This window comes from Variovorax sp. TLI9-5A, from assembly GCF_056867935.1.
Genome location: NZ_CP200310.1, coordinates 336,345 through 559,304 on the forward strand (window position 1 = coordinate 336,345; position 222,960 = coordinate 559,304).

205 protein-coding genes and 4 pseudogenes (1 of these 209 cut by a window edge) are annotated in these 222,960 nt (G+C 68.1%); 116 read left to right on the forward strand and 93 right to left on the reverse strand.

Translation table 11 applies throughout. The features are described from left to right. The first annotated feature begins 42 nt into the window (after window positions 1-42). From AC1VNX_RS01630 to AC1VNX_RS01685, 12 genes are all read left to right on the forward strand, one after another. Window positions 43-1,248 (forward strand): M20 aminoacylase family protein, encoded by a 1,206-nt coding sequence (locus tag AC1VNX_RS01630; protein WP_483155183.1) that lies wholly within the window; start codon window positions 43-45, stop codon window positions 1,246-1,248. 43 nt (window positions 1,249-1,291) lie between these two features. Next, on the forward strand, window positions 1,292-2,266 hold the full coding sequence (locus AC1VNX_RS01635; RefSeq protein ID WP_483155184.1) for a tripartite tricarboxylate transporter substrate-binding protein: 975 nt from the start codon (window positions 1,292-1,294) through the stop codon (window positions 2,264-2,266). 93 nt (window positions 2,267-2,359) lie between these two features. Continuing rightward, window positions 2,360-2,854, forward strand: coding sequence for a helix-turn-helix domain-containing protein (locus AC1VNX_RS01640; protein WP_483155185.1), 495 nt, complete (start codon window positions 2,360-2,362; stop codon window positions 2,852-2,854). Between the two features lie 20 nt (window positions 2,855-2,874). After that, a complete protein-coding gene (locus AC1VNX_RS01645; RefSeq protein ID WP_483161856.1) occupies window positions 2,875-4,176 on the forward strand; it encodes a HipA domain-containing protein in 1,302 nt (433 codons plus the stop codon). Between the two features lie 91 nt (window positions 4,177-4,267). Beyond that, on the forward strand, window positions 4,268-5,008 hold the full coding sequence (locus AC1VNX_RS01650; RefSeq protein ID WP_483155186.1) for an outer membrane lipoprotein: 741 nt from the start codon (window positions 4,268-4,270) through the stop codon (window positions 5,006-5,008). Window positions 5,009-5,188: 180 nt separating this feature from the next. Then, complete coding sequence (locus tag AC1VNX_RS01655) at window positions 5,189-6,103, forward strand: dihydrodipicolinate synthase family protein (protein ID WP_483155187.1); 915 nt, start codon at window positions 5,189-5,191, stop codon at window positions 6,101-6,103. 84 nt (window positions 6,104-6,187) lie between these two features. Beyond that, window positions 6,188-7,339: a branched-chain amino acid ABC transporter substrate-binding protein gene (locus AC1VNX_RS01660; RefSeq protein ID WP_483155188.1), complete on the forward strand. Its 1,152-nt coding sequence runs from the start codon at window positions 6,188-6,190 to the stop codon at window positions 7,337-7,339. A 28-nt stretch (window positions 7,340-7,367) separates the two neighbouring features. Then, the gene (locus AC1VNX_RS01665) at window positions 7,368-8,306 is read left to right on the forward strand and encodes a 4-hydroxyproline epimerase (RefSeq protein WP_483155189.1); all 939 of its coding nucleotides are present in this window, start codon (window positions 7,368-7,370) and stop codon (window positions 8,304-8,306) included. A gap of 11 nt (window positions 8,307-8,317) precedes the next feature. Next, a complete protein-coding gene (locus AC1VNX_RS01670; RefSeq protein ID WP_483155190.1) occupies window positions 8,318-9,421 on the forward strand; it encodes an NAD(P)/FAD-dependent oxidoreductase in 1,104 nt (367 codons plus the stop codon). After that, complete coding sequence (locus AC1VNX_RS01675) at window positions 9,418-9,669, forward strand: (2Fe-2S)-binding protein (RefSeq protein ID WP_483155191.1); 252 nt, start codon at window positions 9,418-9,420, stop codon at window positions 9,667-9,669. The genes AC1VNX_RS01670 and AC1VNX_RS01675 overlap by 4 nt, the downstream gene beginning before the upstream one ends. Beyond that, window positions 9,666-10,961: an FAD-dependent oxidoreductase gene (locus AC1VNX_RS01680; RefSeq protein WP_483155192.1), complete on the forward strand. Its 1,296-nt coding sequence runs from the start codon at window positions 9,666-9,668 to the stop codon at window positions 10,959-10,961. Before AC1VNX_RS01675 ends, AC1VNX_RS01680 begins: the two co-directional genes overlap by 4 nt. A gap of 26 nt (window positions 10,962-10,987) precedes the next feature. Next, a complete protein-coding gene (locus AC1VNX_RS01685) occupies window positions 10,988-11,662 on the forward strand; it encodes a GntR family transcriptional regulator (RefSeq protein WP_483155193.1) in 675 nt (224 codons plus the stop codon). A 69-nt stretch (window positions 11,663-11,731) separates the two neighbouring features. Here the strand turns inward: AC1VNX_RS01685 and AC1VNX_RS01690 are convergent, their stop codons facing one another. Beyond that, on the reverse strand, window positions 11,732-12,625 hold the full coding sequence (locus AC1VNX_RS01690) for an EamA family transporter (protein ID WP_483155194.1): 894 nt from the start codon (window positions 12,623-12,625) through the stop codon (window positions 11,732-11,734). Window positions 12,626-12,713: 88 nt separating this feature from the next. Here AC1VNX_RS01690 and AC1VNX_RS01695 point away from each other — a divergent pair, with 88 nt between their 5' ends. Continuing rightward, window positions 12,714-13,601, forward strand: a complete 888-nt coding sequence (locus AC1VNX_RS01695) for a LysR family transcriptional regulator (protein WP_483155195.1) — start codon at window positions 12,714-12,716, stop codon at window positions 13,599-13,601. On the opposite strand, the gene AC1VNX_RS01700 is transcribed toward AC1VNX_RS01695, so the two are convergent. The 4 genes from AC1VNX_RS01700 to AC1VNX_RS01715 all read right to left on the reverse strand — a co-directional run bounded on the left by AC1VNX_RS01700 (window position 13,538) and on the right by AC1VNX_RS01715 (window position 16,468). Beyond that, on the reverse strand, window positions 13,538-14,773 hold the full coding sequence (locus tag AC1VNX_RS01700) for an acyltransferase family protein (RefSeq protein ID WP_483155196.1): 1,236 nt from the start codon (window positions 14,771-14,773) through the stop codon (window positions 13,538-13,540). The genes AC1VNX_RS01695 and AC1VNX_RS01700 overlap by 64 nt on opposite strands. Window positions 14,774-14,806: 33 nt before the next feature. Further along, complete coding sequence (locus AC1VNX_RS01705; RefSeq protein WP_483155197.1) at window positions 14,807-15,841, reverse strand: MerR family transcriptional regulator; 1,035 nt, start codon at window positions 15,839-15,841, stop codon at window positions 14,807-14,809. 21 nt (window positions 15,842-15,862) lie between these two features. Next, window positions 15,863-16,192: a hypothetical protein gene (locus AC1VNX_RS01710; protein WP_483155198.1), complete on the reverse strand. Its 330-nt coding sequence runs from the start codon at window positions 16,190-16,192 to the stop codon at window positions 15,863-15,865. Window positions 16,193-16,297: 105 nt separating this feature from the next. Continuing rightward, the gene (locus tag AC1VNX_RS01715; protein WP_164546861.1) at window positions 16,298-16,468 is read right to left on the reverse strand and encodes a hypothetical protein; all 171 of its coding nucleotides are present in this window, start codon (window positions 16,466-16,468) and stop codon (window positions 16,298-16,300) included. A 60-nt stretch (window positions 16,469-16,528) separates the two neighbouring features. Between AC1VNX_RS01715 and AC1VNX_RS01720 the strand changes: the two genes are divergently transcribed. Then, window positions 16,529-17,965 (forward strand): MATE family efflux transporter, encoded by a 1,437-nt coding sequence (locus tag AC1VNX_RS01720; protein WP_483155199.1) that lies wholly within the window; start codon window positions 16,529-16,531, stop codon window positions 17,963-17,965. On the opposite strand, the gene dbpA is transcribed toward AC1VNX_RS01720, so the two are convergent. From dbpA to AC1VNX_RS01735, 3 genes are all read right to left on the reverse strand, one after another. Next, the gene (dbpA, locus tag AC1VNX_RS01725) at window positions 17,940-19,373 is read right to left on the reverse strand and encodes an ATP-dependent RNA helicase DbpA (RefSeq protein WP_483155200.1); all 1,434 of its coding nucleotides are present in this window, start codon (window positions 19,371-19,373) and stop codon (window positions 17,940-17,942) included. The two genes, AC1VNX_RS01720 and dbpA, sit on opposite strands and share 26 nt — an antisense overlap. Before the next feature lie 85 nt (window positions 19,374-19,458). After that, on the reverse strand, window positions 19,459-19,737 hold the full coding sequence (gene infA / locus AC1VNX_RS01730; protein ID WP_126021009.1) for a translation initiation factor IF-1: 279 nt from the start codon (window positions 19,735-19,737) through the stop codon (window positions 19,459-19,461). A 357-nt stretch (window positions 19,738-20,094) separates the two neighbouring features. Continuing rightward, window positions 20,095-21,345, reverse strand: coding sequence for an MFS transporter (locus AC1VNX_RS01735; RefSeq protein WP_483155201.1), 1,251 nt, complete (start codon window positions 21,343-21,345; stop codon window positions 20,095-20,097). Between the two features lie 86 nt (window positions 21,346-21,431). Here AC1VNX_RS01735 and pdxR point away from each other — a divergent pair, with 86 nt between their 5' ends. Next, the gene (gene pdxR / locus AC1VNX_RS01740; protein WP_483155202.1) at window positions 21,432-22,892 is read left to right on the forward strand and encodes a MocR-like pyridoxine biosynthesis transcription factor PdxR; all 1,461 of its coding nucleotides are present in this window, start codon (window positions 21,432-21,434) and stop codon (window positions 22,890-22,892) included. On the opposite strand, the gene AC1VNX_RS01745 is transcribed toward pdxR, so the two are convergent. After that, complete coding sequence (locus AC1VNX_RS01745) at window positions 22,893-23,375, reverse strand: Lrp/AsnC family transcriptional regulator (RefSeq protein WP_483155203.1); 483 nt, start codon at window positions 23,373-23,375, stop codon at window positions 22,893-22,895. Between the two features lie 119 nt (window positions 23,376-23,494). On the opposite strand from AC1VNX_RS01745, the gene AC1VNX_RS01750 reads away from it, so the two are divergent. Then, entirely contained in the window at window positions 23,495-24,793 is a 1,299-nt protein-coding gene (locus tag AC1VNX_RS01750; RefSeq protein ID WP_483155204.1) for an aspartate aminotransferase family protein, read from the forward strand. On the opposite strand, the gene AC1VNX_RS01755 is transcribed toward AC1VNX_RS01750, so the two are convergent. After that, window positions 24,790-25,845 carry a sugar phosphate isomerase/epimerase family protein gene (locus tag AC1VNX_RS01755; protein WP_483155205.1) on the reverse strand — a complete coding sequence of 352 codons (1,056 nt, stop codon included), beginning with the start codon at window positions 25,843-25,845 and terminating at the stop codon, window positions 24,790-24,792. The genes AC1VNX_RS01750 and AC1VNX_RS01755 overlap by 4 nt on opposite strands. A 140-nt stretch (window positions 25,846-25,985) precedes the next feature. On the opposite strand from AC1VNX_RS01755, the gene AC1VNX_RS01760 reads away from it, so the two are divergent. After that, complete coding sequence (locus tag AC1VNX_RS01760) at window positions 25,986-26,873, forward strand: gamma-glutamyl-gamma-aminobutyrate hydrolase family protein (RefSeq protein WP_483155206.1); 888 nt, start codon at window positions 25,986-25,988, stop codon at window positions 26,871-26,873. Window positions 26,874-26,895: 22 nt separating this feature from the next. On the opposite strand, the gene AC1VNX_RS01765 is transcribed toward AC1VNX_RS01760, so the two are convergent. Next, a complete protein-coding gene (locus AC1VNX_RS01765; RefSeq protein WP_483155207.1) occupies window positions 26,896-27,342 on the reverse strand; it encodes an acyl-CoA dehydrogenase family protein in 447 nt (148 codons plus the stop codon). 50 nt (window positions 27,343-27,392) lie between these two features. Here AC1VNX_RS01765 and AC1VNX_RS01770 point away from each other — a divergent pair, with 50 nt between their 5' ends. Beyond that, window positions 27,393-27,878: a TetR/AcrR family transcriptional regulator gene (locus AC1VNX_RS01770; RefSeq protein ID WP_483155208.1), complete on the forward strand. Its 486-nt coding sequence runs from the start codon at window positions 27,393-27,395 to the stop codon at window positions 27,876-27,878. 16 nt (window positions 27,879-27,894) lie between these two features. On the opposite strand, the gene AC1VNX_RS01775 is transcribed toward AC1VNX_RS01770, so the two are convergent. From AC1VNX_RS01775 to AC1VNX_RS01785, 3 genes are all read right to left on the reverse strand, one after another. Next, the gene (locus tag AC1VNX_RS01775; protein ID WP_483155209.1) at window positions 27,895-28,086 is read right to left on the reverse strand and encodes a hypothetical protein; all 192 of its coding nucleotides are present in this window, start codon (window positions 28,084-28,086) and stop codon (window positions 27,895-27,897) included. A 79-nt stretch (window positions 28,087-28,165) separates the two neighbouring features. Continuing rightward, window positions 28,166-29,047 carry an N-formylglutamate amidohydrolase gene (locus AC1VNX_RS01780; RefSeq protein WP_483155210.1) on the reverse strand — a complete coding sequence of 294 codons (882 nt, stop codon included), beginning with the start codon at window positions 29,045-29,047 and terminating at the stop codon, window positions 28,166-28,168. 13 nt (window positions 29,048-29,060) lie between these two features. Next, entirely contained in the window at window positions 29,061-30,023 is a 963-nt protein-coding gene (locus AC1VNX_RS01785) for a tripartite tricarboxylate transporter substrate binding protein BugE (RefSeq protein ID WP_483155211.1), read from the reverse strand. 111 nt (window positions 30,024-30,134) lie between these two features. Between AC1VNX_RS01785 and AC1VNX_RS01790 the strand changes: the two genes are divergently transcribed. Continuing rightward, on the forward strand, window positions 30,135-31,067 hold the full coding sequence (locus tag AC1VNX_RS01790) for a LysR substrate-binding domain-containing protein (protein ID WP_483155212.1): 933 nt from the start codon (window positions 30,135-30,137) through the stop codon (window positions 31,065-31,067). A gap of 16 nt (window positions 31,068-31,083) precedes the next feature. On the opposite strand, the gene AC1VNX_RS01795 is transcribed toward AC1VNX_RS01790, so the two are convergent. Both AC1VNX_RS01795 and AC1VNX_RS01800 read right to left on the reverse strand, forming a co-directional pair. Continuing rightward, window positions 31,084-32,067 (reverse strand): tripartite tricarboxylate transporter substrate binding protein, encoded by a 984-nt coding sequence (locus tag AC1VNX_RS01795; protein ID WP_483155213.1) that lies wholly within the window; start codon window positions 32,065-32,067, stop codon window positions 31,084-31,086. A gap of 3 nt (window positions 32,068-32,070) precedes the next feature. After that, a complete protein-coding gene (locus tag AC1VNX_RS01800) occupies window positions 32,071-35,022 on the reverse strand; it encodes a DNA topoisomerase III (protein WP_483155214.1) in 2,952 nt (983 codons plus the stop codon). Between the two features lie 293 nt (window positions 35,023-35,315). On the opposite strand from AC1VNX_RS01800, the gene AC1VNX_RS01805 reads away from it, so the two are divergent. From AC1VNX_RS01805 to AC1VNX_RS01815, 3 genes are read left to right on the forward strand one after another with little or no spacing between them, the layout of a single operon-like run. Then, window positions 35,316-35,924: an SET domain-containing protein gene (locus AC1VNX_RS01805; protein WP_483161857.1), complete on the forward strand. Its 609-nt coding sequence runs from the start codon at window positions 35,316-35,318 to the stop codon at window positions 35,922-35,924. A 3-nt stretch (window positions 35,925-35,927) separates the two neighbouring features. After that, complete coding sequence (locus AC1VNX_RS01810) at window positions 35,928-36,743, forward strand: biotin--[acetyl-CoA-carboxylase] ligase (RefSeq protein ID WP_483155215.1); 816 nt, start codon at window positions 35,928-35,930, stop codon at window positions 36,741-36,743. Between the two features lie 8 nt (window positions 36,744-36,751). Then, window positions 36,752-36,952 carry a sporulation protein gene (locus AC1VNX_RS01815; RefSeq protein WP_126021022.1) on the forward strand — a complete coding sequence of 67 codons (201 nt, stop codon included), beginning with the start codon at window positions 36,752-36,754 and terminating at the stop codon, window positions 36,950-36,952. Window positions 36,953-36,970: 18 nt separating this feature from the next. Here the strand turns inward: AC1VNX_RS01815 and AC1VNX_RS01820 are convergent, their stop codons facing one another. The 3 genes from AC1VNX_RS01820 to AC1VNX_RS01830 form a co-directional block, all read right to left on the reverse strand. Continuing rightward, the gene (locus AC1VNX_RS01820; RefSeq protein ID WP_483155216.1) at window positions 36,971-38,413 is read right to left on the reverse strand and encodes a sensor histidine kinase N-terminal domain-containing protein; all 1,443 of its coding nucleotides are present in this window, start codon (window positions 38,411-38,413) and stop codon (window positions 36,971-36,973) included. 115 nt (window positions 38,414-38,528) lie between these two features. Continuing rightward, window positions 38,529-39,203, reverse strand: a complete 675-nt coding sequence (locus AC1VNX_RS01825) for a response regulator transcription factor (protein WP_019653813.1) — start codon at window positions 39,201-39,203, stop codon at window positions 38,529-38,531. Between the two features lie 72 nt (window positions 39,204-39,275). Then, complete coding sequence (locus AC1VNX_RS01830) at window positions 39,276-39,761, reverse strand: MarR family winged helix-turn-helix transcriptional regulator (protein ID WP_483155217.1); 486 nt, start codon at window positions 39,759-39,761, stop codon at window positions 39,276-39,278. A gap of 145 nt (window positions 39,762-39,906) precedes the next feature. Here AC1VNX_RS01830 and recA point away from each other — a divergent pair, with 145 nt between their 5' ends. The 3 genes from recA to AC1VNX_RS01845 are packed head-to-tail and all read left to right on the forward strand — an operon-like array spanning window position 39,907 to window position 41,947. After that, a complete protein-coding gene (recA, locus tag AC1VNX_RS01835) occupies window positions 39,907-41,025 on the forward strand; it encodes a recombinase RecA (protein ID WP_483155218.1) in 1,119 nt (372 codons plus the stop codon). 45 nt (window positions 41,026-41,070) lie between these two features. Beyond that, window positions 41,071-41,535 carry a recombination regulator RecX gene (recX, locus tag AC1VNX_RS01840; protein ID WP_483155219.1) on the forward strand — a complete coding sequence of 155 codons (465 nt, stop codon included), beginning with the start codon at window positions 41,071-41,073 and terminating at the stop codon, window positions 41,533-41,535. Next, window positions 41,513-41,947, forward strand: a complete 435-nt coding sequence (locus tag AC1VNX_RS01845) for an SRPBCC family protein (protein ID WP_483155220.1) — start codon at window positions 41,513-41,515, stop codon at window positions 41,945-41,947. Before recX ends, AC1VNX_RS01845 begins: the two co-directional genes overlap by 23 nt. Window positions 41,948-41,960: 13 nt before the next feature. Here AC1VNX_RS01845 and AC1VNX_RS01850 read toward each other — a convergent pair whose 3' ends face one another. The 8 genes from AC1VNX_RS01850 to AC1VNX_RS01885 all read right to left on the reverse strand — a co-directional run bounded on the left by AC1VNX_RS01850 (window position 41,961) and on the right by AC1VNX_RS01885 (window position 48,315). After that, window positions 41,961-43,070 carry a mandelate racemase/muconate lactonizing enzyme family protein gene (locus AC1VNX_RS01850; RefSeq protein ID WP_483155221.1) on the reverse strand — a complete coding sequence of 370 codons (1,110 nt, stop codon included), beginning with the start codon at window positions 43,068-43,070 and terminating at the stop codon, window positions 41,961-41,963. 5 nt (window positions 43,071-43,075) lie between these two features. Then, window positions 43,076-43,900 (reverse strand): transporter substrate-binding domain-containing protein, encoded by an 825-nt coding sequence (locus AC1VNX_RS01855; protein WP_483155222.1) that lies wholly within the window; start codon window positions 43,898-43,900, stop codon window positions 43,076-43,078. Between the two features lie 32 nt (window positions 43,901-43,932). Then, window positions 43,933-44,661 (reverse strand): amino acid ABC transporter ATP-binding protein, encoded by a 729-nt coding sequence (locus AC1VNX_RS01860; RefSeq protein ID WP_483155223.1) that lies wholly within the window; start codon window positions 44,659-44,661, stop codon window positions 43,933-43,935. Beyond that, entirely contained in the window at window positions 44,645-45,292 is a 648-nt protein-coding gene (locus AC1VNX_RS01865; RefSeq protein WP_483161858.1) for an amino acid ABC transporter permease, read from the reverse strand. Before AC1VNX_RS01865 ends, AC1VNX_RS01860 begins: the two co-directional genes overlap by 17 nt. A gap of 22 nt (window positions 45,293-45,314) precedes the next feature. After that, complete coding sequence (locus tag AC1VNX_RS01870) at window positions 45,315-45,998, reverse strand: amino acid ABC transporter permease (RefSeq protein WP_483155224.1); 684 nt, start codon at window positions 45,996-45,998, stop codon at window positions 45,315-45,317. Between the two features lie 61 nt (window positions 45,999-46,059). Continuing rightward, window positions 46,060-47,292 (reverse strand): UxaA family hydrolase, encoded by a 1,233-nt coding sequence (locus AC1VNX_RS01875; RefSeq protein WP_483155225.1) that lies wholly within the window; start codon window positions 47,290-47,292, stop codon window positions 46,060-46,062. 14 nt (window positions 47,293-47,306) lie between these two features. Next, a complete protein-coding gene (locus AC1VNX_RS01880) occupies window positions 47,307-47,633 on the reverse strand; it encodes a UxaA family hydrolase (RefSeq protein ID WP_483155226.1) in 327 nt (108 codons plus the stop codon). A 10-nt stretch (window positions 47,634-47,643) separates the two neighbouring features. Continuing rightward, window positions 47,644-48,315, reverse strand: a complete 672-nt coding sequence (locus AC1VNX_RS01885; RefSeq protein ID WP_483155227.1) for an RraA family protein — start codon at window positions 48,313-48,315, stop codon at window positions 47,644-47,646. A gap of 231 nt (window positions 48,316-48,546) precedes the next feature. On the opposite strand from AC1VNX_RS01885, the gene AC1VNX_RS01890 reads away from it, so the two are divergent. Together AC1VNX_RS01890 and AC1VNX_RS01895 are read left to right on the forward strand one after the other, a co-directional pair. Continuing rightward, the gene (locus AC1VNX_RS01890; RefSeq protein WP_483155228.1) at window positions 48,547-49,317 is read left to right on the forward strand and encodes an SDR family oxidoreductase; all 771 of its coding nucleotides are present in this window, start codon (window positions 48,547-48,549) and stop codon (window positions 49,315-49,317) included. 21 nt (window positions 49,318-49,338) lie between these two features. Beyond that, on the forward strand, window positions 49,339-50,184 hold the full coding sequence (locus AC1VNX_RS01895; protein WP_483155229.1) for an IclR family transcriptional regulator: 846 nt from the start codon (window positions 49,339-49,341) through the stop codon (window positions 50,182-50,184). 27 nt (window positions 50,185-50,211) lie between these two features. Here the strand turns inward: AC1VNX_RS01895 and yiaA are convergent, their stop codons facing one another. Next, window positions 50,212-50,652: an inner membrane protein YiaA gene (yiaA, locus tag AC1VNX_RS01900; protein WP_483155230.1), complete on the reverse strand. Its 441-nt coding sequence runs from the start codon at window positions 50,650-50,652 to the stop codon at window positions 50,212-50,214. Window positions 50,653-50,786: 134 nt separating this feature from the next. Here yiaA and AC1VNX_RS01905 point away from each other — a divergent pair, with 134 nt between their 5' ends. Beyond that, window positions 50,787-51,527: a hypothetical protein gene (locus AC1VNX_RS01905; RefSeq protein WP_483155231.1), complete on the forward strand. Its 741-nt coding sequence runs from the start codon at window positions 50,787-50,789 to the stop codon at window positions 51,525-51,527. A 31-nt stretch (window positions 51,528-51,558) separates the two neighbouring features. Here the strand turns inward: AC1VNX_RS01905 and argC are convergent, their stop codons facing one another. Continuing rightward, on the reverse strand, window positions 51,559-52,482 hold the full coding sequence (gene argC, locus AC1VNX_RS01910) for an N-acetyl-gamma-glutamyl-phosphate reductase (RefSeq protein WP_483155232.1): 924 nt from the start codon (window positions 52,480-52,482) through the stop codon (window positions 51,559-51,561). A 206-nt stretch (window positions 52,483-52,688) separates the two neighbouring features. Here argC and sucC point away from each other — a divergent pair, with 206 nt between their 5' ends. From sucC to AC1VNX_RS01960, 10 genes are all read left to right on the forward strand, one after another. After that, on the forward strand, window positions 52,689-53,855 hold the full coding sequence (gene sucC / locus AC1VNX_RS01915) for an ADP-forming succinate--CoA ligase subunit beta (protein ID WP_432728491.1): 1,167 nt from the start codon (window positions 52,689-52,691) through the stop codon (window positions 53,853-53,855). 10 nt (window positions 53,856-53,865) lie between these two features. Beyond that, the gene (gene sucD / locus AC1VNX_RS01920) at window positions 53,866-54,759 is read left to right on the forward strand and encodes a succinate--CoA ligase subunit alpha (protein ID WP_126021035.1); all 894 of its coding nucleotides are present in this window, start codon (window positions 53,866-53,868) and stop codon (window positions 54,757-54,759) included. A 118-nt stretch (window positions 54,760-54,877) separates the two neighbouring features. Further along, window positions 54,878-55,564, forward strand: a complete 687-nt coding sequence (locus AC1VNX_RS01925; protein ID WP_483155233.1) for a TerC family protein — start codon at window positions 54,878-54,880, stop codon at window positions 55,562-55,564. Window positions 55,565-55,592: 28 nt separating this feature from the next. Then, window positions 55,593-56,402, forward strand: a complete 810-nt coding sequence (locus AC1VNX_RS01930) for a Stp1/IreP family PP2C-type Ser/Thr phosphatase (protein ID WP_483155234.1) — start codon at window positions 55,593-55,595, stop codon at window positions 56,400-56,402. 69 nt (window positions 56,403-56,471) lie between these two features. Continuing rightward, window positions 56,472-57,125 (forward strand): FHA domain-containing protein, encoded by a 654-nt coding sequence (locus tag AC1VNX_RS01935; RefSeq protein WP_483155235.1) that lies wholly within the window; start codon window positions 56,472-56,474, stop codon window positions 57,123-57,125. A gap of 51 nt (window positions 57,126-57,176) precedes the next feature. Further along, the gene (locus AC1VNX_RS01940; RefSeq protein WP_483155236.1) at window positions 57,177-59,438 is read left to right on the forward strand and encodes a CHASE2 domain-containing protein; all 2,262 of its coding nucleotides are present in this window, start codon (window positions 57,177-57,179) and stop codon (window positions 59,436-59,438) included. A gap of 29 nt (window positions 59,439-59,467) precedes the next feature. Further along, on the forward strand, window positions 59,468-60,271 hold the full coding sequence (locus AC1VNX_RS01945; RefSeq protein WP_483155237.1) for a 3',5'-cyclic-nucleotide phosphodiesterase: 804 nt from the start codon (window positions 59,468-59,470) through the stop codon (window positions 60,269-60,271). A gap of 209 nt (window positions 60,272-60,480) precedes the next feature. Next, window positions 60,481-60,987 (forward strand): pilin, encoded by a 507-nt coding sequence (locus AC1VNX_RS01950; protein WP_483155238.1) that lies wholly within the window; start codon window positions 60,481-60,483, stop codon window positions 60,985-60,987. A gap of 60 nt (window positions 60,988-61,047) precedes the next feature. Next, the gene (locus tag AC1VNX_RS01955) at window positions 61,048-62,154 is read left to right on the forward strand and encodes a hypothetical protein (RefSeq protein ID WP_483155239.1); all 1,107 of its coding nucleotides are present in this window, start codon (window positions 61,048-61,050) and stop codon (window positions 62,152-62,154) included. A 1-nt stretch (window position 62,155) separates the two neighbouring features. Further along, window positions 62,156-62,812 carry a methyltransferase family protein gene (locus AC1VNX_RS01960; protein WP_483155240.1) on the forward strand — a complete coding sequence of 219 codons (657 nt, stop codon included), beginning with the start codon at window positions 62,156-62,158 and terminating at the stop codon, window positions 62,810-62,812. Window positions 62,813-63,358: 546 nt separating this feature from the next. On the opposite strand, the gene AC1VNX_RS01965 is transcribed toward AC1VNX_RS01960, so the two are convergent. The 6 genes from AC1VNX_RS01965 to pilV (AC1VNX_RS01990) are packed head-to-tail and all read right to left on the reverse strand — an operon-like array spanning window position 63,359 to window position 71,013. After that, complete coding sequence (locus AC1VNX_RS01965) at window positions 63,359-63,937, reverse strand: GspH/FimT family pseudopilin (RefSeq protein WP_483155241.1); 579 nt, start codon at window positions 63,935-63,937, stop codon at window positions 63,359-63,361. Beyond that, the gene (locus AC1VNX_RS01970) at window positions 63,934-64,431 is read right to left on the reverse strand and encodes a type IV pilin protein (RefSeq protein WP_483155242.1); all 498 of its coding nucleotides are present in this window, start codon (window positions 64,429-64,431) and stop codon (window positions 63,934-63,936) included. The genes AC1VNX_RS01965 and AC1VNX_RS01970 overlap by 4 nt, the downstream gene beginning before the upstream one ends. Then, complete coding sequence (locus AC1VNX_RS01975) at window positions 64,428-68,789, reverse strand: pilus assembly protein (RefSeq protein ID WP_483155243.1); 4,362 nt, start codon at window positions 68,787-68,789, stop codon at window positions 64,428-64,430. Before AC1VNX_RS01975 ends, AC1VNX_RS01970 begins: the two co-directional genes overlap by 4 nt. 16 nt (window positions 68,790-68,805) lie before the next feature. Beyond that, on the reverse strand, window positions 68,806-69,402 hold the full coding sequence (locus tag AC1VNX_RS01980; RefSeq protein WP_483155244.1) for a pilus assembly PilX family protein: 597 nt from the start codon (window positions 69,400-69,402) through the stop codon (window positions 68,806-68,808). 1 nt (window position 69,403) lies between these two features. Further along, on the reverse strand, window positions 69,404-70,417 hold the full coding sequence (locus tag AC1VNX_RS01985; RefSeq protein WP_483155245.1) for a PilW family protein: 1,014 nt from the start codon (window positions 70,415-70,417) through the stop codon (window positions 69,404-69,406). Then, window positions 70,414-71,013 carry a type IV pilus modification protein PilV gene (gene pilV, locus AC1VNX_RS01990; protein ID WP_483155246.1) on the reverse strand — a complete coding sequence of 200 codons (600 nt, stop codon included), beginning with the start codon at window positions 71,011-71,013 and terminating at the stop codon, window positions 70,414-70,416. Before pilV (AC1VNX_RS01990) ends, AC1VNX_RS01985 begins: the two co-directional genes overlap by 4 nt. 456 nt (window positions 71,014-71,469) lie before the next feature. On the opposite strand from pilV (AC1VNX_RS01990), the gene AC1VNX_RS01995 reads away from it, so the two are divergent. Together AC1VNX_RS01995 and AC1VNX_RS02000 are read left to right on the forward strand one after the other, a co-directional pair. Beyond that, complete coding sequence (locus tag AC1VNX_RS01995) at window positions 71,470-72,027, forward strand: pilin glycosylation ligase domain-containing protein (RefSeq protein WP_483161859.1); 558 nt, start codon at window positions 71,470-71,472, stop codon at window positions 72,025-72,027. Then, complete coding sequence (locus tag AC1VNX_RS02000; RefSeq protein WP_483155247.1) at window positions 71,946-72,845, forward strand: PglL family O-oligosaccharyltransferase; 900 nt, start codon at window positions 71,946-71,948, stop codon at window positions 72,843-72,845. The genes AC1VNX_RS01995 and AC1VNX_RS02000 overlap by 82 nt, the downstream gene beginning before the upstream one ends. 59 nt (window positions 72,846-72,904) lie before the next feature. On the opposite strand, the gene AC1VNX_RS02005 is transcribed toward AC1VNX_RS02000, so the two are convergent. The 7 genes from AC1VNX_RS02005 to moaC form a co-directional block, all read right to left on the reverse strand. Next, a complete protein-coding gene (locus tag AC1VNX_RS02005; RefSeq protein WP_483155248.1) occupies window positions 72,905-73,483 on the reverse strand; it encodes a GspH/FimT family pseudopilin in 579 nt (192 codons plus the stop codon). Further along, window positions 73,480-73,959, reverse strand: coding sequence for a type IV pilin protein (locus tag AC1VNX_RS02010; RefSeq protein ID WP_483155249.1), 480 nt, complete (start codon window positions 73,957-73,959; stop codon window positions 73,480-73,482). Before AC1VNX_RS02010 ends, AC1VNX_RS02005 begins: the two co-directional genes overlap by 4 nt. A gap of 2 nt (window positions 73,960-73,961) precedes the next feature. Then, window positions 73,962-78,329 (reverse strand): pilus assembly protein, encoded by a 4,368-nt coding sequence (locus AC1VNX_RS02015; RefSeq protein WP_483155250.1) that lies wholly within the window; start codon window positions 78,327-78,329, stop codon window positions 73,962-73,964. Window positions 78,330-78,344: 15 nt separating this feature from the next. Continuing rightward, window positions 78,345-78,941, reverse strand: a complete 597-nt coding sequence (locus AC1VNX_RS02020; protein WP_483155251.1) for a pilus assembly PilX family protein — start codon at window positions 78,939-78,941, stop codon at window positions 78,345-78,347. A 1-nt stretch (window position 78,942) separates the two neighbouring features. Beyond that, window positions 78,943-79,896: a PilW family protein gene (locus tag AC1VNX_RS02025; RefSeq protein ID WP_483155252.1), complete on the reverse strand. Its 954-nt coding sequence runs from the start codon at window positions 79,894-79,896 to the stop codon at window positions 78,943-78,945. A gap of 59 nt (window positions 79,897-79,955) precedes the next feature. After that, window positions 79,956-80,552 (reverse strand): type IV pilus modification protein PilV, encoded by a 597-nt coding sequence (gene pilV, locus AC1VNX_RS02030; RefSeq protein WP_483155253.1) that lies wholly within the window; start codon window positions 80,550-80,552, stop codon window positions 79,956-79,958. 475 nt (window positions 80,553-81,027) lie between these two features. Continuing rightward, window positions 81,028-81,519 carry a cyclic pyranopterin monophosphate synthase MoaC gene (gene moaC / locus AC1VNX_RS02035; protein WP_126021053.1) on the reverse strand — a complete coding sequence of 164 codons (492 nt, stop codon included), beginning with the start codon at window positions 81,517-81,519 and terminating at the stop codon, window positions 81,028-81,030. 54 nt (window positions 81,520-81,573) lie between these two features. Here moaC and AC1VNX_RS02040 point away from each other — a divergent pair, with 54 nt between their 5' ends. Further along, the gene (locus AC1VNX_RS02040; protein WP_483155254.1) at window positions 81,574-83,139 is read left to right on the forward strand and encodes a M48 family metalloprotease; all 1,566 of its coding nucleotides are present in this window, start codon (window positions 81,574-81,576) and stop codon (window positions 83,137-83,139) included. A 19-nt stretch (window positions 83,140-83,158) separates the two neighbouring features. Here the strand turns inward: AC1VNX_RS02040 and AC1VNX_RS02045 are convergent, their stop codons facing one another. The 3 genes from AC1VNX_RS02045 to AC1VNX_RS02055 all read right to left on the reverse strand — a co-directional run bounded on the left by AC1VNX_RS02045 (window position 83,159) and on the right by AC1VNX_RS02055 (window position 84,904). Further along, window positions 83,159-83,512 carry a phage holin family protein gene (locus tag AC1VNX_RS02045; RefSeq protein ID WP_126021055.1) on the reverse strand — a complete coding sequence of 118 codons (354 nt, stop codon included), beginning with the start codon at window positions 83,510-83,512 and terminating at the stop codon, window positions 83,159-83,161. A gap of 93 nt (window positions 83,513-83,605) precedes the next feature. Beyond that, window positions 83,606-84,070, reverse strand: coding sequence for a hypothetical protein (locus tag AC1VNX_RS02050; protein WP_483155255.1), 465 nt, complete (start codon window positions 84,068-84,070; stop codon window positions 83,606-83,608). 84 nt (window positions 84,071-84,154) lie between these two features. Next, window positions 84,155-84,904: a TerC family protein gene (locus AC1VNX_RS02055; protein WP_483155256.1), complete on the reverse strand. Its 750-nt coding sequence runs from the start codon at window positions 84,902-84,904 to the stop codon at window positions 84,155-84,157. 498 nt (window positions 84,905-85,402) lie between these two features. On the opposite strand from AC1VNX_RS02055, the gene AC1VNX_RS02060 reads away from it, so the two are divergent. Both AC1VNX_RS02060 and AC1VNX_RS02065 read left to right on the forward strand, forming a co-directional pair. Then, a complete protein-coding gene (locus tag AC1VNX_RS02060; protein WP_483155257.1) occupies window positions 85,403-85,882 on the forward strand; it encodes a DUF3717 domain-containing protein in 480 nt (159 codons plus the stop codon). Window positions 85,883-85,884: 2 nt separating this feature from the next. Beyond that, complete coding sequence (locus tag AC1VNX_RS02065; RefSeq protein WP_483155258.1) at window positions 85,885-86,190, forward strand: putative signal transducing protein; 306 nt, start codon at window positions 85,885-85,887, stop codon at window positions 86,188-86,190. 18 nt (window positions 86,191-86,208) lie between these two features. Here AC1VNX_RS02065 and AC1VNX_RS02070 read toward each other — a convergent pair whose 3' ends face one another. After that, on the reverse strand, window positions 86,209-86,769 hold the full coding sequence (locus AC1VNX_RS02070; RefSeq protein ID WP_483155259.1) for a YaeQ family protein: 561 nt from the start codon (window positions 86,767-86,769) through the stop codon (window positions 86,209-86,211). Beyond that, window positions 86,769-88,147, reverse strand: a pseudogene (purB, locus tag AC1VNX_RS02075) (adenylosuccinate lyase). The gene AC1VNX_RS02070 and the pseudogene purB overlap by 1 nt, the downstream one beginning before the upstream one ends. 130 nt (window positions 88,148-88,277) lie before the next feature. Between purB and AC1VNX_RS02080 the strand changes: the two are divergent. Then, on the forward strand, window positions 88,278-88,889 hold the full coding sequence (locus AC1VNX_RS02080; protein ID WP_483155260.1) for a glutathione S-transferase N-terminal domain-containing protein: 612 nt from the start codon (window positions 88,278-88,280) through the stop codon (window positions 88,887-88,889). 72 nt (window positions 88,890-88,961) lie between these two features. Here AC1VNX_RS02080 and AC1VNX_RS02085 read toward each other — a convergent pair whose 3' ends face one another. From AC1VNX_RS02085 to AC1VNX_RS02105, 5 genes and pseudogenes are all read right to left on the reverse strand, one after another. Beyond that, on the reverse strand, window positions 88,962-90,176 hold the full coding sequence (locus tag AC1VNX_RS02085) for a class I SAM-dependent methyltransferase (RefSeq protein ID WP_483155261.1): 1,215 nt from the start codon (window positions 90,174-90,176) through the stop codon (window positions 88,962-88,964). Next, the gene (locus AC1VNX_RS02090; RefSeq protein ID WP_483155262.1) at window positions 90,173-90,979 is read right to left on the reverse strand and encodes a DUF1365 domain-containing protein; all 807 of its coding nucleotides are present in this window, start codon (window positions 90,977-90,979) and stop codon (window positions 90,173-90,175) included. Before AC1VNX_RS02090 ends, AC1VNX_RS02085 begins: the two co-directional genes overlap by 4 nt. Beyond that, on the reverse strand, window positions 90,976-91,200 hold the full coding sequence (locus AC1VNX_RS02095) for a hypothetical protein (protein WP_483155263.1): 225 nt from the start codon (window positions 91,198-91,200) through the stop codon (window positions 90,976-90,978). Before AC1VNX_RS02095 ends, AC1VNX_RS02090 begins: the two co-directional genes overlap by 4 nt. Window positions 91,201-91,271: 71 nt before the next feature. Continuing rightward, window positions 91,272-91,568 (reverse strand): annotated as a pseudogene (locus AC1VNX_RS02100) (FAD-dependent oxidoreductase); the annotation flags it as partial. A 292-nt stretch (window positions 91,569-91,860) separates the two neighbouring features. After that, window positions 91,861-92,475: a glutathione peroxidase gene (locus tag AC1VNX_RS02105; RefSeq protein ID WP_483155264.1), complete on the reverse strand. Its 615-nt coding sequence runs from the start codon at window positions 92,473-92,475 to the stop codon at window positions 91,861-91,863. 128 nt (window positions 92,476-92,603) lie between these two features. On the opposite strand from AC1VNX_RS02105, the gene AC1VNX_RS02110 reads away from it, so the two are divergent. From AC1VNX_RS02110 to AC1VNX_RS02120, 3 genes are all read left to right on the forward strand, one after another. Beyond that, a complete protein-coding gene (locus AC1VNX_RS02110; RefSeq protein ID WP_093195975.1) occupies window positions 92,604-93,461 on the forward strand; it encodes a ferritin family protein in 858 nt (285 codons plus the stop codon). A gap of 163 nt (window positions 93,462-93,624) precedes the next feature. After that, a complete protein-coding gene (locus AC1VNX_RS02115; protein ID WP_483155265.1) occupies window positions 93,625-94,515 on the forward strand; it encodes an RNA polymerase sigma-70 factor in 891 nt (296 codons plus the stop codon). Window positions 94,516-94,601: 86 nt separating this feature from the next. After that, entirely contained in the window at window positions 94,602-95,063 is a 462-nt protein-coding gene (locus AC1VNX_RS02120) for a carboxymuconolactone decarboxylase family protein (protein ID WP_483155266.1), read from the forward strand. A gap of 4 nt (window positions 95,064-95,067) precedes the next feature. Here the strand turns inward: AC1VNX_RS02120 and AC1VNX_RS02125 are convergent, their stop codons facing one another. Continuing rightward, window positions 95,068-96,243: a septal ring lytic transglycosylase RlpA family protein gene (locus tag AC1VNX_RS02125; protein WP_483155267.1), complete on the reverse strand. Its 1,176-nt coding sequence runs from the start codon at window positions 96,241-96,243 to the stop codon at window positions 95,068-95,070. Beyond that, window positions 96,236-99,049, reverse strand: coding sequence for a bifunctional [glutamate--ammonia ligase]-adenylyl-L-tyrosine phosphorylase/[glutamate--ammonia-ligase] adenylyltransferase (glnE, locus tag AC1VNX_RS02130; protein ID WP_483155268.1), 2,814 nt, complete (start codon window positions 99,047-99,049; stop codon window positions 96,236-96,238). Before glnE ends, AC1VNX_RS02125 begins: the two co-directional genes overlap by 8 nt. A 25-nt stretch (window positions 99,050-99,074) precedes the next feature. Between glnE and AC1VNX_RS02135 the strand changes: the two genes are divergently transcribed. The 4 genes from AC1VNX_RS02135 to AC1VNX_RS02150 all read left to right on the forward strand — a co-directional run bounded on the left by AC1VNX_RS02135 (window position 99,075) and on the right by AC1VNX_RS02150 (window position 106,937). Beyond that, on the forward strand, window positions 99,075-103,271 hold the full coding sequence (locus AC1VNX_RS02135) for a YhdP family protein (protein WP_483155269.1): 4,197 nt from the start codon (window positions 99,075-99,077) through the stop codon (window positions 103,269-103,271). Then, complete coding sequence (locus AC1VNX_RS02140) at window positions 103,268-104,083, forward strand: carbon-nitrogen hydrolase family protein (RefSeq protein ID WP_483155270.1); 816 nt, start codon at window positions 103,268-103,270, stop codon at window positions 104,081-104,083. Before AC1VNX_RS02135 ends, AC1VNX_RS02140 begins: the two co-directional genes overlap by 4 nt. A gap of 135 nt (window positions 104,084-104,218) precedes the next feature. Continuing rightward, on the forward strand, window positions 104,219-106,264 hold the full coding sequence (locus AC1VNX_RS02145; protein ID WP_483155271.1) for an ATP-binding protein: 2,046 nt from the start codon (window positions 104,219-104,221) through the stop codon (window positions 106,262-106,264). 43 nt (window positions 106,265-106,307) lie between these two features. Next, window positions 106,308-106,937 (forward strand): response regulator transcription factor, encoded by a 630-nt coding sequence (locus AC1VNX_RS02150; protein WP_483155272.1) that lies wholly within the window; start codon window positions 106,308-106,310, stop codon window positions 106,935-106,937. Window positions 106,938-106,959: 22 nt separating this feature from the next. On the opposite strand, the gene AC1VNX_RS02155 is transcribed toward AC1VNX_RS02150, so the two are convergent. The 3 genes from AC1VNX_RS02155 to AC1VNX_RS02165 all read right to left on the reverse strand — a co-directional run bounded on the left by AC1VNX_RS02155 (window position 106,960) and on the right by AC1VNX_RS02165 (window position 108,633). Beyond that, a complete protein-coding gene (locus AC1VNX_RS02155; RefSeq protein WP_483155273.1) occupies window positions 106,960-107,523 on the reverse strand; it encodes an OmpA family protein in 564 nt (187 codons plus the stop codon). 89 nt (window positions 107,524-107,612) lie between these two features. Further along, window positions 107,613-108,272: a YiaD family glycine zipper/OmpA-like lipoprotein gene (locus tag AC1VNX_RS02160; protein WP_483155274.1), complete on the reverse strand. Its 660-nt coding sequence runs from the start codon at window positions 108,270-108,272 to the stop codon at window positions 107,613-107,615. A gap of 196 nt (window positions 108,273-108,468) precedes the next feature. Then, entirely contained in the window at window positions 108,469-108,633 is a 165-nt protein-coding gene (locus tag AC1VNX_RS02165; protein WP_483155275.1) for a hypothetical protein, read from the reverse strand. Here AC1VNX_RS02165 and mltA point away from each other — a divergent pair. After that, entirely contained in the window at window positions 108,632-109,780 is a 1,149-nt protein-coding gene (gene mltA / locus AC1VNX_RS02170) for a murein transglycosylase A (RefSeq protein WP_483155276.1), read from the forward strand. The genes AC1VNX_RS02165 and mltA overlap by 2 nt on opposite strands. Before the next feature lie 159 nt (window positions 109,781-109,939). Next, window positions 109,940-112,186, forward strand: a complete 2,247-nt coding sequence (locus AC1VNX_RS02175) for a PhoX family protein (protein ID WP_483155277.1) — start codon at window positions 109,940-109,942, stop codon at window positions 112,184-112,186. 17 nt (window positions 112,187-112,203) lie between these two features. Here AC1VNX_RS02175 and AC1VNX_RS02180 read toward each other — a convergent pair whose 3' ends face one another. Beyond that, entirely contained in the window at window positions 112,204-112,677 is a 474-nt protein-coding gene (locus tag AC1VNX_RS02180) for an Lrp/AsnC family transcriptional regulator (protein WP_483155278.1), read from the reverse strand. Window positions 112,678-112,782: 105 nt separating this feature from the next. On the opposite strand from AC1VNX_RS02180, the gene mdeB reads away from it, so the two are divergent. The 11 genes from mdeB (at window position 112,783) to AC1VNX_RS02235 (ending at window position 125,100) form a co-directional block, all read left to right on the forward strand. Next, window positions 112,783-115,440 carry an alpha-ketoglutarate dehydrogenase gene (gene mdeB / locus AC1VNX_RS02185; protein WP_483155279.1) on the forward strand — a complete coding sequence of 886 codons (2,658 nt, stop codon included), beginning with the start codon at window positions 112,783-112,785 and terminating at the stop codon, window positions 115,438-115,440. A 65-nt stretch (window positions 115,441-115,505) separates the two neighbouring features. Continuing rightward, entirely contained in the window at window positions 115,506-116,282 is a 777-nt protein-coding gene (locus AC1VNX_RS02190) for a FadR/GntR family transcriptional regulator (protein ID WP_483155280.1), read from the forward strand. Window positions 116,283-116,414: 132 nt separating this feature from the next. After that, window positions 116,415-117,749 carry an MFS transporter gene (locus AC1VNX_RS02195; protein ID WP_483155281.1) on the forward strand — a complete coding sequence of 445 codons (1,335 nt, stop codon included), beginning with the start codon at window positions 116,415-116,417 and terminating at the stop codon, window positions 117,747-117,749. A gap of 25 nt (window positions 117,750-117,774) precedes the next feature. Next, window positions 117,775-118,701, forward strand: coding sequence for an L-threonate dehydrogenase (gene ltnD / locus AC1VNX_RS02200; RefSeq protein WP_483155282.1), 927 nt, complete (start codon window positions 117,775-117,777; stop codon window positions 118,699-118,701). Then, the gene (locus tag AC1VNX_RS02205; RefSeq protein WP_483155283.1) at window positions 118,698-119,594 is read left to right on the forward strand and encodes an alpha/beta fold hydrolase; all 897 of its coding nucleotides are present in this window, start codon (window positions 118,698-118,700) and stop codon (window positions 119,592-119,594) included. The genes ltnD and AC1VNX_RS02205 overlap by 4 nt, the downstream gene beginning before the upstream one ends. Window positions 119,595-119,623: 29 nt before the next feature. Beyond that, entirely contained in the window at window positions 119,624-120,640 is a 1,017-nt protein-coding gene (gene denD / locus AC1VNX_RS02210) for a D-erythronate dehydrogenase (RefSeq protein WP_483155284.1), read from the forward strand. 5 nt (window positions 120,641-120,645) lie between these two features. Continuing rightward, window positions 120,646-121,917: a 3-oxo-tetronate kinase gene (gene otnK, locus AC1VNX_RS02215; protein ID WP_483155285.1), complete on the forward strand. Its 1,272-nt coding sequence runs from the start codon at window positions 120,646-120,648 to the stop codon at window positions 121,915-121,917. Further along, window positions 121,914-122,585 (forward strand): class II aldolase/adducin family protein, encoded by a 672-nt coding sequence (locus tag AC1VNX_RS02220; RefSeq protein WP_483155286.1) that lies wholly within the window; start codon window positions 121,914-121,916, stop codon window positions 122,583-122,585. The genes otnK and AC1VNX_RS02220 overlap by 4 nt, the downstream gene beginning before the upstream one ends. 12 nt (window positions 122,586-122,597) lie before the next feature. Continuing rightward, window positions 122,598-123,419, forward strand: coding sequence for a 2-oxo-tetronate isomerase (gene otnI / locus AC1VNX_RS02225; protein WP_483155287.1), 822 nt, complete (start codon window positions 122,598-122,600; stop codon window positions 123,417-123,419). Further along, on the forward strand, window positions 123,416-124,618 hold the full coding sequence (locus tag AC1VNX_RS02230) for an amidohydrolase family protein (RefSeq protein WP_483155288.1): 1,203 nt from the start codon (window positions 123,416-123,418) through the stop codon (window positions 124,616-124,618). The genes otnI and AC1VNX_RS02230 overlap by 4 nt, the downstream gene beginning before the upstream one ends. Beyond that, window positions 124,615-125,100: a RidA family protein gene (locus AC1VNX_RS02235; protein ID WP_176665229.1), complete on the forward strand. Its 486-nt coding sequence runs from the start codon at window positions 124,615-124,617 to the stop codon at window positions 125,098-125,100. Before AC1VNX_RS02230 ends, AC1VNX_RS02235 begins: the two co-directional genes overlap by 4 nt. On the opposite strand, the gene AC1VNX_RS02240 is transcribed toward AC1VNX_RS02235, so the two are convergent. The 13 genes and pseudogenes from AC1VNX_RS02240 to AC1VNX_RS02300 all read right to left on the reverse strand — a co-directional run bounded on the left by AC1VNX_RS02240 (window position 125,093) and on the right by AC1VNX_RS02300 (window position 138,792). Then, complete coding sequence (locus AC1VNX_RS02240) at window positions 125,093-125,773, reverse strand: TetR family transcriptional regulator C-terminal domain-containing protein (protein ID WP_483155289.1); 681 nt, start codon at window positions 125,771-125,773, stop codon at window positions 125,093-125,095. The two genes, AC1VNX_RS02235 and AC1VNX_RS02240, sit on opposite strands and share 8 nt — an antisense overlap. Continuing rightward, window positions 125,770-126,735: a PDR/VanB family oxidoreductase gene (locus tag AC1VNX_RS02245; RefSeq protein WP_483155290.1), complete on the reverse strand. Its 966-nt coding sequence runs from the start codon at window positions 126,733-126,735 to the stop codon at window positions 125,770-125,772. The genes AC1VNX_RS02240 and AC1VNX_RS02245 overlap by 4 nt, the downstream gene beginning before the upstream one ends. A gap of 37 nt (window positions 126,736-126,772) precedes the next feature. Then, window positions 126,773-127,363: an NAD(P)H-dependent oxidoreductase gene (locus AC1VNX_RS02250; RefSeq protein WP_478178903.1), complete on the reverse strand. Its 591-nt coding sequence runs from the start codon at window positions 127,361-127,363 to the stop codon at window positions 126,773-126,775. Window positions 127,364-127,518: 155 nt separating this feature from the next. Then, entirely contained in the window at window positions 127,519-128,547 is a 1,029-nt protein-coding gene (locus AC1VNX_RS02255; protein WP_483155291.1) for an ABC transporter substrate-binding protein, read from the reverse strand. A gap of 59 nt (window positions 128,548-128,606) precedes the next feature. Further along, window positions 128,607-129,989, reverse strand: coding sequence for an FAD-binding oxidoreductase (locus tag AC1VNX_RS02260; RefSeq protein ID WP_483155292.1), 1,383 nt, complete (start codon window positions 129,987-129,989; stop codon window positions 128,607-128,609). Window positions 129,990-130,118: 129 nt separating this feature from the next. Continuing rightward, window positions 130,119-131,009 carry an ABC transporter permease gene (locus AC1VNX_RS02265; protein ID WP_483155293.1) on the reverse strand — a complete coding sequence of 297 codons (891 nt, stop codon included), beginning with the start codon at window positions 131,007-131,009 and terminating at the stop codon, window positions 130,119-130,121. Next, window positions 130,987-131,796, reverse strand: a complete 810-nt coding sequence (locus tag AC1VNX_RS02270; RefSeq protein ID WP_483155294.1) for an ABC transporter ATP-binding protein — start codon at window positions 131,794-131,796, stop codon at window positions 130,987-130,989. The genes AC1VNX_RS02265 and AC1VNX_RS02270 overlap by 23 nt, the downstream gene beginning before the upstream one ends. Then, window positions 131,793-132,614 carry a creatininase family protein gene (locus AC1VNX_RS02275; RefSeq protein WP_483155295.1) on the reverse strand — a complete coding sequence of 274 codons (822 nt, stop codon included), beginning with the start codon at window positions 132,612-132,614 and terminating at the stop codon, window positions 131,793-131,795. Before AC1VNX_RS02275 ends, AC1VNX_RS02270 begins: the two co-directional genes overlap by 4 nt. 178 nt (window positions 132,615-132,792) lie before the next feature. After that, window positions 132,793-133,869 (reverse strand): autotransporter family protein, encoded by a 1,077-nt coding sequence (locus AC1VNX_RS02280; protein ID WP_483161860.1) that lies wholly within the window; start codon window positions 133,867-133,869, stop codon window positions 132,793-132,795. 95 nt (window positions 133,870-133,964) lie between these two features. Beyond that, window positions 133,965-135,458: pseudogene (locus tag AC1VNX_RS02285) on the reverse strand (autotransporter outer membrane beta-barrel domain-containing protein); the annotation flags it as partial. Between the two features lie 68 nt (window positions 135,459-135,526). After that, window positions 135,527-137,152 carry an MFS transporter gene (locus tag AC1VNX_RS02290; protein ID WP_483155296.1) on the reverse strand — a complete coding sequence of 542 codons (1,626 nt, stop codon included), beginning with the start codon at window positions 137,150-137,152 and terminating at the stop codon, window positions 135,527-135,529. 29 nt (window positions 137,153-137,181) lie between these two features. Then, the gene (locus tag AC1VNX_RS02295) at window positions 137,182-137,952 is read right to left on the reverse strand and encodes an amino acid ABC transporter permease (protein WP_483155297.1); all 771 of its coding nucleotides are present in this window, start codon (window positions 137,950-137,952) and stop codon (window positions 137,182-137,184) included. Between the two features lie 81 nt (window positions 137,953-138,033). Next, entirely contained in the window at window positions 138,034-138,792 is a 759-nt protein-coding gene (locus AC1VNX_RS02300; RefSeq protein WP_483155298.1) for a basic amino acid ABC transporter substrate-binding protein, read from the reverse strand. Window positions 138,793-138,999: 207 nt separating this feature from the next. Between AC1VNX_RS02300 and AC1VNX_RS02305 the strand changes: the two genes are divergently transcribed. After that, complete coding sequence (locus tag AC1VNX_RS02305; protein ID WP_483155299.1) at window positions 139,000-140,688, forward strand: M28 family metallopeptidase; 1,689 nt, start codon at window positions 139,000-139,002, stop codon at window positions 140,686-140,688. A 13-nt stretch (window positions 140,689-140,701) separates the two neighbouring features. Here the strand turns inward: AC1VNX_RS02305 and AC1VNX_RS02310 are convergent, their stop codons facing one another. Next, window positions 140,702-141,202: an Lrp/AsnC family transcriptional regulator gene (locus tag AC1VNX_RS02310; RefSeq protein ID WP_483155300.1), complete on the reverse strand. Its 501-nt coding sequence runs from the start codon at window positions 141,200-141,202 to the stop codon at window positions 140,702-140,704. 175 nt (window positions 141,203-141,377) lie between these two features. Here AC1VNX_RS02310 and AC1VNX_RS02315 point away from each other — a divergent pair, with 175 nt between their 5' ends. From AC1VNX_RS02315 to AC1VNX_RS02335, 5 genes are all read left to right on the forward strand, one after another. After that, window positions 141,378-144,989 carry an indolepyruvate ferredoxin oxidoreductase family protein gene (locus AC1VNX_RS02315; protein WP_483155301.1) on the forward strand — a complete coding sequence of 1,204 codons (3,612 nt, stop codon included), beginning with the start codon at window positions 141,378-141,380 and terminating at the stop codon, window positions 144,987-144,989. A 298-nt stretch (window positions 144,990-145,287) separates the two neighbouring features. Further along, window positions 145,288-145,617, forward strand: a complete 330-nt coding sequence (yajC, locus tag AC1VNX_RS02320) for a preprotein translocase subunit YajC (RefSeq protein WP_483155302.1) — start codon at window positions 145,288-145,290, stop codon at window positions 145,615-145,617. A gap of 78 nt (window positions 145,618-145,695) precedes the next feature. After that, window positions 145,696-147,579 (forward strand): protein translocase subunit SecD, encoded by a 1,884-nt coding sequence (gene secD, locus AC1VNX_RS02325; RefSeq protein WP_483155303.1) that lies wholly within the window; start codon window positions 145,696-145,698, stop codon window positions 147,577-147,579. A 24-nt stretch (window positions 147,580-147,603) separates the two neighbouring features. Beyond that, window positions 147,604-148,557, forward strand: a complete 954-nt coding sequence (secF, locus tag AC1VNX_RS02330) for a protein translocase subunit SecF (protein WP_483155304.1) — start codon at window positions 147,604-147,606, stop codon at window positions 148,555-148,557. A 159-nt stretch (window positions 148,558-148,716) separates the two neighbouring features. Continuing rightward, window positions 148,717-151,146, forward strand: a complete 2,430-nt coding sequence (locus AC1VNX_RS02335; protein WP_483155305.1) for a DUF1631 family protein — start codon at window positions 148,717-148,719, stop codon at window positions 151,144-151,146. Between the two features lie 122 nt (window positions 151,147-151,268). Here AC1VNX_RS02335 and AC1VNX_RS02340 read toward each other — a convergent pair whose 3' ends face one another. From AC1VNX_RS02340 to AC1VNX_RS02350, 3 genes are read right to left on the reverse strand one after another with little or no spacing between them, the layout of a single operon-like run. Then, the gene (locus tag AC1VNX_RS02340) at window positions 151,269-151,787 is read right to left on the reverse strand and encodes a Smg family protein (protein WP_483155306.1); all 519 of its coding nucleotides are present in this window, start codon (window positions 151,785-151,787) and stop codon (window positions 151,269-151,271) included. 34 nt (window positions 151,788-151,821) lie between these two features. Continuing rightward, complete coding sequence (gene dprA, locus AC1VNX_RS02345) at window positions 151,822-152,970, reverse strand: DNA-processing protein DprA (protein WP_483155307.1); 1,149 nt, start codon at window positions 152,968-152,970, stop codon at window positions 151,822-151,824. Between the two features lie 34 nt (window positions 152,971-153,004). Next, the gene (locus tag AC1VNX_RS02350; protein ID WP_483155308.1) at window positions 153,005-154,222 is read right to left on the reverse strand and encodes a LysM peptidoglycan-binding domain-containing protein; all 1,218 of its coding nucleotides are present in this window, start codon (window positions 154,220-154,222) and stop codon (window positions 153,005-153,007) included. Between the two features lie 158 nt (window positions 154,223-154,380). Here AC1VNX_RS02350 and def point away from each other — a divergent pair, with 158 nt between their 5' ends. The 5 genes from def to AC1VNX_RS02375 are packed head-to-tail and all read left to right on the forward strand — an operon-like array spanning window position 154,381 to window position 157,472. Next, window positions 154,381-154,899 carry a peptide deformylase gene (def, locus tag AC1VNX_RS02355; protein ID WP_418129981.1) on the forward strand — a complete coding sequence of 173 codons (519 nt, stop codon included), beginning with the start codon at window positions 154,381-154,383 and terminating at the stop codon, window positions 154,897-154,899. Window positions 154,900-154,907: 8 nt separating this feature from the next. Further along, complete coding sequence (locus AC1VNX_RS02360) at window positions 154,908-155,423, forward strand: hypothetical protein (protein ID WP_483155309.1); 516 nt, start codon at window positions 154,908-154,910, stop codon at window positions 155,421-155,423. Further along, window positions 155,420-156,385, forward strand: coding sequence for a methionyl-tRNA formyltransferase (fmt, locus tag AC1VNX_RS02365; protein ID WP_483155310.1), 966 nt, complete (start codon window positions 155,420-155,422; stop codon window positions 156,383-156,385). Before AC1VNX_RS02360 ends, fmt begins: the two co-directional genes overlap by 4 nt. Further along, complete coding sequence (locus AC1VNX_RS02370) at window positions 156,385-157,125, forward strand: AzlC family ABC transporter permease (RefSeq protein ID WP_483155311.1); 741 nt, start codon at window positions 156,385-156,387, stop codon at window positions 157,123-157,125. The genes fmt and AC1VNX_RS02370 overlap by 1 nt, the downstream gene beginning before the upstream one ends. Window positions 157,126-157,160: 35 nt before the next feature. After that, window positions 157,161-157,472, forward strand: coding sequence for an AzlD domain-containing protein (locus tag AC1VNX_RS02375; RefSeq protein ID WP_093055509.1), 312 nt, complete (start codon window positions 157,161-157,163; stop codon window positions 157,470-157,472). Window positions 157,473-157,476: 4 nt separating this feature from the next. Here the strand turns inward: AC1VNX_RS02375 and AC1VNX_RS02380 are convergent, their stop codons facing one another. The 6 genes from AC1VNX_RS02380 to AC1VNX_RS02405 are packed head-to-tail and all read right to left on the reverse strand — an operon-like array spanning window position 157,477 to window position 163,021. Beyond that, window positions 157,477-158,451 (reverse strand): Bug family tripartite tricarboxylate transporter substrate binding protein, encoded by a 975-nt coding sequence (locus AC1VNX_RS02380; RefSeq protein WP_483155312.1) that lies wholly within the window; start codon window positions 158,449-158,451, stop codon window positions 157,477-157,479. Window positions 158,452-158,500: 49 nt separating this feature from the next. Beyond that, a complete protein-coding gene (locus AC1VNX_RS02385; protein ID WP_483155313.1) occupies window positions 158,501-159,466 on the reverse strand; it encodes an MBL fold metallo-hydrolase in 966 nt (321 codons plus the stop codon). After that, a complete protein-coding gene (locus AC1VNX_RS02390; RefSeq protein WP_301505527.1) occupies window positions 159,463-159,681 on the reverse strand; it encodes a DUF2783 domain-containing protein in 219 nt (72 codons plus the stop codon). The genes AC1VNX_RS02385 and AC1VNX_RS02390 overlap by 4 nt, the downstream gene beginning before the upstream one ends. Then, window positions 159,678-161,330 (reverse strand): FAD-dependent oxidoreductase, encoded by a 1,653-nt coding sequence (locus AC1VNX_RS02395; RefSeq protein ID WP_483155314.1) that lies wholly within the window; start codon window positions 161,328-161,330, stop codon window positions 159,678-159,680. The genes AC1VNX_RS02390 and AC1VNX_RS02395 overlap by 4 nt, the downstream gene beginning before the upstream one ends. Window positions 161,331-161,343: 13 nt before the next feature. Continuing rightward, window positions 161,344-162,465 (reverse strand): alpha/beta hydrolase family protein, encoded by a 1,122-nt coding sequence (locus AC1VNX_RS02400; RefSeq protein WP_483155315.1) that lies wholly within the window; start codon window positions 162,463-162,465, stop codon window positions 161,344-161,346. After that, entirely contained in the window at window positions 162,458-163,021 is a 564-nt protein-coding gene (locus tag AC1VNX_RS02405) for a VOC family protein (protein ID WP_483155316.1), read from the reverse strand. Before AC1VNX_RS02405 ends, AC1VNX_RS02400 begins: the two co-directional genes overlap by 8 nt. Window positions 163,022-163,112: 91 nt before the next feature. On the opposite strand from AC1VNX_RS02405, the gene AC1VNX_RS02410 reads away from it, so the two are divergent. The 3 genes from AC1VNX_RS02410 to pyk all read left to right on the forward strand — a co-directional run bounded on the left by AC1VNX_RS02410 (window position 163,113) and on the right by pyk (window position 166,874). Then, a complete protein-coding gene (locus tag AC1VNX_RS02410; RefSeq protein WP_483155317.1) occupies window positions 163,113-164,021 on the forward strand; it encodes a LysR family transcriptional regulator in 909 nt (302 codons plus the stop codon). Window positions 164,022-164,124: 103 nt separating this feature from the next. After that, window positions 164,125-165,318 carry a phosphoglycerate kinase gene (locus tag AC1VNX_RS02415; RefSeq protein ID WP_483155318.1) on the forward strand — a complete coding sequence of 398 codons (1,194 nt, stop codon included), beginning with the start codon at window positions 164,125-164,127 and terminating at the stop codon, window positions 165,316-165,318. 107 nt (window positions 165,319-165,425) lie between these two features. Beyond that, complete coding sequence (pyk, locus tag AC1VNX_RS02420; RefSeq protein ID WP_301505533.1) at window positions 165,426-166,874, forward strand: pyruvate kinase; 1,449 nt, start codon at window positions 165,426-165,428, stop codon at window positions 166,872-166,874. A gap of 103 nt (window positions 166,875-166,977) precedes the next feature. On the opposite strand, the gene AC1VNX_RS02425 is transcribed toward pyk, so the two are convergent. Next, window positions 166,978-167,994, reverse strand: coding sequence for a 1-aminocyclopropane-1-carboxylate deaminase (locus AC1VNX_RS02425; RefSeq protein ID WP_126021135.1), 1,017 nt, complete (start codon window positions 167,992-167,994; stop codon window positions 166,978-166,980). Between the two features lie 142 nt (window positions 167,995-168,136). On the opposite strand from AC1VNX_RS02425, the gene AC1VNX_RS02430 reads away from it, so the two are divergent. The 5 genes from AC1VNX_RS02430 (at window position 168,137) to AC1VNX_RS02450 (ending at window position 173,284) form a co-directional block, all read left to right on the forward strand. Then, window positions 168,137-168,622, forward strand: coding sequence for an Lrp/AsnC family transcriptional regulator (locus tag AC1VNX_RS02430; RefSeq protein WP_301505536.1), 486 nt, complete (start codon window positions 168,137-168,139; stop codon window positions 168,620-168,622). 35 nt (window positions 168,623-168,657) lie between these two features. Further along, a complete protein-coding gene (locus AC1VNX_RS02435) occupies window positions 168,658-169,569 on the forward strand; it encodes an alpha/beta hydrolase (protein ID WP_483155319.1) in 912 nt (303 codons plus the stop codon). Between the two features lie 64 nt (window positions 169,570-169,633). Then, window positions 169,634-170,698, forward strand: coding sequence for a class II fructose-bisphosphate aldolase (gene fba / locus AC1VNX_RS02440; RefSeq protein WP_483155320.1), 1,065 nt, complete (start codon window positions 169,634-169,636; stop codon window positions 170,696-170,698). A gap of 97 nt (window positions 170,699-170,795) precedes the next feature. Then, entirely contained in the window at window positions 170,796-171,701 is a 906-nt protein-coding gene (locus tag AC1VNX_RS02445; protein WP_483155321.1) for a phosphoribosylaminoimidazolesuccinocarboxamide synthase, read from the forward strand. 110 nt (window positions 171,702-171,811) lie between these two features. Continuing rightward, the gene (locus AC1VNX_RS02450) at window positions 171,812-173,284 is read left to right on the forward strand and encodes a hypothetical protein (RefSeq protein ID WP_483155322.1); all 1,473 of its coding nucleotides are present in this window, start codon (window positions 171,812-171,814) and stop codon (window positions 173,282-173,284) included. A 9-nt stretch (window positions 173,285-173,293) separates the two neighbouring features. Here AC1VNX_RS02450 and AC1VNX_RS02455 read toward each other — a convergent pair whose 3' ends face one another. After that, window positions 173,294-173,743 carry an META domain-containing protein gene (locus AC1VNX_RS02455; RefSeq protein ID WP_483155323.1) on the reverse strand — a complete coding sequence of 150 codons (450 nt, stop codon included), beginning with the start codon at window positions 173,741-173,743 and terminating at the stop codon, window positions 173,294-173,296. A gap of 155 nt (window positions 173,744-173,898) precedes the next feature. Continuing rightward, window positions 173,899-174,819 carry a tetratricopeptide repeat protein gene (locus AC1VNX_RS02460; RefSeq protein ID WP_483155324.1) on the reverse strand — a complete coding sequence of 307 codons (921 nt, stop codon included), beginning with the start codon at window positions 174,817-174,819 and terminating at the stop codon, window positions 173,899-173,901. A gap of 36 nt (window positions 174,820-174,855) precedes the next feature. On the opposite strand from AC1VNX_RS02460, the gene purE reads away from it, so the two are divergent. From purE to AC1VNX_RS02475, 3 genes are read left to right on the forward strand one after another with little or no spacing between them, the layout of a single operon-like run. After that, complete coding sequence (gene purE / locus AC1VNX_RS02465; RefSeq protein WP_093196053.1) at window positions 174,856-175,407, forward strand: 5-(carboxyamino)imidazole ribonucleotide mutase; 552 nt, start codon at window positions 174,856-174,858, stop codon at window positions 175,405-175,407. After that, complete coding sequence (locus tag AC1VNX_RS02470) at window positions 175,404-176,624, forward strand: 5-(carboxyamino)imidazole ribonucleotide synthase (RefSeq protein ID WP_483155325.1); 1,221 nt, start codon at window positions 175,404-175,406, stop codon at window positions 176,622-176,624. Before purE ends, AC1VNX_RS02470 begins: the two co-directional genes overlap by 4 nt. Beyond that, window positions 176,621-177,622: an L-threonylcarbamoyladenylate synthase gene (locus AC1VNX_RS02475; protein WP_483155326.1), complete on the forward strand. Its 1,002-nt coding sequence runs from the start codon at window positions 176,621-176,623 to the stop codon at window positions 177,620-177,622. The genes AC1VNX_RS02470 and AC1VNX_RS02475 overlap by 4 nt, the downstream gene beginning before the upstream one ends. Window positions 177,623-177,737: 115 nt before the next feature. Here the strand turns inward: AC1VNX_RS02475 and AC1VNX_RS02480 are convergent, their stop codons facing one another. From AC1VNX_RS02480 to AC1VNX_RS02490, 3 genes are all read right to left on the reverse strand, one after another. Then, window positions 177,738-179,339, reverse strand: coding sequence for an alpha/beta hydrolase family protein (locus AC1VNX_RS02480; protein WP_483155327.1), 1,602 nt, complete (start codon window positions 179,337-179,339; stop codon window positions 177,738-177,740). 148 nt (window positions 179,340-179,487) lie between these two features. Beyond that, window positions 179,488-180,918: a D-alanyl-D-alanine carboxypeptidase/D-alanyl-D-alanine endopeptidase gene (gene dacB / locus AC1VNX_RS02485; RefSeq protein WP_483155328.1), complete on the reverse strand. Its 1,431-nt coding sequence runs from the start codon at window positions 180,916-180,918 to the stop codon at window positions 179,488-179,490. 7 nt (window positions 180,919-180,925) lie between these two features. After that, a complete protein-coding gene (locus AC1VNX_RS02490) occupies window positions 180,926-181,513 on the reverse strand; it encodes a GDP-mannose pyrophosphatase (protein ID WP_483155329.1) in 588 nt (195 codons plus the stop codon). A gap of 79 nt (window positions 181,514-181,592) precedes the next feature. Between AC1VNX_RS02490 and AC1VNX_RS02495 the strand changes: the two genes are divergently transcribed. From AC1VNX_RS02495 to pyrF, 5 genes are read left to right on the forward strand one after another with little or no spacing between them, the layout of a single operon-like run. After that, a complete protein-coding gene (locus AC1VNX_RS02495) occupies window positions 181,593-182,417 on the forward strand; it encodes a DeoR/GlpR family DNA-binding transcription regulator (RefSeq protein ID WP_483155330.1) in 825 nt (274 codons plus the stop codon). 8 nt (window positions 182,418-182,425) lie between these two features. After that, the gene (tsaB, locus tag AC1VNX_RS02500; RefSeq protein ID WP_483155331.1) at window positions 182,426-183,142 is read left to right on the forward strand and encodes a tRNA (adenosine(37)-N6)-threonylcarbamoyltransferase complex dimerization subunit type 1 TsaB; all 717 of its coding nucleotides are present in this window, start codon (window positions 182,426-182,428) and stop codon (window positions 183,140-183,142) included. A gap of 14 nt (window positions 183,143-183,156) precedes the next feature. Further along, entirely contained in the window at window positions 183,157-183,699 is a 543-nt protein-coding gene (rimI, locus tag AC1VNX_RS02505) for a ribosomal protein S18-alanine N-acetyltransferase (protein WP_483155332.1), read from the forward strand. Further along, the gene (locus AC1VNX_RS02510; protein ID WP_483155333.1) at window positions 183,696-184,505 is read left to right on the forward strand and encodes a uracil-DNA glycosylase family protein; all 810 of its coding nucleotides are present in this window, start codon (window positions 183,696-183,698) and stop codon (window positions 184,503-184,505) included. The genes rimI and AC1VNX_RS02510 overlap by 4 nt, the downstream gene beginning before the upstream one ends. A gap of 44 nt (window positions 184,506-184,549) precedes the next feature. Next, on the forward strand, window positions 184,550-185,374 hold the full coding sequence (pyrF, locus tag AC1VNX_RS02515) for an orotidine-5'-phosphate decarboxylase (RefSeq protein WP_483155334.1): 825 nt from the start codon (window positions 184,550-184,552) through the stop codon (window positions 185,372-185,374). Between the two features lie 3 nt (window positions 185,375-185,377). On the opposite strand, the gene AC1VNX_RS02520 is transcribed toward pyrF, so the two are convergent. Beyond that, window positions 185,378-186,112, reverse strand: a complete 735-nt coding sequence (locus AC1VNX_RS02520; protein ID WP_125950470.1) for a helix-turn-helix domain-containing protein — start codon at window positions 186,110-186,112, stop codon at window positions 185,378-185,380. Window positions 186,113-186,257: 145 nt separating this feature from the next. Here AC1VNX_RS02520 and AC1VNX_RS02525 point away from each other — a divergent pair, with 145 nt between their 5' ends. From AC1VNX_RS02525 to AC1VNX_RS02555, 7 genes are all read left to right on the forward strand, one after another. Then, complete coding sequence (locus tag AC1VNX_RS02525) at window positions 186,258-187,112, forward strand: hypothetical protein (protein WP_483155335.1); 855 nt, start codon at window positions 186,258-186,260, stop codon at window positions 187,110-187,112. A gap of 14 nt (window positions 187,113-187,126) precedes the next feature. Further along, on the forward strand, window positions 187,127-189,091 hold the full coding sequence (locus AC1VNX_RS02530; RefSeq protein WP_483155336.1) for an MFS transporter: 1,965 nt from the start codon (window positions 187,127-187,129) through the stop codon (window positions 189,089-189,091). Window positions 189,092-189,217: 126 nt separating this feature from the next. Then, window positions 189,218-189,742: a YiaA/YiaB family inner membrane protein gene (locus AC1VNX_RS02535; protein ID WP_483155337.1), complete on the forward strand. Its 525-nt coding sequence runs from the start codon at window positions 189,218-189,220 to the stop codon at window positions 189,740-189,742. Between the two features lie 27 nt (window positions 189,743-189,769). Further along, entirely contained in the window at window positions 189,770-190,228 is a 459-nt protein-coding gene (locus tag AC1VNX_RS02540) for a hypothetical protein (protein ID WP_483155338.1), read from the forward strand. Window positions 190,229-190,263: 35 nt separating this feature from the next. After that, window positions 190,264-191,037: a DUF2145 domain-containing protein gene (locus tag AC1VNX_RS02545; RefSeq protein WP_483161861.1), complete on the forward strand. Its 774-nt coding sequence runs from the start codon at window positions 190,264-190,266 to the stop codon at window positions 191,035-191,037. A gap of 22 nt (window positions 191,038-191,059) precedes the next feature. After that, on the forward strand, window positions 191,060-192,130 hold the full coding sequence (locus AC1VNX_RS02550) for a serine endopeptidase (RefSeq protein ID WP_483155339.1): 1,071 nt from the start codon (window positions 191,060-191,062) through the stop codon (window positions 192,128-192,130). Between the two features lie 137 nt (window positions 192,131-192,267). Then, the gene (locus AC1VNX_RS02555; RefSeq protein ID WP_301505557.1) at window positions 192,268-192,651 is read left to right on the forward strand and encodes a DUF3597 domain-containing protein; all 384 of its coding nucleotides are present in this window, start codon (window positions 192,268-192,270) and stop codon (window positions 192,649-192,651) included. Window positions 192,652-192,780: 129 nt separating this feature from the next. Here the strand turns inward: AC1VNX_RS02555 and AC1VNX_RS02560 are convergent, their stop codons facing one another. Beyond that, window positions 192,781-193,566 carry an SDR family NAD(P)-dependent oxidoreductase gene (locus AC1VNX_RS02560; RefSeq protein ID WP_483155340.1) on the reverse strand — a complete coding sequence of 262 codons (786 nt, stop codon included), beginning with the start codon at window positions 193,564-193,566 and terminating at the stop codon, window positions 192,781-192,783. Window positions 193,567-193,677: 111 nt separating this feature from the next. Here AC1VNX_RS02560 and AC1VNX_RS02565 point away from each other — a divergent pair, with 111 nt between their 5' ends. Beyond that, complete coding sequence (locus tag AC1VNX_RS02565; protein ID WP_483155341.1) at window positions 193,678-194,058, forward strand: hypothetical protein; 381 nt, start codon at window positions 193,678-193,680, stop codon at window positions 194,056-194,058. Between the two features lie 15 nt (window positions 194,059-194,073). On the opposite strand, the gene tgt is transcribed toward AC1VNX_RS02565, so the two are convergent. Together tgt and queA are read right to left on the reverse strand one after the other, a co-directional pair. Next, window positions 194,074-195,246 (reverse strand): tRNA guanosine(34) transglycosylase Tgt, encoded by a 1,173-nt coding sequence (tgt, locus tag AC1VNX_RS02570; protein WP_483155342.1) that lies wholly within the window; start codon window positions 195,244-195,246, stop codon window positions 194,074-194,076. A 5-nt stretch (window positions 195,247-195,251) separates the two neighbouring features. Then, window positions 195,252-196,295 carry a tRNA preQ1(34) S-adenosylmethionine ribosyltransferase-isomerase QueA gene (gene queA / locus AC1VNX_RS02575; protein ID WP_483155343.1) on the reverse strand — a complete coding sequence of 348 codons (1,044 nt, stop codon included), beginning with the start codon at window positions 196,293-196,295 and terminating at the stop codon, window positions 195,252-195,254. 135 nt (window positions 196,296-196,430) lie between these two features. On the opposite strand from queA, the gene AC1VNX_RS02580 reads away from it, so the two are divergent. The 3 genes and pseudogenes from AC1VNX_RS02580 to recG all read left to right on the forward strand — a co-directional run bounded on the left by AC1VNX_RS02580 (window position 196,431) and on the right by recG (window position 200,812). Continuing rightward, window positions 196,431-197,108 carry a DUF4166 domain-containing protein gene (locus AC1VNX_RS02580; protein WP_301505561.1) on the forward strand — a complete coding sequence of 226 codons (678 nt, stop codon included), beginning with the start codon at window positions 196,431-196,433 and terminating at the stop codon, window positions 197,106-197,108. Further along, window positions 197,105-198,595, forward strand: coding sequence for a TIGR01777 family oxidoreductase (locus AC1VNX_RS02585; RefSeq protein WP_483155344.1), 1,491 nt, complete (start codon window positions 197,105-197,107; stop codon window positions 198,593-198,595). The genes AC1VNX_RS02580 and AC1VNX_RS02585 overlap by 4 nt, the downstream gene beginning before the upstream one ends. Window positions 198,596-198,606: 11 nt before the next feature. Then, a pseudogene (recG, locus tag AC1VNX_RS02590) lies at window positions 198,607-200,812 on the forward strand (ATP-dependent DNA helicase RecG). Window positions 200,813-200,818: 6 nt separating this feature from the next. Here the strand turns inward: recG and AC1VNX_RS02595 are convergent. Next, a complete protein-coding gene (locus AC1VNX_RS02595; protein ID WP_301505564.1) occupies window positions 200,819-201,457 on the reverse strand; it encodes a LysE family translocator in 639 nt (212 codons plus the stop codon). Window positions 201,458-201,510: 53 nt separating this feature from the next. After that, window positions 201,511-202,224, reverse strand: coding sequence for a GntR family transcriptional regulator (locus tag AC1VNX_RS02600; protein WP_483155345.1), 714 nt, complete (start codon window positions 202,222-202,224; stop codon window positions 201,511-201,513). A gap of 301 nt (window positions 202,225-202,525) precedes the next feature. On the opposite strand from AC1VNX_RS02600, the gene AC1VNX_RS02605 reads away from it, so the two are divergent. The 14 genes from AC1VNX_RS02605 to AC1VNX_RS02670 form a co-directional block, all read left to right on the forward strand. After that, window positions 202,526-203,266 (forward strand): DUF969 domain-containing protein, encoded by a 741-nt coding sequence (locus AC1VNX_RS02605; protein ID WP_483155346.1) that lies wholly within the window; start codon window positions 202,526-202,528, stop codon window positions 203,264-203,266. A 2-nt stretch (window positions 203,267-203,268) separates the two neighbouring features. Then, entirely contained in the window at window positions 203,269-204,225 is a 957-nt protein-coding gene (locus AC1VNX_RS02610) for a DUF979 domain-containing protein (protein WP_483155347.1), read from the forward strand. 10 nt (window positions 204,226-204,235) lie between these two features. Further along, complete coding sequence (gene pcp / locus AC1VNX_RS02615; protein ID WP_483155348.1) at window positions 204,236-204,931, forward strand: pyroglutamyl-peptidase I; 696 nt, start codon at window positions 204,236-204,238, stop codon at window positions 204,929-204,931. A 54-nt stretch (window positions 204,932-204,985) separates the two neighbouring features. Beyond that, window positions 204,986-205,750, forward strand: coding sequence for a LamB/YcsF family protein (locus tag AC1VNX_RS02620; protein WP_483155349.1), 765 nt, complete (start codon window positions 204,986-204,988; stop codon window positions 205,748-205,750). A 5-nt stretch (window positions 205,751-205,755) separates the two neighbouring features. Next, the gene (locus tag AC1VNX_RS02625; RefSeq protein WP_483161863.1) at window positions 205,756-207,333 is read left to right on the forward strand and encodes a 5-oxoprolinase subunit B/C family protein; all 1,578 of its coding nucleotides are present in this window, start codon (window positions 205,756-205,758) and stop codon (window positions 207,331-207,333) included. Then, entirely contained in the window at window positions 207,330-209,060 is a 1,731-nt protein-coding gene (locus AC1VNX_RS02630; RefSeq protein WP_483155350.1) for an acetyl/propionyl/methylcrotonyl-CoA carboxylase subunit alpha, read from the forward strand. Before AC1VNX_RS02625 ends, AC1VNX_RS02630 begins: the two co-directional genes overlap by 4 nt. Window positions 209,061-209,446: 386 nt before the next feature. Continuing rightward, entirely contained in the window at window positions 209,447-216,973 is a 7,527-nt protein-coding gene (locus AC1VNX_RS02635) for a non-ribosomal peptide synthetase (protein WP_483155351.1), read from the forward strand. Between the two features lies 1 nt (window position 216,974). Beyond that, window positions 216,975-218,297, forward strand: coding sequence for a glycosyltransferase (locus AC1VNX_RS02640; RefSeq protein WP_483155352.1), 1,323 nt, complete (start codon window positions 216,975-216,977; stop codon window positions 218,295-218,297). A gap of 35 nt (window positions 218,298-218,332) precedes the next feature. After that, window positions 218,333-218,557 carry an MbtH family protein gene (locus AC1VNX_RS02645; RefSeq protein ID WP_301505573.1) on the forward strand — a complete coding sequence of 75 codons (225 nt, stop codon included), beginning with the start codon at window positions 218,333-218,335 and terminating at the stop codon, window positions 218,555-218,557. A 166-nt stretch (window positions 218,558-218,723) separates the two neighbouring features. Next, window positions 218,724-219,968 carry an acyltransferase family protein gene (locus AC1VNX_RS02650; protein ID WP_483155353.1) on the forward strand — a complete coding sequence of 415 codons (1,245 nt, stop codon included), beginning with the start codon at window positions 218,724-218,726 and terminating at the stop codon, window positions 219,966-219,968. Between the two features lie 74 nt (window positions 219,969-220,042). Beyond that, window positions 220,043-221,008 (forward strand): LysR substrate-binding domain-containing protein, encoded by a 966-nt coding sequence (locus tag AC1VNX_RS02655; protein ID WP_339088009.1) that lies wholly within the window; start codon window positions 220,043-220,045, stop codon window positions 221,006-221,008. 154 nt (window positions 221,009-221,162) lie between these two features. Beyond that, the gene (locus AC1VNX_RS02660) at window positions 221,163-221,738 is read left to right on the forward strand and encodes a Dps family protein (protein WP_432728314.1); all 576 of its coding nucleotides are present in this window, start codon (window positions 221,163-221,165) and stop codon (window positions 221,736-221,738) included. Beyond that, window positions 221,728-222,627 (forward strand): 4-hydroxybenzoate octaprenyltransferase, encoded by a 900-nt coding sequence (ubiA, locus tag AC1VNX_RS02665; RefSeq protein ID WP_483155354.1) that lies wholly within the window; start codon window positions 221,728-221,730, stop codon window positions 222,625-222,627. Before AC1VNX_RS02660 ends, ubiA begins: the two co-directional genes overlap by 11 nt. Before the next feature lie 7 nt (window positions 222,628-222,634). Next, window positions 222,635-222,960: the 5' portion of a MaoC/PaaZ C-terminal domain-containing protein gene (locus tag AC1VNX_RS02670; protein WP_483155355.1), read on the forward strand. The gene runs 160 nt beyond the window's last position; the window shows 326 of its 486 coding nt (coding positions 1-326); the start codon lies at window positions 222,635-222,637; its stop codon lies beyond the right edge, outside the window.

A 222,960-nucleotide genomic window follows, 5' to 3' on the forward strand; every position in this document is an offset into this window, starting at 1 on the left:
CGAACGACCGGACTGGCTTCGCAGCCGGCAGCAGCCCCCGCCATGAACATCGCCGATTCCTTCGTCACCAACGCCGCCCGCTTCGTCGAGATCCGGCGCGACATCCACGCCCATCCCGAGCTCGGCTTCGAGGAGCACCGCACTTCCGAGAAGGTGGCGAAGCTGCTCGCCGAATGGGGCATCGAGGTGCATCGCGGCATCGCCGGCACCGGCCTCGTCGGCGTGCTGCGCAAGGGCACCGGCAGCCGCACCATCGGCCTGCGCGCCGACATGGACGCGCTGCCGCTGCACGAGGCCAACGAGTTCGCCCACAAGTCGACCAACCCCGGCCGCATGCACGCCTGCGGCCACGACGGCCACACCACCATGCTGCTGGCCGCCGCCTGGCACCTGTCTCAGCAGGGCCCCGACGACTTCGACGGCACGGTGCATTTCATCTTCCAGCCCGCCGAGGAGATGGGCAAGGCCGGTGCAAAGAAGATGATCGACGAGGGCCTGTTCGAGCGCTTCCCCTGCGACGCGGTCTTCGGCCTGCACAACTTCCCGGTGGGCGAGGTGGGCCGCTTCGCGCTCAACGAAGGCGCGCTGATGGCGTCGAGCAACACCTACATGATCACCGTGCGCGGGCGCGGCACGCACGCCTCTATGCCGCACACCGGCATCGACCCGGTGGCGGCGGTGGTCACGCTCGCGCAGCAGCTGCAGACCATCGTGGCGCGCACCATTCCAAGCACCGAGCGCGCGCTGCTCGCGGTCACGCAGCTGCAGGGCTCCGATGCGCCCAACGTCATTCCCGACGTGGCCACCGTGGGCGGCACCATCCGCACCTTCTCCATCGACGCCATCGACAAGCTCGAAGCCCGCCTGCGCGAAGTGGCCGCGGGCGTGGCGGCGGCGCATGGCTGCACGGCCGAGGTGTTCTTCAAGCGCTCGTCGCCGCCGACCGTGAACCACCCGGCCGAGGCACGCTTCGCGGCCGGCGTGATGCGCGAGGTGGTGGGCGACGACATGGTCACCGACGACTTCCCCGCCGTGATGGGCGCGGAAGACTTCGCCCACATGCTGCTCGCGCGGCCCGGCTGCTACGCCTTCCTGGGCAACGGCGACGGCGACCACCGGCTCGACGGCCACGGGCCCGGCCCTTGCATCATCCACAACACCTCGTTCGACTTCAACGACGAGATCATCCCGATCGGCGCCAGCTACTTCGTGAAGCTGGTGCAGCGCTGGCTGCCGGCGCGCGGCTGACCGGCGTTTCCTTTTTCTGTTGATGATGAAAGCGGCCACCAAGATGACCACGACCCCGTTCACCCGACGTTCCCTGGCCGCGCTGGCGGCTGTCGCCGCGCTTTGCGCCGTCGCGCCGCTGCACGCGCAGCAGCGCGTGATCCACATCGTCGTGCCCTTCGCCACCGGCGCGGTGCAGGACACGGTGGCGCGCGCCTTCAACAACGAGCTGGGCGCGGCGCTGAACGCCAGCGCCATCGTCGAGAACCGCGCGGGCGCCGGCGGCACGGTGGGCGCGGCCATGGTGGCGCGCGCCCCGGCGGACGGCAACACGCTCGTCCTCGCGGCCGCGAGCCACAACATCGCGGGCTTTCTCTACAACAAGCTCAGCTACGACCCGCTGAAGGACTTCGTCGGCGTCGCCAACGTCGGCAACGCGGGCTACGTGCTGGCGGTGGCCAGCGGCATGGGCGTGTCGAGCACGGCCGACTTCATCAAGGAGGTCAAGGCCAACCCGGGCAAGTACAACTACGCCTCGGCCGGCAATGGCAGCGCCACGCACCTGGCGATGGCGTCCTTCCTCGCGAAGGCCGGGCTGCAGATGACGCACATCCCGACCAAGTCGACCGGCGAGGCCGTCAACGAGGTGCTCGCGGGCCGCGTGCAGGCGGTGATCTCGTCGAGCATCGGCGTGATCGGCTTCCAGGACGACGCCCGCATGAAGCTGCTGGCCTCCACCGGCCAGTCGCGCAGCCCCTTCCTGCCCAAGCTGCCCACCGTGGCCGAAAGCGGCCTGCCGGGCTATGCCTTCGATTCGTGGATCGGCCTGCTCGCCCCCGCCGGTACGCCCAAGGCCGAGGTCGAGCGCCTGAACGCCGCCGTCAACAAGGTGCTGGCCGATCCGGCGATCCAGGAACGCTTCAAGCGCCTGGGCGTGGAGCCGCGCAGCCAGAGCGCGGAAGAATTCCAGAAGCTGCTGCGCGCTGATTGGGATGCGATGGGGGTTGTGGTGAAGGCTTCGGGGGCGAAGGTGGACTGAGCGTCATTTATCGGCTTCATCCGATAAACCGAAGATATAAGCCAAAGCCGATAGATTGACAAAATAAGCCAGGGCCGATATGTTGAATCCAACATGGACTATCCCCTGCGCTTCGTCGACCAGTTGCGGCCGCACCTCAAGGCGCTGCGAAAGAAACGCGGCCTGACGCAGGCGCAGGCCGGCGCGCTCATCGGCGTCAGCCAGGCCCGCGTCGCCGAGATCGAGGCCGCTCCGGGCGCCGTGAGCTTCGAGCAGCTGGTGAAGTTGCTGTCGGCGCTCGGCGCGTCGTTCATCCTGCGCGAGGACGGGTCTGCGGCCTCCGTGCCCGATATCGTGGACGAGCAGGCGCATGCCGATGACGCACTGCCGGACGACGACGTGAAGCTCCCGCGGGAACAAGGGAAGTGGACCCTTCGCAGGATGAGCGGCCAGTCGGTGCTGGCCAGCCTGGAGCCCGAAGGCGTCGCCGCGCAGAGGCTCGGCACGGGCGCCTTGCTGCGCGAGCTTCGGGCGCTGAATCCCGACAAGACCGTGGAGCCGACGTCACGGCGGAATTTCCTGATCCAGGCGAAGAGGCAAGCGTGGTGACGCAGTCGCTGAACGCATGGATGAATGGCGAGCTCGTCGGCACATGGTCGGTCGACCGCGACTCCCATTCGTTCCGTTACGCCCCTCGCTGGCTGGCGCTGCCACGGCATCGGTCGCTGTCGCTGTCGGTCCCGATCAATCCGGCGCTCGAGGTGCGCGGCGAGGCGGTGAAGAACTACTTCGACAACCTCCTGCCCGACAACGACAGGATTCGCGCGCGCCTGCGCAATCGCTTCAGGCTCAAGGACACCAGGGCCTTCGACCTGCTCGAAGCCATCGGCCGCGACTGTGTCGGGGCCGTGCAGCTGCTGCCCCCGGATGCCGTGCCACAGGGTTGGAATGCGGTGAACTGCGAGCCTCTGGACGAAGGACAGATCGCGGCACTGCTGCAAGCCGTTCCATCCGAGGACACCCCGGAGGGCATGCGTGACGAGGACCTGTTGCGCATCTCCCTGGCCGGTGCGCAGGAGAAGACCGCGCTCACCTTCTGGAACGGCAGGTGGTGCCGGCCGCATGGCGCCACGCCCACCACGCACATCATCAAGCTGCCGCTCGGCCTGATCGGCGGATCGAAGCGCGTGAATGCTTCGGACTCGGTGCAGAACGAATGGCTGTGCGCGCAGATCGTCGAAGCGCTCGGCCTGCCCGTCGCGGAGACCTCCATGGCCACTTTCGGTGGGCAGACGGTGCTGGTCGTGGAGCGCTTCGACCGCGAGCGGATGGACGGCGGCAGCTGGATCGCGCGCCTGCCGCAGGAAGACTTCTGCCAGGCCATGGGCTTGCCGTCCGAAAGAAAGTACGAGCAGCACGGCGGCCCCGGCATGAGCAAGTGCCTGCAGCTTCTGCAAGGCAGCGGCAATGCGGGCGACGGCACGCGGTTCCTGCTCGCGCAGCTGGCCTTCTTCCTGCTCGCCGCCACGGACGGCCACGCCAAGAACTTCTCGATCCGCCTGCTGCGCGGCGATGCCTACGAGATGACGCCGCTCTACGACGTCATTTCGATGTGGCCTTACTTCGGCAACGGGCCGAATCAGTTCCAGCCGCGCAAGGCGGGCCTGGCCATGGCCATCCGATCGAAGAACGCGCACTATCTCCTTCACACCATCCAGGCCCGCCATTGGCATGGGCTGGCCATGAAGAACGGCGGCATCGAGGTCTGGAACGCGATGCTGGAGATGGCGGCGTCGGTGGACGACGCGCTGGACGAAGTCGAGGCCCTGCTGCCTGCGGACTTTCCTGAGTGGACCTGGGAGTCGATCTCGCAGGGCATGCGAAGCGAGGCCAGGCGATTCCTCGACGGGGTGGCCCACATCGCCGTGTAGGACGCCGCTCAATTGACAACGCGCCGGCCGCGTCCATGCTCCTGGGTGGGTTCCGCGGCATTCCGCCTCGGACCGCACAAGGGGCTTTTTCATGGATCCGACGTCGCCATTCAATCCGCCTGCGGGCACGCCGCCGGCGAGCAAGTCGCCCAAGGTGCTCTGGGGCGTGATCGGCGCGCTCGCCGTGGCCGTGGTGGCGCTGGGCGGGACGTTGCTGTACAGGCACGAGGCGCCGACAGCGGTTGCGCCGCCGGTGGCCGCGGTTGCCGCCAACACCAATATCGCGCCTCAGGCGCCCGACGATTTCAAGCCTGAAGCGATGCCGCCGGCGCCGGCCGTGCCGCCGATGGCCGCCGGCCCGGCACCGCAGGCGATGGCTGCCGCGCCGCTGCCAGCGCCCGTGCGGGCGCCCGAGCCGCAAGCCGTCCAGCCCGGACCCGCGCCCGGCGCGAACGCTGCGGTTGCGGCTGCTGCTCCTCCCGCGCCGCCGCCCTGCGCGGTCTGCGGCCATGTCGAATCCGTGCGCTCCGTGCAGCGCCCGCAGAAGACCACCGGCGTAGGCATCGTGGCCGGCGGCCTGGTGGGCGGGCTCGTGGGCAACCAGTTCGGGCACGGCAACGGGCGCACCGCGACCACCGTGCTCGGCGCGGTCGGCGGCGGTTTCGCGGGCAATGCCATCGAGAAGCACGTGCGCACCGTCACGGTCTACCAGGTGAGCGTGCGCATGGACAACGGCGCGCTGCGCACCGTGGAGACGAAGACGGCGCCGCCCGTCGGCCAGCCGGTCACGCTGAAGCGAGGCGTGTTGCGGCCTGCGGTGCAGCACGGGTAAGCGCAGCCGGCTCCCCGTTCTGGCCCTGCTGTCCCGCGGGCCGGCCCTTCCATTCTCCCGCGCGATATCACAGAAGAGCCGCGCCCGGAAGAGCGCTTGCCCCACAGGTATCTTGACGGTATATCCTTAATATATTTAGAGTGCGTGGCTTCCACACCGCACATCCAAAGGAGCGATCAAGTGAGCAATCCCCGCTGGCAAGGCATCTTTCCCGCCGTCACCACCAAGTTCAACGCCGACGAGAGCATCGACGCCGAGGGCACGGCCCGGCACATCGACTTCCAGATCCGCAACGGCATCCACGGCCTCGTCACCTGCGGCTCGCTCGGCGAAGCCAGCACCCTGACGCTGGAAGAGAAGCTGCAGGTCGCGAAGATCGCGCTGGAGGCCGCCGACGGCCGCATCCCGGTGCTGGCCAACGTGTCCGAAACCAGCACCCGCGAGGCGCTGCGCTACGTGGATGGCGCCAACAAGCTCGGCGTGGCCGGCTTCATGGTGATGCCCTCGGTGATCTACGTGGCCGACGCGCGCGAGGCCATGCTCAACGTGCGCACCATCGCCAACGCTGCGCAGAAACCCATCATGGTCTACAACAACCCGGTGGCCTACCGCGTCGACCTCAAGCCCGCGCACATGGTCGAGCTGGCCGACTGCGAATGGATCGCCGCCATCAAGGAAAGCACCGACGACATCCGCCGCATCACCGACCTGCGCAACACCGTGGGCGAGCGCTACCAGCTCTTCCTCGGCGTGGACGACCTCGCCTACGAGGGCCTGGCGCTGGGCTGCGACGGCCTGCTCGCCGGCGTGGGCTGCGCCTTCCCGCGCGAGACGGTGGCGCTCTACGACCTGATGAAGGCCGGCAAGTTCGCCGAGGCGCTCAAGCTCTACCAGTGGATGACGCCCATGCTGCACCTCGATGTGTCGACCAAGCTGGTGCAGAACCTCAAGCTCATCGACGCCCTCGTGGGCGTGGGCACCGAGCACATGCGCCGCCCGCGCCTGCCGCTGGTCGGCGCCGAGCGCGAGTTCGTCGAAGGCATCGTGAAGAAGGCGCTCGCGACGAGACCTGTTCAATACCAGTCGGTCATGTAATAAACCGACGGCGCGCTGGCGCCGGCTTACCCGCCGGCTGCCAGCAGCGTGTTTTTCATCGTCCCCAACCCAGCAGGAAGAAGCATGAAGACAAAAGCAGGCATGGTTTCAAGCATGGTTTCGTTTCCCGGTCTCGCCCTCATCGCCCTGGCCCTCGCCGGCCACGCGCATGCGCAGGAGCAGGTCGTCAAGATCGGCCACAGCGGCCCTCTCTCGGGCCCCAACGCCTTCGCGGGCAAGGACAATGAAAACGGCGTGCGGCTGGCCATCGAGGAGCTCAACGCGAAGAAGCTCGTGGTCGGCGGCAAGACGCTGAAGTTCGAGTTGGTCTCCGAAGACGACCAGTGCGACGCCAAGACCGGCGTGAGCGTGGCGCAGAAGTTCGTGGACGACGGCGTCAAGTTCGTCATGGGTCCGTACTGCTCGGGCGTGGCCATTCCGGCCTCGCGCGTCTACAGCGATGGGGGCACCATGGTCTCCACCGTGGGCACCAATCCGAAGGTCACCCAGGGCGGCTACAAGAACCTCTACCGCATCATCGCGAGCGACAACCAGATCGGCGGCGCGATGGCGGTCTATGCGGCCAAGGAAATGAAGCTGAAGAAGGTCGGCGTGATCGACGACCGCACCGCCTTCGGCCAGGGCCTCGCCGAGGAATTCACCAAGGAGGCGAAGAAGCAGGGCCTCACCGTGGTCGGCCAGGAGTTCACCACCGACAAGGCAGTGGACTTCACCGCCATCCTCACCAACATGAAAGCCAAGGCGCCCGAGGCCATCTTCTTCGGCGGCTATGCGCCGCAGGCCGCGCCCATGGCACGCCAGATGAAGCAGCTCGCGGTGCCCGGCAAGCTGCTGGGCGGCGACACCGTCTGCAGCCCCGCCACAGGCAAGCTCGGCGGCGACGCGGTCAACGACCTGGTGTTCTGCGCGCAGGGCGGCTCCATCCTCGAGAAGGCGCAAAGCGGCCCGGCCTTCAAGGAGAAGTTCAAGAAGCGCTTCAACGCCGATCCCGACGCGTACGCCGCCTCGTACTACGACCAGGTGCTCTTCATCGGCGAGTCGATGAAGAAGGCCAACTCCGTCGACCCCGACAAGGTTGGCGCCGAGCTCTACAAGACCACCTACAAGGGCGTGGCCGCGACCTACGCCTACGACGACAAGGGCAACATGAAGCAGGCGCCGATCACGGTGTTCACCTTCAAGAATGCGGCGCCGGTGCCCATCGCGAGCTACTGAAGAAGAAAGACAGAACGGACCACGACCCATGCAGCGCATCCAGGTCATCGACTCACACACGGGCGGCGAGCCCACGCGCCTGGTGATCGGGGGCTTTCCCGATCTCGGCAAGGGCAGCATGGCCGAGCGCCGCGCGCTCCTGGCCGGGCAACACGACAAGTGGCGCGCCGCCGCCGTGCTGGAGCCGCGCGGCAGCGACGTGGTGGTGGGCGCGCTGCTGTGCGAGCCCGTCTCGGCCGATGCGGCGGCGGGCGTCGTCTTCTTCAACAACGCCGGCTACCTCGGCATGTGCGGCCACGGCACCATCGGGCTGGTTGCCAGCCTCGCGCACATGGGGCGAATCGGCGTCGGCGAGCACCGCATCGAGACGCCCGTGGGCACCGTGACCACCACGCTGCACGAAGACGGCTCGGTGAGCGTGCGCAACGTGCCTGCCTACCGGCACCTGCGGCAGGCGGCGGTCGAGCTGCCCGGCCACGGCACCGTGCGCGGCGACGTGGCCTGGGGCGGCAACTGGTTCTTCCTCGTGAGCGAGCACGGCCAGCGCGTGGCGAGCGACAACCTCGCCGCCCTCACCGACTACACCGCCGCGCTGCGGCGCGCGCTCGCGGCGCAGGGCATCACCGGTGCCGACGGCGCGGAGATCGACCACATCGAGCTCTTCGCCGACGACAGCGAGGGCGCCGACAGCCGCAACTTCGTGCTGTGCCCCGGCAACGCCTACGACCGCTCGCCCTGCGGCACCGGCACCAGCGCCAAGATCGCCTGCCTCGCGGCCGACGGCAAGCTCGCGCCGGGCGAGGTGTGGAAGCAGGCCAGCGTGATCGGCAGCGTCTTCGAGGCCAGCTACGCGCTCGATGGCGAAGGCCGCGTCATCCCCACGCTGCGCGGCCGCGCGCACATCAGCGCCGAGGCCACGCTGCTGATCGACGAGGCCGATCCCTTCGGCTGGGGCATACGGCTCTGACACCAGTCGGAATGGACGCGGACGTCATCGTCATCGGCGCCGGCATCGTCGGCGCCGCGTGCGCGCATGCGCTCGCGAATGCCGGCGCGAAGGTGCTGGTGCTCGATGCCGGCATCGGCGGCGCCACCGGCGCGGGCATGGGCCACCTCGTGGTGATGGACGACAACCCGGCCGAACTCGCGCTCAGCCGTCATTCGATCGCGCAGTGGCGCGAGCTTGCGCCGCGTATGAACGAAGACTGCGCCTACAGCGCCTGCGGCACGCTCTGGATCGCCGCCAACGACGAGGAAATGGCCGAGGCCGAGCGCAAGCTGCAGCGGCTGCGCGCCGACGGCATCGACAGCCGCCTGCTCGATGCGCGCCAGCTCTCGGCCGCCGAGCCCGCGCTGCGCAAGGGCCTCGCCGGCGCGCTCGAAGTGCCGGGCGACGGCATCCTCTACGCGCCCAACGCGGCTCGCTGGCTGCTCGCGCAGCACGCGACATCGATCCGCGTCGAGCAGGCGAAGGTCGACGCCATCGAGGAAGACGGTACGCTGCGCCTGGCCGGCGGCAGCCGCCGCGCCGCGCCGCAGGTCGTGCTGGCCAACGGCATCCAGGCGACGACGCTGTGCCCCGAGCTGCCGATACGCCCGAAGAAGGGACACCTGCTCATCACCGACCGCTATCCGGGCACGGTGCACCACCAGCTCGTCGAACTCGGCTACGTGACCAGCGCGCACCACAGCGAGGGCGAATCGGTCGCCTTCAACGTGCAGCCGCGTCCCACGGGGCAGCTGCTGATCGGCTCCTCGCGCCAGTTCGACACCACGGACGCGGCGGTCGAGGCGCCGATGCTCGCGCGCATGCTCCAGCGCGCGCTCGACTACCTGCCGGGGCTCGCGAACCTCAACGCCCTGCGCTCGTGGACCGGCATGCGCGCGGCCTCGCCCGACGGCCTGCCGCTGCTGGGCAAGCACCCGTGGCGCGAAAAGCTCTGGCTCGCCGTCGGCCACGAAGGCCTGGGCGTGACCACCGCGCCCGGCAGCGCGCATCTGCTCGCCGCGCTGATGACCGGCACGACGCCCGGCTTCGATGCAGCGCCTTATGCGCCGCGCGGCCTGCGGGAGGCGGCATGAACAACGGCCACACCCTGCTGAACATCGACGGACGCCTCGTCCGCGTGAAGGCCGGCAGCTCGGTTGCCGCCGCGCTGCGCGTGGCTGGCGGCACGGGCATCGCACGCACTTCCGTCAGCGGCCAGCCCCGCGCGCCCTTCTGCGGCATGGGCGTGTGCCAGGAATGCCGCGTGCTCATCGACGGGCGGCGCAGGCTGGCCTGCCAGACGGTGTGCGCCGAGGGCATGCGCGTGGAGACATCGGAATGAACGGCGTCGCGCTGGAGCGCTGCGACGTGCTCGTCATCGGCGCCGGCCCCGCCGGCATGGCGGCGGCGGTGGCGGCCGCACCGAGCGGCGCATCGATCGTCGTGATCGACGACAACCCCGCGCCGGGCGGACAGATCTGGCGCGACGGCCCCGGTGCCTCGCTGCCGCCCGCAGCGCGCAAGTGGCGCGACGCGCTCGACGGCCGCGCCAACATCCGCGTGCGCAGCGGTACGCGCGTGGTCGCCGCGCCCGAGCCCGGCGAGCTGCTGCTCGAAGACGCCGAAGGCGCCGTGCGCATGCGATGGGGCAAGCTGATCCTCTGCACCGGCGCACGCGAACTGCTGCTGCCCTTTCCCGGCTGGACGCTGCCCGGCGTGACCGGTGCGGGCGGGCTGCAGGCACTCATCAAGGCCGGCCTGCCTGTCGAGGGCGAGCGCATCGTCATCGCGGGCAGCGGACCGCTGCTGCTTGCCGCAGCCGCCACCGCGCGCGCGGCAGGAGCGAAGGTGTTGCGCATCGCCGAGCAGGCTTCGTTCGCTTCGGTCGCGCGCTTCGGCGCCAGCCTTGCGCGCTGGCCCGGCAAGGCGGCGCAGGCCGTCACGCTGGCAGACCCTTGCTATCGCACCTCGTCGCGGGTCGTCTCGGCGGGAGGCGCCGCGAAGGTCGAATCGGTGCGCCTGCGCCAGGGCAACGGCAAGGAAGTGGAGATCGCCTGCGACCGCATCGCCTGCGGCTTCGGCCTCGTGCCCAACACGCAGCTCGGCCGCATGCTCGGCTGCGAGCTGGCTTCGGACGGCTTCAGCGCGCGGGGCCTGCAGGTCGATGCGCGGCAGGCCACCAGCGTGCCCGGCATCTTCGCGGCGGGCGAATGTACCGGCTTCGGCGGCAGCGAACGCGCGCTGGCGCAGGGCACCATCGCCGGCCATGCGGCGGTCGGGAACGAGCGCGCCGCTGCCGCGCACGAGGGCGAACGCGTCCGCTGGGACGGCTTCGCCGCGCAGTTGCACCGCAGCTTCGCGCTGTCGCCCGCCCTCAAGGCCCTGCCGCAAGCCGACACGCTCGTGTGCCGCTGCGAGGACGTGCCCTTCTCGGCCCTGAAAGACTGCAACGGCTGGACCGACGCCAAGCTGCACCGCCGCTGCGGCATGGGCGCCTGCCAGGGGCGCGTGTGCGGCGACGCCGCGCAGCTCCTCTTCGGATGGACGCCGCCCGCGCCGCGCCCGCCGCTCTCGCCGGTGCGCATCGCGACGCTCGCTGGCCTCGCGAGCGAAGGCGCGGACGCCCGACAATGACGCCGCCGCATCCGCAGAACAAGACCATGGCCTCCCCGAAGAACACCGTCGCACCCCGTCCCCAGCCCAAGCGCCGCGCCGCCGACGAGGCCTACGACGCCATCGAGACGCTGCTGTCCACGATGCAGCTGCAGCCCGGCAGCCAGATCGTCGAGGCCGAACTCGCCGAGCGCACCGGGCTGGGCCGCACGCCGGTGCGCGAGGCGCTGATGCGCATGGTGTCCATCGGCCTCATCGTGCAGCAGCCGCGGCGCGGGCTGCTGGTGTCGACCATCGACCTGGCCGACCACCTCGACGTGATCCAGACGCGGCGCGTGCTCGAACTGCTGATCGCCGCCTGCTCGGCGCGCCGCGCCACCGCGCAGCAGCGCAAGGAGATCGTGCGCTGCGCCGAGATGATGGTCGAGGCCGCGGGCCGTGGCGACCTCAACGACTACATGCAGGCCGACCGCGCGCTGGACCTCGTCAACCACCAGGCGAGCCACAACTATTCGGCGGTGCGAGCGGTGATCCCGCCCATCGTGCAGTGTCGGCGCTTCTGGTACGCCTACCAGCACGAGGGCGAGATCGTCGAGGGCGCGAACGCGCACCTGCAGCTGGCGCGAGGCATCGCGACCGGCGACGAGGCGGCCGCCACAGCGGGTGCCAACCGGCTGATGGACTACCTGGAAGTCTTCGCGCGCAAGATCATCGACAACTAGGCCGAGGGCTCCGGTCGCTGCGTCGGCACCTCGGGCAATTTCGCGAGCCGCGGGCCGCAGCCTGGCCGCTCAGCGCGCGCCCGCCGCAGCGGCGCGCACCGTTGTCGGCTGCGCACCGCGCTGCGCGCGCTGGCTCAGCCAGATGCTCGCGATCACGATGAAGATGCCCAGCACCTGCCACGTCGAGAGCGCCTGGCCGAGCAGCGCCCAGCCGAGGATCACGGCCATTACCGGGCTCAGGAAGGCCAGCGGTGCGATGGTCGAGGGCTCCAGCCGCGCCACGCCGCGGAACCACACGATGTAGGTCAGCGCGGCGCCCACGAGGCCGAGCCAGCCGAAGCCGATCCAGTTGTGCAGCGTGAGCGTGGGCAGCGGCGGCTCCAGCAGCAGCACCACCGGCAACAGCAGCAGGCCGCCCGCGGTGAGCTGCCACGCGGTGAAGGTCAGCGCCGACACTGGCGGCTGCCAGCGCCGGCTCAGCACCGTGCCGAAGGCCATCGATACGGCGGCGGCGATGGCGGCCGCGATGCCGAGCGCATCGAGCGCCGCGTTCGGCGTCAGCACCAGCAGCGCCACCCCGCCGATGCCGACCACCGCCGCCACCACCGACAGCGCGCGCACCTGCGAACCGAGGAAGAAGCTGGCCAGGAACACCACCATCAGCGGCTGCACCGAGGTGATCGTGGCCGCCACCCCGCCCGGCAGCCGGTAGGCCGCGAGGAACAGCATGGCCCACAGCACCGAGAAGTTCAGCGCGCCCAGCACGAAGATGCGTCCCCACCACGCCCGCTCGGGCAGCTGCCGCACGATCGCGAGCAGCAGCAGGCCCGCCGGCAGCGCACGCAGCAGCGCCACCGTCAGCGGGTAGTTCGCCGGCAGCAGCTCGGTGGTGACGATGTAGGTGCTGCCCCAGATGGCGGGCGCCGTGGCGGTGAGAAGGATGTCGGTGGTGCGGCTGGTCATGCCTCGAATCTAGTGAGTTGACCCATGGTTGTGAATGCTCGAATAATGAATTGATTCTTTACTGATAGTTGTCAATAAGGCCGGACCCATGGACCATCTCACCGCCCTGCGGGTCTTCCGCACCGCCGCAGCCACCGGCAGCTTCGCCGGCGCGGCGCGGCAGATGGGCCTTTCGGCCGCGGCCGTCAGCAAGAACATCGCGGAACTGGAGGCGCACCTGAAGGTGCGGCTCATCAACCGCACCACCCGGCAGATGAGCCTGACCGAGGCCGGCGCGGCGTACCACGAGCGGCTGTCGCGCATCCTCGACGAGCTCGCCGAGGCCGACGCCGCGCTGGCGCCCATGGGCAGCAGTCCCGGCGGCGTGCTGCGCGTGAGCGCGCCGCTGACCTTCGCGCTCACGCAGCTGTCGCCGGCCGTTCCCGAGTTCATGGCCCGCCATCCGAACCTGCGGCTGGAGCTGAACCTGCAGGACGCCCGCGTCGACATCATCGGCGAGGGCTACGACCTCGCCATCCGCGGCAGCGACCGGCTGGAGGATTCGAGCCTCGTCGCGCGCGAGCTCATGACCATGGACCACGTGCTGTGCGGCGCTCCGGCCTACTTCGCCGCCTTTGGCCGGCCCCAGCAGCCCGGCGAACTCAAGAACCACGAGTGCGTGCAGTTCACGCTCTCGGGCCACGCCAACAAATGGACCTTCGCGCGCGCCGGCCGCAGCGTGGCGGTGCCCATCGACGGGCGCTACAAGGTCAGCTCCAGCATCGCCGTGCGCGACGCGCTGCTCGCTGGCTTCGGCCTGAGCCTTGTCCCGCGCATCTACGTCGAAACCGAGCTGGCCTCGGGCCGGCTGGAGGCGGTGCTCGAAGACTGGGAGGCCGACCGCACGCCGATCTACGCCGTGTACCCCTCGCGTCACCTTGCGGCGAAGACCCGCGCCTTCGTCGACTTCCTGGTCGAGCGGCTCTCGGGGCGCTGACCGTTCAGCAGCCTGCCGACGGGCGTGCGGCGCACCAGCAGCTGGTAGCTCGCAAGCGCCGCCAGCGAGGTGGCCGCGATGTTCAGCCCCATCTTCGCGAGCGCGCCCAGCGGCGCGTTGAACAGAAGGATGCCGAAGCCGACGGTGCCCAGCATGTGCACCAGGTACACCCAGTAGGAGCTTTGCGACAGGTAGGCCAGCACCGCGTTCTGGCGCGGCAGGTAGCGCACGAAGCCGCAGATCAGCGCCATGCTCCAGAGCCACGCGGTCGCGTTGTAGGCGAAGGCGGTCCAGAACTCGGGGTGCGGCACACGATGCAGGCTGCCGCCGCGCGAGGCGCCCAGCAGCAGCACGGTTGCAACAAGGAAGGCAAGGCCGGCCGCCGCGTAGCCCTTGCACCGCGCCGTGAACTGAGCCAGCAGCCGCTCCTGTTGGCCATGCAGGTACCAGCCGGCCACGAAGAAGAGGCCGCTCTGCATCCATTCGGCCAATGGCGGCAGGAACGAGCCGCTTTCCATGGCCATGCCCGACGGATAGAGCATGCCGATGAAGGCCAGCGGCAGCGCCAGCACCGCGAAACCCCAGCGCCGCGCCATCAGTTCGGTGAAGCCGGAGGCCACCGCCTCGCGCAGCCGCGCGGGCACGAAGCGCTGAACCCGCATGCCGGCCCACGCCAGCACGCTGAGCCAGAACAGCTGGTACAGGAACCACAGGTGCATGGTGTTGAAGGGCGAGCCGCTGGCCTGCCGCGCGGGTGCCAGCGCGACGTCGATGCCCGGCACGCCGCGCACCGTCAGGTGGATGTAGACCATCGCCAGCACCGTGGTCGCCACGAACAGCGGCGGCCAGAAGATCGCGAAGGGCAGCGCGAGCCGCAGGCCGCGGTTCCTCAGCATGCCGTCGGCCCCGCGCCGCGCGGCCAGCAGCGCCACGAAGAAGCCGGCCAGCACGAAGAACACCGGCATGCGGAAGCTGTGGATGAAGAGCAGCAGCAGGTCGGCGACCGGCGATGTCTTCGGGTCGCGCCAGGGCAGCGGCGAATCGACGGTGATGTGGTTGATCGCGACGTGCAGCACGATGCCGAGCCACATCATGAGGGCGCGGAGGTTGTCGAGTGCGTGCAGCCGCTGGACAGGCTGAAGGGGCTGGAGTGGTGTGTGTGCGTTGTTCATGCGGCCACTGTCGGACCTCACGCAACGTCAGGGTCAAGCGCCGCCGGCGGCTGGCGGAAGATTTTTCAGGCGCAGCGCGGCCATGGCGCGCATCAGGTATTCGCGCACCGCGGGCGTCGCCACGGCGGCGGCCTGCAGCACCGGCTCTGCCGCCATCGCCTGCATCAGCCGGGCGGCGATGCCGGGGTCGTGGTCGGTGAAGGCGTCGAACAGGCGCGCCCATTCGCGCGCGATGGCCTGCACGGCATCGTCCTCGGGCGGAACGCCGCGAGTCTGCAAGGCGGCGAGCTCGGCCGCCAGTTGCCGCCACTCGTCCTCGGGCGGCGGCCCCAGCCGGGCCATGTCGTCGGTGCTCATGTGGCGCAGCAGCGCGGCCATGCGGATGCCGATGGCCACGCCGATGTACTCGATCACCTCGGTGGACGGCCCGCCGTCGCGGCGCGCCACGGGCTCGCGGCGGTACATCTCGCTCCAGCGCTCGACCAGCTCGAGGCTGCCGTCCATCCACTGGCCCAGCAGCGTCATCCAGCGCGCGGCCAGCGGCTGCACCTCGGGCGCATCGGCCGGCACGCCGCGCGCCATCAGCGCTGCCACATCGGCCAGCAGCGGCGGCCAACGGTCGGCCACCGTCTTCCAGTTGGCCATGAGCGACCTGATCTCGGCGGGGCTGAAGTAGCGGCCGTAGGCGGTCATCTGTTCCAGCGTGGCGAGCCAGTCCTTCAGGTCGGGCTGGGCGCCGTCGGCCAGGCGCTGTTCGAGCAGGCCGAGGCGTTCGCGCAGGGCTGTGGCCTGTGCGATCTGCTGGTCGAGCGCGGCCATCTGGCGCTGGAGGATGGCGGGCAGTGCGCCGTTCTCGCCTCCCAGCAGCTCGCCGATCTCGGCCAGCGGCAGGCCCAGTAGCCGCAATGCCTGGATGGCGTGGAGGCGGGCGATGTCGGCCGCGTTGTAGAGCCGGTAGCCGGCCTCGGAGCGCGCCGAGGGGGCCAGCAGGCCGATGGCGTCGTAGTGGTGCAGCGTGCGCACCGTGAGGCCGGTGTGCCTGGCGAGTTCTCCGACCTTGAGCAGCACGGGTTGTCGCTCCTGCGGGGCTCAGCCGGCTTCGGGCTCCGGCTCGGGCAGTTCGGGGTCTTCCCAGCCCAGCAGCTCGGCCAGCCGCCGCACGACCCAGGTGGCTTCGGCCGCCGACACGCCCGATTCGCGCGCCATCAGCCCGGCGTGGATGCGCCGCAGGATCTCGCTTTCGACCGGCACCTCGGTGTGGTGCTGGATCTGCGCGTGGCCCACGAGGTGGCTGGCGAGGTCTTCGCAGATCTCGTAGCGCTCGCGCACCACGCCGATCGGCTCGCTCAGGCGCTGGCGCGCGTCGGTGTAGACCGAGAAAAACGAGGGCGGGATGAGGATCTGGTTGTCGTCGGACATCGCTGCCTGAGTTGCTGCCTGAGCCGCTGTCTTATAGCCGCCCCAACGACAAAACGCGCCCTCGGGCGCGTTCGTCGTGGCTCCGGTGAGCCATCGGGGGCCGGATCAGCCGCCCTTCTTGGCGCGCTTGCCGGGGTTCTTCTTGCTGCGCGTTGCGGTGCCGCGTTCGAGGCTGACCTTCTGGCCGCCACCGGAGCGCGGCACGGTGTAGCCGGGCAGCGGCGTCGGCTTCGGGGTGGCAACGCGTTCGGCTTCGGTACGGAATGTCTTGGGCATGAAAAGCTCGGGTAAAAGTGAATGTTCGAACCTGCAATTAGGCCACATCGGGAATTTCACATGCCAATAACCGCAACGGCGGGTGGTGTCGGACGCGCGCGCTTCGTTTCAGGCTCGCTGATGCGCCACGTCTGCGTGATGGCTGGCACGGGCGCCATCGGGCTGATCGCGGTGTTCGCGGTCGACCTCATCAACCTGTTCTATATCTCGCTGCTCGGGGAGAAGGAGATCGCCGCGGCTGTCGGCTTCGCGGGCGTGGTGGGCTTCTTCCATGCGTCGCTGTGCATCGGGCTGACCATCGGCATCGCGGCGGTGGTGTCGCGCACCGTGGGCGCGGGGCGCGCCGAGGATGCGCGCCGCATCGCCACGTCGAGCCTCGTGCTGATGACGGCGCTGGCCGTGGTGGCGGGCACGGGCACCGCGTTCTTCCTGCACCCGGCGCTGCACGCGCTCGGCGCCCAGGGCGAGACGGCGCGGCTCGCGCACCGCTACCTCTCGGTGACGGTGCACACGCTGCCGCTGCTGGGCATCGGCATGGCGACGGCTGCGCTGCTGCGGTCCATAGGCGATGCGCGCCGCTCGATGACGGTGACGCTCGGTGGCGCCTTCGTGACGGCGGTGCTCGACCCGATCCTGATCTTCGGCTTCGGCCTGGGGCTCGATGGCGCGGCCATCAGCGCGGTGGTCTCGCGCATCGTGCTCGCGGCCATCGGCCTGCACGGCGTGATCGTGCGGCACCGCATGCTCGGGCGCTTCGAGCCGCACAAGCTCGCCGACGATGCGCGCGCGCTCGGCACGGTGGCGGCTCCGGCGGTGCTGACCAACCTGGCCACGCCGGTGGGCGCGGCCTTCGTCACGCATTCGGTCGCGCAGTTCGGGCCCTCGGCAGTGGCGGGCGCGGCCACCATCGACCGGCTCACGCCGGTGGCCTTCGGGCTGGTCTATGCGCTCAGCGGCGCGGTCGGGCCGATCCTCGCGCAGAACCTGGGCGCGGGGCAGTTCCGCCGCGTGCAGGAAGGACTGCGCGACAGCCTGCTCTTCATGGTGGTGTCGGTGGCCGTGGCGTGGCTGGTGCTGGCGCTCGGGCAGGGCGTGCTGATCCGCGCGTTCTCGGCCGACGGGCAGGCGGCGCAGCTGATCTCGCTCTTCTGCAGCTGGCTGGCCGCGAGCTTCTTTTTTGCGGGCGGGCTGTTCGTGGCGAACGCCTCGTTCAACAACCTCGGGCATCCGCTGCTGTCGACGGCGTTCAACTGGGGGCGCGCCACGCTGGGCACCATCCCGTTCGCCTGGTGGGGCTCGCACTACGGCGCGGCTGGCGTGCTGGTCGGGCAGGCAGTGGGCTCGTCGATCTTCGGGCTGCTGGCGGTGATCGTCGCGTTCCGGCTGGCCGCGAAGCTGGCGCGGCAGGAGGTACCGGCGGGCGCGGCCCCGGCGCTCGACGCGCCGGTGGCGCCGACCTCGCCGCAGGCAGCTACTGCTCCAGCAGCCGCACCTTGACCGACTTGCCCTTCACGCGGCCGGCCGACAGCTTGCGCACGGCCTCCGCTGCGATCGCGCGGTCCACCGCCACATAGGTCGAGAACTCGTTGACGTTGATCTTGCCGACCTGCTCCTTGGCATAGCCGCATTCGCCGGTCAGCGCGCCCAGCACGTCGCCGGCGCGGATTTTTTCCTTGCGCCCGCCCACGATCTGCAGCGTGGCCATCGGCGGCTGAAGCGGCGCGCCCTTGCCCGGCGTGAGCTCGGCCAACTGGTGCCATTCGGATTCGCGGCCCTGCAGCTGCTCGATCTTCCCGACGCTGCCCATCTCGTCCATGCTGGCTAGGTTCAGTGCCAGGCCTTCCGATGCGCCCTGCTGCCCAACGCGGCCGGTGCGGCCGACACGGTGAATGTGCACTTCGGCATCGGGCGTCACGTCGACGTTGATCACCGCTTCCAGATGCGCGATGTCCAGCCCGCGCGCCGCCACGTCGGTGGCCACCAGCACCGAGCAGCTGCGGTTGGCGAACTGCACCAGCACCTGGTCGCGCTCGCGCTGCTCCAGCTCGCCGAAGAGGGCCAATGCACTGAAGCCCTGGGCGCGCAGCACGTCGACGAGGTCGCGGCACTGCTGCTTGGTGTTGCAGAAGGCCAGCGTGCTCACGGGGCGGAAGTGATCGAGCAGCAGGCTCACGGCGTGCAGGCGCTCGTTGTCCGCCACCTCGTACCAGCGCTGGCGGATCTTGCTGCCTTCATGCTGGGACTGCACCGCGATCTGCTCGGGGCTCTTCATGAACTGCTGCGCCAGCTTGGCGATGCCCTCGGGGTAGGTGGCCGAGAACAGCAGCGTCTGGCGGGCCGAAGGGCACTGGCGCGCCACCTTCACGATGTCGTCGAAGAAGCCCATGTCGAGCATGCGGTCGGCTTCGTCGAGCACCAGGGTGTTGAGCGCTTCCAGGTCCAGGTTCTCGCGTTCGAGGTGGTCCATGATGCGCCCCGGCGTGCCCACCACGATGTGCGCGCCGTGCTCCAGGCTGGCCACCTGCCCGCGCAGCGCGACGCCGCCGCAGAGCGTGACCACCTTGATGTTCTCCTCGGCGCGCGCGAGGCGGCGGATTTCGGTCGTCACCTGGTCGGCCAGCTCGCGCGTCGGGCACAGCACCAGCGCCTGCACCGCGAAGCGGCGCGGGTTCAGGTTGGAAAGCAGTGCGAGGGCGAAGGCGGCGGTCTTGCCACTGCCGGTCTTGGCCTGGGCGATCAGGTCCTTGCCGAGCAGCGCCGGCGGCAGCGCGGCCGCCTGGATCGGCGTCATCTGCGTGTAGCCGAGCTGCGTGAGGTTGGCCAGCATCTGGGGCGAGAGCGCCAGCGCGGAGAAGCCGTTGTTGTTGTTGTCGCCGTTGCCGGCCGTGGAATCGGGGGTGGTCATGGTTCGATGGCCGGCGGGACGCACGAATGACAAAGGCCTTGCGGCACCCATGGCGGGCGTCGCAAGGCCTTCGGTCGGTGGCGTATCAGCGGCGGGGTGCGTTGTTGTTGCCGGAGCCGGAGTTCGTCGGCGGCGGGCCGCGGCGTTCCAGGTGGCGGAAGGTGATGCGGCCCTTGGTCAGGTCGTAGGGCGAGAGCTCGAGCGACACCTTGTCGCCGGCCAGGATGCGGATGTGGTGCTTGCGCATCTTGCCGCCGCTGTAGGCGATCAGCTGATGGCCGTTGTCCAGCGTGACGCGGTAGCGCGAGTCCGGCAGGACTTCGGTCACCGCGCCGTTCATTTCGATCAGTTCTTCCTTTGGCATCTGTGCTTACCTCTGAATCGTTCGTTCGATGTGTGTTGGAGATTGAATTGGTGTGATTGTTTCAGCCCGCGTACGGGAGCGCGAGACGGACGCGCGATTCGCTTCAACAGGAACGACGGCAGTGGTGGCCATCATGGGCGCCGGTCTGGCACTCCAACACACTGTGAATGCCGGCTTGCCGAGCGGGAGGCCGGAGAATCCGGGAGCAGCGCAGCTTGCAGGCGGGATTGACGAAATTCTTCGTCGTGGTATCGAAACGAACCCGACATTATAGCTTGCAGGGCATGACAGTTGCTTGTCTTAAAACAACGCCCAAAAGAAAAAAGCCCCGAAGGGCCGTTGTGCAAGCGCTATTTGCTATCGAAAGCATAGCTTCGCAGGAGTGGCGCCGGCCGCGCGCGCCCGGCGTGCGGCGCGCAGCAGCAGCATCAGGCCGGCGAACTGGCAGGCCGCGCCCACCCAGCCCACCGTGCCGACGCCGAACAGCTCGATCGCCACTCCGCCCAGCCCCGAACCCGCCGCGATGCCCAGGTAGATCGCTGAGGCGTTGAGCGACAGCGTCATCGGCGCGCGCTCCGGCGCCAGCCGGATCAGCCGCACCGCCTGCGCCGGCCCGAAGCCCCAGCCCGCAAAGCCCCAGAGCGCCGACAGCCCCACGATCGCCGGCAGCGCCAGCCCGTGCGGCAGCATCTGCGCCGCGAACGACAGCCCGCCCAGGATCAGCACCAGCATCAGCGCGAAACCCTGCGCCATGCGGTCGGCGCCGAAGCGGTCGGTGGCCCAGCCGCCTGCCGCGGTGCCGATGGCCGCCGCCACGCCGATGGCGAAGAACACCGCGCCCGCGCCCTCGGCGCCGAAGCCCAGCGTGTGCGACAGGAACAGCGCGATGTAGGTGTAGAAGCTGAAGCCGCCCGTGGCCCACAGCAGGCTGACCAGCAGCCCCGGCAGCACGCCCGGTTCGCGGGCCACGGCGAAGGCCGGTGCCTGCTTTTCCGCGACAGGCGCCTGCGCCAGCTCGCGCGGCAGCCCCAGCGCGAGGCCCCAGGTGGCGAGCGCCGCCACCGCAGCGATCAGCAGGTAGGCCGTGCGCCAGCCGCCCCAGCCCGCGATCCACGCGCCCAGCGGCACGCCGAGCGCCACCGCCACGGTGCCGCCGCCGGTCACGATGGCCAGCGCCCGGCCGCGCAGCGCGGGCGACACCATCACCGCCGCCACCGCGCTTGCCGTCGGCAAAAACACGCCGGCCACCAGCCCCAGCGCGACGCGCGCCAGCGCCAGCTGCATGAAGCCGTGCGCCATCGAGGCCGCCAGCGTCAGCCCCGAAAAGGCCGCGAGGCTCGCCACCAGCAGTCGCCGGCGTCCGAAGCGCGCCAGCAGCGCCGCCATCAGCGGCGAGCCGATCGCATAGCTCAGCGCGAACAGCAGCACCAGCTGCCCTGCGCGCGCGGCGCTGATCCGCAGGTCGGCCGCCAGCACCGGCAGCAGCCCCGCGACCATGAAGCTCTCGGTGCCGATGGCGAAGGCGCCCAGCGCGAGCCAGCCAAGGCTCAGCGGCAGGCGCTCGGCCGGTTGCGGTGCGCAGGAGGGGGAAAGAGCCGTGTTGTTCATGAGGAATGACTCCGTGGCAGTGTGTTCAGTGCCTCCAGAATAGATTTGCAAGTGGCTCTTCAAAAGAACCACAATCGGCAAAGTTCATGGAGCCACTTTTCGAACTCGCCATCCGCCTGCCGGCCGCCGGCTCGCGCGACCTGCTGCGCGAACTGCACCGCCAGCTGCGCGGTGCCATCCTCGATGGCCGGCTGCAGCCCGGCGCGCGCCTGCCCGCCACGCGCGCGCTGGCGCAGCGGCTGGGCGTGTCGCGCAACACCATGCTGGCGGCCTACGACCTGCTGCTGGGCGAGGGCTACCTGCTCGCGCGCCCGGGCGCCGGCACCTACGTGGCCGACACGCTCCCCGCATCCCGCCGGGGCCGCGCGACCAGAAAGGCACCTGCCGCCGGTCGCGACCTTCGCCTGGTGCCCGCCAGCGTCCCCGGCGCCGACCTCGCCCCCACCCTGCAGCCGCAGCCCGCGCGCGACGACTTCCGCGTCGGCCTGCCCGACGTGAGCCTCTTCCCCTTCGACATCTGGCGCCGCCTGAGCGACCGTGCCCTGCGCCGCATTGCGCGCCAGACGGCCGACTACGCCGACCCGCAGGGCCAGGCCGCGCTGCGCGAAGCCATCGCCGGGCATGTGTCGTTCACCCGCGCGGTGGGCTGCACGGCGGACGACATCGTGGTCACGGCAGGCGCCCAGCAGGCCTTCGGGCTGCTCGCGCGCATCCTGGTGGTGCCAGGGCGCACGGTGGTCGCGGTCGAGCAGCTTTTCTACCCCTCGCTGCGCGAGGCCATGCTGGCGGCCGGCGCGCGGGTGGTGACGGTGCCAACCGACGCCGAGGGCCTTTGCGTGGAGCGCATCCCGCCCGAGGCGCGCGTGATCTGCGTCACGCCCTCGCACCAGTTCCCCACCGGCGTCGCGATGTCGCCGCAGCGCCGCGCCGCGCTGCTGGCCTTCGCGCGGGAGCGCAACGCGGTGATCGTCGAGGACGACTACGACAGCGAATTCCGTTTCGCTGGCCGCCCGCTCGATGCGCTGCAGACGCTGGACCGCGCCGAGTCGGTCTTCTACGTCGGCACTTTTTCCAAGAGCCTGTTCCCCGCGCTGCGGCTGGGCTTCGTGGTCGCGCCGCCCTGGGCCCGCGCGGCGCTGGTGCGTTCGCGCGAACTGGCCGACTGGCATGGCCCGGTGCTCGGCCAGGAGGCGCTGGCCGCGTTCATCGCCGAGGGACATCTCGCGCGCCACATCCGCAAGATGCGCAAGCTCTACGGCGCGCGGCGCACCGCCCTGCTGGAGGCATTGGCGCGCCACGGCGCGGACCGGCTGGAGACGATTCCGTCGAGCGCCGGCCTGCACCTGTCGGCCTGGCTGCATGGCGACACGCGCGATTTCACCGTGGTCGAGCGCGCCGCGGCGGCCGGCATCACGCTGCCGCCGCTGTCGCGCTTCGCGCTCGATCCGCTGGCGCCCGACGCGCCCAATGGCCTGGCCTTCGGCTACGGCCTGATCGGCGAGGCGCGGATCGACGGCGCGATCCGGCGGCTGATCCAACTCCTGTAGCTACGCCCGGTCCAGCGGCAGCTGAGTGGTGAACTTGGTGGTCGACAGCACCACGTCGCTCGAATAGTTCTCCAGCGCCAGCGCGTCGCCAAGCTGCTCCTGCGCGAAGGCCTGGTACTCGGGCAGCGAGCGCGCGCAGATCACGAGCACGAAGTCGGTGTCGCCCGCCACGCAGTGGCACTGCAGCACCTGCGGCAGCGCGTGCACCTTGCGCTCGAAGGCCTGTATGGCCTCGCGCGTGGTGCTGCGCAGCGACACGCGCGAGATCACCAGAACCGGAAAGCCCACGCGCGCCGCGTCGAGGATCGCCACCTCCTCGCGGATCACGCCCGCGCGCCGCAGCCGCTGCACGCGCTTGAGGCAGGCCGAGGGCGACAGGTTCACCCGCTCGGCCAGCGTCTGGTTCTGCAGGCCCGCGTCGGCCTGCAGCTCGGCGAGGATGCTCTGGTCGATGCGATCGAGGTCGAGGGTGCCGGTCTTCATGGTGCCGCCAGTGTGGCGCAACGCCCGTGCAATCGGATGCGCTTTGGGGCCCGCACAACGACACCGGATTCTCCGGCCGCTGGCTACGCTGCCCGCATCCCAACGAAAAGGAGCATCCGATGGCAGAAGGCGTAACCTACGACCCCGCGGCGGCCCGGCACCTCGTGCGCTACGGCATGGGCCTGAGCCCGCACGTGATCGTCAAGGCGCGCGGCGCCACGCTGTGGGACCAGCACGGCCGCGAGATCCTCGACTTCACCTCCGGCCAGATGTGCGCCACCATCGGCCACAACCATCCGCGCATCGTCGCGGCCATCGAGAAGGCCTGCGAGGGTGCGCTGCACCTCTACAGCGGCTTTGTCGGGCCGGCGGTGCCCGCGCTGGCCGGGCGGCTGGCGTCGATGCTGCCGCCGTCGCTGTCGAAGTCGCTTTTTCTTTCCACGGGCGGCGAGGCCAACGAGGCGGCGGTGCGCATGGCGCGGCTGGCCACCGGCCGCTACGAGATCGTGGGCCTCAACGGCGGCTGGCACGGCGTGACCGGCGGCATCGCCTCGCTCACCTTCGCCGGCCGTCATCACGTCGACTACGGGCCGCGCAAGCCCGGCACCATGTCCATTCCGGCGCCCAACTGCTACCGCTGCCCGGTGCGCCACTGCCGCGACGCCTGCGACACCACCTGCCTGGACGTCGGCTTCGACATGGTCGACGCGCAATCCGGCGGCTCGCTCGCCGCCTTCATCGCCGAGCCGGTGCTCAGCTCGGGCGGCGTGATCGTGCCGCCCGCGGGCTACTTCCCAAAGCTCAAGAACAAGTGCCGCGAGCGCGGCATGCTGCTGATCCTCGACGAGGCGCAGACCGCCTTCGGCCGCATGGGCGCCAACTTCGCCTTCGAACAGGCCGATGTGGTGCCCGACATCCTCACCGTGTCGAAGACGCTGGGCGGCGGCGTGGCCATCGGCGCGACCATCACCAGCGAGGCCATCGAGCAGGACTGCCACGACAAGGGCTTCGTGCACGTCACCTCGCACGTGTCCGACCCGCTGCCGGCCGAAGTCGCGCTGGCCGTGCTCGACGTGCTGGAAGAAGAGGACCTGAACCGCCGCGCGGCGGAAATGGGCAAGCGATTGAGCCAGGGCCTGGAGACGCTGAAGGCCCGCCACGAGGTGATCGGCGACGTGCGCGGCCACGGCCTGCTGCAGGGCGTCGAACTCGTGAAGGACCGCGAGACCCGCGAGCCCGACGCCGGGCGCGGCCGGGCCATCACCGACGCCTGCATGGAGCGCGGCCTGAGCATGAACATCGTGTCCGTCGGCGGCATGGCGGCGGTGTGGCGCATCGCACCGCCGCTGAACGTGAGCGAGGCCGAGCTCGATCGCGGGCTCGAAATACTCGACGACGCGATACGGTCTACGGCCTAGCCGATCCCCAGCATCCGCTTGTTCGCCGCCACGTCCACCCCGCCGGCGGCGAAGTCGTCGAAGGCGCGGTCGGCCACGCGGATGATGTGGTCGGCGATGAACTTCGCGCCCTCGCGCGCGCCGTCTTCCGGGTGCTTGATGCAGCACTCCCACTCCAGCACCGCCCAGCCCGGGAAGTCGTACTGCGCCATCTTCGAGAAGATGGCCTTGAAGTCGACCTGCCCGTCGCCCAGCGAGCGGAAGCGCCCTGCCCGATTGATCCAGCTCTGGAAGCCGCCGTACACGCCCTGCTTGCCGGTCGGATTGAACTCGGCATCCTTCACGTGGAAGATCTTGATGCGCTCGTGGTAGTGGTCGATGTAGGCCAGGTAGTCGAGCTGCTGCAGCATGAAGTGGCTCGGGTCGTACAGCAGGCAGGCGCGCGGGTGGTTGCCGACGCGCTCCAGGAACATCTCGTAGCTCACGCCATCGTGCAGGTCCTCGCCGGGATGGATTTCGTAGCCCACGTCCACGCCCGCGGCGTCGAAGGCGTCCAGGATGGGCCGCCAGCGGCGCGCGAGCTCGTCGAAGGCCTCCTCGATCAGGCCCGGCGGGCGCGGCGGCCAGGAGTAGAGGTACGGCCAGGCCAGCGCGCCCGAGAAGGTCGCGTGCGCCGTGAGCCCCAGGTTGGCCGAGGCGCGGGCCGCCAGGTGCAGTTGCTTGCCGGCCCACTGCTGGCGCCGCGCCGGGTCGCCGCGCACCTCGGGCGCCGCGAAGCCGTCGAAGCCCGCGTCGTAAGCCGGGTGCACCGCCACCAGCTGGCCCTGCAGGTGGGTCGAGAGTTCGGTGATCTGCAGGCCATGGCTGGCCAGCGTGCCCTTCACCTCCTCGCAGTAGGCCTTGCTTTCGGCGGCGCGCTGAAGGTCGAACAGGCGGGCGTCCCAGCTGGGAATCTGCACGCCCTTGTAGCCCAGGCCGGCGGCCCAGCCGGCGATGCCGTCGAGGGTGTTGAAGGGGGCGGTGTCTCCGGCGAACTGGGCCAGAAAGATGGCGGGGCCCTTGATCGTTTTCATCGGCTTGTCTTCCTTATTCGTTGGGGCGGCGTTGAAAGCATACTTGGCGTGTCGTCCGACCCCGTGCGAGAGGCCAACGAGCCAAAATGGACTTTCCTTTCCGCATCACCCGTCCGGTTAGCACTGGCGACAGTCCAGCGATGACACAACCCGTTTCCGCCCGGCTCAAGATCGGCCTGTCGGCCTGCTTCTCGCACGCCGACCCGGCCCGTTCGCTCTTCACCAACAAGACCCTGCAGTACGTCGAGCAGTCCATCGCGCACTGGCTCATGTCCGCCGGCGCCATGGTCGTGATGGTGCCCTGCCCCACCGGCGAAACCGCGCGCGGCGACACCAAGCTGTCGCACTACGCAGAATGGCTCGACGGCGTGGTGATGCACGGCGGCGCCGACGTCTGGCCCGGCAGCTACGGCGAGGAGCCGCTGAAGGACGCCTGGATCGGCGACCGCATCCGCGACCTCTACGACCTGGCGCTGGTCGAAGCCTTCGAGCAGGCCGGCAAGCCCATCTTCGGCGTGTGCCGGGGGCTGCAGCTCATCAACGTGGCCTTCGGCGGCACGCTCTACCAGGACATCGAGGAGCAGCACGGCCACCCCGAGACGCTCAAGCATCGCGACCCGGTGACCTACGACCAGAACTTCCACGACATCGAGATCGTCGAGGGCACGCGGCTTTCCAGGCTCTATCCGCAGGTGCGCAGCGCGCGCGTCAACAGCATCCACCACCAGGGCATCAAGGGCCTCGCGCCGGGCTTCGAGGTCGAGGCCTGGAGCCTGCCCGACCGCGTGCCCGAGGCCATCCGCCGCCGCCCCGAGAAGGGCCGCAGCTACATCGCCGCGACCCAGTGGCACCCCGAGTTCCACAAGTACGGCAGCACCGAGACGGTGGACGACACGCCCATCCTTCACGACTTCCTCTGGGCCTGCGCCACCGCCAGGGTCGCGCCCAAGACCACGCCGCGCTCCGGCCCCGGCAAGATCCGCGACCGCGCCGCGCGGGTGCTGCGGCAGGCGCTGCTGCGACGCTAGGTCTTCTTTCTTTCTTTTTTGCTCAGCGCCAGGCGGCGCGCAGCAGCGCTGCCGGATCGCTGGTGCCAGCGCTGATGCCGGTGACCGGCCCCCAGTCGGGATCGAAGCGGCTCGACAGGAAAGCGGCCGATTCTTCGGCGCTCGCATGCTCCAGCATCAGGCAGGCCTGCGCAGCCAGCACCAGCCGTTGCGTGAAGCGGCGCGCCTGCTGCTCCAGCTCCTGCGGCGGCAGCTGCGTCATCTTGCGCACGGCCTGCAGCGCGTCGAGCACGCGGGGCTCGCCGGTGGCGACCTCCTGCAGCTGGTCGAGCATGAGGTGTACATCGTCGGGGTTGCGCGAGACTGCGCGCAGCACGTCCAGGCACATCACGTTGCCCGAGCCTTCCCAGATCGAGTTGACGGGCGCCTCGCGGAACAGCCGGCCCATCGGGCCCTCCTCGACGTAGCCGTTGCCGCCGAACACCTCCATCGCCTCGCCGGTGAGAGAAGGGATACGCCGCCATCACCATCCGCGAGATCGTGTCGGTGGCCGGCACGGGGCTCGGCAGCTTCTACGAATACTTCGCGAGCAAGGAAGACCTGGCGCGCGTGTGCCTGCACCTGCGCTCCAAGGCGCTGCTGCTGGACATGCGCGCGGCCGTCGCCGCGCACGCGGGCCGGCCGCTGGCGCAGATCGTCGATGCGGTGATCGACGCGCAGCTCGATGCGCACCGCGCGCAGCCCCTGGCCTGGGGCGCGCACTACCTGCTGGAGCGGCATCTCTCGGGCCCCGAGGCCTATCGCAAGATGTACGACCGCTTCGTGGCCGAATGGGTGGGCGCGCTCGACGCGGCCATCGACCTGTCGCCGGACTGCCAGAAGAAGGAAGTCGCCCGCGTGTGCCAGACCATCATCTACGGCCTGTTCGCGCACCTGCACATCGGCACGGGCGGGCGGCCCGACCTGCAGGCGCTGTCGCGGCAGCTGCGTGCCGCGCTGCACGGCTACCTGGCGGTCGCGGCCTGATTGGATCCGCGCGGGATCAACGCGCGCCGCTGCTGTTCTTGTAGCCGCTGACGCTGGCGTCGATGGTGCCGAACACCGTGACGCCGCTGCCGCTGCTCGGCGTCGCGGCCGAGGAGCCGGCGTTGCCTGCGGAACCCGTGCCGGCGCAGCCCGTGGCCAGCACGCCCATGGCGATCGCGAATGCGGCGGCGATGAAAGACGACTTCAACGGAATCTCCTGGGTGGTTGGATTGGAACCACTATAGGCCGGCCGCGCAAAGCGGCCTGTAACAGCACACCCGGCGTCGTCAGGGTTGTTGACGCGGGTCGGTAGCCAGCAGCATCTCGACCATCGAGCGCAGGTGCCCCTGCAGCCGCGCCGCGCCGGCCTCGTCGAGCGCCAGCGTGGCCTCGTCCATATAGAGCCTGCGGTTGATCTCGACCTGGATGCTGTGCCGGTTCGCCTCGGGCCTGCCCTGCCGGCGTACCAGCTCCACGCCCTTGTAGGGATGGTTGTAGTCCACGCTGTAGCCGAAGCCGCGAAGGTGCTCGCAGATCCTGCGCGACAGCGCCGGATCTGCCGTGCTGCCGTCGCGGTCGCCGATCACGAAGTCGGCATGCACCAGCCCCGGAAAGTCGGTCGCATGGCTGGCCGCGACGGCGGGCATCGAGTGGCAGTTGATGTGGATGCTGTAGCCGTGGCGCGCATGCGCCTCGTCTACCGCCTGCGCCACGGCGGCGTGGTATGGCCGCCAGCAGCTGTCGATGCGCTGGCGCACCTCTTCCACCGGAAGCAGTCGGTCGTAGATCGGCAGGCCGTCGTCGGTGAGCTTCCAGATCAGGCCCTTGCCCAGGCGCACCTTCGACAGCACGCGCGGGTCGGCGGAGACCGGGTCGGTCCACGTGCCTTCGAGCATGGTGGTGTCGATCTCGGTCGTGTCGCGGTTGGCGTCGAGGTAGCTGCGCGGAAAGTGCGCCTCGATCCATGCCGCGCCCAGTTCGGGCGCGAAGGCATAGAGCTTCTCGACGTGCGTGTCCTCGGCCCGGCGCAGCGTGGCCAGGTCGCGCACCGTGCGGAAGTCCTCGGGGTAGACGGTGCCGCTGTGCGGGGAGTCCAGCACCAGCGGCGTGTGCCCGGCGACGCTCGTCACCTGGGCGCGGGTTTGAATCAGTTTCAGGACAGGATGCATAGGCAGGCCGGGCTCAGTCCAATCGCACGCGTGCGAATTCGGCCACCTTCTTCATCTTGTCGATCTCGCTGGTGATCTGCTTGGTGAACTGCGCCGGCGTGGTGCCCGAGGCGTACAGGCCCTGCAGTGCCAGGCGCTCGCGCACCGAGGTGTCCTTCAGCGCGGTGGCCACGGCCTGCTGCATGCGCAGTACCAGCTCGGCCGGCGTGCCTGCGGGCGCGACCATGCCGAACCACGACGGGTCGTTGTTGACCGGATAGCCCAGCTCGGCATAGGTGGGCACGTCGGGCAGCACGTCGAGGCGGCCGTTCCATGACACGGCCAGCGCCTTCAGCTTGCCCGCCTTCACGTGCGGCAGCGAGGAGGCCACCTGGTCGAAGTACACCGGCACCTCGCCCGCGAGCACGTCGTTGATGGCCGGGCCCGCACCGCGGTAGGGGATGTGCACCATCGAGGTTCCGGTGCTGCTCTTGAACAGCTCGCCCCACATGTGGCCGATGGTGCCGTTGCCCGGCGTGGCATACGACACCTTGCCCGGATTGGCCTTCAGGTACTTCACCAGCTCGGCGAAGCTGGCCACCGGCAGCTTGGTCGGGTTGATGACGATCACGCCCGGCGCCTTGACGATCTCGGTGACGGCGGCGAAGCCCTTGATCGGGTCGTAGGGCAGCTTCTGGTAGACGGCCGGGTTCACGCCATGCGTGGACAGGGTGGCGATGCCGAAGGCCAGTCCGTCCGGCGTGGCGCGGGCCAGTTCGGCCATGCCGATGGAGCCGCCGGCGCCCGCGCGGTTGTCGATGACCACGGGCTGCTGGAGGATCTTGCCGAGGGGCTCGCCGAGCACGCGCGCCGTGATGTCGGTGGCGCCGCCGGGCGGGAAGGGCACGATCAGGCGGATCGGCTTGCCCTGGGCGAAGGATATTCCTGGCACGACAGATGCGGCGGCGAGGGTGGAAATGAAATGACGACGTAGCATGGGGTTTTTCCGATGAATCAGGAGGTGACGGAGCGATTCGCTCCCATCGCCTGAAGCAAAGGATAGACCAGCTAACATTCCAATTTGGAATGTTTTGATGGGCTTCCTTCCATGTCGCTTCGCCGTCTCAATCCGCCCCTGAACCTGCTGCGCGCCTTTTCGACCGTGGTGCGCTTCGGCGGCGTCTCACGCGCCGCCGAGGCGCTGCACCTCACGCAGGGCGCCGTCAGCAAGCAGGTGCAGGAACTCGAGCGCTGGATCGGCGCTCCGCTGTTCGAGCGCAGCCGCAAGCGCCTCGCGCTCACGCCGGCGGGCGAGCGCTACGAGAAGGCGGTGCGCGCCACGCTGGCGCAACTGGAGGCGGCCACGCTGGAGCTCATCACGAGCGGGGACGGCGGCGGCGCGCTGCACCTCTCCGCCCTGCCCACCTTCGGCGCCAAGTGGCTGATTCCGCGGCTGCCCGATTTCCAGCGCGCGCATCCGCAGATCACGCTGCATTTCGTGCCCTTCGTGCACGGTTACGACTTCGAGCGGCCGGAGCTCGACTGCGCCATTCTTTTCGGGGACGGTCATTGGCCCGGCGCCCGGTCGCACTACCTCGCGGGGCAGGACGTGGCGCTGATCGCGCCGCGTGCGGCGCAGGCCGAGGTGGCCATCCGCACGCCGCAGGACGTGGCGCGCTGCACGCTGCTGCGCCACGTCACGGTGCCGCAGTCGTGGCTGCAGTGGAGCGAAACGCATGGGGTGCGCGGGCTCGACCCGCTGGCGGGCCCGCAGTTCGACCAGTTCCAGACCATGATTCGCGCGGTCATGGCCGGCATGGGTGTGGCGCTGGTGCCGCGCTGCCTGGTGCAGGACGAGATCGCCTCGGGGCTGGTGGACGAGCCGCTGCCCGGCGGCGGCTACCGCGGCAACGAGGGCTACTGGTTCTGCTATCCGGAAGGGCGCGGCCAGCTCGTCACGCTCGATCATTTCCGCAGCTGGCTGCTCGCGGAGGTAGACCGGGCCCAGGAGGCGACGGCGCCCGTGCCCGCCCCTGGCTGAAGCGCCCGGCGGGCTGCTATTCGGGCTTGGCGCCCGAGGCCTTCACCGCCGCGCCCCACACGCCGATCTCGCTCGCCACGAAGCGGTCGAACTCGGCCGGCGTCGTCGGGGCGGGCTCGGCGCCGCGCTCGCGGATGAAGCGCGCCATCTGCTCGCTCCTGAGGATGTCGGTCACCTCGCGGTTGAGGCGCTCGACGACATCGCCCGGCGTGCCGCGCGGCGCCATCAGGCCGAGCCAGCCGACGGCCTCGAAGTTCTTCGTGCCGGCCACGCCGCTTTCGCGCACGGTGGGCACGTCGGGCAGCTGCGAGGAGCGCGTGGCCGAGGTCACGGCCAGCGGCACCGCCCGGCCCGACTTGATGTGCGGCAGCGCAGCCGTCACCGAATCGATCATCAGCGGCACCTGGTTGCCCAGGAAGTCCGACTGCGCCGGGCCGCTGCCCCGGTACGGAATGTGCGTGACGAACACATGCGCCGCCGCCTTGTACATCTCGCCCGACAGATGCTGCGTGCCGCCGATGCCGGCGCTCGCGTAGCTCAGCCGGCCGGGCTCGGCCTTGGCGCGCGCGGTGAGGTCGGCCAGCGTGCGGATGCCGCTCTCGGGCGTGGCCAGGAACACCAGCGGCACCTTGGCGACGAGCGAGATGCCGACCAGGTCCTTGCGCGGGTCGAAGCCCGGCTTGGCGTAGAGCGTCTGGTTCACCGCCATCGCGCTTCCCGCCACCACCAGCGTGTAGCCGTCGGGCTGCGAGCGCACCACGAACTCGGTGCCGATGTTGCTGCCGGCGCCGGCCTTGTTGTCGACCACCACCGGCTGGCCCAGCCGCTTGCCGAGCTGCTCGGCCAGGGCGCGGGCGAAGATGTCGGTGGCCTGCCCGGGCGGGAACGGCACCACCAGCTTGACGGGCTTGTCGGGCCATGCGGCGGCATGCGCCAGTCCCGCGCCGCCCAGCACCGCGATGGCCAGGGTCAGGCTCGCGCCGAAGCGTCTGCGCCGCATGGCTCAGGCCGCCGAGAGATGCTTGCCCACGATGCCCGCGAGCTCGAACATCGTCACCTGGTCCTTGCCGAACACCGGCTTGAGCTTGGCGTCGGCGTTGATCGAGCGCTTGTCCTTGGCGTCCTGCAGGCCGTTGGCCTTGATGTAGTCCCAGAGCTTCTTCACGACCTCGGTGCGCGCGACCGGCTCGTTGCCGATCACCGCCGCCAGCGCGTCGCTGGGCTTGAGGCCCGCGCCGGTCTTGCGCGGCGCGGCGGCCTTCTTCGCGGCCGGTGCCTTCTTGGCGGCGGGCGTCTTCTTTGCAGCAGCCGTCTTCTTGGCGGCGGCGGTCTTGCCGGCGAAGGTCTTGCGTGGCGGGAACTTGCTGCCGCCTTCGCGCGGCGCGAACTCGAAGGTCACCTTGCCCTCTTCCGCGTTCCAGGTCAGGAAGGCCTTGAAGGCGCGGCGCGTGCGCATGCTCACGAATTTGTCGAGCAGGTCGGTCTTGCCGGTGGCCAGCAGCTTTTCCATCTGCGCGCGCTCCACGGGCTGCTGCAGGATGATCTTGCCGGTCTTGAAGGTGCAGCTCGGCGTGGGCTGCGAATTGGTCGGCACCGACTTCTCGCAGACGTAGTTGCTGCCGTGCTCGAACACGGGCGCGCCGCACACCGGGCAGGGGCCCACGGTGTCCTGCTCGCTGAAGTCGACGATCTCGCCGCTTTCCTCGTTCTTGTCGTCGCCGAAGTCGAACTCCAGCTTCCAGTTCTTGGCTTCCTCGTCGTACTTGATGACGATCTCGGAGGTGAAGGGCCAGCCGGCCTTGGAACGGAAGCCTTCCAGTGGGCCGATGTGCTTGTCGCGCAGCAGTGCCTCGGCCTCGGCCACCTCGAAGGTGCGCCCGGCCGGAGACTTGCCGAACGAGAAGCCGCAGGCGTCCTCGCCGGTGCCGCTCTTGCCGGTGCAGGCGTAGCGGCGGTAGTTCTCGCGCACGATGCCGCCGCAGTTGGGGCACGGCGTCTGCAGGGTCGCGTAGTCGCCCGGCACGGTGTCGCGGTCGTATTCCTTGGCCTTCTTGACGATGTGCTGCGTCATCTCGGCGATCTCGCGCATGAAGGCGTCGCGGCTGAGCGCGCCCTTCTCCATCTGCGCGAGCTTGTATTCCCACTCGCCGGTCAGCTCTGCCTTGGAGAGTTCTTCCACGCCCAGGCCGCGCAGCAGCGTCATGAGCTGGAAGGCCTTGGCCGTGGGAATCAGCTCGCGGCCTTCGCGCAGGATGTACTTCTCGGCGATCAGGCCTTCGATGGTGGCCGCGCGCGTGGCTGGCGTGCCCAGGCCTTTTTCCTGCATGGCCTCGCGCAGCTCGTCGTCGTCGATGGTCTTGCCCGCGCCTTCCATGGCGCCCAGCAGCGTGGCTTCGGAATAGCGTGCCGGCGGGCGCGTCTTCAGGCCCTTGGTGTCGACCGACTCGGCCTTCACGATCTCGCCCGGCTTCACCGGCACGAGGCGCTTGCCGTCCTTGTCGTCTTCCTTCTCGTCGTCCTGGGCTTCCTTGCCGTAGATGGCGAGCCAGCCCGGCTTCACCAGCACCTTGCCGTCGGTGCGGAAGGGGTACTTCTTGCCGCCCTGCTCCACCGTGCTGATGCGGGTGGTGACCTGGTATTCGGCGCTCGGGAAGAACACCGACAGGAAGCGGCGCACCACGAAGTCGTACAGCTTCTGCTCGGCCTCGCTCAGGCCGCTGGGCGCCTGCAGCGTCGGGATGATGGCGAAGTGGTCCGACACCTTCGCGTTGTCGAAGATGCGCTTGTTGGGCTTCACATAGTTGCCGTCCACCGCTTGCTGGGCGAAGGGCGCCAGGTGCTTCATGCCGCTGTTGGCGAGCATGCCCATGGTCTGCTTGACCACCGGCAGATAGTCCTCGGGCAGCGCGCGCGAATCGGTACGTGGGTAGGTCAGCGCCTTGTGGCGCTCGTACAGGCTCTGCGCCAGCGCCAGCGTGGTCTTGGCGCTGAAGCCGAAGCGGCCGTTGGCCTCGCGCTGCAGCGAGGTCAGGTCGAACAGCGCGGGCGATGCCTGCGTGGTGGGCTTGCTTTCTTCCGTGACGGTGGCGGGCTTGCCGCGCGCGGCGTCGGCGATGGCGCGGGCTTCCTGCTCGTTCCAGACGCGGTCGGCGCGCTGCTCGGGGTCGGGCTCGCCGTTGGCCAGCAGAGGCGCGTTGGCCTTCTTCCAGTCGGGGTTGAACCACTTGCCCGGGTACTCGCCGGCCTCGGCCGCGAAGCTGCCGTGGATTTCCCAGTAGTCGCGCGAGACGAACTTGCGGATCTGCTCCTCGCGCTCCACCACCACCGACAGCGTGGGCGTCTGCACGCGGCCCACGGTCGTGAGGAAGAAGCCGCCGTCGCGCGAGTTGAAGGCGGTCATGGCGCGCGTGCCGTTGATGCCCACCAGCCAGTCGGCCTCCGAGCGCGAGCGCGCGGCATCCGCCAGGCCCTGCATCTGCTTCTCGGTGCGCAGCGCGTCGAAGCCGTCGCGGATGGCCTGCGGCGTCATCGACTGCAGCCAAAGCCGCTTCACAGGCTTGTTCAGGCCCGACTTGCCGCCCGCGTACTGCTCGATGAGACGGAAGATCAGCTCGCCCTCGCGCCCCGCGTCGCATGCGTTGATGAGCTGCGTGACGTCCTTGCGCTTGGCCTGCTTGACCACCGCGTTCAGGCGCGTCTTGGTCTTGTCCACGGGCTTGAGGTCGAAGTGCGGCGGGATCACCGGCAAGTTGGCGAAGCTCCACTTGCCGCGCTTGACGTCGAATTCCTCGGGTGCCTGGATCTCGACCAGGTGACCGACCGCGCTGGTCACGACATAGCTGTCGTTCTCGAAATGCTCGTCATGTTTGTCGAATTTCCCTGCGACCGGCGTGAGAGCGCGGACGATGTCCTGCGCCACCGACGGCTTTTCTGCGATTACCAACGTCTTCATCAACAGTTCCTAAAAAATTCAGGCCGGCGCCGGGCCGCCCCAAGGCGGCCTGCGGTCCCCCGGGGGCAGCGACGACACGCAGTGCGGGAGCGTGGGGGCCACATACAATCTGCGGCTTCCCGCGTGCGCACGCGCGCACACGCATGTGTGCATATTCAAACTAACAGACTTCGGCGATGCCTTCCAAATCCCCACTTCCGGCCGGTCGTGATACGCAAGCCACCGCTCTTACCGAGGCAGATGCACAACCCGCCGCCAAGGCCAAGGATCGTTCCGGCGGCGGCCGCCGCATCCAGATGCGGCGCTCCGATGTCCACGGCAACGGCGTGTTCGCCGTGCAGGACCTGGCCGAAGGCGAAACGCTGATCGAATACAAGGGCGAGGTCATCAGCTGGAAGGAGGCGCTGCGCCGCCATCCGCACGATCCGACCCAGCCGAACCATACCTTCTACTTCCACATCGACGACGGCCGCGTGATCGACGGCAACGTCAAGGGCAACGACGCGCGCTGGATCAACCACTCGTGCGAACCGAACTGCGAAGCCGACGAGGTCGATGGGCGCGTTTATATCAAGGCGCTGCGCAACATCGCCGCCGGCGAGGAGCTCAACTACGACTACGGCCTGATCATCGACGAGCCGTACACGCCGAAATTGCTTTCCGAATTTCCCTGCTGGTGCGGCTCCGAACAATGCCGCGGCACGCTGCTGACACCCAAGGATGAGGACGAGGAAAAGAAAAAGAAGAAGGCGAAGAAAAAAGCCGAAAAGAAAAAGGCCGAGAAAAAGGCCGAGAAGAAGGAGGCGAAAAAGGAAGCCAAAAAGGCCGAGAAGAAAGCCGAAAAGAAGGCTGAAGCGAAAGCGGAAAAGAAATCCGCGAAGAAAGCCAAGTCCGCCAAGGACTGACGGATGAACGAGAGCAGCACCGCCGACTGGTTCCAGGACCGGATCGCTGCGGCGGTTGCGCCGCTGCTGCCCGGCTTCGCGGTCGAGGCCGTGGCCGAAATCGACTCCACCAACACCGAGCTGATGCGCCGCGCGCGCGCCGGCCGCGTCGAGCCCGTGCTGCTCGTGGCCGAGCGCCAGACGGCCGGGCGCGGGCGCCTCGGGCGCCCCTGGCAGAGCGGCGCGCAGCAGGACGCGGCCGTTTCGCTGACCTTCTCGCTGGGCATGCCGCTCGCGCCCGCCGACTGGTCGGGCCTGTCGCTGGCCGTCGGCGTGGCGGTGGCCGAGGGGCTCGATCCCTCGGGCGCGCACAAGGTCGGCCTGAAGTGGCCCAACGACATCTGGGTCGACGACCGCAAGCTGGTCGGCATCCTCATCGAAACCGCCCTGCCCTCCGATGGCTGCCCGGATGCGTCGCGCTATGTGGTGATCGGCATCGGCATCAACATCGGCGCGCGCGAAGGCGACGGCATGCGCACGCCGCCGGCATGGCTGCACCAGTGGCGCCCCGGAGCCAGCGCGCCCGAGGTGCTGGCCGACCTGGCCGAGCCGCTGGTGCGGACGGTGCTCGACTTCGAGGCTCGCGGCTTCGCGCCCTTTGCCGAACGCTTCGCCGCGCGCGACGTGCTGCGCGGGCGCGAGGTGGCGCTCAGCGACGGCACCGCCGGCCTGTGCGAAGGCGTGGCCTGGGGCGGCGAGCTGCAGGTGCGCACCGACGCCGGCCTGCAGCTCATTTCCAGCGATGAAGTGAGCGTGCGCCCTCGCGGCATGTCTTTCTGATCTTCACCATGAAGCTGCGCCTGCTCCTCGTCGTCCTGCTGCTGGCCAATGCCGGCTACTTCCTCTGGGCGCGCGGCGATCTCGCCGGCTTCGGTCTCGCGCCGGCCAGCCTCGCGGAGCGCGAGCCACAGCGCATGGCGCGGCAGATCCACCCCGAGTGGCTGCAGATCCGCAAGGAAGCGCCGAAGGCCGCCGCACCGGCGCCCTGACGAACTTCCGCTGCCGTCTCAGGACGGCTGCTCGCCTTCGAATCGCACCGTGAAGAGCGCCCCCGGCGGCTGCTTGCCGGGATGCGCGTCCTCCAGCTTCACCTGTGCGCGGTGCTGGTTCGCGATCTCCAGCACGATCGGCAGGCCCAGCCCCGAGCCATCGGCCTCGTTGCCGAGCACGCGGTAGAAGGGCTCGAACACCAGCTCGCGGTCGGACTCGGCGATGCCCGGGCCGTTGTCCTCCACCTGCAGCAGCAGCACGTGGCCGAAGGGGTCGGCCAGCACGCGCACGGTGATCAGGCCGGGGCGCTCGGGCGTCGATGGCGTGTAGTTGATCGCGTTGTCGACCAGGTTGCGCACCAGCTCCTTCAGCAGCGTGGCGTTGCCGTCGAACACCGCGCCCGGCGCGCCGGGCTCGACGCCGTCGTAGCCCAGGTCGATGCGCTTCTCGATGGCGCGCGGCACCGCCTCGCGCACCACCTCGATGGTCAGCTTCGCGAGGTCGCAGGGCTGGTGGTGCGCGTTGGCGCTGTTGCCCTCGGCGCGCGCCAGCGACAGCAGCTGGTTCACCGTGTGCGTGGCGCGCTTGCTGGCGCGGCCGATCTGCTTGAGCGACTGCTTCAGCTCGTCGGCGTTGGCGCCCTCGCGCTGCGCCAGGTCGGCCTGCATGCGCAAGCCCGCCAGCGGCGTCTTCAGCTGGTGCGCCGCGTCGGCCAGGAAACGCTTCTGCGTGCCTATGGAGTCGTTGAGCTTGTCCAGCAGCTCGTTCACCGATGACACCAGCGGCACCACTTCCAGCGGCACCGAGGATTCGTCCAGCGGGCTCAGGTCGCCGGGGCGCCGCTCGCGGATGCGAGCCTCCACCACCGACAGCGGCTTGATGCCGCGCACCAGCGCCAGCCAGATCAGCAGCACCGCCAGCGGCAGGATGGCGAACTGCGGCAGCAGCACGCCCTTGATGATCTCGGCCGCCAGCACCGACTGCTTCTCGCGCGTCTCGGCCAGCTGCAGCAGCGTGGGCGGCACGTCGTCGGTGCCGCTGGCGATCCACATCGAGGCCACGCGCACCGGCTGGCCGTGCACGTCGCTGTTGTGCAGGAAGACCTGGCCGGGCGGCAGCGGCTCGTCGAGTCCGGGCTGCGGAATGTCGCGCTCGCCGCTGAGCAGGTTGTCGTAGCCGTCGAGCAGCTGGTAGTAGACGTGGCCGGTCTCGTCGGCACGCAGGATCTCGCGCGCCGACTGCGAGAGCACGAACTGCGCGTGCCCTTCCCTCACCGTCACCAGCTCGGCCAGCGCCTTCACGTTGTGCTCCAGCGCGCGGTCGAAGGGCGCGTTGGCAATGCCCTGCGCCACCAGCCAGGTGACGCCGATGCTCACCGGCACCAGCAGCAGCAGCGGCGTGAGCATCCAGTCGAGGATCTCGCCGAACAAGGAGCGCTGCGCGCGCTGGAACAACTTCACTTGGTTCGCCCCCAGGCTGCGCGCACTTCGTGTCGCTTCGCCAACCCCCTTCCGGGGGCAATGCCTGCGGCCCGGCAAAGCCGGTTCCGCGGCATTTCCCGCATCTCAGAATGCATCAGGGTTGGATCTTTTCGAGGCAGTAGCCCAGCCCGCGCACCGTCGCGATGCGCACCGGGCCCTTCTCGATCTTCTTGCGCAGCCGGTGGATGTAGACCTCGATGGCGTTGAGGCTCACCTCCTCGCCCCATTCGCACAGCCGGTCGACCAGCTGGTCCTTGCTCACCAGCCGGCCGGCGCGCTGCAGCAGCACCTCGAGCAGGCCGAGTTCGCGCGCCGACAGCTCGATCATCTTGCCGTCGATGGTGGCCACGCGGCCGGCCTGGTCGTACACCAGCGGGCCGTGGCGGATGGTGTTGCTGGTGGCGCCCATGCCGCGCCGGGTGAGGGCGCGCACGCGCGCCTCGAGCTCCTGCAGGCTGAAGGGCTTGGCCATGTAGTCGTCGGCGCCGTGGTCCAGGCCCTTGACGCGCTCTTCCACGCTGTCGGCGGCGGTGAGCACCAGCACCGGCAGCTGCGAGCCGCGCGCGCGCAGGCGCTTGAGGATCTCGATGCCGTGCAGGCTGGGCAGTCCGAGGTCGAGGATCAGCAGGTCGAACTCGTCATGGGTCATGAGCGCGGTGTCGGCCTGCGAGCCGTTCGCCACGTGGTCGACCGCCGCGCCCGAGGTGCGCAGGCTGCGCAGCAGGGCATCGGCCAGCACCTGGTCGTCTTCGGCAATCAGAATCCGCATGCGCCACCTCCGGCCTGTTTCGAGTGTCGGGCGCCACGCCGGCGCCGTTCACGTTTGTCTCTTCGCCGGAGTCTAGCCCGCCGTATAGGCTTCGAGTCCGATGGTTACCACGGTGGCGATCTCGTCGCCCACGCTGGCGCGGAACTCCTTTTCCGCCTGCGTCACCGCGCCGCGGAAGGCGTCGAGCCAGGCCAGCCCGTCGGCGGTGAAGAGCACGCGCCGCGCCCGCGCGTCCAGCGGATCGGGCCCGCGCGTGACCAGCCCCCAGGCCTCGCACTGGTCGACCAGCGCGCCCATGGCCTGCTTGGTCATGCCCGCGCGCTCGGCCAGCTCCGTGAGGCGCGAGCCCTCGCGCGCCAGGTGCCGCGTGATGTGGATGTGCGCCGCGCTCACCTGCGCGCGCGCCGCGAGGTTCGACAGCGCCAGCGGCACGTCGACGTCGTGCGCCATCAACTCCAGCACGCGCTCGTCGAAGCGGCGCATGGCGTGGCCCAGCAGGCGGCCCAGGTGGGTCTGGCGCCAGGCGTCCTGATCGGCGGAGAAGGCGGTGTCGGCCATGCTTCAGATGGTAAAGCAAACTGACTAAAAAACAGGTTTACGCCAAGGAATCAGCCTCTACACTACTGTTCAAGCATCCAGCCTGTAGTTAAACGCAGATGGATGGTGTCACACACAAGCCATTGATTTTCAAGGAGATTTCCACATGGACGCAATCGTCAAGGGTTCGAGCATCGCCGGCGGCAACACCGAAAAGGCCAAGGCCCTGCAGGCCGCGCTGGCCCAGATCGAAAAGCAGTTCGGCAAGGGCACCATCATGCGGCTCGGCGAGGGCGAAGCGCTGGAAGACATCCAGGTGGTCTCCACCGGTTCGCTGGGCCTGGACATCGCGCTGGGCGTCGGCGGCCTGCCGCGCGGGCGCGTCGTCGAGATCTACGGCCCGGAATCCTCGGGCAAGACCACGCTCACGCTGCAGGTCATCGCCGCCATGCAGAAGCAGGCCGGCACCTGCGCCTTCGTCGATGCCGAGCATGCCCTCGACGTGCAATACGCCCAGAAGCTCGGCGTGAACCTGTCGGACCTGCTGATCAGCCAGCCCGACACCGGCGAGCAGGCGCTTGAAATCGTCGATTCGCTGGTGCGCTCGGGCGCCGTGGACCTGATCGTGGTCGACTCGGTCGCCGCGCTCACGCCCAAGGCCGAAATCGAAGGCGAAATGGGCGACTCGCTGCCCGGCCTGCAGGCCCGCCTGATGAGCCAGGCGCTGCGCAAGCTCACCGCCACGATCAAGAAGACCAACTGCATGGTCATCTTCATCAACCAGATCCGCATGAAGATCGGCGTGATGTTCGGCTCGCCCGAAACCACCACCGGCGGCAACGCGCTGAAGTTCTACGCCTCGGTGCGCCTGGACATCCGCCGCATCGGCACCATCAAGAAGGGCGACGAGGCCATCGGCAACGAAACCAAGGTGAAGGTGGTGAAGAACAAGGTCTCGCCTCCGTTCAAGACGGCCGAGTTCGACATCCTGTTCGGCGAGGGCATCAGCCGCGAGGGCGAGATCATCGACATGGGCGTGAACGCCAAGATCATCGACAAGTCGGGCGCCTGGTACGCCTACAACGGCGAGAAGATCGGCCAGGGCCGCGACAACGCCCGCGAGTTCCTGCGCGAGAACCCGGCGCTGTCGCGCGAGATCGAGAACAAGGTGCGCGAGTCGCTGGGCATTCCGCTGCTGGCTGCCGATGTCGGCACCGAGGAGCCCGAGAAGCCGCAGAAGGCGGCCAAGGCCGACAAGGCCGACAAGGCCGAGAAGGGCGAATAAGACCGGGCGCGGCTCCTTCCGGGGGCCGCGCGAGCGACTCCCCGCATGGCATTCGACGCCCCATCCCTCAAAGGCCGCGCGCTGCGCCTGCTGAGCCAGCGCGAGCATTCGCGCGCGGAGCTGGAGCGCAAGCTGGCCAGGCACGAGGAAGAGCCCGGCACGCTGGCGAAGGCGCTCGACGAGCTGGCGGCCAAGGACTTCATCAGCGAACCGCGCGTGGTGGCTTCGGTGCTTCACCAGCGCGCGGCCAGTTCGGGCGCTTTGCGTGTGAGGCAGGAGCTGCAGGCCAAGGGCATCGCGCCCGAGGCCATCGCCGAGGCGGTGGCCGGCCTGCAGGATACGGAAGTCGAGCGCGCCACGGCCGTCTGGCGCCGCCGCTTCAGCGCCCCGCCTGCCGATGCGAAGGAGAGGGCGAAGCAGATGCGATTCCTGATGGCGCGCGGCTTCTCCGGCGCCGTCGTCTCCAAGGTGCTCAGGAGCGATTTCGATGAAGCAGCAGAAGAGCAGTGAAGGCGGCGCGGCGCAATCCCGCGTCATCACGCAGCGCGTGGCCTGCGAATGGCGCCGCGCCTATGTGCTGGCGGCCGACCCGAGGCGGCTTCCCGAATGGGCCAGCGGCCTCGCGAAAAGCGCGCTGGTGCCGCGCGGCGACCACTGGATCGTGCGCACGCCCGAAAGCGGCGAGGCCCGCATGCGCTTCGCGCCGCCCAACGACTTCGGCGTGCTCGACCACTGGGTGGCGCCCGAAGGCGTGCCCGAGGTCTACCTGCCGTTTCGCGTGATCGGCGTCGCGCCGGACGCCTGCGAGCTGCAGTTCACGCTGCTGCGCCAGCCGCACATGGACGACGCAGCCTTCGCGCGCGATGCCGAGTGGATCGCGCGCGACCTGCTGGCGCTGCGCAGCCTGCTCGAGGCAGACTGAATCGGGCGGAGGTTCAGCCGCGCACCACCAGCGGCTCGAACTTGCGACGAGCCTTCAGCTGGCCGGCATCCCACTCGATGCCCAGTCCCGGCGTTTCCGGCGCCACCGCATGGCCGCCCTCGATGCGCAGCCGGCTCGTCGTGAGGTCGTCGAGCTGCGGGATGTATTCCACCCAGCGCGCGTTCGGCACGGCCGCGCACAGGCTCACGTGCAGCTCCATCAGGAAGTGCGGGCACATCGCGATGTTGTGCGCCTCCGCGAGGTGCGCGATCTTGAGCCACGGCGTGATGCCGCCCACGCGCGCCACGTCGGCCTGCACGATCGAGCAGGCGCCCTGCTGGATGTATTCCGCGAACTGCGACGGGTGGTACATCGATTCGCCCACCGCGATCGGCACGCTGGTGCTCTCCAGCAGCTGCGCATGCGCGCGCACGTGCTCGGCGGGCATCGGCTCCTCGAACCAGGCGAGATCCAGCGGTGCGTACTGGCGCGCGCGGCGGATGGCCTCCGCCACGGTGAAGCTCTGGTTGGCGTCGACCATCAGCTCGAAGTCCGCGCCCACGGCCTCGCGCACGGCCGCCAGGCGCGCGATGTCCTGCGCCACGTGCGGCTTGCCGACCTTGATCTTCGCGCCCAGGAAGCCTTCCGCCTTGGCGGCCAGCGTCTGCTCCAGCAGCTGCGCGGGCTCCAGGTGCAGCCATCCGCCCTCGGTGGTGTAGACCGGCACGCGCTCCTGCGCGCCGCCGGCCAACTTCCACAGCGGCAGGCCCGCCGCGCGCGCGTTGCGGTCCCACAGCGCGGTGTCGATGGCCGCCAGCGAGAGGCTGGTGATCGCGCCCACGACGGTGGCATGCGTGTGGAAGAACAGGTCGCGCCAGATGGCCTCGTACTGCTGCGGGTCGCGCCCTGTCAGCCTCGGCGCCAGGTGGTCGTTCAGCAGCGCCACGATGGACGAACCGCCCGTGCCGATGGTGTAGGTGTAGCCCATGCCCGACGAGCCGTCGTCGCAGCGCACGGTGACCATCACGGTCTCCTGCGTCACGAAGGACTGGATCGCGTCGGTGCGCTTGACCTTGGGCGCAATGTCGATCTGCGCGATTTCTACCTGGTCGATCTTCGCCATCGTGCTCAGGCTCCGCTGCGCATCACGTCCGCGGGCAGGTCGGCGCCGTGGAATTTCTTGTAGATGGTGTTGAGCTCGCCGCTCTTGAGCTGCGCCTTCACGAACTCGTCGAGCTTGGCCTTCAGGCGCGGCTCGTTCTTGCGCATGCCGATGGCCAGCATGTTGACCTTCATCGTGAACTTCGGCTCCATCTGCTTGGCAGGGTTCTTCTCGTTGATGGTCTTCAAGAGCGGCGGCGCGGTCGCGAAGATGTCGGCCTGTCCGCTCACCACGGCGGTGATGGAGGTGGCGTCGTCGTCGAAGCGCACGATCTGCGCGCCGGCCGGCAGGATCTTCGTCACCTCCTGGTCGTTGGTGGTGCCGCGCGTGGCAATCACTTTCTTGCCCGCCAGGTCGGCCGGGCCGGTGATGGTCATGCTCTTGGGCGCGCCCACCACGGCCAGGATGGCGGCATAGGGCACAGAGAAGTCGACCACCTTCTCGCGCTCGGGCGTCACCGACATGCTGGAGATCACGATGTCTGCCTTGTCGGTCTGCAGGAAGGGAATGCGGTTGGCGCCGGTGGTCGGCACGATCTCGAGCTCCAGGCCCAGGCTCCTGGCCAGCAGGCGCGCGGTCTCGACGTCGGAGCCGGTGGCGTTGAGCTTCTCGTCCTTCAGGCCGTAGGGCGGCACGGCGAGGTCGATGGCCACGCGGATTTTCTTGGCGGCGGTGATGGTGTCGAGCTGGTCGGCGTGCGCCACGCCGGCAAAGCCGAGCGGCAGGGCCAGCGCGAGGGCCGACAACAGGGCGCCGCGGCGCTTGAACGAGAGCAAGGAAGAAGAAGTCATCGAAAGTCTCCTGGAGTTGTCTGAAGGAAAAATCAAAGCCCGGTGCCGATGAACTGGCGCAGCTCCGGCGTCTGCGGGTTGCTGAGGATGCTGGCGTCGCCTTCTTCCCAGACCAGCCCCTGGTGCATGTAGATGACCTTGTCGGCCACGCCGCGCGCGAAGGCCATCTCGTGCGTCACGAGGATCATGGTCATGCCCTCGGAGGCGAGCTTCTCCATGACCTTGAGCACCTCGCCGGTGAGCTGCGGGTCGAGCGCGGAGGTCACTTCGTCGAACAGCATCAGCTGCGGCTTCATCGCGAGCGAGCGCGCGATGGCCACGCGCTGCTGCTGGCCGCCCGAGAGCTGTTCGGGGTAGGCGTCGGCCTTCTCGGCCAGGCCCACGCGTTCCAGCACTTCCATGGCGATGGCGCCGGCTTCCGAGGCGCTCATCTTCTTCACCGACTGCGGCGCGAGCGTGATGTTCTGCTTCACCGTGAGGTGCGGGAACAGGTTGTAGCTCTGGAACACGATGCCCACGTCCTTGCGCAGAGAGCGCAGCTCCAGCGCCGGGTCGTGCACCGCGTGGCCGCAGCACTGGATGGTGCCGCTGTCGATGGTTTCCAGCCGGTCGATGCAGCGCAGCGCGGTGCTCTTGCCCGAGCCGCTCTGGCCGATGATGGCCACCACCTGCCCGCGCGTCACCGAGAACGACACGCCCTTGAGCACGTGCAGCTTGCCGAAGTGCTTGTGGACGTCGTTGAGTTCAACCACGGGCTGCATTGAGCTTCCTTTCAAGGGCGCGACTCCATCGCGAGAGCGGATAACAAAGGGCGAAATAAAGAAGCGCCGCGCAGCCGAAGTACAGGAAGGGCTGGAAGGTCGAGTTGTTCAGCACCTTGGCGTTGTAGGAAAGCTCGGCGTAGCCGACCACCAGCGAGGCGATCGAGGTGTTCTTGATGATCTGCACGAGAAAGCCCACCGTGGGCGGCGTCGCGATGCGCAGCGCCTGCGGCAGGATCACGCGGCGCATGCGCTCCCAGCGCGTGAGCGCCAGGCACTCGGCGGCCTCCCACTGCGCGCGCGGCACGGCCTGGATGCAGCCGCGCCAGATCTCGCCGAGGAAGGCGCTCGCATAGACCGTGATGGCCATCGCCGCCGCCGCGAGCGCCGGCACCGAGCCGATGCCCACGATGTTGGGCCCGAAGAAGCACACGCCCATCAGCACCAGCAGCGGCGTGCCCTGGATGACCTGGATGTAGCTCGCGGCCGCCACGCGCACCGCCTTCACCGGCGACACGCGCGCCAGCGCCAGCGCGAGGCCGACGAGTCCGCCGCCGACGAAGGCCAGCGCCGAGAGCTGCATCGTGCCCCACGCACCCATCAGGAGAAAGCCGAGATGCTCGGCCGGCATGAATTTCATGTCCGTGCCTCCTTCACAGCGGCGTGCCCAGCTTGCGCCGGCGCGGGAAGACCAGCATGCCCAGCAGCCAGAAGCCCAGGCGCATGGCGTACGACAGCGCCAGGTACACCACCCACAGCACGATGAAGATCTCGAAGTTGCGGAAAGTGTCCGACTGGATGCGGTTGGCAACGCCGAAGAGCTCTTCCGCGCCGATCGAGGACATGATGCTGGAGGCCAGCATCAGCAGCACGAACTGGCTCGCCAGCGCCGGATACACGCGCTCCACCGCGGGCCGCAGGATCACGTGCCAGAACACCTGCACCTTCGACAGCCCCAGGCACTCGGCGGCTTCGAGCTGGCCCTTGTGGATCGACTCGATGCCCGCGCGGATGATCTCGCAGCTGTAGGCGCCGATGTTCACCACCAGCGCCAGCACGGCGCCCACCATGATCGGCATCGTCACGCCGGCGCTGGAGAGGCCGAAGATCAGGAAGTAGCTCTGGATCAGCAGCGGCGTGTTGCGGATGGCCTCCACGTAGCCGCCCGCCAGGCTGCGCAGCCAGCCATGGCGGCTGTTGCGGCCCAGCGCGCAGACGGTGCCGAGCACGAAGCCCAGCACGGTCGCGATGAAGGACAGCTGCACGGTCGTCCACGCGCCTTCGAGCAGCAGCGGCCACTGCTCGAGCACGGGCATGAAGTCGAACTGGTAGTTCAATGCGTTGGGCTCCGGAAGTCCAATGAAGTCGGGAAGGAAAAAGAAAGGAAGGGAAGGGCTGCTACGCGGCGCGCGCGAGCGGCAGGCACGAAGGCCCGAGCGGCTCGAAGGCCTTGTAGGTCAGGATGAATTCGCGGTGCCCCAGTGCTTCGGACTTGGTGGCGCTGCCGTCGGCCACGCGGCGCACCGCGTCGAAGATCTCTTCGCCCACTTCCTGCAGCGTGCCGCGTCCTTCGAGGATGCGGCCTGCGTCGACGTCCATGTCCTCGGAGAGCCGGCGGTAGGTGTCCGGGTTCGCGCAGACCTTGATGACCGGCGACACCGCCGAGCCCACCACCGAGCCGCGCCCCGTGGTGAACAGGATCACGTGCGCGCCGCAGGCGATGAGTTCGACGATCTCCGCGTTGTCGCTGATGTTCGGGAAGCCGAAGCGCGGCTCGCCGTCGGGCACCACGTCCAGCAGGTAGAGGCCGCCCTGCGGCGGCACGTCGCCTGGCTTCACGATGCCGTTGATGGGCGAGGCGCCGCTCTTGGCATACGCGCCCAGCGACTTCTCCTCGATGGTGGAGAGCCCGCCATCGGCATTGCCCGGCGCGAAGCTGCCGTGGCCCATGGTGCTGTAGTAGCGCGCGGCCTTGTTCACGCATTCGACGATGGCCTCGCCCAGTTCGGGCGTGGCGGCGCGGCGCTGCATGTGGAACTCGCAGCCGATCAGCTCGCCGGTTTCCTCGAAGATGCAGCGCGCATCCTGTTCGATCAGCAGGTCGAAGGCGCGGCCGACGGCCGGGTTCGCGGTGATGCCGCTGGTGCCGTCGGAGCCGCCGCAGATGGTGCCCACCACCAGCTCGCTCATCGCCATGGGCACGCGCTGCTGCTGCGCGAGTTCGGCCAGCGCCCACTGCACCCACTCCGTGCCTTCGCGGATCGTGCTGCGCGTGCCGCCTTCCTGCTGGATGGTGAGTGTGTGCACCGGCCGGCCCGAAGCGGCCACCGCCTGCTCTAGCTTGCGCTTGTTCATGCTCTCGCAGCCCAGCGAGATCAGCAGCGCCGCGCCCACGTTGGGATGCGTGGCGATGGCTTCCATCATGCGTTCGGCGTACTCGTTCGGATAGCAGCCAGGGAAGCCGACGAGATGCACTTCGGACTCGCCGTCCTGCTGGCGGAAGTTCAGCGTGATCTCGCGCGCCACGTGGTGCGCGCATTCGACGAGGTAGGCCACGACCACGACGTTGCGGATGCCCTTGCGGCCGTCGGCGCGCGCAAAGCCCTGGAGCTGGAGGTTGGAAGCGTTCATGAGCGGAGGGCGCCTCAGGCGTGGCCGACGAAGGTCTTGCCCTCGTCCAGCGTGTAGGTCGGCGTGTAGTCGCTGTCGAGGTTGTGCGTGTGGATGTGCTCGCCGGCCGCGACCGGCGCGCTCAGGCTGCCGATGACGGCGCCGTACTTCAGCACCTTCTCGCCGGCCGCGATGGCGTGGCGCGCGAGCTTGTGGCCCAGTCCGATGTCCTTCGCGAGCGCGACGGTGCCGCCTTCGAGCTGCACGGCGGTGCCCGCGGGAAGGCTGGTGCAGGCGATCAGGCAGTTGTCGCCGGGCGAGAGCAGCACCAGCCGGGCGTCGATGGATTGGGGGTTCGGCATCCGGTGGCGCTCAGAACTTGCGGTACTTCAGGTAAGCCTCCTGCGGATCGGTGCCCGCGAGGATGGCGGTGCGCACGAGGTTCTCGCGGCCCATCATGTGCTCGGCCTCGGTGATGACGGCCTCGGCCTGCGCGAGCGGCAGGCGGATCACGCCGTCGGTGTCGGCCAGCAGCAGGTCGCCGGGGTTCACCGTGACTTCGCCGATGCGCACCGGCACGTCCATCGCCTCGGGCAGCCAGTAGCCCACGATGTCGCGCGGCGTGAAGTAGCGGTGCCACACCTGGAAGCCCTGCCGGATGATGAATTCGGCATCGCGCACGCCGCCGTCGGCGATCACGCCCAGCACGCCCTTGCGGCCCAGCGTCTCGGCCGAGAGCTCGCCCATGTGCGAGACCGTCGAGTCGTTCGGCTGGATCACCGCGATGTGGCCCGGCTTGGCGCGCGAGAGAAAACCGGTCCATGCCATCAGCGTCTCGTGCGGATCGGCCGTGGTGTCGACGCGGCCGTTCACCGTGAAGGCCGGGCCGCAGAGCTTCTGTCCGGGGATCAGCGGGCGCAGCGTGGGCGGCAGCGTGAAGTCGCGCAGCCCGGCGGCACGCATCACGTCGTGAAGGATGCCGGTGTAGCAGGCTTGCAGGCGGGTGAGCAGCGAGGTTGCCGGGGTGTCGGGAGTCTGGGCCATGGGGTGAATCTTGTTTTCTTAGATAAAAACACTTTTCACGAATGAGATTACCAAGCGGGGCTCAAGCCAGAAGCTGGGGTTTGCGCTTGTTCGAGGGTAACTACCGATCCGCCCCGACTTGCCTCGGGTTTTGGCGGGGGTGCAAATGGCTTTGGGTCGCGTATATTTGATTTCACCAGTGAAATATGAATTTCACATACGCATCAACTCTCCACTCTCAAAGGACATCCAGTGACTTCACGCGTTCAGGGAAAGAACATCCTCGTCACCGCCGCCGGCAAGGGCATCGGCAGGGCCAGCGCGCTGGCGCTGGCGCGTGAAGGCGGCACCGTGTGGGCCACCGACGTGGACGAGGCGGCGCTGGCCGAGCTCGCCGCGCTGGCCCGCGATGAGGGCCTGAGCAGCCTGAAGACCGCCCGGCTCGACGTGCGCAACACCGCCGCGGTGCAGGCCTTCGCGCAGACCACGGGGCGGCTCGACGTTCTCTTCAACTGCGCCGGCTTCGTGCACGCCGGCAACATCCTGGCCTGCGAGGAGGCGGACTGGGACTTCAGCATGGACCTCAACGCGAAGTCCATGTACCGCACCATCCGCGCCTTCCTGCCGGCGATGCTGGAGCGCGGCGGCTCGATCATCAACATGGCCTCGGCCGCCTCGAGCGTGAAGGGCGTGCCCAACCGCTTCGTCTACGGTGCCTCCAAGGCGGCGGTCATCGGGCTGACCAAGGCGGTGGCGGCCGACTTCATCCAGCAGGGCGTGCGCTGCAATGCCATCTGTCCGGGCACGGTCGAATCGCCCTCGCTGCGCGACCGCATCGCCGCCCAGGCCGAGCAGGCCGGCACCGACGAGGCCGCGGTGCGCGCCGCCTTCGTGGCCCGCCAGCCGCTGGGGCGCGTGGGCAAGGCGGAGGAGATCGCCGCGCTGGTGGTGTACCTGGCTTCGGACGAATCTGCCTTCACTACCGGCGCGATCCATATGATCGACGGTGGATGGTCGAACTGAACGGGGAATGAGCGGGGAACGATGAAGCAGGCACCAGCAGCACAGGAAGAGCAGGAAGGCCAGGAAGAGGCCGCACCGGAAGGCGAGGGCGCGCTGCGCTATGCCGCGCCGGCCCTGGAGAAGGGGCTGGACATCCTGGAGGCGCTGGCCGACAGCCCCTCGGGCTACACGCTCAACGAGCTGGCCCAGAAGGTCGGGCGCAAGGTCAGCGAGATCTTCCGCATGGCGGTGACGCTGCAGCGCCGCGGTTTCGTGCAGGTCGACGAGAACGACCGCTACACGCTCACGCTGCGCATGTTCGAGCTGGCGCACCGCCAGCAGCCGCTCAAGAGCCTGGTGAGCGCGGCGCTGCCGCTGCTGCGCGAGCTGGCCAACCGGGCGCGGCAGTCGTGCCACCTCGCCATGTACCAGGGCGGACGCGTGGTGGTCATCGCGCAGGTCGAGAGCCCGGAGCGCTGGTCCTTCGGGCTGAAGGTGGGCGTGGTGATGGGGCTGACCGACACCTCATCGGGCCACGTGCTGCTGGCCTTCCGCGACGAGATCGACCGTGCCCGCATGCTGCGCGCCCACATCGGCGTGGAGGGCGAGCTCGACATGGACCCCGGCCAGCTCTTCTCCATCCTGCAGGAAGTGCGCGAGCGCGGCTATTCGGCCATGCCGAGCAGGCAGACGCGCGGCATCACCAACATCGCGTTCCCGGTGATGGGCGCGGCCGACCATGTGATCGCGTCGATCAACGTGCCGTACATCGAGCGCATCGACCAGAAGTCGGCGCCCGACGTCGTGCAGGTGCGCGAGATCGTGGGCAACATCGCCGCGCGCCTGTCGGCGCTGATGGGGGCCAGCGGCTACAACGACAACGAGTAGCTGCGCGGCCCCGGGCGTACGGGCGGCTCAGTTCGCGTCGGTGGCTTCGTCGAGCGGGGCGGGCGCTTCGCTCTTGTGCGCGGCGATGTCGCGCACGTTCTTCTGCACGGCCACAGCGCCGAACAGGCTCAACAGGAAGGCCATGGCGTAGAAGCCCTTTTCGCTCGCGGCCAGCGTGGCGTTGAAGAGGCCGACGGCCAGCAGCGCCACCGACAGCAGCAGCGAGATCCAGCACAGGCCGTAGTAGATGCCGGTGACGGCGGTGCCTTCGAGGCGGTCGCGCACGGTCTTCTGCAGCGAGACGGCGGCGAACAGGCCGTACATCAGGATGGTGAAGTAGTAGCCCTTCTCGTTGAGCTGCATGGAGGCGTTCCACAGCCCGATCAGGTAGACGATGGCGCCGATGAGCAGCGCAGCCCAGGATGCGGCGACGAATGCCGCGGTCGGTTTCTGGAATTTGACGGCCATGGAATTCTCCTCGTATGGTTTGCGCGCGATTATGGTGGAGCGGCGCCGGTGGCATGATCCGCGGCGGGCCGGCGGTTGCGCAGCAGCAGCAATCGCGCGAGGCGGCCGTCAATAACAACGGAGGAGTCTTTCCCATGTCGTCAACCGACTCAGCGGCCCAGCAGTCGCTCGTGCGCACCGGTGCCAAGGCCGGGTTGTCATTCGCCGGTTCCGTGATCAAGGGCGGCCTGCTCGGCGTCTTCCTGGGCGGCGGCGTTTTCTTCTTCTACCTGAGCCAGCTGCAGGGGCCTGGCAACGTAGCCGCGCGCGCGGGCGGAGTTGGCGCGGTGCTCGCGCTCATCACCTCGCCGCCGTTGCTGGTGGCGCTTCTGCTGCTGTTCTTCGTCGTCGTCTACGTGGCACTGGGCGTGCAGCAAGGGCGCGCGCGTGCGATGCAGCATCTGGTGGCGGCGCGTGGCGAGGCCGTGTCGCAGCGGCTGGGCGGCGCGATCGCGAGCCGCATCGAGGCCATGCCGAAGGCGCACGGCGCCTTGCATCGCGTGGCCGACTGGCTGTCGGTCGATGCGCTGAGCAGGCAGCTTGCGCCGGTGCTGGGCGAAGGCAAGGCGGTGCGCGCGGTCGTGGCCTTCGTGATCGACAGGCTGCCGCTGAGCGAGATGCTGGCCGAGTGGCAGCGCAGCCGCGCGGAGAGCGGAAACGAGCTGGTGGCGGGCGAGGGCGGTGCCGCGCCCCAGGACCCGGCGCTGCGCGCGCTGCTCACGCGCCGCATCCACGAGACGCTTCAGGACATGGCCGCGCCCTCGCGCAAGCCGCTGTACATCGCGCTGGGCGCGCACGCGGCCCTGCTGGGCGTGGGGCTCTGGCTGGTGAACTGACCGGCCGGCAGGCCGGTGCGAGGCGTGGGGCTCAGAGCCCCAGCATCAGCTTCAGGTTCTGCACCGCGGCGCCGCTGGCGCCCTTGCCGAGGTTGTCGAGGCGGGCGATCACCACGGCATGGCGATGGTCCTCGTTCGGGAACACGCGGATCTCGAGCTTGTTGGTGTCGTTGAGCGCCAACGCCTCGAGCTTGCCGTCTTCAGTCGGCGGCAGCACCTTCACGAACTGCTCGGGCGTGTTGCTGCGCGCGTAGTGCGCGGCCAGCGCGTCCTGCAGGTCGCCGGCCTTGGGCTTGCCGGGCAGCAGGTCGAGGTGCAGCGGCAGCTGGACCAGCATGCCCTGCTTGAAATTGCCCACCGACGGGATGAACACCGGCCGGCGGGTGAGGCCGGTGTAGGTCATGATTTCGGGGATGTGCTTGTGCTTCAGGCCCAGCGCGTAGATCTCGAAGGCCGGGGCCTCGCCCTTTTCGTAGGCCTCGATCATGGTACGGCCGCCGCCCGAATAGCCGCTCACGGAGGGCAGCGAGATGGGGAAGTCGGCCGGCAGGATGCCCGCGTCGACCAGCGGGCGAACCATGGCGATCGCGCCGGTGGCGTAGCAGCCGGGGTTGCCGACGCGCTCTGCCCTGGCGACCGCCTGCCAGTGGCCTTCGGTGAGCTCGGGGAAGCCGAACACCCAGCCGGGGGCGATGCGGTGCGCCGTGGAGGCGTCGATGATCTTTGGCTTGGCGCCGGGGAGCTGGTCGATCAGCGCGACCGATTCGCGCGCCGCGTCGTCGTGCAGGCACAGCACCACCAGGTCGACGCCGGCCATCAGTTCGCGCTTGGCGCCGGCGTCCTTTCGCAGCTCGGGGGCGATGCTCACGAGTTCGATCTGCGGCATTGCCTGCAGACGTTCGCGAATCTGAAGGCCGGTGGTGCCGGCTTCGCCGTCGATGAAAACCTTGGCCATGATGGAAGTGCCCCAGGGTAGCTAGTAGGAAGTACGTATTGCCCGCAACCCCACTTACAGCATTGGTGCGGCGCACCATGATACAGTCCGCGGTTGTTCGCCGCCCCCAGCCGTCAGGCTGCCGTCGCCCGCGAGCAACAGAGCATAGACCCTCTCCGCCCCGATCTCCCGATTTCTCAACCTCCTCCTTCCGAGAGACATCCCTCATGAAGATTCACGAGTACCAAGGCAAGGAAATCCTTGCCAAGTTCGGCGTGCCGGTGCCGCGCGGCATCCCGGCCTATACGGTCCAGGAGGCGGTTGAAGCCGCCCAGAAGCTTGGAGGCCCGGTCTGGGTCGTCAAGGCCCAGATCCACGCGGGTGGCCGCGGCAAGGGCGGTGGCGTCAAGGTCGCCAAGTCCATCGAGGACGTCAAGAAGCTCGCCGGCGAGATCCTCGGCATGCAGCTCAAGACGCACCAGACCGGCCCCGAAGGCCAGAAGGTCCGCCGCCTCTACATCGAAGACGGCGCCGACATCCAGAAGGAATACTACGTTTCGGCCGTGACCGACCGCGCCACCCAGAAGGTGGCCTTCATCGCTTCCAGCGAAGGCGGCATGGACATCGAGGAAGTGGCCCACTCCTCGCCCGAGAAGATCATCACCGTGTTCGCCGACCCGGCCCAGGGCCTGACCGACGAACAGGCCAAGCAGATCGCCGACGGCATCGGCATTCCGGCCGACTCCACCGCCCAGGCCGTGGACATCTTCAAGAAGCTCTACACCTGCTACATGGAGACGGACGCCTCGCTGGTCGAGATCAACCCGCTCAACCGTGACAGCAAGGGCAACATCATCGCCCTGGACGCCAAGTTCAACTTCGACAGCAACGCGCTGTTCCGCCACCCCGAGATCGTCGCCCTGCGCGACCTCGACGAGGAAGACGCGGCCGAAGTGGAAGCCTCGAAGTTCGACCTCGCCTACATCTCGCTGGACGGCAACATCGGCTGCCTGGTGAACGGTGCCGGCCTGGCGATGGCCACCATGGACACCATCAAGCTGTTCGGCGGCGAGCCGGCCAACTTCCTGGACGTGGGCGGCGGCGCCACCCCCGAGAAGGTCACCGAAGCCTTCAAGATCATGCTGAAGAACAAGAACGTGGAAGCCATCCTCGTGAACATCTTCGGCGGCATCATGAAGTGCGACACCATCGCCACCGGCGTGATCGCGGCCTGCAAGGCCGTGAACCTGCAAGTGCCGCTGGTCGTGCGCATGAAGGGCACCAACGAAGTCGAAGGCAAGAAGCTGCTGGCCGATTCGGGCCTGCCGATCATCAGCGCCGACACCATGGCGGAAGCGGCCCAGAAGGTCGTGGCAGCAGTCAAGAAGGCCTAAGGAACAAGTCATGTCGATCTACATCAACAAAGACACCAAAGTCATCACGCAGGGCATCACCGGCAAGACCGGCCAGTTCCACACCGAGAAGTGCCAGGAATACGCGAACGGCAAGAACGCCTTCGTGGCCGGCGTGAACCCGAAGAAAGCCGGCGAGTCGATCTTCAACATCCCGATCTTCGGTTCCGTCAAGGAAGCCGCCCAGCAGACGGGCGCCACCGTGTCGGTGATCTACGTGCCGCCGGCAGGCGCCGCGGCCGCCATCTGGGAAGCCGTCGAGGCCGACCTCGACATGGCGATCTGCATCACCGAAGGCATTCCGGTTCGCGACATGCTCGAAGTGCGCAACAAGATGAAGGCCAAGGAAGCGGCCGGCGGCAAGAAGACGCTGCTGCTGGGCCCGAACTGCCCCGGCCTGATCACGCCCGACGAAATCAAGATCGGCATCATGCCCGGCCACATCCACCGCAAGGGCCGCATCGGCGTGGTCTCGCGCTCGGGCACGCTGACCTACGAAGCCGTGGCTCAGCTGACGGAAATCGGCCTGGGCCAATCGTCGGCAGTCGGCATCGGCGGCGACCCGATCAACGGCCTGAAGCACATCGACGTGATGAAGGCTTTCAACGACGATCCGGACACCGACGCGGTGATCATGATCGGCGAGATCGGCGGCCCGGACGAAGCTGACGCAGCCCGCTGGTGCAAGGACAACATGAAGAAGCCGGTCGTCGGCTTCATCGCTGGCGTGACCGCGCCTCCCGGCAAGCGCATGGGCCACGCCGGCGCGCTGATCTCGGGCGGTGCCGACACGGCCGAAGCCAAGCTGTCCATCATGGAAGAATGCGGCTTCACCGTGACGCGCAACTTCTCGGAACTGGCCAAGCTGCTCAAGGCCAAGCTGTAAGAACGGCTCCGCGACACCGGCCGAAGAGCCGGGTCATGAGAGGACCACGCAGAAACAAAAAAGCGCCCGCACTGGCTTGCGGGCGCTTTTTTCAATACAACACAGTGGGATCAGAGACATGGAATTTCTTCAAAGCACAGATTTCTGGATAGGTCTGCTCAAGATCATCTGGATCAACATCATCCTGTCAGGCGACAACGCGGTGGTGATCGCCATGGCGGCGCGCTCGCTGCCGCCGGCCCAACAGAAAAAGGCCGTGCTCTTCGGCTCGGGCGCGGCCGTGGTGCTGCGGATCGTGCTCACGGTGGTCGCGGCCAAGCTGCTCGCCCTGCCTTACCTGCAGATCATCGGCGGCCTGCTGCTGCTGTGGATCGGCCTGCAGCTGCTGGGCGAGGAAGACGACGGCGACGGCGAGTCCAAGGAGTACGGCAGCATGATGGCGGCCGTGCGCACCATCCTGCTGGCCGACCTGGTGATGAGCCTGGACAACGTGATCGCCGTCGCGGCCGCGGCACAGGGCAGCATGGTCCTGCTGATTCTTGGCCTGGCGATCAGTATTCCCTTGGTGATTTTCGGCAGCACGCTCATGATCAAGCTCATGGAACGTTTCCCGATCATCGTGATGCTGGGCGCCGCGCTGATCGGCTGGGTTGGCGGCGAAACCATCGTGCAGGACGCCATCCTGCGCGACACGCTGGCGGCCAACCCCTGGCTGCACTATGCAGCCGCGGCCGCCGGTGCCGTGTTCGTCGTGGCCGTCGGCCGCCTGATGCAACGGCGCGCGCACGCCGCTGCACAGCACTGAGTTACAGAGAGAGCGGCGCTGACAGACCATGGCGAGTGTCGGCGTCTCCCTTTTCTCAACCCGCCCTCCGCTGACCTGGGAATTCGCCTTCCTGACCGACGTCGGGCGGATGCGCTCCCATAACGAAGACGCGGTGCACGTCGACCCCGCCCTCGGCCTGGCCCTGCTGGCCGACGGCATGGGCGGCTACAAGGGCGGCGAGGTGGCCAGCGCCATGGCCGTGTCGCTGATGCACGGCAGCTTCGGCCGCTGGTTCGCCCATGCCGGGATGCAGGCGCCGGCCCGCGTGGTCCGGCGGGCGCTGCAGGCAGCCACCGACGAGGCCAATGGCGCGATCCTGCACGAAGGCACCACCAACCACGAGCTGCAGGGCATGGGAACGACCCTGGTTCTGGCGGCGTTCCGGCCGCAGCGGGTGGTGGTTGGCCACATCGGCGACTCGCGCTGCTACCGCCTGCGCAACAACAAGCTGGAGCTGCTGACGCGCGACCATTCCCTGCGCCAGCAGCAGCTCGACGCCGGCGCCATCACCGCCGAGGAAGCCCTGAATTCGCCCACCCGCAACCTCGTGACGCGCGCGGTCGGCGTGGAGGCCCAAGTCTTGCTGGAAATGCACGAACACAGCGCAAGACCCGGCGATCTCTATATGCTTTGCTCCGACGGGCTCAGCGAGATGGTTTCGGATGAGCAGCTTTTCACGCTTCTAGGACACGATGTCGGGCTTCAGAAAAAAGCATCACTTTTGGTTGCAATTGCCAATGACAATGGCGGACGGGACAACATCTCCGTTGTCCTGGCCAGCGCGAGCGTTGCGGAAACGCCCCGCGCAGGCAGCTAGCAGGTTCCGCGGGCAGCATTCCTGCCTGCCTGCCGTCGTCATTCATGCTTTGGATTCGGGGAGTCGGCAATGCCGAAGATGATCATTTCGGTCGATGGCGTTGTCATCGGGCAGGTGGCGCTCGCCAAGGAACGCACGACGCTGGGACGCCGTGCCTACAACGACATCGTGATCGACAATCTGGCGGTCAGCGGCGAGCACGCCGTGCTGCACATGACTGGTGGCGACGTCGAAATTGAAGATCTCAACAGCACCAACGGCACCTACGTCAACGCGCTCGCCATCCAGCGGCAGGCGCTCAAGGACAACGATGTCATCGAGGTCGGAGGCTGCCGCATCCATTTCCGCGCGCGCAGCAACCTCGACACCGGTGCCGGTTCGATCCGCACCGCCTCGGGCGAATACCCGTCGGGCGCCATGCCGCTGTCTTCGGCGCCCACGGAATCTGGCGCGCTGGTCGAGCTGGGCATTCCTGTGCTGCGCGTGCTCTCCGGTGCCAACGAGGGACAGGACGTCGGGCTGCAGAAGGTCGTCACCACGGTCGGCAAGCCCGGGGTCGCGGTGGCCGTGGTCACCCGCCGGCGCCAGGGCTACGTGGCCGCGGGCGTCGAAGGCAATGTCACGCTCAATGGCCTGCAGCTGGGGGCCGAGGCCGTCGCGCTGCAGGAGCGCGACGTGCTTGAGCTGGGCGATGCCACGCGCATGCAGTTCGTGCGCATCTGAGCCGCTTTTCCTCTTGGCTCTCCGCGCTCGCGCCTTCACGGACCGGGCGCCGTGAGAGAGGAACTGCGGCGGCACTGGCCGCGCATTGCCATCACGCTGCTGCCGGTGCTGCTGGCACTAGCGCATGCCACCGGCGCCTGGCGGCTGACCGCGCTGGAGCGCCTTGATCAGCTGATCTACGACGTCCGCCTGCGCGCCACCATGCCGGGCACGCCCGATGCGCGGGTGGTGATCGTCGATGTCGACGATGCCAGCCTCGCACGCCAGGGCCAGTGGCCCTGGGCACGCGACAAGATCGCCCGCCTGACCACCGAGCTGATGACCCGCCAGCAGGCGGCCGTCCTCGGCTTCGACGTCATGTTCCTCGAGCCCGACCGCAGCTCGGGCCTCGACAGGCTGAGGGAAATCGTGGGAGGCCCGCTTGGCAAGGTGCCCGGCCTGGCCGCCGAAGTCGAGCGGCTGGCGCCCTCGCTCGATCACGACGCCACGCTCGCCGCCGCACTGAGCGGCAGGCGCGTGGCGCTGGGCTACTACTTCACGCGCACGGAAACGCCGAGCGCCAAGGGGCAGCTGCCCGCGGCGCCCCTGCTGCCGGCCGGTGCTTTCCCCCAGGGCGGTACCTACGCCACGGGCTGGAACGGCTTCGGCGCCAGCCTGCCGGAGCTTGCGAAGGCAGCGCCGGTCGCGGGCTTCCTGAACACGCTGGTCGGCATCAACGGAGATGGCGTCATCCGCAGCGTGCCACTCATCGCCCGCTACGACGGCGACAGGGCGCAGCCGGGCTATTACGAGTCGCTGGGGCTTGCGGTCTATCGGCTCGCGAACGGATCGCCGCCTGTGCAGCCGGCCTTCGCGCCCGGCGGCGGCGGCGCCGCGCCGCAGCTCGAATCGTTGCGGGTGGGCCGGCTGCGCATTCCGGTCGACGGAACGGGCAGCATGCAGGTGCCGTTTCGCGGCCAGGGCGGCTCGGACGGCGGATCGTTCCGCTACGTGCCTGCCGCCGACGTGCTCGAGGGGCGGCTCGCTCCTGGCGAGCTGAAGGACAAGATCGTGCTCGTGGGCGCCACCGCGCCCGGGCTGCAGGACCTGCGCGCCACGCCGGTCGAAGCCGCGTTCCCGGGCGTGGAGGTGCACGCGAACATCGTCTCCGCGCTGCTCGATCGCCGCCTGCTCAGCGTGCCCGACTACGCGCCCGGCTACGAGGTGCTGCTCGTCGTCGTGACCGGGCTCCTGCTGGCCTTCGGGATGTCGCTGCTGTCCGCGCCGCGCGCCATGCTGCTGGCCGCGGGCGCGATCGCGGCGCTGATCGGCCTGAACGTGTGGCTCTACGTGGGCCACAGCCTCGTGCTGCCGCTGGCGTCGGCGCTGGCGATGGCGGCCCTGGCCTTCGCGTTCAACATGAGCTGGGGTTACTTCGTCGAGTCGCGCGCGCGGCGCGGGCTGGTGCGGCTCTTCGGCACCTATGTGCCGCCCCAGCTCGTCAACGAGATGATGGAACACCCCGGCCGCTACAGCATGCGCGCCGAGAGCAAGCCGATGACCGTGATGTTCTGCGACATGCGCGACTTCACGCGCCTGTCGGAGCAGATGGCTCCGGCCGAGCTGCAGGCTTTTCTCAACACCGTCTTCAGCCGGCTCACCGACGTCGTCAGCGCCCACCGCGGCACCGTCGACAAGTACATGGGCGACTGCGTCATGGCCTTCTGGGGCGCGCCCATCGACACGCCCGACCACGCCACGCTCGCCGTGCGAGCCGCGCTCGACATGGCCGATGCCGTGCACGACATCAACCGCATCCACCGCGCCAGCGGCCGGCCCGAGATCAGCGTGGGCATCGGCATCAACAGCGGCGTGATGAGCGTGGGCGACATGGGGTCGACCGCGCGGCGCAGCTATACCGTCGTCGGCGATGCGGTCAACCTCGCGTCGCGCCTCGAGGGTCTGAGCGGACATTACGGCGTGGAAGTGGTCGCGAGCGGCGCGACGCGCGAGCTGGCGCCGGGCTTCGTCTGGCAGGAACTCGACAGCGTGCGAGTCAAGGGAAAAGCACAAGCCGTTGCCGTTTTTACGCCCCTGCCCGCGGGTACGCCGGAAGCGCTGGAGCAGACACGGCAACTGCTCGAACGCTGGGGCGAAGTACTCGCGGCGTACCGTCGCCAGGACTGGGCCATGGGCCGAAACTTGCTGGCACCCCTGCTCGCCGCGGATGCGAAAAAAGTCCTTTACCAGCTCTACGCCCAGCGTTTAGCCTCGATGGCGTTGCGACCGCAAGACCCGAACTGGGATGGCGCGACCCGGTTCGAAACCAAATGACGACGGACACATACAAGGGGTCTTTCACAATGCAGGTTCGTGTGCTGGGTTGCTCGGGCGCCATCGCCAAAGACTGCCGCACCACCTCGTTCCTGGTCGACACGGATCTGCTCGTCGATGCGGGCACCGGTGTCGGAGACCTCACGCTCGACGAGATGGTCCGCATCGACGACGTCGTGCTCACGCACAGCCACCTCGACCACATCGCAGCGCTCCCCCTGATGCTCGACGCCATCGGCAGCCGTCGCACGCAGCCGCTGCGCGTGCATGCGCTGAGGGACACCATCGACGCGCTGCGCGTGCATGTGTTCAACAACGTCATCTGGCCCGACTTCGAGAGCATTCCCAGCCCCGAATCGCCCTTCGTGAGCTTTCACGACATCGCGGTGGGGCAGCAACTGCCGCTAGGCAGCCGCGAGCCCAAGGTGGTGGAGGTGCTGCCCGCAGTCCATACCGTGCCCGCATGTGGCTTCGCCGTGCGACGGGCAGAAGGCGGTGCTCACTGGGTTTTCAGCGGGGACACCGAGCGCAATGCCTTCTTCTGGGAGCGCGTGAACGCGCTGGATGTGGCGATGCTGGTCATCGAAACGGCGTTCAGCAGCCGTGAACATGCCCTGGCCGAGCGCAGCCTGCATCTGTCGCCGGCAGTCTTGGCCGACGAACTGACGCACATCCGGCCGGGCAAGCAATATCCGATCTACATCACCCACACCAAGCCGGCCGAAACCGACGAGATCATGAGTCAGATCGAAGCGCTGGTGGACGACCAGGTGGCGGGGCTGGCGCAGCGGGATATCCGCTGGCTGAAGGCGGATGGCGTCCTGACTTTCTGACGGCGGATGACGCCTTGGCATGACAAATTTGTCACCAAGTGTCGCATCTTGGGCAAGTTGTGTCACACCGTGTAACGCCAAAGTGGCTTCAGGTGACACGTCCGGTCTCTGGAAGGGGCTGAAGGCGGGTGGCACAGTTGCTGCGGAAGGTACCTCGCTCCGGGCAGGTTCCCGGGCGTAACAACCAACCTACCTGGAGTTCCTTAAATATGAACGTTCGTACCATCGCCCGCCGCGCTCAGGCCGGCTTTACCCTTATCGAACTGATGATCGTCGTGGCGATCATTGGTATTTTGGCTGCTGTGGCTCTGCCGGCGTACAACGACTACGTGACTCGTGCACAAGTTGCGGAACCTGTTGAATTGCTGGGCGGCTTGAAGGCGCCCCTGGCAGAGTTCGGCTCCAATCAGAATGCTTGGCCTACTTTGGTTCAAACCGATGGAACCAACACGCAAGTCGTCGCCGCAACCTCGATCGCAGCGAACCTGACGGGTAAATACTCGACTTTGGGTACCGCCATCACTGGAACTTATCCGGCCGGAACGCTGACTGCGACCATGCGCTCTAATTCGCGTGCAACTGGCACGGTCGTCTTCAATACCACTGACGGCGGTGCAAACTGGAGCTGCAACAGCGGAACCGTTGCAAATAAGTTCCTTCCTCAGGCTTGCCGTGAGGCAAGTGCTGGTACGACGGCTCCCGCACCTGCACCGTAATTGCATCGTAAGCTAAAAAAAGAGGCGCAAAGCCTCTTTTTTTTGGTCTTAGGAGATTCAATGCAAATCGCTGACAAAAATCAGAGTGGCGCTAGGGTGATGGATACAGCCCTGCTTGGCGGAATTTCGTTGCTTGTGTGGTTGATATTTCGATCAATTGAGCTAGAGGCCAAAGAAGTTTTAATTCTAGCCTCTGTAATGATGCTTTTGGCTAATTTCGTAAATCATCCTCATTTCATATATTCGTATCAGATGTTTTTCGAAATTTGGCCTGCAATAAAAAAGGAAAAACGGGCTGCGTATAAGGTCAGATGGTTGATGACGGCAATAGCCGTTCCATTGTTTTTGATTGTTCTGCTGAGCCTGTCGGTTTACTTCTCGCTGCATAGGGATTTCACGCTCTTGCAACTCAGCCTGGGTCTTTATGCCATTCTCGTTGGATGGCACTACGTAAAGCAAGCTTTTGGTATGGCACTTTTCGATGCGGCACAAAGGAAGGTCTATTGGTCTGCCAAATCGCGAAGCATACTTCTCTGGAACTCATACATAAGCTGGATAGCTGCGCTGATAATTGGGGCCGGTGCTCTCGGCAGAGGTGATTTTTGGGGCGTTAAATTTCCGATCTTCAAACCTCTGCTTAATGATTATTGGACAGCTACAGCAGCTATCGTTGCCGTAGCTTCTGCTGTGTGGACATTGATAGCGATATGGCGCCAGGTCGTAGTTTGGCGAAATGCAAAGACCCCCACTTCAAATATGCCGTTTGCAGGGATAATTGGATATATGGTCGGTATTTATCTTTGGACAGTACTCGCGTGGCTTGACCATAAGTTCATTCTAGTTATTCCATTTTTCCATTCTTTGCAATACTTGGCTATAGTTTCGAAATACAAAAAAGGCAAAAGCAAAGAAAAGTTTGGTACGACAAGCCCATTGGCCAAAAATGTTTGGAATTATATTGGAGTGGTGGTTATGGGGGCAATTGCATTTTGGATCATCCCGGGTGTACTGGACTATCTAAAAGAGGGGAAGATTAATTATTTATCTGGCGGGGTTTTTATTTGTACTGCTGCAATCTGGATTTTTATAAACATCCATCATTATTTTATCGACAGCGTGATCTGGAAAAAGGAGAACCCGCTAATGAAAAAGTATATTTTTTCTTAAAATGGATGCCAAATCAATTTCCTTGGCGATCGTTGAGTATTGGGCCCGTAGCCGGGTTTTCAGGTTCTCTTTTCGAGCGGTCGCGGCAATTTTTTTCTTGAGATTTGCGGCCGAGGCGTTGATGGTCTTTCTTGAAAAAGGATCGTTTAACTATTTGTTGTTGGTGGTTTCCGAATTAATAAGCGTTGGCCTGCTTGTTTTTGCCAGAGATTCTCTTGACGTCAAAATGAATTTTCTTGCCGTTTTGTCCACGGTGTGCGGTACTTTTTATTACCTGCTGATGGACTTTTTTGAATACGCGTCTATCGGGTTGGTTTCTTCTGGAGTTGGAGCTTCGTTGCAGACTGCTGGAATAATTCTGCAAATTTATTCAAAATTAAGTCTCGGCCGGAGCTTTGGTCTTCTTCCTGCGAATCGTGGAGTGGTAGTTAGGGGAGCGTATCGTTTTGTCCGGCATCCGATTTATGCTAGTTACATATTAGGGCACGTTGGATTTATCCTTGGCGCATTTAATTTTTGGAATTTGGGAGTTTTGCTCCTTGCGTATATTTTTCAATTTATTCGCATTAAGGAGGAGGAGTCGGTTTTGAGGAAGGATGCAAACTATCTTGCTTACGAAAGTCGAGTGAAATGGAGGTTTCTTCCGTTCGTATTCTGATCCGGTCGATCCGGTTTCAGCTTGCCGCCGCTCTTTTGATTGCTGTCAAATGTTGGTTCGACGGAGAGCGAAGATTTGTATTCGATATTGTCCGGAGTTAAAGCCGTCTCTTCCTCAAAACATAGACTTCCTATAGAAAGTGTGGCTCGAAAATCCGAGGAGACATACTGGAGATGACGATGCCGCCTCTTGCCGAGGGGATGCTCAAGTAAGTTCGTATCCTATAATGAGCAACTCGCGGTCGGCCCGCGATCAAGGTCAATAAGTCGCGAAAATAACAGAAAAACAAAATTTACGATAGCTCCATACAAAGGTGGTGATTGTTGGAGCATTTGAACCTGGCATCAATCACTTTGTGTAATCTCTTCAGGTGCGCAAAGCGGATGATCAGAGTTGATGCAAATCTGACGTCAGATCGGGTAGATTGCTAATCTCGGAATGGCTCATTGTTGCGCATAATGGTGCCAATTCGATTGAAATTTCGAAACCCGCAGTCTTGCCGAGCAAGACTGAAAGCTATACCTTGAACGCGAAATCAAAGCATCGCTATTCTGTGGCAGAGGTGGTGCAAGTTGCGTCCATGGCAGGCTGACAAGCCCTTACACGACCCGTCTTGGCAATTATCACAATGCGTGTTTGGCTTGTTTTTTGTGCGCCTGATATGTCATTTCGCTCAATTTTCAAGGTCGCAGATTGAAAAGTCGAAGCACTAGTTTGTGTGTAGCCTGAAGGATTAAACATGACGTATGAAGGACTGCCTTGCGCTGTTCCTTGTCCTGCTACGGCGAAATAGTTCGGCACGGCACCTTGCTGAACGATGAGAATATCCGACCCATTGAATTGCTGGTCATTGTCCGCATCGATAAAGATGCTCCAGCCAGTAGTCCAGTCATTGTTTTGTCGAGGGATGATCACGGCGTGCTGACCTCGCTTCATGGCCTCTCCCCGAGCTGTACTAAGCGCTGCAACGAAGGAATTGGTAAGCGAAGTCAATTCAGAGTTTCGTTGGAAGCCAACGAAACTCGGCGCGGCAATTATTACTAAAACTGCAGCGACAGCAATCGTGACCATCAACTCAATTAGAGTGAAGCCGTTCTCGCGGTTCGAATATTGATAAATGCTCATGGCCAGCAAAGTCTGAAATTCGAGCTGGAAGCATTCCCTGTGCAGCCCTTGGTGCCAGTGCTTGTAAGCGTCAGATTACCAACGGCTGTATCTGTTTTAGTAGGCTTTGCTGTCAGCATAATGCATTCTTTGATGCTCAAGCTGGACGGACACGCCCCTGCAGATATCCAATAGGCAGGCGATGTAGAGTTATCACCCGAATAGTTCTTGAACGGAAAAGAAGTTGGTAAAGGCGTTGAGGCTGGTGTGAGGGCTCCCGTCGTGCTGGTATTGAAGTCGAGATATGTATTTCGCTGTGTCATGTATCGCTCCTGTTGCTGCATCAGTTCCAGCAAAGCAGTCCGTGCCTGAGCCCGCCTCCCCTTAAGCACAGAATCGTTGTACGCGGGATAAGCGATCGCCGCCAAGACGCCTACAACCGCGACCACAATCATTAGCTCAATGAGCGTAAATCCGCGCATTGCAGCACGTTTCCTTATGTTGTTCATATTCATGATCCACGCTTTAGGTCCAGGTAATTGTTGATCTGCCGCCAGCTCAGCCTGCCAGCAGTGATGACGACGCTCGTCTGGCCGTCGTTGCCCGCACCGCCTGCAGCATTGCCAACCCCGCCCGAGCCCTGCACGATCGTCTGGCTGGTTATCTTCTTTTTCCGCCGGCCGGTGCTGTCGCTGATGCTCTCGACCGTGGAAGCCACATCAATCACCAGAGGCTGGCCCATGATGCCGACGGTCGATACCCGTCGAGTGCCTATGCCGGTGTCGACGTCGATGATGTACGAATTGCCGCTGCCCCCGCCTACCCCACAGGAGGCCGAGGCGCCAGAGGTGCCCGGGATCAGGCTGCCGAATATCAGCGTACTGCCCGTCAGCAATGCCCCGCTCACCTGGCGCTCGGTGCTGGCGTAGTCCATGTACCAGCCCGAGCTCACGGTCGAAGACGTCGTCAGGTCGCTGGTGGCGCGGCCCCAGGTGAAACTGGGCACGGTGATCGCCCCTGTGGAATCGATCGTGGCCGCTCTCAGTCTCGCGCGTCCGCTGATGGCTCCAGAACCGTTTGGCGTCGCATCGGGCACCGTCGTGCCGTCGTCGTAGATCACGTAGAACGAGTTCTGCGCTGTCGATGAACGGTCGTCCACCTCCAGATACTTGCCGGTACCGAACGCCACCTGGACCGCATTGACGTTGTTCGTTGCCGCCACCAGGGTGGGCGCCATGCTGATGGGCTGCACGTTGCCCGCGCCGTCCTTGGCAACGAAGAGCGGGTAGGGCGCATTGTTGCTGGCCTTCTTGAAGGCCGACAGGTTCGCCATATTCCACTCGGAGGTGCCGTGGCTGCGGAAGTCGAGCTTCCACATGTTGCCGTGGAGGTCGCCCGCGAAGATCTGTGCCACTTCGCGGTTGCCACCGGTGGCGATGGCTGCCTTGAAGTTAAGCACGCCAGTGGCCTTGGTCACTGCCAGCGTGGCATCGAAGGGCAGTTCCACCTTGTAGTAGTTGGTGCCGAGCGTCCATGCCGTTTCCGGTGCCTTCGACAGATCGAGCAGGAAGATGGCGGGGTTGCCGGTGCTGTAGTTGTTGGCCGAGTTGACCTTGGTGTAGTTGTTCACACCGCTCGCAACCACTGCAAACCATTTGTACGTAGCCGTCGTTGCTGTCGGTGCGCTGGTGCGCATCTTCAGGATCTGAGGCTGTCCGACGACGAATCCCATGTCGACGTCGTCGTCCGCCGTGAACTCCCACATCACCTTCGACGCGTCGAACGACGTCGGATCGGTGACGTCCAGAGCGAACACGCCGCGCCCGCCTGCACCGGTGCCGGAAACCAGCACCGTCTTCCAGTCGGCGGCAGTGCCTGCGGAGCCCACCTGCGCTTCGGCCACCACCGGCGGGCCGTCCACATAGCTCTGGTGGTTGCCCACGTAGTTCGCGTCGGTCAGCGCGGCAAGCTTGGGCGACATCCAGCTGGGGATGTAGCCGAACAGTTCATCGCCGGTGCCGGCGTTGAAGGCGTGCAGCATGCCGTCGTTGGCCCCCACGAAGACGGCCGCGGTGCGGCTGAGGTTGGCAGTCCTGAAGGCAGCGTACGAGGTCGAGTTGATGTTGTTGGCGGGCGCGCCCGAATACACGACGCCCGAATTGATGATATCTCCCAGCAACTTGTTGTTGCGGCGGCGGAAGGGCGCACCTTCGCGGGCATTGCTGCCGCGCAGATAGCTCACGCGGTCGGAGCCCAGCGAGTCGGCAGTCGCAGAGGGCGTGATCTTGTTCAGGTCGGCTTGTTGCGCGGTAGTCAGGGAGTTCCACAGGAATGGACTGGCCTTGGGCACGGCATTGCTTGGACGCCCGATGACGATGTTGCGCGAGGTTGCCGGAGCAGAAAGCAAGGCCAGCCGACTCGATGCCGACCACGTCGGGGTTGGCGAAATGCTGGCCGTGCCGTTACTGACCGTGATCGCCTGGGAAAACAAGTCGCCACTCCAGTCGCTGGTGTCGAACGCACCTTGGTAGACCGAGTTGTCCGTTTGCAGCGACTTCGACTGCACGGCGCTGCCGGCGATGCTGCGCGCGGAGGTCGAGGCGCGGCTGAAGATGCTGTCGAACGCGCTCAGCACGCTGCGCGCACTGCTTTGCAGGTAATAGGTGCTCGCCTCGCCGGGCCTCGCACTGTCTTGCCAGACGTTGGCATCGATCGTGCCGTCCTGGCGCTTGAAGGGGTTGCCGAAGGTGTTGAAGGGCTTGGTGCCTGGGTTGGAGGGGTCTGACTCGAAGCCGCCGTACTTGGCCGAGGTGAAAAACTGATTGCGGCTGCGGCGGGTGGTCGCATTGTTCTGATCGCCATACTCGTTCACGTCGAAAAAGAAGCTCTTCACGCGAAGGCCGGGGCGCTGCATGCTGGTCTGGGCAGTCCAATCGGTGCCGCGAATGTCATGCGTATGTGCCCAGTATGAGTAACCAATGATGGCCTCGCCGCGCGGGTTGCTGTTGGTGCTTGCATTTCCTGTTGTGTGCTGCTGCGCACCCTGTCCATCGAAGTAGGTAATGTCTGTGCCCTTCTCGAAGTTCTGGACAACACTCGTCCATGTCGTGAGATCGGGAATGTTCGCGGCGACATTGGCGCTTGGATAGCGACTACCGTCGTGTGTATTGATGTCGCCGATCACCACGATGTTGCTCTTGAGGCACGCGTAGTTGCTAGAGCTGGTACGGCCTCCCCCGTACGGGTCGTTCCAGGTGGTGAATACCGGATAGCCGTCGTACATGGTCGTCGTCATGTTGCTGACGGCGATATCGCTTGGCTGCAGGCCCTGCAGGTAGCGAAGGGACTCGTAGTAGAGCTCGCTGACGGGGTCGTACTGTTTGTAGCGCCCAGCCACCGGCCCGGTGCGGCCGAACTTGTTGAGGTAGTTGATGACCCCGCTCACGCCGAAGGTGGCATTGGTGCCCGAAAGGGTGCTGCCGTCCGGATTGGCCGCGAATACGCCGGTGGTGGCGTTCCATTCGGCGGCCGCGTTGCCGCCACTGGGAGTGTTGTCGATGCCGTTGATGTCGTAAGTTTTGGCTCCGACGTACTTCATGGGCGCGCGCAGCACGCCGCCGTATCGGCCGCCGCTGGCGCTGTTCGTCTGATCCATCAGGTACCCGAAGGCAGACAGACGCAACTGGTCGCTGTACTTCTGCACGGTGCCGGTCGGCTTGTAGTTGCCGCTCGGGTACTTGGTGCAGAAGGTGTAGTCGCGGGCGTCGGCCAGGTTTCCGGCGGCATCCTTGTCGCAGACCTTGACGCGGGAGTAGAAGAAACCCTCGCTATTGAGGCCGGTAGTTGGCCTGGTGGTCGTATTGGCGTCGAGTACATAGCAGGCTTTTACGGTGCCCGGCGCTGGATCGGTGAATACGGCGTTGGTGCAGGCGGTACTGTTCGTGAACTGGCCCACTATCCAGGATGTACCTGCGCCGTACCAGACTTCCTTTGAACTCCTGTTGAACCTGCAGGTGCCGTTCTCATCGGCACACTTGACAGCCGCAGCCGGCTTGTCACCGCTGTAAGGGAATGGGCCTGTCCCCGGCTGTATCGTGCTCAGGCTATAGCTGCTGGTATTGCTGCAACTCCCACCTCTCGCTGTCCCGAAATAGATGCGATCCAAGGTGTTTGCCACCCAGATGTCACTGCTCCCAGCCGCCGTGATCATGCTTCGCGGTACCGCACCCCAGTAACGGCCACTGCCGCCTCCATCTCGCGTCAGTTGCTTGGCTGGAAAGTTGGTCGAATTCCACATGCAGATCGGGTCGCCGTTCGGAAGCACCGCACGTTGCAGGATGGTCAGGTCAGTTGTATCGATGTAACGGTCGCCGCCAGACAAGGCGAGCCGCAGCATGTCGATGGCCGAGCTGGAGGCCCAGTTCAGGAAGTTGCCGCTGAAGCCATCGTCGCACATGCGATCCGTCCGCGTGTTTGACAGGATGCGGTCGAAGCGCTTGTAGTCGGTCGCAGACAGGCCGGAGGCAGGCGTCTCCGCGGGCGCGTTGTTGTACGAATAACAGGCGTACGCATCGTAGTAGCCGATGTATTCGTTGAGATTGCTGTAGGTGTTGTCCGTGTCGCCGCTCGGTGTGTACTGCGCGCCGACAGTCGGATACTCCACAGACAGCGCCAGCGCTAGCGCCGGCTTGTCTCCGGACGTGGTGGCGTAGAGCGGGTCGCTGGCCAGTGCAATCGGCTTGATGTTGGGGGCCGTGCTTGAGATGGCGGCAAACGACAGCGCAATGGTCGCGGCTATCACCGGAAAGGCAAGCCACGCGAGCGTGCGCGGCCGCGTGAACCACGGTTGAGCGTTGGATTTGGACGTTTTCATGGAAAAGCGGCTCGCTTCAGTCGCGATAGATGATCTGGACGACACCCTGGATGTCGTCCCGAGGGCCGAAGCCCATGGCTGTTACACGGTAGATGTAGCTTGTTGTAGAGCCTGAGATATCCCGGTTTGCGGGGTCTTCGATCGGCTCGATCACGTAGCGCGGCACCTTGGAGGGCTGAATGCCGGATGTGCCGGCCGGGAAGCTGCGGCCCGTGAACTCGCCATAGGCGGCTGTCTTGGCTCCGCTGGTTGCAGTGAAATCGACACTCAGCCATGCAGGCTTCGCGGTCGTTTCGAGCGCGCATAGACCTTTGCTGTTTCCGGAACTTCCGCACCCGCTGACGAATGCGTTGGTGTTGGCCATGTTGGTGAACACGGCTCTCCGGCTCGAAGCTACGGGACCATGTATGTCGAATTCGGCATCCATCAGCGCCGCTTCGGCCGACTGCCAGGCGACCTGCATGTCCCGGTCATTCCGGGAACTGCGTTCACCCATGGTGGCGATCTGTGCCGCGCCCACGCCGAGAATGGACACGATCACCAGCAGCAGCAGCACGACGATCAGCGATACGCCGCGTTGGCCTGCGGAATGGCGGGAAAGTGTGTGCCGCATGTCAGAGTTCCTGGTCGTTGCGCAGATGGATCGTGAAGGTCAGCGTCTGGCGCAGTCGACCGTCAGGTGTGGGTTGGAAGATCGTGCCCGCGTCTCCGGTAGAGGCAAAAGCGCTGCCAGCGGTTGCGGTCGCACTGCTCTTGGTCGGGCCAAATGGGTAGAAGGTTTGTGCCTGCGAATCCTGGGCGGCGCCTCGCGCGCTGCGCAGGACCATGCCGATGCGAACGCTGCGCACCCGCCGCCAGTTGGCATTCGTTGCGGTGCTGTTGCCTGGTACCGTCATCTGGTCGGCGCGCAGGTATGCGTTCGGCACGTTGGGCGACGGCGCATTCGCTGCCGGTGCAGCTCCGGCCGTGACGCCATCTACGCCATACAGCACCTGGAAATTCTCGACGCCTTGCACAATGGGAGCGGATTTCCACGCACTCGTCGCCGTGTCGTAGTAGGTGCACAGGAGCGAGGGCTCGCCCTGGCTCTGCCCCACCGAGAAGATGCTTGTCAAAAGCGTGTCTCGTGCAGCAGCCGTATTGATATCTGCGACCGTGGCTTGCGCATTGCCGGCGCAGTCGATCATGGTCTTGTCCGCATCCGTGGAGCCGACGACCATTGTGTGCGCCTGAGCCGACTGGTAGCGCATGATCAGCACGTCGCTGCCAATACCTGCTTCCGTACTCGGCCAAGCCGTGGAAGACGTAATCGGGCTGGTGAGGTTCACCTTGGCGTTGTTGAACCCCATGATGGGAGGGGGCGGGTCGGTCGCAGCCGCCTGCCGAGGCGTCGCTGCGAAGAACACGTCCCTGTAGCCGGTCTGCACGCCGATGCGCTGGATCATGTCGGCCGCAAACCGCCCGTTATCGCGCAATTGCGAGGCAGCATCGACAGTGGTGAAACCGCGGCGTGCGACTGTCAAGGCAGACACGGCAGCAAGCACCACCACCAGGCCCACCGCCATGGCGACGAGAAGTTCGATGAGAGTCAGTCCGCGAACGGCGCGGTTGCGCGAGCGACCGATCACAGCGTGCTCCCTGGCGTGACCGGCAGGATGATCGATGGCTGCGACGCCTGATTGACCGTCGTGTCGCCGGTCTTCGTCGAAGGGCGACTCCAGCCGATCTTGACGAGGATCGGGTCGCTGGTGTCGGTCGATGTGCACGCCCATACAGCGGTACCGTCGGCACCGTAGGGAGCGCTGTCGCGGCAAATGCTCACGCGCGCGCCTGGCAAGGCATCGTCCACTCGTGCCAGCCAGTCGGTGAGTTCGGCTTGCGCAACGGCAGTCTTGTCTGCACCGCAGTTCTGGCCGATGGAAAGGCAATACGAGGCCGTCGGGGCCACCAGGGGACTAGACAGATCTCCGATCAGATAAGGATTGTTGGTGCCTAGCAGCGCCTGGTCCTTGTTTCCCCGCATCATCTCCGCCAGCTCGCGAGCCAGCACCACGGCCGTCGACTGCAGCCGCGCGTCGCGGTTGGCCTGCAGCGATGCGGCCTGCAAGCCGACCATGCCAAGCAAGCCGAACGAGAGGACGACGATTGCCACCAGCACTTCGATCAGCGTGAAGCCTGCAGCGGCGCGGCGGAGATTTCGGACTTGTCGGATAGCGAAGGGCATCGATGTAGCACCGGACGGCAATTTGTGAACAAACGCGCCTAAATGTGGCTGAATGTGAACAGGATGATGCCGAAACCGCCTCTCGAAGCCCGTGCCGTTTGTCGGCTGTGGCCGACCGTTTGGAAACATTTGCAAATAACTGGCGGGCAGCGACTGCCTGCCTGCCCAATTCGTCTGATGCCTTTCCTCAGTTCGGCACTGATCGCCATTCCTTTCCTGTTCCCTTTGGTTGCCGGTCCGTCGGTGCATGTATGGCAGTTGCTTTGTTCGTGGACTTGCGCGGCGCTCCTGTTGCTGAGCAATGCCAACGTCGGGTCTTCGCCTGCTCGCGTTCTCTGCTGGCTCGCGATCTGCGCGGGATGCGTCGCGCTGTTCCGTGGCGACGGGCCGGGCAGCTGGGTGGCTGCCTGCGTCGCATTGGGGGGCGTCGGGGTTGCGGCGCTAGTGGGAGCGCGCATGGCTGGTTCCGGCGGAGCTTCTTCATTGGCGTGGGGAATCCTGGCTGCGGGCCTGATCAGTGCCGTCTTTGGCCTTCTGCAGTACTACGGCAAGGCTGAATGGCTGTCTCCCTGGACCAACTCCCCCCCTGTCGGGCAGGCGTACGCCAACCTTCGTCAGCGCAACCAGTTCGCAACGCTGATCAGCATGGCTTGCGTGGCTGCCCTGTGGCTTTACGCGACGCGACCCTCGGCAAGCGTTCGGCGTTGGTTGATCGCTTCAGCGCTGCTCCTTCTGGTGGCCGCAGGCGCCTCGACATCCCGTACGGGGTTGCTGCAGCTGTTGTGCATCTTCGGGGTGGCGGCTTTCATCTCGCAGCGGGAACGCAGCTCGGCGTCCCCGAAAAAGCCGGAACGTCCTGGCGGCTGCCGCATCCAGGGCTCCTGCTCGCCACCATCCCCCTCTACTTCGCTATCGCCTGGCTCCTCCCCCAATTGGCCGGAGGGAGCGAAAGCGGAGTCGAAAGCATGCTCCAACGCCTGCACACTGGCGCCCCGCAGGACCACAGCCGCCTGATCCTGTGGCGCAACGTGCTCACGCTGATCGCCCGGCACCCATGGACCGGTTGGGGATGGGGCGAGCTCAGCTTCGCCCACTACAGCACCCATTACGACGACCCCCGGTTCGTCGAGATCCTGGACAACGCGCACAACCTTCCGCTGCACCTGGCCGTGGAGCTGGGCATTCCCGCCGCCGTGGCGATCTGTGGCGGCTTTCTCTGGATGGTGCTTGCCGCGCGGCCCTGGCGCGAACGGGACCCTGCACGCCTGATGGCCTGGGGCATGCTGGGCGCGATCGTGCTGCACAGCCTGCTCGAGTACCCGCTTTGGTATGGCCCGTTCCAGCTGGTGTTCGGCCTGTGCCTCGGCATGCTTTGGCCGGGCGAGCGGCGCGCCGCAGCGATCCGGCCTGCGCTGTCGTCGCTGGCGGCGGTCGCGATGCTGGCGGTCGTGGGGCTCGCGGGCTGGGACTACATCCGCGTCAGCCAGATCTACCTGTCACCCGATGAGCGGCTCTCGGCATACAAGGAAGACACGCTCGCCAAGGTGCGGAGAACCTGGCTGTTCACACGTCAGGCCGAGTTCGCCGAGCTGACGCTGGTCGCCGTGACACCCGCCAACGCCGCCGAAATGCATTCGCTCGCGCAGCGGGTGATTCACTTTTCGCCGGAGCCGCGCGTCATCGTCAAGCTGATCGAAAGCGCCGAGCTGCTCGGGCTCGACGGCGAGGCTAGGGCGCAGGCGGAGCGTTTCAGCGACGCCTTTCCGCAGGAGTTCGCCCGCTGGCTGAAGGAGGCCGATCGCGGCCCGGAACAGCTGGCGCCGCCGCAATAGCGCAAGATCCACGAGCCGGCGGCATCGAGGTGCCGCGCACGCTCGCGGCCATCAATCGATCACTCGCTCGCCGAAGTCGTGCACGTCGTATCCGTCGCGGGCTGGCAGACCCTTGCACGCCCAGTCCTTGCGATCACCACGATGCGGGTCTGCTGGGTTTTCGCCGTATCCGAGATGTCGTTGCGTTCGATCTTCAGCGTCGCGGACTGGAAGGTCGAATCGCTGGTCTGCGTGTAGCCCGAAGGATTGAACATGATGTACGCAGGGCTGTTCCGCGCAGTCCCCTGGCCTGTCGCCGAAAAGTAGGCGGGCAGCGCGCCCTGTTGCGTGATGAGGATGTCGGAGCCGTTGAATTGCTGGTTGTTGTCGGTGTCGACGAAGACGGTCCAGCCGGTGGCCCAGTCGTTGTCCGCGCGCGGCACGACGACCGCCTGCCTGCCTCGCTTCATCGCTTCTCCCCTGGCCGCACTCAAAGCCGCGATGAACGAGTTCGCCGCCGAGGTGAGCTGGGAGTTGCGCTGGAAGGCGACGAAGCTCGGCACGCCGACCATCATCAAGACCGCGGCGATCGCTATCGTCACCATCAATTCGATCAGGGTGAAGCCCTTTTGCCGAGGGGAGAGCCGACGGGCGCTCATGGCCAGCAAATCCTGAAGTTCGTGCTCGCGGCTGTACCCGTGCAGCCCTTGGCGCCAGTGCTGCTGAGGGTCAGCGAACCGGCTGCGGCGTCCGTGCCGGTGGGTGTGGCGGTGAGCAGCACGCAATCGGTGATGGCCTGACTGCCGCATTTGGCGGCGGACAGCCAGTAGGCCGGGGCGGAGGCGCTGTCGCCGGAATGGACCTTGAACGTGCTCGAGGCACTGGCCGGCGTCGTGGCGCCGCTCGTGACATCGGTGCTGAACGCCAGGTAGGCATTCCGCTGCGTCATGTATCTCTCCTGCTGCTGCATCAGCTCCAGCAGCGCGGTCCGCGCCTGTGCCCGCCTGCCCTTCAGGACTGCCTCGGTGTACGACGGATACGCGATGGCCGCCAGGATCCCGATCACGGCCACGACGACCATCAACTCGATCAGCGTGAACCCGCGCACCGCAGCGCGCTTCGTTGTGTGATTCATGCTCACGATCCGCGCTTCAGGTCCAGGTAGTTGTTGATCTGCCGCCAGCTCAGCCGCCCTCCGATGAGGGTGACTTCCACCCGTCCGTTGCCACTGGCGCCCCCGCCGGCGTTTTCGATGCCGCCGGAGCCTTGCGAAATCGCCTGGCTCGTGATCCTCCTCGCGCGCTGGCCGGTGCTGTTGCTGATGGCGACGACCGTGCCGGCCACGTCGATCACCAGCGGCTCTCCCATGATGCCGACCGTCGATGCGGTCCGCGTCCTGACTCCCGTGTCCACGTTGACGATGTAGGAGTTGCCGCTGCCTCCACTCGCGCCGCAGGAGTTCGAGTCGCCCGCCGCAGCCGGAATCAGGCTGGCGAATACGAGCGTATCGCCGCGCAGCGTCGCCGCGCTCACCTGTCGTTCCGAGCTCGCGTAGTCCATGTACCAGCCCGAGCTCACGGTCGACGACGTGTTCAGGTCGCTGGTGGCGCGGCCCCAGGTGAAGCCGGGCGCGGTGATCGCGCCCTTGGAGTCGATGGTGGCCGCTCTCAGCCGGGCACGCCCGCTGATGGCACCGGAGCCGTTCGGCGTCGCATCGGGAGTGGCCGTGCCATCGTCGTAGATCACGTAGAACGAGTTCTGCGCCGTCGACGAGCGGTCGTCCGTCTCGAGGTACTTGCCGGTGCCGAACGCCACCAGAATGGCCTTGGGGTCATTCGTCGCGGTCACCAGCGTAGGGGCCATGCTGATGGGCTGCACGTTGCCCGCGCCGTCCTTGGCGACGTAGAGCGGGTAAGGAGCGTTGTCGCTGGCCTTCTTGAAGGCCGACAGGTTCGCCATGTTCCACCTGGAGGTGCCGTGGCTGCGGAAATCGAGCTTCCACATGTTGCCGTGCAGGTCGCCCGCGTAGATGTGGGTCACTTCGCGGTTGCCGCCGGTGGCGATGGCTGCCTTGAAGTTGAGCACGCCGGTGGGCTTGGTCACTGCCAGCGTGGCATCGAAGGGCAGTTCCACCTTGTAGTAGTTGGTGCCGAGCGTCCAGGCTGTTTCCGGCGCCTTCGAAAGATCTAGCAGGAAGATGGCGGGGTTGCCGGTGCTGTAGTTGTTGGCCGAGTTGACCTTGGTGTAGTTGTTCACGCCGCTCGCAACCACTGCAAACCACTTGTACGTAGCCGTCGTTGCTGTCGGCGCGCTGGTGCGCATCTTCAGGATCTGCGGCTGTCCGACGACGAATCCCATGTCGACGTCGTCGTCCGCCGTGAATTCCCACATCACCTTCGACGCGTCGAACGACGTCGGATCGGTGACGTCCAGGGCGAACACGCCGCGCCCGCCTGCACCGGTGCCGGAAACCAGCACCGTCTTCCAGTCGGCCGCAGTGCCTGCGGAGCCCACCTGTGCTTCGGCCACCACTGGAGGTCCGTCCACATAGCTCTGGTGGTGGGACACGTAGTTCACGTCGGTCAGCGCGGCCAGCTTGGGCGACATCCAGCTTGGGATGTAGCCGAACAGTTCATCGCCGTTGCTGGCGTTGAAGGCGTGCAGCATGCCGTCGTTGGCCCCCACGAAGACGGCCGCGGTGCGGCTGAGGTTGGCCCTCCGGAAGGCGGCGTACGAGTTCGAGTTGATGTTGTTGGCGGGCGCGCCCGAATACACCACGCTCGAATTGATGATGTCTCCCAGCAGCTTGTTGTTGCGCCGGCGGAATTGCGAGCCTTCGAGGGCGTTGCTTCCGCGCAGGTAGCTCACGCGGTCGGAGCCCAGCGAGTCGGCCCTGGTCGAGGGCGTGAGCTTGCCCAAGTCGGCTCTTTGCGCGTCGGTCAGCGAGTCCCACAGGAACGAACTGGCCTTGGGCACGGCATCGCCCGGACGCCCGATCACGATGTTGCGTGAAGTTGCAGGCGCGGAGAGCGCAGCCAGGCGGCTCGAGGCCGACCAGGCCGGGGTGGGCGAGATGCTGGCCTTGCCATCGCTGATCGTGATCGCCTGCGAAAACAGGTCGCCGCTCCAGTCGCTGGTGTCGAACGCGCCCTGGTAGACCGCGTTGCTCGTTTGCAGCGACTTCGACTGCACGGCGCTGCCGGCGATGCTGCGCGCGGAGGTCGAGGCGCGGCTGAAGATGCTGTCGAACGCGCTCAGCACGCCGCGAGCGCTGCTTTGCAGGTAGTAGGTGCTGGCCTCGCCGGGCCGAGCGCTGTCTTGCCAGACGTTGTCATCGACAGTGCCGTCCTGGCGCTTGAAGGGGTTGCCGAAGGTATTGAAGGGCTTGCGGCCGGGGTTGGAGGGGTCTGACTCGAAGCCGCCGTACTTGGCCGAGGTGAAGAACTGGTTGCGCTTGCGGCGGGTGCTGTCAGTGTTCTGGGCGCCGTGTTCATTCACGTCGAAGAAGAAGCTCTTCACGCGCAGGCCGGGCCGCTGCATGGCCGGCTGATCGGTCCATCCCGAGCCGCGAATGTCGTGCGTATGGGCCCAATACGAGTGTCCGATGATCGATTCGGTGCGTGGATCGGCATTGGGGGCAGGGTTGCCTGTAGTGCGTCGTTCCGTGCCCTGGCCGTCGATGTACGCCCGATCCGCTCCCTTCTCGAAGGCGACGACCGTCTTCGTCCAGTAGTCCGCGTCCGGATGGTTCAATGCCGAATCGGCGCGGGGAAAGCGATAGTTGCCGTCATGCGTGTTGATGTCGCCGATGACCACGATGTTGCTCTTGAGGCATGCGTAGTTGCTCGAGCTGGTGCGCCCACTCCCGTAAGGATCGCTCCAGGTGGTGAACACCGGATAGCCGTCGTACATGGCCGTCGTCATGTTGCTGATGGCGTCTTCGCTTGGCTGCAGTCCCTGCAAGTAGCGAAGGGACTCGTAGTAGAGCTCGCTGACCGGGTCGTAAACCTTGTAGCGGCCCGCCACCGGCCCGGTGCGGCCGAACTTGTTGAGGTAGTTGATGACCCCGCTCACGCCGAAGGTGGCATTGGTGCCCGAAAGGGTGCTGCCGTCCGGATTGGCCGCGAATACGCCAGTGGTGGCGTCCCATTCGGCTGCCGCGTTGCCACCGCTGGGCGTGTTCTCGATGCCGTTGATGTCGAAGGTCTTGGCGCCGACGTACTTCATGGGCGCGCGCAGCACGCCGCCGTATCGCCCGCCTCTGGCGCTGTACGTCTGCTCCATCAGGTAGCCGAAAGCAGCCAGACGCAATCTGTCGCTGTACTTCTGCACGGTACCGGTCGGCTTGTAGTTGCCGCTCGGGTACTTGGTGCAGAAGCTGTAGTCGCGCACGTCGGCCAGGTTGCCGGCGGCGGTCTTTTCGCAAACTCTCACGCGAGAGTAGAAGAAGCCATCGCTGTTGAGGTCGTGGGCCGGCCGCGCGGTGGAGCCGGCAGGAGCCGTGTAGCAAGCTTTGGCAACGCCCGGCGCGGGGTTGGTGAATACGGCGTTGCTGCAAGAGGTGCCGCCCGTGAACCGGCCGACCATCCATGTGTTGCCGGCGCCGTACCAGACCTCCCTCGTATCGGAGAAACTGCAGGCGGCGTCCTCGCTGGCGCAGCTGGAGGACGCTACGTAGGAAGGCTTGGCGCCATAGAAGGGAAACGGTCCTGTCGCCGTGCCGGCGCTCAGGCTGTAGCTGCCCGGGGAAGTGCAGCTGCCGCCCCTGGCCGTACCGAAGTAGATGCGGTTCAAGGTGTTCGCCACCCAGATGTCGTTGGCGCCGGCCGCGGCGATCATCCGCTGCGGCACCGCGCCCCAATACCTGCCATTGCCGCCGCCGTCGCGCGGCAGCTGCTTCGAGGGAAAGTTGGTCGTGTTCCACATGCAGGTCGGGTCACCGTTGGGAAGCACGGCGCGCTGCAGGATGGTCAGGTCGCTCGTGTCGATGTAGCGGTCGCCTCCCGACAGCGCAAGGCGGAGCATGTCGATGGCCGAACTGCTGGCCCAGTTCAGGAAGTTGCCGCTGAAGCCGTCGTCGCACATGCGGTCCGTGTGTGTGTTGGACTGGATGCGGTCGAAGCGCTTGTAGTCGGAAGCAGCGAGACCGGCGGCCGGTGTTTCAGTCGGCGCGTCGTTGTATGCATAGCAGGCATTCGCGTCGTAGTAACCGATGTATTCGTTCAGGTTGCTGTACGTGTTGTCGGAGATGCCCTTGTCCGTGTACTGCGCCCCGACGGTCGGGAACTCCACCGACAGTGCCAGCGTGAGGGCGGGCTTGTCTCCGGAGGTGGTCGCATAGAGCGGCTCGCTCGCCAGTGCGATGGGCTTTATGTTGGGCGCCGTCGTGCCATTGCCCGCGATCGACACCGCGAGCACGGCCGCCGCCGCCAGCGGGGGCGCAAGCCGCGCGAGCGTGCGCGGTCGCTTGAACCAGGGCCTTGAAGGGGAAGAGGGCGTTGTCATGGAAGGCTGCTCGCGTCAGTCGCGATAGATGATCTGGACGACGCCCTGAATGTCGGCCCGGGGGCCGAAGCCCATGGCTGTCACGCGATAGATGTATCTGGTGGAACCGCCCGAGACGTCGCGGTTGGACGGGTCTTCGATCGGCTCGATGACATAGCGGGGCGCCTTCGCTGGCTGGATGCCGGTGTCGCCTGTCGGGAAGCTGCGGCCGGTGAAGTCGCCGTAGGCGGTGGTCCTGGCGTCGGTCGTCGCCGTGAAGTCCACCGCCAGCCAGGCGGGCTTGCCGGTCGTTTCGAGGGCACACAGGCCTTTGCTGCTGCCTGAACTGCCGCACCCGCTGACGAAGGCGTTGGTGTTGGCCATGTCGGTGAATACAGCACGCCGCTCGGAGACGACGGGGCCGTGGATGTCGAACTCGGCATCCATCAGCGCCGCTTCGGCCGACTGCCAGGCGACCTGCATGTCCCGATCGTTGCGCGCGCTGCGCTCGCCCATGGTGGCGATCTGCGCCGCGCCCGCGCCGAGGATGGAGACGATCACCAGCAGGAGCAGAACGATGATCAGCGAGGCGCCCCGCTGGCGGTCGGGGCGGCTGAAGAGGACTTGCTTCATTTCAGAGCCCCTGGTCATTGCGCAGGTGGATCGTGAAGGTCATTGCCTGGCGCAACCGTCCATCGGGCGTCGGCTGGAAGGTGGTGCCGGCGTCGTCGTCGACCGCGAAGGCGCTGCCGAGTTGACCTTTATCACTGCCCTTTGCGACGCCGAGCGGATGGAAGGTCTGCGCATCCATGTCCTGCGCAGCACCTTTGGCGCTGCGCAACACCATGCCGATGCGCAGGCTGCGCACCCGGCGCCAATTCGCATGGGTTGCTGCGGCATCGCCGTCGACCTCCATCTGGTCGGCCCGCAAAAAGGCGTTCGGAACATCGGGTACCGCAGCATTCTTCGCAGGGGCCCGGCCTGCGGTGACGCCATCGACGCCGTACAGCACCTGGAAGTTCTCGACGCCTTGCACGATGGGCGCGGATTTCCACGCACTCGTCGCCGCGTCGTAATAGGTGCAAAGCAGCGACGGCTCGCCCTGGCTCTGCCCCACGGAGAAGATGCTGACCATGCGCGCGTACCGCGCACCCGCATCGCTGGCGTTCGGCGCCGTCGAGGGCGCGTTGCCGGCGCAGTCGATCATGGACTTGTCGGCCCTGGTATCCGCGGTGAGCGTGAAGGTCTGCGCCACCTGGTATCGCAGGATGAGCACGTCGCTGCCGGCGCCGGCTTCCGTGCTTGGCCATGCGGTGGATGCGGCCAGCGGATTGGAGAGGTCGACCTTGGCGTTGTCGAACCCCATGACGTTGGGCGCCGGGCTGCTCGCGGTGGGCTTCGGGCGTGTCGCCGCGAAGAACACATCCTTGTAGCCGGTCTGCACGCCGATGCGCTGGATCATGTCCGCCGCGAACCGTCCGTTGTCACGCAGCTGCGAAGCTGCATCGACCGTGGTGAATCCACGCCGTGCCACCGCCAGGGCGGATACCGCCGCCAGCACGACCACCAGGCCGACCGCCGTGGCCACGAGCAGTTCGACAAGCGTGAGGCCGCGAACGGCGCGGCAAGTCGAGGGGAAGGAGGCGGTCAAAGCGTGCTCCCCGGCGTGACCGCCAGCACCACGGAAGGCCGGTCCGACGCCTGCCAGACGGTCGTATCGCCACTCTTCAAGGAGGGCCGGCTCCAGCCGATCTTGACCAGGATGGGATCGCTGCTGTCGGCGGAGGTGCAGCTCCACTGCGCCGCGCCGTCCGATGCGAAGGGAGCGTTGTCGCGGCAGATGCGGACACTTGCGCCCGGCAGCGCGTCGTCCACCCGTGCCAGCCAGTCAGTCAGTTCGGCTTGTGCAACTTTTGCCCGCGTGTCGCACGAGCTTCCGACCGAAAGGCAATAAGACGGGGTGGGGGCAGTCAGTGGACGGTCGAGCCGTCTGATGAGGTAGGGGTTGTCGGTGCTCAGGAGCGCCTGGTCCTTGTTGCCCCGCATCATCTCCGCCAGTTCGCGGGCCAGCGCCACCGCCGTCGATTGCAGGCGCGCGTCGCGATTGGCCTGCAGCGACGCCGCCTGCAGGGCGACCATGCCCAGCAGCCCGAAGGACAGCACAACGATCGACACGAGTACCTCGACCAGCGTGAAGCCCGCAATGCGGCCGGCATTTCTTACTTGGCGGGAGAAAGAGTTCATCGAGCAGGACGGAGTGACTTGTTAACAAAAGATATTTTTAGTTGTTAACTGTTGTTAACTGTGGCTAAATGTGTTTATGAATGATGCGGCAAGGGAGCCGTCATCGGCGCGCCGCTCGTCGGGCGATGGCAACCGTCGGGAGACATTCGTTGTCGGTCCGTTGCCGGACTTGAAGGATTTCGGGCGGCCCTGTGCCGAACGGCATCGCGGATGCCTGTTCTTGAATGCGCGGTAATCCATCCACGTGCTGGCGTGATGGTTGCGGATGTGGGCGTGCTGCACAGCCATGCTGTGCAGCCCACTCCGGGACGACCGGTGTTTCAGCCGGTTTGCGGCATCTGCCTGCCCGGGCCAGTCAAGCGCAGCAGTCGTGCGGCTTGGCTGTGGCTGTCATCTCCTGCGGCTGGCGCGATGCCAATGGGTCGAGGACGATGTGTCCTGGCCGCTGACGAAATGCTCAGGAAGCTTCTTCGAGCTACTCGGAGGCTCCCGCCACCCAACTCCCCGACTTCCCCCCATGCTTCTCCAACACATGCACATCGGTAATCCGCATCCCCCGGTCCACCGCCTTGCACATGTCGTAGATCGTCAATAACGCCACCTGCACCGCAGTCAGCGCCTCCATCTCCACCCCCGTCGGCCCCACGGTCTCCACTGTCGCCGTGCAGACCACCTGTGGCGCGCTCCCCGCATCGGCCAGCGCGAACGCCACGGCAACGCGCGTCAGCGCCAGCGGATGGCACAGCGGAATCAGGTCACTTGTCTTCTTCGCCGCCTGGATACCCGCGATGCGCGCGATGCCCAGCACGTCGCCCTTCTTCGCGGTGCCGGATTCAATCAGTGCGAGCGTCGCCGCCTGCATCTCGATGCGGCCCGTGGCCACGGCCACGCGGTGGGTGGCGGGCTTGGCGGCGACGTCGACCATGTGGGCCTGGCCCTGGGCGTCAAAATGGGTGAGGGTGCTCATGGGTGAACGATCAGGTTGGACGTGCATCATACGAGCCCGAGCCACAGACGAGGAATGCCGCGCTTGACTCCCCATCGCCACTCCAGAAGCCAGCTGACGCCCGCCCTGCGGTCGTTGTGTGCTAGCGTTTTGATAGCTTCCCAGATGCTGCTGCCGGTGCCCGCGCTGGCGCAGATCCAGCAGGTGCTTCCGGGCATGGGCGACGGCGGCGAGATGACCGCCAGCGCCGAGCGCCACCTCGGCGACCAGATCGCCCGCGAGCTCTACCGCGACACCGACTACATCGACGACCCGGTGATCGCCGCCTACGTGCAGGACATCTGGCAGCGCCTGCTGACGGCCGCCCGCGCGCGCGGCGAACTCACGCCGGAGCTCGACGAGCGCTTCGCCTGGACGATCCTGCTGGGCCGCGACCGCAACATCAATGCCTTCGCGCTGCCGGGCGGCTACCTGGGGCTCAACCTCGGCCTGGTGGCCGTGGTCGGCAGCCGCGACGAGCTGGCGACGGTGCTCGGGCACGAGCTCTCGCACGTCACGCAGCGCCACATCTCGCGGATCATGACGAAGCAGGGCAGGCAGATGCCGCTGATGATCGCGGGCCTGATCCTCGGGATGATCGCGGCCGGCAAGAGCCGCAATGGCGATGCCGGCCAGGCCATGATCATGGGCAGCCAGGCTGTGTTCGCGCAGAACCAGTTGAATTTCTCGCGCGACATGGAGCGCGAGGCCGACCGCATCGGCTTCGGGGTGATGACGCAGGCCGGCTTCGCGCCGCAGGGCGCCGCCACGATGTTCGAGAAGCTGCAGTACGCAGCGCGCCTCAACGACAACGGCTCGTACCCCTACCTGCGCAGCCACCCGCTGACGACCGAACGGATCTCCGACATGCAGGGCCGCTTCCAGTTCAACATGGACACGGTGCCACCGCAGCCGCTGGTCATGGACCACGCGATGATCACCTCCCGCGCCCGCGTGCTGACGCGCCCTGGCGTGGACGTGCTGCGGCTGTGGATCGATTCGGCCTCCAGCGGCGAATTCGCGAAGAGCTCGCCGGCACAGCAGGCCGGCACGCTGTACGCAGCGGCGCTGTCGGCGAAAGAGATGCGCGACTACAAGACCGCGCGCGCCCTGGCCGAGCGCCTTGTCGCGCGCGTGGCGGACGACCCTGCCGCGGCAAAGCAGGCACGCTGGCTCAGCGCGGAAATCGAACTCGCCGCGGGCGCTGCGCCCAAGGCGGCCGCCCTGCTCGATGCCAAGTCGAAGGAGCGGCCAGAGATGCTGCTGTCGGCCGAGGCGGCCACGGCGATGCGCCAGCCCGCGCCGATGATTCCGGTGCTGCGCGACTGGGTGGCTTCCGACCCGCGCGACGCGACGGTATGGCGCGCGCTCGGCAACCTCTACGGTGCCCAGAACGACACGCTGCGCGCGGTGCGCGCCGATGCCGAGGCGAACGTGGCGATCCTCGACTATCCGGCGGCACGCGACCGATTCAAGGCGGCGCAGGAGATCATCCGCCAGTCCAAGGTGGTCGATCACTACGAGGCGTCGATCATCGACACCCGGGCTCGTGCGGTGGAAGTGCTGGTGAGGGAGCAGGCCGCCGAGCCGCCGCTCAAGTAGCGACGGCGCTTCTCGGCGCTCAGCGCTTGGAAAGCAGTCCGCCCAGCGCGGACTCGATCAGCAGCCCCAGCACCGAATACAGCAGCGAGCCGATCAGCGCGGCCAGGAAGCCGTTGACGTGGAAGCCGCCCAGCAGGCCGGAGGCGGCCCAGAACAGCAGCGCGTTGATGACGAACAGGAAGAGCCCGAGGGTGACGATGGTGACCGGCAGCGTCAGTATCACCAGCACGGGCCGCACGATCATGTTGAGCAGGCCAATGACCGCGGCGGCGATCAGCGCGGAGCCGAAGCTGTTGACCTGGACGCCGCTGTAGAGATAGGCGACCGCCAGCAGCGCCACGGCACTGAGCAGCCATTTGAGGATGATGCGCATGGCGGCAGGATACCCCAGGGCCCGCAAAAGACAACGAGCCCCGGTGCGTTGCCGCGCCGGGGCTCGTCGGGGATGAGGTTTCTTCCTGCGGTCTTACTCGGCCAGCTCGTTCGCCAGCACCAGCAGCGCGCCCATGCCCATCACTGCGCCGGGAAATGCCCAGCCCGACTGGTGAGGCGGCGTCTGGTCCGGCGTCACCGGCTCCAGGTCGACGCCGACCTTCGGGCGGCGTGCATCGACCACGTGAATGGCCGAATGCTCACGCTTGAGCTGGGCCGTCAGTTCGGCCAGCGGGCCCTTGGCCAGCACCGGAGTCACCTGGCCGCCGTTGCGCTCCAGCAGCGGCGTCATCTGCGCCTGCACCTTGCTGAACCACTTGGCGCGCCAGTTCTCGCGCGCGCTGTGGCTTACCCACTTGCTGATGCGATGCGTCATGCGCGGAGCGCAGGCCACGAGCACCCAATGGCGCGCCACGACGCTGTTCGCATCCGGCGCCAGTTCGGCGAACTGCTCGCAGGCGTAGGTGGCGTCGTCGACATAAAGAATGATCTTTTCCATGGCGTGCTCCTTCAGGTAGTTAGAGTGACAGAGACTGGTTTGGACGGGAAGTTCGTTCGTGGTTGGAGCAATGACCACCGGCGCTCAGCCGGTCGTCACCGCCTGTTCTTCGTGCTTGTTGCGGGCGTGGCGCGAGGCCACCCACTTGCCGATCACCAGCACCAGCAGCGCACCGAAGACGCCGGCCGCGTACTTGATCACGTCGGTCTGCGGCACCTTCGGCACCCAGGTCCAGGCGGCGGTGTTCGCCAGAGCCGGGTCGGACACGGCCATCGTGCCGGCGATCCAGCCGAGCAGCATGCCGCCGGCGGTGATGATCATCGGGAAGCGGTCCATCAGCTTGATGACCAGCTGGCTGCCCCAGACGATGATCGGGATGCTTACGAGCAGGCCGAAGATCACGAGCGGCATCTGGTGGCTGTCGCCGGCGCCTTGGGCGGCGCCTGCAATGGCGATCACGTTGTCGACGCTCATCACGAGGTCGGCCACGATCACGGTCTTGACCGCGCCCCACAGCTTGTCGCTGCCGGTGATGTTGCCGTGGCCGTCGTCATGCTCGGGAGCCAGCAGCTTGACGCCGATCCACAGCAGCAGGATCGCGCCTACCAGCTTCAGGAACGGAATGGCCAGCAGGGTCAGCGCAAAGAAGATCAGGATCACGCGCAGCGCGATCGCGCCCGCGGTACCCCACAGGATGCCTTGCGTGCGCTGGGCCGGCGGGAGCTTGCGGCAGGCCAGCGCGATCACCACGGCGTTGTCGCCGCCCAGCAGGATGTCGATCATGATGATCTGACCGACCGCGACCCAGAACTCCGGGGTCATGAACATTTCCATAGCTTTCCTCTTTTGTCTTCGCGCCCCTGCCTCTCCCTTCAGGGGTGACGACGGAAGGCGCATGTCTATGCGTTTCGATTCATCCCGTACGGGGTGGGTCGAAAGCGAGGAATGAAGGCCGGTGATTCCGGGGACTTGCGAACGCTTCGACCAAACCTGCACAGGTTCAAATCGAAGGTCTTGCTCGACAGCGTCCGCGCGAAAAAGAACGCGCATACGTTGTCCGACAGGCCGGAAGTGTTTTGCTTCGTATTGACGACCTGACGATTCGCGCTGCCGTGGTCAACAGCGGTCGGGAGCTACTCCCCTTCGTGCGGCGGATTAGAGCATCCAAGCTCTGGGTGGCGCAATCGAAAGTTTTCAGAAATTTAAGGAGAACCGCTTCAGAATGCGCATGGATACGAGGCTCGATGCTCTTGTTTTCATAGCGTTCATGTCCCTTCGGCGCTTCGGGACATTGCCGGACTATGATCGCCGTCCGCTGCTTTTTCACGCTCCATGGCCGCCATACACATCACCGACATCGAGGCCGCCATCAACTACTGGCGCGAGAAGACCCCGTCGCCCGACGGCGTCACGTTGGGCCCCGAATTGCGGGCGCTGGCCGAGGTCTACGCGCTCATGGTCTTCCATCACGAGGACGAGGTCGACGAGGTCGGCTTTCCGCAGAAGGCCTGGGCCGCCTGGATGGCCTGGTACGACAGCACGCCCGACACGCCCTGCATCGCGATCTGCTCCACCAGCCAGGGCGACGACGAATGCAAGGGCTGCGGCCGCAGCTTCGACGAGGTGCAGTTCTGGCCCGGCATGTCGCCCGTCGAGAAGCGCGCCACGTGGCGCCGCATCACCATGGAAGACTCGGCCTGGCGCTTCAACCGCTACGCCGAGCGCGCACGCGAGGCCGAGCGCGATCCGTCGTCGCCGGCTGCCGACGAGCCCGAGTTCGACCCCGACGACGAGAAGAACTGGGCCCCCTGACCATGCGCCGCCTCGCGCAAGCTCCCAACCTCGCGATCGCGACCGTGTGGGCGCACGCCTTGTGCGAGGAGGGCGTGGCCGCCACCGTGCAGCGCGAATTCCTCGGCGCGGTGATGGGCCAGCTGCCGCCCGACCAATGCCTGCCCGAGATCTGGATCGACGATGAGGCCCAGTTCGATCTGGCCAAGCGCCTGCTGCACGAACTGCAGCATCGCCCCCAACGCAGCTGGCGCTGCGTGTGCGGCGAGCAGGTCGAAGGGGGCTTCGAGCAGTGCTGGCAGTGCGGCCAGATGATGCCGGCCGTCTAGCAGGTCAACGCGCCGGGGCTATCTCCAGCGCAGCGGCTCGATGTCGATGCTGTTGACGCCGTCGCCCAGCGTCAGCGTGTTCTCCTGAATGGTCGCCTGCAGCTGCATGCTGCGCTGCGCGAGTGCGGCCAATGCCTGCGAGGCTGCCGTCGGAACGCGATACACCTTGAGGTTCTGCGGCCGCGTGAGCTTGTTCTCGATGCCGCGCCACCAGATTTCTGCAGCGTGGTTGAAGCAGTAGACGACCACCTCGTCCGCCTTGCCGCAGGCCTTGATGATGGGCTTGTCTTCCGGCTGGCCGACCTCGATCCAGAGCTTGACCTCGCCCGTGAAGTCGCGAAGCCACACGTCGGGCTCCTCGACGTTCGACAGGCCGGCGCCGAAGGCCAGCGTGCCGTCGCCGTTGCACACGTCCTGCAGCTGGTGCGCGTTGAGCGCTAGCGCGACCAGCCGGATCATCATCCGCTCGTCGGTCTCGCTGGGGTGGCGCGCCAGGGTCAGCGCGTGGTCGGCGTAGTAGCCGTGGTCGATGTCGGCCACCGCGAGGGTGGCCTTGAAGATGGTGGATTTGAGGGCCATCAGATGCGCTTGGCCAGCTCGGCAGCCTTGCCGACGTAGCTGGCCGGCGTCATGGCCAGCAGGCGGGCCTTTTCCTCTTCCGGGATCTCCAGCGAGCGGATCAGCCCGTGCAGCGCCTCGGCCGTCACGGTCTTGCCGCGCGTCACTTCCTTGAGCTGCTCGTAGGCACCCTGCACGCCGAAGCGGCGCATCACCGTCTGGATCGGTTCGGCCAGCACTTCCCACGAGGCGTCGAGGTCGGCGGCCAGCGCTTCGTCGTTCAGCTCGAGCTTGCCCAGGCCGGTGGCCAGGCTCGCGTAGGCCAGGGTGGCGTAGCCGAAGGCCACGCCGATGTTGCGCAGCACGGTGCTGTCGGTCAGGTCGCGCTGCCAGCGGCTGATCGGCAGCTTCTCGCTCAGGTGGCGCAGCACCGCGTTGGCCAGGCCCAGGTTGCCCTCGGCGTTCTCGAAGTCGATCGGGTTGACCTTGTGCGGCATCGTCGAGGAGCCGATCTCGCCCTTCTTCAGGCGCTGCTTGAAGTAGCCCAGGCTCACATAGCCCCAGATGTCGCGCGAGAAATCGATCAGGATGGTGTTGGCGCGGGCCACCGCGTCGAACAGCTCGGCCATGTAGTCGTGCGGCTCGATCTGGATGCTGTAGGGCTGGAAGCTCAGGCCCAGGCCCAGTGGCGCGGGCGTCTCGATGACCTTGCGGCTGAAGGCTTCCCAGTCGAAGTCGGGCCAGGCGGCCAGGTGGGCGTTGTAGTTGCCGACCGCACCGTTCATCTTGCCCAGCAGCTTCACCGCGGCGATCTGCTCGCGGGCCTTCGACAGGCGCACCGTCACGTTGGCGATTTCCTTGCCCACCGTGGTCGGGCTGGCGGTCTGGCCGTGCGTGCGCGAGAGCATCGACACGCCGGCGAACTGGTGCGCCATCTCGCGCAGCTTGGCGATCAGGCCGTCGATGGCCGGCAGCACCACCTTGTCGCGCGCAGCCTGGATCTGCAGGGCGTGGCTGGTGTTGTTGATGTCCTCGCTGGTGCAGGCGAAGTGCACGAACTCTGCCGCGGCGAGCAGCTCGGGGCGGGCCTCGAACTTCGACTTGATCCAGTACTCGACCGCCTTCACGTCGTGGTTGGTGGTCTTCTCGATCTCCTTGATGGCCAGCGCGTCGGCCTCGGAGAAATGGGACACCAGGCCCAGCAGGTACTTGCGCGCACCGCCGGTGAGCGGCTTGAATTCGGCGAAGCCGCAGTCGGACAGCGCAATGAACCACGCCACCTCGACTTGCACGCGCCGGTGCATATAGCCCTGCTCGCTCATCAGCGGACGCAGCGCCGCGAGTTTGGCCGCGTAGCGGCCGTCAAGGGGGAAAGGGCGGAAACGGTGGAAAAGCTCATGCCCGAATTTTAGGCGGCGCCCGGCCGGCTGGGCCGGCATCGCGCTTTGGGGGCGATTCGGGGTCCGGTTTTCCCGTTCACCTAAAATGACTATTAACAAACGTCATCAATGCATAGGGAGAGAGCCTTCATGAAACTGATCGGATCCGCCGCCAGCCCCTACGTGCGCAAGGTGCGCGTGGTGCTGGCCGAGAAGCGGCTCGATTACCAGTTCGTGATCGAAGACGTCTGGGCTGCCGACACCACGATCTCCAACTCCAACCCGCTCGGCAAGGTCCCCTGCCTGATCATGGAAGGCGGCGAGGCGATGTTCGACTCCCGCGTGATCGTCGAATACCTGGACACCCTGTCGCCGGTCGGCAAGCTGATTCCGCAGCAGGGCCGTGAGCGCGCCGAGGTCAAGACCTGGGAGGCGCTGGCCGACGGCGTCATGGACGCCGGCGTGCTCTGGCGCCTGGAAGCCACCTGGGCCGGCCGCAACGACGGCGAGCGCAGCGCCGCCTGGATCGAGCGCCAGCGCGCCAAGGTCGAGGACGGCATCGCCGCCATGGCCAAGGGCCTGGGCGACAAGCCCTTCTGCAGCGGCATCCACCTGAGCCTGTCGGACATCGCCGTGGGCTGCACGCTGGGCTGGCTGGACCTGCGCTTCCCCGAGATCGACTGGCGCAAGGACAACGGCAACCTCGCGAAGCTGTACGACAAGCTGATGCTGCGTCCGAGCTTCATCGACACCAAGCCCTGAGAAGCCGAGAAGCTGAGAAGGGCTCCACGAAGAAAAGGCGCCGCAAGGCGCCTTTTTCCTTCCTGCCGTCCTTCAGCGCCTGCGCAGCGTGTACTGCACCACGTCGATGTTCGCCTGCGAGAACGCCGCCTCGCAGTAGGCCAGGTAGAACTCCCAGATGCGCATGAAGCGCTCGTCGAAACCCAGCTGCAGGATGCGGCCGCGCTGCCCGAGGAAGCTCTCGCGCCAGCGGCGCAGCGTCTCGGCGTAGTCGGCGCCGAAGGCGAACTCGTCTACCACCTCCAGCCCAGCAGCTTCGGCCTCGCGGCGGAACTCGCGCGGGCAGGGCAGGCAGCCGCCCGGGAAGATGTACTGCTGGATGAAGTCGGTCGAGTCGATGTAGCGGTCGAAGAGCGCGTCGTCGATCACGATGCTCTGCACGCAGGCGTGGCCGCCCGGCTTGAGCAGGCGCGCGAGGCCGTGGAAGTACTCCGGCCAGTAGGCGCGGCCCACGGCTTCCACCATCTCGATGGAGCAGATCGCGTCGAAGGGGGCGTCGTCGATGTCGCGGTAGTCCTGCAGGCGCAGTTCGGCGGCGAGCCCTGCTGTTCGCTGCCGGGCGTAGGTGAGCTGCTCGGTCGACAGCGTCACGCCCGTCACCGAGGCGCCGAAGTCGAAGGCCGCCATCTCGGCGAGCGCGCCCCAGCCGCAGCCGATTTCAAGCACGCGGTCGCCGGGCTTCACGCGCGCCGCCTCGAGCGCGCGGCGCACCTTGGCGCGCTGCGCCTCGGGCATGGATCTGGACAGGTCGCCCTCGAACCAGGCCGACGAATAGTTCATCGTCTCGTCGAGCCAGAGCTCGTAGAACGTGTTGCCCAGGTCGTAGTGCGCGTGGATGTTGCGCGAGCTGCCGGCCCTGCTGTTGCGGTTCAGCAGGTGCCGCACGCGGTACAGCAGGCGACCGGGCCAGCTGCCGTACACCACGTCCTCGATGGCGCGGCGGTTGGCGATGAACACCTTGATGAGCTCTGTGAGATTGGGCGTGGTCCAGTCGCCCGCGATGTAGCTCTCGGCCAAGCCGATGTCGCCCGACTTGAGCGCGGCCTTGCAGGCGTTCCAGTTGCGCAGCGTGAGCGAGGCCGTCGGGCCGCTGCCGGGCGTGACGCCGAAGTGCCGCACCGAGTCGTCGGGCAGGCGCACCGTGAGCGAGCCGCAGGAAAGCCGCTGCAGCAGGCCGAGCACCGTGCGCGCGGCGGCGGGTGCGTCTTGCGGCAGCGAGAAGCGGGAGGCCGTGGTGGTGAATGTCATGGGTTGGCCTGCTGCTGGTGATGGTGGTCGCGCGACACGAAATCGGCGGGCGGCGCCGGCTTGGAGACGAAGGGCACGCGCTTGAGCCAGAGCTTCGCGGCCTGCCAGTGGATGCGCGCGATCAGTCCGAAGGTCATCGCCGGGTAGCGCCAGAGGGCGCGCCCTGTGCTGGCGGCGGTCATCGGGCCGAGTTCGCCGCTCACGCTGGTCTGCAGCAGCGGGCCGTCGGCGTCGTCGTGGTCGATGCGCACCACGGTGCGCGAGAGCGCGGCATCGACGAAGAAGCGGAAGCGGTAGCTGCCGTCCATTCGACAGAAGGGCGAGACGTGGAAGGCTTTGGTGGCCCGGAGTTCGGCGCCGTACACCGGTTGGTCGAGCAGGTAGCAATGCCGCTCGCCGAAGGTGTTGTTGACCTCGACCACGATCGCCCGCAGCACGCCCTCGGGCGTGTGGCAGTACCAGAAGCTCACCGGCTTGAAGGTGTAGCCGAACACGCGCGGATAGCAGTGCAGCCAGGCTTCGCCGCCGGCGTCGTGGATGCCGTGGGCGGCCAGCAGCTCGTCGAGCCAGGCCAGTGCGCCGCCCTGTTCGGGCGAGCGGGCGTCGCCGTGGTCGACGTCGAAGAAGGACAGGGCTGCTCTGCGGTTGATGGCGAGCACCGCCTCGTCGGTGCCCGTGCGCAGGGTGCGCATCGGCAGCATCAGGAAGTAGGTCGGGTAGACGAAGGCGTTGCGCGCCGGGCGCAGTCGGGCGTGGCGGACTTCGCCGAAGCCCATCAGCGGCACGGCCTTCGCGGAGGTCATGCGGCCAGCCTTGCCTCGGGTTGGCCGGCCGGGGACGACAGCCGCGTCCGCAGGCCCTCGGCCACGGCCAGGCCGGCCTTCAGGCCGTCCTCGTGGAAGCCGTAGCCCATCCATGCGCCCGTGAACCAGGTGCTGCGCTGGCCTTGCGGGGCGGGCACTTGGGCCTGCGCGCGGATCGCGGCGAGGTCGAGCACCGGGTGGTCGTAGTCGTATTCGGCCATGACCTGACTACGCGCGATCTCCCGGACCGGATTCAGCGAAACGACGACCGGCTGCCATCGTGGCGCGCGGCCTGGACCGAGAACGACATGTCGGACGCTGCCGTTTCGACGCCGAGTTCGCCGAAAAGCCGGATCAGCTTCGGGTAGGTGCGGTCGTTGCAGACCAGGAAGCCGGTGTCGACCCCATGGGCGACCGGCGTGGCATCGGAGGCGGAGCGCGGAAGCTCGATCGTTGCCGTATGGGCGTGGCCACCGAAGTAGTCACTGGCTTCGAAGAGGGTGATGGAGGCCGCGTCTCGCAGCGAGTGTGCTGCGGCCAATCCGGAGATGCCGGCGCCGACTATGGCGACGCGAGGGGCCCGCGTCATTGCGTAACCCCGGCCCGGCTGGAATACAAAAATGCTGCGAGGCGCCCCGACGCGAAGGAGGGAGGGAGGGAGGAGGAGAAGAATCGCCTCGGGATTTCGACCGGACGGCAAACGCCCGGAAGACCTCGCAACATGAAAACCGAAGGGCAGTCACTGCCCACGCGATTTAGGAGCGCAGCATCCGCAGCACGGTTCCCGTCTGGTTTGTAAACGTTTGTTCCGTCGAGTTCACAATGGTTGGACGTATCGGTGAATAATATTACCGATGCGTTTTCTTGTGAACTGATCGGTATTAATTTGGCCCGAGCTGCTTCTCGATGACGTTCACGAAGCCGTTCTCGTCCGGCGCCGTCATGCTCGACCACGCCTGCACGACCTTGCCGTCGCGTCCGATCAGATACTTGTAGAAGTTCCACTTCGGCGTGGTGCCCGAGGCCTGCGCGAGTTGCTTGAACAGAGGATTCGCGTCGGTGCCGCGTACCGAGGACTTGGCGAACATCGGGAATTTCACGCCGAAGGTGCTTTCGCAGAAATCGGCGATTTCCTTGTTGGAGCCTGATTCCTGGGCGAAATCGTTCGACGGGAAGCCCAGCACCACCAGCCCGCGCGAGCGGTATTTCATGTCCAGCGACTCCAGCCCCTTGTACTGCGGGGTGAAGCCGCAGAAGCTGGCCGTATTGACCACCAGGACCACCTTGCCGGAGTACTGGCACAGGGACTGGGGTTTTTCGTCCTGCAGCCGCGGGAAGGTGTGTTGCAGGATCGCCGGGCACCCAGCGGCCTCTGCCGGAGCGGGTGCGGCTGTTGCAGTCTGGGCGTGCGCCGGAACGGTCGAAACGAGGCTCGCCACGAGGGAAACCGCAGGGGCGCAGCGCCACAGCATCGACAATCGGAAGGGGGTTCGCATCGCGGGCTCCTGAATCAAAAAGGGTATGCGCATCCGTGCCGCAAGGGCGCGCGTATCCGCATCATCGCGCTTCTGTCATGGGCGCGCCAAACGGGCCGACTAAAATCGACGGCCTTAGAAAGATATAGATGCTCTATCCGGAACTCTTCAGACAACTCGAATCCGTCCGCTGGGACATGGACAAGGATATTCCCTGGCAGTCGTTCGACGCTTCCTTGCTGTCGGAAGAGCAGGCGCAGACCATCAAGATGAATGCCATCACCGAGTGGGCGGCACTGCCGGCTACCGAGATGTTCCTGCGCGACAACCGCCACGATAGCGACTTTTCCGCTTTCATGTCGATCTGGTTCTTCGAGGAGCAGAAGCATTCGCTGGTGCTCATGGAGTACCTGAAGCGCTTCAGCCCCAAGCACGCCCCCACCGAGGAAGAGCTGCACGAAGTGCGCTTCGACTTCGACCCGGCCCCGCCGCTCGAAACCCTCATGCTGCATTTCTGCGGCGAAATCCGCCTCAACCACTGGTACCGCCGTGCCGCCCAGTGGCACACCGAGCCGGTCATCAAGCACATCTACACCACGCTGAGCCAGGACGAAGCCCGTCACGGTGGCGCCTACCTGCGCTACATGAAGCGCGCGATGGAAAAGTTCGGCGACGAGGCCCGTGCCGCGTTCACCAAGGTCGGCGTCCTGATGGCCAGCGCCCGCCGCACGGCGCAGGCCCTGCACCCGACCAACCTGCACGTCAGCAAGGCGCACTTCCCGCGTGACACCGTCCAGAGCCGCATGCCCGACCCCGACTGGCTCGAGCACTGGCTCGACAAGCAGATCAAGTTCGACGCCGTCTGGGAAACCAAGGTCGGCGAGCGCATCCTGCACAACCTGAGCCTGCTGATGAACCGCAGCTTCAAGACCGTCCAGGAACTGAACCGCTACCGCAAGGAACTGGCGGCCACCCTCGGCCCCAAGCCCGAATACCAGGGCGCGTAACTGTTGCTCGCCCCCAGGCTGCACGACACTTCGTGTCGCTTCGCCAACCCCCTACCGGGGGCGGGCCGGCCGCTTCGGGCGGCCGTGCGCGACGGCCCTCCCGAAAACTCCATCTGTTGGTGAGAGGGCGTCACAAACCGGGGACGCCAGCCGTCTAGCCCGCATGGACGACGCAACCCTCACCTTCGACCGCCTCCGCCCTCGCCTGCAGGGCATCGCCTACCGCATGCTCGGCTCCATGGCCGAGGCGGAAGAGGTCGTGCAGGACGCCTGGCTGCGCTGGCATGAAGCCGCCAGGGACACCCTCGACAGCGCCGAAGCCTGGCTGGTGACCGTGGTCACGCGCCTGTCGATCGACCGGTTGCGCGCCGCCAAGGTCCAGCGCGAGCACTACATCGGCGCCTGGATGCCCGAGCCCACGCTGACCGGCCAGCCCGATTCGCCCGCCACGCCCGAACAGCTGCTCGAGCGCGCCGACAACATCTCTGTCGCTTTTCTCGCCATGCTGGAGCGCCTCGCGCCCGAGGCCCGCGCCGCCTTCCTGCTGCGCGAGGTGTTCGACGCCGACTACGGCGAGATCGCCCTCACCCTCGGCAAGACCGAGGCCGCCTGCCGCCAGATCGTGCATCGCGCCAAGCTCCAGGTGCAGGAGGGGCGCCCACGCTTCAGCGTGCCGCGCGAAACCCACGAGCGCCTGCTGCGCGCCTTCGCCGATGCCGCCGCGCGCGGCAGCCTGCAGGAGCTGAAGACGCTGATGTCCGAGGACGTCGAACTCATCGGCGACGGCGGCGGCAAGGTCCAGACCTTCAGCAAGATCCTGCGCGGCAGCCAGCGCCTCGCGCAGCTCTACTACTCGCTGTGGCGCCGCATGGGGCCGGCGGTGCGCATGGAGCTGGTCGACATCAACGGCGAGCCCGGCATGCTGCGCTTTCTCGACGGCGAACTCGAATCGGCCCAGACCTTCGAGATCGAGAACGACCTCATCGTGCGCATCCGCGCGCAGCGCAACCCCGACAAGCTCGCGCGCATCGCGCAGATCTATTCCTCGAAATAAATAGTCCGGGGCGTGTCACAGGGCGAACGCCTCGCCCGTCTTCAGTGGGTAAGCAGACCGATTCAATCAACCCACTGGAGTAACTAATGAACACCACCGCACGCCTGAACTGGTTCAAGCTGGTCCCGAAGTCCTTCGAGGCCATCCTCGGCGTCAACGCCACCATCGAGTCGAGCACGCTCGGCAAGGTGCTGGTCGACTACGTCTTCGCCCGCGTCTCGCAGATCAACGGCTGCGCCTACTGCCTCGACATGCACGTGCGCGACCTGCGCAAGCAGGGCGAGGAATGGCAGCGCATCAACAGCCTCGCCACCTGGCGCGAGGTGAGCTTCTTCAACGAGCGCGAACGCGCGGCGCTGGCCTGGGCCGAATCGCTCACCCGCCTGGCCGACCGCTACGACGCGCGCGAAGCCGAATTCGCGGCGCTCAAGGCCAACTTCAGCGATCTGGAAATTGCCGAACTGTCGGTGGCGATCGCGCAGATCAACACCTGGAACCGCCTCAACGTCGCCAGCGGCGTGCCGGTGCCGGTCAAGCCGCTGCTCTGATTGCCTACCGGCGCTCCACCACCATCGGCGAGATATGCAGGCTCTCGCGCAGCTGGGCGATCACCTCTCCGGCCGCGTTGCGCGAGGTGAATGGCCCTGCCTGCAGCCGATGCGTCCCGGCTTCGCTGAACACGCGCAGCTGCGATGCCAGCGAAGGCACGCCACGCGCGGCCTGGTTCAGCAGGCTCTGAGCGCCGTCCCGCTCGCGGAAGGCGCCGAGCTGGACCCAGAAACCCGGCAACGCCGCCGAGGGCTGCGCGGCGCCGGGAGACGATGGCGGTGACGCCGGCGCAGCCTGCAGCGGAGCCAGGTCGTTGACCACGATGGCTTGCCGCGTGGGCGGAATCGATGGCGGCGACTGCGCCGACTCGGGCTCGGCCCCAGGCGGCTGGGCAGCGGCCATCGGCGTCTGCGGCGCCACAGGCATCGTCGATACCTGCGATGCATCGTTGCCCGCCGCTGCGACGTGCGCAATCCATTCGGCCGGTACCTGCACTGGTTGCTGCTGCTGTGTCCGGCTCGACGGCACGCGTATGGGCACAGGCACAGCGGCAGCCGGACCCGAAGCCGCCGCATACGCAGTCCCCGAATCCTGCCGCCACGCCCCGGTACGGATGTCCTCGTTCGTGATCCGCTCGATTTCCACCGGCGCCACGCCGCGCAGCAGGTCGAGCTTGAGCGCGGCCGTGTAGCTCAGGTCGATGATGCGGCCGTCCACGAAGGGGCCGCGGTCGTTCACGCGCACGATCACCTCGCGCCCGTTGGCCGGGTTGCGCACGCGCACGTAGCTCGGCAACGGCAGCGTCTTGTGTGCGGCCGTCATGGCGTACATGTCGTAGGGCTCGCCGCTGGACGTGGACGCCGCGTGGAACTTGCGCCCGTACCACGAGGCCAGCCCCGACTCGCGGAACGGCCGGTCGTCGGTGATCGGCGCATAGCCCCGGCCCAGCACCGTATAGGGCTTGCTGGTGCCGCCACTGGAGCGGATCGGCTCGATGCGCGGTTCCGCGTCGGGCACGTTCGCGAGGTCGGGCGGAATGTTGGTGCCAGGGCCGTCGCGGCCGCTTGCAGCACCGCCTCCGCTGCGAGGACCGCTCGCGCAGCCGGCCAGGAGAACGGCGACGGCTACCGCGCACGCTGCCAGCGCGGTGGTGGCAGGGGAGCGGGCTCCCTCAGCCAAATACGGCCTTCCACAGCGCCAGCATGGCGTCGCGCTCGGCCGCCAGCGCGGGCGGCGTGACCTGCGTGGGCTCTTCGTTGAGCCGCGCGCGGTGCTGCACGCGGCGCAGCTCGCGATAGGCCCGCGCCGCGCTGCGGCCCACGCCTTCGGGCAGCAGCCCGGCCAGTTCGGCGCGCAGCAGCAGCGCGATGTTGCCCACGTTCGGAATCAGCTCTGGATGCTCGCCCGAGGACGACAGCACCAGGAACTGCACCGCGAACTCGGCATCGACCATGCCGCCGGGGCTGTGCTTCACGTCGAAGCGGTCGGCCTTCACCGGCCGCGCGCCGCGCAGCTTGTTGCGCATGGCGATGATCTCGGCCTTCAGCGCCTCGCGGTCGCGCGGCGCCACCAGCACGGCCTCGCGCACCTGGTCGAAGCGCGCCCCCAGCTCGGCGCCGTGGTCCTCGCTGCCCAGCACGAAGCGCGCGCGCGTCATGGCCTGGTGCTCCCAGGTCCACGCGGTATTGCTGCCGCGGCCGAGCTGGTATTTCTCGTAGGCCTCGAAGCTGGTGGTCAGCAGGCCGGAGTTGCCGTTCGGGCGCAGGGCGGTGTCGATCTCGAACAGGTCGCCCTCGCGGGTCTTCACCGTGAGCCAGTTGATGAGCTTGCGCACGTAGGCCGCATAGACCTCGCCGGCGCGCTCGTCGTCATCGTCGTAGACGAACACGATGTCGAGGTCGCTGCCGTAGCCCAGCTCTTTTCCGCCCAGCTTGCCGTAGCCGATGATCGCGAACTGCGGCACCTCGCGATGCCGGTTGCGCACATGCGGCCAGCACCAGCGGGCCGTCACGCGCAGCGTGGCGTCGGCCAGCGCGCTGAGGTCGTCGGCCACCTGCTCGACGGTGAGGCGGCCGTCCACGTCGCGCGCCAGCGTGCGGAACACTTCGGCGTGGTGCGCGTGGCGCAGCAGGTTCAGCAGGCGCTCCTCGTCGGCCTCGCCGGTGCGGGTGAGCGATGCGTGGCGCGCGTCGAGCTCGCGCTCGAACTCGGCGGCGACGAAGCGGCCCGAGAGCATCTCGTCGCTCGCCAGCTCGTCGATGACGCCGGGGTGCTGCATCAGGTAGCGCGCGGGCCACTTTGCCGCGCCCAGGAGGCGCAGCAGCCGTTCCTGCACGGCGGGGCGCTCGACCAGCAGCGCCAGGTAGCTCTCGCGGCGCAGCAGCGGCTCGATCCAGTCGGCCCAGCGCATCGCGGCATCGACATGGCGCGGGGTCTGGCCCGCGCCGTCGCCGTCGGGCTCCTTCAGCCACAGGCCGGTGCGCTGAACCAGCTGGCGCAGGCGCGCGCGGGTTTCCTCGCGCAGGGCCAGCACGCGGGGCTGCTCGCACCAGTCGCGGATGCGCTCGGCGAACGCCGGGGGCAGGTCGTCGAGCAGGTCGGCCAGGTCGGCGGGCGCGGCGGCCTTCTTGCCGCTGCACTTGCCGTTGCAGGGCTTCTCGCCACCGAGCAGCTTGTCGAACTCCTGCGCGACGAACTCGCGGTGCGTGTCGAGCTGCTCGAGGAAGGGGCAGCAGCTGGGATAGCCCATGCTCTGGGCGATCCAGCGCAGGTCGTCGTCGGACACCGGCAGCACATGGGTCTGCTGGTCGTCGAGGTACTGGATGCGGTGCTCGACGCGGCGCAGGAACTCGTAAGCCGCGGCCAGCGCGTCGGCCGTTTCCTGCGGCATGAGGTTGGCGCGCGCCAGCCGCTGCAGCGCATCGAGCGTGGGCCGCGTGCGCAGCTCCGGAAACTGGCCGCCGCGCACCACCTGCAGCAGCTGCACGGTGAACTCGATTTCGCGGATGCCGCCGCGCGAGAGCTTCACGTCGTTGGCACGCTCGGGGCGCCCGGCGCTGCGGCGCGCCGACTGCTCGCGGATCTGCCGGTGCAGCACGCGCAGCGAATCGAACACGCTGTAGTCGAGGTAGCGGCGGAACACGAAGGGCAGCACCGCGCCGCGCAGGCCCTGGGCATGGCCCGCGAGCACGATGTCGCGCGGCGCGACCACGCGGCTCTTCATCCAGGCGAAGCGTTCCCACTCGCGGCCCTGCACCTGGAAATATTCTTCCAGCGCATCGAGCGAGACCACGCTGGGGCCCGAGTTGCCGTTGGGCCGCAGCGCCAGGTCGACGCGGAACACGAAGCCGTGCTCGGTGGTGTCGCCCACCAGCGCGTAGATGCGCTTCACGGCGCGCGCGAAGTACTCCTGGTTGGCCAGCCGGCCGCGCCCGTCGGCGTCGCCCTTGGTCTCGCCGTCGACGTCGTAGAGGTAGATCAGGTCGATGTCGCTGGACACGTTGAGCTCGCGCGCGCCGAGCTTGCCCATGCCCACGATCCACAGCTGCGCGCGCTGGCCTTCGGGGCCGAGCGGGGCGCCGTGGGCCGCCTCGAGTTCGCGGCAGGCCTCCTGGCACGCAATGTCGAGTGCCAGCTCGGCCAGCTCGGTGACGGCGGTGGTCACCACGGCCAGCGGAGCCTGCTCGTCGCAATCAAGAGTTACAAGCCGCTCCATCACGAGCTGCCGCACAATCCTCAGTGCATCGCCGACGCCGTCCCCACGCTGGCGCAGTGCCTCGTAAGCCACCGTCATCGATTCGCGCCGCGGCGCGCCAGGGGGAAGCAATGAAAGCTCGGCTGCATACCTGCGGCGCAGGCGCTGCACGAATCTCGAATACGACGAGAACGCCTCTTTCGGCGCCGAAGAATTGGGAGAAATGGTGTCTGGCAACTGGTTCACACCGATGCTGGTTTCCGTGGAACCCCTCTGAATGCTGGCGGTCATAATTCCGGACACAGCGCGATCCTCAATGAACGACACGGCGTCTTCCCCTTCACGTCTGCTCAAAATCACCGCTGTGACGGCGCGCTGGCTGCTGGGTCTGTTGATCGCTGCATGGCTTCTGCTGGCGCTGTCAGTCGTTGTCCTACACGCGTGGATTGTGCCGCGAATCGGCGATTTCCGAGACGCGCTGGAGGCGCAGGCTAGCAAGGCCATCGGCGTGCCGGTGCGCATCGGATCGATCACCGCCCGCTCCGAAGGGCTTTTCCCGGCCTTCGAACTGCGCGACGTGGTGCTGCAGGACGCGGACAAACGCGAGGCCCTTCGCCTCGCGCGAGTGGTGGCCAGCGTGTCGCCGCGCTCGCTCTGGCGGCTCAACTTCGAGCAGCTCTACATCGAGGGCCCGCAGCTCGACGTGCGCCGCGACACTCAGGGAAAACTCCATGTGGCGGGTTTGCACATGGGCACCGATACGACCGGAGAAACCCGGGGTGCCGACTGGTTTTTCGCGCAGCGCGAGCTGGTCATCGAAGGCGGCACCGTGCGCTGGACCGACGAGCAGCGCCAGGCCGAACCCCTGCTGCTGACCGACGTGCGCTTCGTCGCGCGCAACAGCGCCCGGCGCCATGGCCTTCGGCTCGACGCCACGCCGCCGGCCGGCTGGGGCCAGCGCTTCACGCTGCGCGGCCAGTTCCGCCAGCCGCTGCTGTCCATCCGCAGCGGCCACTGGCAGACCTGGGACGGCCAGATCTATGTCGACCTGCCCTACATCGACGTCACCCGCCTCGGCCAGTACGTCTCGCTGGACGCGCGCATCCGCGAGGGCAACGGCGCGCTGCGCCTGTGGGCCGACGTGGACGACGGCCAGGTTGTCGGCGGCGCGGCCGACCTGGGGCTCGACAAGGTCGACGTCTCGCTCGACAAGGGCCTGCAGCCGCTGGTGCTGCGCGCCGTCACCGGCCGCCTCTCGGGCCAGCTCACCGAGGAAACGCTGGAGTTCGCCACCACCGCGCTGCAGTTCGACACCACCGACGGCCTGCGCTGGCCCGGCGGCAACCTGTGGCTGCAGCACACGCCCCCCAGGGGCCGCACGCCCGAGCACGGCGCACTGCGCGCCGACCGGCTCGACCTCGCCGCGCTCGCCCTCATCGCCGACCGGCTGCCGCTGGGCGACGCCACGCACCGCCTGCTCGAAGCCTATGCGCCGCGCGGCCTGGTCGAGCACGTCGACCTGAACTGGCAGGGCTCGCTGGGCGCGCCCAGCCGCTACCAGGCCAAGGGCCGGGTCAGCGGGCTGCGCATCGCTTCCCAGCCGGCGGCGGCCGATGCAGCGACCCCCGCTGCAACAACGGCAACGACGACCACCGCTACCACCACGGCACCGCACAGGATCCACAGCGGCACCCCCGGCCTCAGCGGTGCCACCGTCGACTTCGACGCCACCCACACCGGCGGCACCGCCACGCTCGCCATCGCGAAGGGCACGCTCGAATTCCCCGGCGTGTTCGAGGAACCGATCATTCCCGTCGACCGGCTCTCCACGCAGCTGCAATGGAAGCTCGACAACGGCAATGGCAGCGCCCAGCTGCAGATGTCCAGGCTCAGCTTCGCCAACGTCGATGCCGAGGGCGAGGCCCAGGCCAGCTGGCGCACCAGCGATCCGGCCACTTCGAGCAGCAAGTCCCGCTTTCCCGGCGTGCTCGACCTGCAGGGCAAGCTCACGCGCGCCGACGGCACGCGCGTGTTCCGCTACCTGCCGATGGACATTCCCCAGCACACGCGCGACTACGTGCGCGAGGCCGTCACCAAGGGCGTTGCGAGCAGCGTCGACTTCCGCGTGCGCGGCGACCTCCACGACATGCCGTTCAAGGACCCGAAGCAGGGCGACTTCCGCATCGTCGCCAAGGTGTCCGACGTCAACTACGCCTACGCGCCGCCCTCGGTCACGAACACCACGCCCTCGCGCAACGGCACGCCTGCGCGCGTGTGGCCGCCGCTCACGGGCCTTTCGGGCGAGCTGGTGTTCGATCGCGACAGCATGCTGGTGCGCAACGCGCGCGGCCGACTGGCCGGCACCACCGGCGTCGAGGTGACGAAGGGCGAGGCGTCGATCCCCGAGCTTTCGCATCACGCGCAGGTGCTGCGCGTCGACGTTCAGGCCAAGGGCCCGCTGGGCGAGGTGCTGCGCGCGGGCGCGCCGCTGGCGGGCCTCGAGCCGGGCGGCGTGGGCGAGATCATGCAGGCCGCGCGCGCCACCGGTCCGGCCGACTACAAGCTGCACCTCGAATTGCCCCTGGAGGCCATGGACAACGCCAAGGTGCAGGCCAGCGTGGTGCTGGCCGACAACGAGCTGCAGGTGGTGCCCGAGGCGCCGACGTTCACGCAGACGAAGGGCACTGTCAGCTTCACCGAAACCGGCTTCTCGCTGGCCGGCGTGCAGGCCAGGCTGCTGGGCGGCGACATCCGCGTCGAAGGCCGCGGCCGCTTCTCGGGCCCCAACCGCGAAGTCGCGCTGAAGGCGCAGGGCACTGCCTCCGCCGACGGCCTGCGCGGCGCGCGCGAGGTCGACTGGCTCGCGCGCCTCGCGAAGAAGGCGACCGGCAGCACGCCCTACGCCGCCACCTTCTCGGTGCGCGACGGCACGCCCGAGTTCTCGCTCACCAGCAGCCTGCAGGGCCTGGCGCTGCAGCTGCCGCCGCCGCTGGTGAAGACGGCCGAGGAGCAGATGCCGCTGCGCATCGAGAAGAAGGTGCTCGCGCGCGAAACCACGAAGCAGGGCGCCACCGTTGCCACGCAGGACCAGCTCTCGCTGGACCTCGGCCGTGTCGGCGCCGTCCAGTACGTGCGCGATCTGGTCGGCAGCGAGGCGCGCGTGCTGCGCGGCAGCATCGGCGTAGGCCTCGCGCAGGGCGAGACGGCCAGCCTGCCCGACAAGGGCGTGTTCGCCAACGTCAACGTCGCCAAGCTCGACATGGGCGCATGGCAAGCGTTGCTCGGCGAGGCCACGGGCACGAGCATGGAGCCCCCGGAGCGCGCCGACGATCCGTCGACGGCCTACCTGCCCACGCGCATCGCGGTGCGCGCGCAGCAGCTGGGCGTCGCGGGCCGCACGCTGCACAACGTGGTGCTCGGCGGCACGCGCGAAGGCAGCGTCTGGCGCGCCAACATCGACGCCACCGAGCTCAGCGGCTATGCCGAATACCGCCATGCGCAGGCCGGGCGCCTCTACGCGCGGCTCGCGCGGCTGAAGATCGCGCCTTCCGAAGCCACGCAGGTCGAGGCCCTGCTCGACGAGCAGCCCGGCAACCTGCCGGCGCTGGACATCGTCATCGACGACTTCGAGCTGCTGGGCAAGCGCCTGGGCCGCGCCGAGATCGACGCGGTCAACCGCGGCGGCGCGGGCCGCGAGTGGCTGCTCAACAAGCTGACCTTCACCATGCCCGAGGCCAGCTTCGCGGCCAAGGGCACCTGGGCCGCGGTGCCCGGCGCGGCGGCTGGCCAGCGCCGCACCGCCATGACCTTCAGGCTCGACGTGGCCGATGCCGGCGAGCTGCTCACGCGCTTCGGCATGCCGGGCGTGCTGCGGCGCGGGCACGGGCGGCTCGAGGGCGACGTCAACTGGCGCGGCTCGCCTTTCTCGCTCGACTACCCGAGCCTCGGCGGGCAGCTGCAGGTCGACGTGGAGCAGGGCCAGTTCCTCAAGGCCGACCCGGGGCTGGCCAAGCTGCTGGGCGTGCTGAGCCTGCAGGCGCTGCCGCGCCGGCTCACGCTCGATTTCCGCGACGTGTTCAGCGAGGGCTTCGCCTTCGACTTCATCCGCGGCGACGCGAAGATCAGCAAGGGCATCGCCAGCACCAACAACCTGCAGATGAAGGGCGTGAACGCCGCCGCGCTGATGGACGGCTCGGCCGACATCGTGCGCGAGACGCAGAACCTGCGCGTGGTGGTGGTGCCGGAGATCAACGCCGGCACCGCCGCGCTGGTCGCCACCGCCATCAACCCGGCCGTCGGCCTGGGCACCTTTCTTGCGCAGTGGGTGCTGAGCAAGCCGCTCGCGGCCGCCGCCACGCAGGAGTTCCACATCGAGGGCACCTGGACCGACCCCAAAATAGCGAAGGTGCCGCGCACGCTGCAGCTGCTGCCGCAGAGCATTCCCGGCGTGCCAGGCCTGCCGCCCGCCTCGCAGACCGCGGACGACGGCAAGAAAACGGAGAACAAGCAATGAAAGTCGCAGCCATCCAGATGGTGTCGGCCATCGCCCGCGAGGCCAATCTCGCGCGTGCCCACGACCTGCTCGCGCAGGCGGCCGCGGCCGGCGCCGAGCTCGCGGTGCTGCCCGAGTATTTCTGCATGATGGGCGCGCGCGACACCGACAAGCTGGGCCTGCGCGAAACCGCGGGCGCGGGCACGGTGCAGGGCTTCCTGGCCGACGCGGCGCGCGAGTTCGGGCTGTGGATCGTCGGCGGCACGCTGCCCATCGAGAGCACCGACGCCGAGCATGTGTTCAACAGCTCGCTGGCCTTCTCGCCCGACGGCCGCTGCGTGGCGCGCTACGACAAGATCCATCTCTTCTTCTTCGACAACGGCACCGAGCGCTACGACGAGCGCCGCGTCATCGCGCCCGGCGCGAAGCCGGTGGTGTTCGAGCTGCCTTCGCGCGACGGCCACCGCTGGCGCGTGGGCATGAGCGTGTGCTACGACCTGCGCTTTCCCGAGCTGTACCGCGCGCTTGCGAAGCAGGGCGCCGACCTGCTGCTGGTGCCCAGCGCCTTCACCCGCACCACCGGCGCCGCGCACTGGGAGGTGCTGCTGCGCGCCCGCGCCATCGAGAACCTGGCCTGGGTGGTCGCGCCCGCGCAGGGCGGCACGCACGAGAACGGCCGCCAGACCTGGGGCCAGTCGCTGGTCGTCGACCCCTGGGGCACGGTGGTGGCGCAGCAGGCCACCGACGAAGGCGTGGTGCTGTTCGACATCGACGCCGCGAAGGTGCAGAGCTCGCGCACACAGCTGCCCGTGCTCTCGCACAGCGTGATCTAGAAATGACCCCCAGGCTTGCCCACTTCGTGTGGCCGCCAACCCCCTTCCAGGGGGCAACACCGGCGGCCCGGCGAAGCCGGTTCCGCGGTGTTCCTGGAATCGACTCTGCGCATCGCGGGCATCGGTGTCATCGGGATGTCTGATGCGTTGCTGACCGTCGCACCGCAGCGATGGGCGCTGCTGGCCTATGCGCGGCTGCGCTCGCTGTGGCAGCGCTGGTTCCTGTGGCTGCTGCTGGCGGTGCTGGTGTCGGTGCTGCTGGTCACGGTGGTGTGGCTTGCGGGCCGGCACGAGGTCGAGCAGGTGCAGGCCGCGCTCGATCGCGACACCGCCGACGCGGTCTCCGACCTGCGCAGCGGCTTCCAGCGCAACGCGCAGAGCCTGCGCGCCACGCAGGCGCCCGGCGCCGACGCCGCGAAGTGGTCGGAGGTGGCCTCGGCGCTGCTTCGCGAGCACCGCGAATGGCTGCGGCTCGAATGGCGCGATGCCGCGCTGCGCCCGCTGCAGGCCGTCAACACGCCCTACCGCATGCGCGTGCTCGACGAGGACACGCGCGGCCCCGAACAGTCCGACGTGACGCTGGCCTGCGCCGCCGCGCGCAAGCTCGGAGCGTCGGCGTATTCGCCCAGCCACTACGTGCCGATCGCCGGAGGCGGCGGCATCGAGGTGATGGAGCTGTGCGTGCCCATCGATGCAGGCGGGTATCTGGTGGCCAGCTATTCGCTGCGCGACGCGCTGATCGAGCTGGTCGGCCCCACGCTCACGCGCGGCCAGGAAGTGGCCTTCACCGAAGCCGACGGCACGCGGCTGGTGGCGCTGGGCAGCTCGCGGCGCACCGGCACGCGCGTGTTCACCTCGCAGCAGCTCATCGACCTGCCGGGTGCCGCGCTGATGCTGCGCGTGGACGGCTGGCGCGCGGCGCCCGACCTGTTTCCGAACATGCTCACGGCGCTGGTCACGGCGATCTCCATTGCGCTGGTGTCGGTGCTGGTGCTGCTCGCGCGCGACACGCGCCGCCGGCTGCGCGCCGAGCGCGACCTGGCCGACGCGCTGGCTTTCCGCAAGGCGATGGAAGACTCGGTCATCACCGGGCTGCGCGCGCGCGACCTGCAGGGCCGCATCACCTACGTGAACCCGGCCTTCTGCGAGATGGTGGGCTTCAGCCCCGAGGAGCTGATGGCCGGCAACGCGGAAGCGCCGTACTGGCCGACCGAGCTGGCGCACGAGTACCAGCAGCGGCAGGCGCGCCGGCTGGCGGGCGGCATGCCGCCGCGCGAGGGCTTCGAGTCGGTCTTCATGCGCAAGGACGGCACGCGCTTTCCGGTGCTGATCTTCGAGGCGCCGCTGATCAATGCGCACAAGGTGCAGACCGGCTGGATGAGCGCGTTCATCGACGTGAGCGAGCAGCGCCGCATCGAGGAGCTTTCGCGTGCCAGCCAGGAGCGCCTGCAGGCCAGCGCGCGGCTGGCCACCGTGGGCGAGATGGCCTCGCTGCTGAGCCACGAGCTGACGCAGCCGCTGGCCGCCATTGCCAGCTATGCGAGTGGCTCGCTCAACCTGCTGGGCCCCGACGCCAGGGGCGACCAGGGCGAGGTGGCGATGGCGGTGAAGCGCATCGCCGAGCAGGCCGACCGCGCGGGGCAGGTGATCCGCAGCGTGCACGACTTCGTGCGCCGGCGCGACCGCACGCGCGAGGCCGTGGCGCCGCAGGCGCTGATCGATGCGGTGCTGCCGCTGGTGCGGCTGCAGGCGCGCAAGCTGGGCGTGATCATCGAGGTGGTGCTGGAAGACCGCCTGCCCGCGGCCATGTGCGACCGCACCCTGGTCGAGCAGGTGCTGCTGAACCTCGCGCGCAACGCGATGCAGGCCATGGACAGCCCCGACAATGTCGGCAGTCGCGTGCTGCGGCTGCGAGTGGCGCGTGCCACGGCGGTGGGCGGCGCGGTGCAGGAAGACGGCCGGCGCTGGCTGGAGTTCTCGGTGGCCGACCTCGGCAGCGGCATCGGCCAGGATGTGGCCGAGCGGCTCTTCACGCCCTTCTTCACCACGCGCGCCGACGGCATGGGACTCGGCCTGAGCCTGTGCCGCACGGTGGTGGAGCAGCACGGCGGGGCGCTGGTGTATGAGCCCAACAAGCCGCGCGGCACCGTGTTCAGGTTCACGCTCCCGGCGGCGGCTTGAGCGCGCTTCGGACGACAAACAACTTTTTGCTGGACTTCATGGCATGCAACCGCTGATCGATGGCTTGATCTTCATCGTGGACGACGACGCCAGCGTGCGCGAGGCGCTGGCCTGGCTGCTGCGCTCGCGGCGCCTGGCCAGCGAGCACTTCGCGAGCGCCGACGCGTTCGAGCAGTTCCTCGACCAGGGCCCGCTGCCGCAGCAGCCGCTGTGCCTGCTGCTGGACGTGCGCATGCCCGGCACCAGCGGGCTGGTGCTGTTCGACCGCATCGTCGAGCGCGGCCTGCTGCCCGCGATGCCGGTGATCTTCCTGACCGGCCATGCCGACGTGCCCACGGCCGTCGACGCGGTCAAGCGCGGCGCTTTCGATTTCTGCGAGAAGCCCTTCTCGGACAACGCGCTGGTCGACCGCATCGAGCATGCGTTGAATGCATCGCTTCAGGCGCTGGAAGCGCAGCGCGCGCGCCGGGGACTGGCCGAGCGCGTCGGCGAACTGACCGAGCGCGAGCGCGACGTGATGCGGCTGGTGGTCGAGGGCCTGCCCAACAAGCTCATCGCCGACCAGCTCGCGATCAGCGTGCGCACGGTGGAGGTCCACCGCGCGCGAGTGTTCGAAAAGATGGAAGTGAAGTCGGCCGTCGAGTTGGCCAACCGCCTCAGGGAGTTGGGCTAGCCAGCTCCCGGCTCTGCCTGGATCAGGCCTTCTCCGCGACGAAGATTTCCACTCGGCGGTTCTGTGCACGGCCGGCGGCCGTGCCGTTGTCCGCCAGCGGCTCGCGCGAGCCGCGGCCGTCGGTGGTGATGGCCGTGGTCGAGACACCGCGGCTCACGAGGTGGTTGCGCACGCTGTCGGCGCGGCTCACCGAGAGGCGTTCGTTGCCTTCCTCGCTGCCGGTGTTGTCGGTGTGGCCGACCACGCGCACGCTGGCGGCGGTTGCGCTCTTCAGGCCTTCGGCCACCTTGTCGAGCACCTGCGCGAGGTTGCGCTTGACGTTGGCGCGGCCGGTGTCGAACGACAGTTCGTTCGGGATCACCACGTGAAGCTGGTTGTCGGTGGTCTGCTCGATGACAACGCCCGTGCCCTTGGTCGAGGCCTCGAGGTCGGTCTTCAGCGCGGCCAGGCGGGCGGTCCAGCTGTTGGCCGGAGCGGCCGGCGCGGCTGCGGGCGCGGGGGCCGGCGGCGGGGCCGACTGCGATGCGCAGCCCGCGATGAACAGCAACGCGGCGGCAGCCGCACCCGAAACAACAAACTTCCTCATGAGATTCCCTCTAAAAAAACCAATGGAACGGTAATGGCGGGAACCGGCCTTTCAGCGCGGCCGGTTTCCCTTCGTGCGCCGGAGATCGCTCAGCCTTGCGGCCCGCGCTCGCCCACGTAGATTTCGACGCGGCGGTTCTGCGCCCGGCCCGCGTCGCTGTTGTTGTCGGCGATCGGCTCGTGCGAACCGCGGCCTTCGATGCGGAAGATCGCCGCATTCACGCCGCGCGCCACGAGATAGTCTCGGGTGCTGGTGGCGCGTTCGACCGACAGGGGGTTGTTGATGGCGTCCGAGCCGGTGCTGTCGGTGTGGCCGATGATGCGCACCTCGGCGTTCGGGTTGTTGCGCAGGCCGCTGGCGAACTGGTCGAGCACCGGCGCGAAATTGGGCTTGATGTTGGCGCGGCCCACGTCGAAGGACACGTCGCTCGGGATCTGCAGCTTCAGCTCGTTGTTGGGCGTCTGCGTGACGGCCACGCCGGTGCCCTGCGTGGCGGCTTCCATCTGGCGCTTCTGGTTCTCCATGCGCTGCGACCACAGGTAGCCGCCGAGCGCGCCTGCCGCCGCACCGAGCACCGCGCCCGTGCCGATGGCGCCGCGGTTGCCGCCGGTGGCCGAGCCGATCGCGGCGCCGCCGAGCGCGCCGATGCCGGCACCGATGCCGGTGTTGCGCTGCGTGTCGGTCATGCCGCCGGCGCAGCCGGACAGGACGAGCGCGGCGGCTGTGGTGGCGAGTACGAACTTTTTCATGGCGATCCCTTTCAAGGTTGAATCAGGCGGGCACAGCTTAGCCTTCGGGGAGTACGCGATGGTACGGGCTCAAAGCCCTACGGAAAATAAGAAAAGTTTCGCCTTCGCGCATGAATGCTGCAATGATTGCTACTAAAGCAATAGCATTCGGGTGCTTGTCCGACACCGCCGCGCGGCTGGAGACTGCACAAGCAGTTCACGCTTCGGGCGGCGGCTTTCGGTCGGTGGTGCCGCGGCCGGCTTCGGGCTCGTCGTCGTCATCGTGCAATTCGCCCTTGTTGCGGCCCGAAAACATGGTCCACCAGATGATCAGGATGAACACGAGTCCCGCGGCGAGGGCTTCAAGCAGAATCAAACCCATGAGAAATGGACTCCAGTGGCTGGTCGGGCTTGTGATCGTAGCAACGCTCGCCGCCTGTTCCACCGGCCCGCGCACCCCCGAGCCGCCTATCCGCCCCCCCGTCAGCCAGCCGCGCGACCTCGGTCCGCTCACCGGCTCGCTCGCGCACCCCAAGAGCCGGTGGGTGCCCGTCGGCTGGGGCGAGCTGCCCGGCTTCGGCGAAGACCCGCTGCACGAGGCGTGGATCGCATTGCTTGCGAACTGCTCGCGCCCCAACGCCGCCTTCGCGCCGCTGTGCCGCGACGTGCGCCAGCTCGCCATCGCCACCCCCGAAGAGCAGCGCCAGTGGATGACCGAGCGGCTGCAGCCCTACCGCGTGGAGGCGCTCAACGGCCAGATCGAGGGCAAGCTCACCAGCTACTACGAGCCGGTGTACGAGGCTTCCCGCGTGCCCACCGCCACCTTCAACGTGCCGATCTACCAGGCACCCGACGGCCTCGTGCCACGCCGCCCCTGGTACACGCGCCAGGAGATCGAGACCCTTCCCGAGGCCCAGGCCGCGCTGCGCGGGCGCGAGATCGCATGGATGGCCGACCCCATCGACGCGCTGATGCTGCACATCCAGGGCTCCGGGCGGCTGCGCATCACCGAGGCCAATGGCTACCAGCACACGGTGCGCATGGCCTTCTCGGCCACCAACGAGCAACCCTATCGCAGCGTGCAGCAGTGGCTGATGAGCCAGGGAGTGGCCAAGGTCGGCAAGTGGCCCGACGACACCAAGGCCTGGGCCGCGCAGAACCCGCAGCGCGTGACGCAGATGATGTGGAGCAACCCGCGCTACGTGTTCTTCCGCGAAGAAACCATGAGCGAGGTCGACGCCGCCTTCGGCCCGCGCGGCGCGCAGGGCGTGCCGCTCACCGCGGGCCGCTCCATCGCGGTCGACCGCGAGAGCATTCCCTACGGCACGCCCGTGTGGCTGGCTTCCAGCGGACCGGCGGCGCAGCTGCAGAAACTGGTGGTGGCGCAGGACACCGGCAGCGCCATCCTCGGCGCGGTGCGCGCCGACTACTTCGCCGGCACCGGCGCCGATGCCGGCCGCTTCGCGGCGAGCATGAACCAGCCGCTGAGGCTGTGGGCGCTGTGGCCGCGGCAGTTGCCGGCGCCCTGAGCGGTGGAATGCGCCAATCTGGATAAGGCTTCGATGAAGATTTTCTGAAAACACCTGATTCAACCTGACTGGAAGCTGATTAATTCACGGAATCGTCATACGAAGTGCCTAACTTCGCGGGCTGGTTTTCTCCCCAACCCACGAAGAAAGACATTGCGCATGACCGCAAACACCCGCACCGACGATCGCCCGGTCGAAATCGAAGACATCGGCACCAACACCACGTCGAACCCCTCGTTCACCGACCTGATCGCCTCGCGCCTGAGCCGCCGCCACCTGTTCGGCCTGGGCGTCGGCACCGCCGGCACCGCGCTGCTCCAGGCCTGCGGCGGCGGTGGCGGCGGCGGCACTGCCTTCCCCGTCCTTCCCCCTGCACCAGCCCCCGCCCCGGCGCCCGCTCCTTCTCCCGCGCCAAGCCCCGCCCCGATGAAGCTCGGCTTCAATGCCGTGGCCAAGAGCCTTGCCGACGTGGTCACCGTGCCGGCCGGCTACACCGCCAGCGTGCTGTACCGCCTGGGCGACCCGATCGCCACGAGCGTGGCCGCCTACAGGAACGACGGCACCGACGCAGCCGACACCTACGACCGCCGCGCGGGCGACCACCACGACGGCATGACCTACTTCGGCATGAACGCGTCGAACAAGTGGGACCCCGCCGGTGCATCGCGCGGCCTGCTGGTGATGAACCACGAGGCCATCACGCCGCTGTTCCTGCATCCCACCGGCCAGACCATCGTCAGCGGCGCGCGCACCGTCGCCGACGAAGTGCTGCGCGAGTTCTACCTGCACGGCGTGAGCGTGATCGAGGTCAACAAGAGCGGCAACGCATGGAGCTACAAGCAGGACTCGGGCTTCAACCGCCGCGTCCACACGCTCACCGAGATGAGCTTCTCGGGCCCGGCCGCCAAGACCGACTACCTGAAGACCAAGTACTCGACCGACGGCAGCAAGACCCGCGGCACGCTCAACAACTGCGCCAACGGCACCACGCCGTGGGGCACGTACCTCACCTGCGAGGAAAACTGGGCTGGCTACTTCCGCCGCATCGCCGCCAACGACAATGCCAACCGCACAGCCAAGGAGCTGGCGTCCTTCAGCCGCTATGGCGTTTCGAGCACTGGCCGCGAACTGTGGGCCACCGTCACGCCCGATACGGCCGACAACCTCTACGGCCGCTGGAACACCGAAGTCGTGGTCGTGGGCGGCACCGCCACCGACGACTACCGCAACGGCTCCAACACCTACGGCTGGGTCGTCGAGATCGACCCGTTCAACCCCACGAGCACGCCCAAGAAGCGCACCGCGCTTGGCCGCTTCGGCCATGAAGGCGCATGCCTGGGTCCGGTCGTGGTCGGCAAGCCGCTGGTCTGGTACATGGGCGACGACTCGCGCAACGAGTACATCTACAAGTTCGTCTCCACGAAGAACTGGGACGCGGCCGACATCGGCGGCGGCATGGCCGCTGGCGACAAGTACATGGACGACGGCAAGCTCTATGTCGCCAAGTTCAAGGCCGACGGCACGGGCGACTGGCTCGAGCTGAAGCTTGGCGTCAACAACATCACCGCGAGCTACTCCGCCTATGCCTTCGCCGACGTGGCCGATGTGGTGGTCAATGCGCGCCACGCTGCCGACGCCGCCGGCGCCACGAAGATGGATCGCCCCGAGTGGACGGCCGTCAATCCGAAGACCGGCGAGGTCTACGTCACGCTGACCAACACCAACGCCAACTCGCGTCCGATCGGGAAGACCGACGCCGCCAACCCCCGCTTCTACAACGACAAGACGACCGCCGGCGCCGATCAGAAGGGCAATCCGAACGGCCACATCGTGCGCTTCGCAGATGCTGGCGGCGACCCCGCTGCCGTCACCTTCAAGTGGGACGTATACCTCTTCGGCGCGCGCTCTACCGCATCGGCCGACGTGAACCTGTCCGCCCTCGGCGCCGACAACGACTTCTCCAGCCCCGACGGCATGTGGTTCAGCCAAGCCGCTCCCGGTCTGCTGTGGCTGGAGACCGACGACGGCGCGTACACCGACGTGACCAACTGCATGCTGCTGGCTGCCCTGCCGGGCAAGGTCGGCGACGGCGGCGCGAAGACCATCACCAACGTCGACGGCTCCACCACCGCCACGCAGGCCACCTTCGTCGGCAAGGCGCCGGGCACAGACGGCTTGCGCCGCTTCCTGGTCGGGCCGATCGACTGCGAGATCACCGGCATCGCCGAATCGGGCGACGGCCGTGCGCTGTTCGTGAACATCCAGCACCCGGGCGAGAACACGGCCAAGGCCGACATCTCCGATCCGACGAAGTTCCTGAGCCACTGGCCGGAAGGCGGCAACGCCCGCCCGCGCTCGGCGACCATCGTCATCACGAAGAACGACGGCGGCCTGATCGGCCTCTGATCGATCTCCGAGGGTCCCTACAGCGGCGCTGCCGGCAACGGCAGCGCCGTTTTGTATCGCACTTGCTTGAGCGCAAAGCTCGAGCGGATCTTCTCGATCCCCGGAATCGGCGTGAGCTGTTCCAGGATGAATTTCTCCAGCGCCGCCATGTCCGCCACCGCGATGCGGATCAGGTAGTCGCTGTCGCCCGTCATCAGGTAGCACTCCATCACCTCGTCGTGCTCGGCGATGCGCTGCTCGAAGTCGGCGAGCGACTGCTTGCTCTGCGTGGTGAGGCTGATCGAGATGAACACGTTGAGCCCCAGGCCCAGTGCCTTGGCGCTGGCGAGGGCGACGTAGCGGTCGATCACGCCGTTGGCCTCCAGCACTTTCACGCGCGACAGGCAGGGCGACGGCGAGAGGTGCACGCGTCGCGCCAGCTCCACGTTCGACAGCGCGCCGTCGCGCTGAAGCTCGTCCAGGATGCGCAGGTCGATGGCGTCGAGTTGCATGAAATGCCGTATGGATTGAACTTCACGGAATTTTATGCTGCGACGCCTGCATGGGCTTGGCGCTGCCGGTAGCTAATTTTGCTCACTGCGGCCTAAAGTGCCGTCATGAACGCCCCGATTTCGCCCGACCAGATGCGCGCCTTGCTGCTGGATGAAACGCAGCTCTCGCACGACCCCGACCCCGCCGAGACCGCCGAGTGGCGCGATGCCTTCGTTGCGCTGGCGCAAACGCAGGGGCCGCAGCGCGCCAGGCAGATGCTGGCCGAGCTGGCCCGCCTTGCGCGGCAGCAGCGCATCGGCTGGCAGCCCGAGCTGGCAACGCCGTACGTCAACACCATCGCGGTGGAAGACCAGCCGCCCTTCCCGGGCGATCTCGCCATCGAGGAAAAGCTCGCCTCGCTGATGCGCTGGAACGCGCTCGCGATGGTGGCCAAGGCGAACCAGGCGTATGGCGAGCTCGGCGGCCACATCGCCAGCTACGCGAGCGCGGCCGACCTGTTCGAAACCGGCTTCAACCACTTCTTCCACGCGCGAAGCGAACACCACCGCGGCGACCTCGTTTTCTTCCAGCCGCACAGCGCCCCCGGCGTCTATGCCCGCGCGTACCTCGAAGGCCGCCTGAGCGAGGAAGACCTGAAGCACTACCGCCAGGAGCTCACCGCGCCCGCCTTCGCCAGCGGCAGCGGCGCGCGGGGCCTGTGCAGCTATCCGCACCCGTACCTGATGCCGGACTTCTGGCAGTTCCCGACCGGCTCGATGGGCATCGGCCCCATCAGCTCGATCTACCACGCGCGCTTCATGCGCTACCTCACGCACCGCAACCTGCTGAACTGCGAAGGTCGAAAAGTGTGGGGCGTATTCGGCGACGGCGAGATGGACGAGCCCGAATCGATGAGCGCATTGACGCTCGCCGCGCGCGAGAAGCTCGACAACCTCGTGTGGGTGGTCAACTGCAACCTGCAGCGCCTCGACGGCCCGGTGCGCGGCAACGGCCGCATCATCGATGAGCTCGAGAAGCTCTTCGCCGGCGCCGGCTGGAACGTCGTCAAGCTCATCTGGGGCAGCGACTGGGACGGCCTCTTCGCGCAGGACGTGAGCGGCGCGCTGGCCCGCGTGTTCGCCAACACCGTCGACGGCCAGATGCAGACCTTCGCGGCCAAGGACGGCCGCTTCAACCGCGACAACTTCTTCGGCCAGAACCCCGAGCTCGCGCGCCTGGCCGAAGGCATGACCGACGAGCAGATCGACCGCCTCAAGCGCGGCGGTCACGACCTCGTGAAGATCCACGCCGCCTACGCGGCTGCGGCCAGGCACAAGGGCCAGCCCACCGTGATCCTCGCCCACACCAAGAAGGGCTATGGCATGGGCAGCGCCGCGCAGGGCAAGATGACCACGCACTCGCACAAGAAGATGGGCGACGTCGACCTCATCGAATTCCGCGACCGCTTCAACCTGCCGCTGACCGACGCGCAGGCCACCGCGATGGACTTCTACCGCCCGGCCGAAGACAGCGCCGAGATGCGCTACCTGCGCCAGCACCGCGAGGCGCTCGGCGGCGCCATGCCGCGCCGCGAGACCGCCTGCGAGGTGGTGGCCAAGCCCGACATCGCGAGCTACGCGCAGTTCGCCACCGTCGCCGGCGGCAAGGAGATGAGCACCACCATGGCCTTCGTGCGCATGCTGGGCAACCTGATGAAGGACAAGGCCCTGGGCCCGCGCATCGTGCCCATCGTGGCCGACGAGGCGCGCACCTTCGGCATGGCCAACCTGTTCAAGCAGGTCGGCATCTATTCGAGCGTGGGCCAGCGCTATGCGCCCGAAGACATCGGCTCGGTGCTGAGCTACCGCGAGGCCACCGACGGGCAGATCCTGGAAGAGGGCATCAGCGAGGCCGGCGCCATCGCGAGCTGGACGGCCGCGGCCACCAGCTACAGCGTGCACGGGCTGGCGATGCTGCCCTTCTACATCTACTACTCGATGTTCGGTTTCCAGCGCGTGGGCGACGCGATCTGGGCTGCCGCCGACCAACGGGCGCGCGGCTTCCTGCTGGGCGCCACCTCCGGGCGCACCACGCTCGGCGGCGAGGGTCTGCAGCACCAGGACGGCAGCAGCCACCTCGTGGCCGCGACCATTCCCAACTGCAAGGCCTACGACCCGGCCTTCGCGGGCGAGATGGCGGTGATCGTCGACGCGGGCATCCGCGAAATGATGGTCGAGCAGCAGGACGTGTTCTATTACGTCACGCTCATGAACGAGAACTACGCGCAGCCCGACGTGCCGGCCGGCGCGGAAGGCGACATCCTGCGCGGCTGCTATCGCTTCGGCACCTATGCGCCGGCATCGGGCGGCAAGGCGAAGAAGAAAGTGACGCTGATGGGCTCGGGCGCGATCCTCACCGAGGTCGTCAAGGCCGCGCAGCTGCTGGCCGACGAGGGCATCGAGGCCGAGGTGTTCAGCGTGACGAGCTGGAGCGAACTCGCGCGTGACGGCCTGGCCTGCGAGCAGCGCGCCTTGGCTGGCGAGAAGGCCGATACGCCATTCATCGCGCGGCAGCTCGGTGCCGGAAAGGCGCCGATAGTCGCAGCCACCGACTACGTGCGCGCCGTGCCCGAGAGCGTTCGCGCCTTCCTGCCCGAAGGCCGCCGCTACATCACGTTGGGCACCGACGGCTTCGGGCGCAGCGACACGCGTGCGGCGCTGCGGGGCTTCTTCGGTGTCGATGCGAAGAGCATCGCGAACGCTGCGCGCCACGCACTGAGCTGACCTGCAGCAGCCGCGAAAGTGGCGGGCCCTGCGTTAGAGTCGCAGGCCCCACCACCTTCGCGCCCATGACCGCCCGCTTCCAGTCCATCGCCCCCGCTGTCCGCCTGGCCGACCAGGTGGCCGATGCGCTCGCGGCCGAGGTGCGCAGCGGGCGCCTGTCGGAGGGCGACCGGCTGCCCACCGAGACCGCGCTGGCCGAGCAGTTCGGCGTGAGCCGCACCGTGGTGCGCGAAGCGGTGTCGCGGCTGAAGTCGCTGGGGCTGCTCGATTCGCGCCAGGGCAGCGGCGTCTACGTGCGCGCCGCCGGCGTCGAGCCGCTGCGCTTCGAGATGCCGCATGTGGCCTCACGCGAGGCGGTGATCCAGATGGTCGAGCTGCGCCGCGCGCTCGAGGCCGAGGTGGCCGCGCTGGCGGCCGAGCGGCGTACGGAAGAGGACGTGCAGCGCATCCGCGACGCCATCGCCGCATTGCACGCGGCGGTCGAGGCCGGCGGCAACGGGGCGGACGAGGACGTGCTGTTCCATCGCGCCATCGCCGAAGCCGCGCGCAACCCGTTCCTGATCGGCACGCTGCAGTACCTGCGGCAGTTCCTGCACGGCGCCACCCGCGTCACGCGCGCCAACGAGGCGCGCCGCGCCGATTTCGCGCGCGAGGTGGCGCAGGAGCATGCGCGCATCGTCGAGGCGATCGAGGCTGGCGACCCGCTGCGCGCGCGCGAGGCCGCCAAGAGTCACATGGACAACGCGATCCGCCGCATCGAGCAGGCCGATCCGGTGTTCTGGCAGCAGGAGGGCGAGCAGCTCGCCCGTCCGCTGGTCGAAGGCTGGCCGGTCGGCGGCTGAGCCCGGCCGCCGATACACGAAGTCACCAGAAAGCCGCTGAAAGGCGGCCGTCCCGAGGGTTTACCCGGGTCGGCCAGCAAAACCTAGATTTGTATGATGACCTGACAAATCATCCGAGACAAAGCTTTTTTCATGACTTCCTCGACCCTCCCGGCCGGCGCCGCATCGTCCGCCGCCGCATCTGCCGCCGACGCAGCGCTCGAAAAGCGCGCCTACGCCAAGGTGTTCTGGCGCCTCGTGCCCTTCCTCATGCTCTGCTACGTGATCGCGTACCTCGATCGCGTGAACGTCGGCTTCGCCAAGCTGCAGATGGGCCAGGACCTGGGCTTCAGCGAAACCGTGTTCGGCCTGGGCGCGGGCATCTTCTTCCTGGGCTACTTCCTGTTCGAGGTGCCGAGCAACCTGCTGCTCAACCGCGTGGGCGCGCGCATCTGGATCGCGCGGATCATGATCACCTGGGGCCTGCTGTCGGCCTGCTTCATGTTCGTGAAGACGCCCACCAGTTTCTACATCCTGCGCTTCCTGCTCGGGCTGGCCGAGGCGGGCTTCTATCCGGGCGTGATCCTCTACCTCACGCACTGGTATCCGGCGCACCGGCGCGCGCGGATCATCGCGGTGTTCATGTCGGCCATTCCGGTGGCGGGCATCTTCGGCAACCCGCTGTCGGGCTGGATCATGGACAGCTTCCACGGCGTGTCGGCCATGAGCGGCTGGCAGTGGATGTTCCTCATCGAGGCCATCCCTGCCGTGCTCATCGGCGTGATGGTGCTGCTGTACCTGGACAACGGCATCGCCCAGGCGCGCTGGCTGAGCGCCGAGGAAAAGGCGCTGCTGCAGCGCGAGGTGGCGCGCGACGCCGCCCACGGCGCCAAGGGCCCGCACTCGGTGGCCGGCGTGTTCCGCGACGCGCGCATCTGGTGGATGGCCTTCATCTACTTCGCCTTCGTCATGGGCCAGTACGCGCTGACCTTCTGGCTGCCCACGCTGGTCAAGGCCACGGGCGTGCAGGGCAACCTGAACATCGGGCTGCTCAGCGCCATTCCCTTCCTCTGCGCCATCGTCGCGATGAACCTCTTCGGCCGCAGCGCCGACCGCCGCCAGGAGCGCCGCTGGCACCTGATCGTGCCCGCGCTGATGGGCGCGGTGGGCTTCACCGTGGCGGCCTCGTACACGCAGAACACGGCCGTGTCGCTCGCCTTCCTGTCGCTCGCCGCCGCCGGCGTGCTGACCTGCGCGCCGCTCTTCTGGTCGCTGCCCACGGCTTTCCTTTCGGGCACGGCCGCCGCCGCCGGCATCGCCGCCATCAACTCGGTGGGCAACCTTGCGGGCTTCGTGAGCCCCTATCTCATCGGCTACCTGAAGGACCTCACCGGCAGCACGCAGATCGGCATGTACGTGCTGGCCGGCGCGCTGGTGCTCGGCGCCATCGCCGTGTGGTTCACGCCGAAGCAACTGGTCAACCGTTGACCGACCAACATCGAAAGAACCCCGCATGACTTCCAGCAACAACACCCCCGTCGTCGGCCTCGTGGGCCTGGGCGCCATGGGCGCCGGCATGGCGCAGTCGCTGCGCCGCGCGGGCCATGCGCCGCATGTGTTCGACGTGCGCCGCGAGGCCGCCGAAGCCTTCGCGCGCGAGGGCGGCACGGCTTGCGCCACGCTGGCCGAGCTCGGTGCGCAGTGCGACATCGTGGTCAGCGTGGTGGTGAACGCCGCGCAGACCGAGTCGGTGCTGTTCGGCGACGGCACCGTGCCCGGCTGCGCCGCGTCGATGAAGCCCGGCAGCCTGTTCGTGATGTGCTCCACCGTCGATCCGAACTGGTCGGTGGCGCTCGAAGCACGCCTGGCGAAGCAGGGCATCCTGTACCTCGACGCGCCGATTTCCGGCGGCGCTGCCAAGGCCGCGAGCGGCCAGATGACGATGATGACCGCCGGCACCCCCGCCGCCTACGAGCGCGCCGGCACTGTGCTCGACGCCATGGCCGCCAAGGTCTACCGCCTGGGCGACAAGGCGGGCGCGGGCAGCAAGGTGAAGATCATCAACCAGCTGCTGGCCGGCGTGCACATCGCGGTGGCGGCCGAGGCCATGGCGCTGGGGCTGCGCGAGGGCGTGGACCCGGCGGCGCTGTACGAGGTCATCACGCACAGCGCGGGCAACAGCTGGATGTTCGAGAACCGCATGGCACACGTGCTCGCGGGCGACTACACGCCGCTTTCGGCCGTGGACATCTTCGTGAAGGACCTGGGCCTGGTGCTCGACGTGGCGCGCGCCAGCAAGTTTCCGCTGCCGCTGTCTTCCACCGCGCACCAGATGTTCATGCAGGCCTCGACCGCGGGATTCGCGCGCGAGGACGACAGCGCCGTCATCAAGATCTTCCCGGGCATCGAGGTGCCGGCCCCGAAGGGGAATGCCTCATGAGCGAACCGCAGACCAGCTTCGTCGACACGCCGCTGCTGCGCATTGGCTACGAGGAATGGAACCCGTCCGGCGCCGCGACCGTCGTGCTGGTGCACGGCTGGCCCGACAGCCCCCGCTGCTGGAACGGCGTCGCATCGCGGCTGGCCTCGGCCGGCTGGCGCGTGCTCGCGCCGGCATTGCGCGGCTTCGCGCCCACGCGCTTCCAGCACGACGACACGCCGCGCAGCGGCCAGCTCTCTGCGCTGGGCCGCGACCTGCTCGAGTTCATCGATGCGCTCGGCCTGAAGCAGCCCGCGCTGGTCGGCCACGACTGGGGCGCGCGTGCGGTGGCCAACGCCTGCGGGCTGCGGCCGGGCGTGGCGAGCGCGCTCGCGCTGATGTCGGTGGGCTATGGCACCAACGCACCCGACCAGCCGATGCCGCTCGCGCAGGCGCGCAACTACTGGTACCACTGGTACATGGCCACGCCGCGCGGCGAGCGCACCGTGCACGACGACCGCATCGCCTTCACCCGGATGATGTGGGACACCTGGGCGCCCGAAGGCTGGTACGAGCCCGCCGAGTTCGAGGCCACCGCCGCCGCCTTCGAGGGCGACGACTGGGCGCGCGTGGTGGTGCATTCGTACCGCCACCGCTGGGGCCACGCGCCCGGCGATCCGCACTACGCGGCCGACGACGCCGCGCTCAACCCCGCGCCCGTGCTCTCGGTGCCCACGCTGGTGCTGCACGGCGCGGCCGATTCCTGCAATCATCCCGACACCTCCGCCGGCAAGGAACGCTTCTTCAGCGGCCCCTACCGCCGCGAGCTGCTCGACGGCGTGGGCCACTTCCCGCAGCGCGAGGCACCCGAAGCGGTGGCCGACGCGCTGCTGCGCTTCCTGCCCGCGCTCTAGAAGAGAACGACGAAGAAAGACAAGACGACATGAACATCCTCATCACCGGCGGCTGCGGCTTTCTCGGCGCCCGCCTCACCCGCACGCTGCTCGCGGGCGGCAACCTCGCGCTGGCCGGCTCGGCCGCGCAGCCCGTCTCGCGCATCACCCTGGCCGACCGCGTGCCGCCGCCCGCCGACCTCGCAGCCGACGCGCGCGTGCAGTTCGTGCAGGGCGACCTGCTGGAGCAGCTCGGCAATGGCGCGTTGCCCATCGCCGACACGCAGCTCGTGTTCCACCTCGCCGCGGCAGTGAGCGGCGAGTGCGAGGCCGACTTCGACCTCGGCATGCGCAGCAACCTCGACGCCACGCACGGCCTGCTAGAAGCCGCGCGCCGCGCGAGCCACTCGCCGGTGTTCGTGTTCTCCAGCTCGGTCGCGGTGTTCGGCGATTCGCCCGAGCAGCGCCTGCCCGCGGTGATCGAAGACACCACGCTGCCCACGCCGCAGAACAGCTACGGCATCCAGAAGTTCATCGGCGAGCAGTTGGTGGCTGACTTCACGCGCAAGGGCTTCGTGCAGGGCCGCAACGTGCGGCTGATGACGGTGTCGGTGCGCCCCGGCCGGCCCAACGGCGCGGCCTCCAGCTTTTTGAGCGGCATGCTGCGCGAGCCGCTGGCCGGCGAGCGCGCGCGCTGCCCGGTGTCGCCCGACACGGCGGTCGCGCTGGCCTCTCCCGGCAACACCGTCGCGGGCATCGTGCGCGCGGCCACGGCCAGCGCCGCCGAGTGGGGCGCGCGCACTGCCATCAACCTGCCCGCATTGACAACCACCGTGCGCGAGATGGCGCAGGCGCTCGAACGCATCGCGGGTAAGGAAGCCACCGGCCTGATCGACTGGGAGCCCGACGCCGCCATCGCGAAGATCGTCACCAGCTGGCCCAGCCGCATCCACGCCGCGCGCGCCGAGGCGCTGGGCCTGAAGGCCGACGCCAGCTTCGACGCGATCCTGCGCGACTACGTGCGCGAGAACGCGCAGGCCGTGAAGCTGTCCATCGCGAAGGACTGAACGTCATGTCCAAGCTCGTGCTCGGCTGCATCGCCGACGATTTCACCGGCGCCACCGACCTCGCCAACAACCTCGTGCGCGCCGGCATGCGGGTGGTGCAGGCCATCGGCGTGCCCGAAGGTCCCCTTGCTGTCGACGTGGATGCGGTCGTCGTTGCGCTCAAGTCGCGCACCATCGCACCGGCCGATGCCATCGCCCAGTCGCTGGATGCCCTGCGCTGGCTGCAGTCGCAGGGCGCGCAGCAGATCTACTTCAAGTACTGCTCCACCTTCGACAGCACCGCGCAGGGCAACATCGGCCCCGTGACCGAGGCGCTGATGGACGCGATGGAATGCGACTTCACCATCGCCACGCCCGCCTTCCCCGACAACAAGCGCACCGTGTTCAAGGGCTACCTGTTCGCGGGCGACGTGCTGCTCAACGAGAGCGGCATGCAGAACCACCCCCTCACGCCGATGACCGACCCCAACCTCGTGCGCGTGCTGCAGGCGCAGTGCAAGCGCAAGGTGGGGCTGGTCGACTACGCGGTGGTGGCGCGCGGTGCCGCCGCCATCGAGGAGCGCATCACGCAGCTCAAGGCCGAGGGCGTTTCCATCGCCATTGTCGACGCGGTGTCTAACGACGACCTGCTGCGCATGGGCCCGGCGCTCGCGAAGATGCCGCTGGTGACGGCCGGATCGGGCGTGGCCATCGGCCTGCCGGCCAACTTCGGCCTTGCGCCCTCGTCGCAGGCCAGCGCGCTGCCCAAGGCCGGCGGCAAGTCGGCTGTGGTCTCGGGCAGCTGCTCGTTGGCCACCAACCGGCAGGTGCTCGACTTCATCCAGCGCGGCGGCGCGGCGCTCGCCATCGATCCGCTGCGCATCGCGGCGGGCGTGGATGTCGCGGCCGAAGTGCTTGCATGGGCCACGCCGCTGATCGACAAAGGCCCGGTGCTCGTCTACTCCACCGCCGAGGCCGGCGCCGTGAAGTCGGTGCAGGGCCGACTCGGCGTGGAAGAAGCCGGTGCGATGGTCGAGCGCGCCATCGCCGCCATCGCGCGTGGGCTGGTCGAGCGCGGCGTGCACCGGCTGGTGGTGGCCGGCGGCGAGACCTCGGGCGCCTGCGTGCAGGCGCTGGGCATCGCGCAGATGCAGATCGGCCCGCAGATCGATCCGGGCGTGCCGTGGTGCCATGCGCGCTCCGAGGCGGCGCCGGAGGCCGGCGTGCACATCGCGCTGAAGTCCGGCAACTTCGGCAGCGACGATTTCTTCACCAAGGCATTTACAGTGCTCGCATGACAGCAGAGAACGAAGCACGCGAGGAAATCTGCCGCGTCGGCCGCAGCCTGTTCGAGCGCGGCTATGTGCACGCCACGGCCGGCAACATCAGCGTGCGGCTGGACGACGGCGGCTTTCTCATCACGCCCACCGACGCCTGCCTCGGCTTTCTCGACCCGGCGCGGCTCGCGAGGCTCGACGCGCAAGGGCATCAGACCGGCGGCGACCGCGCCAGCAAGACCATCGCGCTGCACACGCGCATCTACGCTGCCGCGCGGAAGTTCGATGCGGACACCGCCTGCGTGATCCACACGCACAGCACGCACTGCGTCGCGCTCACGCTGAAGGCGCCCGGCGACGAACTGCTGCCCGCGCTCACGCCTTACTTCGTGATGAAGGTTGGCCATGTGCCGGTCATCCCGTATCACCGCCCCGGCGCGCCCGAAGCCGCTGAACAGGTCGCCCAGGCCATCGAGCGCTTCGGCGCCGCAGGCACGCCGATCCGCGCCGTGATGCTCACGCGCCTCGGTCCCAACGTGTGGCACGACACGCCGGCCGCCGCCATGGCCGTGCTCGAGGAACTCGAGGAAACCGCCAGGCTCCAGCAGCTCGCGCAGGCCGCAAGGCCCGAGCCGCTGGATGCCGATCAGATCGATGAACTGCGCCGCACTTTCGGCGCGCGCTGGTAGTAAAAACACCCCATGCCCCAATTCGCAGCCAACCTCTCGATGCTCTATCCGGAGCTCGCCTTCCTCGACCGCTTCGACGCCGCCGCGAAGGACGGCTTCAAGGCCGTGGAATACCTCTTTCCCTACGACTTCTCGAAGGAAGAAATCGTCGCCCGGCTGAAGCACAACGGCCTGCAGCAGGTGCTGTTCAACGGCCCGCCGGGCGACTGGAACGGCGGCGAGCGCGGGCTGGCCTGCCTGCCGGGGCGCGAGCCCGAGTTCCGCGAGGGCATCGCCAAGGCCATCGACTACGCCGTGGCGCTCGACTGCCCGCGCATCCATGTCATGGCCGGCCTCGTGCCCGCAGGACAGCAGCGCGACGCGCTGCAGCCGGTGTACGTCGACAACCTGCGCTGGGCTGCCGCCGAAGCCGCCAAAGCGGGCCGCGACGTGCTGATCGAGCCGATCAACACGCGCGACATTCCGGGCTTCTTCATCAACCGGCAGGACCATGCGCACGAGATCGTCGAGACCGTGGGCGCGCCCAACCTCAAGGTGCAGATGGACCTGTACCACTGCCAGATCGTCGAGGGCGACGTGGCGATGAAGATCCGCAAGTACCTGCCGACCGGCCGCGTCGGCCACATCCAGATCGCGGGCGTGCCCGAGCGCAACGAGCCCGACACCGGCGAGCAGAACTACCCCTACCTCTTCGACGTGCTCGACGAGGTGTCGGCGCAGTGCGGCTGGCAGGGCTGGGTGGGCTGCGAGTACCGGCCGCGCCGCGGCTCGGAGCCCGGCGGCACTTCGGCCGGCCTCGGCTGGCTGCGCGACTGGAAGCAGCGGCGCGCATGAAGCTCGAAGGGCTGCGCATTCCGGCGCCGCTGCGTGGCTTCGCGGCGGGCGAGGCGCAGCTGTTCGACATCGTGCTGGCGGGCGACAGGGTCGGATCGATCACGCCCAGCGCACAACAGCAGCAGCAAGCCAAAGGCACGCTGCTGAGCGCCCTGGTCGAGGCGCATGCGCACATCGACAAGAACTACACCGTGCAGGACGTGGGCGCCGCGCAGGGCAACCTGTTCGTCGCCATCGAGCGCATGAACCGCCACCGCGAGAGCTGGACCGGCGAATCGCTGCGCCTGCGCATGGAGCGCGCGCTGCGCGACGCCTGGCAGTCAGGCACCCGCGCGCTGCGCACGCACCTCGACTGGGTGCAGCCCGAGCCGCCGGCCGCGCTGGCGGTGTTCGAGGCGCTGCGCGAGGAATGGCGCGGGCGCATCGAGCTGCAGTTCGTCTCGCTCACGCCGCTCGACCTGTTCGCCGACATCGAGGCGGGCGAGCGCATCGCGCGCGAGGTGAAGCGCACGGGCGGCGTGCTCGGCGCCTTCGTCTATCGCAACGAGGGCATCGTCCACAAGCTGGGGCGGGTGTTCGATCTCGCGCAGCAGCACGGCCTGTCGCTCGACTTCCACGTCGACGAGGGCCTAGACATCGAGGCCACCGGCCTGCGCAGCATCGCCCAGCTGGTGCGTGCGCGCGACTTCAGGCATGGCGTGGTCTGCGGCCATGCCTGCTCGTTGTCGGTGCAGGAAGACGCGGTTGCGGCCGAGACGCTCGCGCTGTGCGCCGGCGCGGGCATCCACATCGTCGCGCTGCCCACCACCAATCTTTACCTGCAGGGCGCGTGGGACCGCACGCCGGTGAGCCGCGGCATCACGCGCATCCACGAAGCGGCGGCACGGGGCTTGCGTGCGAGCCTGGCGACCGACAACGTGCAGGATGCCTTCTATCCCTACGGCAGCTACGACCTGCTGGAGACCTTCGGCCTCGGCGTGCAGGTGGCGCACCTCGCGCCGGCCGGCGACTGGCTCGACACCATCACCGTGAGCCCCGCGAAGGCGCTGGGGCTCGCATGGGACGGGCGCATCGCGCCGGGCTGCCCGGCCGACCTGCTGGTGTTGTCGGCCACCGGGGAACATGAACTGATCGGCCCGCGCGGGCGGCAACGCACCGTCATCCGCGCCGGCCAGGCACTGGAGAGCAACGAACGATGAGCATGGGCAAGCCAATGGCCAACTACGCGGCCGCCAAGCGCGTGGGCGATTTCGTCTTCATGAGCGGCGTGGTCGCCGTCGACCCGGCCACGCGCCGCGCGGTCGCCGGCTACGACGCCATCCCCGAAGAAGCGCGTACCGCCTTGCAAAGCGTGGGCTACGCCACCGGCCAGATGTCGGTGGATGTGTTCGAGGCGCCCATCGTCGCGCAGAGCTGGTTCGTGCTGGAGCGCATCCGCCAGATCGCGGCCGAGCACGGCGGCACGATGGAAGACGTGGTGAAGCTGGTGCAGTACTTCCGCCACCTGCCGCACTACGCCTTCTACAACCGGGTGCGCGGCCTGTTCTATCCGGGAGAGCCGCCGGTGAGCACGGTGGTGGAGGTGTCGCGCTTCCTGCCGGGGGACGAGGTGCTGGTGGAAGTCGAAGCCACCATGTACCTGCCCCGGACCGCCTTCTCGTCGTCTTCCTCGTCTACCTGACGCCGGCGCCCTTGAGCAGGAACTCGGTCACCTGCTCGATCAGGTAGCGCCGGTCCTTGCTGTCCTTATCCTGACCCTGGCCCTGCTGGGCCGTGTCGCGAAAGTAGGCGGCCTGCGTGGCGTGGTCGGCGTAGAACTGGGTCACGGCCCAGATATGGAACAGCACCAGCATCGGGTCGGCCTCGTCCATCAGGCCCTGGTTCATCCAGTTGCGGATCACGGCGGCGGCCTGGTCGGTGCGCTGCTTGCTCGTGTCCATCATGCTGTTGAGCACCGGCGCGCCGCGCATCATCTCGGCGGTGAAGATGCGCGAGCGCAGCGGGTGCTCGAACGAGAACATCATCTTGCGGCGGATCAGGTCGCCCAGCACCTTGCGCGGGCCGAAGGCCTCGTCGCTGAAGCCGAACACCACGATCCAGTCGTTGAGGATGTCCTGCAGCACCTGGCGGTACAGCGCCTCCTTGCTGTCGATGTAGTAGTGCAGCTGCGCCTTCGACAGCCCCGCCTTGTCGGCGATGGCCTGCGTCGACGCGCCGGCCAGCCCCTCGCTCGCGAACACCTCGATGGCGGCCTGGTTGATGAGGCCGAGCACCTGCGTGTACTTGCGCGAGCGGCCGCGCGTGGCGGGCGCCTCGCCGTCGCTCTCTTCCGTGATGGCGGCGCGTGCGTTCACAGCTGCAGTTCCAGTTCCAGCCCCTTGGCGCGCGAGCAGCACAGCGCCACCTTGTGGCGGCGCTCGCTGCCCGTGAGGCAGAAGTCGCGGTGCTCGGCGCCCTCGCCATCGCCCTCGACCACGCAGGTGCCGCACAGCCCCTGCTGGCACGACACCGGAATGTCGATGCCGACCTCGTGCAGCGCGTCGACGGCGGTCTGGTCGGCCGCCACCGGCACCGTGATGCCGCGCTTGGCGAGCTTCAGCGTGAAGGGCAGGCCGGCGGCCGCGCCCGCGTCGGTGGGCGCGGCGAAGTACTCGGCGTGCAGCGCGTCTTCGGGCCAGTGCGCGGCGGCGTCGCGCACCGCCTGCATGAAGCCGCCGGGGCCGCATACGTACAGGTGCGTGCCGGGAGCGCGCTCGGCCAGCAGCGAGCGCAGGTCGATGCGCTGCGAGGCATCGCCCTGGTCGAGATGCAGCCGCAGGTGCGGCGCCAGCGCAGGCATGCGCAGCGCGTCGGCGAAAGCCAGGTGCTCCTCGCTGCGCGCGAACACGCACAGCGTGAAGGCCGCGCCGCGCGCCGCGAGCGCCTGAGCCATCGCCAGCAGCGGCGTCATGCCGATGCCGCCGGCCAGCAGCAGGTGATGCGTGGCCTCCTCGCGCAGCGGGAAGGTGTTGCGCGGCGCGCTGATCGGCAGCAGGTCGCCCTCGCGCACACGCTCGTGCATCGAGGCCGAGCCGCCGCGGCTCGACAGCTCGCGCTTCACGCCGATCACGTAGCGCCCCGCGTTGGCGGCCGATGGCGCGCGCGCCAGCGAGTACTGGCGCGAGAAGCCGCCGGGCATGTGCACGTCGATGTGCGCGCCGGCCTCGTAGGAAGGCAGCGGCCGGCCCCACGGGTGGGCCAGCTCGAAGGCCAGGATTTCCGGCGTCTGGCGCGAGATGCGTTCGACGCGGACGGTGAGCGTGCGTTCGAGGCTCATGATGTTGTGTCTCCCTCTGGAGTCGGTGGCTCTTCTGCTAGATGCTGCCCAGCTTGCGCGAGACGCGTTCGATGAAATGGGTGCGGTCGCTCGCGGTGACGGCGTTCATGTCGTGCAGCTGCAGCCAGGTCACCTTGCAGCGCCACGCGAAGAGCGCGCGCAGCGCCCGCGTGAAGAGCCGCCTGCCCGGATCGCCGATGACCATCACGAACCAGCGCGGCGAGCCGCCGGTGGTCACCACCGTGAGCCGCCGGATGTGCCGCATGCCCGACCTCGCGAGCTGTCCCTTGCGTTCCGCCGGCAGGAAGGCCACGCCCGGCAGCCACACCCGCTCCAGCCAGCCCTTGAGCATCGACGGCGGCCCGTGGAACCAGGTGGGAAACACGAACACCAGGTGCTCGGCCCACAGCAGCGCTTCGACGTGGGGTTTCACACGTTCGCGTATCAGGTCGGGGTTGTCGAGGTAGGCGATGCGCTCTTCGCATGTCAGCGTGGGGTCGAAGCCCTCGGCGTACAGGTCGATGGCCTTGACGGGATGTCGCGGCTGGAGCGCCTCGAGGGCGGTGCGGTAGAGCGCGTGGTTGAAGCTGTCAGGGTTCGGATGGCAATGGACGACGAGCGTTTTCATGGTTGAGGGCCGGTTCGCCCGGCGGTTGTTGGCCGCCGGCGAGACGGGGTCAGAGCCCAGGGGGTGAAAGGCCGCGCGGTGCCTTATGGCAACCCAGGCGCCGGCATCTGACCCCGGCGCAAGCCCCGCGCGACCCGCGGGAAAAATCGGTGTGCTTACTTGCCCGTGAGCTTCTTGCGCACGTCGATGCCGACGCCCTTGTTCACGAACTGCGTGGTGACCACCTTCGACAGGTCGACCTCGCCGGGCTTGTACAGGCCGGCCTTGACCATCTTGTCGTAGAAGTCCTTCACGCGGGCCTCGTCCATCGCGCCGATGCCCTTGGTGAGCGATTCGCCGCTGTCGACGATGCCCATCTTCTTCATCAGCTCGATGGAGCCCTGCGAGGCAGCCACGGGCGAGTCGGGGTTGATCTTGGCGATCATCTCGTTGGCGGCCTTGTTGTCGCCGTAGAGGTAGTTGTTCCAGCCGATGATCGAGGCCTCGACGAACTTGCGCACCGTCTCGGGCTTGGTCTTGATCAGGTCGGCGCGCGTCTCGATGGTGGTCGAGTAGGTCGAGAAGCCGTTGTCTGCCAGCAGCTGCACCACCGGGTCGAAGCCGGCCTGCGCCTTGATCGACAGCGGCTCCGAGATGGCGTAACCCTGCTGGATCGACTTCTTGTCGGCCAGGAACGGGCCCACGTTGAAGGTGTAGGGCTTGAGCTGCGAGTCCTTGAAGCCGTGCTCCGACTTCATCCACTGCCAGAAGCTGAACTGGCCGTCCTTGCCGATGAAGGCCACCGGCGCCTTGGTCATGTCCTTGAAGGTGTCGAAGCCCTGGCCGGGGTGCGCGAACATGGCCTGCGGGTCCTTCTGGAAGAAGGCGGCCACCACCACGGTTGGCACGCCGTTCTTCACGTTGTCGAAGGACTGCAGCAGGTTGCCGGTCATCAGGAAGTCGACCTTGCCGGCCGGCAGCATCGGCCGGTTGTTGACCATCGGGCCGCCCTGCTGGATGTCGACGTCGAGGCCGTACTTCTTGTAGGTGCCGTCCACCAGCGCCTGGTAGAAGCCGCCGTGGCCGGCCTGCGCCTTCCAGTTGGTGGCGAACACCACTTTTTCCTGCGCCTGCACGGCGAAGGCGGCGCCCGCGAGGGCGAGGCCGAGAACGAGCGGGCGAAGAGCGAAGGCGGGAATGCGCATGGGAACGTGCTCCTGTGGAGGTTTCGTTGAAAAGTACGGGATGCGGAGACTAAGGCTTTTCAGCGCCCGACGGCCATGTCGGCGCGCCAGCCGCGTGTTTTTCCAGGGTTCATCAGGCCCATCGGGTCGCTGCGCTTCTTGAACTCGATCTGCTGCGTGTCGATGGTCTTCATGCCGCCGTCCTCGATGGTCACGACATGCGGGTTGAAGATCACGCAGCCGCCCTGCGATTCGATCTCGCGAATCACCTCGTACTGGTGGTCCTTGCCCTTCCAGCGCACCAGCAGGATGCCGAAGGTGCCGCACTCGCCGTTGGCGCGCGCGAAGTCCTGGTGCTGCAGCACGTCGTCGCCGAAGATCTCGAGGTGCCGCTCGACCACCGACGGATCGAAGGGCTGGGCGTAGGCCACCTGCAGGTAGGTCCAGCCGCGGTCGGCCTTCAGTGCCTGCAGCGTCGTGTGGTTGAAGGCGCACTCGTAGGCGGGAGGCAGGCCTTCGGCGAGCAGCTCGGCCTCGGTGCCGGCCACCGAGATGGTGCCGCCCTGCGCTGTAGCGAGCGCGCGGAAGTCGGCCATCGACTCGGGCGAGACCATCGCGAACACCGCGTGACGGTCGGCCGGGAAACGGTCGCGCATGGCGGTGTAGTAGGGCGAGAAGCGCGCCTCGACCGTCGAGAGCAGGAAGATGTCGAGCGAGGGCGCCTGCGCGGCAATGCCGAAGTCGAGGGCGCCGCGATAGGTGTCGAACAGCACCGTGCAGTGCACCCAGTCGACGGCCGGGCTCAGCGCCACTTCCACGTCGAGGATCACGCCGTTGGTGCCGTAGGCGTGGTGCACCTGCTGGATCTCGTCGCCGTGCAGCTCGATGACGCGCGGCTCGCGCTCCACCGTCATCACGCGCGCGCGCAGCAGGTTGCCCGGGTCGCGAAGGATGCCGTGGCGGAACGAGCCGATGCCGCCGAAGCCGCCCGCGATGAAGCCGCCGATGGAGGCCACGTGCCAGGTCGAGGGCCACATGCGCAGCGCCTGCCCGGTCTCGCGCGCGGCGAGGTCGATGTCGTGCATGCGCGCGCCGGCCTCCACGCGGATGCTGCCGGGCTGGATGTCGAGCACGCGGCACATCTGCGTCACGTCGAGCACGATGCCGCCTTCCAGCGGCACGCACTGGCCGTAGTTGCCAGTGCCGCCCGCGCGCACCGTGAGCGGCAGCCTCCACTTCGCGGCCACCGAAGCGGCCTGGCGCACGTCGTCCTCGGTGCCGACCTTCACCACCAGGTCGGCCACGCAGCCCGCGAGCTGCTCGGTGAGGATGGGGCTGTACCAGTAGAAGTCCTTCGACAGCTGCTTGCGCTGGCCGGGCGCGGTGATCACGTTGAGGCCGCGCAGATCCTCGCGCACGGCGTTCCAGTCGACGTTCGCGGGGGAAGCGTGTGTCGAGTTCATCGAGCCTGCGTCCAGGGGACGTCTTTGCAAGGGAACACCGCGGAACCGGCTTTGCCGGGCCGCAGGTGTTGCCCCCGGTCGGGGGTTGGCGAAGCGACACGAAGTGCGCGCAGCCTGGGGGTGAGCAACTTACCTTTCACGACGCATCTCGCTTTCGTGCCAGTGGCCGAGGACCAGGCGCGACAGTGCGGCGAACACGATGAAGATCAGGATACCCAGCAAGGACACCAGCAGCAGCGCCGCGAACATCATCGGAATCTCGGTGCGGAAGCTCGATTCGAGAATGCGCGAGGCCAGCCCCGTCTCCTTGCCCGCCGTGCCGGCCGTGAACTCGGCCACCACCGCGCCGATCAGGCTCAGGCCGCCCGCGATTTTCAGGCCCGCCATGAAGTAGGGCAGCGCGCTGGGCGCGAGCAGGTAGCGGAAGGTCTGCCACGGCGAGGCCTTGTAGAGCTGGAACAGGTCGCGAAGGTTGCTGTCCGCGCTTTTCAGGCCGATGACGGTGTTCGACAGGATCGGGAAGAAGGCCACGATCCACGCACACAGCAGCAGCGCCGCCGTGGTGCTCGACACGTAGATCAGGATCAGCGGCGCGATCGCGATGATCGGCGTCACCTGCAGGATCACCGCGATCGGGAACAGGCCGATCTCCACCCATTTGAACAGCGCGAAGGCGATCGCCAGCAGCACGCCGCCCACGATGGCCGCGACCAGCGCCAGCAGCGTGAGCTTGACGGTGAACCACAGCGCGCCGGAGAGCGAATCCCAGTTGTCGAACAGCGTGCGGATGATGAGCGAGGGCGCGGGCAGGATGTAGTGCGGGATGTTGTTGGCGCGAACCGTCCATTCCCACACCAGCAGCAGCAGCGCGACGATGGCCGCGGGCACCACGATGCGCAGCATCGACTCGCGCCGGCGCAGACGGTCTTCGTGCGCGCGCAGCGCGGCCTCGGAGGGCGCAGCGCCGGCATCCGCGAGAGGGCCGGCTGCGTTGGTCTCAGTGATCGATGTCGAGGCCATGCAGGGCTCCATGCAGCGATTGCGACACCGCGGTGCAGTGCGCGTTGTAGCGGGTCGAGGTGCGGAAGTCTTCGCCGCGCGGATAGGGCTCGTCGATGCGGATCTCGTCGATCACGCGGCCGGGCCGCGCGGCCATCACCACGATGCGGTTCGACAGATACACCGACTCGTACACGCTGTGCGTGACGAACAGCACCGAGAAGCGGTGCTCGCGCCAGATGGCCAGCAGGTCGTTGTTGAGCTTGATGCGCGTCATCTCGTCGAGCGCGGCGAAGGGCTCGTCCATCAGCAGCAGGCGCGGGTGCGTGACCAGCGCGCGCGCGATCGACACGCGCATCTTCATGCCGCCCGAGAGCTCGCGCGGGTACACGTCGGCGAAGCGCGAGAGGCCGACCATCTCCAGCGCCTGCTTCACCACCGGCGCGGCGGCGTCGCGGCTGGTGCCGGCGAGCTTGAGCGGCAGCCAGACGTTGTCGAACACCTTGGCCCAGGGCATGAGCGTGGGTTCCTGGAACACGAAGCCCAGGTCGCGGTCGGTCTTGCCGTTCTTGTTGGTGGCGGCACCGCTCCAGTGCATCTCGCCCGAACTCAGGCGCGTGAGCCCCGCGATGAGGCGCAGCGCGGTGCTCTTGCCGCAGCCCGAGGGGCCGAGGAAGCTGATGAAGTCGTGCTCGCCGATGTCCAGCGACATGCCCTGCAGCGCGAGCGTGCCGTTGGCGAAGCGCTTGCTGACGTTGCGCAGGCTGACCAGCGGCGCGCCGGCAGCGGTGGTGGCGTCGGCGCTCATTTCCAGGCCGGCTGGTTGGCCAGGCGCGAGAGCGGGAAGCGGTCGACCTCCTGCAGCAGCTCGACGAAGCGGCGGCCCACGTGGTCGAGCACGGCCGCGCCTTTCTCTGCGGTGGCGCGCGTGGCGTCGCCGGCGGCGCCTGCCGGGTTGATGTCGTGCATCTGCCAGCCGAGCTTGCCGCTGGGCGTGATCGAGAGGAACTTGTTCTCGACGGCCAGCTGCTCGGTCATGGAGCTGAAGTTGCGGAACTGGTCGCGGCGCACGTAGTCGGGCGTGAGGTGCAGCATCACCGAGCTTTCGAGGTCGCCGGCGTGGATGCCGTGCCTGCCTTCGTGCGCGGTGAACAGGCCCTCGGGCAGGCCCAGCGTGTACCAGTTGGCGGCCACGACCATCATGCCGTGCTCCTCGCGCAGGTCGCGTGCGACGATGTCCATCACGCTCATCTGGCCGCCGTGGCTGTTGTAGAGCACCAGCTTGCGCACGCCGGCTTTGGCGACGCAGGCGCCGATGTCCTTCCACATCGAGATCAGCGTGTTTGCCGACACCGTGAGCGTGCCCGGGTAGCGCGAATGCTCGTTGCTCTTGCCATAGGGCACGGTGGGCAGGAACAGCACCGGCAGGTCGTCGGGCAGGTGCGGCAGCGTGGCGCGCACCATGCCGTCGATGGTGGCGGTGTCGGTCGACATCGGCAGATGCGGGCCGTGCTGCTCGGTGGCGCCCACCGGCAGCACGGCGATGAGCCGTTCGCGGTCGAGGCGGGAGAACTCTTCGCTGGTCAGGTCGGACCAGAAGCGGCTGCGCAGGGGCGGCGGATTCATCTTGGGTGTACCTCGTGGCGCCGGGCGTGGCGGTGGCTTAAATTATCCATACGGTCAAAAAAGATGGACTATCCGTGGATACCCGACGATTTACTGCCATGCAAGCCGCGTGCCATCAAATTCACCCAAATGGTCAAGAAACGGGTATTCCACGGTCGGCGGCCAGTGGCCGCCGGGCTCACCAGCGCAGGCGCATCCCGACCTGCCCTTGCCAGCTGGTCTGCTGGGTGTTGCCCACGGCGCTGGTGTAGGCCAGCCCGCCGTAGACCGCCAGCTTCCTGTTCAACTGCCCGACGATGCCGCCGCCCGCCTCCAGCGCGCCCGAGTTGCGGCGGTTGACGACCTGGTCGGTGGGCCCGAGGTAGATCGCGTTGCTGCCGCTGAAGGTGTGCCACAGGTTGAGCTTGAGATACGGCTTCCACACGCCGCCGCCGGCCTCGAAGCGCCCTTCGAGCCGCGCGCCCAGCCGGCCGGTGACGGCGTTGTCGCGCTGGAAGCGCACGGAGGAGATGCCGTCGTCGAAGCTGTCGAGCGAGCTGCGCTGCCAGATCAGCTGCACCTGCGGCTGCAGCGTGACGTTGTCGCTGAGCGCCAGCGGGTAGCCGGCCTCGATGGACGCGGTCACGCTGGTGCCGTGCGAACGGCCGCCGCGCCCGAGGGTGGAGCGCGCATCGGCCTTGTAGCGCGTGGCCAGCAGCACGGCGTCGCTGTACCAGCCGCTGCTCGCGATGCGGGTCCAGTAGGCGCCCAGGCTGTAGCCCTCCACGGTGATGCGGCCGGCCGCCTCGTTGGTGGCGCCGTCGGCGATGCCGCTCGCATTGCCGCTGGCGCGGGTGTAGCCGCCCAGCACGCCGACGCGATGGCGTCCGCCCGATGCATCGGTGGCGGCGAGGAAGTCGTGGCCCAGTTGCAGGCCACTGACGCTGCCGTCGAACTGCGGGTTCGCGTCGCCGCGCAGGCGCTGCCGCGTGCTCTCGCCGAACACGCGGCCCCACGAGGCCTGCCTGCCTTCACCGGTGGCATCGTCGGCGAGCAGTTGCTGGTCGCCCTGCCGGTCGTGGAAGGTGCCCAGCTGCGCCAGCCCAGCCGGCGCACAGCGATCGGCAAGGCGCTGTAGAGCGGGATCTCGGGCCGGTAGAGCTTGACCTGCTCCACCGGCATCGGCGTGCCCGAGGCCTCGGCCTCCTCGATCGCTTCCTCCAGCGAGCCCACCACGTGCCCGCCGACCAGGTAGCCGTTGTTGCGCAGATACCAGTTGCCCGGGTTGGCGCCGGTCGCGCCGCCGCGGAAGAGTCGGTAGCCGTAGGCGCCGGCCTCCACCGCTTGCGTCAGCGAGAAGGCGCCGTCGGCGGTGGTGCCGCCGTTGACCGCCTGCACCACCAGGATGCCGTCGGCCAGCGTGGGCGCGCCCATGCCGCCGCGGTTGACCACGCGCAGGCCGGTGGCGCCGGAAGCCGCGCCGCCGTCGATCACCAGCCTGTCGGACGGCGAGTTGTCGCCCGCCAGCACCGTGTTGACCTGCACCAGCGCGCCGCTGCCGCCGAAGTAGTTGCCGCGCACCGTGAAGGCGCCGAAGTTCACGCCGTCGTTCGGGCCGGGCAGCAGCGTGCCCTGGTTCGTCACGCTGCCGGCGAAGGTGCCGGTGCCGGCCACCGTGGCGCCGGGCAGCACGGTGATGGCGGGGCTGGTCAGCGTGGCGGGCAGGGTGAAGCGCCCGGACTCCACCCGCACCGAGTCGGAAAAGGTCGCATCAGTCAGCCAGGACCACGCGGTGCCGCGCATCGTGAGGTTCTGGAAGTTGCGCAAGGCGTTGTCGACCGTGCCGCTGCCTTCGAGAAATGTGCTGGCGGTCTTGCCGACGCCGCCGTCGGCGCCGCCGCGGATGACCGAGCCCGTCTGCAATATCAGCGTGCCGTTGCCCAGCGCGCCCATGTAGATCGCGTCGGTGTTGGCCGCGCCGCCGTGGCCCTCGATGGTGCCGGCGTTGACCAGCGTGTCGTTGCCGTTCTGGCCGCGATAGCCGTAGCCGTTGGCGCTCGACAGCGTGGCGCCGGCGCGGTTCTCCACGCGCGAGAAGAAGCTGGTGCCCAGCGTGTTCGCGTGCACCGCGTCGGCCCCGCCCGAGGGCGAGTTGGCGCCGGTGGTGGCGATGCTGCCGGTGTTCACCAACAGGTTGGCCACGAGGTTGCCGCCCTGCAGGTACACGCCCTTGGCAGAACTGCCGCTGGTCGTGATGCTGCCGCTGTTGATGACCGTGTTGCCCGGCCCCAGCGTGGAGATGCCGTGCGAACTGCCGCCCGTGGTGCTGATGCTGCCGTTGTTGGTGATCAGCGTGCGCGTGCTGCTGTTGGACGTGACCAGGATGCCCGAGGTGCCGCTGCTCGTGGTGCGGATCGTGCCGTTGTTGGTCATGGCGTTGTCGTTGCCCGTGGCCACCATCGCCGCGCGCGCCGAGCCCGAGCCGCCAGAGACGGTGATGGTGCCGTTGTTCGTGATGGTGCTGGCGTCGCGTACCAGCAGCGCCTGCGTGGCGTTGGTGCTCAGCGTGGCGCCGCTGTTCACGGTGATGGCGACGCCGGTGCTGCCCGGCGTGGCGATCACGCTGGCCGGGCCGGTGGTGGTGCCGTCGCAGACCACGCTGTCGCCGGTGTTCGGCGTGGTGGTGGGGCCGCATGCGGCGCCGGCGGTGGCGCCCGCCAGTCCCGCGACGGCGGCGGCGAGCCATGGAAGAGGAGATGCCGCAAAGGCCGCATGGCGGCGCCGAGACCTGTCGCGTTGCTCCATACGCATGGCTCTTGCTCCTTCTTGTTCTTCGCAAGGCCGTGGGGGCCCGGCGCGGCCCATTATTCAGGGCATTCGACAATCAGGAAACCGACGAACTTCCGTATCACAGGGTCCGACCGGATGCCGGTTCAGCGCCTCACGATGTACCGCGTGACGACCGGCGACGACTCGCCGATGTGGAAGGCGAGCCTGCGTTCGCGCAGCGCCATGTCGCTGGCCGTCGCGCGGTTGAAGCGGCGCAGGTGGTCGGTCCAGGTCTCGTCGACGATCTGCTCCACGTAGCGCTCGGGTTGCACGATGTCGTGCAGCAGCTCCCAGCCGATGGCGCCCTGGCTCAGGCGCGCGCGGCGCGTCTGCTGCATCACGAGGTGGAAGGCTGCGGCGCGGGCGGGGTCGATGAGGTATTCGACGGTGATCACCACGCGGCCGGTTTCCTCCGGCGCCTTCGTCGGCGGACCGGCGGCCCAGCCGGCCTGCGCGGGGCTGGTGTCGTCCTCGCCGCTGAGGTCGGTCACCCAGCGCAGCGCCGCGAGCATCAGCAGCGTGCCGCTGACGGCGGCCACGCACAGGCTCGCGACCAGCGAGCTGACGGTGGCCACCTGCCCCCAGATGGCCGCGCCGATCGCGCTCGCGCCCATGATCGCCATCTGGTACATCGACATGCCGCGCGCGCGCACCCAGTCGGGCAGCGCGAGCTGGGCCGACACCGAGAGCGAGTTGGCCACCGTGATCCACGCCATGCCGCCGAAGAACATCGCCGGCACCGCGATCCACGCGTTGGGCGCGAAGGCCATCACCGCCGTGGCGCCCGACTGCAGCAGCGTGCCGCGCAGCACCAGCTGGTCGCGCCCCATCGCCTGGCGCAGCCGGGGCAGGAACAGCACCGCCACGATCGCGCCCGCGCCCATGGCCGCCAGCAGCAGCGTGAAGGTGCCCGCGCCGCCGCCCTGCAGGTTGCGCGCCAGCAGCGGCAGCAGCGCCAGCAGCGCGGTCGAGTGGAAGAAGAAGATCGAGATGCGCGTGAGCACCGCGCGCATGCGCTGCGACTGCCGCACGAACTGCACGCCCACGCGCATTGCACTGATGAGCTTCTCGCGGCCCAGCGGGTTGGGCGTGTGCTCGCGCCGCCAGCGCAGCACCACGAAGCCCGAGGCCACCGACAGCACCGCGTTCAGCGCGAACACCCAGATGCTGCCCGCGCTCGCGATCAGCATGCCGGCGGTGAGCGGGCCCACGATGCGCGATGCGTTCATCGCGATGCCGTTCAGGCCCAGCGCTGCCGGCAGCTGCGTGCGCGGAACCAGCTCGGGCACGATGGCCGCGAACACCGGCCAGCGCAGTGCCAGCCCGATGCCGTTGGCGAAAGTCAGCGCCAGCAGCAGCGGCGCGGTCATGAGGTCGAGCGCCAGCGCGGCGCACAGCACGATGGCGGTGCCGGCCAGCCAGAACTGCGTGGCCACCAGCCAGCGCCGGCGGTCGAGGATGTCGGCCAGCGCGCCGCTGGGCAGGCCCAGAAGGAACACCGGCAGCGTGGAGGCCGACTGCACCAGCGCCACCCAGATCGGCGAAGAAGTGAGCGTGGTCATCATCCACGCTGCCGCCACGTCGTTCATCCACATGCAGATGTTGGCGACGAGCCAGGTGCTCCACAGCATGCGGAACACGGGGAGCTGGAGGGGCACGAGGGCCGCGAACTTCGTCGGCTGCGGCCTCGCTGGCGGGATGGGTGTCTCTTCGGGGGATATGGGCGGCATGTGGCGCTATTCTGGCGCGCCTGCCGCCGTCATCCCCTGTCGCTGCGGGCGAGGCGGTGTTCGAGGCGGCGAAGAAGCGTCGTCAGCACCAGCGTCATGACCCAGTAGATCACCGAGATCGCGAGGTACGGCTCCCAGTAGCGCGCATAGGCGCCGGCCACGGTGCGCGCGGCATACGCCAGCTCGGCCAGGCCGATGGCGGAGACCAGCGACGTATCTTTCAGCAGCGCGATGGCGTTGTTGCCCAGCGGCGGCAGCATGCGGCGGAAGGCCTGCGGCAGCACCACGTAGCGCATCACCTGCACGGGCGTGAAGCCGATCGAGCGGCCCGCGTCGAACTGGCCGCGCGAGATCGACTGGATGCCCGCGCGGAACACTTCCGAGATGTAGGCCGCCGAGTTGAGCGTGAGCGCCACCACGCCCGAGATGAGCGCGCCGTGCTCCTGCTTGAGCGTGCGTGCGAGCTCGCCGTCGATCAGGATGCCCGAGGTCGGGTGGATGAACACCGGCATCACCGCGAAGTGGATCAAGAGGATCTGCACGAACAGCGGCGTGCCCCGGAAGAAGCTCACGTACACCGTGGCCGGCCAGCGCAGGAAGAAGCGCGCCACCCAGGTCCACGGCGCGTGGCGCGGATGCGCCAGCCGCGCGAGCGCGAGGCACAGCCCCCAGCTCGAGCCCAGCAGCACGCAGACCACCGTCATGCGCAGCGTCATCCATGCGCCCTGCCAGAACAGGTCCTTGTACTCAACGAGGATGTCCCATCGGAACCATCCAAACAGCAGGATCGGTTGTTCCATGCTTGCGTCCTCAACTCTCAGTCAACGAAAAAACGAAACGGCCGCTGGAGGGCGGCCGTGTTCAGGGAAATACCGTGCGGCTCAGCGCACGTTCGGGTCCTTGTTGAACCACTTCTTGTAGATCGTCACGTAGCTGCCGTCGGCGCGGATGGCGGCGAGGCCGGCCGTGAGCTTGTCCAGAAGCGGCTTGTCGCCCTTCTTCACGACGATGCCGAAGCCCTCTTCGGGAAAGGACTTGTCGTCCAGCGTCTTCAGATCGGGGTTCTGCGCCACGCGGTAGGCGATCACGCCGTTGTCGCCCATGGCGGCATCGACGCCGCCGCCGGCCAGCTCGGAAATGATGAGCGGCGTGCTCTCGAAGCGGCGGATGTCGGGGTTGGTCTTGCCGAACTCGCGCGAGGCGATGTCGTCGGCGGTGGAGGCGCTGACCACGGCGATCTTCTTGCCGGCCAGGTCCTTCAGCGAGGCGACCTTGCTGTTCTTCGGCAGCGCGATCAGCTGGCGGGCCGCGAAGTACGGCGGCGTGAAGTCGTAGCTCTGCTTGCGCTTCTCGTTGATGGTGACGCCCGAGATCACGAGGTCGACGTCGCCGTTGTTCAGCGCGCCGAAGATGCCGGTGAAGGGTGTGTTGACGATCTTGATCTTCAGGCCCTGCTGCTTGGCGATGGCGTTGATGATGTCGATGTCGAAGCCGACGATCTGCTTGTCCTTGTTCTCGAAGGCGAAGGGCGCGTAGGTGGCGCTGGAAGCCACGATCAGCTCGCGGTTCTGGGCCTGGGCGCCAAAGGCGAGCGTGGCGGCGGCGAGGCCGAAAGCCAGGGCGCGGCGGAGGGAGTTCATTCGGGGTCCTTGTTGTTCGCCGTCCGGCGGGAGGAAGGTGGTGGGCGGGGATTTTAGGCTGTCGCTATCGGTGGCCTTCCGTTGGACCTGTTCCGGGGATCGCCGCGCGAGGCCAACTAAGGTTCTCCGGGCGGAACGAAGGGCATCGGCCGGCAATCGCTGCCCGCTGGCTAGCATCCGGGGCTTTCCGGCCCAGGAGCGCCTTGCATGACGACACAGCGGCTCGCTACCCTTGCTTCCCATCTTCTTTGCGGCATCGGCCTTGCATCGGGCGCCGCCGTCGCGCTGGCGGCGGATTCCGCGACGCCGCGCTTCGATCCGCAGCGCCTCTCGCAGATCGTGAAGACGGTCTCGGGCGACGATTTCGAGGGCCGCGCGCCGGCCACGCCGGCGGAAGCGAAGACGGTCGACTACCTCATCGCCCAGTTCAAGGCCGCCGGCCTCGCGCCCGGCGGCGATCTCGAAGGCGGCCGGCGCGGCTGGACGCAGTCGGTGCCGCTGGTGAAGACCGAGTTCCGAGGCACGCCGCAGATCACGCTGCAGGTGGGCACGCAGCGAGACGCGCTGGCGCAGGGCGAGCAGATCGCGGTGCGCGCGGCGCTCGACGGCTCGACCGCGGTGTCGATCCAGCAGGCGCCGCTGGTCTTCGTGGGCTATGGCGTGAGTGCGCCCGAGCGGCGCTGGGACGACTACAAGGGCGTCGACCTGAAGGGCAAGATCGCCGTGGTGCTGGTGAACGACCCCGACTTCGAGACCGGCAGCGGCGACTTCGGCGGCAAGGCCATGACCTACTACGGCCGCTGGACCTACAAGTTCGAGGAGGCCGCACGCCGCGGCGCGCTGGGCGTGCTGATCGTCCACGAGACCGCGCCTGCCGCCTACGGCTGGGCCACGGTCAAGAACTCCAACACCGCGACCATGCTCGACATCGAGCGCGAGCAACCCGCGTCGGTGCACCCGAAGCTGGAGGGCTGGATACAGCGCGACGTGGCGGTCGACCTGCTGCGCCGCGCGGGGCTGGACTTCGAGGCGCAGAAGAAGCTCGCGCAGACGCGCGAGTTCCAGCCGCAGCCGCTGAAGGACGCGAGCCTGTCGGCCGAGTACGCGATCGACCGGCAGGTGATCGTGTCGAAGAACGTGGTGGGGCGCGTCGAGGGTCGCAAGCACCCGGACGAGACGGTGATCTACAGCGCCCATTGGGACCACCTCGGCGTGGGCGCGCCCGACGCGAAGGGCGACCGCATCTACAACGGCGCCGTCGACAACGGCACCGGCCTGGCCGCGCTCATCGAGATGGGGCGTGCCTTCGCGAGCGCGCGCCACAAGCCCGAGCGCTCGGTCGTCTTCCTCGCGGTGACGGCGGAGGAGCGCGGCCTGCTGGGCTCCGAGTTCTACGGCGCGAAGCCGCTGTACCCGCTCGGGAAGACGGTGGCCGTGCTCAACATGGACGCGCTCAGCCCCGAAGGCCCGGCGCGCAACTTCAGCACCTCGGGCAGCGCTGTCTCGCAGCTGCAGGATCTGCTGGTGGAGCAGGCGCGCGGCTTCGGCCTGGCCTACGCGCCCGACCCGCATCCGGAGGCCGGCTACTTCTTCCGCTCCGACCATTTCTCCTTCGCCAAGCGCGGCGTGCCCGCGCTGTCCTTCGCCTCGGGCAACGACCTGGTGGACGGCGGCCTCGCGGCGGGCGAGGCGGCGAGCAAGGCCTACACCGCCGAGCGCTACCACCAGCCGGCCGACGAGTGGCGCGCCGACTGGTCCTTCACTGGCATGGCGCACGACCTGCCGCTGCTCTACCGCGTGGGCGAGACGCTGGCGAACAGCCGGCGCTGGCCGGAGTGGGGGCAGTCGTCGGAATTCCGCGCGGTTCGCGAGGCGAGCCGGGCCGAGCGGCGCTGAACTGTCCCGAAGGCTAGGAGGCGCGCGGCCGGCCGGCGCCTGCGCCGAGGTGCGCCAGCGGCAGCGCGCTGCTGGCTTTCACCTCGCCCAGCGAGAAGCTGGTGTGCAGGTCCTTCACGTTCGGCAGGTTCATCAGGTGCTGCCGCGCGAAGGCCGAGAAGCTGTCGAGGTCCTGCGCCACCACCTGCAGCTCGAAGGTGCCGGTGCCGCTGATGTAGTGGCAGGCGATCACGTCGGGCAGCTTGCGGATCGCGTCTTCCAGCCGGCGGGTGGCCTCGTGGGTGACGCGCTCGGTATCGACCCGCACGAAGGCGAGCACGCCCAGGCCGATCTTGTGGCGGTCGATCTCGGCGTGGTAACCCTTGATGAAGCCGGCTTCCTCCAGCGCGCGCACCCGGCGCCAGCAGGGCGCGGCCGACAGGCCCACGCGCTGCGCAAGCTCGGCGTTGGTAAGGCGTCCGTCGGCCTGCAGTTCTTGCAGGATTGCGAGGTCGAACTTGTCGATGCTTTCCATGGATGCCGATGTTAAGCAAGATTCTTTCTGGAAGCTCGTTTTTCCGGGCAAAGAACGCAAACACCTGTCGCGGACCCCGGCATACACTTTGCGTGATCATGGGCTCGTGCCCTACCCGGGCACAGACCCAGAAACAGCCAGGCCCACGAGGCCCTGCCAAACGGAGACATACGACATGAATGCACCGCTACCCGCGCACATTCGCAAGGCCCTAGAAACCGTCACGCTCGACGACAAATATTCCCTCGACTACGGCCGCGCATTCATGAGCGGCGTGCAAGCCCTGGTGAAGCTGCCCATGCTGCAGCGGCTGCGCGACCAGCAGGCCGGCAAGAACACCGCCGGTTTCATCAGCGGCTATCGCGGCTCCCCGCTCGGCGGCTATGACCAGGCGCTGTGGAAGGCCAGCAAGTTTCTTAAAGAGCAAAACATCGTCTTCCAGCCCGGCGTGAACGAAGAGCTCGCGGCCACCGCGCTCTGGGGCACCCAGCAGCTGGGCTTCTCCCCGCAGGGCACCAACAAGTTCGACGGCGTCTTCGGCATCTGGTACGGCAAGGGCCCGGGCGTGGACCGCTGCTCGGACGTCTTCAAGCACGCCAACATGGCCGGCACCACCGAGTTCGGCGGCGTGATCGCGGTGGCAGGCGACGACCACATCTCCAAGAGCAGCACCGCCGCGCACCAGAGTGACCACATCTTCAAGGCCTGCGGCACGCCGGTGTTCTTCCCGGCGAACGTGCAGGAAATCCTCGACCTGGGCATCCACGCCTTCGCCATGAGCCGCTTCTCGGGCGTGTGGTCGGGCATGAAGACGATCCAGGAGATCGTCGAGTCGAGCGCCACGGCCATGATCGATCCGGAGCGCGTGGAGATCGTCATTCCCACCGACTTCGAGATGCCGCCCGGCGGCCTGCACATCCGCTGGCCCGACCATGCGCTGGAGCAGGAAGCCCGGCTCATGCACTACAAGTGGTACGCCGCGCTGGCCTACATCCGCGCCAACCGGCTCAACCACAACGTGATCGAGGGCCCCAACGACCGCTTCGGCATCATGGCCAGCGGCAAGGCCTACAACGACACCCGCCAGGCGCTCATCGACCTGGGCCTGGACGACGCGGCCTGCCGCCAGCTCGGCATCCGCCTGCACAAGGTGGGCGTGGTGTGGCCGCTGGAGGCGCAGCTCACGCGCCAGTTCGCCACCGGCCTGCAGGAGATCCTGGTGGTCGAGGAAAAGCGCCAGGTCATCGAATACCAGCTCAAGGAAGAGCTCTACAACTGGCGCCCCGACGTGCGGCCCAACGTGGTCGGCAAGTTCGACGAGGGCGAGGTGCACGCGGCCGAGGGCTACTCGGGCGGTGAATGGTCGATGCCCAACCCGACCTCGCACACGCTGCTGCGCGCCAACGCCGACCTGAACCCGGCGCTCATCGCCAAGGCCATCGCCACGCGCCTGAAGAAGACCGGCCTGCTGGCCGCCGCCGGCGCCGACATGGCCGCGCGCATCGACGCGCAGCTCGCCATCCTCGAAGCCAAGGAGCGTTCGATGGTGGTGCAGCAGGCTTCCACCAGCGTGGTCGACGCCACGCGCCAGCCCTGGTTCTGCTCGGGCTGCCCGCACAACACCAGCACCGTGGTGCCCGAGGGCTCGCGCGCGATGGGCGGCATCGGCTGCCACTTCATGGCGACCTGGATGGACCGTTCCACCATCGGCTTCACGCAGATGGGCGGCGAGGGCGTGCCGTGGGTGGGCCAGCAGCCCTTCACCACCGACCAGCACATCTTTGCGAACCTGGGCGACGGCACCTACTTCCACAGTGGCCTGCTGGCCATCCGCCAGAGCATCGCGGCGGGCGTGAACATCACCTACAAGATCCTCTACAACGACGCGGTCGCCATGACCGGCGGCCAGCAGGTCGGCGAACGGCCCGAAGGCCACTCGGTGCTGCAGATTGCCGAGAGCCTGCATGCCGAGGGCGCGAAGAAGGTCGTGATCGTGACCGACGAGCCCGAGAAGTACGAGGGCGTGAACATCCCCGGCGACCACGTGCAGGTCAAGCACCGCGACTTGCTCGACGACGTGCAGCGCGAGTTCCGCAAGATCGCGGGCACCACGGCCATCATCTACGACCAGACCTGCGCCACCGAGAAGCGCCGCCGCCGCAAGCGCGGCACGGCCGTCGATCCGGCCAAGCGCGTGGTCATCAACGAGCTGGTCTGCGAAGGCTGCGGCGACTGCAGCGTGCAGAGCAACTGCCTGAGCGTGGAGCCGCTGGAGACCGAGTTCGGCCGCAAGCGCACCATCAACCAGAGCAGCTGCAACAAGGACATGAGCTGCCTGAAGGGCTTCTGCCCGAGCTTCGTGACGGTCGAGGGCGGCCAGCTCAGGAAGAAGGGCAAGAACAAGGCGGCCACGCCGGCCGAGTTCGGCCTGCTGCCCGAGCCCTCGATTCCGTCGCTGGCCGGCGGCAGGGTGTGGGGCGTGGTGGTGGCGGGCGTCGGCGGCACCGGCGTCATCACCATCGGCCAGTTGCTGGGCATGGCCGCGCACATCGAGGCCAAGGGCATCGTCACGCAAGATGCCGCCGGCCTTGCGCAGAAGGGCGGCGCCACCTGGAGCCACGTGCTCATCGGCGATACGCAGGACGACATCCGCACCACGCGCGTGGGCACGGCGGCGGCCGACCTGATCCTGGCCTGCGACCCGCTGGTCACGGTGAATGCCGAGACCATGGCCCGCATGCGCGAAGGGCGTACGCACGTGGCGCTCAACAGCCACAGCGCGCCGACGGCGGCCTTCGTGCGCAACGCCAACTGGAAGAACCCCGAGGAAGCCTGCGCCGCCGAGATCGCGCGCGCCGTGGGCGTGGACGGCGTGGGCAGCTTCGACGCCGACGCCACCGCGACCACGCTGATGGGCGACACCATCTACGTCAACCCGATGATCCTGGGCTACGCCTGGCAGAAGGGCTGGATCCCGCTGGCGCACGAGTCGCTGATGCGCGCCATCGAACTGAACGCCGTGGCCGTCGAGAACAACAAGGCCGCCTTCGAATGGGGCCGCCAGGCAGCGGTGCGGCCGGAAGAGCTGCAAAAGCGCGTGCGCCCGGGCCAGGTCATCGAGTTCAAGAAGCGCGAGTCGGTCGAAAGCATCGTCGCGCGCCGCGCGGAGTTCCTCACCGGCTACCAGAACGCCGCCTACGCCGACGAATACAAGCGCTTCGTGGGCAAGGTGCAGCAGGCCGAGTCGTCCGTGGGCAAGAGCACGGCGCTGTCCGAAGCGGTGGCGCGCTATCTCTTCAAGCTGATGGCGTACAAGGACGAGTACGAAGTCGCCCGCCTGCACACCGACCGCACTTTCCTCGACCGCGTCGAGGGCATGTTCGAAGGTGACTACAGGCTCAACTACCACCTGGCGCCGCCGATCATCGCGAAGAAGAACTCCAAGGGGCAGCTGCAGAAGCAGAAGTTCGGCCCCTGGATGCTGACCGGCTTCAGGTTCCTCGCGAAGCTCAAGGGCCTGCGCGGCACGGCGCTCGACGTCTTCGGCCGCACCGAAGAGCGCAAGACCGAGCGCGCGCTGATCGGCGAGTACCGCGCGGCCATCGAGGAAGTCATCGGCGCGCTGCGCGCCGACAACCACGCGCTGGCGCTGGAGATCGCCAGCCTGCCCGAGCAGATCCGCGGCTACGGCCACGTGAAGGACCGCAACCTGGCGGCAGCCCGCACCCGCTGGAGCGAGCTGATGGGCAAGTGGCGCAACCCGCAGGGGCAACGCGCGGCGGCCTGATCTTCAGGGCCGCTTCAGGACCGGCCGACCATGCAAAGAGCGCCCATCGGGCGCTCTTTGCTATTGAAACGGGAGCAGAACGACGGCCTCCCGGGCAGCCGGAAAGCCCTCCCCGCCGCGCCGGATAAGGGCTCCGGGCCGCCATCCGCGCCGAATACAATGCCCGGTGCTGCGCGGCCAGGCCCCGCCGCGCTTTGACTTGCGGTCCGCATCCCTCGCGACCGCGAAGCCCAAGGAACCGCGGGCGTGACCCGCGCTCCCGCCGCTTTCTTTCCTTTTCCCTCTGCTGGAGACTCTCTTGTTCATTTCCTCTGCTTTCGCCCAGACCGCGCCCGCCGCAGGCGGCGGCGACATGATGTCCTCGCTCGGCAGCATGCTGCCCCTGGTGCTGATGTTCGTGGTGCTGTACTTCGTCATGATCCGGCCGCAGATGAAGCGCCAGAAGGAAGCCCGCGCCATGATCGAGGCGCTCGCCAAGGGCGACGAAGTCGCCACCGCCGGCGGCCTGCTCGGCAAGATCACCTCGCTGAACGACCAGTACCTGGGCCTCGAGATCGCCAACGGCGTCGAGATCAAGATCCAGCGCAGCGCCGTGGTGCAGGTCCTGCCCAAGGGCTCCGTCAAATAAAAGCGTGAGCTGACCTTGCGCCTTCGGGCGCGGGGCCCCAATTCACGCCGTGTTCCGTTTCAGAAAAAGCGCTTTCTCATGAACCGTTACCCGGTCTGGAAGTACGCGATCATCGTGGTCGTGCTGCTCGTGGGGCTCATCTACGCCCTCCCCAATTTCTTCGGTGAGGCGCCTGCTGTGCAGGTGTCGGCAGCCAAGTCGACCGTCAAGATCGACGCGTCGACCCAGGCCAGGGTTGAGAGCCTGCTGAAGGCGGCTGGCCTCACGCCCGACCTGCTGACCCTCGATCCCACCGCGGTGCGGGCGCGCTTCGCGACCCCCGACGACCAGATCAAGGCGCGCGACACGCTCCAGCAGGCGCTGGTGCCCGACGCCGACGACGCCTCGTACACGGTGGCGCTGAACCTCGTGTCGCGCTCGCCCTCGTGGCTGACGGCGCTGCACGCCTTCCCGATGTACCTGGGCCTCGACCTGCGCGGCGGCGTCGACTTCCTGCTGCAGGTCGACATGCGCGGCGTGCTCGACAAGAAGGCCGAGTCCTTCGCCGGCGACATCCGCACGGGCCTGCGCGAGAAGAAGGTGCGCGGCAGCGCCGTGAACCGCAACGGCCAGAGCGTCGAGATCACGCTGCGCGATGCCGACAGCGTCGAGATCGCCCGGCGCCTGATCCAGGACCAGATGCCCGACCTGAGCACCGTCGAGACCCAGCAGGGCAACGAATGGCGCATCGTGGCCAGCATCAAGCCCGAGGCCGCGCGCCGCTTCCAGGACTCGGCGCTCAAGCAGAACGTGACCACGCTGCACAACCGGATCAACGAACTCGGCGTGGCCGAACCCGTGATCCAGCAGCAGGGCATCGACCGCATCGTCGTGCAGCTGCCCGGCATGCAGGACCCGGCGCAGGCCAAGCGGATCATCGGCCGCACCGCCACGCTCGAGATGCGCCTTGTGGACGAAAGCGCCGAAGGCCGCTCGGCCGAACTGAGCGGCGGCCCGGTGCCCTTCGGCTCCGAGAAATTCCTCGACCGCCAGGGCCGCCCCGTGATCGTGAAGAAGCAGGTGCTCGTCACCGGCGAGAACCTCACCGACGCGCAGCCCGGCTTCGACCAGCAGAGCAACCAGCCCAAGGTCGACCTGACCATGGACTCCAAGGGCGGCACCATCATGCGTGACGTCAGCCGCGAGAACTACAAGAAGCGCATGGCCATGCTGATCTTCGAGAAGGGCAAGGGCGAAGTGCTCACGGCCCCGTCGATCAACGGCGAGCTGGGCAACCGCTTCCAGGTCTCGGGCTCGATGAGCGTGGCCGAGGCCAACGATCTCGCGCTGCTGCTGCGCGCCGGCTCGCTGGCCGCGCCGATGGAAATCATCCAGGAACGCACCATCGGCCCGACGCAGGGCGCCGAGAACATCAAGAAGGGCTTCGACAGCGTGATGTACGGCTTCGCCGCGATCATGGTGTTCATGTGCATCTACTACGCGCTGTTTGGCCTGTTCTCGTCGATCGCGCTGGCCGTCAACCTGCTGCTGCTGGTGGCCATTCTTTCCATCCTGCAGGCCACGCTCACGCTGCCGGGCATCGCGGCCATGGCGCTGGCCATCGGCGTGGCCATCGACTCCAACGTGCTGATCAACGAGCGGGTGCGCGAGGAGCTGCGCAACGGGGCGTCGCCGCAGGCGGCGATCCACGCGGGCTACGAACGCGCCTGGGGCACCATCCTGGACTCCAACGTGACAACGCTGATCGCGGGTATCGCGCTGCTGGCCTTCGGCTCGGGCCCGGTGCGCGGCTTCGCGGTGGTGCACTGCATCGGCATCGTCACCTCGATGTTCTCGGCCGTGTTCTTCTCGCGCGGCCTCGTGAACTTCTGGTACGGCCAGAAGAAGAAGCTCAAGTCGGTGTCCATCGGCACTGTGTGGCGCCCCTCGAACGACGGCACGGCCGTGGCCGAAACCAAGTAAGAAGCAGAAGAAGAGACACAAGCCATGGAATTCTTCCGCATCCACAAGACCATCCCGTTCATGCGCCATGCGCTGGTGCTGAACATCGTCTCCGTCGTCACCTTCCTTCTGGCGGTGTTCTTCCTGTTCCACCGCGGGCTGCACCTGTCGGTGGAGTTCACCGGCGGCACGGTGATGGAAGTCGCCTACAACCAGTCGGCCGACGTCGGCAAGGTCCGCGAAATCGTCGGCAAGCTGGGCTACACCGAAGTGCAGGTGCAGAGCTTCGGCAAGTCGGTGCAGATCCGCCTGCCGGTGAAGAAGGGCGCGACCTCCGCCCAGCAGAGCGCCGAGGTGATGGACTCGCTGAAGGCGGCCGACCCCACGGTGGAGCTGCGCAGCAACGAGTTCGTCGGCCCGCAGGTCGGCGACGAGCTCACCACCAACGGCCTGAAGGCCCTGGCCATGGTGGTCGTCGGCATCATGATCTACCTGGCGTTCCGCTTCGAGTGGAAGTTCGCGCTGGCTACCGTCCTGGCCAACCTGCACGACGTGGTGATCATCCTGGGCTTCTTCGCCTTCTTCCAGTGGGAGTTCTCGCTGGCGGTGCTGGCGGCGGTGCTGGCGGTGCTGGGCTACTCGGTGAACGAGTCGGTGGTGATCTTCGACCGCATCCGCGAGAACTTCCGCCGCTACCGCAAGATGTCGACCACCGAGATCATCGACAACGCGATCACCTCGACCATCAGCCGGACCATCATCACCCACGGTTCCACCCAGCTGGTGGTGCTGTCGATGTTCTTCTTCGGCGGCCCGACCCTGCACTATTTCGCGCTGGCGCTGACCATCGGCATCTGCTTCGGCATCTACTCGTCGGCCTTCGTGGCGGCGGCCATCGCCATGTGGCTCGGCGTGAAGCGCGAGGACCTGGTCAAGGGCGGCCCGGCCAAGCGCGACGGCGGCTCCGAGGACGATCCGAACGCCGGCGCCGTCGTCTGACGGATACTCCAGGGTTCGACAACCCAGGGCGAACGCGGCGGCAACCGCCGCGGTTCGCATGCAACGCCGGGCAATCTCCGCACTTGTGCAGCAGCCCGTCCCGATGCAAGCTCCGGTTGTCGCCAACGAATCGACTACCCTGGCCCTTCCGACCTTTCAATGAGCATTGCGCGGTCCGCTTCTTCCCTGCAGCTCGCACGCGAGACGCGTGAGCGTTTCGTATTGGCCACGGAAGGGGCCATCGCTCCGCTGGCACGCGCGATCCGGGACCGGCTGACCACCCTGTCCTCCGAGGCCGGCACCGCCCGCGCCATGCAGGAGAACCGCGACGATTTCGTCGCCTTCCAGGGGCAGGCCACCCAGTGGGTCACCCTCAGCCAGGCCGGCTGGCGCAAGGCGCTGGCCGCCAGCTCGGGCGGCACGGGCACCCTGCCTTCGGCGCTGCGGCTGGAGCTGATCGGCGACGAGGTGGTGGAAAGCAACATCCTTTCCTCGCGCCTTGCGCAGCTCATCCACGACAAGGCCAGCTTCGAGCTCAGCGACCTGCGCCTGCGCATCCAGCACCTGGAGGGCACCACCGAACTCGACGCCAAGGACGTGCTCAAGCCCGAGACGCTGGCCAAGCTGCTGGTCGAGCAATGGCTCGCGGCCGGCCTGAGCCGGGGCCTCTGGACCCGCGTGCAGGACACGGTGCAGCAGGGGCTGGTCGACGTGATCGTCAAGGCCTACGAGAGCGCCAACGCCTACCTGATCGCCAATGGCGTGATGCAGGAGATCGACCTCAAGAGCTTTGTCCGGCGCACGGGCAATGCGGGGGGCGCTGGCGGCGGCGGCGGATCGGGCGCCGCGCCGGTGGACAGCGGCATGTCAGCCGTCCACCAGGCCCAACCCCAGGCTCAGGCCGTGCAGCGGCCTGGTTTCGGATTCGAAGGCCAGCCGCAGCAGCTCTCCGTGCCGGGCGCAGTACCCACCACGACCACCGGCGGCTCGCCGCTGATGCTTGCGCGGCAGCGCGCGCAGACCGCGCTGCTGAGCCTCAAGCGCTTCGTGACCGCCCGCATCGGCGGCGACCCGGGCGCTGCCGGAGGCGCATTCCAGGCCGCCGGCGCGGAAGGCCGCGCCACGAGCGCCGGCAGCCAGCCGGGCACCCCGGGCGGCGGCGGTGGTGGCGTCAGCCCGGCGCCGCGCGCGTTCTCCCGGACGTTCGCCGGCGCCATCGCCGAGGCCGAAGCCGCCTACCGGATGGCCGCTACGCAATACATGGAAGGCGCGGCCGAGCAGGCCACGCTGATGCAGCAGACGGCCGTCGACCTGCGCCGGCGCACGGCAGAACTCAAGAAGCGCGCACCGACCACCGCCGACAAGGCCACCGTGGAGATCGTCGCGCTGATGTTCCAGGCCATCCTCGCCGAGGAGCGCATTCCGTTTTCGGCGCGCGTGTGGTTCGCGCGCCTGCAGATGCCGGTGCTGCGCGTGGCCATCGCCGAGCCCGAGTTCTTCGGCACCCTGCAGCACCCCGCGCGCATGCTGATCGACCGCATGGGCTCGTGCGTGATGGGCTTCGACGCGGCCGCCATCAGCGGCAGCGCGCTGGAAGGCGAGATCCGCCGCGTGGTGCAGGTGATCGAGCAATACCCCGAAACCGGCCAGCGCGTGTTCAAGCTGGTGTTCGACGAGTTCGTTGCCTTCCTCAACCGCTACCTGACGCAGAGCGACACCACGCAGCGCGTGATGAGCGTGGCGCAGCAGGTCGAGCAGAAGGAGACGATGGCGATCCAGTACACCATCGAGCTGCGCAAGATGTTGAACGACATGCCGGTGCGCGACGAGATCCGGGAGTTTCTCTTCAAGATCTGGGCCGAGGTGCTGGCCATCGCCGCGCTGCGCTACGGCGCGCAGGGCGAGCAGACCGTGATGCTCAAGCGCGTGGCTTCCGATCTGGTGTGGGCCGCGAGCGCCAAGCCCAACCGTACCGACCGCGCCCGCGTCATCCAGGACCTGCCGCAGCTGCTGCAGCGCCTGCGCCAGGGCATGGCGCTGCTGGGCATCGTCGACGAGCCGCAGGAAGCGCACATCAAGACCATCGGCGCCACGCTGTCGGACGCCTTCATGTCGAAGACCGAGGCGATCCCGCAGGCCAAGATCGAGGCCATGGCCGAGCGGCTGGCGCACCTGGAAGACTTCGTGAGCGACGTCGGCGGCACGGCCGACCTGCCGCTGGATGCACACAGCATCGAGCTGCTGCTGGGCGTGGACGCGGCATCGATCGAGGTCATTCCCGACACAGCCAACGCCAAGGTGCCCGAGGACATGGTCGCCTGGGCGCAGGAGCTGCAGGTGGGCAACTGGTTCATGCTCGACCACAACGATCGCGTGAGCCAGGTGCAGTTCGTCTGGCGCAGCGACCGCAAGCAGCTGCACCTGTTCGCATCGGGAGATGGACGCAGCTTCCTGATCCAGGCCGGGCGGCTGGCGGCCTATCTGCAGGCCGGCCTGCTGGTGCCGGCGGAAGAGGAAACGCTCACGGTGCGCGCCACGCGCGAAGCGCTGGCGAAGCTCGATGCCAATCCCGAGCGCCTTCTGAACTAGCTGGCCGGGCTTCTGCTCTTTTCAAGGAACACCGAGGAACCGACTTCGCCGGGCCTCTGGTGTCGTCCCCGGTAGGGGGTTGGCGCAGCGGACACGCAGTGCCGCGCAGCCTGGGGGCGGGCCTAATGTGCCGTGCGGCCTTCGCGGCTCTCGCACAGCTCGTCGAGCACCAATGCATCGGGCTCGATGCCGGTGCTCCAGTGCACCATCAGCACGATGATCTTCAGCTCGTCGAGCGCGACCGGATCGCCCGGCGCGGCCATCGCGCGCTCGACCACGATCTCGCGCAGCCCGCAGGGCAGCACGTCCGACGATTCGAGAAAGCGGATGAAGCCGAGGCACTCGGCGCCAAGGTGGTCCTGCTCGGCCTGTGAGTAGACGCGCATCGCGTTGCCCGATTGCGGCAGAGCCGCCTCGGGCTTGCCGCGAAGGACGACTGTGGCACTGGCCTCGTCGTCGGGGCTTCGTTCGATCTGCAGGCCTTGCGTTGCAAGGCTGAGGCCGTCGAGCCAGTGAAGGGCTTCGCGGATCTCCTCTGCCTCGAAGCCATGGGCACTGAGCTTGCGGCCCAGTTGCTCGGGTTCGGGGCAGGCGTCGCCGCGCCAGTAGTTTTCGTAGACAAAAACAAGCACTTCGAACATGGGCCCAATATAGCCGACGTTCGTGCAATGCCGACTAGGTGGATGCCACCCGTTGGAAGAGACCACCGGGCAATCGTGAGACATGCCCGTCCAGCTCGAGTTCGAGCATCTTCGCCTGCAGCGCGGCCGCGCCCCAGCCGGTGCGCGCGCTTATGGCGTCAAGGCTTGCCGGTTCGAAGCCGAGGGCCTCCAGCAGCGGATCTTCCGGCGACGAGGCTGCGTTCGTCGTATTGCTGGAGACAGGCGAAGCCGCAGCAATGCGCGGTGCGTGAAGCGGCGGCAGCTCCTCGAGGATGTCGCTCACCGACTCCACCAGCTTCGCGCCCTGCCGGATCAGCGCATGGCAGCCGCGCGATTGCGGCGAATGGATCGAGCCCGGTATCGCGAACACTTCCTTGCCCTGCTCCGAGGTGAGCCGCGCGGTGATGAGCGAGCCCGACTGCAGCGCGGCCTCGACCACCAGCGTGCCGCGCGCCAGCCCGGCGATGAGGCGGTTGCGCTTCGGAAAATTCTGCGTGAGCGGCGGCGTGCCCAATGGCAGCTCGCTCACGATCAGCCCCTGCAGCGTGATGCGGTGCGCGAGGTCACGGTGCCGCGCGGGGTAGACGCGGTCGAGCCCGGTGCCCACCACGGCCACCGTCGCGAGCCGGGGTGCGTCGCCCGCCGCATCGAGCGCCCCTTGGTGCGCCGCGCCATCCACGCCCAGCGCCAGCCCCGACACCACGGGCAGCCCCGCTTCGCCGAGCGCCCGGCCGAAGCTGCGCGCATTGGTCGCACCCTGCGGCGTCGGGTTGCGGCTGCCCACGACGGCGATGCTGTGGCCGAGCTGCGTGAGGTCGAAGCCGCAGGCGCCGAGCACGTAGAGCATCAGCGGCGGATCGGCCATTTCGAGCAGGGAGGCCGGGTAGCCGGCGTCGCCGAGCGTGACGACGCGGCGCGAGACCTTGTCGTCGCCCGCCTGCAGCCATTGCCAGGTCAGGTCGATCTGCGCCTGAAGGCCGGTGGGCGGCTGCGTCAGTGCTTCGGCCTGCGCGTGCGAGACGACTTCGCGCAGTGCGGCGTCGGGTTGGGTGAAGATGCGCTCGGGCAGCCCGAAGGCCGTGAGCAGGCGGCGCGCGGCACCGTCGCCGATGCCGGGCGTCAGCGAAAGCCGCAGCCAGCCTGCGAGTTCTGCGCGTTCCAATCGAGTGTGCGAGAAGAGAGGCCGGGGCCGCGGGTCAGGGATTGACGAGGAAGTCGCCGGCGCGCGGAGTGTCGTTGATTTCGAGCACCAGCGCGTACGAAACCTTCTCGAAGGTGCGGAACACCATCAGCAGGCCGATGCGCTCGTTGGGCAGCTTGATGGTTTCCTTGCGTGCGCCGGTGCGGTCGAGGATGGTCTCGCCGTTCTTCAGGATGGCCAGCACGTGGCCGTTGTCGACGCCGTCGCGCGTGCCCTTGTTGATGGCCACCACCTGGTTCTGCGCCGCGAACTGCACCGCGTTGCCGTAGACCGAGATGATGCGGCCGTCGACCTGCGTGGACGGCGCGCGCGGCACGTAGCTCAGCAGCTGGCGCGGCGGCTCGGGCAGCAGGCGGTCGCCGGCGCGCATTTCCTCGCGCGAGGCAATGATGTCGATGCTGGCGGGCACGACGGTGATGACGTCCTTGTCCTCGACCGTCTCGACGGTGGTCGATTCGCCGCGCTGCAGGCGGGCCTTGCCCAGGTACTGCGCCTCGTAGCCGAGGATCTCGCCCGTGCCCGGGTCCTTCAGCGGCGTGGCGTTGCGGAAGATGCGGAAGTTCTGCACCGGGCCCGGAACCTCGACCAACGGCGCCTCGGCGGTGCCGCGGGCATAGGCCCGGTCGCCGCGCGACAGCAGCACGCGGCTGTCGTTGCCGGCCACGATGCGCGGTGCGCTCTCGAGCGTGCCGGCGTCCACCACGATGGGCTCGCTCAGGAAGGGCTCGATGATGCTCGGGTTGAGCGTGGGCAGCGCCATGCCGGACAGCGAGTCGAAACGGGTGCGCGGTGACAGCTTGATGGTTCCGCCGTCGCCGCTGGTGCCGCTGCGGCGGGTGGTCAGGCGGGCGCGGCCGCCGCTCTTGTCCAGGTAGAGCACCTGGCCGGGGTAGATCCGGTGCGGGTTGGCGATTTCATTGATGTTCATGCCCCACAGCTCCGGCCAGCGCCAGGGGCGCAGCAGGTAGAGGCGGGAGATGGCCCAGAGCGTGTCGCCCGGCTTCACGGTGTACTCGTCGGGTGCCTTGGGCGACAGCTCGCTCAGCGGCACGCCGGCCTGGGCGGTCTGCTGGGCGGTGGCGCGCTGCTGCGGCGTGATGGGGTAGTTCTGAGCCCAGGCCGTCGTGGCGCCGCAACTGCCGATCACCGCCAGGGCTGTCAGCGTGGCAAGGAAAGAGGGGCGCTGGCGGTCGGTGAGTCTGAGCTTTTTCATGTCTGAAGGGTGAGCGCGCGACGTATCGCTGCGCATACGAATCTCACAATTTGCTACGAATTCTGCGCTGAAGCCCTTGGGAGGGCAACGTTTTCGGGCTCCGGAGCCGCGTGTCGTCGCGGAATTGGCGAAAATAGCCACAACTTTCCCCCGATTTCATGGCCAAACGAAACATTCTGAGTTACCCGGACAAGCGCCTGCACACCGTGGCCAAGCCGGTGCAGGGCGTCGACGCGCGCATCAAGACCCTGGTCGCCGACATGCTGGAAACCATGTACGACGCCAACGGCATCGGCCTTGCCGCGACCCAGATCGACGTGCACGAGCGCCTCGTCGTCATCGACGTGTCCGAAGAGCGTAACCAGCCGATCGTGCTGATCAACCCCGAGATCACCTGGGCCAGCGAAGAGAAGGTCGTGAACGAAGAGGGCTGCCTCTCGGTGCCCGGCATCTACGACGGCGTGCTGCGCTCCACCTCGGTGAAGGTGCAGGCGCTCGACGAGAACGGCGAGATGCGCACCATCGAAGCCGAGGGCCTGCTGGCCGTGTGCATCCAGCACGAACTCGACCACCTGCTGGGCAAGGTGTTCGTCGAATACCTCTCTCCCCTGAAGCGCAACCGCATCAAGAGCAAGCTGCTGAAGCAGCAGCGCGAAGAAATGCGGGAGCGGGCTTGAACCCTGTCATGAACACAGGCCGCGGCTCCGGTTCCCTTGCGGCGTTGGCGTTCGTCGCCGCTGTTGGCCTGGGGCTCTTGGCCGGCTGCGCCAGCGAGCCCACCCGCATCCAGCCCGGCACCACCGCCGCCGACACCCTGCAGCGCCTGGGCGCGCCCACCGGCCGCTATCCGCTCACGGGCGGCGGCGAGCGGCTGCAGTACTCGCGCATGCCGGCCGGCTTCGAGGTGGTCGACATCGACGTGGACGCCTCGGGCAAGGTGGTCTCGGTGACGCAGGTACTCAGCGAGGCGCGCTTCGGCCAGGACATCAAGGTCAACCAGTGGCGCCAGAACGACGTGATGGCCTTCTACGGCCGGCCCTATGAGATCACCCGCGTCAGCTCCTTCGACGGCGCTGTCTGGACCTGGCGCTACAAGGCCGTGAACGAGCGCCGCATGCTGTACATCTACATCGATCCGACCGGCGTGGTCCGGCGCTATCACACGGGGGACGATCTCGATTTCGATCGGATCCGGGATTGAGCCGCCTCAGAGTCGTCTTCGCGGGCACGCCCGAGTTCGCGCGCGTCGCGCTGGAGGCCATCGCCGCCGCCGGCCATGAGGTCGTGCTGGTGATGAGCCAGCCCGACCGCCCCGCCGGCCGCGGCATGAAGCTGCAGGCCTCCCCCGTCAAGCAGTGCGCCGTCGCCAACGGCTGGCCCGTGGCCCAGCCGCGCAGTCTGCGCCTGGACGGCAAGTACCCCGACGAGGCCTCGGCCGCGCGCGACACCCTGCTGGCCGTGAAGCCCGACGTGATGGTGGTCGCCGCCTACGGCCTGATCCTGCCGCAGTGGGTGCTCGACCTGCCGGCGCACGGCTGCCTGAACATCCACGCGAGCCTGCTGCCGCGCTGGCGCGGCGCCGCGCCGATCCACCGCGCCATCGAGGCGGGCGACGCGCAGACCGGCATCACCATCATGCAGATGGACGCCGGCCTCGACACCGGCGACATGCTGCTGCGCGAGGCCGTCGACATCGGCGCGGGCGACAACACCGCCCGCCTGCACGACCGCCTGGCCGAGCTCGGCGCAAAGATGATCGTCGAGGCGCTCGCGCGCATCGGCACGCTCACCCGCACGCCGCAGCCGGCCGAAGGCGTCACCTACGCCAGCAAGGTCGAGAAGCACGAGGCATTGGTCGACTGGACCCAGCCCGCCGACGCCATCGTGCGCCGCGTGCTGGCTTTCGACCCGTTCCCGGGCGCCAACAGCCCGCTGGACGGCGAAACCGTCAAGCTCTGGGCCGCCCGTGCCGAAAAGTCTCCTGCTGCCTGGTCGGCCGCGCCAGGCACCATCCTGGCCGTGGACGACACCGGCGTGACGGTGGCCGCGGCCGCCGGCTCGGTCGTCGTCCTCACCGAACTGCAGCGCCCGGGCGGCAAGCGCCTGCCCGTGGCCGCCTTCCTGCACGGCTTCGATCTGAAGCCCGGGCAGGTGTTCGGCTGATGTTCTTCTCGCAAAGCATCCGCGGCCGCCCCGAATTCCGGGTCGGCGTGCGCGACATGACTCCCGTGGCGCTGGGCATCGGCGCCTGGGGGCTCATGACCGGCGTGGCCATGGTCAAGTCGAACATGAGCCTGGTCGAGGCGGTGGCGATGACGCTGCTGGTCTATGCGGGCAGTTCGCAGCTCGCGGCCATTCCGCTGCTCTTCGCCGGCGCGCCGGCCTGGGTGATCCTGGCGACGGGCTTCTGCGTCAACCTGCGCTTCGTGGTGTTCAGCCTGCACCTGCGGCCCTACCTCATGCACATGCCGCGCTGGCGCCGCATGGTGCACGGCTACCTCACAGCCGACATGAGCTACGCGCTCTTCACGAAGAAGTACCCGAAGCCGCCGCTGACCATCGCCGAGCAGGAGTCGCAGGAGGCCTACCTCACGGGCAACTACTTCGTCACCTGGTGCGCCTGGATGGGCATGAGCCTGGTGGGCATCGCGCTGGCCAACTTCATTCCTCAGAGTTGGGGGCTGAGCTTTGCGGGCGTGCTGAGCCTGGTGGCCATCGTCTGCTCGATGGCGACGACCCGCCTGCGCGTGCTGGCCGCGCTGATCGCCGGCGCCACGGCGGTGGCGGCCTACGCGCTGCCGCTCAAGCTCAACATCGTGGTCGCCATCGGCGTGGCGGTGCTGCTGTGCTTCTGGCTCGAGAAGCAGCTCGGGCTCGACCCGAACGCGGAGGACGACAAGTGAGCAGCAGCGCCGGCGCAACCACCGACTGGTGGACCATGGGTGTGATCGTGGGCCTGGCCCTGGTCACCGTGCTCACGCGCTGCTTCTTCTTCATCCTCGACCGGCCCTGGGGCCTGCCCGAGTGGGCGCACCGCGCGCTGCACTACGCGCCGGCCGCCGCGCTCGCGGGCGTGATCGCGCCCGAGATCGTCATGACGCAGGGCCACCTCATCACCACGCTGCACGACGCGCGCCTGTACGCGGCGGTGGTCGGCGCCGCTTACTTCTACTGGCGGCGCGGCGTGCTCGGCACGATGCTCGCGGGCATGGCTGTGTACCTGCCGCTGCACCTCGGGCTGGGCTGGTAGGCGATCAATCGAGTTTGACGCCGGCCGTCTTGATGATGTTGCCCCAGCGTTCGCTCTCGGCGCGCGAAAGCTTGTAGAAGTCCTGCGGCGTCCCGGGCAGCGCCTCGAAGCCGAAGTCCGCGAACAGCTTCACCACCTTCGGCGCCTTCATCGCCTTGTGCAGTTCGGCATTGAGCCGCGCCACCGCTTCCGGCGGCATGCCGGCCGGGCCGATCAGGCCGTGGAAGGCGTAGGCGTTGACGTCGCTGAAGCCGGCCTCGACGAAGGTCGGCACCTCGGGCAGGGCGCCCGCGCGCTGCGGCAGCGCGATGGCCAGCACGCGCACCTTGCCCGACTTGATGATCGGCAGGCCCGAGGCCAGGTCCAGCATCATCGTCGGCACCTGGCCGCCCATCACGTCGGTCATGGCCGGTGCGGCGCCCTTGTACGGCACGTGCGTGATCGTCAGCCCGGCCTTCTGCTTGAAGAGTTCCATCGCCATGTGGTGTGGCGAGCCGTTGCCGGGCGAGGCGTAGCTCACCTTGTCGGGGTTGGCCTTCACGTAGCGCACGAACTCCGCCACGTTCTTCGCGGGAAAGTCGGGGTGCACCACCAGCGCCACCGGAAAGCGGCCGATGGTACCGATGTAGGTGAAGTCGCTCGCGGGCTTGTAGGGCAGCTTGGCGAACATGTGCTCGTTGAAGAGCAGCGCGGCGTTCTCCGCCTGCATGATGGTGTAGCCGTCGGGCCTGGCCTGCATCATCACCCCCACACCGATGTTGGTCGAGGCGCCCGGCCGGTTGTCGATGATGAGCGGCTGCCCCAGCGAGGGCTGCATCGCCTCGGCCAGCGTGCGCGCCAGGTTGTCGGTGCCGCCGCCGGCCACGTAGGGCACGATCCACTTGATCGGCTGGGTAGGGTAGGCCGCCGGCTGCGCCGATGCAAGGCTGGTGGCCAGTGCGAAGGCCGAGGCCAGCAGGGGAAGAAAAAATCGCTTCATCGTCTCTTGTCTCCGTTGCTCGTTTTGAAATCTTCGAAATCGGTCCGGCTCACTCGCCGCGCAGGACCTGCCACAGCTCGCGGTCGCGCTCGGCGGTCCACACCACCGGGTGCTCGATGCCGCGCAACTCGTCGTAGGCGCGCGAGACGTCGAAGGGCAGCACGTGCTGGAACACCGGCCAGTCGCCGAAGCGCGGTGCCATTGCCGCCTCGGCGCGCGCGAAGCAGCCCTTGAGCGTCTCACCCGCCGCGATGCCGGCCTTCACGCTCTCCAGCAGCGTCGATAGGAATGCCTTGGTGAGCCCGATGGCCTCGACGCATGCGGCCTCGTCCTGCAGCACGGCGCCTCGGCCGGGCACCAGCACGCGCGGCTTCAGCGCGGCGACCGCGTCGAGCGTGCCGGCCCAGTCGCCGATGTAGGCGTCGCCGGCATACACGCCGCAGCGGTTCTCGACCACGTCGCCCGAAAAGAGCACGCCGCAGTCGGGCAGCCACGCGACCGCATCGCCGCCCGAGTGGCCCCGGCCCAGCGACATCAGCCGCAGCTCGCGGCCGCCGCCCAGCGGCAGCGTCATCTCGCGGTCGAAGACCTTCGTGGGGATGGTCAGGCCCGGTATCTCCTCGACGCCCGCGAACAGGCGCGGAAAGCGGCCGACCTCCGAATCGAAATCGGCCTGGCCGCGCGTGCGTATCCAGTAGAGCGTGCCGCTGCTGGCGACGATGTCGCGCACCTCCGCGAAAGCGCTCGCGCCCATCACGCGCACCGCGTGGTAGTGCGTGAGCACGATGGTGCGGATGGGCTTGTCGGTCACCGTGCGGATGGCGGCGAGGAAGTCGCGCGCCATGCGGGGCGTGGGGCGCGTGTCGATCAGCACCACGTGCTCGTCGCCGACGACGAAGCCGCAGTTGGGATCGAAGTCGCTGATGTAGCCGTAGGCGCCGGGGCCCAGCTCCTGCAGCCGGGGCTTCTGCTCGCGCGTGTCGGAGGCGGATGCGAAGGAAACGGTCGTGGTCATGGGGTGTGGTGGTCGTCCGTTGTCGTCGTGGGTTCTTCTTCGGCCGCCGCGCGGATGCAGGCGAGCAGCACGTCCTGGTCGGCGCACTGGTTGGCCAGCAGCAGCACGAGGCGCGCGTTGAGGTCGGCGCTCTGCGCCTCGCTGCGGCCTTCGTGGGCGGCGAGCAGCGCGGCGTAGAAGCCGTCGGGGTCGGGGATGCGGGGCTCGGTGATCATGGGTTGCGCTCGTTGGCGGCCAGTGCGGTGTGCACGGCGGAGGCGATGGCCTGGGGCGTGGCGTTCGCCAGCACGGCGGCGCGGTAGGCGTCGGGGCGCACGAGCACGAAGCTGCCCGCGTCGCCAGCGCCGAGATGGGCCGCGAGCTTCTCGTCGGCCTGCAGCGTGGGCAGGCCGCTGTCGCCGCCCACGGCCAGAAGGCGCAAGGGCAATGAAGCCATTGCATCGACCGCCGCTCCCGCCTGCTCGCGTGTCGGCGCGAACCACAGGCCGATGCACTCGGTGCCCTCGGCCAGCAGCTGCATCAGCGTGGTCTCGCGGCCGTCGGACCAACGCAGCGGCAGGTTCTGCACCGAGCGCGCGCCTTCGGGCAGCAGCGGCGCGGGCGGATAGTCGTTGGCGACCGACATGCGGCCGGTGTTCACCAGCGCCCGCGCGAAGGGATGGCGCGCCGCCAGCGCCACCACGGCGCGGCGCAGCGTGTGCTCGGCCGGCGAGCGCGGCGCGAGGAAGCGCGCCGAGCGGCTCGTGACCTGCAGGTTCCGCTTCGCGGCGGGCTGGCGCTCGGCGTCGTAGCTGTCGAGCAGCGCGTCGCCGGCCTTGCCCTGCGCGACCAGCGCGAGCTTCCAGCCGAGGTTGGCCGCGTCCTGGATGCCGCTGTTGCCGCCGCGCGCGCCGAAGGGGCTCACCACGTGCGCCGCGTCGCCGATGAAGAACACGTTGCCGTGGCGGAAGCTGTCGAGCAGGTGGTCGCGATAGCCGTAGGGGCCGATCCAGACGAACTCGAACTCCACGTCCGGCCCGAGCTGCTCGCGCAGCCGCGCCCCCGCCACCTCGGGCTTGCTGATGTAGGCGGTGTCGCAGTCCTCGGGCATCTGGTAGTCGATGCGCCACACGCCGTCGGCCATCAGGTGTTGCCACACGCCGCGGCCTTCGTTGAAGGGCGCGTCCACCCAGGTCCAGCGCTCGGTGGGCAGCGGCTTCCTGAAGCGCACGTCGCTGATGCACCAGCGGTCGGTGCTGCGCGAGGAGTGCGTCTCGATGCCGAGCTGCGTGCGGATCGCGCTGTTGGCGCCGGTGGCGTCGATCAGCCGGTCGGCCTCGATGGTGTAGCTGCCGGCAGGCGTCTCGACTTCCAGGCGCACGCCGTCGGCGAGCTGCTCGACGCGCGTGACGCGGTTCTTCCAGCGCAGGTCGGTCAGTCCCAGTTCGATGATGCGCTCGACCAGGAACCACTCGATGTAGAACTGCTGCAGGTTGATGAAGGGCGGCTGCCGCGAGACGCTGTTGGCCTGCAGGTTGAAGTTGTAGACCTCCTGCTCGCCCGAGAAGGTGCGCCCGAAGGACCAGGTGATGCCCTTGGCCGCGATGCGCTCGTAGATGCCCAGGCGCTCGAAGATCTCCAGGCTCTTCTGCGCGTAGCAGATGCCGCGCGAGGAGGCGCCGCGCACGCCGACGGTGTCGTCCTCGTCCAGCAGCACGGCGCGCACGCCGCGCTGCGCCAGGTCGCAGGCCAGCGTGAGGCCCGAGGGGCCGGCGCCGACGATCACGATCGGATGGCGCGCGGGCTTCGTGTTGCCCAACTCGGGCGGCGGCGTGAAGGGCCAGGCCGGCAGCTCGTAGGCCGGCGCGAAAGCGAAGTTTTCCATGTGGGCTCTGCGGCTACAGCGCGTGCGCGAACTCGGCGATGGCGTCCGCCGCCTTCGGGATCAGCTCCGGCTGCCCCGCCAGGTAGTGGTTGCCGCCGACGATGTCGACGTTGCGGATGCCCGAGCCGCCCGCGGCCATCCACGCGTCGCGCGTGCTCGGGAAGGTCGACTGGTCGCCCGTGTAGGTCAGCAGCAGCTTCGGCACCGTGGTGCGCGCGAGGTTGGTCGGCCCGTCGGCCTGCGAGCGCGAGGACCATTGCGAGAGAAAGGCCGTCAGCGAGGTGGTGCGCCCCATCGCGTTGGCCGAGTAGTTCACCTGCCGCGCGTCGCCCCACACGCTGCCGGGCAGGCGGTCGTTGGGGTCGAGCGAGAGGTCCACGCAGCGCGGGTCGGCGTGCGTGCGGTAGACGATGAAGGTCTGGTCGCGCGACGCGCCGGGCGTGTTGCGCAGCAGCGCGAGGCGGTCGAGGCACCACTGTTCGATGCGATCCAGCCGCGCCTTCTGCGCGGCGCTGAAGCGGGCGAGGAAGTCGCTGTCGTAGGGCACGCGATGGCGCGCGTCGTACATGTCGAGCTCGGGGTCGACCGAGAGCGGGTCGTGTTCGTCGGTGACCGAGGGGTCGATCCAGTCGCGCATCAGCCGGGTGCGGCCCAGGTGCGCGGCGCACAGGGCGATGCCGTCCACGGGCGGCAGGTCGCCGGGGTGCAGGTGCGTGGGGTCGCCGTCGGGCAGGTGCGTGGCGGTGAGTTTTTCGGCCTGCGCCTGGTAGAAGGCCGAGAGCGCTGCGCCGCCGGAGTTGCCGACGAGGAACACCTTCTCGTAGCCGGCGGCGCGCAGGTATTGCACGCCCGCGCCCAGATCTTGAATGGCGCGCTCCATCAGCAGCACCGTGTCGTTGCCCACGAAGCGCGAGTTCAGGCCCATGCAGCAGATGCCGCGCTCGGCCAGCGGGCCGATCAGGTAGTGGCCCATGAAATTGCTCGTGGGGTGCATCACGATGGCGGCGATCTTCTTCGGGCCCTGCGGCGCGCAAAAGGCGCCGTAGATGCGCGGGCGCAGCAGCTGCAGGCCCGACTGGCTCTCCATGGCCGCGCCGGGCTTCACGTCGATGACGGCGAGTTGGAGCTCAGGCATGCAGCGAGCCTTTCGCGGTGGCGGCGGCGCGCAGGCCGGCCTTGCGTTCGGTCCACGCGTCGAGCTCGGCGCGCGCGCGCAGCGCGTGCTCGTCCATCTCCGACTGCGGCACGGTGGGCGTGGTGAGTTCCACGCGGATGCCGTTGGGGTCGAAGAAGTAGATCGATTCGATGATGTGGTGGTCGGTCACGCCCAGCACCTCGACGCCCGCGCCTTCGAGCCGCGCCTTGGCGGCCAGCAGGTCGGCCACCGAATCCACGCGCAGCGCGATGTGGTTCACCCACGAGGGCGTGTTGGGCGAGGGCAGCGCGGCGACGTCGTCGCCCAGGTCGAAGAAGGCGATGAACGAGCCGTCGCGCATGCGGAAGAAGATGTGCACGTAGGGGCAGTACTCGCCCGTGCTCGGCACGTGGTCGCTCTTGATGACATGGGCCAGCGGCAGGCCGAGCAGGTCTTCGTAGAAGCGGCGGGTTTCCTCGCTGTCGCGGCAGCGCCAGGCGAAGTGGTGCAGCCCGTGGATGGGCGGTGGGGGTGCCGTGTTGGCGGTCGTCGGCATGGCTCGTGTCTCCGGTGAGCCGGTATTGGGCGATGCCGCGTCTTATGATGCAATCGAAATTAATTCATCGATTGATGAAGCATTCATATATATGAACCTCACCCTGCGCCAGTTGCGCGCCTTCGCCGCCGTGGCCGAGAGCGGCAGCTTCACCGCTGCGGCGCAGCAGCTGCACCTCACGCAGTCGGCGCTCAGCGTGCTTGTGCGCGAGCTGGAGCGCGAGATGGGCGTGCAGCTGCTCGACCGCAACACGCGGCGCGTGCAGCTGTCGGAGGCGGGGCGCGAGTTCCTGCCCTCGGTGCACCGGCTGCTGGGCGACCTGGCCGGCGCGGTGGCCGGCGTCACGGATTTGCGTGACAAGAAGAAAGGCTTGCTACGGCTTGCCGCGCCGCAACTCATGGCCTGCACGCTGATGCCGCGCGTGATCGCGCTCTATCGCGAGCAGTATCCCGACGTCGACGTGCGCCTGGCCGACACCCTGCCCGAGCACCTGCTGGCCGGCGTGGCGGCGGGCGATGTGGAACTGGCAGTGGGGCAGGACGTGGCGGTCGACAACGCCATCGAGCGCCGCACGCTGCTGCGCGACCGGCACTGGCTGATCTGCCCGCCCGGCCATGCCTTCGCGAGCCGCCGCAAGGTGCGATGGCACGAACTGGGGCCCTACACCTTCATCGCGCCCACGCGCGACTTCCGCCAGCGCGTGCTGCCCGAACTGGCCCCCGCCGAGCGCGAGTACATGCTGCGTCCCGGCACGCAGGAGGTGTCGTACATGACCACCGCGCTTGGCATGGTGGCCTCGGGGCTGGGGCTGACCGTGTGCCCCACGTACTCTGCGCCGCTGGTGCGCGCCCACGGCTTGCAGATGGTGCGGCTGGAGTCGCCCGACTTCCATCGCGAGGTGTGCGTCTACAGCGCGGCGCGGCGGTCCTTGTCGCCGGCGGCCGCGAGCTTCGTGAAGGTCCTGGAGGGTTTCGCGCGCGAACAGCAGCAGAAAGACTGAGGAAAAGCATCGACGCCCGGCAAGAGGCGCGTAGAGGCGGCGATGGGGCCAAAACTACAATGCAGGCCGATCCCCGTCTTCCAATCTTCTCCAGGTTTCTCCAATGAACGTCATTCGATTCACCGACCTCTGCGCGCAGGGCAAGGCCGCCGGCCAGCGCGTCTTCATCCGTGCAGACCTCAACGTGCCGCAGGACGACGCCGGCAACATCACCGAAGACACGCGAGTCCGCGCCTCGGTGCCCTGCATCAAGCTGGCGCTGGACGCCGGCGCGGCCGTGATGGTCACTTCGCACCTGGGCCGCCCGACCGAGGGCGAGTTCAAACCCGAAGATTCGCTGGCCCCGGTCGCCAAGCGCCTGGGCGAGCTGCTTGGACGTGAAGTGCCGCTGGTCTCCAACTGGGTCGATGGCGTCGACGTGAAGCCCGGCCAGGTCGTGCTGCTGGAGAACTGCCGCGTCAACAAGGGCGAGAAGAAGAACGACGAAGGCCTGGCCCGCAAGCTGGCCGCGCTCACCGACATCTACGTGAACGATGCCTTCGGCACCGCGCACCGCGCCGAGGCCACCACCTACGGCATCGCGCAGTTCGCCAGGATCGCCGCCGCCGGCCCGCTGCTGGCGGCCGAGATCGACGCCATCACCAAGGCGCTGGCGCAGCCCAAGCGCCCGCTGGTTGCCATCGTCGCGGGCTCGAAGGTGAGCACCAAGCTGACCATCCTGAAGAGCCTGTCGGCCAACGTCGACCAACTGATCGTGGGCGGCGGCATCGCCAACACCTTCATGCTGGCCGCGGGCCTGAAGATCGGCAAGTCGCTGGCCGAGCCCGATCTGGTCAACGAAGCCAAGGCGGTGATCGACGCCATGCGCGCGCGCGGCGCCGACGTGCCCATTCCCGTGGACGTGGTCACGGCCAAGACCTTCGCGGCCGATGCGGTGGCCACCGTCAAGGACGCGAGCGACGTGGCCGACGACGACCTGATCCTGGACATTGGCCCCAAGACCGCCGCGATCCTGGCTGCGCAGCTGCGCGAAGCCGGCACCATCGTCTGGAACGGCCCGGTGGGCGTGTTCGAGTTCGACGCCTTCGCGGGCGGCACCAAGGCCATCGCGCAGGCCATCGCCGAGAGCAGCGCCTTCTCGATCGCCGGCGGCGGCGACACGCTGGCGGCCATCGCCAAGTACGGCATCGAGAAGCAGGTCGGCTACATCTCGACCGGCGGCGGCGCCTTTCTTGAAGTGCTGGAGGGCAAGACCCTGCCGGCCTTCGAGATCCTGTCGAAGCGCGCGGCCGGCTGAACCGGCTTGGGCCGGGTTCCGGGGCTCATCGAGGAAAAACCCATGGGTGACTTCCGCCAGACACACAAATTGTATACAGTAGCGAATACAAAACGGAGACTACCCTCATGAGCACGGACCGCATTCCCCGCCACGCCACCAAGATCGTCGCCACCCTCGGTCCGGCGTCCAGCTCCCCTGAACTGCTGGAGAAGATGATCCAGGCCAAGGTCAGCGTGGTGCGGCTGAACTTCAGCCACGGCACGGCGCAGGACCACATCGACCGCGCCACCATGGTGCGAGAAGCCGCCCGCAAGGCGGGGCGCGAAGTGGCCATCATGGCCGACCTGCAGGGCCCCAAGATCCGCGTCGGCAAGTTCGCGCAGGGCAAGGTCTGGCTGGAGCCGGGCGCCAAGTTCGTGCTCGACGCCTCGCGCACCGAGCTCGGCGACGCCGATGCCGTGGGCCTCGACTACAAGGACCTGCCGCGCGACGTGAAGCCCGGCGACAGGCTGCTGCTGAACGACGGCCTCATCGTGCTGACCGTCGACGCCGTCCGGGGCGAGGCGGTGCACACCACCGTCAAGCTCGGCGGCGAGCTGTCGAACAACAAGGGCATCAACAAGCAGGGCGGCGGCCTCACCGCGCCCGCGCTGACGGCCAAGGACATGGAAGACATCAAGACCGCGATGAGCTTCCAGGCCGACTACGTGGCCGTGAGCTTCCCCAAGAACGCCACCGACATGGAAATGGCCCGCCAGCTGTGCAACGTGGCGGCCGCCGAGTACGGTCACAAGCCCGGCATGATCGCCAAGATCGAACGCGCCGAGGCCATTCCGAAGCTCGAAGAGATCCTGCGCGCCAGCGACGGCATCATGGTCGCGCGCGGCGACCTCGCGGTCGAGGTGGGCAACGCGGCAGTGCCCGCGCTGCAGAAAAAGATGATCCGCATGGCCCGCGAGATGGACAAGGTGGTCATCACCGCGACCCAGATGATGGAGTCGATGATCACCAACCCCGTGCCCACCCGCGCCGAGGTGAGCGACGTGGCCAACGCCGTGCTCGACGGCACCGATGCCGTCATGCTCTCCGCCGAAACCGCCTCGGGCCGCTACCCGCTCGAGACCGTGCAGGAGATGAGCCGCATCTGCGAGGCCGCCGAAGCCGCCGAAGACAAGCAGCTCGACGCCGACTTCAGCGGCCAGAACTACAGCCGCATCGACCAGTCGATCGCCATGGGCGCGCTCTTCACCGCCCATCACCTGGGCGCCAAGGCCATCGTCGCGCTCACCGAATCGGGCTCCACGCCGCTGTGGATGAGCCGCCACCGCGCGCACATCCCCATGTACGCGCTGACCTCGCGCCTGTCGACGCAGCGCAAGATGGCGCTTTACCGCAACGTGCGCCCGCTGCTCATGGATTCGGAAAGCGACCGCGACACCGCGCTGCTGCAGGCCGAGAACCACCTGAAGAAGCGCGGCATCGTGCAAAGCGGCGATGTCTACGCCATCACCTGCGGCGAGCCGATGGGTGCCCCGGGCGGCACCAACATGCTCAAGATCTGCCGGGCGAGCTAGGCACTCCCCCAGGCTTCGCGCACTTCGTGTCGCTTCGCCAACCCCCTCGCCGGGGGCAACACCTGCGGCCCGGCAAAGCCGGTTCCGCGGTGTTCCTGGGATTTCAGCCGTTCCTGAACAGGAAGCTGTAGGCGTTCAAGGCTGGCACGCCGCCCAGGTGCGCATACAGCACCTTCGAGCCCGCCGGGAATTCGCCCAGGCGCACCTTCTCGATCATCCCGTGCATCGACTTGCCCTCGTACACGGGGTCGGTCAGCATGGCCTCGAAGCGCGCGCTCAGGCGGATGGCTTCCAGCGTGCCTTCGTTGGGCAGGCCGTACTCGGGGCCGCCGAAGCGGCGGTCGAGCACGATGTCCTTCTCGGTGATGTCGCGGCCCAGCTCCACCAGTTCGGCCGTGTTCTTCGCGATGCGCAGGATCTGGTCGAAGGTCTGCTGCGGCTTGGCCGAGGCGTCGATGCCGATCACGCGGTCGGCGCGGCCGTCGGCGGCGAAGCCCACCACCATGCCGGCCTGCGTGCTGCCCGTCACCGAGCAGACCACGATGTAGTCGAACTTGAAGCCCAGTTCGGCCTCCTGCTGGCGCACTTCCTCTGCGAAGCCGACGAAGCCCAGGCCGCCGCGCGGATGCTCCGAGCAGCCCGCCGGAATCGGAAACGGCTTGCCGCCTGCCTTGCGCACGCTCTCCATGGCGTCTTCCCAGCTCTTGCGGATGCCGATGTCGAAGCCGGCTGCGTCCAGGCGCACGTCGGCGCCCATGATGCGTGACATCTCGATGTTGCCGACCCGGTCGTACACCGCGTCGGAGTAGTTGACCCAGTTCTCCTGCACCAGCACGCACTTCATGCCGAGGTGCGCCGCCACCGCCGCGACCTGCCGCGTCTGGTTCGACTGGATGCCGCCGATGGACACCAGCGTGTCGTAGCCGCCTTCGATCGCCTCGGGGATCAGGTATTCGAGCTTGCGCGTCTTGTTGCCGCCGAAGGCCAGGCCGCTGTTGCAGTCCTCGCGCTTGGCGTAGAGATCGACCTTGCCGCCCAGGTGCGCGCTCAGCCGCTTCAGCGGTTGGATCGGCGTCGGGCCGAAGGTCAGCGGGTGACGGGGAAACTTCTTGAGGTTCATCGCAGCGGTTCCAGGAAGGAGGTGGTGAAGGCCCTCATCGTAGAAACAATGCCGCGCAACGTGCTTGCGAAGTTTTCTGGATTCGCCAGAGAAAAAGATGCACTATGGAAAGAAGCAAAACTTTCATTCCGGTAGAAATCAAATGAGCACAACAAAATTGCGTGACACGCCGGAGCTCGATCGCACCGACCGCGCCATCCTGCGCACCATGCAGCGCGACGCCTCGCTGTCGAACGTGGCGCTGGCCGCCAGGGTCAACCTGAGCCCGGCCGCCTGCCTGCGCCGCGTCGAGCGGCTCAAGGCGGCGGGCCTCATCAAGGGCATCGTCGCGCTGCTCGACCCCGACGCGCTCGAAGTGGGCATGCTCGTGATGATCGGCGTGGTGCTCGACCGCTCCACGCCCGACTCCTTCGCCAACTTCGAGAAAGCCGCCCAGAAGGTCTCGGGCTGCCTCGAATGCCACGTGGTCTCGGGCGAGTTCGACTACTTCATGCTCGTGCGCACCCGCGACAACGACAGCTTCAACCGCCTGCACGCCGAGCAGCTGCTGTACCTGCCGGGGGTGCGGCAGATCCGCACCTTCGTCGTGCTCAAGCAGGTGCTGTCGACCACGCAGCTGCCGGTCTGACGAAACCGGCGGCCGGCCGCGTGCGTACTGTGGCGATGACCTTGCGCTACTTCGCCTCCACCTCCGCCGCTCTCGTCGCACTCGCCGCTGCCGCCGTTCTTTCGGCCTGTTCGCCGGTCAAGGTGCTCAACGGCCTGGTGCCTACCGACACTTACCGGTTCGAGGGCGGCATTGCCTACGGGCAGGAACCGCGCCAGCTGCTCGACGTTTACCAGCCGCTGCCATCCACCCCGCCGGCCCCGGGTGCGCGGCCGCTGGTGGTGTTCTTCTACGGCGGTACCTGGTCCAGCGGCGACCGCGCCAGCTACCGCTTCGTTGGCGAGGCGCTGGCCGCGCGCGGCGCCGTGGTGGTGCTGCCCGACTACCGGCTGTCGCCCGGCTTCACCTACCCGACGTTCGTGCGCGACAGCGCGCTGGCCGTGAAATGGGCGCTCGACAACGCCGCGAGGCTGGGCGCCGACCCGTCGCGCGTGTTCGTCATGGGCCACAGCTCCGGCGGCTACAACGCCGCGATGGTGGCGCTCGACGGGCGCTGGCTCGGCGAACTGGGAGCCAGCCCGAAGCAGCTCGCGGGCTGGATCGGCCTGGCCGGCCCCTACGACTTCCTGCCCATCGGCGATCCGCAGGCACAGGCCGCCTTCAACTGGCCGGACACGCCGCGCGACTCGCAGCCGCTGGCGCACGTCACTGCGGCCGCGCCGCGCGCGCTGCTCATGGCCGCCTCCAAGGACAACCTGGTCTACCCCGAGCGCAACACCGGCCAGATGGCTGCGGCGCTGCGCGCGGCGGGCGTGCCGGTACAAGTCCGGATGTATGACAACCTGAGCCACGTGACGCTGATCGGCGCCTTCGCCAGACCGATCCAGTGGCTCGGTGGACCGGTGCTGCCGCCTGTCATGGATTTCCTCGGGCTGGCGTCGGTCCTGTCCCACAAGGGGGCTCGGTAGAATTAGGGCAGTTTTTCTCGTCTTTCCGTCTTCTTCTTTTCCTAATTCCCGCGAGGTATTTCCCATGGCACTCGTCTCGATGCGCGAACTGCTCGACCATGCCGCAGCCAATGGCTACGGCATTCCGGCCTTCAACGTCAACAACCTCGAACAGGTCCAGGCCGTCATGGAGGCCGCCAAGGAAACCGGCGCGCCCGTCATCCTGCAGGCCAGTGCAGGCGCCCGCAAATACGCCGGCGAAGCCTTCATCAAGCACCTGATCCAGGCCGCCATCGAGCAGTACCCGAACATCCCGCTGGTCATGCACCAGGACCACGGCCAGAGCCCGGCCATCTGCCAGGGCGCCATCGACCTCGGCTTCTCCTCCGTCATGATGGACGGCTCGCTGCACGAAGACGGCAAGACGCCCGCTTCCTTCGACTACAACGTCGACGTGACCCGCAAGGTGGTTCAGCTGGCGCACAAGGTCGGCGTGACCGTCGAAGGCGAGCTGGGCTGCCTGGGCTCGCTCGAGACCGGCATGGCCGGCGAGGAAGACGGCATCGGCGCCGAAGGCGTGCTCGACCACTCCGCGCTGCTGACCGACCCCGAGGAAGCCGCCCAGTTCGTCAAGGCCACGCAGCTCGACGCGCTGGCCATCGCCATCGGCACCAGCCACGGCGCCTACAAGTTCACCCGCAAGCCCACCGGCGACATCCTGTCGATCCAGCGTGTCAAGGAAATCCACGCCCGCCTGCCCAACACCCACCTGGTGATGCACGGCTCGTCGTCGGTGCCTCAGGACCTGCTCGAAATCATCCGCAAGCACGGCGGCAACATGAAGGAAACCTACGGCGTGCCCGTCGAGGAAATCCAGGAAGCCATCAAGTACGGCGTGCGCAAGATCAACATCGACACCGACATCCGCCTGGCCATGACCGGCGCGGTGCGCAAGTTCCTGTTCGAGAACCCCGAGAAGTTCGACGCCCGCGAATGGCTCAAGCCCGCGCGCGAGGCCGCCAAGCAGATCTGCAAGCAGCGCTACATCGAGTTCGGCTGCGAAGGCCAGGGCGCCAAGATCAAGGGCGACAGCCTGCAGGTGGTCGCCGCCAAGTACGCCAAGGGCGAGCTGGCGCAGGAAGTGATCTGATCACGCTCCCTTGAGCCGACGGCCACCGTTCGCGGTGGCTTTTTTCTGCGCGCACAATCCGAACTCCGCCATCCCGTTTCATCGCACCAGCAGCCCCATGACCACCGTCCACACCTCCTCCATCCAGAGCCTGCCCCTTCTTGCGCGCGGCAAGGTGCGCGACAACTACGCCGTCGGCGAAGACCGCATCCTGATGGTCGCGAGCGACCGCCTGAGCGCCTTCGACGTGATCATGGGCGAGCCCATCCCGGGCAAGGGCGAGATCCTCACGAAGATGGCCTTGTGGTGGTTCGACCGCCTCGGCCAGATCTGCCCCAACCACCTGACCGGCGAGGCGCCCGAGAGCGTGGTCACCGAGGCCGAGGTGCCGCAGGTCGCCGGCCGCTCGATGCTGGTCAAGCGCCTGAAGCCGATCCCGGTCGAGGCCGTGGTGCGCGGCTACCTGGCCGGCAGCGGCTGGAAGGAATACCAGGAATCGCGCGCGGTCTGCGGCGTGCCTCTGCCCGAGGGCCTGACCAACGCGAGCAAGCTGCCGCGCCCCATCTTCACGCCCGCCGCCAAGGCCGCGGCCGGCGAGCACGACGAGAACATCAGCTACGAGCGCGTGGTCGAGATCGTCGGCCCCAAGCTGGCCCAGCAGATCCGCGACACCAGCATCGCCATCTACGAGACCGCCGCGCAGATCGCCCTGACCAAGGGAATGATCATTGCCGACACCAAGTTCGAGTTCGGCCTCGACGAGAACGGCACGCTGGTGCTGATGGACGAAGTGCTCACCCCCGACAGCTCGCGCTACTGGCCGGTCGAGGGCTACCAGGCCGCGCTGGCCGCCGGCGCCAACCCGCCGAGCTACGACAAGCAGTTCGTGCGCGACTGGCTCGAAGGCACCAAGATCAACGGCAAGCCCTGGGACAAGACGCCCCCGGCGCCGCGCCTGCCGGCCGAGGTCATCGAGAAGACGGCCGCCAAGTACCGCGAGGCGCTGGAGCGGCTCACGGGCTGACCGACTGACCGGGTAGACCATCCCGGGCGCCTTGTCGCCACGGGAACAGGGGATGTCCGAACATCCCCGCCCCGCCATCATGTGCGTCCAGAACATGAGGGGTGGGGAAGATGGAAACCAGAAGAGGCGTTCGTGGCTGGCAGCGCTGCATGGCGGCGGCGCTCGTCCTGGCCATCGCGGGCTGCAGCAGCATCGATCCGTACCAGCGCAGCAAGCGCGCCGACGTGCCGATCAACCAGCTCGATTACGAGGAAGTCACTCTCGCCAACGCCAGGCCCCTAGCCGGGAATCTGCAGGGCGCGTTGGGTGCCCTCAAAGACCAGCGCCGTGAGTGGTTCGATTCGCTGTCGGCGCAGGCGCGCGTTCGCACGATGACGCAACTCGGCTTGCTGGGCGTGACAGCCGCCGCGCTGTATGGGGGCCTGAAATCCGGCGTCACCAGCGATCGAGAGAAGACCCGGCTCGCCATGGCCGGCGCGGTCGGCTTCACCGCCTATTCGGCCAGCAACTGGTTCGTCAATCCCAATCAGGAGAAGGCCTACGTCGAAGGCGTTCTCGGACTGACCTGCGCCATGCTGACGATTGAGCCACTGCGGCTGGAGGTCGAGAGCTTCGACAGGATGTGGGCCGAGCAATACCGCCTGACGCAGGCCATCAACAGGCTCGACGCGGAGTTGCTCCGGGCTCAGGCTGTCTTGCGCTATGCCCGTGACAGCGAACTGCCGCAGGCCCATGTGCGCCGCGAGGCGGCTTCGGCCTTGTGGCGAGCGCGCAAGACCCTGGCCTCCAGCGAGCAGCTTTATTCCCAGCTCGGGAACAGCGGCGTCATCCTGATGCGGGAGGGCGATCTGGTCTTTGCCCGCGTGGCTGCACATATCAACGCGGCCAACAAGACGGTATCCAGCCCTGATGAGTTGGTCACGCAAGCCACAGGAATCATCGGCAAGTTCCGGGCGGTCAAGATTGATGCGGCCAACGAAAGTGACAAGGAGCGATCCGAAGCGGGCAAATCTCCAGCCGGCGGAGCGGATGGAGCGCGCAAGACCGGCGATGTTTCGGCGCAGGGGCGCAAGACACAGCGGGCGCTGGAAGGCAAGCTTGAAAAGGCCAGAGCAATGAGCAAGGCGGATGTCGACACGTGCAGGACCGCTGGTCGCAGCAGTTGCGATCTCTTGAGCGTCGATGATGTCGCGCTTACCTTGGCCAGTCTCACGGCGGAGGTTTATGCCGCTCGCCGTCCGTTGAGTAATCGACTGCTCGTCTTCGGTGACGCGCGCAAGGCGGCGGCAAAAAATCCTGGCTGTGTCGCTGGCGGCAGTGCCATGACTGTGTCACCAGCCGAGGATGCCAAGGTCAAGCCGGGCGAGAGTTACCAGATCGCCGTGAACGGCACTACCAAGCCGCCGATGGCGTCGGTCAAGGGACTGGCAACTCTGGAGGTTCTTGTCTCCGGTCCGAACCAGTACACGGTGCGCGTCATGGTGAAAGCCGACGCCAAGGGCACGATAGACGTCAGCATCTCCGACCAAGGGATGACCACCGAAGAGATCCAGTTGGCGGTCGATGCGTCCGCGGCCAAGTAGCCGCAGCCCTCAGCGCCCCCCGCCGCTGCTCAGAAGCGCCGCCGTCCGCCCGCTCGCATCCAGCAGCGCCAGACGGTTCGGCCCCGCCAGCCGGTAGCTCGTGGTGTTCTGCAGCGCCGAGATGAATTGCGCCTCGTTGGCGCCGCGCGTCGGGTCGGTGCAGGCCATGCGGGTCGAGGCCATCTGGCCGATCTTCAGGCTGCCGCCGGCGCGCGTGAAGGTGCCCGAGATGCGGTTGCAGCCGCCCGAGCCGCTCACGCGTCCGCTGCTGCGGTCGAACTGCACCTGTGCGCCGCTGCCCGGCGCGACCGGCTCATCGCCCAGTTGCACGAGCTGCCAGGCCGGGCCCTCGATCGGCTCGTCGAGGCTGATGCCGCTGCCGCAACCGGCCAGCGTGGCCAGCAGCGCCGTGGCGGCAAGGGCGGGGAAAAGCGCGGTGCGGCGGGCGAAGGAGCGCATGGCCAGTGTTCCTTTTTCGATCTGCAACAAGTTGAATCGGGCGTGATCGTATGCGACGGCGCCTGGCTCGCCAATGCCGGCCCCTTGCTTCGCCATCTGCGTGCGGGCCATGAAAAAAGCGGCCTGGAGGCCGCTTTCTGGGGGAGCGATGGGAGTCAGCTCAGCACCACGCTGCTGAGGCGGCGCCGGTAGGTGGCCACCACCGGGTCGTCCGGCGGGATCTGCCCGTCGGCCACCTTCACCTTCGGCGGCTCGATGATGTCGAGGATGGCGATGTAGGTCTTGCGGGCGAGGTCCTCGCTCCAGGTCTTGTCGCGCATCAGGATGTCGAGCAGCTCGTCCATCGCGTCGGTCCAGCGCTGGGCGGCCATCAGCAGGCGGGCGCGGCCGAAGCGGGCGTCGAAGTCGCGCTTGTTGGCGGCGATCCTGGCGTCGAAATCGGCGATGGCCGGCGCGGCGCCGGCGGGCGGTGCTGCGAAATCGATAGCGTCCATCCAGCGCTGCAGCGCGTCGAAGCGGCGCACCACCGAGGTCTTGGCGATCACCGGGGAGAAGGCGACCTTGGCGTCGTCCACGCGGCCTTCCTGCAGCAGCAGCTTCACGTAGTCGAAGCGGGCGTCGTCGTTGGCCGGGTCGGTGGCCACCGCGTGCTGCAGCCTTTCGAGCGCGCCCTCGGTGTCGCCATCGGCCAGCGCCTCCTGGGCGGCGGCTTCCTGCGAGGCGGCCTCGGCCTCGTCGGCGCCAGGCACGTGCTTGTCGAGGAATTCCCGGATTTTCTCGGCCGGAATGGCGCCGACGAAGCCGTCCACCGGCTGGCCGTCCTTGAACATCACGCAGAAGGGGATGCTGCGCACGCCGAACATCTCGGACAGCTGCGACGAAATCTGCGGCACCTTGTCGGCGTCGAGCTTGGCCAGCGTGAAGCGTCCGCCGTACTCGACCTCGAGCTTTTCGAGCACCGGGCCCAGCTGCTTGCAGGGGCCGCACCATTCGGCCCAGATGTCCAGCAGCACCGGCGCGGCGACAGAGGCTTCGATCAGTTCGGCCTGGAAATTTTCGAGAGTGATGTCGATCATCGGAACCAACTGAGGGTGAAACGTAAAATTGAAACCATGAACGAAACCATTCAGGTCGGTGTAGTGATGGGCTCCAACTCCGATTGGGAGACGATGCGCAACGCGGTCGAGATTCTCCAGCAATTCGGAATCGGGCACGAAGCCAGGGTGGTCTCGGCCCACCGGATGCCCGATACGCTCTTCGAATACGCGGAAAGCGCCGCCGGGCGCGGGCTTGCCGCAATCATCGCCGGCGCGGGCGGCGCAGCCCACCTACCGGGCATGCTGGCCTCCAAGACCACGGTGCCGGTGCTCGGCGTGCCGGTGGCCAGCCGGCACCTGCAGGGCGTCGACTCGCTCTACAGCATCGTGCAGATGCCCAAGGGCGTGCCGGTCGCCACCTTCGCCATCGGCAATGCGGGCGCGGCCAACGCGGCGCTGTTCGCGGTGTCGATGCTGGCGGTGAACAACCCCGCGCTGCGCGCGAAGCTCGACGCCTTCCGCGCCGCGCAGACCGCCGCCGCCGAGGCCATGACCCTGCCCCCGGCCCCCGCCGGCGAGGCGCCCCCCGTGTCTCCTTTCTCGCCGCAAGGCGGAGGTGCCCTGTGAGCAGCAAGAACGGCGACCTGCCCATCCTCCCGGGCGCCACGCTCGGCGTGCTCGGCGGCGGACAGCTGGGGCGCATGTTCGCCCACGCCGCCCAGCGCATGGGCTACTTCACGGCGGTGCTCGACCCCGACACCGACAGCCCCGCCGGCCGCGTGAGCCATCACCACATCCATACCGACTACGACGACATCGACGGCCTCGCCCGCCTCGCCGGCCTGGCCGACGCGGTGACCACCGAGTTCGAGAACGTGCCCGCGCCCTCGCTGGAGCATCTCGCGGTGGCGCGTCCGGTGTCGCCGGCCGCCCCCGCCATCGCCATCGCGCAGGACCGCATCGCCGAGAAGGCCCACTTCACCCGCTGCGGCGTGCCCTGCGCGCCCTACGCCGTCATCGAGACCGCCGCGCAGCTCGCCGCCGTCGAAGACAACCTGCTGCCCGGCATCCTCAAGACCGCGCGCCTGGGCTACGACGGCAAGGGCCAGCAGCGCGTGAAGACGCGCGCGGAGCTGGTCGATGCCTGGCAGGCCACGGGCTGCGTGCCCTGCGTGCTCGAGAAGATGCTGCCGCTCGAATTCGAGTGCTCGGTCATCCTCGCGCGCGGACGCGACGGGCAGATCGTGCACTTCCCCCCGCAGCGCAACCTGCACCGCGACGGCATCCTGGCCGTGACCGAGGTGCATCCGCAGAACATGCCCAAGACGGTGGCGCAGGGCGCCATCAACTCGGCCAAGAGCATCGCCAACGGCCTGGGCTACGTGGGCGTGCTGTGCGTGGAGTTCTTCGCGCTGGCCGACGGCTCGCTGGTGGTCAACGAGATGGCGCCGCGCCCGCACAACAGCGGCCACTACACCATGGAAGCCTGCGACGTGTCGCAGTTCGAGCTGCAGGTGCGCACCCTCGCCGGCCTGCCGCTGGCCGCGCCGCGCCAGCACAGCCCCGCGATCATGCTCAACCTGCTGGGCGACCTGTGGTTCCCTGCCGCCACCGACAACAAGGCTGACGGCAAGGCCGACAAGCCGGTCGCGCCGCGCTGGAGCGAAGTGCTCGCCCTGCCCGGCGCGCACCTGCATCTCTACGGAAAGATCGAGCCCCGCCGCGGCCGCAAGATGGGCCACCTCACGCTGACCGGCGCCACGCTGGAGGCGGTGCGCGCCACGGCCTCGCAGGCCGCGCTGCTGCTGGGCCTGCCGCCGGTGACCACCGCCGACATCGCATGATCCTCGACGGCCGTTCTCCCGAAGCCATTGCCGAGGCCGCGCGCGTGCTGCGCGCTGGCGGGCTGGTGGCCTTCCCGACCGAGACCGTCTACGGCCTGGGTGCCGACGCGAGCAGCGATATCGCGGTGGCCGGCATCTTCGAGGCCAAGGGCCGACCGTCCGACCATCCGCTGATCGTCCATGTGGCGGCCGGCGTCAAGGGCACCGAGTCGCTCTCGCGCTTCGCGCAGCCGCTGCCGTCCTTCGCGCAGAAGCTGGTGCAGGCCTTCTGGCCCGGTCCGCTCACGCTGATCGTCACGCGCCAGCCCGGCGTGGGCGCGGCGGCCGCCGGAGGGCAGGACACCATCGGCCTGCGCTGCCCCTCGCATCCCGTGGCGCAGGCGCTGCTCGAAGCCTGTGCCGAGCAGGGCGTGCCCGGCCTCGCGGGGCCCAGCGCCAACCGCTTCGGCCGCGTCAGCCCGACCACCGCGCAGCACGTGCACGACGAGTTCGGCGACGAGCTGCTGGTGATCGACGGCGGCGCTTGCGACGTGGGCATCGAGTCGACCATCGTCGACTGCAGCCGCGGTGCGCCCGTGCTGCTGCGCCCCGGCCTCATCACGCGCGCGCAGATCGAGGCCGCCTGCGGCGAGAAGCTCGCCGACCGGGAGGTGCTCGAAACGCCCGACCCGCGCGCCTCGGGCACGCTCGAAGCCCACTACGCGCCAAACGCCAAGGTGCGGCTGATGGACGCCAAGTCGATCCAGACCGGCCTCGACGTGCTCGGCGCGAATGCCGCGCACATCGCCGTGTGGTCGCGCACCGCGGTGCGCAGCCGCTCGCAGCGCGTGCTGCTGCGGCGCATGCCCGACGACGCGGCGGCCAGCGCGCAGCTGCTGTTCGCGGTGCTGCGCGAGTTCGACGCGCAGGGCGTGAAGCTGATCTGGGTGGAGACGCCACCCGATACGCATGAGTGGGAAGGCGTGAAAGACCGCCTCCAGAGAGCGTCGGCGGCCTGAACCTGGCTAACCCCCAGGCTTGCCCACTTCGTGTGGCCGCCCACCCCCTTGCAGGGGGTAACACCAGCGGCCCGGCAAAGCCGGTTCCGCGGTGTTCCTGGAATGGGCTCTTCGTTCAGCCGCCTGCCGCCAGCACGCCCTGGAAGAAGCCTCGCGCCGAGGCCAGGCAGAACGGGGGCGCCAGCGTGCCGTGATACGCGAGCGTGACGGCCTGCGCCTTGTCCGACGCGCTGCCCGAGGTGTTCTGCGCCAGCAGGGCCTTGGCCTGCGCGAAGCCGGCGCGGGCGGTGGAGTAGGCGTCGATGGCTGCAGAGTCCTCCAGGTCCACCACGGAGAGCAGGCTGGAGGGCATGCCCTTGGCGCGGAAGTAGCCCGAGGTGGCGCGGGTGCTCACGAAGTTCACCGTCGGGTCGTTGGCGCCGCCGCACATCAGCATCGGCCGGGTCGGCACCCAGTTGCGCAGGTCGTTGGCGACCGCCGCCTTGCGGAAGCCCGTGGCGGGCTTGCAGTCCAGCGGCGAGGTGGTGCTCAACGACGCGGCCGTGGCCGGCAGCGCGTTGCCGGGGCAGGGTGTGGACTGGATGTCGCCCGCCGCCTGCGTCAGGAAGCTCTGCTTGATGAGGTTGTTGGCGCCGTAGAAGATCGACAGCTCCGGACTCACCGGCCCCGGCGTGGCGTTCGCCGGGAACAGCGCGAGCTGCGGCAGCTTGCCGCTGCTGAAGAGCGTGCCGGGCGAGGCGCTGGGCAGCAGCGTGTCGATGCCGCTGGCGTACTGCGCTTCGTACACGTCGCCGGTGGAGCTGTAGACATTGCCGAACTGCTGCTGCCAGCTGGTCGACAGCAGCGGCACGAACAGCGTGGAGCCCAGCGCCGGCCAGCCCAGGTAGGTGTAGTCGGACAGCAGGCTGATGGCCGAGGGCGCCGACAGCGGCGCCGACGCCGTCACCGCCTTGCCCGTGGCCTGCATCTCGCGGTGCGCCGCCATCGCCACGTAGCCGCCCTGCGAATAGCCGGTGATGAAGAGCGAGCCGGCGTCGTTCGCGCCGATGCCCGAGAAGGTCTTGCGCGCCGCCGTGAGCGCGTCGACCATGTCCTTGCCCTGCTGGTCGCCGTCGAGGTACGGGTGGTAGGGCAGCGTCGACTTGTCGTAGCCCGCGTAGTTGGGCGCCACCACGATGTACCCCTGCGCCGCGAACATGGCGGCGACCATCAGGCCCTCGCCGGCGGCGGCCTGGGTGCTGTCGGTCCACTTGGCGAGGTTGTAGGCCTTGGCGGCGGTGGTGCCGTGGGCATAGAGCACCACCGGCCGCTGGCCGCTGCAGGCCACGTCGGAGCCGGTGGGCACCATGATCGCGGCGGTGGCGTTGGTGGCTTCGTTCTTGCCGCCGATGGTGCGGTATTCGAGATAGCGCAGGTCCACGCCGCACTTGGGCGTGCCCGCCACCTGCAGCAGCGCCTTGCCCTGGTCGCTGGCCTGCAGGCTGGCGGTGAACTGGCTGGCCGTCAGCGAGGCTGTCTTCTCGGGCGGGTCGGTGACCACCGAGCCCCGGCCGGTGTCGGCCGCCGGCGGGGGAACGCCCACGCCAATGCCGATGCCTCCTCCGCCTCCACCCCCGCCGCAGGCGGCGAGCAGCAGCAATGTCGCGGCGCTTGCGACTGCCGTCGAGGCGGCCGCCTTGCGCAGGGGTCTGGAGGGCTGGAAGTAAGGCTGGTTCAAGGTATGTCTCCTGCGCTGATGCGCCTGTATGGAATCGAACGACCGTCCGATTCTGTGCAGCGGCCATGCCGCACGCAAGCGGGCGTTTGCCCGCAGAAGACTTCAGTACACAGCGCTGCACGGCCGGCAGGCGGCCTTCCGTCGGACCTCAGTTGTCCTGCGAGGCCCAGTCGACCAGCGCGTCGAAGGCCGCGCGCGCGGCGCCTGCGTTCTCGCCATTGGCGATGGCTACCAGCACATAGCGCCGCCCGCTCGCGCCGTCCACGTAGCCGGCCACGCCCGAGGCGTCGCGCAGCGTGCCCGTCTTCAGGTGCGCCGAGCCGCCGGAACGCAGCGTGCGCTTCTTCAGCGTGCCGTCCACGCCCATGGCCGGCAGCGAGGACATCAGCTCCGGCATCACCGGCGAGCGCCACGCCACCTGCAGCATCTTTCCGAGCGCGGCTGCGCTGATGCGCTCGTCGCGCGACAGGCCCGAGCCGTTCTCGAACACCGGCTGCGCCTCGCCGGTGCCGATGCGCTCGCGCCACCACTGGCCCATGGCCGCGCGCGAGGCCTCGAAGGTGCCGCGGTTCTTCTGCGCGAGGCCGATCGTGAGGAACAGCTGCTGCGCCATCACGTTGTTGCTGTACTTGTTGATGTCGCGGATCACCTCGGCCAGCGGCGGCGACTCGAACTCGAAGGCCGGCTTCAGCCCCGCGGGCACGCGCCCCTCGCGCATCTGCCCGCCGACGCGCCCGCCCATCTCGGCCCACATGCCGCCGATGGCGCGCATGGCGTAGGTGCGCGGGTCGCCGTAGGCCACGGCCCAGCTCTTCTCGCCGCAGCCGCTGGGAAAGCCGCCGTTGAAGCGGATGCGGTTCACGTCCGTGAAGTCGGCGCGCAGCGTGCCGCGCCAGTCGCCGCATTCGCCGGGCAACACCGCCACGGTCTGCGGCATCGCCACGCTGGCCAGCGGGGGCTCGTAGCTCACCCGCGCGATCTGGCCGGCGCGGTCGGGCGCGAAGGTCATGTTGACCGACTTGAAGTTCACCAGCAGCGCATCGGGCGAGGCGTTGTAGGGCCGCAGCGGCTCGCCGTCGAAGGCCGAGGGGTCACCCTCCACCGTGGTCTCGAAGGCGCTGCGGTCGAGAACGATGTCGCCGCTCACCGTGGTGATGCCCAGCCCCTGCACGTGGCGCAGCAGCAGCCACACCCGCTCCAGCACCAGCTTCGGATCGCCCTGGCCCTTGATGTAGAGGTTGCCGTTGAGCACGCCGTTGTTCACCGTGCCGTCCACGTAGACCGGCGTGGTCCAGCTGTAGGCCGCACCCAGCAGGTCGAGCGCGGCGTAGGTGGTGACCAGCTTCATGATCGACGCCGGGTTCACCGGCGCCTGCGTGCGCCACGCCAGGCGCGGCTGGCGCGTGCCGTCGGCCTCGGCGACCAGCATGGTCACCGACTCTCGCGGCACCTTGGCGCGGGCGAGGGCGGCGTCGACCTGGGTGGGGAGGGCTTGGAAAGCTTGCTGGGCGAACGCGCCGGCCGGGGCCAGCGTTGCGAGGGTCAGTGCGCAGGCCGCGCGGCGAAAGGCAGAAGGCATCCGCCCATTATCCCGGCGGGAAAACATGCAGCTTCGCGTGATACAGCAGCATCACCGTCTTGGCGTCGGCGATGCGGCCGTCGGCCACCATGGCCAGCGCCTCGTCGATGCCGGTTTCCAGCACCTCGATGTCCTCGCCTTCCTCGGCCAGCCCGCCGCCTTCGCCGACGCGCATCGAGGCCTCGTAGGGCGCGACGAAGAAATGCAGCTTCTCGGTGACCGAGCCGGGGCTCATGAAGCATTCGAAGACCTTGCGCACCTCGCCCAGCCGGTAGCCGAGTTCTTCCTCGACCTCCGCGCGGATGCGCTCCTCGGGCGCCGCGTCGTCGAGCAGCCCGGCAGCCGCCTCGATCAGCAGGTCGTCATGCCCGTTGACGAAGGCCGGGTAGCGGAACTGGCGCGTGAGCAGCACGGTGTGCCGCTCGAGGTCGTAGGGCAGCAGCGTGGCGCCGTTGCCGCGGTCGTAGGTTTCGCGGTGCATGCGCTGCCACTGGCCGTCGTTGCGGCGCCAGTCGAAGGCGGTGGTGCGCAGGGTGTACCAGTTGTCGGAAAGCAGGGTGACTTCGTGCACCCGGACGCGGTCTTGAAGAGTCATGGCGCCGAGCATATGTGCATGTTCGTGCAATAACAAGAAAAATCGTGCAAAAGACGGCGCCAGCCGATACCATCGGCCGATGCTCACCAGCCAGCGCAAGCAACACATCCTCTCGGTCCTGCGGCGCGACGGCAATGTCGTCGCCAAGTCGCTCAGCGAAGAACTCGGCCTGTCGGAAGACACCATCCGCCGCGACCTGCGCGAGCTCGCGGGCGAGGGCCTGCTGCAGCGGGTGCATGGCGGCGCGCTGCCGCTGGCGGCGGCCGAGGCCGACTTCGCGGGCCGCCAGCAGCTCGCGCCCGACGAGAAAGTGGCCATCGGCCGCGCCGCCGCGCGACTGGTGAAGCCGGGGCAGGTGGTTTTCATCGACGGCGGCACCACCGCCGTGCAGCTCGCGCGCCACCTGCCGCTGAACCTGCAGGCCACGGTGGTCACGCACAGCCCGCCGGTGGCGATGGAGCTGGCCTCGCACGCGGGCATCGAGGTGGTGCTGATAGGCGGGCGCCTCTTCAGGCATTCGATCGTGGCGGTGGGCTCGGCGGCCATGGCGGCCATTGCGCGCGTCCACGCCGACACCTACTTCATGGGCGTCACCGGCGTGCATGCCGAGGCCGGGCTGACCACGGGCGACCTGGAGGAAGCCGAGATCAAGCGCGCGCTGATGGCCTCTGCGGCCGAGACGGTGGTGATGGCCTCGTCGGAAAAGATTGGCGCGGCGTCGGCCTGGGTGGTCAATCCGGTGGCGTCGGCCAGCACCTTGCTGGTCTCGCCGCAGGCGCCGGCCGGGGCGCTGGCGTCGCTGCGCCGCACGGGGCTGGCGATCCTGCGCAGCGACAACGCGGAGCTTCCGCAGGACGGTGCCGATATCGCAGGCCGGGCTTCGGGATTGCCCGGCCCTCGATAATCGGGCGGATGTCTTCCGTTTCGCCCAAGCTGCTCGCCTTCGACACCAGCACCGAACACCTGTCCGTGGCCGTGCTGCATGGCGACAGGCTGCTGGCGCACGACGGCGCCGGCGGCGCGCAGGCCTCCAGCACCCTTCTTCCGCTGATCCGGCAACTGCTGGGCGAAGCCGGGCTCGCGCTGGCCGAACTCGACGCCATCGCCTTCGGACGCGGCCCGGGCTCCTTCACCGGACTGCGCACCGCCTGCTCGGTGGCCCAGGGCCTGGCCTTCGGCGCCAAGGTGCCGCTGCTGCCGGTCGACACCCTGCTCGCCGTGGCCGAGGAAGCGCGCCATGCCTTCGGCGCGCAGCAGGTGGTCGCGGTGCTGGATGCGCGCATGGAACAGGTCTACGCCGCGCGCTACGATTTCGCGGCGCACGGCCCGCTCGGCCAGCCCGAAGGCGGCGAGGAGCCGCTGCTGCTGGCCCCCGAGGAGCTCGAAGTGCCCGCCGGCTGGGCGCTCGCCGGCAATGCCTTCGCCGCCTACGGCCCCCGCCTGGCCCCGGCCGCCGCCCGCCACGAGGCGCTGCCGATGGCCGCCGCCATGCTGCGGCTGGCGCCCGCGCTGCTCGCGGCCGGGCGCACCGTGCCGGCGGCGCAGGCCTGGCCGCTGTACGTTCGCGATAAAGTGGCGCAAACCACCGAAGAGCGCGCCGCCATCAAGGCGGCCGCAGCAGCACGCTAGCCAGCCAACCCCGCATGAGCGCCGTCCTCCAGCCTGTCGAAGCCCGCCTCGAACCGCTCACTGTCGAGCGGATCGATGCCGTCTGCGCGGTCGAGCAGACGGCCTACAGCCACCCCTGGACGCGCGCCAACTTCACCGATTCCATGGCCGTGGGCTACCACTGCCAGTGCCTGCTGGCTCCCGGCGCGGCGCCTGGCGTGAATTCGCCGGTCACGCAGCTGGGGGAGACGCTGATCGGCTACTTCGTCGCCATGAAGGGCGTCGACGAGGTGCACCTGCTGAACATCACCGTGGCGCCTGCCTTCCAGCGCCAGGGCTGGGCGCCGCTCATGCTCGAGGCGTTGGGCGGCTGGTCGCGCGCCGAGGGGGCGCAGTGGCTCTGGCTCGAAGTGCGCCAGAGCAACCAGCGCGCGCTCGACATCTACCTGCGCCAGGGCTTCCGCAGCGTCGGCGTGCGCAAGGGCTACTACCCGGCGCACGACGGCAAGCGCGAGGACGCGGTCGTCATGAGCCTGCGCCTGAACGAAAGCCCCACCGCCTGGGGAGGCCTGCGATGAACGCTGCAGTACAGACATTGAGGCTGGACGCCCGCCAGCGCGCCATGCTCGACGAGATGGGCGTGAAAGTCTGGTGGCCGGTGCCGGAGACTGCCGAAGCGGTCGAAGTGGCCCCTGCGCCCGAAGCCGCCACGCCGGTCGAAGAGGAAATCACCGTCGTCGACGAGCGCCAGGAAGCCGAAATGCCGGTGGCCGCGCCGCCGCCCGTGGCGCGGCCTGCCGTGGCGCCCGCACCGGTTCCTCGGCCGGCAGCCGCGCCGGTCGCCCAGGGTGCTGCCGTTCTGGTCGAGGCACCCTGCCGCCTCTATGTCGATGGTGCCGATGCCGGCGCAGCCGATGCCACGCAGGGCGGCTGGCTTGTCGTCGCCGACATGCCGCCCGAGGCCGACGGCCGCCACGGCGACCCCTTCGCGGGCGACGCCGGACGCCTGCTCGACAACATGCTGCGCGCCCTGAAGCTGCACGACGGCCGCACGCCGGTGCACCTCATGCGCACCCACCGCGGCGTGGCCGCCGGCCAGCCCGGCAGCCCGCGCGCCATGGACGAAGTCTTCGGCGAGCACGCGGCGGCAATCGCCCCGCGCGTCGTGCTGGCCATGGGCCCGCTGGCGGCCCAGAGCCTGATGCGCAGCGGCGACCCGCTGGGCAAGCTGCGCGGGCGCGTCGTGCCGCTGGCTTCCGTCGATGGTGCCTCGGTGGTCGCCACCTACCATCCGGCCTATTTGCTGCGCAACCCGGCGGACAAGGCCCGTGCCTGGGCCGACCTCTGCCTGGCCGCCGAACAGCACTCGCCGGCGTCGAGCTGAGCCATGAACCTGGCCTCGAGGCGGGCCAACTAAAATCCCGGCCCATGACTTTCCTCGACAAGCTGGCCGCCGCACAGCAAAAAAACGGTTCTTTGCTTTGCGTGGGGCTCGATCCGGAGCCCGCCAGATTCCCGGGCCAGTTCAAGGGCGACGCCAGCCGCATCTATGACTTCTGCGCCCGCATCGTCGACGCGACGGCCGACCTCGTCATCGCCTTCAAGCCGCAGATCGCCTACTTCGCCGCCCATCGCGCCGAAGCCCAGCTCGAGAAGCTGATGGAGCACATGCGCCGCAACACGCCCGGCGTGCCGGTGATCCTCGATGCCAAGCGCGGCGACATCGGCTCCACCGCCGAGCAGTACGCCCTCGAAGCCTTCGAGCGCTACGGCGCCGACGCGGTGACGCTCTCGCCCTTCATGGGTTTCGATTCGGTGGCGCCCTACCTCAAGCACGAGGGCAAGGGCGCCTTCCTGCTGTGCCGCACCAGCAACCCCGGCGGTTCCGACCTGCAGGGCCAGCGGCTGGCGGACGTGGAGGGGCAGCCCTTCCTGTACGAGCACGTCGCCAGGCTGGCGCAGGGCCCGTGGAACCTCAACGGCCAGCTCGGGCTGGTGGTGGGCGCGACCTACCCGGCGGAAATCGAGCGTGTGCGCGAACTCGCGCCGACCGTGCCGCTGCTGATTCCGGGCGTCGGCGCCCAGGGCGGCGACGCGGTCGCCACGGTGCGCGCCGGCTGGCGCGCCGATGCGCCGATCGTCGTGAACTCGTCGCGCGCCATCATCTACGCGTCGTCGGGCGATGACTTCGCCGATGCCGCGAAGAGCGCCGCGCGCACGATGCGCGACACGCTCGAAGCCGCCAAGCCCTGAGGCTCAGGCGCGACGGAGCCTTGTAAAGGCTTCGAACTCCCAGTTCCGCATCCCCAGCAGCAGCGTGTAGCCCTCGCGGTCCTTGGCGGCCAGCTTCTGGTCGGTCTGGTGCTGCTGCGCGAAGTCCTGCGCCACGCGCTGCAGGCGCTCCAGGAAGGCCGGCGCGAGCGAGCGGCTGATCTGGCCGTGCACCAGCAGCAGGCCCTCGGCCGGGCCGTCGAAGCCGCCCTTGTAGTAGTCGAGCACCACGTTCTCGCGGAAGAACTCCATCACCGGGCCGTGCGGGCGCCAGCGGAAGGTCTTGGCGAGCTTCAGGCGATACCGGTTGAGCGGGCGCAGCTCGATGATGCCGATGCGGTCCAGCTGGGCCAGGAAGCCGATGCACTCGGCCTCGCTCACGCGGTAGGCGGCCACGATCTGCTCCAGCGTCCACTGGCTCAGCACGCTGATGGCCACCAGCAGCAGTTTCTTGTCCTTGACCACCGCCTTTTCCTGCTCGTGCGTCAGCTCCTTCAGCAGCGGCTGGGCGTCGGCCACGCGGCGCGCCAGCTCGGCGAAATCGATCTTCAGCGCCCGGCAGATGGCGTCCACGCGGGACAGCGGCATGTCGCTCTTGGCCAGCATCCGCTTGACGCTGGATTCGGCCATGTCGAGCGACCGCGCCAGGTCGGCGTAGGTCATGCGCGCGCTTTTGAGTTCGTTCTTGAGGGCCTGGACGAGATCGACAGTGGTGCTCATGGGCCGGAAGCGTACACGGGCGCCGGCAGGTATCAACTGGAGATACCGCCAGGTGTGAATTAATGCCTCGTATCGATTCTCGATGCCTCTGGAGGGGTATGGACCCTAAATTCCGCCCCAATTCAGACCACCACCGAGGACCGCCATGCTTCTGCCCTCTCTAAGCCGCCGCGAACGCGGGCTGCTTTTCGCCTTTTTGCTGCTCGCCCTGATCGGCTTCTTCGGCCCCGAGCTGCCGGCCGCCGATGTCGCCATCGCCTCGGTGTTCGCCGACAACCGCGCCTGGCACGGGCTGCCCAACGCGATGGACGTGCTGAGCAACATCCCCTTCGTGGTGATCGGCCTGTGGGGCCTGTACCGGCTCAACCGCATCGACCGCTCGCACCAGGAGGCGCTGTCGCAGTTCCCGCTGGCCCCGCCCGCCAGCGACCCGCCGGACAACACGCTGGACTGCGCCTGGCTGTTCTTCGCCGGCCTGATCGCCACCGCCGCCGGCTCCGCCTTCTTCCACCTCCTGCCCGACGGCCCGAGGCTGGCGGCCGACCGCGCCGGCATGGCGGTGGCCTTCGCCGGGCTGATCGGGGTGGCGGTGTGCGAACGGGTGAGCCAGCGCGCCGGCTGGCCCGCCGCCTGGTTCGTGCTCACGGCCGGGCTGCTCTCGGCCGAGGTGTTCCAGGAGACCGGCAACGTCATGCCCTGGGCGCTGGTGCAGTTCGGCGGCATGGCGCTGGTGGTGACGCTGGCGCTGGCCTCGCCGATGCGCAAGTCGGTGGGGCTGAAGCTGGGCTGGGTCATCTTCTTCTACGTGCTGGCCAAGGGCTTCGAGCTGGCCGACCACCAGATCTACGAGTTCACGCAGCAGACGGTGTCGGGCCACACGCTCAAGCACCTGACGGCCTCGCTCGCCGGGCTGCCCGTGGTGATCGCGCTGCGCAAGCTGGAGATGCGCTGGGAAGCCGCGCTGCGGCACAATCCGGGCGCCGCCGCCGTGGCCGCATGAGGAGCACTCTTCGAATGACAAATCCCGCCGCCGCAGCAGAAGCAGCCACGCCCGTGGCTCACGAGGAGAACGCCCACGCCAACCAGTTCGCGCTCCTCGGGCAGCGGCGCTTCGCGCCCTTCTTCTGGACCCAGTTCGCGGGTGCCGCGAACGACAACCTCTTCAAGTTCGCCTTCACCGTCATGGTGACCTACCAGCTCCAGCTGAGCTGGATGCCGCCTTCCATGGCGGGCCTGGTGATCGGCGCGCTGTTCATCCTGCCTTTTTTGCTGTTCTCGGCCACCTCCGGGCAGCTCACCGACAAGTTCGACAAGACGAAGATGATCCGCTTCGTCAAGAACCTCGAGATCGCGATCATGCTGATCGCCGCTTGGGGCTTCGTCACGGCCAACGCGGTGGTGCTGCTGGGCTGCGTGTTCCTCATGGGGCTGCACTCCACGCTGTTCGGGCCGGTCAAGTTCGCCTACCTGCCGCAGGTGCTCGACGCGCGCGAGCTCACGGGCGGCAACGGCATGGTCGAGATGGGCACCTTCGTCGCCATCCTGCTGGGGCAGGTGGCAGGCGGGCTGCTGGTGGCCCTGCCGAACGTCGGCCACACGAGCGTGGCCGTGGGCTGCGTGCTGCTGGCGCTGGTGGGCCGGGGCGTGGCGCAGGCCATTCCGAGGGCGCCGGCCACCGACCCGGGGCTGGTCATCAACTGGAACCCGATCAGCGAGACCTGGCGCAACCTCAAGCTCGCGAACCAGAACGTGGTGGTGTTCCGCTCGCTGCTGGGCATTTCGTGGATGTGGTTCTTCGGCGCGGTGTTCCTGAGCCAGTTCCCGAGCTTCGCCAAGGAAGTGCTGCACGGCGACGAGCAGGTCGCCTCGCTGCTGCTGGTGGTGTTCTCGGTGGGCATCGGCGTCGGCTCGCTGCTGTGCGAGACGCTCAGCCGCCGGCAGGTGGAGATCGGCCTGGTGCCGCTGGGCGCCATCGGCATGAGCGTGTTCGCGATCGACCTGTACTTCGCCTCGCGCGGCCTCGCGCCCGCCACGCACGACATGGGCATCGGCGCCTTCGTGCACCAGGCCGCGCACTGGCGCGTGATGGCCGATCTGGCGCTGCTGTCGCTCTTCGCGGGGCTCTACAGCGTGCCGATGTACGCGCTGATCCAGCTGCGCAGCCAGCCCACGCACCGCGCGCGAATCATCGCGGCCAACAACATCCTCAATGCGCTGTTCATGATCGGCAGCTCGGTCATCGCGGGCGCGCTGCTGGGCGCGGGCTTCACCATTCCGCAGATCTTTCTGTTCACCGGCATCGCCAACGCGGTGGTGGCGTTCTACATCTTCATGCTGGTGCCCGAGTATTTGCTGCGCTTCGTGGCCTGGGTGCTGTCGCGCTTCGTCTACCGCTTCGGCATCAAGGGCGAGACGCACATTCCCACCGAGGGCGCGGCCGTGCTGGTGTGCAACCACGTGAGCTTCATCGACGCGGTGCTGCTGATGGCGGCGAGCCCGCGGCCGATCCGCTTCATCATGGACCACCGCATCTTCAAGGTGCCGGTGCTGGGCTGGCTGTTCAAGCTGGCCAAGGCGATTCCCATCGCGCCGCAGAAGGAAGACCCGGCAGCGTACGAAGCGGCCTTTGCCAAGGCGCTGGGCGTGCTGCGCGAGGGTGACCTGCTTGCCATCTTCCCGGAGGGTGCGATCACGCGCGACGGCACGCTGCAGCCCTTCAAGGGCGGCGTGATGAAGATCGTGGAGAGCGCGCGCGCCGAAGGCCTGGAGCCGCCCGTGATCCCGATGGCGCTGACCAACCTCTGGGGCTCGTACTTCAGCCGCATCGAGCTGCGCGGCGGCGAGCAGGTGGCCATGGCCAAGCCCTTCCGCCGCGGTTTCTTCAGCCGCGTGGGACTGAACGTCGGCGCCCCGGTGCCGCCGGCCGAGGTGCAGCCCGACGCGCTGCGCCAGCGCGTGAGCGCCCTGCTGGCCTCCTGAGGTCCCCGAAAAGTATCGCTTGCGGATACCGGTGGCGCTGGAAACCGCCACTGGTGCAAGCATTCAAGCCTCGCGGTGCGGGAGCGAACCATCATTCGCTCACCTTCACTACGCCGCGAGGCACACATGCAACCCCTCTCATCGACCACGACCGTCTTCATCCAGCGCGACACGCGGGCCTGGCAGTTCCAAGCCTGGGCTTCGTTCGCGATCGCCGTCTTCCTGTGCGCCACCGGCCTGAGCTGGCTGCCGGGCGAGGCGCTGGACCGGGCGTTCATGGTGATGGGCTACGTGTTCTGCCTGAGCACCGCCTTCATGCTGTCCAAGTTCGTGCGCGACAGCCAGCAGGCCGCCGAGCGCGGCTCTGAGTCGGCACGCGACGTGCCGATGTGGAAGCTGGTCGTCTGGGGCAGCTTCTTCACTGCGATGGGCCTGACCGGCTGGGGCCTCGTGCGCATGGAGATCAACGAGGCCTACAAGGCCTTCCTGGGCGTGAGCTGGCTCTTCCTCATCAGCTCGGCCTTCACGCTGGCCAAGACGCTGCGCGACCGCCACGAGGCCGACCTGGCCGAAGCCCGCATTCAGGGCCGCCGCATGGCGCGCGCCGAAGCCGCCGCCGCTGCTGCAACTGCAGCTGCCGCCGCCGAGTAACCCGTGTTCCACCAACGAAAGCCCATCATGAAGAAGTCGATTGCCGCCGTTCTCGTCGCCGCCTGCACCGCCTTCGCGGGCATCTCGGTGCCCCTGCAAGCCCAGGCCCAGAGCGAGGCTTCCGCCGCGCTCTCGCTGATGCCGGTGGCATCGGTGGTGGCCGGCGCCTCCGCCGTTGGAGCCTCGGCCACCACGGCGGTCGCGCTGCCCGCCGCGCTGTCGGTGGGCGGCTCGGTGCTCACCGTGGTCGCGGTCGAAGCCTCGGTCGATGGCACGGTGTACGTGCTCGAGCGCGCCTCCGACGGCGCGCGCGCGAGCATCAAGGTCGCGGGCCGCGTCGCCCAAAGCTCGGCGAACGCGGTGGGCGCCAGCGTCCTCGTCACGGTGATCGGTTCGGGCGTGGTGCTGTCGGCCGCCGGCGAGGTGCTGGCCTTCGTGCCCAACGCCATCGGCCGCGCGCTGCTGCACAACGAGAGGTTGTCGTGAACCGTGCATTGCCGCTGCCGCCGCTGCTCGCGTTCATGCTCGCGGCCGCGGCGGTGGTGCTGCCGATGCAGGCGCAGGCCGGCCGCTCCTGCGAGCAGCTCAGGCCCACGCCGGCCGTGATCGCCAAGGGCATGCAGCTGGCCGAGCGCACCTCGCAGGCGCTCGACGCCAGCGGAGCGCGCGTGGTGATCCTCGCGCGCGCCGGGCAGGACCTGAGCAAGTACGGCCTGCGCTACTCGCACCTGGGCTTCGCCTACAAGACCGAGGCCGGCCCGTGGCGTGTGGTGCACAAGCTCAACCAGTGCAGCACCGCCATCGCCGAGGTCTACCGCCAGGGGCTCGGCGAGTTCTTCCTCGACGACCTGTGGCGCTACGAGGCCGCGTGGGTCGTGCCCACGCCCGAGGTGCAGGCGCGGCTGCTGGCGGCCCTGAACGAATCGCCCTCGCGCATCGTGCGGCTGCACATCGAGCCCTACAGCATCGTGAGCTATGCGTGGGGCCGCAAGTACCAGCAATCGAACCAGTGGGCGGTCGAGACCATGGCCGCAGCCATGGAGCCCGCCACCATTGCCAATCGTGCGCAGGCGCAGGCATGGATGCAGTTCAAGGGCTACGAGCCCACCACGCTCAGGCTCGGCCCGCTCACGCGGCTGGGCGGACGCGTGGGTTCGGCCAACGTGGCCTTCGACGATCATCCGAACGAGAAGCGCTTTTCAGACCGCATCGAGACGGTGACGGTCGATTCGGTGTTCGCGTGGATGCCGCGCGCCGACCTGGGCGCCGCACCGGTGACACTGAAGCTTCAGTGAGAAAGAACAAGGAGAAAACAACATGAGCAAGTCATTGCGACTTTCGGAAAAATGGTTCCGCCGCGGCCTCTGGCTGGTGGCGCTGGTGTTCGCGAGCTTCCTCATCGGGCTCGGCAGCACGGTGGTGAGCGACCTGCCGCAGGTCGAGCGCGTGCGCGGCATCGACGACTTCATCGACAGGCAGAAGGCCGAGCCGCTGCGTGCCGTGATCAAGAACGCCGAAACCTCCGAGCTGGAGGCCGCGCGCGAGCTCGACCAGATCCAGCTGCAGCTCAACGCCGCGCAGCAGGCCAGCCGCAATGCGCGCGAAACCTTCGCGAACTGGCTCTCCACGCGGCGCGCCACCGCGCAGCCCGACCAGGACACGGAGCTCATCGCGCGCACCAGGGCGCTCGATGCCTTCAAGCAGAAGGAAGAGGAACTGCAGCGCAAGGTCAACGCGCAGCAGAAGATCACGCTCGATGCGCGCCAGGGCGAGCAGCGTGCCCGCACGGCGCTGTCGGAGCTGGAGCGCGACGCGCAGATCAAGCTGGACGCTGAGTACCGCCGCATCGAGCTGCGCGTGTTCGCCTACCGGCTGGCGCTCACGCTGCCGCTGCTGGTGGTGGCGGGCTGGCTCTTCGTGAAGAAACGCAAGAGCACCTACTGGCCGTTCGTGTGGGGCTTCATCTTCTTCGCGCTCTTCGCCTTCTTCGTCGAACTGGTGCCCTATCTGCCGAGCTATGGCGGCTACGTGCGCTACGTGGTGGGCATCGTGCTCACGGTGCTGGTGGGGCGCTACGCCATCGTCGCGCTCAACCGTTATCTTGCGCGCCAGAAGCTGGCCGAGCAGCAGCCCGACAACGTGCGCCGCGAGGAGCTCAGCTACGACACCGCGCTCGCGCGCCTCGCCAAGAGCGTGTGCCCCGGCTGCGAGCGGCCGGTGGACCTGAAGAACAACGAGATCGACTTCTGCCCGCACTGCGGCATCGGCCTGTTCGATCACTGCGGCAACTGCGACACGCGCAAGAGCGCGTTCTCGAAGTTCTGCCATGCGTGCGGCACCTCGGCCGCGAATCGCGTGCTGCCGGCCCTCGGGACGGCAGAGGCGTAGTCTGCGAATTCGGTCACGGCCCGAGGGTGCTTCGACACGTCGTGTAGCGGACATGCCGCGGGGCCGTGCTACAACCCCCCGGCTGCGACACAAGTGTTGCCGCAGACTTTCAGCCAACCCTTCGACGGAGCACAAGCATGAGCATTTTCGGCAGCATCCTTTCCAAGATCTTCCCAGGCGCCAAGGCCGCTGAGGCCCCGGCACCTGCCGCCGCGGCGCCAGCCGATGCACCAGCGCCCGCCGTGGCAGCGCCGCCGCCCGCCATTCCGCTGGGCGACGTGGCCGCCGTGCTCGACGCCATGCCGGGCTCGAAGAACCTGAACTGGCGCACCTCCATCGTCGACCTGATGAAGCTGCTGGGCCTGGACAGCAGCCTCGAAGCCCGCAAGCAGCTGGCCGCCGAGCTGAGCTACGGTGAAGACACCAGCGACAGCGCCAAGATGAACATCTGGCTGCACCGCCAGGTCATGACCAAGCTGGCCGCCAACGGTGGCACCGTGCCTGCCGAACTGCGAGACTGAGCAAGACAGTTGTTCGGAAATTTTTTCGAGAACACCGAGGAACCGGCTTTGCCGGGCCTCAGGTGTTGCCCCCGGTAGGGGGAAGGCGCGCGCGACACGAAGTGCGCGTAGCCTGGGGGCGAGACTATTTCAGGTCCAGCCCGCGTCCACCACGTAGTCCTGCGCGGTGCACATGCGCGAGTCGTCGGCCGCCAGGAAGAGCGCCATCGCCGCGATGTCCTCCGCCATCACGCGCCCCGGTAGGCACTGGGCCGCATCGATCTCCGCGCCCGATTCGGGCTTCACCCACAGCTTGATCTGCCGCTCGGTCATCACCCAGCCCGGCACGATCGAATTCACGCGGATGTTCTGCTTGCCGAGGTCGCGCGCCAGCGAGCGCGTGAGGCCGCGCGCCGCCGCCTTGCAGGCCTGGTACACCGGGTAGCCCTTGCCCTTGATCATCCAGCTGATGGAGCCGAAGTTGACGATCGAGCCGCCGCCCAGCGCGCGCATGTCGTCGGCCACCGCCTGCGCGGCGAAGAACTGGTGCTTGAAGTTGACGGCCACGAGGCGGTCGAAGTCCGCGTCGGTCACGTCGGCCATCTCGTGGCGACGGTCGTTGGCCGCGTTGTTCAGCAGCACCGAGACCGGCCCGAAACGCTGGCGCACCGCGTCGATGGCGGCGGCGAGGGCGACCGTGTCGGTCACGTCGCAGGGCACGAAGAGCGCTGGATGCTCGCCCTGCAGCTGCGCCGCGAGCGCGTTGCCGGCGGCGGTGTCGAGATCGCAGAAGCCGACCTTCGCGCCCTGCGCGTGGAAGGCCCGCACCAGCGATTCGCCGATGCCGCTGGCGCCGCCCGAGATGAACACGGTGCGTCCGGCCAGCGAGGGATAGCGGGCGGTGTAGGGCGAAAGTGGTGGTGATGCGTCGGTCATGGGAGGCTGCAGCAGCGTGGAGACGGACGGCAAGCGTAGCGGATAGCGGCCGGCCGGTGTATGGCTTCCGGCGAATGGGCGGCGCGCACGTGCGTGGCTACGCTTGCTCCCATGAAGACCCAAGCACTTCCCCGCCGCCGCACCCTCGTTGCGTTCGCGATGCTCGTTCCCGCCGCGCTGGCGGTGCGCTCCGTGCGGGCGCAGGCTTCAGCGTCGGGCGTGCAGCTCTTCAAGGTGGTTTCTGCACGCGACGAGGTGATCGTCGGTGCCGATGCCGCGATGCTCGGCGCGGGCTCGGGCCCTGCCGTCGAGCGGCTGGCGACGCAGCTCGCCGCCAAGGGCCAGCTCACGCTGTGGCAGTACGCATCTCACAAGGACGCGGGCGGCGCGCTGGTGCAGGCGCCGCTCAAGCAGATCGTGGTGTTCAGGAACGATGCGCTGCGCATCGAGCCCTACGCCACGCCGCTGCCGATCCAGCCGCTGATGAAGTAGCGGCCGGCTTCTTTTTCAGACCCCTCGCGCCCGGTCCGACTTGAAGCGCGCGCGGAATTCCGTGAACGTGCCCGCGTCGAGCGCCTCGCGGATCTCGCGCATCAGGTTCAGGTAGTAATGCAGGTTGTGGATGGTGGTGAGCATCGGCCCCAGCATCTCGCCGCAGCGGTCGAGGTGATGCAGGTAGGCGCGGCTGAAGCCTTCGCGGCCGCCGTCGTTCCAGCTCACGCCCGAGGTGCCTGCACAGGCATGGCAGGTGCAGCTCGGGTCGATGGGCTGCGGGTCGCTCTTGTGGCGCGCGTTGCGCATCTTCAGGTCGCCGAAGCGGGTGAAGAGCGTGCCGTTGCGCGCATTGCGCGTGGGCATCACGCAGTCGAACATATCGACGCCGTCGGCCACGCCCTGCACCAGGTCTTCGGGCGTGCCCACGCCCATCAGGTAGCGCGGCTTGTTCGCGGGCAGCCGGTGCGGCGTGTGGCCCATGATGTGCAGCATCTCTTCCTTGGGCTCGCCCACGCTCACGCCGCCGATGGCGTAGCCGGGGAAGTCCATGTCGACCAGCGCCGCGAGCGACTCCTCGCGCAAGTTCTCGAACATGCCGCCCTGCACGATGCCGAAGAGCGCGTTCGGGTTCTGCAGCCGGGTGAATTCCGCCTGGCAGCGCTTCGCCCAGCGCAGGCTCAGCTCCATCGAGACGCGCGCCTCGGCTTCGGTCGTGATGTGGCCCTTGGTGTCGTAGGGCGTGCACTCGTCGAACTGCATCACGATGTCGCTGTTGAGGATGGTCTGGATCTGCATCGAGACCTCCGGCGTGAGGAACAGCTTGTCGCCGTTGACCGGCGAGGCGAACTTCACGCCCTCCTCGCTGATCTTGCGCATCGCGCCCAGCGACCACACCTGGAAGCCGCCCGAGTCGGTGAGGATGGGCTTGTCCCACTTCTCGAACTGATGCAGACCGCCGAAGCTTTCCATCACGTCGAGGCCAGGGCGCATCCACAGGTGGAAGGTGTTGCCAAGGATGATCTGCGCGCCCATCTCTTCGAGGCTGCGCGGCATCACGCCCTTGACGGTGCCATACGTGCCCACGGGCATGAAGATCGGCGTCTGCACCTTGCCGTGGTTGAGCGTGAGCGTGGCGCGTCGCGCGTGGCTGTCGGGGTCGGTCTTGAGGAGTTCGAAGTTCAGCATGTCGTTCAGTCCTGGGTACGTGCCAGCAGCATGGAATCGCCATAGCTGAAGAAGCGATAGCGCTCCGCAATGGCATGGGCATACAGCCCCATCACCCGCTCGTAGCCCGCGAAGGCCGAGACCAGCATCATCAGCGTGCTCTTGGGCAGGTGGAAGTTGGTCACCAGCAGGTCGACGTGCTCGAAGACGAAGCCCGGCGTGATGAAGATGCGCGTGTCGCCCGAGGCCTCGCCGCTCTTGGCCCACGATTCGAGCGTGCGCACGGTGGTCGTGCCCACGGCCACGATGCGTCCGCCGCGCGCCTTGCATTGCGCGATGGCGCGCTGCGTGGCCTCGGGTACTTCGTAGCGCTCGGCGTGCATCGTGTGTTCGGCGATGTTCTCGGTCTTCACCGGCTGGAAGGTGCCGGCGCCCACGTGCAGCGTGACGTTGGCGCGCTGCACGCCCTTCGCCTCCAGCTCGGCCAGCAGGCCTTCGTCGAAGTGCAGGGCGGCCGTGGGCGCGGCCACCGCGCCGGGCACGCGTGCGAACACGGTCTGGTAGCGGCTCTCGTCCTCGGCCGAGTCGGTGTGGGTGATGTAGGGCGGCAGCGGCACGTGGCCGCAGCGCTCCATCAGCATGTAGGGGTTCTCGCCCGTATCGCTCTCGAAGGCGAATCGGAAGAGCGCGCCGTTCTCGTCGGGCCAGCGGCCCAGCAGCGTGGCGCGGAAGCCGCCGGCCATCTCCAGCGTGGTGCCCACGGGCGGCTTCTTGCTGACCTTCATGTGCGCGACGACTTCCTGGCCTTGCAGCACGCGCTCGACCAGCAGTTCGAGCTTGCCGCCGGTCGGCTTCTCGCCGAAGAGGCGCGCCTTGACCACGCGGGTGTCGTTGAAGACCAGAAGGTCGCCTTCGCGCAGCAGCGAGGGCAGGTTCCTGAAGATGCGGTCGACCGGTGCGGGCCCCGTGCCGTCCAGCAGGCGGGAGGAGGTTCGTTCGGCGGCCGGGTGTTGCGCCACCAGTTCGGGTGGCAAGGCGAAATCGAAATCGGAGAGCGTGAAAGCGCGCATGTGCTTGAGGGCCGGACGGGCCCGTTCCAAGAAAGACGGGAAGCGGTGAGACGCGGGGAAGGCCCGGATTGTCCCACGCCGCGAAAGCCGCCCGTTTCCGCGGGCTTCGCGGGGTTGTCGAGGCAGAATCGGCGGATGGTCGATTCACAAGCTGCGCGTGTTTCTTCGGGCTCGTCGTCCGGCCCCTCCGAAGGCGAGCTCTTCAAGAAGATCCTCGGCAGCGCCTGGCAGGGCCTGCACCCCGACATCCGCCGCCGCTTCGACAAGAACCCGTCGCCGGGCAAGGCGCTGCACTACCTGGGCTCGCTGAGCGAGCTGCGCTGCTCGCGCTTCGGCAAGCTGCTGGGCCACATCACGCAGCCGATGATCCAGGGCGCGCTGATTCCCTACTGCGACGCCGGCTTCCCCGTGGAGATCCAGGTCTACGCCAAGCCGCAAGACCCGGCCATCTACAAGCAGCGCATCTATCGCCTGCGCAACCGCAAGCCGATCCAGTTCACCAGCTTCATGCGCGAGAGCGAGCGCGGCGAGGTGCTGGAGTACGTGGGCATGGGGCTGGGCATGAAGCTGGTGCTGAGCGTGGAGAACGGCAGCCTGCATTTCCAGAGCGACGGCTATTTCTGGGACGTGTTCGGCTGGCGCATCCCCCTGCCGGGTGTGCTCACGCCCGGCAAGACCTTCCTCTGGCACCACAACGAGACGCCGGAGCGCTTCAACATCCGCATCGAGATCCGGCACTGCCTGATGGGCACGACGTTCACCCAGGTCGGCGTGTTCGAGGAAATCCCCGAGCCGAAGGCGGTGCCCGCATGATCGACACGCACCTGCTCGCGCTGCAGCTCATGGCCGCGCAAGGCGCGCTGGGCGCCTTCGACACGCTCTACCACCACGAGGGCACCGAGGCGCTGCCGAGGCGCGGCACGGCGGGGCGCGAGCTGGCGATCCACGCCACCCGGTCGTCGATCTACTGCGCGCTCTTCATCGGACTGTCGTCCTGGGCCTGGCACGGCGCCTGGGCGTGGGTGCTGCTCGCGGTGTTCGGCGTCGAGATCGTGCTCACGCTGTGGGACTTCGTGGTCGAGGACGGCAGCCGCCTGCTGCCGCCGACCGAGCGCGTGACGCACACGGTGCTGGCCATCAACGCGGGCGCCTTCATCGCGCTGCTGGCGATGAGCGCGACAGGCTGGGCGGCACAGCCGACCGCGATGGTGTGGCAGCCGCAGGGCTGGCTCGGCGCCTTCCTCGCGCTGTGCGGCGTGGGCGTCGGCCTCTCGGGCCTGCGCGACGCCTTCGCGGCGCGCGCGCTCTTCAGGCGCGGCGCGCAAGAGCAGGCACGCGATGCAGAGGCGCCGGTGCGGTTCGGATCGAAGCCGCAGCGCGTGCTGGTGACGGGCGGCACAGGCTTCATCGGCCAGCTGCTCGTGCGCCACCTGCTGGCCGACGGTCATGCCGTGACGGTCTGGACGCGCGATGCGCGATCGGCCGCCTGGGGCTTCGGCGGCGCGGTGCGCTGCGTGCAGTCGCTCGACGAGGTGCCGGCGGCCGACGACATCGACGTGGTCGTCAATCTCGCGGGCGCGCGCATCCTCGGCATGCGCTGGAGCGAACGGCGCCGCGCGCAGCTGCTGCAAAGCCGCGAAGGGCTGACGCGGCAGCTGGTCGCGTGGATCGCGGCGCGCCCGCGCAAGCCCTGGCTGCTGCTTTCCGGCTCCGCCATTGGCTACTACGGCGTGCAGCCGCAAGGCGATGCGAGCGAGCTCGCGGAAGACGCGCCGCCGCAGGCGATCTTCATGTCGCAGCTTTGCCAGCGCTGGGAGCGGGCGGCGCAGTCGGCCGTGGCGCACGGCGTGCATGTGGCCTGCATGCGCTTCGGTTTCGTGCTGGGTCACCAGGGCTCGTTGCCGCAGCTGCTGCTGCCGATCTCGCTCGGCTTCGGCGGACGGCTGGGCAGTGGGCGGCAATGGCTGTCGTGGGTGCATGTGCACGACCTGATCCGGGCGATGGCGCATGTGTGGACCCAGACCGAAAACGCCGCGACGCCGCCGAGCGCGCAGGCATTCAACTTCACCGCGCCCGGCGCACTGAGCCAGGAAGAATTCACCCGCGTCGCAGCAGGCGTGCTGCACCGCCCCTGCTGGATGCCGACGCCCGCTGCGCCCGTCAAGCTGCTGCTCGGCGAGCAGGCCGACCTGCTGCTCGAAGGCCAGCGCGTGGTGCCGGCGCGGCTGCTGCAATCCGGCTTCCGCTTCATGTTTCCCGATGCCCGCAGCGCCTTGACGGACCTTTGCCGCCCGCGCTAGAAGACTTGTCCGTGCCCGCCAAGAAAGCCCCGACTCCTCCCGCCGAAGCGACGACCGCCGCCGCGCCGCCGCAGCCGTCTCAGCCGGGTGCCGGCCTCAGCCAGGTCCAGCGCGCCCTGCGCAAGCTGGGCCTCGTGCGCGACATCGACTTCGCGCTCTACCTGCCAATGCGCTACGAGGACGAGACGCGAATCGTGCGCATCGCCGACACGCGCGACGGCGACATGGCGCAGGTCGAGGGCGTGGTCACCGAGTGCGAGGTGGTGTACCGGCCGCGCCGCCAGCTGCTGGCGACCATCGACGACGGCAGCGACACCTGCCAGCTGCGCTTCTTCAACTTCTATCCCTCGCAGCAGAAGCAGCTCGCGGTCGGCGCGCGGGTGCGTGTGCGGGGCGAGGTGCGCGGCGGCTTCGTGGGGCGTCAGATCATGCATCCGACGGTGAAGGCGGCCGGCACCGCCTTGCCGAACGCGCTCACGCCCGTGTATTCGACGGTGGCCGGGCTCGCGCAGCCGGTGCTGCGGCGCGAGGTGCGCTCGGGCCTGGCGCGCGCGGTGCTCGACGAGACCGTTCCGGTGCAGATCGGCTTTCGCGGCGCGTGGAACCTGCGCGACTCGCTGACTTTCCTGCACTACCCGACGCCCGACGTGGCGATCGCCACGCTCGAAGACCACAGCCATCCGGCGTGGCAGCGCATCAAGGCCGAGGAACTGCTCGCGCAGCAGCTCTCGCAATTGCAGGCGCGGCTGGAACGCGCGGCGCAGCGCGCGCCGGTGCTGCCGCCCGCGCCGCCAGAGCCCGATGCGGGCTCGCTGCACTCGCAGCTGCTCGCGGTGCTGCCCTTCGGCCTCACGGGCGCGCAGCAGCGCGTTGGCGAGGAGATCACGCGCGACCTCGGCCGCGAGATCCCGATGCACCGCCTGCTGCAGGGTGACGTGGGCTCGGGCAAGACGGTGGTGGCGGCGCTCGCGGCGGCGCGCTGCATCGACGCGGGCTTCCAGTGCGCGCTGATGGCGCCCACCGAAATCCTCGCGGCCCAGCACTTCGGCAAGCTCGTCGGCTGGCTCGATCCGCTGCTCGCCGCGCGCGGCCAGCGCGTGGCGTGGCTCACGGGCAGCCAGAAGAAAAAGAGCGCGACGAGATGTCGGCGGCGGTGGAAAGCGGCGAGGCCGCGCTGGTCATCGGCACGCACGCGGTCATCTCGGAAAAGGTGCGCTTCAAGAGCCTCGCGCTGGCCATCATCGACGAGCAGCACCGCTTCGGCGTTGCGCAGCGCCTGGCGCTGCGCGGCAAGGCCGGAGGCAATCTTGGCCCCCCTGAGGCTTCGCCTCACCCCCCGAGGGGGAGGCATCCGGCTTGGGGCGGCCCGGCGCCGGATTGGAGCCCCACCTGCTCATGATGAGCGCCACGCCCATCCCGCGCACGCTGGCGATGAGCTACTACGCCGACCTCGACGTCTCCACGCTCGACGAGCTGCCGCCGGGCCGCACGCCCATCATCACGAGGCTGGTGGCCGACCACCGGCGCGACGAGGTCATCGACCGCATCCACTCGCAGATCGCGCAGGGCCGGCAGGTCTACTGGGTGTGCCCGCTGATCGAGGAGAGCGAGGCCGTCGACCTGCGCAACGCCACCGAGACGCGCGACGAACTGGCGCAGACGCTGGGCGAGCCAATCCAGGTCGGCCTGCTGCACTCGCGCATGCCCACGGCCGAGAAGCAGGCGGTGATGGCGGCCTTCACCGCCAACGAGATCCAGGTGCTGGTGAGCACCACGGTGATCGAAGTGGGCGTGGACGTGCCCAATGCCTCGCTGATGGTGATCGAGCACGCCGAGCGCTTCGGCCTTTCGCAGCTGCACCAGCTGCGCGGCCGCGTGGGGCGCGGCGCGGCGGCCTCGGCCTGCGTGCTGCTCTATGCGCCGGGCGACAGCGGCCGTGTCGGCGAGGCGGCGCGCGCCCGGCTCAAGGCGATGGCCGAGACCAGCGACGGCTTCGAGATCGCGCGGCGCGACCTGGAAATCCGGGGCCCCGGCGAATTCCTCGGCGCGCGCCAGTCGGGCGCACCGCTGCTGCGTTTTGCCGACCTCACGACCGACACGCTGCTGCTCGACTGGGCTCGCGAACTCGCGCCGGTCATGCTGCGCAAGCACCCCGACCTGGCGCAGCGGCACATCGACCGCTGGCTGGGCACCAAGGCCGAGTACCTGAAAGCCTGAGGAAGATCAGGCCGCAGGGCGGCGCGTGAACGCCAGGATCAAGCCGAAGCCGACCATCATGCTGCCGCTCACGCGGTTGAACCACCGCATCGCGCGGCTGCCATTTGCCAGCCGGCGCATGCGCGCGCCGAGCAGCGCATAGAGCGCGATCGCCACCAGCTCGAACACCAGGAAGGTCAGGCCCAGCAGCACGTAGCTGGAGGCATACGCGCCCGGCACCACGAACTGCGGGAAGAAGGCGGTGAACACCAGGATCGCCTTCGGGTTGCCCGCCGCCACGGTGAACTCCTGCCGCACGAGCGCACGCATCGAAGGCGGCGCGGATGCGGCGTCGCGCGCCTGCTGGACCTCGGCCGTGGGCGCCGGCGCGCGCAGCAGGCGGACGCCGATCCACACCAGGTAGGCCGCGCCGATGTACTTGATGACGTCGAAGGCCAGCTCCGAGGCCACCAGCACAGCGCCCATGCCCAGCCCCGCGATGGCGATCATGATCGCGAAGGCCACGAGCCGGCCGCTGGCCGCGATGACCGCGGGCGACACGCCGTGCTTCGCGCCGTTGGTCACCGACAGCAGGTTGTTGGGGCCGAAGGCCATGTTGATGGCGAAGCAGGCCGGCAGGAAGAGCAGGTAGGCAGACAGGGTCATGGCGTGTCCGTCAAAGGAGGTGGGCTCGCCATTATCCGCAGGCCCCGTTCACCCTAGCCGTCGACCCCGCCCTCGGGCATGCTGCGCGCATAGACCGCCAGCACGATGCGTTCGGAGTGCACCAGGTAGTCGTTGAGCGCGGCCGAGCCCTCGGCGAACTTGCCGGCCTCGATGAGTTCGAGCAGCTTGGTGTTCATGTCGACATACGGCGCGTGCAGGAACTCCGGGTCCTTGAGCAGGCCGAAGGCCAGCCGCAGCTCGACCAGGATGTGGGCGAACAGGTTGTTCAGCCGCTCGCTGTCGGCCAGCTCCACGATGGCCATGTGGAACTCCATGTTGGCCGTGCCCACGCCCAGCCAGTCGCCGGCCTCGCGGCACTTGAGCGCCATCTCCACAGCCTCGCGCATGTGCTTCTTGGCCGGGTGGCGCGGGTAGGCCTGCGCCAGCGCCTGGCATTCGATGAGCCGGCGCACCCGGTAGATGTCGATGATCGACGCGATGCTCGGCACCGCCACGAACACGCCGCGGTTGGGCGCGTGCTTGAGCAGCCCTTCCTTGGTCAGCGTGCGGAACACCTCGCGCAGGGTGTTGCGCGAAATCTCGAAGCTGTCGGCCAGCGCGGCCTCCGACAGCCGCTGCCCCGGCGAGAACTCGCCCTTCACGATCTTCTGGCGGATCAGCTCCGCGACCCGGTCGTTGAGCGTCTGTGCGCCGGCGGCTGCAGCTGCAGGCGGGGCGGATGGGGTCGTGGTGGCCGGTGGGGTCATGCCGAAAGGGGAAGGCGGGTGTGGGAAGGGCGGCGGAACCGGACGTTTTTAGCAGGTTTTCCCCGCCGGACCGGGAAAGACGGGCCCCGCCGGATGCACCAGACGGTGGCGCGCTCAGGGTTTTCATGGGGTCATGCAGGCACTGTTGTTGGGCACACTCTTATAAATTGTTCAACAATTTATTGGAAATGAGTGATTCAGAAGAAATGGATTGCTCATTCATTGGCACGCAGTTTGCAAGAAGCGGCCAGCCGGAACCCCGGCGCAAGGTGTCTCCGAATCACCCGAACGAAAGACCAACATGACTCCTGACATCCCTCACCTTTGGCCGCTGATCGGCGTCGCCGTGATCATTGCGGGCTTCGTCCTGCGCTTCAACCCGATGTTGGTGGTGATCGTCACCGCCATCGCCACGGCGGTGGCCGCGGGCTTCGGCCCGATGGCGATCCTCACGGCCATCGGCACCGGCTTCATCAAGACGCGCAACCTGCCGCTGATCATTCTTCTGCCGCTGGCGGTGATCGGCCTGCTCGAGCGCCACGGCCTGCGCCAGCATGCGCAGAACTGGATCAGCCGCATCAAGTCGGCCACCGCCGGGCGCCTGCTCATCGTGTATCTGGCCGCGCGCGAACTCACGGCGGCCATGGGCCTCACCAGCCTGGGCGGCCATCCGCAGATGGTGCGTCCGCTGCTCGCGCCGATGGCCGAGGGCGCCACCGAGACGCGCTACGGCAAGCTGCCCGAGCGCATCCGCCACAAGCTGCGCGCCTATGCGGCGGCCACCGACAACGTGGGCCTGTTCTTCGGCGAGGACATCTTCGTGGCCTTCGGCGCCATCGTGCTGATGACCACCTTCCTGCACGAGGCCGGCATCGACGTGGAGCCGCTGCACGTCGCGATGTGGGGCATTCCCACGGCCATCGCCGCCTTCATCATCCACGCCTGGCGCCTGCGCCGGCTCGACCAGGCGCTGGCCCGTGAGTTCGAAGGAACTCAGGCGTCCGACGTGCCTGCCGTCCCTGCAACCCAGGAAGGCCGCTGATCATGATCCTCTCGATCCAGCACCTCTACATCCTGGTCGGCCTGATCCTCGCGATCACGGCTGTGATGTCGCTGGCCGACCGCCAGCATCCCAAGCGCTACACCAGCGCGCTCTTCTGGGGCCTCTATTCGCTGGTCTTCCTCGTCGGCGACAAGCTGCCGCCGGCACTGGTGGGCGTGGGCGCCATCGCCATGGCCGTCATCGCCGGCTTGCGCGGCGTGGGCGCGGGCAAGCACCAGGAGCCCACGGCTTCCGAATACGCGGCCAGCGCGAAGCGCCTGGGCAACAAGCTCTTCATGCCGGCGCTGGCGATCCCGCTGGTGACCGTGATCGGCACCGTGCTGATGAGCAAGGTGAAGATCGGCGACGCCTTCCTGCTCGACCCCAAGAACACCACGCTGGTGAGCCTGGGCGTGGGCTGCGTGGCGGCGCTGGCGCTGGCCTGCTGGCTGACGCGCGAAACGCCGGTGCAGGGCATGCGCGAGTCGCGCCGCCTGACCGACGCGCTCGGCTGGGCCGTGGTGCTGCCGCAGATGCTGGGCATGCTGGGCCTGGTGTTCTCCGACGCGGGCGTGGGCAAGGCCGTGGCATACATCACCACCAGCTACATCAACATGGACATCCGCTTCGTCGCCGTTGCGGTGTATGTGCTGGGCATGGCGCTGTTCACCATCATCATGGGCAATGGCTTCGCGGCCTTCCCGGTGATGACGGGCGGCGTCGGCGTGCCGGTGCTGGTGGGCGTGTACCACGGCGACCCGGCGGTGATGGCGGCCATCGGCATGTTCTCGGGCTACTGCGGGACGCTGATGACGCCGATGGCGGCCAACTTCAACATCGTGCCGGCGGCGCTGCTGGAGCTGCCCGACAAGAACGCCGTGATCCGCGTGCAGATACCGACCGCGGCCGCGCTGCTGGTGGTCAACATCTTCCTGATGTACTTCCTGATGTTCCGCTGAGGCTTCGAGCATGACCACGACAACGGCCAGTGGCGCGGCACCGCGCGTGCTGCTCGCCGGCTTCGAGCCCTTCGAGAACGATCCCGTCAACCCGGCGTGGGAGATCGCCCGCGCGCTCGACGGCTGGACCTGCGAGGGCACGGTGGTGCAGGCGCTGCAGCTGCCGTGCGTGTTCGGCCGCTCTATCCGCACGCTGGAGGCGGCGCTGGCGGGCATCCAGGCCGACCGGGCGCCTCTGCCGCTGGTGCTGTGCATCGGCGCCGCGGGCGGGCGCACCGAGATCTCGCTGGAGCGCGCCGCGCTGAACATCGACGACGCGCGCATTCCCGACAACGCCGGCTGCCAGCCCATCGACATCGCGGTGGAAGCGGGCGGCCCGGCCGCCTACTTCTCGACGCTGCCGATCAAGGCCATGGTGCGCGAGATGCGCGCCGCCGGGCTGCCCGCGGCGGTGTCCAACAGCGCCGGCACCTTCGTGTGCAACCACATCTTCTATGCGCTGATGCACCGGCTCGCGAGCTGGCCGATGCTGGCGCACACGCGCGGCGGCTTCGTGCACGTGCCCTACCTGCCCGAGCAGGCTGCGTCCAAGCCCGGCGTGGCGAGCATGGCGCTTGAGACGCAGGTGGAAGCCTTCCGCGTGGCGATACGCACCGCGCTGCTGGTGCGCGACGACGTGCGCGAGACCGCCGGCCGCCTGCACTGACCCGACGACGACCCTGAAGCGCGCCACCCGGCGCGCGTCGAAGAAGACCGAACGATGAACATCGACTTGAACAGCGACCTCGGCGAGAGCCTCGGCGCCTGGCGCATGGGCGACGACGCCGCCATGCTTTCCCTCGTGAGCAGCGCCAACGTGGCCTGCGGCTTCCATGCGGGCGACCCGGCCGGCATCCTGCGCACGCTGCGCCAGGCCAGGGAGCGCGGCGTGGTCATCGGCGCGCACGTCGCCTACCGCGACCTCGTGGGCTTCGGGCGCCGCAACATGGACGTGGAAAGCGCCGACCTGCGCGCCGACGTGATCTACCAGATCGGCGCGCTCAAGGGCCTGGCCGCGGCCGCCGGCACCACCGTGCGCTACGTGAAGCCGCACGGCGCGCTCTACAACACCATCGCCCACGACGAGCGCCAGGCGCGCGACGTGATCGCCGCCATCCGCGAGATCGACGCCAGCCTCGTGCTGGTGGCGCTCGCCGGCTCGCCGTTGCTGGGCTGGGCGCGCGATGCGGGCCTGCGCGCGGTGGCCGAGGCTTTCGCCGACCGCGCCTACACGCCGAAGGGCACGCTGGTGTCGCGCCGCGAACCCGGCGCGGTGCTGCACGATGCCGACGAAGTGGCCGCGCGCATGCTGCGGCTTGCCTCCGAGGGCGTGGTCACGGCCGTCGACGGCAGCACGGTGCGCATCGAGGCCGAGTCGGTCTGCGTGCACGGCGACAGCCCCGGCGCGGTGGAGATGGCGCGGCAGGTGCGCGCGCGGCTGGAGCAGTCGGGCGTGGCGATCCGCTCCTTCGTGGACGCCGCATGACGACGATGCGCTTCCTGCCGGTCAACCTGAACGCGGTGCTGGTCGAGCTCGAAGACCTGCCGCAGACGCTCGCGCTGCTGGCCTCGCTGCGCGCGGAGCCCATCGAAGGCATCGAGGAACTGGTGCCCGCGGCGCGCACGCTGCTGGTCAGCTTCCGGCCGGCTGCCATTTCGGCCGGCGAACTGGAGCGGCGCATCGGCGCGCGCAGCCTCGATGCACGCGAGACGCGCATCGACAGGCGCATCGAGATTCCCGTGCGCTACGACGGCGAGGACCTGGCCGAGGTGGCGGAGCTGCTCGGCATCGCGCCCGATGAAGTCGTGCGCCGCCACACCGGCAGCGACTACACGGTCGCCTTCACCGGCTTCGCGCCCGGCTTCGCCTACTTGTCGGGCGGGCATCCGAGCCTGAACGTGCCGCGCCGCAAGGTGCCGCGCACGCGCATTCCTGCCGGCGCGGTCGGGCTCGCGGGCAGTTTCAGCGGCGTCTACCCGCAGGCCAGCCCCGGCGGCTGGCAGATCCTCGGCATCACCGACGCGCCGATGTGGGACCTCTCGCGCGAGATGCCCGCGCTGCTGCAGCCGGGCGACACGGTGCGCTTCGTCGACGTGACCGGGCAGCCGCGCGCGGAGGTGAAAGCCGTCGCCGCGCCGGCGCAACCGGCGGTGTCGAAAAGCGGCTGCGCCTTCGAGATCCGCGCCCCGGGCCTGCAGGCGCTGCTGCAGGACGGCGGGCGCCATGGCCAGGCGAAGCAGGGTGTGTCGGCTTCCGGCGCGATGGACCGTCGCTCGCTGCAGGCGGCCAACCGGCTCGTGGGCAATGCGTCTGACACAGCCTGCATCGAGATCGCGTACGGCGGCTTCCAGCTCGCCTGCCGTGGCGATGCGGTGGTGGCCGTCACCGGGGCCGAAGGCTCCGTCACGCTCACGCGTGCGGACGGCGTGAAGTGGCCGCTGTCGCGCTACCAGCCTGTCGCGCTGGCCGATGGCGACGTGCTCGCGCTGGGCGAGCCTGCGGCCGGTATCCGCAGCTACCTCGCGGTGCGCGGCGGCTTCGACATCGCGCCGGTGCTCGGCAGCCTTTCCACCGACACGCTCGCGCGCATCGGCCCGCCGCAGATCGCCGCCGGCGATGTGTTGCCCATCCGCCCTGTCGCCGGCGGCGCCCTCGTCGGCGAGCCCGAGCTGCCGCCTTCCGGCCTGCCCTGCGTGCATGAGGAAGTGGTGCTCGACATCGTCTTCGGCCCGCGCACCGACTGGTTCACAGACGAGGCGCTTGCGCTGCTTTGCAGCCAGTCGTGGCTGGTCACGCCGCAGTCCAACCGCGTGGGCGTGCGCCTGGCCGGAGAGAAAGCGCTGGAGCGCACCAACCACGCCGAACTGCCCAGCGAGGGCACCGCCTGCGGCGCGATCCAGGTGCCGGCCAGCGGCCAGCCCGTGCTGTTCCTGGCCGACCATCCGCTGACTGGCGGCTATCCGGTGATCGCCTCCGTCGCCACGCACCACCTGGACCGCGCGGGGCAGATCCCCGTGAACGCGCGCGTCCGCTTCAAGCCCATTGCTCCAGTGAAAGCCTTCCGATGAAGAAAGTCCTGATCGCCAACCGAGGCGAAATCGCCGTGCGCATCGCGCGCGCCTGCGCAGACCACGGCGTGAAGTCCGTCGCCGTGTATGCCGACGCCGACCTGAACGCGCTGCACGCGCGCATGGCCGACGAGGCCTACGGGCTCGACGGCAACAAGCCCTCCGACACCTACCTCAACATCGCCAAGCTGCTCGACGTGGCCGCGCGCAGCGGCGCCGACGCGGTGCATCCGGGCTACGGCTTTCTTTCGGAGAGCGCGGCCTTCGCGCAGGCGGTCATCGACGCGGGCCTGACCTGGATCGGCCCGCCGCCGGCCGCCATTGCGATGCTGGGCGACAAGGTGCAGGCCCGCAAGCTCGCGATGAAGGTGGGCGCGCCGCTGGTGGCAGGCACGGCCGATCCGGTGAAGGACGCGGGCGAGGTGCTCGCCTTCGCCGAGAAGCACGGCCTGCCGGTCGCGATCAAGGCCGCGTTCGGTGGCGGCGGGCGCGGCATCAAGGTGGCGTGGCGGCTCGACGAGGTCGAGGGCCTGTACGAATCGGCGGTGCGCGAGGCGGTCACGGCCTTCGGGCGCGGCGAGTGCTATGTGGAGCAGTTCCTCGACCGCCCGCGTCACGTCGAGGCGCAGGTGCTGGCCGACACGCACGGCAACGTGGTGGTGCTCGGCACGCGCGACTGCTCGCTGCAGCGGCGCAACCAGAAGCTGGTGGAAGAGGCGCCCGCGCCCTTCCTGAGCGACGCGCAGCGCGAGCGCATCCACCAGGCCGCGCGCGACATCTGCGCCGAGGCCGGCTACACCGGCGCCGGCACGGTCGAATTCATGCTGAGCGCGAGCGGTGCGATCTCCTTCCTCGAAGTGAACACGCGGCTGCAGGTGGAGCATCCGGTGACGGAAGAAACCACGGGCATCGACCTCGTGATCGAGCAGCTGCGCATCGCCGAAGGCCTGCCGCTGCAGATCAGGCAGACGCCCGCGCCGCGCGGCCATGCCTTCGAGTTCCGCATCAACGCCGAGGACGTGGGGCGCGGCTTCCTGCCATCGCCAGGGCCGGTGAAGGTGTTCGACGCGCCCTCGGGTCCGGGCGTGCGCGTGGATGCCGGCGTGGAGGCGGGCTCGCAGGTGCCGGGCACCTTCGATTCGCTGATGGCCAAGCTGATCGTCACCGGCGCCACGCGCGAGCAGGCCATCGCGCGGGCGCGGCGTGCGCTGAAGGAGTTCCGCATCGAGGGCCTGCCGACCGTGCTGCCCTTCCACCGCGCGGTGATGGCGCACCCGGACTTCGTCTCGGGCGATGCCTTCAAGGTGCACACGCGCTGGATCGAGACCGACTTCGCCAACGGCGAGAAGCCGGCCCTGCGCCCCGATCCGCTGCCCGATGCCGCGCTGCTGCGCACGGCGATCGAAGTCGATGGGCGGCGCATGGCGGTGGGCCTGCCGGCCGTGCTGCTGAACGGGCTTTCGTCGGCGGCTGGCGGCGCTGCTGTGGTGCCTGCTTCGCAAGCACCTGCGGCGGATGCAGCCGCGGTGGCTGCGCCTGTCTCGGGCACGGTGCAGGCCTGGAAGGTGGCCGATGGCGACGAGGTGGCCGAGGGCGCCGTCATCGCCGTGATGGAAGCGATGAAGATGGAGATGCAGGTGCTGGCGCATCGCGCGGGGCGCATCGCCTTCTCGGTGGCCGCGGGCGGCTATGTGACGGTCGGTGCCGCCATCGCGACCATCGCCTGATATCGACGCGCGGAGAACTTTTCTCTGCCTGCTTCAGGCGGTCGGCGCGGCCGCCTGAAGCATTTTCTCTTCGTGTCTACGCCGGCTGCCAGAGTGCGCAGTCCGGGTAAGACCCTACGCGCAGCAGAAGAAGTTGCTGCATCGCAACATTCCATTTCCTGCGCTTGTGCTTGCGGTTACCACGAAAGCCATCGGATTTTTCGGCCGCGAATCGGGTGACCACTTCCCGATGAAATCTTTCTCTCTCAACGCCCCACGTGAAATGTTTTCACCCGGAAAGCTGTCTCTGAAATTGTTGAAACAGCTTGTACATTGATTCGGAGTTTGCAATTGTTTCCCGAGGGAAACGATCGCTCGCCGATTCAATTCAAGACGTGGAGAAGTTCATGAGCACGGTCGATCCCCTGGGCGCCGCATCCGTCCTCACTACGGGCCAGATGGCGATGTGGCTCGGCGCGAAGTTCGCCTCGCCCGACACCAACTTCAACCTCGCCGAAGCCATCGAGATCGAGGGCTGGATCGATCCCGACATCTTCATCGCCGCGATGCGGCAGGTGACCGAAGAGGTCGAGGCCACACGCCTGAGCTTCGTCGACACCGCGCAGGGCCCGCGACAGGTGGTGGCGCCGGCCTTCACGCGCGAGATGCCCTTCCTGGACTTCAGCGGCGAACACGATCCGGCGGCCACCGCGCAGGCATGGATGCAGGCCGACTTCACGCGCAAGGACGACCTCGCGCGCGACCAGCTGTGGATGTCCGCGCTGATCCGCCTGGCCGACGACCACCACGTCTGGTACCACCGCAGCCACCACATCGTGCTCGACGGCTTCGGCGGCGGGCTCATCGCGCGCCGCTTCGCCGACGTCTACAGCGCACGCATCGCCGGCACCGAGGTGCCGGAGGCATCGCGCCTCGCGCCCATCTCGCAGCTGATGGAGGAAGACAAGGCCTATCGCGAATCGGGACGCTACCCGCGCGACAGGCAGTACTGGACGGAGCGCTTCGCCGATGCCCCCGATCCGCTGAGCCTGGCCTCGCAGCGCTCGGTGAACGTGGGCGGCCTGCTGCGCCAGACCGCGCACCTGCCGGCCGACAGCGTTCGGGCGCTGGCCGACATCGCGCAGCAGCTCGGCGCCACGCTGCCGCAGATACTGATCGCGACCACCGCCGCCTACCTGTACCGCGCCACCGGCGTCGAGGACATGGTGATCGGCATTCCCGTCACTGCGCGCCACAACGACCGCATGCGCCGCGTGCCCGCGATGGTGGCCAACGCGCTGCCGCTGCGCCTCGCGATGCGCCCCGACCTGCCGGTGGCCGGGCTGATCGCCGAGGTGGGGCGGCAGATGCGGCAGATCCTGCGGCACCAGTCCTACCGCTACGAGCACCTGCGCAGCGACCTCAACATGCTGGTGAACAACCGGCAGCTCTTCACCACCGTGGTCAACGTCGAGCCCTTCGACTACGACTTCCGCTTCGCCGGCCATTCCGCGAGGCCGCGCAACCTGTCAAACGGCACGGCCGAGGACCTGGGAATCTTCCTGTACGAGCGCGGCAACGGGCAGGACCTGCAGATCGACTTCGACGCCAACCCCGCGATCTACACCGCGCAGTCGCTGGCCGACCACCAGCGCCGGCTGCTGGCTTTCATGACGGCGGTGATCCGCCAGCCCGCGCAGGCCATCGGCCACGTCGACCTGCTCGATGCCGCAGAGCGCGAGCAGTTGCTTGTGACGTGGAACGACACGGCGCACGCGATGCCCGAGACGAACCTCGTCGCGCTCATCGAAGCGCAGCTCGCCGCCAACCCGCAGGGCATCGCGCTGCGCTTCGAGGGCGAGGCGATGAGCAACGAGGAACTCGACCGCCGCGCCAACCGCCTCGCGCACCTGCTGCGCGCGCATGGTGCGGGCCCCGAGCGCACCGTGGCGCTGGCCATTCCGCGTTCCTTCGACCTGATGGTGGCGCTGCTCGCCACGCTGAAGACCGGCGCCGCCTACCTGCCGGTGGACCCGGACTTCCCGCAGGAGCGCATCGCCTTCATGCTCGGCGATGCGCGGCCCGCCTGCCTCGTCACCACCGAAGCGCTCGCGCAGTCGTTGCCGGCAGATGCGCCGAAGCTTCTGCTCGATGTAGCGCAAACGTTTGCGGTACTGGCGAATAGCGACGATGCCGCGCCCGGCGTGGCCATCGACCCCGCGCATCCGGCCTACGTGATCTACACCTCCGGCTCCACCGGCAAGCCCAAGGGCGCGGTGGTGTCGCACCGCGCCATCGTCAACCGCCTGCGCTGGATGCAGGACCGCTACGGGCTGAAGGCCGACGACCGCGTGCTGCAGAAGACTCCATCGAGCTTCGACGTGTCGGTGTGGGAATTCTTCTGGCCGCTGATCGACGGCGCCACGCTGGTGCTCGCGAAGCCCGGCGGCCACAAGGACGCGGCCTACCTCGCGGGCCTGATCGCCGCCGAGGGCATCACCACCGCGCACTTCGTGCCGTCGATGCTGGAAGTGTTCCTGCTCGAACCCACGGCACGCGAGTGCGCTTCGCTGCGACGCGTGATCTGCAGCGGCGAGGCGCTGTCGCCCGCGCTGGTGTCGCAGTTCCAGCGGCAACTGCCGTGCGAGCTGCACAACCTCTACGGGCCGACCGAGGCCGCGGTCGACGTCACGTCGTGGGAGTGCCCGCGCGACGCCGACGGGGGGCCGTCTTCGAAGAGCAGCGTGCCGATCGGCCGGCCGATCTGGAACACGCAGATGCACGTGCTCGACAGCGGCCTGCAGCCCGTGCCGCCCGGCACCACCGGCGAGCTGTACATCGCGGGCATCGGCCTCGCGCGCGGCTATCTCGAGCGGCCGCTGCTGAGCGCCGAGCGCTTCGTGGCCAATCCCTACGGCGAGCCCGGCAGCCGCATGTACCGCAGCGGCGACCTCGCGCGCTGGCGCGAGGACGGCAGCCTCGACTTCCTCGGCCGCGCCGACCAGCAGGTGAAGATCCGCGGCCTGCGCATCGAGCCCGGCGAGATCGAGTCGGCGCTGCTGCGGCATCCGCAGGTCGCGCAGGCGGCGGTGATCGCGCGCGAGGACGTGCCGGGCGAGAAGCGCCTGGTCGCCTACTTCGTGACGGCTGCGGACGCGGCCGATCCGCAATCGGCCGAGCTGCGCACGTTCCTCGCGCAGGCACTGCCCGAGTACATGGTGCCGTCGGCCTTCGTCGGCGTGCCCGCGCTGCCGCTGGGCCCCAGCGGCAAGCTCGACCGCCGCGCACTGCCCGCGCCGGAGCTGCAGGCGGCCACGGCCTACGTCGCGCCGCGCACGCACACCGAAAGAATCCTCGCGGGCCTCTGGGCCGAGACGCTGCACCTGCCGCGCGTGGGCATCGAGGACAACTTCTTCGAGCTCGGCGGGCACTCGCTGATGATCGTGCAGCTGATCTCGATGATCCGCCAGCAGTTCATGATCGACCTGCCGCTGGACACGCTGTTCCAGGTCTCCACCATCGCCGGCCTCGCCGAGCTGCTCGACCAGGCCTCGCAGTCGCGGCCCGGCATCACGCCGAAGCCGCGCCCCGCGCGCATTCCGCTGTCGTTCGCGCAGCGCCGCCTGTGGCTGATGAACCAGCTGGAGAACGCCAACCCCGCCTACAACATGCCGCTGGCCCTGCGCCTGTCGGGCGTGCTCGACCGCGCCGCGCTGCAGTCGGCGCTCGACGACCTGCTGCAGCGCCACGAGAGCCTGCGCACCATCTACCCGAGCGAGGACGGCCTGCCCTACCAGCACATCCTCGAAGGCGAACAGGCCCGCGCGCTGCTGATCGAGGCCGACAGCAGCGAGGACGAGATCGCCGCGCAGCTGCACGCCGCCGCGCGCAGCGGCTTCGACCTCGGCACTACCGCGCCGCTGCGGCCGCACCTCTTCAGGCTGGCCGACGACGAGCATGTGCTGCTGCTGCTCACGCACCACATCGTGGGCGACGGCGCCTCGCTGCTGCCGCTGGCACGCGACCTGAGCATCGCGTACGCCGCGCGCAGCGAAGGCAAGGCACCGGGCTGGGCGCCGCTGCCGCTGCAGTACGCCGACTACGCGCTGTGGCAGCAGGAGCTGCTCGGCAGCGAGGACGACCCTGAAAGCATGGCCGGCCGCCAGCGCGAGTTCTGGCGCGAGACCCTGCGCGACCTGCCCGAGCGGTTGAGCCTGCCGGTCGACCGGCCTCATCCGGGCGTGCCCAGCTACCGGGGCGACGTGGTGCCGCTGCAGATTCCATCGCACGTTCACGAGCGCATGCTGCAGCTGGCGCGCGACGGCCAGGCCAGCGTCTTCATGGTGCTGCAGGCCGCGCTCGCGGGGCTGCTCAACCGGCTGGGCGCGGGCGAGGACATCGTCATCGGAACGCCGGTGGCCGGCCGCAGCGACCACGCGCTGGACGAGCTCATCGGCTGCTTCGTCAACGCGCTGGTGCTGCGCACCGACGTGGCGGGCCAGCCCAGCCTGCGCGAGCTGGTCGCTCGGGTGCGCGCCACCAACCTCGCGGCCTACGCGAACCAGGAGTTCCCGTACGACCGCATCGTGGAGCTGCTGCGGCCGCAGCGCGGCGGCGCGAACCTGCCGCTGTTCCAGGTCATGCTGGGCTTCCAGAGCGGCGGCAACCGGCTCTCTTTCGGGCTGCCGGGCCTGTCGATCACGCCGCAGCCGGTGGAGGTGGACACGGCCAAGTTCGACCTGTCCTTCATCCTCGACGAGCAGCGCGGCGCCGACGGCCTGCCGGGCGGCATCGCGGGCGGCATCCAGTTCAGCACCGACATCTTCGACCGCGCCACCGTCGAGGCCATCGGCCAGCGGCTGGTGCGCCTCCTGGAGCAGGCCTGCGATGCGCCCGATGCCGCGCTGGGCAGCCTGGACATCCTCGGCGACGAGGAGCGCAGCCGCCTGCTGGCCGACTGGAGCGGCAGGAGTGCCGGCACGCGCGACGACATCGCGCCGCTGTCGCTCGCGGCCATGGTGGAGTCGCACGCCGCCGCGCGTCCGCATGCGGCGGCGGTGGTGCTCGACGACGCCTGCGTCGTGAGCTATGCCGCGCTCGACGTGCGCGCCAACAGGCTCGCTCACCTGCTGCGCGCGCGGGGCGTGGGCGCGGGCCACATCGTCGCGACCGTGCTGCCGCGCTCGCTGGACCTCGTGGTGGCGCACCTCGCCATCGTGAAGGCCGGCGCGGCCTACCTGCCCGTCGACCCGAATCACATGGCGGGCCGCAGCGCCTTCGTGTTCGAGGAGGCAGCGCCCGCCGCCGTGCTGACGCATGCGTCGCTGCTGCCGGAGCTGGCCGGCATTGCGCACTGCCTCGCGCTCGACAGCGACGAGACCGTCGCCGCGCTGGCCATCCAGTCGGACGGGCCCGTGGCACAGCCGCGCGCGGCCGACCCGCGCGACGCCGCCTACGTCATCTACACCTCGGGCTCCACCGGCAAGCCCAAGGGCGTGGTGGTGCCGCACCAGGGCTTGAGCAGCCTCGGCGCCTCGATGGCGCAGCGCTTCGCCATCGACCACGACTCGCGCGTGCTGCAGTTCTCCTCCAGCGGCTTCGATGCTTCGGTGATGGACCTGCTGATGGCCTTCCACGCCGGCGCCGCGCTGGTGGTGCCTTCGGCGCAGCAGGTGCTGGGCGCGGAACTGGGCGCGCTGATCGACAGGCTGGCCGTGAGCCACGCGCTGATCCCGCCGGCCGCGCTCGCGACGCTGCCCGAGGGCGAGTACCCGTGCCTGCGGACGGTGGTGGTGGGCGGCGATGCCTGCTCCGCCGAGCTGGCCGCGCGTTGGTCCAGGGGCCGCCGCATGATCAACGCCTACGGCCCGACCGAGATCACCATCTGCGCGAGCACCAGCGCGCCGATGAACGGCCAGGAGCCGCCCACCATCGGCACGCCGGTGTGGAACACGCGCGTGTACGTGCTCGACGACGCGCTGCAGCCGGTGCCTCCGGGCGTGGCGGGCGAGCTCTACATCGCGGGCAGCGGCGTCGCGCGCGGCTACCTGAACCGCGCGTTGCTCAGCGCCGAGCGCTTCGTCGCCGATCCCTTCGGCGAGCCCGGCGGCCGCATGTACCGCAGCGGCGACTTGGCGCGCTGGCGCAATGACGGCAGCCTCGACTTCCTCGGCCGCGCCGACCAGCAGGTGAAGATCCGCGGCTACCGCATCGAGCCGGGCGAGATCGAATCGGTGCTGCTGCGGCATCCGCAGGTGACGCAGGCGGCGGTGATCGCGCGCGAAGACGTGCCGGGCGAGAAGCGCCTCGTGGCCTACGTGGTGGCGTCCTCCGATCCGCAGCCTGCGCAGCTGCGCGCCCACATGGCGCAGTCGCTGCCCGACTACATGGTGCCCTCGGCCTTCGTGCACCTGCCATTCCTGCCGCTGACGCAAAGCGGCAAGCTCGACCGCAGGACGCTGCCGGCGCCGGGGCAGCAGGCCGCCTCGGCTTACGCCGAGCCGCGCACCGCCACCGAAAGGCAGCTTGCCGCGCTGTGGGCCGAGACGCTGCACCTGGAGCGCGTGGGCATCCACGACAACTTCTTCGAGCTCGGTGGCCATTCGCTGATGGCCATCCAGCTCGGCATGCGCATCCGCCAGCAGGTGCGCGCGGACTTCCCGCATGCCGAGGTCTACAACCGGCCGACCATCGCGGCGCTGGCCGCATGGCTGGACGACAACACGGCCGGCGCCGGGGCGCTCGACCTGTCGCGCGAACTCGACCTGCCCGCGTACATCCGCAGGCAGGACACCGCGCCGCCGCTGGCCCCGCAGCGCGTGTTCCTGACCGGCGCCAGCGGCTTCGTCGGCAGCCACCTGCTGGCCGCGCTGCTGCGCGACACCGCCGCCTGCGTGGTCTGCCACGTGCGCGCCGCCGACGAAGAGGCCGGCAGGCGCCGCCTGCAGCTCACGCTGGCGCAGCGACAGCTTGGCGCGATCTGGGACGACGCGCGCATCAAGGTCGTGACCGGCGACCTCGGCAAGCCGCGCCTGGGCCTGGACGACGGCGCGGTGGAACTGGTACGCGAGGGCTGCGACGCCATCTACCACTGCGCGGCGCAGGTCGACTTCCTGCACCCCTACGCCAGCCTGAAGCCGGCCAACGTCGACAGCGTGGTGACGTTGCTCGAATGGACCGCGCAGGGCCGGCCGAAGAGCATGCATTACGTGTCGACGCTGGCGGTGATCGACCAGAACAACGGCAAGGAAGGCGCCACCGTCACCGAGCAGTCGGCGCTGGCCTCCTGGAGCGGGCTGGTCGACGGCTACAGCCAGAGCAAGTGGGTGGGCGACGCGCTGGCGCGCGAGGCGCAGGCGCGCGGCATGCCGGTGGCGATCTACCGGCTGGGCGCGGTCACCGGCGACCACACGCACGCGATCTGCAACGCCGACGACCTGATCTGGCGCGTGGCGCATCTCTATGCCGACCTGGAAGCCATTCCCGACATGGACCTGCCGCTGAACCTCACGCCGGTGGACGACGTGGCGCGCGCCATCCTCGGCCTCGCGGGGCTGCAGGCCTCGTGGGGCCAGGTGTTCCACCTGACCAGCCAGGAGGCGCTGCGGGTGCGCGACATTCCGGCCGTGTTCGAGCGGCTCGGCATGCGGCTCGAACCGGTGGGGCTCGAGCCCTGGCTGCAGCGCGCGCATGCGCGGCTCGCGGTGGGGCAGGACCGCGACCTCGCTGCCGTGCTCGCGATCCTCGACCGCTACGACACCTCAGCCACGCCGCCGAAGGTGAGCGGCGAGGCCACGCATGCGCAGCTCCAGGCCATCGGTGCGGCGATCCGCCCGGTGGACCGCGACCTGCTGCAGCGCTATTTCGTCGATCTGGGCATCGACACCAAGGCGCGCCGCCCGGCCGTCGAAACCCGCGCATCGCAGGTGGCCTGAGATGGCGCGCTACCTCATCGCGGCGACCGCGCTGCCAGGACACGTGCTGCCGATGCTGGCCATCGCCCAGCATCTGGTGGGCCTGGGGCACGAGGTGCGGGTGCACACGGCGAGCCGCTTCCGCGCGCAGGCCGAGGCCACCGGCGCGGGCTTCACGCCCTTCGATGCCTCCATCGACTTCGATCACCGCGAGCTCGACCAGCGCTTTCCGCAGCGCCAGCGGCTGCCTTCCGCGCATGCGCAGCTGTGCTTCGGGCTGAAGCATTTCTTCGCCGACGCCATGGCGGCGCAGCGTGCCGGGCTGGGGGCGATCCTGCGCGAGTTCGCGGCCGACGCGATCGTGGTCGACACCATGTTCTGCGGCACCTTCCCGCTCCTGCTGGGGCCGCGCGAGCAGCGCCCGGCGGTGGTGGCCATCGGCATCTCGGCGCTGCCGCTGTCGAGCTGCGACACCGCCTTCTTCGGCACCGCGCTGCCGCCCTCGTCCACGCCGGAGGGGCGCGTGCGCAACCGGGCGATGAACACCAATCTCAAGCAAGCGATGTTCGGCGAAGTGCAGCGCTACTTCGATGCGCTGCTGACCTGCGCGGGCCTGCCGGCACTGCCCGAGTTCTTCATCGACGCGATGGTGAAGCTGCCGGACCTGTACCTGCAGCTCACCTCCGAATCCTTCGAGTACCCGCGCAGCGACCTGCCGGCTTCGGTGCGCTTCGTCGGCCCGCTGCTCGCGCCGGCCAGCCGCGACTTCGTGCCGCCCGAGTGGTGGCACGAGCTGGACGACGGCCGCGCCGTGGTGCTGGTGACGCAGGGCACGCTGGCCAACCAGAACCCGGCGCAGCTGATCGGCCCGACGCTGCAGGCGCTGGCCGGCGCGGGCGACATCCAGGTCATCGCGACCACCGGCGGCCCGCAGCCGGAAGCGCTGAACATGGCGGTGCCCGCGAATGCGCGCGTGCTGCCCTTCCTGCCCTACGACCGGCTGCTGCCCAAGGTCCATGCGATGGTGACCAACGGCGGCTACGGCTCGGTCAACCACGCGCTGAGCCTCGGCGTGCCGCTGGTGGTGGCCGGCGCCACCGAGGAGAAGCCCGAGATCGCCGCGCGCGTGGCCTGGTCGGGGGCGGGCATCAACCTGGGCAACGGGCAGCCCGCCGCGCGCCAGATCGGCGACGCGGTGCGCAGGCTGCTGAAGGAGCCCGCCTACCGCCAGCGCGCGGGCGTGCTGCGCGACGACTTCGCGCGGCATCACGCGCTGACCGAGATTTCGGCCACCCTCGAAGCGCTGCGCGAAGCCGCCGCTCCCGAATCCCTGGCAATGGCCTGACGAGCCCGATTGAAGAACCCGCAAGGAAACAGACGATGAGCAACCCGTTTGACGACAAGAACGGCACCTTCCAGGTGCTGGTGAACGACGAAGGCCAGCACTCGCTGTGGCCCGCCTTCATCGACGTGCCCGCCGGCTGGAAAGTGGCGCTGCCCGCCACCGACAGGGCCGCCTGCGGCGCCTACATCGAGGCGAACTGGACCGACATGCGCCCGCGGTCGCTCGCGGCCAAGGATCTTCTCGACGCCGCTGGTGCATGAGGGTGTTCGCGCTGCACCGGCGCGGCGCTGCATGGGCGTATGCGTCGCGCCTGCGCTCGTCCGCTGCGGGTGAGGTGAGCGTTGCGCCTGGTGAGCGGAAGGCGCGGGCCGCGTCGGCTGAAGGGCGGCAGGAAAAACCGCAGCAGCAAGGCAGGCCGCGCCGGCGATGAGCGTCTTTTCCGTCTGGCCGTATTTCGTGCTCGTGCCGGTGGTGCTCGGCGCGATGGCGCTGCCGGTGTTCCGTGCGGCCGACGAGCCGCAGCCCGGTTCACGCGACCACCGCACCGCCACGCTCGACGGGCTGCGCGGCTTTCTCGCGCTGAGCGTCTTCGTGCACCACCTGATGGTGACCCACGGCCATATCGGGCGCGGCGAGTGGACCTTTCCGCCATCGGGCTTCCACACGCTGCTCGGGCAGGCGGGCGTGGGCGTCTTCTTCATGATCACCGGCTTCCTGTTCTGGGGGAAGCTGCTCGACGCGAAAGGGCGGCCGGACTGGCGCAGCCTGTATGCCGGCCGGCTCTGGCGCATCGGGCCGACCTACCTGCTGGCGGTGGGCCTGATGTTCCTTGTCGTCGCGTGGCGTACCGGCTTCGAGCTCAGGGAGCCGGCGTGGTCCGTGCTCGGCGCGATGCTGCAGTGGCTGGCCCTCGGCATCTGGCCGCTGCAGCCGGACATCAACGGCTACGCCGGCACCACGCTGATCCTGGCGGGCGTGACGTGGACGGTTTTCGTCGAGTGGCTGTTCTACGGGGCGCTGCGGCCTATGGCGCCGCTCGCGCGCGGCGATCGCACGCCCCGGTTCGTGTTCGGCCTCATGCTGCTGCTGTGCCTGCCCCTGCTGGTCTTCGCGGCGCTGTCGCCGGGCGCCACGCCCTCGCGGCCGACGCTCGCGCTGGTGATCGGTGCGCTGGCCTGGGTGCTGGCTTCGTTCCTTTTGGGCATGCTGTCGGCGTGGCTGGTGCGTCAAGGCCGGAGGCTGCAGTTGGCGCAGCGGACGGCTTCGGCGCTCGCGCTGGCCTGCCTCGGTGGCGTGTTCCTGGGCTTCGAGCACATGGTCGGGCCGGTGCAGGTGCTGCTGCTCTGGGTGTTCTTTCACCTGGTGTGCACCGGCAGCACCCTCTTCGGCCTGCTGGCCACGCGCGCGGCCCGGCGCATGAGCACGGTGAGCTACAGCATCTACCTGCTGCAGGGGCTGGTGCTGACCCTGGTGTTCGGGCTGCGGCCGGTGAGGGAGTTCGCGATGGCCGGGGCGATGCAGTACTGGCTGGTGGGCACCGCCTGCGCGCTGCTGCTGGTGGCGGCCTCGGTGGCCAGCTACCGGCTGGTCGAGAAGCCGGGCATTGCGCGGGGCCGGCGCCTGCGGGCCGGGGCGCATGGGATGCCTGCGGCGCAGGCCGCGGGGCCTTGACCGGGGCGAGGCCGCGGTCCTGAAGACCCCAGGCCATCCTCGTGACACACCCTTGCGCATAATTGACGCAAGCTATGACTCTCACCGAACTCAAATACATCGTCGCAGTGGCCCGCGAAAGGCACTTCGGCAAGGCGGCCGAGGCCTGCTACGTTTCGCAGCCGACCCTCTCTGTTGCCATCAAGAAGCTCGAGGACGAGCTCGAAGTCAAGCTCTTCGAGCGCAGTGCCGGCGAAGTGACCGTCACGCCGCTGGGCGAGCAGATCGTGCAGCAGGCCCAGAGCGTGCTCGACCAGGCGGCCAGCATCAAGGAGATCGCCAAGCGCGGCAAGGATCCGCTGGCCGGTCCGCTGAACCTGGGCGTGATCTACACCATCGGGCCGTACCTGCTGCCCGACCTCGTGCGCCAGGTGATCGCGCGCACGCCGCAGATGCCGCTGGTGCTGCAGGAGAACTTCACGGTCAAGCTGCTGGAGATGCTGCGCGCGGGCGAGATCGACTGCGCCATCATGGCCGAGCCCTTTCCCGACACCGGCCTCGCGATGGCGCCGCTGTACGACGAGCCCTTCATGGCGGCGCTGCCCAACAAGCACAAGTTCGCCGACCGCGAATCGATCACGTCCGAAGAACTGCAGAGCGAGACCATGCTGCTGCTGGGCACCGGCCATTGCTTCCGCGACCACGTGCTGGAGGTGTGCCCCGAGTTCGCGCGCTTCTCGAGCAACGCCGAGGGCATCCGCAAGAGCTTCGAGGGCTCTTCGCTCGAGACCATCAAGCACATGGTGGCCTCGGGCATGGGCGTGACGCTGGTGCCGCGCCTGTCGGTGCCGGCCGATGCGCTCAAGCCCAAGGTGAAGGGCCGCAAGGAGCCCGAGCAGATGGTGCGCTACCTGCCGGTGCGCGACGCGCAGGACCGCGATCCGCCCACGCGCCGCGTGGTGCTCGCATGGCGGCGCACCTTCACGCGCTACGAGGCCATCGCCGCGCTGCGCAACGCGATCTACGCGTGCGAGCTGCCGGGCGTGAAGCGCCTTTCGTAGCAGGCCGCAATTCGAGAACTTGGCCTACGCGGCTGCTGTTTTGAATCGTTGATCGCTGAGATAGAGTGGCGCTGTTGCGAAGCCGCGCGCCGGCTTCCAGAATCGAAGCGAACACCCCTTCCAAGAACTCGACTGAAGAAAAGGATCTCCCGCCATGGCCAAAGACTCTAAGAAATCGTCGTCCGCAGCTTCCGCCGGCAAGGTGCCCAAGAAGGGCGGCAAGCAGGTCGCGCAGGAGTCGGGCAGCCGCAACGCGCCCATCATCAACATCGGCATCGAGCGCCAGGATCGCGCCGCCATCGCCGAAGGCCTGAGCCGCGTGCTGGCCGACACCTACACGCTGTACCTCACCACGCACAACTTCCACTGGAACGTGACGGGCCCGCACTTCAACTCGCTGCACGCCATGTTCATGGGCCAGTACACCGAGCTGTGGGGCGCGACCGACGTGCTGGCCGAGCGCATCCGCGCACTGGGCCACTACGCGCCGGGCTCGTATGCCGAGTTCAGCAAGATCGCCACCGTGCCCGACGTGCCGCAGAACCCGCCCAAGGCGATGGAGATGGTGCGCATCCTGGTAAAGGGCCACGAGACCGTGTCGCGCATCGCGCGCGAATTCATTCCTGTCGCCGAAGAAGCCGGCGACGACCCGACGGCCGACATGCTGACCGCGCGCTGCACGGTGCACGATCAGACGGCCTGGATGCTGCGTTCCCTCCTTGAAGACTGATTCCGCTCCTCCCGTCATCGCGCCCGCGGTTCGCCGCGGGCGTTTTGCGTTGTATCTCGACCTGATCCGCTGGAACCGCCCGGCGGGCTGGCTGCTGTTGCTGTGGCCCACGCTGGGCGCGCTGTGGTTCGCGGCGGGCGGCTGGCCGGGCTGGCACCTGCTGATCGTGTTCACGCTCGGCACCTTCCTGATGCGCAGCGCCGGCTGCTGCGTCAACGACGTGGCCGACCGCGACTTCGACCGCCACGTCAAGCGCACGGCGCAGCGGCCCGTGACCAGCGGCGAGCTGTCGGTCAAGGAAGCGCTGGGGCTGGGCGTGGTGCTGGCGCTGGTGTCCTTCGGGCTGGTGCTCACGACCAACCGCACGACGGTGCTGTGGTCGTTCGCGGCACTGGCCATCACGCTGATCTACCCCTTCGCCAAGCGTTTTGTCTCGGTGCCGCAGGCGGTGCTGGGCATCGCCTTCAGCTTCGGCATTCCGATGGCCTTCGCGGCGGTGCAGTCGACCGTGCCGCTCTTCGCGGCGGCGCTGCTCGCAGGCAACCTGTTCTGGGTGCTGGCCTACGACACCGAATACGCGATGGTCGACCGCGACGACGACCTGAAGATCGGCATGAAGACATCGGCCATCACCTTCGGCCGCTTCGACGTTGCGGCGGTGATGGTGAGCTACGCGATCTTCCTTGCGGTCTGGACCTGGGCAGGTGCCAGCCGTTCGCTGGGCGTGCTGTTCTACGTCGGCATCGCGGTGGCCGCGGCGCAGGCGCTGTGGCACTGGCAACTGATCCACGACCGCACGCGCGAAGGCTGCTTCAAGGCCTTCCGCCTGAACCACTGGCTCGGCTTCACCGTGTTCGCCGGCGTCGTGGCCGGCTATGCGCTGCGTTGAACTGAACATGATGTCCGACGCACTGCTGCAGCGGCTGAAGCTCACGATCGGCCAGGAGGGCCACTCGGGCTGGCATCGCATCACGCAGGAGATGGTCGACCGCTACTCGGAGCTCTCGGGCGACGGCGAAGGCGAGTGGATCCACCTCGACCCCGAGCGGGCGGCGCGCGAGGCCGGCTACGGCGGCACCATCGTGCAGGGCTTCTTCCAGGTGTCGCACTTGATCCGGCTGACCGGCGAGGCCATGCGCACGCTGCTGCCCTTCGACTCGAACCACGCCCTCAACTACGGCTTCGATCGCCTGCGCTTCGTGCGGCCGATGCCGGTGGGGGC

Bases quoted from the DNA above. Each gene is read 5' to 3' on its own strand.
- AC1VNX_RS01630 (WP_483155183.1), top strand. From the start codon at position 43: ATGAACATCGCCGATTCCTTCGTCACCAACGCCGCCCGCTTCGTCGAG.
- AC1VNX_RS01635 (WP_483155184.1), top strand. From the start codon at position 1,292: ATGACCACGACCCCGTTCACCCGACGTTCCCTGGCCGCGCTGGCGGCT.
- AC1VNX_RS01640 (WP_483155185.1), top strand. From the start codon at position 2,360: ATGGACTATCCCCTGCGCTTCGTCGACCAGTTGCGGCCGCACCTCAAG.
- AC1VNX_RS01645 (WP_483161856.1), top strand. From the start codon at position 2,875: ATGAATGGCGAGCTCGTCGGCACATGGTCGGTCGACCGCGACTCCCAT.
- AC1VNX_RS01650 (WP_483155186.1), top strand. From the start codon at position 4,268: ATGGATCCGACGTCGCCATTCAATCCGCCTGCGGGCACGCCGCCGGCG.
- AC1VNX_RS01660 (WP_483155188.1), top strand. From the start codon at position 6,188: ATGAAGACAAAAGCAGGCATGGTTTCAAGCATGGTTTCGTTTCCCGGT.
- AC1VNX_RS01665 (WP_483155189.1), top strand. From the start codon at position 7,368: ATGCAGCGCATCCAGGTCATCGACTCACACACGGGCGGCGAGCCCACG.
- AC1VNX_RS01670 (WP_483155190.1), top strand. From the start codon at position 8,318: ATGGACGCGGACGTCATCGTCATCGGCGCCGGCATCGTCGGCGCCGCG.
- AC1VNX_RS01675 (WP_483155191.1), top strand. From the start codon at position 9,418: ATGAACAACGGCCACACCCTGCTGAACATCGACGGACGCCTCGTCCGC.
- AC1VNX_RS01680 (WP_483155192.1), top strand. From the start codon at position 9,666: ATGAACGGCGTCGCGCTGGAGCGCTGCGACGTGCTCGTCATCGGCGCC.
- AC1VNX_RS01685 (WP_483155193.1), top strand. From the start codon at position 10,988: ATGGCCTCCCCGAAGAACACCGTCGCACCCCGTCCCCAGCCCAAGCGC.
- AC1VNX_RS01690 (WP_483155194.1), bottom strand. From the start codon at position 12,625: ATGACCAGCCGCACCACCGACATCCTTCTCACCGCCACGGCGCCCGCC.
- AC1VNX_RS01695 (WP_483155195.1), top strand. From the start codon at position 12,714: ATGGACCATCTCACCGCCCTGCGGGTCTTCCGCACCGCCGCAGCCACC.
- AC1VNX_RS01700 (WP_483155196.1), bottom strand. From the start codon at position 14,773: ATGAACAACGCACACACACCACTCCAGCCCCTTCAGCCTGTCCAGCGG.
- AC1VNX_RS01710 (WP_483155198.1), bottom strand. From the start codon at position 16,192: ATGTCCGACGACAACCAGATCCTCATCCCGCCCTCGTTTTTCTCGGTC.
- AC1VNX_RS01715 (WP_164546861.1), bottom strand. From the start codon at position 16,468: ATGCCCAAGACATTCCGTACCGAAGCCGAACGCGTTGCCACCCCGAAG.
- AC1VNX_RS01720 (WP_483155199.1), top strand. From the start codon at position 16,529: ATGCCAATAACCGCAACGGCGGGTGGTGTCGGACGCGCGCGCTTCGTT.
- dbpA (WP_483155200.1), bottom strand. From the start codon at position 19,373: ATGACCACCCCCGATTCCACGGCCGGCAACGGCGACAACAACAACAAC.
- infA (WP_126021009.1), bottom strand. From the start codon at position 19,737: ATGCCAAAGGAAGAACTGATCGAAATGAACGGCGCGGTGACCGAAGTC.
- AC1VNX_RS01735 (WP_483155201.1), bottom strand. From the start codon at position 21,345: ATGAACAACACGGCTCTTTCCCCCTCCTGCGCACCGCAACCGGCCGAG.
- pdxR (WP_483155202.1), top strand. From the start codon at position 21,432: ATGGAGCCACTTTTCGAACTCGCCATCCGCCTGCCGGCCGCCGGCTCG.
- AC1VNX_RS01745 (WP_483155203.1), bottom strand. From the start codon at position 23,375: ATGAAGACCGGCACCCTCGACCTCGATCGCATCGACCAGAGCATCCTC.
- AC1VNX_RS01750 (WP_483155204.1), top strand. From the start codon at position 23,495: ATGGCAGAAGGCGTAACCTACGACCCCGCGGCGGCCCGGCACCTCGTG.
- AC1VNX_RS01755 (WP_483155205.1), bottom strand. From the start codon at position 25,845: ATGAAAACGATCAAGGGCCCCGCCATCTTTCTGGCCCAGTTCGCCGGA.
- AC1VNX_RS01760 (WP_483155206.1), top strand. From the start codon at position 25,986: ATGACACAACCCGTTTCCGCCCGGCTCAAGATCGGCCTGTCGGCCTGC.
- AC1VNX_RS01765 (WP_483155207.1), bottom strand. From the start codon at position 27,342: ATGGAGGTGTTCGGCGGCAACGGCTACGTCGAGGAGGGCCCGATGGGC.
- AC1VNX_RS01780 (WP_483155210.1), bottom strand. From the start codon at position 29,047: ATGCATCCTGTCCTGAAACTGATTCAAACCCGCGCCCAGGTGACGAGC.
- AC1VNX_RS01785 (WP_483155211.1), bottom strand. From the start codon at position 30,023: ATGCTACGTCGTCATTTCATTTCCACCCTCGCCGCCGCATCTGTCGTG.
- AC1VNX_RS01790 (WP_483155212.1), top strand. From the start codon at position 30,135: ATGTCGCTTCGCCGTCTCAATCCGCCCCTGAACCTGCTGCGCGCCTTT.
- AC1VNX_RS01795 (WP_483155213.1), bottom strand. From the start codon at position 32,067: ATGCGGCGCAGACGCTTCGGCGCGAGCCTGACCCTGGCCATCGCGGTG.
- AC1VNX_RS01805 (WP_483161857.1), top strand. From the start codon at position 35,316: ATGCGGCGCTCCGATGTCCACGGCAACGGCGTGTTCGCCGTGCAGGAC.
- AC1VNX_RS01810 (WP_483155215.1), top strand. From the start codon at position 35,928: ATGAACGAGAGCAGCACCGCCGACTGGTTCCAGGACCGGATCGCTGCG.
- AC1VNX_RS01815 (WP_126021022.1), top strand. From the start codon at position 36,752: ATGAAGCTGCGCCTGCTCCTCGTCGTCCTGCTGCTGGCCAATGCCGGC.
- AC1VNX_RS01825 (WP_019653813.1), bottom strand. From the start codon at position 39,203: ATGCGGATTCTGATTGCCGAAGACGACCAGGTGCTGGCCGATGCCCTG.
- AC1VNX_RS01830 (WP_483155217.1), bottom strand. From the start codon at position 39,761: ATGGCCGACACCGCCTTCTCCGCCGATCAGGACGCCTGGCGCCAGACC.
- recA (WP_483155218.1), top strand. From the start codon at position 39,907: ATGGACGCAATCGTCAAGGGTTCGAGCATCGCCGGCGGCAACACCGAA.
- recX (WP_483155219.1), top strand. From the start codon at position 41,071: ATGGCATTCGACGCCCCATCCCTCAAAGGCCGCGCGCTGCGCCTGCTG.
- AC1VNX_RS01845 (WP_483155220.1), top strand. From the start codon at position 41,513: ATGAAGCAGCAGAAGAGCAGTGAAGGCGGCGCGGCGCAATCCCGCGTC.
- AC1VNX_RS01850 (WP_483155221.1), bottom strand. From the start codon at position 43,070: ATGGCGAAGATCGACCAGGTAGAAATCGCGCAGATCGACATTGCGCCC.
- AC1VNX_RS01855 (WP_483155222.1), bottom strand. From the start codon at position 43,900: ATGACTTCTTCTTCCTTGCTCTCGTTCAAGCGCCGCGGCGCCCTGTTG.
- AC1VNX_RS01860 (WP_483155223.1), bottom strand. From the start codon at position 44,661: ATGCAGCCCGTGGTTGAACTCAACGACGTCCACAAGCACTTCGGCAAG.
- AC1VNX_RS01865 (WP_483161858.1), bottom strand. From the start codon at position 45,292: ATGCCGGCCGAGCATCTCGGCTTTCTCCTGATGGGTGCGTGGGGCACG.
- AC1VNX_RS01875 (WP_483155225.1), bottom strand. From the start codon at position 47,292: ATGAACGCTTCCAACCTCCAGCTCCAGGGCTTTGCGCGCGCCGACGGC.
- AC1VNX_RS01880 (WP_483155226.1), bottom strand. From the start codon at position 47,633: ATGCCGAACCCCCAATCCATCGACGCCCGGCTGGTGCTGCTCTCGCCC.
- AC1VNX_RS01885 (WP_483155227.1), bottom strand. From the start codon at position 48,315: ATGGCCCAGACTCCCGACACCCCGGCAACCTCGCTGCTCACCCGCCTG.
- AC1VNX_RS01895 (WP_483155229.1), top strand. From the start codon at position 49,339: ATGAAGCAGGCACCAGCAGCACAGGAAGAGCAGGAAGGCCAGGAAGAG.
- yiaA (WP_483155230.1), bottom strand. From the start codon at position 50,652: ATGGCCGTCAAATTCCAGAAACCGACCGCGGCATTCGTCGCCGCATCC.
- AC1VNX_RS01905 (WP_483155231.1), top strand. From the start codon at position 50,787: ATGTCGTCAACCGACTCAGCGGCCCAGCAGTCGCTCGTGCGCACCGGT.
- argC (WP_483155232.1), bottom strand. From the start codon at position 52,482: ATGGCCAAGGTTTTCATCGACGGCGAAGCCGGCACCACCGGCCTTCAG.
- sucC (WP_432728491.1), top strand. From the start codon at position 52,689: ATGAAGATTCACGAGTACCAAGGCAAGGAAATCCTTGCCAAGTTCGGC.
- sucD (WP_126021035.1), top strand. From the start codon at position 53,866: ATGTCGATCTACATCAACAAAGACACCAAAGTCATCACGCAGGGCATC.
- AC1VNX_RS01925 (WP_483155233.1), top strand. From the start codon at position 54,878: ATGGAATTTCTTCAAAGCACAGATTTCTGGATAGGTCTGCTCAAGATC.
- AC1VNX_RS01930 (WP_483155234.1), top strand. From the start codon at position 55,593: ATGGCGAGTGTCGGCGTCTCCCTTTTCTCAACCCGCCCTCCGCTGACC.
- AC1VNX_RS01935 (WP_483155235.1), top strand. From the start codon at position 56,472: ATGCCGAAGATGATCATTTCGGTCGATGGCGTTGTCATCGGGCAGGTG.
- AC1VNX_RS01945 (WP_483155237.1), top strand. From the start codon at position 59,468: ATGCAGGTTCGTGTGCTGGGTTGCTCGGGCGCCATCGCCAAAGACTGC.
- AC1VNX_RS01950 (WP_483155238.1), top strand. From the start codon at position 60,481: ATGAACGTTCGTACCATCGCCCGCCGCGCTCAGGCCGGCTTTACCCTT.
- AC1VNX_RS01955 (WP_483155239.1), top strand. From the start codon at position 61,048: ATGCAAATCGCTGACAAAAATCAGAGTGGCGCTAGGGTGATGGATACA.
- AC1VNX_RS01960 (WP_483155240.1), top strand. From the start codon at position 62,156: ATGGATGCCAAATCAATTTCCTTGGCGATCGTTGAGTATTGGGCCCGT.
- AC1VNX_RS01965 (WP_483155241.1), bottom strand. From the start codon at position 63,937: ATGAGCATTTATCAATATTCGAACCGCGAGAACGGCTTCACTCTAATT.
- AC1VNX_RS01970 (WP_483155242.1), bottom strand. From the start codon at position 64,431: ATGAATATGAACAACATAAGGAAACGTGCTGCAATGCGCGGATTTACG.
- AC1VNX_RS01975 (WP_483155243.1), bottom strand. From the start codon at position 68,789: ATGAAAACGTCCAAATCCAACGCTCAACCGTGGTTCACGCGGCCGCGC.
- AC1VNX_RS01980 (WP_483155244.1), bottom strand. From the start codon at position 69,402: ATGCGGCACACACTTTCCCGCCATTCCGCAGGCCAACGCGGCGTATCG.
- pilV (WP_483155246.1), bottom strand. From the start codon at position 71,013: ATGCCCTTCGCTATCCGACAAGTCCGAAATCTCCGCCGCGCCGCTGCA.
- AC1VNX_RS01995 (WP_483161859.1), top strand. From the start codon at position 71,470: ATGGCTGGTTCCGGCGGAGCTTCTTCATTGGCGTGGGGAATCCTGGCT.
- AC1VNX_RS02005 (WP_483155248.1), bottom strand. From the start codon at position 73,483: ATGAGCGCCCGTCGGCTCTCCCCTCGGCAAAAGGGCTTCACCCTGATC.
- AC1VNX_RS02010 (WP_483155249.1), bottom strand. From the start codon at position 73,959: ATGAATCACACAACGAAGCGCGCTGCGGTGCGCGGGTTCACGCTGATC.
- AC1VNX_RS02015 (WP_483155250.1), bottom strand. From the start codon at position 78,329: ATGACAACGCCCTCTTCCCCTTCAAGGCCCTGGTTCAAGCGACCGCGC.
- AC1VNX_RS02020 (WP_483155251.1), bottom strand. From the start codon at position 78,941: ATGAAGCAAGTCCTCTTCAGCCGCCCCGACCGCCAGCGGGGCGCCTCG.
- pilV (WP_483155253.1), bottom strand. From the start codon at position 80,552: ATGAACTCTTTCTCCCGCCAAGTAAGAAATGCCGGCCGCATTGCGGGC.
- moaC (WP_126021053.1), bottom strand. From the start codon at position 81,519: ATGAGCACCCTCACCCATTTTGACGCCCAGGGCCAGGCCCACATGGTC.
- AC1VNX_RS02040 (WP_483155254.1), top strand. From the start codon at position 81,574: ATGCCGCGCTTGACTCCCCATCGCCACTCCAGAAGCCAGCTGACGCCC.
- AC1VNX_RS02045 (WP_126021055.1), bottom strand. From the start codon at position 83,512: ATGCGCATCATCCTCAAATGGCTGCTCAGTGCCGTGGCGCTGCTGGCG.
- AC1VNX_RS02050 (WP_483155255.1), bottom strand. From the start codon at position 84,070: ATGGAAAAGATCATTCTTTATGTCGACGACGCCACCTACGCCTGCGAG.
- AC1VNX_RS02055 (WP_483155256.1), bottom strand. From the start codon at position 84,904: ATGGAAATGTTCATGACCCCGGAGTTCTGGGTCGCGGTCGGTCAGATC.
- AC1VNX_RS02060 (WP_483155257.1), top strand. From the start codon at position 85,403: ATGGCCGCCATACACATCACCGACATCGAGGCCGCCATCAACTACTGG.
- AC1VNX_RS02065 (WP_483155258.1), top strand. From the start codon at position 85,885: ATGCGCCGCCTCGCGCAAGCTCCCAACCTCGCGATCGCGACCGTGTGG.
- AC1VNX_RS02070 (WP_483155259.1), bottom strand. From the start codon at position 86,769: ATGGCCCTCAAATCCACCATCTTCAAGGCCACCCTCGCGGTGGCCGAC.
- AC1VNX_RS02080 (WP_483155260.1), top strand. From the start codon at position 88,278: ATGAAACTGATCGGATCCGCCGCCAGCCCCTACGTGCGCAAGGTGCGC.
- AC1VNX_RS02085 (WP_483155261.1), bottom strand. From the start codon at position 90,176: ATGACATTCACCACCACGGCCTCCCGCTTCTCGCTGCCGCAAGACGCA.
- AC1VNX_RS02090 (WP_483155262.1), bottom strand. From the start codon at position 90,979: ATGACCTCCGCGAAGGCCGTGCCGCTGATGGGCTTCGGCGAAGTCCGC.
- AC1VNX_RS02095 (WP_483155263.1), bottom strand. From the start codon at position 91,200: ATGGCCGAATACGACTACGACCACCCGGTGCTCGACCTCGCCGCGATC.
- AC1VNX_RS02105 (WP_483155264.1), bottom strand. From the start codon at position 92,475: ATGCGAACCCCCTTCCGATTGTCGATGCTGTGGCGCTGCGCCCCTGCG.
- AC1VNX_RS02110 (WP_093195975.1), top strand. From the start codon at position 92,604: ATGCTCTATCCGGAACTCTTCAGACAACTCGAATCCGTCCGCTGGGAC.
- AC1VNX_RS02115 (WP_483155265.1), top strand. From the start codon at position 93,625: ATGGACGACGCAACCCTCACCTTCGACCGCCTCCGCCCTCGCCTGCAG.
- AC1VNX_RS02120 (WP_483155266.1), top strand. From the start codon at position 94,602: ATGAACACCACCGCACGCCTGAACTGGTTCAAGCTGGTCCCGAAGTCC.
- glnE (WP_483155268.1), bottom strand. From the start codon at position 99,049: ATGACCGCCAGCATTCAGAGGGGTTCCACGGAAACCAGCATCGGTGTG.
- AC1VNX_RS02135 (WP_483155269.1), top strand. From the start codon at position 99,075: ATGAACGACACGGCGTCTTCCCCTTCACGTCTGCTCAAAATCACCGCT.
- AC1VNX_RS02140 (WP_483155270.1), top strand. From the start codon at position 103,268: ATGAAAGTCGCAGCCATCCAGATGGTGTCGGCCATCGCCCGCGAGGCC.
- AC1VNX_RS02145 (WP_483155271.1), top strand. From the start codon at position 104,219: ATGTCTGATGCGTTGCTGACCGTCGCACCGCAGCGATGGGCGCTGCTG.
- AC1VNX_RS02150 (WP_483155272.1), top strand. From the start codon at position 106,308: ATGCAACCGCTGATCGATGGCTTGATCTTCATCGTGGACGACGACGCC.
- AC1VNX_RS02155 (WP_483155273.1), bottom strand. From the start codon at position 107,523: ATGAGGAAGTTTGTTGTTTCGGGTGCGGCTGCCGCCGCGTTGCTGTTC.
- AC1VNX_RS02160 (WP_483155274.1), bottom strand. From the start codon at position 108,272: ATGAAAAAGTTCGTACTCGCCACCACAGCCGCCGCGCTCGTCCTGTCC.
- mltA (WP_483155276.1), top strand. From the start codon at position 108,632: ATGAGAAATGGACTCCAGTGGCTGGTCGGGCTTGTGATCGTAGCAACG.
- AC1VNX_RS02165 (WP_483155275.1), bottom strand. From the start codon at position 108,633: ATGGGTTTGATTCTGCTTGAAGCCCTCGCCGCGGGACTCGTGTTCATC.
- AC1VNX_RS02175 (WP_483155277.1), top strand. From the start codon at position 109,940: ATGACCGCAAACACCCGCACCGACGATCGCCCGGTCGAAATCGAAGAC.
- AC1VNX_RS02180 (WP_483155278.1), bottom strand. From the start codon at position 112,677: ATGCAACTCGACGCCATCGACCTGCGCATCCTGGACGAGCTTCAGCGC.
- mdeB (WP_483155279.1), top strand. From the start codon at position 112,783: ATGAACGCCCCGATTTCGCCCGACCAGATGCGCGCCTTGCTGCTGGAT.
- AC1VNX_RS02190 (WP_483155280.1), top strand. From the start codon at position 115,506: ATGACCGCCCGCTTCCAGTCCATCGCCCCCGCTGTCCGCCTGGCCGAC.
- AC1VNX_RS02195 (WP_483155281.1), top strand. From the start codon at position 116,415: ATGACTTCCTCGACCCTCCCGGCCGGCGCCGCATCGTCCGCCGCCGCA.
- ltnD (WP_483155282.1), top strand. From the start codon at position 117,775: ATGACTTCCAGCAACAACACCCCCGTCGTCGGCCTCGTGGGCCTGGGC.
- AC1VNX_RS02205 (WP_483155283.1), top strand. From the start codon at position 118,698: ATGAGCGAACCGCAGACCAGCTTCGTCGACACGCCGCTGCTGCGCATT.
- denD (WP_483155284.1), top strand. From the start codon at position 119,624: ATGAACATCCTCATCACCGGCGGCTGCGGCTTTCTCGGCGCCCGCCTC.
- otnK (WP_483155285.1), top strand. From the start codon at position 120,646: ATGTCCAAGCTCGTGCTCGGCTGCATCGCCGACGATTTCACCGGCGCC.
- AC1VNX_RS02220 (WP_483155286.1), top strand. From the start codon at position 121,914: ATGACAGCAGAGAACGAAGCACGCGAGGAAATCTGCCGCGTCGGCCGC.
- otnI (WP_483155287.1), top strand. From the start codon at position 122,598: ATGCCCCAATTCGCAGCCAACCTCTCGATGCTCTATCCGGAGCTCGCC.
- AC1VNX_RS02230 (WP_483155288.1), top strand. From the start codon at position 123,416: ATGAAGCTCGAAGGGCTGCGCATTCCGGCGCCGCTGCGTGGCTTCGCG.
- AC1VNX_RS02235 (WP_176665229.1), top strand. From the start codon at position 124,615: ATGAGCATGGGCAAGCCAATGGCCAACTACGCGGCCGCCAAGCGCGTG.
- AC1VNX_RS02245 (WP_483155290.1), bottom strand. From the start codon at position 126,735: ATGAGCCTCGAACGCACGCTCACCGTCCGCGTCGAACGCATCTCGCGC.
- AC1VNX_RS02250 (WP_478178903.1), bottom strand. From the start codon at position 127,363: ATGAAAACGCTCGTCGTCCATTGCCATCCGAACCCTGACAGCTTCAAC.
- AC1VNX_RS02255 (WP_483155291.1), bottom strand. From the start codon at position 128,547: ATGCGCATTCCCGCCTTCGCTCTTCGCCCGCTCGTTCTCGGCCTCGCC.
- AC1VNX_RS02260 (WP_483155292.1), bottom strand. From the start codon at position 129,989: ATGAACTCGACACACGCTTCCCCCGCGAACGTCGACTGGAACGCCGTG.
- AC1VNX_RS02265 (WP_483155293.1), bottom strand. From the start codon at position 131,009: ATGGCCTCGACATCGATCACTGAGACCAACGCAGCCGGCCCTCTCGCG.
- AC1VNX_RS02270 (WP_483155294.1), bottom strand. From the start codon at position 131,796: ATGAGCGCCGACGCCACCACCGCTGCCGGCGCGCCGCTGGTCAGCCTG.
- AC1VNX_RS02275 (WP_483155295.1), bottom strand. From the start codon at position 132,614: ATGAATCCGCCGCCCCTGCGCAGCCGCTTCTGGTCCGACCTGACCAGC.
- AC1VNX_RS02290 (WP_483155296.1), bottom strand. From the start codon at position 137,152: ATGCCGCCCATATCCCCCGAAGAGACACCCATCCCGCCAGCGAGGCCG.
- AC1VNX_RS02295 (WP_483155297.1), bottom strand. From the start codon at position 137,952: ATGGAACAACCGATCCTGCTGTTTGGATGGTTCCGATGGGACATCCTC.
- AC1VNX_RS02300 (WP_483155298.1), bottom strand. From the start codon at position 138,792: ATGAACTCCCTCCGCCGCGCCCTGGCTTTCGGCCTCGCCGCCGCCACG.
- AC1VNX_RS02305 (WP_483155299.1), top strand. From the start codon at position 139,000: ATGACGACACAGCGGCTCGCTACCCTTGCTTCCCATCTTCTTTGCGGC.
- AC1VNX_RS02310 (WP_483155300.1), bottom strand. From the start codon at position 141,202: ATGGAAAGCATCGACAAGTTCGACCTCGCAATCCTGCAAGAACTGCAG.
- AC1VNX_RS02315 (WP_483155301.1), top strand. From the start codon at position 141,378: ATGAATGCACCGCTACCCGCGCACATTCGCAAGGCCCTAGAAACCGTC.
- secD (WP_483155303.1), top strand. From the start codon at position 145,696: ATGAACCGTTACCCGGTCTGGAAGTACGCGATCATCGTGGTCGTGCTG.
- secF (WP_483155304.1), top strand. From the start codon at position 147,604: ATGGAATTCTTCCGCATCCACAAGACCATCCCGTTCATGCGCCATGCG.
- AC1VNX_RS02335 (WP_483155305.1), top strand. From the start codon at position 148,717: ATGAGCATTGCGCGGTCCGCTTCTTCCCTGCAGCTCGCACGCGAGACG.
- AC1VNX_RS02340 (WP_483155306.1), bottom strand. From the start codon at position 151,787: ATGTTCGAAGTGCTTGTTTTTGTCTACGAAAACTACTGGCGCGGCGAC.
- AC1VNX_RS02350 (WP_483155308.1), bottom strand. From the start codon at position 154,222: ATGAAAAAGCTCAGACTCACCGACCGCCAGCGCCCCTCTTTCCTTGCC.
- def (WP_418129981.1), top strand. From the start codon at position 154,381: ATGGCCAAACGAAACATTCTGAGTTACCCGGACAAGCGCCTGCACACC.
- AC1VNX_RS02360 (WP_483155309.1), top strand. From the start codon at position 154,908: ATGAACACAGGCCGCGGCTCCGGTTCCCTTGCGGCGTTGGCGTTCGTC.
- AC1VNX_RS02370 (WP_483155311.1), top strand. From the start codon at position 156,385: ATGTTCTTCTCGCAAAGCATCCGCGGCCGCCCCGAATTCCGGGTCGGC.
- AC1VNX_RS02375 (WP_093055509.1), top strand. From the start codon at position 157,161: ATGGGTGTGATCGTGGGCCTGGCCCTGGTCACCGTGCTCACGCGCTGC.
- AC1VNX_RS02380 (WP_483155312.1), bottom strand. From the start codon at position 158,451: ATGAAGCGATTTTTTCTTCCCCTGCTGGCCTCGGCCTTCGCACTGGCC.
- AC1VNX_RS02385 (WP_483155313.1), bottom strand. From the start codon at position 159,466: ATGACCACGACCGTTTCCTTCGCATCCGCCTCCGACACGCGCGAGCAG.
- AC1VNX_RS02390 (WP_301505527.1), bottom strand. From the start codon at position 159,681: ATGATCACCGAGCCCCGCATCCCCGACCCCGACGGCTTCTACGCCGCG.
- AC1VNX_RS02395 (WP_483155314.1), bottom strand. From the start codon at position 161,330: ATGGAAAACTTCGCTTTCGCGCCGGCCTACGAGCTGCCGGCCTGGCCC.
- AC1VNX_RS02400 (WP_483155315.1), bottom strand. From the start codon at position 162,465: ATGCCTGAGCTCCAACTCGCCGTCATCGACGTGAAGCCCGGCGCGGCC.
- AC1VNX_RS02405 (WP_483155316.1), bottom strand. From the start codon at position 163,021: ATGCCGACGACCGCCAACACGGCACCCCCACCGCCCATCCACGGGCTG.
- AC1VNX_RS02410 (WP_483155317.1), top strand. From the start codon at position 163,113: ATGAACCTCACCCTGCGCCAGTTGCGCGCCTTCGCCGCCGTGGCCGAG.
- AC1VNX_RS02415 (WP_483155318.1), top strand. From the start codon at position 164,125: ATGAACGTCATTCGATTCACCGACCTCTGCGCGCAGGGCAAGGCCGCC.
- pyk (WP_301505533.1), top strand. From the start codon at position 165,426: ATGAGCACGGACCGCATTCCCCGCCACGCCACCAAGATCGTCGCCACC.
- AC1VNX_RS02425 (WP_126021135.1), bottom strand. From the start codon at position 167,994: ATGAACCTCAAGAAGTTTCCCCGTCACCCGCTGACCTTCGGCCCGACG.
- AC1VNX_RS02430 (WP_301505536.1), top strand. From the start codon at position 168,137: ATGAGCACAACAAAATTGCGTGACACGCCGGAGCTCGATCGCACCGAC.
- AC1VNX_RS02435 (WP_483155319.1), top strand. From the start codon at position 168,658: ATGACCTTGCGCTACTTCGCCTCCACCTCCGCCGCTCTCGTCGCACTC.
- fba (WP_483155320.1), top strand. From the start codon at position 169,634: ATGGCACTCGTCTCGATGCGCGAACTGCTCGACCATGCCGCAGCCAAT.
- AC1VNX_RS02445 (WP_483155321.1), top strand. From the start codon at position 170,796: ATGACCACCGTCCACACCTCCTCCATCCAGAGCCTGCCCCTTCTTGCG.
- AC1VNX_RS02450 (WP_483155322.1), top strand. From the start codon at position 171,812: ATGGAAACCAGAAGAGGCGTTCGTGGCTGGCAGCGCTGCATGGCGGCG.
- AC1VNX_RS02455 (WP_483155323.1), bottom strand. From the start codon at position 173,743: ATGCGCTCCTTCGCCCGCCGCACCGCGCTTTTCCCCGCCCTTGCCGCC.
- AC1VNX_RS02460 (WP_483155324.1), bottom strand. From the start codon at position 174,819: ATGATCGACATCACTCTCGAAAATTTCCAGGCCGAACTGATCGAAGCC.
- purE (WP_093196053.1), top strand. From the start codon at position 174,856: ATGAACGAAACCATTCAGGTCGGTGTAGTGATGGGCTCCAACTCCGAT.
- AC1VNX_RS02475 (WP_483155326.1), top strand. From the start codon at position 176,621: ATGATCCTCGACGGCCGTTCTCCCGAAGCCATTGCCGAGGCCGCGCGC.
- dacB (WP_483155328.1), bottom strand. From the start codon at position 180,918: ATGCCTTCTGCCTTTCGCCGCGCGGCCTGCGCACTGACCCTCGCAACG.
- AC1VNX_RS02490 (WP_483155329.1), bottom strand. From the start codon at position 181,513: ATGACTCTTCAAGACCGCGTCCGGGTGCACGAAGTCACCCTGCTTTCC.
- AC1VNX_RS02495 (WP_483155330.1), top strand. From the start codon at position 181,593: ATGCTCACCAGCCAGCGCAAGCAACACATCCTCTCGGTCCTGCGGCGC.
- tsaB (WP_483155331.1), top strand. From the start codon at position 182,426: ATGTCTTCCGTTTCGCCCAAGCTGCTCGCCTTCGACACCAGCACCGAA.
- rimI (WP_483155332.1), top strand. From the start codon at position 183,157: ATGAGCGCCGTCCTCCAGCCTGTCGAAGCCCGCCTCGAACCGCTCACT.
- AC1VNX_RS02510 (WP_483155333.1), top strand. From the start codon at position 183,696: ATGAACGCTGCAGTACAGACATTGAGGCTGGACGCCCGCCAGCGCGCC.
- pyrF (WP_483155334.1), top strand. From the start codon at position 184,550: ATGACTTTCCTCGACAAGCTGGCCGCCGCACAGCAAAAAAACGGTTCT.
- AC1VNX_RS02520 (WP_125950470.1), bottom strand. From the start codon at position 186,112: ATGAGCACCACTGTCGATCTCGTCCAGGCCCTCAAGAACGAACTCAAA.
- AC1VNX_RS02525 (WP_483155335.1), top strand. From the start codon at position 186,258: ATGCTTCTGCCCTCTCTAAGCCGCCGCGAACGCGGGCTGCTTTTCGCC.
- AC1VNX_RS02530 (WP_483155336.1), top strand. From the start codon at position 187,127: ATGACAAATCCCGCCGCCGCAGCAGAAGCAGCCACGCCCGTGGCTCAC.
- AC1VNX_RS02535 (WP_483155337.1), top strand. From the start codon at position 189,218: ATGCAACCCCTCTCATCGACCACGACCGTCTTCATCCAGCGCGACACG.
- AC1VNX_RS02540 (WP_483155338.1), top strand. From the start codon at position 189,770: ATGAAGAAGTCGATTGCCGCCGTTCTCGTCGCCGCCTGCACCGCCTTC.
- AC1VNX_RS02545 (WP_483161861.1), top strand. From the start codon at position 190,264: ATGCTCGCGGCCGCGGCGGTGGTGCTGCCGATGCAGGCGCAGGCCGGC.
- AC1VNX_RS02550 (WP_483155339.1), top strand. From the start codon at position 191,060: ATGAGCAAGTCATTGCGACTTTCGGAAAAATGGTTCCGCCGCGGCCTC.
- AC1VNX_RS02555 (WP_301505557.1), top strand. From the start codon at position 192,268: ATGAGCATTTTCGGCAGCATCCTTTCCAAGATCTTCCCAGGCGCCAAG.
- AC1VNX_RS02560 (WP_483155340.1), bottom strand. From the start codon at position 193,566: ATGACCGACGCATCACCACCACTTTCGCCCTACACCGCCCGCTATCCC.
- AC1VNX_RS02565 (WP_483155341.1), top strand. From the start codon at position 193,678: ATGAAGACCCAAGCACTTCCCCGCCGCCGCACCCTCGTTGCGTTCGCG.
- tgt (WP_483155342.1), bottom strand. From the start codon at position 195,246: ATGCTGAACTTCGAACTCCTCAAGACCGACCCCGACAGCCACGCGCGA.
- queA (WP_483155343.1), bottom strand. From the start codon at position 196,295: ATGCGCGCTTTCACGCTCTCCGATTTCGATTTCGCCTTGCCACCCGAA.
- AC1VNX_RS02580 (WP_301505561.1), top strand. From the start codon at position 196,431: ATGGTCGATTCACAAGCTGCGCGTGTTTCTTCGGGCTCGTCGTCCGGC.
- AC1VNX_RS02585 (WP_483155344.1), top strand. From the start codon at position 197,105: ATGATCGACACGCACCTGCTCGCGCTGCAGCTCATGGCCGCGCAAGGC.
- AC1VNX_RS02595 (WP_301505564.1), bottom strand. From the start codon at position 201,457: ATGACCCTGTCTGCCTACCTGCTCTTCCTGCCGGCCTGCTTCGCCATC.
- AC1VNX_RS02600 (WP_483155345.1), bottom strand. From the start codon at position 202,224: ATGACCCCACCGGCCACCACGACCCCATCCGCCCCGCCTGCAGCTGCA.
- AC1VNX_RS02605 (WP_483155346.1), top strand. From the start codon at position 202,526: ATGACTCCTGACATCCCTCACCTTTGGCCGCTGATCGGCGTCGCCGTG.
- AC1VNX_RS02610 (WP_483155347.1), top strand. From the start codon at position 203,269: ATGATCCTCTCGATCCAGCACCTCTACATCCTGGTCGGCCTGATCCTC.
- pcp (WP_483155348.1), top strand. From the start codon at position 204,236: ATGACCACGACAACGGCCAGTGGCGCGGCACCGCGCGTGCTGCTCGCC.
- AC1VNX_RS02620 (WP_483155349.1), top strand. From the start codon at position 204,986: ATGAACATCGACTTGAACAGCGACCTCGGCGAGAGCCTCGGCGCCTGG.
- AC1VNX_RS02625 (WP_483161863.1), top strand. From the start codon at position 205,756: ATGCGCTTCCTGCCGGTCAACCTGAACGCGGTGCTGGTCGAGCTCGAA.
- AC1VNX_RS02630 (WP_483155350.1), top strand. From the start codon at position 207,330: ATGAAGAAAGTCCTGATCGCCAACCGAGGCGAAATCGCCGTGCGCATC.
- AC1VNX_RS02635 (WP_483155351.1), top strand. From the start codon at position 209,447: ATGAGCACGGTCGATCCCCTGGGCGCCGCATCCGTCCTCACTACGGGC.
- AC1VNX_RS02640 (WP_483155352.1), top strand. From the start codon at position 216,975: ATGGCGCGCTACCTCATCGCGGCGACCGCGCTGCCAGGACACGTGCTG.
- AC1VNX_RS02645 (WP_301505573.1), top strand. From the start codon at position 218,333: ATGAGCAACCCGTTTGACGACAAGAACGGCACCTTCCAGGTGCTGGTG.
- AC1VNX_RS02650 (WP_483155353.1), top strand. From the start codon at position 218,724: ATGAGCGTCTTTTCCGTCTGGCCGTATTTCGTGCTCGTGCCGGTGGTG.
- AC1VNX_RS02655 (WP_339088009.1), top strand. From the start codon at position 220,043: ATGACTCTCACCGAACTCAAATACATCGTCGCAGTGGCCCGCGAAAGG.
- AC1VNX_RS02660 (WP_432728314.1), top strand. From the start codon at position 221,163: ATGGCCAAAGACTCTAAGAAATCGTCGTCCGCAGCTTCCGCCGGCAAG.